Origin of the sequence: Ruminococcus gauvreauii (genome assembly GCF_025151995.1) — a bacterium.
GTDB classification, from domain to species: domain Bacteria; phylum Bacillota; class Clostridia; order Lachnospirales; family Lachnospiraceae; genus Ruminococcus_G; species Ruminococcus_G gauvreauii.
Genome location: NZ_CP102290.1, coordinates 3,978,730 through 4,145,839, shown reverse-complemented (window position 1 = coordinate 4,145,839; position 167,110 = coordinate 3,978,730). Strand labels below are relative to the sequence as shown.

155 protein-coding genes and 2 pseudogenes (1 of these 157 cut by a window edge) are annotated in these 167,110 nt (G+C 47.6%); 85 read left to right on the top strand and 72 right to left on the bottom strand.

What is annotated here, in order from left to right; all coding sequences use genetic code 11:
* Positions 1-15: 15 nt before the first annotated feature.
* From NQ502_RS19360 to tet(W), 7 genes are all read right to left on the bottom strand, one after another.
* Entirely contained in the window at positions 16-381 is a 366-nt protein-coding gene (locus NQ502_RS19360) for a cysteine-rich VLP domain-containing protein (protein ID WP_425386754.1), read from the bottom strand.
* Between the two features lie 10 nt (positions 382-391).
* Complete coding sequence (locus NQ502_RS19355; protein ID WP_002596230.1) at positions 392-2,017, bottom strand: relaxase/mobilization nuclease domain-containing protein; 1,626 nt, start codon at positions 2,015-2,017, stop codon at positions 392-394.
* On the bottom strand, positions 1,989-2,387 hold the full coding sequence (locus NQ502_RS19350) for a plasmid mobilization protein (RefSeq protein ID WP_002596229.1): 399 nt from the start codon (positions 2,385-2,387) through the stop codon (positions 1,989-1,991). The genes NQ502_RS19355 and NQ502_RS19350 overlap by 29 nt, the downstream gene beginning before the upstream one ends.
* 497 nt (positions 2,388-2,884) lie before the next feature.
* A complete protein-coding gene (locus tag NQ502_RS19345; protein WP_002586615.1) occupies positions 2,885-3,097 on the bottom strand; it encodes a helix-turn-helix domain-containing protein in 213 nt (70 codons plus the stop codon).
* Positions 3,090-3,512 (bottom strand): sigma-70 RNA polymerase sigma factor region 4 domain-containing protein, encoded by a 423-nt coding sequence (locus NQ502_RS19340; protein WP_002586616.1) that lies wholly within the window; start codon positions 3,510-3,512, stop codon positions 3,090-3,092. The genes NQ502_RS19345 and NQ502_RS19340 overlap by 8 nt, the downstream gene beginning before the upstream one ends.
* A gap of 171 nt (positions 3,513-3,683) precedes the next feature.
* A complete protein-coding gene (locus NQ502_RS19335) occupies positions 3,684-4,451 on the bottom strand; it encodes a class I SAM-dependent methyltransferase (RefSeq protein WP_002586626.1) in 768 nt (255 codons plus the stop codon).
* 50 nt (positions 4,452-4,501) lie between these two features.
* Entirely contained in the window at positions 4,502-6,421 is a 1,920-nt protein-coding gene (gene tet(W) / locus NQ502_RS19330) for a tetracycline resistance ribosomal protection protein Tet(W) (protein ID WP_002586627.1), read from the bottom strand.
* Between the two features lie 645 nt (positions 6,422-7,066).
* Here tet(W) and NQ502_RS19325 point away from each other — a divergent pair.
* The 12 genes and pseudogenes from NQ502_RS19325 to NQ502_RS19270 all read left to right on the top strand — a co-directional run.
* Positions 7,067-7,759: pseudogene (locus NQ502_RS19325) on the top strand (diaminopimelate dehydrogenase); the annotation flags it as partial.
* A gap of 1 nt (position 7,760) precedes the next feature.
* Positions 7,761-8,180 carry a hypothetical protein gene (locus NQ502_RS19320; protein ID WP_028527920.1) on the top strand — a complete coding sequence of 140 codons (420 nt, stop codon included), beginning with the start codon at positions 7,761-7,763 and terminating at the stop codon, positions 8,178-8,180.
* A gap of 70 nt (positions 8,181-8,250) precedes the next feature.
* A complete protein-coding gene (locus tag NQ502_RS19315) occupies positions 8,251-9,891 on the top strand; it encodes a Na/Pi cotransporter family protein (protein WP_028527921.1) in 1,641 nt (546 codons plus the stop codon).
* A gap of 22 nt (positions 9,892-9,913) precedes the next feature.
* Complete coding sequence (locus NQ502_RS19310; RefSeq protein WP_148511896.1) at positions 9,914-10,789, top strand: AraC family transcriptional regulator; 876 nt, start codon at positions 9,914-9,916, stop codon at positions 10,787-10,789.
* Positions 10,790-10,887: 98 nt separating this feature from the next.
* On the top strand, positions 10,888-11,307 hold the full coding sequence (locus tag NQ502_RS19305) for a pyridoxamine 5'-phosphate oxidase family protein (protein WP_240302254.1): 420 nt from the start codon (positions 10,888-10,890) through the stop codon (positions 11,305-11,307).
* A 153-nt stretch (positions 11,308-11,460) separates the two neighbouring features.
* Entirely contained in the window at positions 11,461-11,841 is a 381-nt protein-coding gene (locus NQ502_RS19300) for a DUF2500 domain-containing protein (RefSeq protein ID WP_044983053.1), read from the top strand.
* Between the two features lie 68 nt (positions 11,842-11,909).
* Complete coding sequence (locus NQ502_RS19295; RefSeq protein ID WP_028527925.1) at positions 11,910-12,371, top strand: zinc ribbon domain-containing protein; 462 nt, start codon at positions 11,910-11,912, stop codon at positions 12,369-12,371.
* 113 nt (positions 12,372-12,484) lie between these two features.
* Positions 12,485-12,907, top strand: coding sequence for a DUF2000 domain-containing protein (locus tag NQ502_RS19290; protein WP_028527926.1), 423 nt, complete (start codon positions 12,485-12,487; stop codon positions 12,905-12,907).
* Positions 12,908-13,086: 179 nt separating this feature from the next.
* The gene (locus tag NQ502_RS19285; RefSeq protein WP_028527927.1) at positions 13,087-13,998 is read left to right on the top strand and encodes a helix-turn-helix domain-containing protein; all 912 of its coding nucleotides are present in this window, start codon (positions 13,087-13,089) and stop codon (positions 13,996-13,998) included.
* Positions 13,999-14,170: 172 nt separating this feature from the next.
* Complete coding sequence (locus NQ502_RS19280; protein ID WP_028527928.1) at positions 14,171-14,554, top strand: VOC family protein; 384 nt, start codon at positions 14,171-14,173, stop codon at positions 14,552-14,554.
* A 97-nt stretch (positions 14,555-14,651) separates the two neighbouring features.
* Positions 14,652-15,671 (top strand): inorganic phosphate transporter, encoded by a 1,020-nt coding sequence (locus tag NQ502_RS19275; RefSeq protein WP_044983054.1) that lies wholly within the window; start codon positions 14,652-14,654, stop codon positions 15,669-15,671.
* A gap of 52 nt (positions 15,672-15,723) precedes the next feature.
* Positions 15,724-16,068: a phenylpyruvate tautomerase MIF-related protein gene (locus NQ502_RS19270; RefSeq protein ID WP_028527929.1), complete on the top strand. Its 345-nt coding sequence runs from the start codon at positions 15,724-15,726 to the stop codon at positions 16,066-16,068.
* Between the two features lie 88 nt (positions 16,069-16,156).
* On the opposite strand, the gene NQ502_RS19265 is transcribed toward NQ502_RS19270, so the two are convergent.
* Positions 16,157-17,008 (bottom strand): helix-turn-helix domain-containing protein, encoded by an 852-nt coding sequence (locus NQ502_RS19265; protein ID WP_028527930.1) that lies wholly within the window; start codon positions 17,006-17,008, stop codon positions 16,157-16,159.
* A 190-nt stretch (positions 17,009-17,198) separates the two neighbouring features.
* Between NQ502_RS19265 and NQ502_RS19260 the strand changes: the two genes are divergently transcribed.
* From NQ502_RS19260 to NQ502_RS19230, 7 genes are all read left to right on the top strand, one after another.
* Entirely contained in the window at positions 17,199-18,482 is a 1,284-nt protein-coding gene (locus tag NQ502_RS19260) for a uroporphyrinogen decarboxylase/cobalamine-independent methonine synthase family protein (RefSeq protein WP_028527931.1), read from the top strand.
* A 27-nt stretch (positions 18,483-18,509) separates the two neighbouring features.
* Complete coding sequence (locus NQ502_RS19255; RefSeq protein WP_260046577.1) at positions 18,510-20,015, top strand: sugar ABC transporter ATP-binding protein; 1,506 nt, start codon at positions 18,510-18,512, stop codon at positions 20,013-20,015.
* Complete coding sequence (locus NQ502_RS19250) at positions 20,012-20,977, top strand: ABC transporter permease (protein WP_260046576.1); 966 nt, start codon at positions 20,012-20,014, stop codon at positions 20,975-20,977. The genes NQ502_RS19255 and NQ502_RS19250 overlap by 4 nt, the downstream gene beginning before the upstream one ends.
* 29 nt (positions 20,978-21,006) lie before the next feature.
* Positions 21,007-22,107 carry a sugar ABC transporter substrate-binding protein gene (locus NQ502_RS19245; protein ID WP_049898371.1) on the top strand — a complete coding sequence of 367 codons (1,101 nt, stop codon included), beginning with the start codon at positions 21,007-21,009 and terminating at the stop codon, positions 22,105-22,107.
* Positions 22,108-22,183: 76 nt separating this feature from the next.
* Positions 22,184-23,092 carry a helix-turn-helix transcriptional regulator gene (locus tag NQ502_RS19240; protein WP_028529728.1) on the top strand — a complete coding sequence of 303 codons (909 nt, stop codon included), beginning with the start codon at positions 22,184-22,186 and terminating at the stop codon, positions 23,090-23,092.
* Between the two features lie 136 nt (positions 23,093-23,228).
* On the top strand, positions 23,229-23,759 hold the full coding sequence (locus tag NQ502_RS19235; protein ID WP_028529729.1) for a DUF6323 family protein: 531 nt from the start codon (positions 23,229-23,231) through the stop codon (positions 23,757-23,759).
* A 12-nt stretch (positions 23,760-23,771) separates the two neighbouring features.
* The gene (locus NQ502_RS19230) at positions 23,772-24,596 is read left to right on the top strand and encodes a DUF6179 domain-containing protein (RefSeq protein WP_044983510.1); all 825 of its coding nucleotides are present in this window, start codon (positions 23,772-23,774) and stop codon (positions 24,594-24,596) included.
* A gap of 60 nt (positions 24,597-24,656) precedes the next feature.
* Here the strand turns inward: NQ502_RS19230 and NQ502_RS19225 are convergent, their stop codons facing one another.
* The gene (locus tag NQ502_RS19225; protein ID WP_028529730.1) at positions 24,657-25,184 is read right to left on the bottom strand and encodes a dihydrofolate reductase family protein; all 528 of its coding nucleotides are present in this window, start codon (positions 25,182-25,184) and stop codon (positions 24,657-24,659) included.
* A 248-nt stretch (positions 25,185-25,432) separates the two neighbouring features.
* Here NQ502_RS19225 and NQ502_RS19220 point away from each other — a divergent pair.
* The 9 genes and pseudogenes from NQ502_RS19220 to NQ502_RS19180 all read left to right on the top strand — a co-directional run.
* Positions 25,433-25,693 (top strand): annotated as a pseudogene (locus NQ502_RS19220) (TfoX/Sxy family protein); the annotation flags it as partial.
* Positions 25,694-25,789: 96 nt separating this feature from the next.
* The gene (locus NQ502_RS19215; protein WP_028529731.1) at positions 25,790-26,446 is read left to right on the top strand and encodes a GyrI-like domain-containing protein; all 657 of its coding nucleotides are present in this window, start codon (positions 25,790-25,792) and stop codon (positions 26,444-26,446) included.
* A gap of 100 nt (positions 26,447-26,546) precedes the next feature.
* Positions 26,547-27,737 carry an iron-containing alcohol dehydrogenase gene (locus NQ502_RS19210; RefSeq protein WP_028529732.1) on the top strand — a complete coding sequence of 397 codons (1,191 nt, stop codon included), beginning with the start codon at positions 26,547-26,549 and terminating at the stop codon, positions 27,735-27,737.
* Between the two features lie 181 nt (positions 27,738-27,918).
* On the top strand, positions 27,919-28,458 hold the full coding sequence (locus NQ502_RS19205) for a DUF2284 domain-containing protein (RefSeq protein ID WP_049898373.1): 540 nt from the start codon (positions 27,919-27,921) through the stop codon (positions 28,456-28,458).
* Positions 28,459-28,510: 52 nt separating this feature from the next.
* Positions 28,511-28,786, top strand: a complete 276-nt coding sequence (locus tag NQ502_RS19200) for a YabP/YqfC family sporulation protein (RefSeq protein WP_028529734.1) — start codon at positions 28,511-28,513, stop codon at positions 28,784-28,786.
* Between the two features lie 39 nt (positions 28,787-28,825).
* Entirely contained in the window at positions 28,826-30,064 is a 1,239-nt protein-coding gene (gene yqfD, locus NQ502_RS19195) for a sporulation protein YqfD (protein ID WP_044983511.1), read from the top strand.
* Positions 30,061-31,059, top strand: a complete 999-nt coding sequence (locus tag NQ502_RS19190) for a PhoH family protein (RefSeq protein ID WP_028529735.1) — start codon at positions 30,061-30,063, stop codon at positions 31,057-31,059. Before yqfD ends, NQ502_RS19190 begins: the two co-directional genes overlap by 4 nt.
* 10 nt (positions 31,060-31,069) lie before the next feature.
* Positions 31,070-31,567 (top strand): rRNA maturation RNase YbeY, encoded by a 498-nt coding sequence (ybeY, locus tag NQ502_RS19185; protein ID WP_028529736.1) that lies wholly within the window; start codon positions 31,070-31,072, stop codon positions 31,565-31,567.
* A gap of 12 nt (positions 31,568-31,579) precedes the next feature.
* Positions 31,580-32,782: a DUF3048 domain-containing protein gene (locus tag NQ502_RS19180; RefSeq protein ID WP_049898375.1), complete on the top strand. Its 1,203-nt coding sequence runs from the start codon at positions 31,580-31,582 to the stop codon at positions 32,780-32,782.
* 60 nt (positions 32,783-32,842) lie between these two features.
* Here NQ502_RS19180 and NQ502_RS19175 read toward each other — a convergent pair whose 3' ends face one another.
* Positions 32,843-33,004, bottom strand: coding sequence for a hypothetical protein (locus tag NQ502_RS19175; protein WP_156887913.1), 162 nt, complete (start codon positions 33,002-33,004; stop codon positions 32,843-32,845).
* Positions 33,005-33,068: 64 nt separating this feature from the next.
* On the opposite strand from NQ502_RS19175, the gene proB reads away from it, so the two are divergent.
* The 21 genes from proB to NQ502_RS19070 all read left to right on the top strand — a co-directional run bounded on the left by proB (position 33,069) and on the right by NQ502_RS19070 (position 57,330).
* Positions 33,069-33,914, top strand: a complete 846-nt coding sequence (gene proB / locus NQ502_RS19170) for a glutamate 5-kinase (RefSeq protein WP_028529737.1) — start codon at positions 33,069-33,071, stop codon at positions 33,912-33,914.
* A gap of 27 nt (positions 33,915-33,941) precedes the next feature.
* Positions 33,942-34,163, top strand: coding sequence for a DUF896 domain-containing protein (locus tag NQ502_RS19165; RefSeq protein WP_028529738.1), 222 nt, complete (start codon positions 33,942-33,944; stop codon positions 34,161-34,163).
* Positions 34,141-34,704: a 5-formyltetrahydrofolate cyclo-ligase gene (locus NQ502_RS19160; RefSeq protein ID WP_028529739.1), complete on the top strand. Its 564-nt coding sequence runs from the start codon at positions 34,141-34,143 to the stop codon at positions 34,702-34,704. Before NQ502_RS19165 ends, NQ502_RS19160 begins: the two co-directional genes overlap by 23 nt.
* Positions 34,701-35,942 (top strand): glutamate-5-semialdehyde dehydrogenase, encoded by a 1,242-nt coding sequence (locus NQ502_RS19155; RefSeq protein ID WP_028529740.1) that lies wholly within the window; start codon positions 34,701-34,703, stop codon positions 35,940-35,942. The genes NQ502_RS19160 and NQ502_RS19155 overlap by 4 nt, the downstream gene beginning before the upstream one ends.
* A 183-nt stretch (positions 35,943-36,125) precedes the next feature.
* Positions 36,126-37,571, top strand: coding sequence for a tRNA (N6-isopentenyl adenosine(37)-C2)-methylthiotransferase MiaB (gene miaB / locus NQ502_RS19150; RefSeq protein ID WP_028529741.1), 1,446 nt, complete (start codon positions 36,126-36,128; stop codon positions 37,569-37,571).
* A gap of 16 nt (positions 37,572-37,587) precedes the next feature.
* Positions 37,588-40,236, top strand: coding sequence for a DNA mismatch repair protein MutS (mutS, locus tag NQ502_RS19145; RefSeq protein ID WP_044983512.1), 2,649 nt, complete (start codon positions 37,588-37,590; stop codon positions 40,234-40,236).
* A 5-nt stretch (positions 40,237-40,241) separates the two neighbouring features.
* Positions 40,242-42,158, top strand: coding sequence for a DNA mismatch repair endonuclease MutL (mutL, locus tag NQ502_RS19140; RefSeq protein WP_028529743.1), 1,917 nt, complete (start codon positions 40,242-40,244; stop codon positions 42,156-42,158).
* An 11-nt stretch (positions 42,159-42,169) separates the two neighbouring features.
* Complete coding sequence (gene miaA, locus NQ502_RS19135; protein ID WP_044983513.1) at positions 42,170-43,120, top strand: tRNA (adenosine(37)-N6)-dimethylallyltransferase MiaA; 951 nt, start codon at positions 42,170-42,172, stop codon at positions 43,118-43,120.
* Between the two features lies 1 nt (position 43,121).
* Entirely contained in the window at positions 43,122-44,405 is a 1,284-nt protein-coding gene (locus NQ502_RS19130; protein ID WP_028529745.1) for a methionine gamma-lyase family protein, read from the top strand.
* A 42-nt stretch (positions 44,406-44,447) separates the two neighbouring features.
* The gene (locus NQ502_RS19125; RefSeq protein ID WP_083963469.1) at positions 44,448-45,632 is read left to right on the top strand and encodes an aminoacetone oxidase family FAD-binding enzyme; all 1,185 of its coding nucleotides are present in this window, start codon (positions 44,448-44,450) and stop codon (positions 45,630-45,632) included.
* A complete protein-coding gene (locus NQ502_RS19120) occupies positions 45,629-47,230 on the top strand; it encodes an NAD(P)/FAD-dependent oxidoreductase (RefSeq protein ID WP_028529747.1) in 1,602 nt (533 codons plus the stop codon). The genes NQ502_RS19125 and NQ502_RS19120 overlap by 4 nt, the downstream gene beginning before the upstream one ends.
* A 275-nt stretch (positions 47,231-47,505) precedes the next feature.
* On the top strand, positions 47,506-48,210 hold the full coding sequence (gene radC / locus NQ502_RS19115) for a RadC family protein (protein WP_028529748.1): 705 nt from the start codon (positions 47,506-47,508) through the stop codon (positions 48,208-48,210).
* 16 nt (positions 48,211-48,226) lie between these two features.
* A complete protein-coding gene (locus NQ502_RS19110; RefSeq protein ID WP_044983514.1) occupies positions 48,227-49,255 on the top strand; it encodes a rod shape-determining protein in 1,029 nt (342 codons plus the stop codon).
* A gap of 14 nt (positions 49,256-49,269) precedes the next feature.
* Positions 49,270-50,124: a rod shape-determining protein MreC gene (gene mreC / locus NQ502_RS19105; RefSeq protein WP_028529749.1), complete on the top strand. Its 855-nt coding sequence runs from the start codon at positions 49,270-49,272 to the stop codon at positions 50,122-50,124.
* Positions 50,124-50,651, top strand: a complete 528-nt coding sequence (gene mreD, locus NQ502_RS19100; RefSeq protein WP_028529750.1) for a rod shape-determining protein MreD — start codon at positions 50,124-50,126, stop codon at positions 50,649-50,651. The genes mreC and mreD overlap by 1 nt, the downstream gene beginning before the upstream one ends.
* Complete coding sequence (locus NQ502_RS19095; RefSeq protein ID WP_028529751.1) at positions 50,636-53,539, top strand: penicillin-binding transpeptidase domain-containing protein; 2,904 nt, start codon at positions 50,636-50,638, stop codon at positions 53,537-53,539. Before mreD ends, NQ502_RS19095 begins: the two co-directional genes overlap by 16 nt.
* 47 nt (positions 53,540-53,586) lie before the next feature.
* Positions 53,587-54,372: a septum site-determining protein MinD gene (gene minD / locus NQ502_RS19090; protein WP_028529752.1), complete on the top strand. Its 786-nt coding sequence runs from the start codon at positions 53,587-53,589 to the stop codon at positions 54,370-54,372.
* Between the two features lie 12 nt (positions 54,373-54,384).
* Positions 54,385-54,639, top strand: coding sequence for a cell division topological specificity factor MinE (gene minE, locus NQ502_RS19085; protein ID WP_240286220.1), 255 nt, complete (start codon positions 54,385-54,387; stop codon positions 54,637-54,639).
* A 15-nt stretch (positions 54,640-54,654) separates the two neighbouring features.
* Positions 54,655-55,788, top strand: coding sequence for an FtsW/RodA/SpoVE family cell cycle protein (locus NQ502_RS19080; RefSeq protein WP_028529754.1), 1,134 nt, complete (start codon positions 54,655-54,657; stop codon positions 55,786-55,788).
* Complete coding sequence (locus tag NQ502_RS19075; RefSeq protein WP_028529755.1) at positions 55,785-56,795, top strand: D-alanyl-D-alanine carboxypeptidase family protein; 1,011 nt, start codon at positions 55,785-55,787, stop codon at positions 56,793-56,795. Before NQ502_RS19080 ends, NQ502_RS19075 begins: the two co-directional genes overlap by 4 nt.
* A 115-nt stretch (positions 56,796-56,910) precedes the next feature.
* Positions 56,911-57,330, top strand: coding sequence for a hypothetical protein (locus tag NQ502_RS19070; protein WP_028529756.1), 420 nt, complete (start codon positions 56,911-56,913; stop codon positions 57,328-57,330).
* A gap of 93 nt (positions 57,331-57,423) precedes the next feature.
* On the opposite strand, the gene NQ502_RS19065 is transcribed toward NQ502_RS19070, so the two are convergent.
* On the bottom strand, positions 57,424-57,639 hold the full coding sequence (locus NQ502_RS19065; RefSeq protein WP_028529757.1) for a DUF378 domain-containing protein: 216 nt from the start codon (positions 57,637-57,639) through the stop codon (positions 57,424-57,426).
* A gap of 163 nt (positions 57,640-57,802) precedes the next feature.
* Between NQ502_RS19065 and NQ502_RS19060 the strand changes: the two genes are divergently transcribed.
* The 8 genes from NQ502_RS19060 to NQ502_RS19025 all read left to right on the top strand — a co-directional run bounded on the left by NQ502_RS19060 (position 57,803) and on the right by NQ502_RS19025 (position 64,712).
* Positions 57,803-59,203, top strand: coding sequence for an HlyD family efflux transporter periplasmic adaptor subunit (locus NQ502_RS19060; protein WP_028529758.1), 1,401 nt, complete (start codon positions 57,803-57,805; stop codon positions 59,201-59,203).
* A 15-nt stretch (positions 59,204-59,218) separates the two neighbouring features.
* The gene (locus NQ502_RS19055) at positions 59,219-59,926 is read left to right on the top strand and encodes a YggS family pyridoxal phosphate-dependent enzyme (protein ID WP_028529759.1); all 708 of its coding nucleotides are present in this window, start codon (positions 59,219-59,221) and stop codon (positions 59,924-59,926) included.
* Between the two features lie 13 nt (positions 59,927-59,939).
* The gene (locus NQ502_RS19050) at positions 59,940-60,536 is read left to right on the top strand and encodes a cell division protein SepF (RefSeq protein WP_028529760.1); all 597 of its coding nucleotides are present in this window, start codon (positions 59,940-59,942) and stop codon (positions 60,534-60,536) included.
* Positions 60,537-60,592: 56 nt separating this feature from the next.
* On the top strand, positions 60,593-61,297 hold the full coding sequence (locus tag NQ502_RS19045; protein ID WP_327240951.1) for a YlmH family RNA-binding protein: 705 nt from the start codon (positions 60,593-60,595) through the stop codon (positions 61,295-61,297).
* 10 nt (positions 61,298-61,307) lie between these two features.
* Positions 61,308-62,399: a 3-dehydroquinate synthase gene (aroB, locus tag NQ502_RS19040; RefSeq protein WP_028529762.1), complete on the top strand. Its 1,092-nt coding sequence runs from the start codon at positions 61,308-61,310 to the stop codon at positions 62,397-62,399.
* 3 nt (positions 62,400-62,402) lie between these two features.
* Positions 62,403-62,927 carry a signal peptidase II gene (lspA, locus tag NQ502_RS19035; protein ID WP_044983515.1) on the top strand — a complete coding sequence of 175 codons (525 nt, stop codon included), beginning with the start codon at positions 62,403-62,405 and terminating at the stop codon, positions 62,925-62,927.
* 3 nt (positions 62,928-62,930) lie between these two features.
* Entirely contained in the window at positions 62,931-63,842 is a 912-nt protein-coding gene (locus tag NQ502_RS19030; RefSeq protein ID WP_028529764.1) for an RluA family pseudouridine synthase, read from the top strand.
* 243 nt (positions 63,843-64,085) lie between these two features.
* Positions 64,086-64,712, top strand: coding sequence for a cytidylate kinase-like family protein (locus tag NQ502_RS19025; protein ID WP_028529765.1), 627 nt, complete (start codon positions 64,086-64,088; stop codon positions 64,710-64,712).
* Positions 64,713-64,717: 5 nt separating this feature from the next.
* On the opposite strand, the gene NQ502_RS19020 is transcribed toward NQ502_RS19025, so the two are convergent.
* Positions 64,718-65,449 (bottom strand): tRNA lysidine(34) synthetase, encoded by a 732-nt coding sequence (locus NQ502_RS19020; RefSeq protein ID WP_028529766.1) that lies wholly within the window; start codon positions 65,447-65,449, stop codon positions 64,718-64,720.
* A 347-nt stretch (positions 65,450-65,796) separates the two neighbouring features.
* Between NQ502_RS19020 and NQ502_RS19015 the strand changes: the two genes are divergently transcribed.
* From NQ502_RS19015 to NQ502_RS18915, 21 genes are all read left to right on the top strand, one after another.
* Complete coding sequence (locus NQ502_RS19015) at positions 65,797-67,149, top strand: AI-2E family transporter (protein ID WP_028528029.1); 1,353 nt, start codon at positions 65,797-65,799, stop codon at positions 67,147-67,149.
* A complete protein-coding gene (gene dtd / locus NQ502_RS19010; protein WP_028528028.1) occupies positions 67,146-67,592 on the top strand; it encodes a D-aminoacyl-tRNA deacylase in 447 nt (148 codons plus the stop codon). Before NQ502_RS19015 ends, dtd begins: the two co-directional genes overlap by 4 nt.
* Before the next feature lie 143 nt (positions 67,593-67,735).
* Positions 67,736-69,646 carry a hypothetical protein gene (locus tag NQ502_RS19005; RefSeq protein ID WP_028528027.1) on the top strand — a complete coding sequence of 637 codons (1,911 nt, stop codon included), beginning with the start codon at positions 67,736-67,738 and terminating at the stop codon, positions 69,644-69,646.
* Positions 69,647-69,670: 24 nt separating this feature from the next.
* On the top strand, positions 69,671-73,183 hold the full coding sequence (locus NQ502_RS19000; protein WP_049898067.1) for a TIR domain-containing protein: 3,513 nt from the start codon (positions 69,671-69,673) through the stop codon (positions 73,181-73,183).
* The gene (locus tag NQ502_RS18995; protein ID WP_028528026.1) at positions 73,180-74,070 is read left to right on the top strand and encodes a M48 family metallopeptidase; all 891 of its coding nucleotides are present in this window, start codon (positions 73,180-73,182) and stop codon (positions 74,068-74,070) included. The genes NQ502_RS19000 and NQ502_RS18995 overlap by 4 nt, the downstream gene beginning before the upstream one ends.
* Positions 74,071-74,103: 33 nt before the next feature.
* On the top strand, positions 74,104-74,355 hold the full coding sequence (locus tag NQ502_RS18990; RefSeq protein ID WP_028528025.1) for a hypothetical protein: 252 nt from the start codon (positions 74,104-74,106) through the stop codon (positions 74,353-74,355).
* Between the two features lie 12 nt (positions 74,356-74,367).
* Positions 74,368-74,886, top strand: a complete 519-nt coding sequence (locus NQ502_RS18985; RefSeq protein WP_028528024.1) for a zinc ribbon domain-containing protein — start codon at positions 74,368-74,370, stop codon at positions 74,884-74,886.
* A 30-nt stretch (positions 74,887-74,916) separates the two neighbouring features.
* Entirely contained in the window at positions 74,917-75,111 is a 195-nt protein-coding gene (locus tag NQ502_RS18980) for a hypothetical protein (RefSeq protein WP_028528023.1), read from the top strand.
* A 90-nt stretch (positions 75,112-75,201) separates the two neighbouring features.
* Entirely contained in the window at positions 75,202-75,522 is a 321-nt protein-coding gene (locus NQ502_RS18975; RefSeq protein ID WP_028528022.1) for a hypothetical protein, read from the top strand.
* A gap of 2 nt (positions 75,523-75,524) precedes the next feature.
* Complete coding sequence (locus NQ502_RS18970) at positions 75,525-77,717, top strand: hypothetical protein (protein WP_028528021.1); 2,193 nt, start codon at positions 75,525-75,527, stop codon at positions 77,715-77,717.
* A 128-nt stretch (positions 77,718-77,845) separates the two neighbouring features.
* Positions 77,846-78,454, top strand: coding sequence for a response regulator (locus NQ502_RS18965; RefSeq protein ID WP_028528020.1), 609 nt, complete (start codon positions 77,846-77,848; stop codon positions 78,452-78,454).
* Positions 78,455-78,477: 23 nt separating this feature from the next.
* The gene (locus NQ502_RS18960; RefSeq protein ID WP_028528019.1) at positions 78,478-79,860 is read left to right on the top strand and encodes an ATP-binding protein; all 1,383 of its coding nucleotides are present in this window, start codon (positions 78,478-78,480) and stop codon (positions 79,858-79,860) included.
* Positions 79,861-79,917: 57 nt separating this feature from the next.
* Complete coding sequence (locus NQ502_RS18955; RefSeq protein ID WP_049898066.1) at positions 79,918-81,063, top strand: DUF6070 family protein; 1,146 nt, start codon at positions 79,918-79,920, stop codon at positions 81,061-81,063.
* Between the two features lie 128 nt (positions 81,064-81,191).
* Positions 81,192-83,909: a sensor domain-containing phosphodiesterase gene (locus NQ502_RS18950; protein ID WP_028528018.1), complete on the top strand. Its 2,718-nt coding sequence runs from the start codon at positions 81,192-81,194 to the stop codon at positions 83,907-83,909.
* A 204-nt stretch (positions 83,910-84,113) separates the two neighbouring features.
* Positions 84,114-85,199: a ribosome small subunit-dependent GTPase A gene (rsgA, locus tag NQ502_RS18945; RefSeq protein WP_028528017.1), complete on the top strand. Its 1,086-nt coding sequence runs from the start codon at positions 84,114-84,116 to the stop codon at positions 85,197-85,199.
* Positions 85,200-85,346: 147 nt separating this feature from the next.
* Positions 85,347-86,681: an FAD-dependent oxidoreductase gene (locus NQ502_RS18940; protein ID WP_028528016.1), complete on the top strand. Its 1,335-nt coding sequence runs from the start codon at positions 85,347-85,349 to the stop codon at positions 86,679-86,681.
* 93 nt (positions 86,682-86,774) lie between these two features.
* Positions 86,775-87,281 (top strand): pentapeptide repeat-containing protein, encoded by a 507-nt coding sequence (locus NQ502_RS18935; protein WP_169579913.1) that lies wholly within the window; start codon positions 86,775-86,777, stop codon positions 87,279-87,281.
* Between the two features lie 19 nt (positions 87,282-87,300).
* Complete coding sequence (locus tag NQ502_RS18930) at positions 87,301-88,134, top strand: helix-turn-helix transcriptional regulator (protein ID WP_028528014.1); 834 nt, start codon at positions 87,301-87,303, stop codon at positions 88,132-88,134.
* 76 nt (positions 88,135-88,210) lie between these two features.
* The gene (locus NQ502_RS18925; RefSeq protein ID WP_028528013.1) at positions 88,211-89,164 is read left to right on the top strand and encodes a hypothetical protein; all 954 of its coding nucleotides are present in this window, start codon (positions 88,211-88,213) and stop codon (positions 89,162-89,164) included.
* Positions 89,165-89,307: 143 nt separating this feature from the next.
* Positions 89,308-90,477 (top strand): dicarboxylate/amino acid:cation symporter, encoded by a 1,170-nt coding sequence (locus NQ502_RS18920; RefSeq protein WP_028528012.1) that lies wholly within the window; start codon positions 89,308-89,310, stop codon positions 90,475-90,477.
* Positions 90,478-90,546: 69 nt separating this feature from the next.
* Positions 90,547-91,173 carry a DUF4317 family protein gene (locus NQ502_RS18915; protein ID WP_028528011.1) on the top strand — a complete coding sequence of 209 codons (627 nt, stop codon included), beginning with the start codon at positions 90,547-90,549 and terminating at the stop codon, positions 91,171-91,173.
* 15 nt (positions 91,174-91,188) lie between these two features.
* Here NQ502_RS18915 and NQ502_RS18910 read toward each other — a convergent pair whose 3' ends face one another.
* The 5 genes from NQ502_RS18910 to NQ502_RS18890 form a co-directional block, all read right to left on the bottom strand.
* On the bottom strand, positions 91,189-91,833 hold the full coding sequence (locus tag NQ502_RS18910; RefSeq protein WP_028528010.1) for an ABC-2 transporter permease: 645 nt from the start codon (positions 91,831-91,833) through the stop codon (positions 91,189-91,191).
* Positions 91,817-92,686 (bottom strand): ABC transporter ATP-binding protein, encoded by an 870-nt coding sequence (locus NQ502_RS18905; protein WP_028528009.1) that lies wholly within the window; start codon positions 92,684-92,686, stop codon positions 91,817-91,819. Before NQ502_RS18905 ends, NQ502_RS18910 begins: the two co-directional genes overlap by 17 nt.
* Before the next feature lie 141 nt (positions 92,687-92,827).
* The gene (locus NQ502_RS18900; protein ID WP_049898065.1) at positions 92,828-94,123 is read right to left on the bottom strand and encodes a sensor histidine kinase; all 1,296 of its coding nucleotides are present in this window, start codon (positions 94,121-94,123) and stop codon (positions 92,828-92,830) included.
* Positions 94,120-94,839 (bottom strand): LytR/AlgR family response regulator transcription factor, encoded by a 720-nt coding sequence (locus NQ502_RS18895; protein WP_028528008.1) that lies wholly within the window; start codon positions 94,837-94,839, stop codon positions 94,120-94,122. Before NQ502_RS18895 ends, NQ502_RS18900 begins: the two co-directional genes overlap by 4 nt.
* A 34-nt stretch (positions 94,840-94,873) precedes the next feature.
* Positions 94,874-97,402, bottom strand: coding sequence for a LuxR C-terminal-related transcriptional regulator (locus NQ502_RS18890; protein ID WP_028528007.1), 2,529 nt, complete (start codon positions 97,400-97,402; stop codon positions 94,874-94,876).
* A gap of 200 nt (positions 97,403-97,602) precedes the next feature.
* On the opposite strand from NQ502_RS18890, the gene NQ502_RS18885 reads away from it, so the two are divergent.
* Complete coding sequence (locus tag NQ502_RS18885; RefSeq protein ID WP_156887902.1) at positions 97,603-97,773, top strand: hypothetical protein; 171 nt, start codon at positions 97,603-97,605, stop codon at positions 97,771-97,773.
* Positions 97,774-97,797: 24 nt separating this feature from the next.
* On the opposite strand, the gene NQ502_RS18880 is transcribed toward NQ502_RS18885, so the two are convergent.
* The 37 genes from NQ502_RS18880 to NQ502_RS18700 form a co-directional block, all read right to left on the bottom strand.
* The gene (locus NQ502_RS18880) at positions 97,798-98,439 is read right to left on the bottom strand and encodes an NAD(P)H-dependent oxidoreductase (protein WP_028528006.1); all 642 of its coding nucleotides are present in this window, start codon (positions 98,437-98,439) and stop codon (positions 97,798-97,800) included.
* Entirely contained in the window at positions 98,436-98,948 is a 513-nt protein-coding gene (locus NQ502_RS18875) for a flavodoxin family protein (protein ID WP_028528005.1), read from the bottom strand. Before NQ502_RS18875 ends, NQ502_RS18880 begins: the two co-directional genes overlap by 4 nt.
* A 3-nt stretch (positions 98,949-98,951) precedes the next feature.
* On the bottom strand, positions 98,952-100,010 hold the full coding sequence (locus NQ502_RS18870; protein WP_028528004.1) for a tyrosine-type recombinase/integrase: 1,059 nt from the start codon (positions 100,008-100,010) through the stop codon (positions 98,952-98,954).
* A 160-nt stretch (positions 100,011-100,170) separates the two neighbouring features.
* The gene (locus tag NQ502_RS18865) at positions 100,171-100,959 is read right to left on the bottom strand and encodes a triose-phosphate isomerase (RefSeq protein ID WP_028528003.1); all 789 of its coding nucleotides are present in this window, start codon (positions 100,957-100,959) and stop codon (positions 100,171-100,173) included.
* Complete coding sequence (gene rpiB / locus NQ502_RS18860; RefSeq protein WP_028528002.1) at positions 100,949-101,428, bottom strand: ribose 5-phosphate isomerase B; 480 nt, start codon at positions 101,426-101,428, stop codon at positions 100,949-100,951. Before rpiB ends, NQ502_RS18865 begins: the two co-directional genes overlap by 11 nt.
* Complete coding sequence (locus NQ502_RS18855; protein ID WP_028528001.1) at positions 101,421-102,221, bottom strand: hydroxypyruvate isomerase family protein; 801 nt, start codon at positions 102,219-102,221, stop codon at positions 101,421-101,423. Before NQ502_RS18855 ends, rpiB begins: the two co-directional genes overlap by 8 nt.
* A 15-nt stretch (positions 102,222-102,236) precedes the next feature.
* Complete coding sequence (locus NQ502_RS18850; protein ID WP_044983080.1) at positions 102,237-103,070, bottom strand: phosphogluconate dehydrogenase C-terminal domain-containing protein; 834 nt, start codon at positions 103,068-103,070, stop codon at positions 102,237-102,239.
* Positions 103,071-103,088: 18 nt separating this feature from the next.
* Complete coding sequence (locus NQ502_RS18845) at positions 103,089-103,982, bottom strand: carbon-nitrogen hydrolase family protein (RefSeq protein WP_028528000.1); 894 nt, start codon at positions 103,980-103,982, stop codon at positions 103,089-103,091.
* Positions 103,975-104,493, bottom strand: coding sequence for a carbon-nitrogen hydrolase family protein (locus NQ502_RS18840; protein ID WP_028527999.1), 519 nt, complete (start codon positions 104,491-104,493; stop codon positions 103,975-103,977). Before NQ502_RS18840 ends, NQ502_RS18845 begins: the two co-directional genes overlap by 8 nt.
* A gap of 1 nt (position 104,494) precedes the next feature.
* On the bottom strand, positions 104,495-105,430 hold the full coding sequence (locus NQ502_RS18835) for a carbon-nitrogen hydrolase family protein (RefSeq protein ID WP_028527998.1): 936 nt from the start codon (positions 105,428-105,430) through the stop codon (positions 104,495-104,497).
* A 16-nt stretch (positions 105,431-105,446) separates the two neighbouring features.
* Entirely contained in the window at positions 105,447-106,322 is an 876-nt protein-coding gene (locus NQ502_RS18830) for a sugar phosphate isomerase/epimerase family protein (protein WP_028527997.1), read from the bottom strand.
* Positions 106,319-107,584: a RuBisCO large subunit C-terminal-like domain-containing protein gene (locus tag NQ502_RS18825; protein WP_028527996.1), complete on the bottom strand. Its 1,266-nt coding sequence runs from the start codon at positions 107,582-107,584 to the stop codon at positions 106,319-106,321. The genes NQ502_RS18830 and NQ502_RS18825 overlap by 4 nt, the downstream gene beginning before the upstream one ends.
* A gap of 428 nt (positions 107,585-108,012) precedes the next feature.
* Positions 108,013-108,549, bottom strand: a complete 537-nt coding sequence (locus tag NQ502_RS18820) for an IS110 family transposase (protein WP_049898064.1) — start codon at positions 108,547-108,549, stop codon at positions 108,013-108,015.
* A complete protein-coding gene (locus tag NQ502_RS18815) occupies positions 108,479-109,168 on the bottom strand; it encodes a class II aldolase/adducin family protein (protein ID WP_083963188.1) in 690 nt (229 codons plus the stop codon). The genes NQ502_RS18820 and NQ502_RS18815 overlap by 71 nt, the downstream gene beginning before the upstream one ends.
* Positions 109,169-109,356: 188 nt before the next feature.
* Complete coding sequence (locus tag NQ502_RS18810) at positions 109,357-109,995, bottom strand: GntR family transcriptional regulator (protein WP_028527995.1); 639 nt, start codon at positions 109,993-109,995, stop codon at positions 109,357-109,359.
* Between the two features lie 111 nt (positions 109,996-110,106).
* Positions 110,107-111,105: a sugar ABC transporter substrate-binding protein gene (locus tag NQ502_RS18805; RefSeq protein WP_028527994.1), complete on the bottom strand. Its 999-nt coding sequence runs from the start codon at positions 111,103-111,105 to the stop codon at positions 110,107-110,109.
* Between the two features lie 75 nt (positions 111,106-111,180).
* The gene (locus tag NQ502_RS18800) at positions 111,181-112,149 is read right to left on the bottom strand and encodes an ABC transporter permease (RefSeq protein ID WP_044983079.1); all 969 of its coding nucleotides are present in this window, start codon (positions 112,147-112,149) and stop codon (positions 111,181-111,183) included.
* 37 nt (positions 112,150-112,186) lie between these two features.
* Positions 112,187-113,707 (bottom strand): sugar ABC transporter ATP-binding protein, encoded by a 1,521-nt coding sequence (locus NQ502_RS18795; protein WP_242830244.1) that lies wholly within the window; start codon positions 113,705-113,707, stop codon positions 112,187-112,189.
* 36 nt (positions 113,708-113,743) lie between these two features.
* Positions 113,744-114,961 (bottom strand): Tm-1-like ATP-binding domain-containing protein, encoded by a 1,218-nt coding sequence (locus NQ502_RS18790; RefSeq protein ID WP_044983077.1) that lies wholly within the window; start codon positions 114,959-114,961, stop codon positions 113,744-113,746.
* Positions 114,961-115,992 (bottom strand): zinc-dependent alcohol dehydrogenase, encoded by a 1,032-nt coding sequence (locus NQ502_RS18785; protein ID WP_049898063.1) that lies wholly within the window; start codon positions 115,990-115,992, stop codon positions 114,961-114,963. The genes NQ502_RS18790 and NQ502_RS18785 overlap by 1 nt, the downstream gene beginning before the upstream one ends.
* A 45-nt stretch (positions 115,993-116,037) precedes the next feature.
* A complete protein-coding gene (locus tag NQ502_RS18780; protein ID WP_049898062.1) occupies positions 116,038-116,811 on the bottom strand; it encodes an N-acyl homoserine lactonase family protein in 774 nt (257 codons plus the stop codon).
* Positions 116,808-117,725: a sugar phosphate isomerase/epimerase family protein gene (locus tag NQ502_RS18775; RefSeq protein WP_028527990.1), complete on the bottom strand. Its 918-nt coding sequence runs from the start codon at positions 117,723-117,725 to the stop codon at positions 116,808-116,810. The genes NQ502_RS18780 and NQ502_RS18775 overlap by 4 nt, the downstream gene beginning before the upstream one ends.
* Positions 117,726-117,750: 25 nt before the next feature.
* The gene (locus tag NQ502_RS18770) at positions 117,751-118,701 is read right to left on the bottom strand and encodes a sugar phosphate isomerase/epimerase family protein (RefSeq protein WP_028527989.1); all 951 of its coding nucleotides are present in this window, start codon (positions 118,699-118,701) and stop codon (positions 117,751-117,753) included.
* A 23-nt stretch (positions 118,702-118,724) separates the two neighbouring features.
* Positions 118,725-119,534 carry a sugar phosphate isomerase/epimerase family protein gene (locus tag NQ502_RS18765; RefSeq protein WP_028527988.1) on the bottom strand — a complete coding sequence of 270 codons (810 nt, stop codon included), beginning with the start codon at positions 119,532-119,534 and terminating at the stop codon, positions 118,725-118,727.
* Positions 119,535-119,778: 244 nt separating this feature from the next.
* Positions 119,779-120,723: an ABC transporter permease gene (locus NQ502_RS18760; protein WP_044983076.1), complete on the bottom strand. Its 945-nt coding sequence runs from the start codon at positions 120,721-120,723 to the stop codon at positions 119,779-119,781.
* Positions 120,716-122,152, bottom strand: coding sequence for an ATP-binding cassette domain-containing protein (locus NQ502_RS18755; protein ID WP_028527987.1), 1,437 nt, complete (start codon positions 122,150-122,152; stop codon positions 120,716-120,718). Before NQ502_RS18755 ends, NQ502_RS18760 begins: the two co-directional genes overlap by 8 nt.
* Before the next feature lie 11 nt (positions 122,153-122,163).
* Positions 122,164-123,204, bottom strand: a complete 1,041-nt coding sequence (locus tag NQ502_RS18750; protein WP_028527986.1) for a sensor histidine kinase — start codon at positions 123,202-123,204, stop codon at positions 122,164-122,166.
* An 11-nt stretch (positions 123,205-123,215) separates the two neighbouring features.
* Positions 123,216-124,835 (bottom strand): response regulator transcription factor, encoded by a 1,620-nt coding sequence (locus NQ502_RS18745; RefSeq protein ID WP_028527985.1) that lies wholly within the window; start codon positions 124,833-124,835, stop codon positions 123,216-123,218.
* 118 nt (positions 124,836-124,953) lie between these two features.
* Entirely contained in the window at positions 124,954-125,961 is a 1,008-nt protein-coding gene (locus NQ502_RS18740; RefSeq protein WP_148511898.1) for an ABC transporter permease, read from the bottom strand.
* Positions 125,958-127,457 carry a sugar ABC transporter ATP-binding protein gene (locus tag NQ502_RS18735; RefSeq protein ID WP_028527984.1) on the bottom strand — a complete coding sequence of 500 codons (1,500 nt, stop codon included), beginning with the start codon at positions 127,455-127,457 and terminating at the stop codon, positions 125,958-125,960. Before NQ502_RS18735 ends, NQ502_RS18740 begins: the two co-directional genes overlap by 4 nt.
* 87 nt (positions 127,458-127,544) lie before the next feature.
* The gene (locus tag NQ502_RS18730) at positions 127,545-128,600 is read right to left on the bottom strand and encodes a sugar ABC transporter substrate-binding protein (RefSeq protein WP_028527983.1); all 1,056 of its coding nucleotides are present in this window, start codon (positions 128,598-128,600) and stop codon (positions 127,545-127,547) included.
* A 211-nt stretch (positions 128,601-128,811) separates the two neighbouring features.
* The gene (locus tag NQ502_RS18725) at positions 128,812-131,580 is read right to left on the bottom strand and encodes an ATP-binding protein (protein WP_049898061.1); all 2,769 of its coding nucleotides are present in this window, start codon (positions 131,578-131,580) and stop codon (positions 128,812-128,814) included.
* Positions 131,581-131,769: 189 nt separating this feature from the next.
* Positions 131,770-133,209 carry a L,D-transpeptidase family protein gene (locus tag NQ502_RS18720; RefSeq protein WP_044983074.1) on the bottom strand — a complete coding sequence of 480 codons (1,440 nt, stop codon included), beginning with the start codon at positions 133,207-133,209 and terminating at the stop codon, positions 131,770-131,772.
* Between the two features lie 123 nt (positions 133,210-133,332).
* Positions 133,333-134,040 (bottom strand): anti-sigma-I factor RsgI family protein, encoded by a 708-nt coding sequence (locus NQ502_RS18715; protein WP_044983073.1) that lies wholly within the window; start codon positions 134,038-134,040, stop codon positions 133,333-133,335.
* Positions 134,030-134,515: an RNA polymerase sigma factor gene (locus NQ502_RS18710; RefSeq protein WP_028527981.1), complete on the bottom strand. Its 486-nt coding sequence runs from the start codon at positions 134,513-134,515 to the stop codon at positions 134,030-134,032. The genes NQ502_RS18715 and NQ502_RS18710 overlap by 11 nt, the downstream gene beginning before the upstream one ends.
* Positions 134,516-134,668: 153 nt before the next feature.
* On the bottom strand, positions 134,669-134,965 hold the full coding sequence (locus NQ502_RS18705; protein WP_028527980.1) for a hypothetical protein: 297 nt from the start codon (positions 134,963-134,965) through the stop codon (positions 134,669-134,671).
* 112 nt (positions 134,966-135,077) lie between these two features.
* On the bottom strand, positions 135,078-135,935 hold the full coding sequence (locus tag NQ502_RS18700) for a C39 family peptidase (RefSeq protein ID WP_049898060.1): 858 nt from the start codon (positions 135,933-135,935) through the stop codon (positions 135,078-135,080).
* 164 nt (positions 135,936-136,099) lie between these two features.
* Between NQ502_RS18700 and NQ502_RS18695 the strand changes: the two genes are divergently transcribed.
* A complete protein-coding gene (locus NQ502_RS18695) occupies positions 136,100-137,065 on the top strand; it encodes a DnaJ C-terminal domain-containing protein (RefSeq protein WP_044983072.1) in 966 nt (321 codons plus the stop codon).
* Here the strand turns inward: NQ502_RS18695 and NQ502_RS18690 are convergent, their stop codons facing one another.
* Positions 137,066-138,343 carry an MFS transporter gene (locus NQ502_RS18690; protein ID WP_028527978.1) on the bottom strand — a complete coding sequence of 426 codons (1,278 nt, stop codon included), beginning with the start codon at positions 138,341-138,343 and terminating at the stop codon, positions 137,066-137,068.
* Between the two features lie 127 nt (positions 138,344-138,470).
* On the opposite strand from NQ502_RS18690, the gene hdhA reads away from it, so the two are divergent.
* Positions 138,471-139,265, top strand: coding sequence for a 7alpha-hydroxysteroid dehydrogenase (hdhA, locus tag NQ502_RS18685; protein WP_028527977.1), 795 nt, complete (start codon positions 138,471-138,473; stop codon positions 139,263-139,265).
* 26 nt (positions 139,266-139,291) lie between these two features.
* Here the strand turns inward: hdhA and NQ502_RS18680 are convergent, their stop codons facing one another.
* The 7 genes from NQ502_RS18680 to NQ502_RS18650 all read right to left on the bottom strand — a co-directional run bounded on the left by NQ502_RS18680 (position 139,292) and on the right by NQ502_RS18650 (position 147,446).
* A complete protein-coding gene (locus tag NQ502_RS18680) occupies positions 139,292-141,415 on the bottom strand; it encodes a coiled-coil domain-containing protein (RefSeq protein ID WP_148511897.1) in 2,124 nt (707 codons plus the stop codon).
* Positions 141,416-141,440: 25 nt separating this feature from the next.
* Positions 141,441-143,759: an ABC transporter permease gene (locus tag NQ502_RS18675; RefSeq protein WP_028527975.1), complete on the bottom strand. Its 2,319-nt coding sequence runs from the start codon at positions 143,757-143,759 to the stop codon at positions 141,441-141,443.
* A gap of 14 nt (positions 143,760-143,773) precedes the next feature.
* Positions 143,774-144,472, bottom strand: a complete 699-nt coding sequence (locus NQ502_RS18670; RefSeq protein ID WP_028527974.1) for an ABC transporter ATP-binding protein — start codon at positions 144,470-144,472, stop codon at positions 143,774-143,776.
* Between the two features lie 108 nt (positions 144,473-144,580).
* Positions 144,581-145,729: a sensor histidine kinase gene (locus NQ502_RS18665; RefSeq protein ID WP_028527973.1), complete on the bottom strand. Its 1,149-nt coding sequence runs from the start codon at positions 145,727-145,729 to the stop codon at positions 144,581-144,583.
* Positions 145,723-146,406, bottom strand: coding sequence for a response regulator transcription factor (locus tag NQ502_RS18660; RefSeq protein ID WP_028527972.1), 684 nt, complete (start codon positions 146,404-146,406; stop codon positions 145,723-145,725). Before NQ502_RS18660 ends, NQ502_RS18665 begins: the two co-directional genes overlap by 7 nt.
* Positions 146,407-146,443: 37 nt before the next feature.
* Positions 146,444-146,755, bottom strand: a complete 312-nt coding sequence (locus NQ502_RS18655) for a hypothetical protein (RefSeq protein ID WP_028527971.1) — start codon at positions 146,753-146,755, stop codon at positions 146,444-146,446.
* A gap of 106 nt (positions 146,756-146,861) precedes the next feature.
* Positions 146,862-147,446, bottom strand: coding sequence for a TetR/AcrR family transcriptional regulator (locus tag NQ502_RS18650; protein WP_049898059.1), 585 nt, complete (start codon positions 147,444-147,446; stop codon positions 146,862-146,864).
* Between the two features lie 210 nt (positions 147,447-147,656).
* Between NQ502_RS18650 and NQ502_RS18645 the strand changes: the two genes are divergently transcribed.
* Genes NQ502_RS18645 through NQ502_RS18635 form a run of 3 tightly spaced genes read left to right on the top strand, consistent with a single transcriptional unit; the run spans position 147,657 to position 149,950 of the window.
* On the top strand, positions 147,657-148,262 hold the full coding sequence (locus tag NQ502_RS18645; RefSeq protein ID WP_028527970.1) for a glycerol-3-phosphate acyltransferase: 606 nt from the start codon (positions 147,657-147,659) through the stop codon (positions 148,260-148,262).
* Positions 148,259-149,377 carry an MGDG synthase family glycosyltransferase gene (locus NQ502_RS18640; protein WP_028527969.1) on the top strand — a complete coding sequence of 373 codons (1,119 nt, stop codon included), beginning with the start codon at positions 148,259-148,261 and terminating at the stop codon, positions 149,375-149,377. Before NQ502_RS18645 ends, NQ502_RS18640 begins: the two co-directional genes overlap by 4 nt.
* A gap of 6 nt (positions 149,378-149,383) precedes the next feature.
* Positions 149,384-149,950 (top strand): CDP-alcohol phosphatidyltransferase family protein, encoded by a 567-nt coding sequence (locus tag NQ502_RS18635; RefSeq protein ID WP_028527968.1) that lies wholly within the window; start codon positions 149,384-149,386, stop codon positions 149,948-149,950.
* Positions 149,951-150,021: 71 nt separating this feature from the next.
* Here NQ502_RS18635 and hydF read toward each other — a convergent pair whose 3' ends face one another.
* The 9 genes from hydF to NQ502_RS18590 form a co-directional block, all read right to left on the bottom strand.
* Positions 150,022-151,209 carry a [FeFe] hydrogenase H-cluster maturation GTPase HydF gene (gene hydF, locus NQ502_RS18630; RefSeq protein WP_028527967.1) on the bottom strand — a complete coding sequence of 396 codons (1,188 nt, stop codon included), beginning with the start codon at positions 151,207-151,209 and terminating at the stop codon, positions 150,022-150,024.
* A 19-nt stretch (positions 151,210-151,228) separates the two neighbouring features.
* Positions 151,229-152,677, bottom strand: coding sequence for a [FeFe] hydrogenase H-cluster radical SAM maturase HydG (hydG, locus tag NQ502_RS18625; protein WP_028527966.1), 1,449 nt, complete (start codon positions 152,675-152,677; stop codon positions 151,229-151,231).
* A gap of 53 nt (positions 152,678-152,730) precedes the next feature.
* A complete protein-coding gene (gene hydE, locus NQ502_RS18620; RefSeq protein WP_044983071.1) occupies positions 152,731-153,762 on the bottom strand; it encodes a [FeFe] hydrogenase H-cluster radical SAM maturase HydE in 1,032 nt (343 codons plus the stop codon).
* 7 nt (positions 153,763-153,769) lie between these two features.
* A complete protein-coding gene (locus NQ502_RS18615) occupies positions 153,770-154,027 on the bottom strand; it encodes a TM1266 family iron-only hydrogenase system putative regulator (RefSeq protein ID WP_028527964.1) in 258 nt (85 codons plus the stop codon).
* A gap of 77 nt (positions 154,028-154,104) precedes the next feature.
* Positions 154,105-156,465 carry a PAS domain-containing hybrid sensor histidine kinase/response regulator gene (locus NQ502_RS18610; protein ID WP_044983070.1) on the bottom strand — a complete coding sequence of 787 codons (2,361 nt, stop codon included), beginning with the start codon at positions 156,463-156,465 and terminating at the stop codon, positions 154,105-154,107.
* Between the two features lie 78 nt (positions 156,466-156,543).
* Entirely contained in the window at positions 156,544-157,773 is a 1,230-nt protein-coding gene (locus tag NQ502_RS18605; RefSeq protein ID WP_028527962.1) for a GGDEF domain-containing protein, read from the bottom strand.
* Between the two features lie 14 nt (positions 157,774-157,787).
* Positions 157,788-158,987, bottom strand: a complete 1,200-nt coding sequence (locus tag NQ502_RS18600) for a GGDEF domain-containing protein (RefSeq protein ID WP_028527961.1) — start codon at positions 158,985-158,987, stop codon at positions 157,788-157,790.
* 14 nt (positions 158,988-159,001) lie between these two features.
* Positions 159,002-160,657, bottom strand: coding sequence for a putative bifunctional diguanylate cyclase/phosphodiesterase (locus tag NQ502_RS18595; protein ID WP_044983069.1), 1,656 nt, complete (start codon positions 160,655-160,657; stop codon positions 159,002-159,004).
* 186 nt (positions 160,658-160,843) lie between these two features.
* Positions 160,844-163,150 (bottom strand): PAS domain-containing hybrid sensor histidine kinase/response regulator, encoded by a 2,307-nt coding sequence (locus tag NQ502_RS18590; RefSeq protein ID WP_049898058.1) that lies wholly within the window; start codon positions 163,148-163,150, stop codon positions 160,844-160,846.
* 359 nt (positions 163,151-163,509) lie between these two features.
* Between NQ502_RS18590 and NQ502_RS18585 the strand changes: the two genes are divergently transcribed.
* Positions 163,510-165,036 (top strand): hypothetical protein, encoded by a 1,527-nt coding sequence (locus tag NQ502_RS18585; protein ID WP_028527960.1) that lies wholly within the window; start codon positions 163,510-163,512, stop codon positions 165,034-165,036.
* Between the two features lie 232 nt (positions 165,037-165,268).
* Here NQ502_RS18585 and NQ502_RS19550 read toward each other — a convergent pair whose 3' ends face one another.
* Positions 165,269-167,110, bottom strand: the 3' end of a protein-coding gene (locus tag NQ502_RS19550; RefSeq protein ID WP_083963182.1) for a response regulator. The gene runs 5,451 nt beyond the window's last position; the window shows 1,842 of its 7,293 coding nt (coding positions 5,452-7,293); the start codon falls outside the window, past its right edge; it ends in the stop codon at positions 165,269-165,271.

Below are 167,110 nucleotides of genomic sequence, written 5' to 3'. Positions count from 1 at the left end.
GAAAAAAGCCTTGATTTATGCGGGTTTGAAAGGCTCTAAAGCGTGACATCTCTGCCTTTGTTTCCGCTTTCTCTCGGCGGCTTTGATTTTCTTCATGCGCCCGGCGCAGTCGGGGCAGTATTTTCCCCGGTTGGATTTGGGGACAAAGGCCGCCCCGCAGACGGCACACCGTTTCCGGCTTCCCCGGCACAAGAGGGCTGCGGCCAGCTCCCCGTCAAGGGGCAGGACAGCCACACGGAACCAGTGGCACATGAGGGAAAAGGAAATGCTCTGGACGCACACGCAAGGCTCCCCGTCGTCCAATAGCAGGCAGTTCCCCTCATCGTAGTTACAGCACTCATGTACCAGCCGCCGCGCCCGCCGGTGCTGGCGGTAGTCCATGTGGGGCAGGTTATCGCTCATGGCTCTGCTCCTTTCTGCGGTGCGGCTCGTCCCGGCGCAAAATCTGGTCGATGTTCCGCTTGACGGTCTGCAACTCCTTGAACCGCTGTTTCTGTTCGTGATAGGTGTTATACAGGCCGTCTTTCTCGGAGATAAGCTGCTCGATCTCGGCCTGCAACGCTTTCCGGGCGGGCAGCTTGGTAATGCCATGCGCCTTGAAATACCGGGCTGCTGCGTCGGCTATGATAAAATCGCTCTCATGGGCCTGCCGGTATGCGGCGCGGGCTTTCTCGGATTTCTGTGCCCGCAGCCCGTCGCGGGCGGCCTTGGTCTGGGCGTAGGCCAACACCTGCCGCTGCAACTTCTTTTTCCCTTGCAGCTTCGTTTCCAGTGCTTTCAGTTCGCCGCTGGTCTGGCGCATTTTCTGATAGGCGGTGTCAACGGCGGCTTCTAACTGCTCCGGGGAAGTAAAGCCGTATTGCTGGTAGACGGACAGCGTTTTGGCGGCCTGCTTCAGATTGTGTATCTTCGCCCAGCGTTCATAGCCCCGGCCTTTGCCCTCGGCCATTTTCTGCTCAATGTCCACAAGCCGCTGCACTCCGTCCTGTTTCGGGGCGGCTATCTCGGCTCTGGCAACCTGCAAGCGGTCTTTTATGGTGCGTGGGGGATCGGGGGATCTGGCTGGCGCTTCGGCTGCTCTGGCGGCGTTTTGCTCTAAAACGGCAAAGACAGCGGCGCGGTCAAAATCGTCGCCCAGCTTCCGGGCGGTAATTGGCTTTGTCCTGTCCGGCGTGAGGTAGGAAAGCCGCCCCCGGCTCTCCTTGACGGTCACACCCTCCTGCAGCAACAGAGAGGAAAACTCGTCAAAGCTGGCGGCGGTGGCAAGGGCTTTCCGTAGGGTCTGCCGCAGCTTCTCCTTGTTCGTTTCAAACTTGGTCTGCCGGGGCGTGATACTATCGGCAATCATGGGGGCGTTCTGCTTGTCCAGCGCGGCCTGTCCCTTTTTCTGCGCCCAATACTCCCGGTCGGTGACGCGGTTCTTGCTGCCGTTCAAGAGGTCGATTTGATAAAGCCCCTCCCGGTGGCACATCTCCATGACTTCGGATTTGAAGTAGCGCAGGGCAGCGTCGGTACATCGGTGCTTGCAGCCGACTTTCGTATCGGCCGGCCTGTCCATGTAGGGCAGGAACGGCACTTCCTCAATCCGCAGGCTGTTTATGACGATATGCACATGAATGTTGCCGCTGTGGTTATGCCCGTCCGGGTGGGTGCAGACAAGGGCCTGGTGGCCGGGAAAATGCTCTTTACAGAATTGTTCCCCCAACGCCTGCGCCCGGTCTACGGTCAGGCCGTTGTCCGGCCCGTCCCGCGGGTCAAAGCTGATGATGTAGTGGTGGCTTTTCACATCTTCCCGCCGCTGGTTTTTCTGATAGCGGAGATTGGCCCGCATACACGCAACGGCAAAATCCTCCCCGTCGCAGTTCAGCGTGGACAGCCGGTAGTCCTCGCGGGGGATAAGCCTGCCGGTTTCATCAAGGACGGGCTTCATGGTAAACTCGTCATGCTCAAAGAGAAGATATTGCTCGGCGGCTCCGTAGTCGGCGTTTTTAGAGTTGATATGCTTGAGTGTTGCCAACCGCGTCACCTACTTTCTTGAGGACTTCATACTTGAGGACGGCAAGGTCGGATATGGCGGCGCGTACCTCGCCGGAAAGGGTGTTGTAGGGTACGCCGTATTCGTTCAGATACCGGGCAATCTGATTGAGGTTGCCGCCGATCCTGCCGTACTCGGCTGTCAGCTTCCCGACAGCGGAAAGCAACTCGTCATTGACCGACGACACATGGACAACCGGGCGTATGGTCGCCCGCCGTATCGCCTGCCGGAGAAATTCGGACTGGCTGATACCATAGGGCGCAAGCCGCGCTGTGAAGTCGGCATACTCATCTTCGGACAGCCGGGTTTTCACAACGCGGCTGCGGTGGGGCGTGTTGTATTTCTTTCGCATGGTGTGACCTCCTTTCTCGCCCGTAAGGGCGCATGAGCAGGGTTTGGGGAAGGCACTCCCCAACAAGTTTCCCGCGAGGGGCAAAACTGCAGAATTGCGGATTTTGGCACCGTGGTAGAAACTTGCTCTCCGTGACTGCAAACTTTCTCTCACTTCCGTCCGCCACTTTTTTGGAAAACTGCAACCACAAAAGTTTGTTTCTCTTTTTCTGCTACTACTAATCCTGTAAAGGGCATTCCTGCCCGCTTTCGCTAAAATGACACCGGACGCAGTGGTTTCTACCCGGTGTTGGAGAAATCCTTTCTCTTTGCCCTCTACTACGGGTAAATGCTCCAAATGCCAAACACCAGGGCAGAAAAATTCCCTCCTCGCTTACTACTACAACCGGCAGGGGGCAAAATGGCCGGGAGCGGAGCCGGACAACAAAAAAAGCAGTAAATCTTTTTCAAGACTTACTGCTTTCGCTGGCCGCGTCGGTGGCGGCTGGTATTCAGTTTTTATGACTTGTCCGGTGGTTCGTCAAGCCGGAACTTGAATTGACAGTCAATTAACCGCTGCTTTACATAGTCCTCCACCTCGGCGTTGACCTGCCCGTTCACTTTTGAGAAATAGCGGATATATCCGGCGTAGTGGAGCAGGACAGCGTTCACGGCTTCTGGGTCGCCCTCACGGGCTTTGAGGATTGTTTCATAGGGGAGAAGTCTACTCATACCGGCTCACCCCCATTTCTTCGCGTAGCCGCTGCAAGGCAAGCTGGATATGCCGCCCCGCTGTGCTGCGTGACCGGCCAATACACGCGCCGATCACGCGCTGCGGCTGGCGCAGAAAGTAATAGCGCAGGATTTCTTCCCGCGTCTGCTCCGGCAAAACAGAGATCGCGTCGGCAAGGGCGGCGTTGCAGAGCAGGACGGTCTGACCGCAGACGGTAAATGGGTATTCCTCGTCCGGCTCCGACGCGGCAAACTGGACAAACTTCTCGTTCATCAGATAGTCAAGGGAAACTTGCCGTTCCCATTGCCGTTTAAGCTTCAAAATCTTGTCCAAGGCGGCACAGCGGATAACAGTCTTGCAAAAGGCGTTGTACCTGCGCTGGATATATTCTTGATAGGCTATCTGGTCGGTCATGGAAATTCCCCTTTCTGAATAATAGTGCGGGGCGGTGGCACTTCTTGCTGTCGCCCCTTGATTGCCTACCAGCAAAGGCGGGCGGGGCTGTCAACGGCTGCGCATATGCGCCGTTCATCTTGACCGTTGACTGGCTCGGCTGGGTTTGCTATTTACCCGACAAACTTGAATTTATTTTAAGCTATCACGTTTTACCTTCTTAAGCCTTACTATCATTACCATAGGAATTTCTTTGTTGGTTTTAAAACATTCTTCATAAAATCCATCAATGACAAATCCAGCTCTAAAACAAAGGTTAAAAATATCTTGTATGGAACGATGATAATAAATCTGCTCTTTCGGTTGCCCTTCAATCGCTATATCATAGTAACTGTGCGGTGTCATATATTTTTCAGTCAACGTGACAAAACAAGGGTGTTGCGTTGCAAAGACAAAAATTCCGCTTTCCTGCAACAGTTCATAAACAGCCATAAGAAGTGGTTCAATATCCGTAATATCCATAATTGCCATATTAGAAACTGCTTTCGTAAAGGCTCGATTTCTTTTTAATTCTAATATACTTTTTCTATCGGTCGCATCCGCCACACAAAATTCAATTTGTTTTGCATATTGTGATTGCCGTCTTTTAGCCAATTCTATCATTTTTTTGCTGTAATCAAAAGCGACAACCGAAGCGCCTCTTTGTGCAAGATACGAAGAATAATTTCCATTGCCACACGCAATATCCAAAATGTAATCCGCAGGATTAGGAGATAGAAGTTCCGTTACTTTGGGACGCACTACCTCTCTGTGAAATTCATTAGATTCGTCACCCATTGCATTATCCCAAAATTGTGCGTTCTCCTCCCAGATTTTTTTACTTTCCTCTGTTCCCATGTTCTCTCCCACTCCCCAAATTTGCTTTTTTGCTTCCATTAAATCTTCCTTACTATATTCCATTGTTACCCTCCATAACTTCTGATTGTTGCCGTCTTGACGATTATGTATCTTTACATTACCTTCTGAAACATATGGCGCACCTTGTCCAGGCGGCTGTTTGGACGGCGGGGCTGGATGACCGGCTGACCGACAGCGGCCTGATATCCTTTCAGCTCTGTAAGGCATACGCTCCGCCCGTTGGTGTAAAAGGCCAGATCAGTACGGTATGCCTGTATACAGCGGGCGGGAATCTCGCCAGTAAAGACAACTTCATCCTTTTTTACCTGGGCCGTTTCGATGGTGGCACAGTATTTCGGTGCATCATGATAAGCCCTGGAAAGGTATTCCTGGGGCGCATAGAGGATGAAGGAGAGATAAGGTTCCAGCAGCTGCGTCCCCGATTCCTTCAATGCCTGTTCCAATACAATCGGGGCCAATGAGCGGAAGTCCGCCGGCGTGCTGACCGGACTGTAATAAAGCCCGTATTCAAAGCAAATCTTACAGTCCGTTACGTTCCAGCCGAACAAGCCCTGCTCCAGCCCGTAACGGATACCATCCCTGACAGCGTTTTGAAAACTCTGGTTCAAGTATCCCAGCGAAACCCGGCTCTCGTATTGTACACCGGAGCCAAGCGAGAGTGGTGTAACAGACAGTCCTATGGATGCCCAAAACGGGTTGGGCGGCACCTCGATATGGATGGTGTGGCTGGCTGCTTTGAGCGGCCGCTCCATATAAATGACGGAGGGTTCCTTTACCACTGTTTCAAGCTTGTATTTTTCCGACAGCAAAGCGGAAACAACCTCCAACTGCACCCGGCCCAAAAAAGAAAGAATGATCTCATGGGTGATGGAATCCACTTCGCAACGCAAAAGCGGGTCAGTATCCGCAAGTTGCGTAAGAGCGTCCAGCAGCCGTTCTCTTTGCGCTGCCGTTTTCGGCGCAATCGTCGTCCGCAGCATGGGGAGGGGGTCCTCGCGCCACCTTTTACGAGGGAGCCGGGTTTGGTCCCCTAATACATCGTTTAACCTCACGCTGTCGCTGGGAAGGATAACAATTTCACCCTGATAAGCGGTGTCTGTCCGAACAATTTCCCCTTTGGATGGAATACGCATCTCTGTGATTTTCAGCTTTTCTCTCCCGGCCAGGGCCACCGTATCCCGCAGGCGCAGCGTTCCGCTGTATAACCGTAGATAGACACGCCGCTGGCCGCAATCGGTGTACTCAACCTTGAAAACGCTGCCGCATAGGGCGGCGCCCCCCTGTTCCCCAATCGGTTGGAACAGCCCTGTCACCGCATCCATCAACGGTTGAATGCCAAGGCCATTTTTGGCGCTGCCATGATAGACTGGGAACAGGGAGGCGTCTTGAACCCGCTGCTGTTCCTCCCGCGCAAGTTTTTCCCGGCTGATTGGTTCTCCTGCGATATACTTTTCCAATAATTCATCGTTATTTTCGATGACCGCATCCCATGCTTCTATGTCGGTATTTTCCTCCAGGACTATTTCCGGGGACAGCGACACCGTCTGCTTGATGATAATATCGGCGGAGAGCTTATCCCGAACAGACTGAACCACGCTCTGCAAATCAACGCCAGCCTGGTCGATCTTGTTGATAAAGATAACGGTGGGAATGTTCATTTTCCGCAGGGCATGGAACAGAATACGGGTCTGGGCCTGCACGCCATCTTTAGCGGAGATCACCAAGATGGCCCCATCTAAAACAGCCAAAGAGCGGTACACCTCCGCCAAAAAATCCATGTGGCCGGGCGTATCCACAATGTTAACTTTACATCTGTGCCACTGGAAGGAAGTGACTGCCGCTTGAATGGTAATCCCACGCTGCCGCTCCAAAAACATGGTGTCCGTCCTCGTTGTCCCTTTTTCGACGCTCCCCGGTTCTGAAATGGCTCCGCTGGCATATAGCAGGCTCTCCGTCAAGGTCGTCTTTCCAGCGTCTACATGGGCAAGAATTCCAATATTGATTATTTTCATGTGATTGTCCTCCCTTTACAGCCCCAAAGGGCATAAAAATCCCCAGCAGTAAAATACTTTTACCACTGGGGATTATAAGTTGCGGACATACACATATACAGCATACACCTGTTTGTGATTGCTGTTTTTGGGGATATGTCAAAATTGATAAGGCAAAAGTATTCTTAAATTGGGTACAAAAAACTAAGCCCCTACAAAAGGAGCTATCATAATCCTTTGTTCCCACTATTTGATTATAGTTTTATTTAAGAATACCTTGCCGCATATTTTTTACTCCTTTTCTGGATTAAATCATTGTATCACATCAGTTTTAGGAAAGCAAGTACCTAAAAGAAATTTTTCTTCCCCTTATATGTAACAATCATACCGGCTTCCTAGCGTTCAGAATGTTTTCTGCTGTCTGCTGTGGTGTTTGGTTGGAATTGTCCAACCAAAAGCCGATCCGTGGTGTTGTCTGCATTTTACTAAATACAAATTCAATGTATACAGAAAGATATAAGGAGTGGGAGGGATTCCGCCGTAGTTGGCATTGTAGGAAAATCCAAAAGTTTAGATTTTCCCACAATGCTTATCTTTTGGTCTTTGGTTCGGAATAGTGTAGTGCTGGCGGTCTATCTCTTGTTTTCGGTTGCTTGCTTCCTTACCGTACATGAGCATTTTGCCAATGTTGATGCAGCAGCAAAAGCAGGCGGCAACGTGGGAATCATCTCCGTTGGATGGGATCCTGGTATGTTCTCACTGAACCGGTTATATGCCAATGCGATCCTCCCGGAGGGAAATGATTATACTTTCTGGGGAAAAGGCGTCAGCCAGGGACACTCCGATGCAATCCGCCGGATACCGGGTGTGAAAGATGCAAGACAGTATACAATCCCTGTCGATGCGGCACTGGCATCTGTCCGCAACGGAGAAAATCCGCAGCTTACGACGCGCCAGAAGCATACGAGAGACTGTTATGTCGTCCTGGAAGAAGGTGCAGATGCATCCGCAGTTGAAGAGACGATCAAGACCATGCCGAACTATTTTTCGGATTATGACACTACCGTACACTTTGTATCGGAAGAAGAATTACAGAAAAGCCACAGCAGACTTCCGCACGGCGGATTTGTACTGCGCAGCGGCTGTACCGGATGGGAACAGGAGAACAATCATCTGATCGAATACAGCCTGAAACTGGATTCAAATCCAGAGTTTACCGCCTGTGTGATTGCCGCATATGCAAGAGCCGCCTACCGGCTTGCAAAGGAAGGACAGGCTGGCTGTAAGACAGTGTTTGACATTGCACCTGCATATCTGAGTGCAAAAGACGGTGCAGCGCTCAGGGCCGAAATGCTTTAATATGATGAATAAGATTACTTATCTGATGATACTTTTTACAACAGTTTTCATTCTGCAGACGGGGACGGGAATCATTTCTCTCCCCGCTGCTTTTGATGATCAGGACATGTACCAGTCCCAGACTGTTGACAGGGAAAACCGTCATATGATTCGGACGGCAGATCATTCTATGGATGAACATGCGCTCCAGAATTCTATGTCGTCATACAGAGTCATCTTTCGGCAGGCATTAAAACAGTACCGCGGAAATCCGTGCCTGCATGACGGAGTCTCTGATCTTAATATGCCTCTGAACGTATACGTAATCTTGTTCGGCGGAGGCATCTTTTTGCTGTTCCTTTTTTTAACCCCGTTACCCCGCCAGTTTTGTATCAAACTGAATATCACCCATAAGTCAGACGGAAAAAAACGTCCGTGGTAAACTGCGCGTATCTATTCGGATATGCATCGGTTACTGATTCGACAAAATGACAATAATGGGAGAATATAATATGGAAATATCTGATATTTTAATACTGCTTGGCGGTCTTGCGCTGTTTTTGTATGGCATGCAGATGATGAGCAACGGTCTCGAAATGGCTGCCGGGAACAAGATGAAACGAATACTTGAAAAGCTGACCGCAAACAGGATCAAGGGCGTTGTGGCCGGAGCAGTGATAACAGCGGTGATTCAGTCATCTTCAGCTACGACTGTCATGGTGGTTGGTTTTGTCAATTCCGGGCTTATGACATTGAACCAGGCGGTGTGGGTGATCATGGGTGCAAACATCGGTACCACGATCACAGGACAGCTGATCGCGCTGGACATCGGTGTGATCGCACCGCTCATCGCGTTTCTGGGTGTTGCCACCATTCTTTTCGTGAAGAATGAAAAGGCAAAGCACATCAGTGAAATTTTTGCGGGCCTGGGTGTGCTCTTTATCGGCATGGATATGATGGGATCGGCGATGGTGCCGCTTCAGAACTCTGAAACTTTTATCCATTTCATGACGACATTCAGCAATCCTCTGATAGGCATTCTCATCGGTGCTGTTTTCACTGCGATCATCCAGTCCTCATCGGCATCGGTCGGTATTCTGCAGGCACTGGCGAGTACCGGTATGATCCCGCTCTCCAGCGCGGTTTACATACTGTTTGGTCAAAATATCGGAACCTGTATCACGGCTGTACTGGCCTCGATCGGCACGAAAGTGAATGCAAAGCGGACAACGGTCATACATCTGATGTTTAACATCATCGGCACGATTATATTTACAGTGATTTGTCTGGTGACACCGTTCACCATGCTGATGGAACACATAACCCCGGACAACCCGGTCGCTCAGATCGCGAATGTCCACACGGTATTTAATATCGTCACCACGCTGCTTCTGCTGCCGTTTGGAACGTATATGGCACGTCTGGCAGAGAAAATTCTTCCGGATAAACAAAGTGAACAGGAAGAGGTACTTCATCTGGAATACATACAGCCGTTTGAGAGTCATTATGCCATGGGGCAGGGAGCCCTGGTACTGACGCAGATTGACCATGAGGTTGAGCGGATGCGGATGATCGTCAGGGAGACAGTCTCCGGAAGCTTTGATGCTGTACTCCACAGCACCTCTCAGGGGAAAGAAGAGCTGGAGCAGAAGGAAGAGTATATCGATTACCTGAATGCAGAAATATCCCGCTATATCGTGTCTGTCATGCATCATGAAATGGCAGTGGAAGATTCCATTAAAATCAGCGGGTATTATAAGATCCTGGGCAATCTGGAACGGATCGGAGACCATGCTATGAACGTCCTGGGTTACGCCGTGAGCATGAAGAAAAAGGAAATTGTTTTTTCTGATCAGGCAAAACAGGAGATCATGACTATGAAAGAGATGAGTCTTCGGATACTGGACGACGTGGCCGGCAGCAATGTTGCAGATCTGAAAACCATGCTTGAGAAGACTTCCCGTGATGAGCAGAAGATAGACGATATTCGAAATGAGTATCTGACACAGCAGATTGAGAGAATCGGCAAAAGTGAATGCATCGCTGATGCAGGCATTTTCTTTTCAGAAATGCTGACAGATTTTGAACGGATCGGTGATCATGCGCTGAATATCGCAGAGCAGTATTATGGAATGTTGACAAGGGTTGTCTGACTTGAAGGAAAGGGATGCATATATGAGGGATTTTTCTATCATAAAAGCGTTGGTGGGAGAAAGTGTAACGGAAAATGAACTGAGATTTGTAGACTGTTACGTACACCCGAAGCTGGGATTATTTATACCAAGTGTGGGGACTTGCCAGTATGCCCAGAGGCAGGGACATACGCATCCCTCCTATATGATCACTATTTTGTTTTCGGTGGAGGAGTCCGGTGTGACACCGAAGATCAGCATTGAGAGAAATCACTATCTCGCATCCGTTATATCACCGGATGTTCCTCACACTGATTTTTCTGATGAATTTATCCACTATTACTGTATTCTGATTGACAGGGACTACTTTGACAGTCAGTATCGGCTTTACACAGCAGAAATGCCATATTTCAACGATCTGCAGTTTGCCCTGTGCAGTGATATTTTAAAAACACTCAACACGTTTGCCTTTGAATACAGCAAGCAGATGCCAAACTCGGACCTCACCCTGGAGGCACAGGTTACGGTCATCACACATTGGATCATCCGGAGCATCCTGGGTGAGAATCTGGATCTGCGCATGATTTCCTCAAATTACGCCGTTGCCCGCGCCCAGCATTATATGGAACAGCATTTTGATAAAAACATCGCGGTCGAGGACCTGGCAGGGTTAAATCACATGTCATCCTCCAGCTTCAACCGGATATTTAAGAATGAACTGGGAGTGACGCCCATCAAATATCTGATCGAAATCCGGATTGAGAAGGCGAAAAAACTGCTGCGCAGAAATGATATTCCCATAATCGAGATCGCATCCAGATGTGGTTTCGGGAGCAGCGCTCATTTTGCTTCGAATTTTAAGCGCCTGGCAGGAGTGACTCCTTCAGAGTATCGAAACACTTACCGGTACGGAGGCTGAAAGCTGCATGTTTTTTGAAAGTTTTTAATTGTAATCTGAAAGATAAATAACTCCATTCGGACTAAAATACAGTTACAGACCAAAAGGAGGATCAGATTATGATGACTAAAAATGAAATATTTCAGCTGATGAATACAAATCCTGTGTTCCATCTGGCAACGATGGACCGGGATCAGCCAAGAGTCCGGGGGATGCTGTTATTCCGGGCAGATGAAAACGGGATTATCTTTCACACTGCATCTACAAAGGATGTGTACGAACAGATTCAGAAAAATCCGAAAGTTGAATTATGTTTTCAGGGCAACGGCAGCCAGATCCGTGTGACAGGGGTACTGGAACACGTCGAAGACGCAGCTTTGCGGGAGGAGATCTTTCAGCATCCTACCAGGGAGTTTTTACGGGCGTGGAAGGACAATGGCATTGATGGGCTGCTTCAGGTCTTCGTTCTGAAAAACGGAACAGCGACAGAATGGACGATGGAGACAAATTTCGAGGACAAGCAGTATGTGGAATTATGATACAAAAGACTGAGACGACGGCACAGCGCACCTGCGGTTATGAAACTGCAGGTGCGTTGTTTATTTAAAGAAAAGTATTGCATGGAATTTGATTATCTCTTATGATGGAAACATCAATTGAAGCCAGAGACCGGCAGGGGAGGAGGCATTTACATGTTTATGGGAGGTTTTGAAATGATGTTCAGCCTGGTTTTCGTGGTGGTGGCAGGTGTCATCATCTTCATAGTGGTTAAGAGTGTCAGCGAGTGGCATCAGAATAACAATTCTCCGCAGCTCACCGTTGAAGCTGTGATCGTGTCCAAACGCACCGATACCACACATCATCAGCAGGCAAATGGGGGGGATAGTTCCGGTGCACATGGATATACGATGATCACTGACACTACGTATTATGTGACATTCCAGGTGGGTGACAGCAGGGACCGTATGGAGTTTCATGTAACCGGACGCGAATACGGCCTGCTTGCAGAAGGTGATCACGGGAAACTGACATTTCAGGGGACACGTTATCTGGGGTTTGAACGAGCGGGTTGACAGCAACAGCCAGTTGCTTGTCCGGCTGCCCGGTCAGATGTTAAACTTTTAAAAAGGAGGTATTTAAAATGGATTTTAAGGATATTATACTGGAACTGCGCAAAAGTCTGAAATTATCACAGGATGAATTTGCAGACATGCTGTTTGTCACAAGACAGGCTGTATCCAGGTGGGAGAACGGAGATACCGTTCCCAGTACAGATACGCTGAAATTGATTGCGGAAACGTTTCATGTGTCGGCGGATTATCTGTTGGGATATCCGGCCGGACTCTGCCAGAGCTGCGGCATGAACCTGGAACACGACGGTGATAAAGGGACAGAGAAGGATGGCAGCAAATCCGAAGAATACTGCGTATTCTGCTATCAGCAGGGTGCGTTTACCCAGAATATCACGATGGAAGAGTTGATTGAACATAACCTGCAGCATCTGGATGAGTGGAACAAATCGGCGGGATTGCAGCTGACAAAACAGGAGGCCAGAATGCAGCTCATGCAGTTTTTGCCAACATTAAAGCGCTGGAGCGCATAATCAGTAAATTTATCTCGAATAGTATCACATCTTTCAAGAAATTCCGGTGATCGACTGTTAAAATGAGGGATAAGCCAAAGACAACTCATGAAAGCAGGTAAGGAGAGAAAAATATGGATGTGAAAGATGACAAATGTGTGATGGTGATTGACGAAAATCTGCCCTCCGGTCTGATTGCGAACACAGCGGCAATTCTGGGAATTACGATGGGAAAGAAAATGCCGGAAGTGGTTGGCAGTGATGTTGCGGATAAGACAGGCAACCTTCATCTGGGAATTATCGAGTTTCCAGTTCCGATACTGAAGGGAAACCCGGTTTCCATTAAAGAAATCAGGAAGAAGCTGTATACAGAAGATTTTTCTGATCTGCTGGCTGTGGACTTTTCAGGGCTGGCACAGGGCTGTAAGACATATGATGAATTTACGAATAAAATGCAGCAGGCTGAAGGGGCTGATCTTCAATATATGGGGGTTGCGATCTGCGGTCCGAAGAAAAAAGTCAATAAACTGACCGGCAGTATGCCGCTGCTGCGCTGAAGGCACAAATAGCTGTAAACAGAAAAAAATTTCTAAGATTTTGTATTAGATAAGCGTCATGGAGCAAGAGTTCCTGATGCTTTTCTTATTTTATGATAACAATACCGCCATATTAACATTGATACAATATGATTTCAGACGTATAATATAATCTAAACGACTAAGTCAGGAGTGATATTATGGGATTACAAAAATGCGGGCTGAATTTGAACCGTGTATCCAGGGAGCTTCAGCCACATGGAACATATGATTTTCCCTGTGCCGGATACGCATCCTTACATACAGATAAGCCGGAAGATGCGATTCCCTGGCATTGGCATAAAGAAATCGAAATAATATACGTGAGAGACGGAACAATCAAACTGCAGATACCCGCCAAATCATTTCTATTAAAAAAGGGCGATTGTATTGCGATCAATTCCAATATCCTTCATTATGCGGCGACGGATGACTGCTGCCAGTTACATTCCTTGGTTTTCAGTCAATCATTAATTACCGGAAGCAACGATTCAGTATTTTCGAAAAAATATATGCATCCGCTGATATCTTGTACTTCGTTCGATATGTGTTTTGTTAATTCAGACGGAAAACAGGATATCAAGGACCAGTTTATGACTGCTTTTGCATCTCTGGCGGAGGACATGCCCGGTTTCGAATTCGTTGTGAGAGAAAAGCTCTCCAGAATATGTTTATTCCTGTATCGTCAATTTGAGCAGGAGATCGCAAACTGTGATATTGCTCTCAATCAGGACAATCAGCGCATTCAAACAATGCTGAATTACATTCATGAACACTTTGCCGAACAGTTAACATTATCTGATATTTCCAGAACAGCTGATATAGGAGAACGAGAGTGTTTACGATGCTTTCGGCGGACAATACAGCTTCCGCCTATGCAGTATTTATTAAAATATAGAATTGTGCAGGGTGCAGCATTACTTATACAACATCCCTCTGCCAGCATTTCGGAAATTGCAGTACACTGCGGGTTTGACAGTCCAAGTAATTTTGCCAAAATGTTTCGGCGCTTTTATAGCTGTTCGCCCAGAGAATATAGAAAAAAACAATCCAATGAGTCGTTTTCATTATAGTATTGGGCGCTTTTCTTAAGGAATCTGATAAAAGCTCAGGATATAATCAACTCATGATTTAAGCCGAAGAGAAAGTGATTACTGGATAGAATACAGCACAGATACAGACCTGCAGATTAAGATTACAGCCTGTCAATGGAAAGCACACAAGTAAAGGAAGAGGAATATCGATATGGTCATTCATCACGCCGCGTTGTATGTAAAAGATCTGGAACGCGCAAAATTATTTTTTGAAACATATTTTCAGGGCGAATCAGGGAGCAGGTATCACAATGCAAAGACAGGATTCACCTCATACTTTTTATCATTTGGAGATGGCGCCAGGCTTGAGATCATGCATAATCCGGAAATTTCAGAACATGATGGCAAGAAACAACAGACCGGGTATGATCACATAGCTTTTAGTGTTGGATCTGAAAAAAATGTTGACCGGTTAACAAAACAGCTGAGGAAGGATGGTTTTACTGTCATCAGCGGACCAAGGACAACAGGAGATGGGTATTACGAGAGCTGTATTTTGGAGGAGGAAGGCACCCGTATTGAAATAACTGTGTAGCAACAGATATCACATGCGGTCACAAAATGTGGTCATCAGGAATCTTCTTTACATTTCACCATATATATAAGGATGGAAATGTAAAGGAGATTTTTGTATGCCAAATCCCATTTTGCTGCTCACGGTTCTGCTGACACTTGGCGTCATCTTCGTCAACGGGTGGACGGATGCCCCTAATGCGATTGCTACGTGTATTACGACAGGGTGTTTGAGCGAACGCACCGCGATCTGGATGAGTGCGGTTTTTAATTTTCTCGGAGTTCTTGTCATGACAAAAATTAACAGCTCTGTCGCGGCTACCATAAGCAACATGGTGGATTTTGGAACCGATACCCGATACGCACTGATCGCCCTGTGTGCGTCGCTGTTCTCCATCGTTGTGTACAGCGCGGCGGCTTCTTCTCTTGGCATTCCAACCAGTGAAAGCCACAGTCTGATCGCAGGACTGTCAGGTGCGGCGATTGCGATACAGCACGGAATCGGCGGCATCAATATGACAGAGTGGATCAAAGTGTTCTATGGCCTGGCACTCAGCCTTGTGTGCGGATTTGCAGCCGGGTGGCTGATCTGCCGGCTGATCATGTTCCTCTGCCGGGATCTGGATTACGATAAAACGAACGCATTTTTCCGAAATGCCCAGATTTTTGGCGCGGCATCTATGAGCTTCATGCACGGTGCCCAGGATGGACAAAAATTTATCGGTGTGCTGTTTCTGGGATTTGCGTTCTACAGTGGACAAAACAGTGTCACTGGTGCGGTAATCCCTGTCTGGATGATGCTGGTGTGCAGCGCGGTCATGGCGCTCGGCACCAGTGTCGGAGGCAAAAAGATCATACAGGCAGTGGGAGCGGATCTCGTAAAGCTGGAACGCTACCAGGGATTTTCTGCGGACCTGGCGGGAGCGTTCTGCCTGCTGTTTTCCACCGTCTCCGGGATCCCGGTTTCCACTACCCATACGAAGACCTGTGCGATCATGGGGGCAGGGGCCGTAAAAAGCATCCGGGATATCAATTTTCATGTGCTTTGCGAAATGATGCTGGCATGGATCTTTACGTTTCCTGGGTGCGGCCTGATCAGTTACGCGATGACAGTGATTTTCCTGCACATTACCCATTGAAATTTACTACACTTAAGGTTAAGATAGAAAGAAAACTCAGGAGGAAAGTCACATGCCATACATAAAAACAAATGTATCCGTTTCCGTAACAGAAGAACAGGAAGAGAGTGTGAAAAACCGGCTCGGACAGATCATCACGCAGATCCCGGGGAAATCCGAAGAATTTCTGATGATTGAACTGGAGGATAACTGCCGTTTATATTTCGGAGGGAATCAGGATGGTCCCACCGCGTATGTGAAAGTGGAAGTCTTCGGCAGCCTGTCTGATGAATACAGCCTTATGCTGACCAAGGATATCTGCGGTATGCTGGAAGAAGAGCTGCAGATTCCCCGGAACAGAGTGTATGTGAATTATGAGAGCTTTATTCAGTGGGGCTGGAATGGGAAGAATTTTTAAAAATGAATAAATTTTAAGAAGAAAGATGCACACGGTAATGAACTATGTGCATCTTTCTTCTTTTGATGGACGTATGGATACGGTCGCTCTATCGCATCAGCTTGCGAAACGTCTTGGGTGAACACCCGATTTTGTCTGTAAAAATATTGGTAAAGCTGGCATTATTGGCGTAGCCCACTTCAAAGGCGATCTCCGTGATGCTTTTATGTGTCTGGACGAGCAGCAGCTTGGCTTTATTCATCCTGGCATTGGTGATGTATTCACGAGGAGAATAACCTGTTTCCTGTTTGAAAATACTGGAAAAATATGCCGGACTCAATCCCACGATCCTGGCGAGCTGCTCCATCGTGATATGCTTGTCAATATTTTCCTGAATATACATCAGGCTCTGGTCGATCGGCTTGTTCCTGACACCCTGATACATTTCTCTGGTCTGAAGCAGAAGCGTCAGAAATTTGTAGACTCTCAGTGAGGCATCGATGATGTTTTCTGTATCATTTTTCTCATAAAAATCTAAAGTATTTTTTAAAAGATTACCAATCAGATGGTTATTTTTTGAACTGATTCTGGGGCCCTTGGTGCTCAGTATGTAGTGGCAGATTTCTCTGGAGTTGGAGCCCTCAAATCCATAGAAATAAAACTCCAGTCCCTCGTAGGCTCTGTAATAATGGGGCTCCCGGCAGTCGATCAAAATGACTTCTCCCGGACCTGCATCGAAAATCTTATCTCTGAATTCCACATGGAACATCCCCTTTACTACATACATCAGCAGAAGAGTGGGATAGGTTTCTCTTCTTATATAGTAATTTTCTGAACAGTAATAATGTCCTGTCCAGGTAGGATAGAACAGCAATTCTTCCGCGAGCTTCGGAGGAAGAAATGCATGTTCTACAGACTTTTTATAGACGCCGGCGGTCAGGTTTTCAAATACTGATTTCACGCATATCCCTTCTTTCTTCAGGTGTTACTGTCATTATAACCCGCTGAGATTTAATCTCAACCAAAATCCTGCCTTATCTAAAACAAGATGAAGTTTAACGAAAACCAGAGTATGGGAATAGGTGAAATAATTTATATAATAGATAGTATGAAACAGTTGATAATTAAGTGAAAGAAAGGATGCAACAATCATGCACAATAGAATATCAAAGGAAGAGGCAGCACATCTGCGCACTCTGGCATTTCAGGTAAAAGAAATTTCCCAGGATCCGAAATGGAAAGAAAAAAAAGAGCTCTGGATAAAGCTCAATAAAATGGAAAAGACAAGACCGCTGGTGATCTTCCCGCCGGAATGCTGGCATGAGCTGGTTCCTGAGGAAACTTTGAGAGTGAAAGACCCTGTATTCAGGACATTAGAAAAAGAGCTGCGGATGAGAATATACCGTGCAGAGCATTTTGACGATGATGTTGTACTGACAGACGTTTTATATATTCCCTATGATACCCATGTGACAGACTGGACGGACGATCGTGTACGTCCGTATGATGACAGACCGGACCATGCAGCCTGTTTTCATCCATGTATCTGTGAGGTCAGTGACATTAAAAAGATGAAGCTTCCCGAACTTACAGTAGATGAAGAAAAGTCACAGGAGAACTTCGCACTCGCCAGGGAAATTTTTGGAGATATCCTGAATGTTGTGGAGGGAGAGCCGTTTACTGCATCCACTCACCAGTCCATCATGGGATGGGGAAACAGTCTGATCGATATCTGGTGTGAACTCAGAGGACTGGAGCAGGTGATGTATGATCTGTATGAAGAGCCGGAACTCACACACGAAGCCATGTCCATTCTGTACGAGGGACGCCTCGGATATCTGAAAAAGGGTATCGAGCTTGGAATCTGGAAGCTGAACAACAATGAATATATGGTAAATGGAACGGCCACAGCCTGCGGCTCCAACGGCCTGGCGTGCACAGACCTGCTCCCGGCAGAAGATTTTGACGGTACCGTCCGTATGAAGGACTTATGGGGATACTGTATGGCACAGGAATTTACCGCTGTTTCACCGGACATGCTGGAGGAATTCGTTCTTCCTTATCAGAACAGGCTTTCTGCACTGTTCGGTATGAATGCATACGGATGCTGTGAAAACATGAACAGGAAATACGATGCAGTGGCAAAATATATACCGAACCTCAGGCAGATCGCAGTCAGCGCATTTTCAGACATTGACATTGCCGCTGAAAAGATCGGAGGGAAATATGTGATGAGCTGGAAACTCAATCCGACGGATGTTTTCCATACCTTTGACGAAAAGCGTATACACGATATGATTGCCCACGGCATGGAAGTATCCAGAGGAAATCCGCTGATCGTGGAACTTCGGGAGGCACAGACATGCTGCGGACATATTGAATACGGAGCTTCCTGGGTTAATATCTGTATGGATCTTGCACGGAACTATGAATGATCATGTAAGTTGTAAAGGAGGAGGGAAATGGAGAGAGAAAAAGGAAAGAACGTGCTGGAATTAAAGAACATCTCCAAATCGTTTCCTGGGGTAAAGGCACTGGATAACGTCAGCTTCGCGGTCGAGGAGGGCACGGTGCATGTGCTCGCGGGCGAGAACGGAGCCGGGAAATCCACACTGATCAAGATCATCAACGGGCTGTACGTGGCAGATAAAGGCGACCTGTTCCTGTACGGAAAAAAGATCACGGCGCATAACCCCAGGTATATGAACAGCATCGGCGTGGCGACCATCCATCAGGAGTTAAGCCCGGTACTGGACCTGACGATCGCAGAGAACATCTTTCTGGGCCGTGCACCGCTGACAAGGATTGGGACAATCCAGTGGAAAAAGATGTATGCCCAGGCGCAGGAGCTGATCGACAACTTCGGGTTCCACTACGATGCCAGGCGGACCATGCGTTCCCTGACGGTATCGGACATGCAGATCATCGAGATCATCAAGGCAATCTCCGTAAATGCGAAGGTCATCATCATGGATGAACCCACTTCCTCGATCACGGAGAGCGAGGTGGAGGTGCTCCATGAGAAGATCCGGATGCTGAAAAAGCAGGGGATCAGCTTCATCTATATCTCCCACAAGCTGGATGAGATCGGGCAGATCGGGGATATGGTGACGATCCTGCGGGACGGGAAGGCGATCTCGACCCATAAGGTCGGGGAGATCACGACGGATGAGATCATCGCGAAGATGGTCGGCCGTGAGATGACGAACGTGTACCCGCCGAAACACCCGAAGATCGGCGATACGATCCTGGAAGTGAAGAACCTGACGCGGGAGGGCGTGTTTGAGAACGTGTCGTTTACCCTGCGTGCGGGGGAGATCCTTGGGATGTCCGGGCTGGTAGGGGCAGGGCGTACGGAAGTGGCGAGGGCGGTCTTCGGGCTGGATAAGCTGCAGTCGGGAGAGATCTGGCTGAAGGGGAAAAAGGTGGAGATCCGCCGTGTGCCGGATGCGATCCGGGCGGGGATCATCTACCTGTCGGAGGACAGGAAGGGCGAAGGCCTGGTGCTGTGCCGCTCGATCGGGGAGAATATCGCGCTGGCGAACCTGAAGCATTTCAGCCGGGGATTTTTGCTGAACCGGAAGCAGGAGGACAGGGAGGCAGCACAGATGTCCGAAAAGCTGACCGTCAAGGCGCCGTCGATCAAGACGAGCGCAGGGTCTTTGAGCGGAGGGAACCAGCAGAAGGTGGTCATCGCGAAATGGCTGCTGCAGAACCCGACGGTGTTCATCATGGACGAGCCGACGAGGGGAATCGACGTCGGTGCGAAGTATGAGATCTATAAGATCATGTGCGACCTGGCCCAGCAGGGGGCAGGGGTGATCATGATCTCGTCTGAGCTCCCGGAGATCATCGGTGTCTGTGACCGGGCACTGGTCATGGCGGAAGGCCGGATCACCGGGGAGGTGCAGGGGGACGACCTGACGCAGGAAAGGATTATGAGTTTTGCAATAGGAGGGCAGGCATGATGGTGAAGAGTAAAAAAGGCAGTTTTTCGGTGGCTGAATTTTACAGTAAATTTGGGATCGTATTGATCTTTGTATTGTTGTTTGTGATAATGTCGGTCGTGAACCGCAACTTTATTTCGGGCGTGAACTTGAGGAACGTTGTCCGCCAGGTCGTGGTCATCACAATCCTGGCATGCGGGGAGCAGCTGATGCTGATCTCGGGAATGGTCGACCTGTCGCCGGGGCGAGTGCTGGCGTTTGCAGGAACGCTGTCGGCGTACTGCATGATGAAGACGGGAAATTTGTTCCTGGCGCTGGTGGTAGGCCTGGCATGCGGACTGCTGTTCGGTGCGATCAACGGCGCGCTGATCACGGCGTTTGACATACCGCCGTTCATCGCAACGCTGGCATCCATGCAGATGGCGGACGGAGCGATCATGGCGTTCACGGGGGGCCAGAACTATTCGAACCTTCCGGCATCCTTTAACTTCCTGGGACAGGGGTACATCGGGTTCATCCCGTTCCCGGTGGTGATCATGATCCTCGTGCTGATCATCACGTACATCATACTGGCATGGACCCCGATGGGGAGGTCGTTATATGCGATTGGAGGAAACCAGGCGGCAGCGCTGGCGTCGGGTATCCGTGTAAAGAGGTCCAAGTTCTTCGCGTGTGCGTTCGGCGGAGTCTGTACGGGGCTTGCAGGAATCCTGCTGATGGCGCGGATGAGTTCGGGGCAGCCGGCAGCCGGTGAAGGGATGGAGATGGATGCGATCACGGCGGTCATCGTCGGCGGAACAAGTATGAGCGGAGGTGTGGGGAATATCCTGAATACCATCGTGGGCTCCCTGATCATCGGTATCATAAAGAACTTCATGAACCTGCAGAACATCAACTCGTCGTTCCAGGACATCGTACTCGGTATCCTGATCTGTGTGGCGGTTATCATCGATGTTCAGGTCCGTAAGGCAAATACAAAGTAAATCATACACAATAAAAAAGGAGAAGAAAGATGAAAAGAAGATTACTGGCAATTGGAATCACGGCAATGATGGCAGTCTCCATGTTTGGGTGCGGGCAGAAAGAGGCGGCAGACACAACAGATGCGCCGGCTCCGGCGGAGACGGAGGAAGCAAAAGAGAATGAAGAGGCGCCGAAGGCCGCAGATGATGCAGAGAAGGACGAAACGCCGGCGGCGGATTTACTTGACTGGGAACAGGAACTTGCCAAAACGTATGCGGTTAACGGGGATGAAACATTCACCTGGGGATATATTACGATGAGCTTTACGGATACCTTCTGTGCCAAAGTCCAGGAAGAGGTAGAAAATTATACAAAAGAAAATTATCCGAATGTGAAACTGAATGTTGCCGATGGAAAGAATGATGTCAATACACAGATGGAGCTTATGGAAAACTTTATCACTCAGGGGGTGGACGCGATTCTGCTGACTCCCGTTGACTCAGACGGCGACGTGGCTGTGTGCGGTCTTGCCCAGGAAGCCGGTATTCCAGTCATCAACATCACAGCTGAGCCGAACTGTACAGAGGAAGATCACTTCTTTATCGGGTCAGACCATTATCTGTCCGGACAGCTGCAGGCAGAGTATCTGATTGAAAATGTAGATGATTCTGAAACATTAAACTTGTGTTATCTGGAAGGAAGCAATGGTTATACCCATACAACGCTCAGAAAAGAAGGGTTCTTTGAAACTCTGGACAAAGCGGGCTACAACTACGAACTGCTTGCAAGTCTGGAGGGGGAATACCTGAGAGATAAGGCTATGGATATCACAGAGGACTGGATGGTTCAGTACGGGGACAAGATTGATGTCATCGTCGCAGCCAATGATGAAATGGCAATGGGAGCACTGCAGGCAGAACAGGCTGCAGGAGTGACAGGGATTATCAACTGTGGCATCGATGCCAATGATGATGCGAAAAGGGCCGTTTCAGAAGGCACATTTGGCTGTACGGTATTCCAGAATGCGGTAAAACAGGGACAGTGGGGAGCAATTGCTGCATATTCCGCTTGTGCTTCCGAGCTGCAGCCGGAGTTCATCGAAATACCGTATGAGCTGGTAACAAAAGATAATCTGGCTGATTATCAGTAACGATAATTTTATTTGCTGAAATCCTCCGCCTGCGTTATACTAACCGTATCATACAATGAATGGTTAAGGAGTTTTTATGAAAATAGAACGACTGATCGGGATTCTGTCCATTCTGCTGCAGCAGGAGAAGGTGACGGCTCCTTATCTTTCAGAAAAATTCGAGGTGTCAAGGCGCACCATCAACCGGGATATTGAGGCTCTGTGCAGGGCAGGCATTCCCATCGTGACGACGCAGGGGACAAACGGGGGGATTTCCATTATGGATGGATACCGCATTGACCGGACGCTTCTGACGGCATCGGATATGCAGGCTATTCTTACGGGACTTCGAAGTCTTGACAGCGTCAGCGGAAACAGAAAAATGAGACAGCTGATGGAAAAATTGTCCGCAGAGAATCCGGACATACTCACTTCCAATGAGCATATTCTGATCGATCTTTCTTCCTGGTATAAATCGCTGCTGGCGCCGAAGATCGAACTGATACAGACTGCGATCGCACAGCGTGAAAAGATTACATTTTCCTACTTCGCCCCGGTCGGAAACAGCATCCGGACGATAGAACCTTATCTGCTGATATTTAAATGGTCTTCCTGGTATATCTGGGGAAGATGCTGTCAGAAACAGGATTTTCGCCTGTTCAAGTTAAACAGGATGCTTGAGGTGGAGAGTCTCGGGGAAGTATACGAACCAGTTCCTTTTTCCGTGCCCGATCTGTCTCCGGAACACGTCACACCACCGCTAATTTCCGTCAGGGCACTTTTTGAACAGGAGATGAAATGGCGGCTGATCGAGGAATATGGACCGAAATGTTTTACGGAACGGGAAGACGGAAAACTGCTGTTTACATTTGGCTTTTCCGATCAGGAAAACCTGTTCAGCTGGATTTTCAGCTTTGGCGATAAGGTAGAACTGCTGGAGCCGGAATGCCTTCGGGAAGAATTTGTGCAGCGCGCAGAAAAGCTGCTTCAGAGATATCATACGTAAATAGAACAGGAAAAGAGAGGGGATGTCCTCTCTTTTTCTGTTTTATATTACCACAAATCAGCAAAAATTTCAAGACTGGTACTGGCTGCGGCGCGGCGTTATAATCATCAGATTAAGATCACAGGGAGGCATTTCAATGAAAGATAAAGATTGGATTTTGCTCATGTCAGATCAGAATCAACTGACAAAGGTGCTGGAGGCTAATCAGTATACGGAAAGATTCGGACTGGTCTTGTCACAGGAAGATGCACAGCTTCTGGTAAGGGAGAGGAGTGAGGTATTAAGAGCCGAAAAGCGTGTGGAGTTTGGCGAAGGAATCCTGCCGCAGCTGATTTTCGTATTCTGCGATTCTCAGTATATCGATCAGAATAATTATGTGGAAACCTTAAAGCGGCTGCAGGAGATTTTTTATTTGTATAAGAATGAGATGCTGGATGAAATCACAGATGCGGAACTTCTGGAATTTATGAAAGAGCAGTTTGAGACGGTTTGCTTCGGAGATCTGGATTACCTGGAAGGTACATGTCTTGACATTTTTTCACAGGCCATTCGGGCAGGGTACAGGGGATACCGGAATACAAACAGCGGAGGTGAGTTCCATAAAATGGACATTGTTAAGCGATGGGATAAGGATGTTTTTCTGCAGGCGCTGGATGAATTGATGTGACGGAGGATTGTGATGGATAATACGATGGAAGAGTTGATTCCTGTAGTGGCAGGACTTGCCGGGAAATTTACCTCGAAAGAGAGTACATCGATCACCTATGAAAGGGCAAATCAGCTGATGGAGGCAGTGATTTACTGCATCAACGAGTGCACGGACGAAAATACACTGACTTCAGATATGAAACTCTCCGCCGGGAAGGCATATCAGCTGGGATATGAAAGGGTCCTTGAAAAGGTAAAGACGGCGCAGGAACAGTACAATGCGATGATTTCAGATTTCTGTGCATATGGAAATGAAAACTATCATGATACCGTTACCAAAGCACTCCCTGGTTTTTTTCTATATTATGATGCCAGATTCGCCCCGCAGGAGACGGTCATTACCATGGACTATCCGACCCTTGGGTCAGGGATAAATGCCACAGGCATTGATGCCATAGAACACTATATCATCGGCATCAGCCTGGAACAGCGTTTTCTGAACAGGCTGCCGGCTGATTACGTGTGGGGCACGTTATCACGTTTCCAGCCGGATTACCAAAGAGAGTTCTATAATATCAGCAGCATCATACTCAGACACCTTCTGGTCTGTATGCTGATCTGCCGAAAACCGGGAACGCCAAAACGCAGACTGGACTATGAAAAGCTGAAGCAACTGGTTGAGCTGTCCGATAAAAAGCAGTTGGAACAGCGTATCTTGCAGTTGCTGGAAACTCTGGTCAGGGACCAATACGGAAGTGACCGGAATTTATATCATTATCTGGAGCAGGACATTACGGATTTTGTGACCTGCCTGAAACTCGGTGCCAAGACCGGAAGCCTCCGGTATCTTTTATAATTTCCCACGTGTCTTTTTTACAGTAAAAAACAAACGATATCAGCCCTGGTGCGTTAACCTTTATCTACGCATATAAATCAAATCAATTATACCGTTATATGTCTGTGTATTATAAAGTTTCAATTTTATTTCGTTTTCCATGTTGCTAAAAAGGCGAATTCCATTACCCAGCAGAGTAGGAATAACGGAAATGTAGTATTTATCAATCACATTTTTACTTACCAACTGCTGAATAAGATTTGCACCGCCACAAATCCATATGTCTTTTCCTGCTTCTTTTTTCAGCCGTTCCGACAATACGACAGGATTTTCACTTGTGAAACGAATTTGTTTAGAAGAATTATACTCTTTATGTGTCAATACATAAGTTGTAAATTCATGATAGACCCATTCTTTTGGAGAAAGCTCGGTAACAATTTGATGATAAGTATTCCACCCCATTAAAACGGTATCTATATCTTTTGTAAATTCTGTATAAGTGTCAATAGTTTCATCATCTCCGTGACCGTTTAACCAAGCTACCCCGCCATTACTGTCCGCAATATATCCGTCAAGGCTCATGGCAATAAATAAAATTATTTTTCTCATGTTTCCTCATTTCTTTGCTTTCTTACTTTATTGTTCAGTTTCAATTTGCCTGTGTGTATATTATATCATTTCCCTTAAACATTGTCATATGACCGTGTGAGCTGATTCAGCAATTTTTTGGGAAACAATGATGTGATATTGGGGTCAAAAGGTTTTTTGACCTTTTGACCCTGGCATCATGACATATAGATGTCATGTTTGCTGTGATATCATGAGGTTATAAAATCTGTAAAGGAGATGAAATAATTATGGCTTCAAATCTTGAATTTGTGCAGTTCGTGACCGATCAGCTTGGGGATGCAGGAAACATTACCAGCAAAAGAATGTTTGGTGAATACGGACTTTACTGTAATGGGAAGTTTTTTGCTGTCATCTGCGACAATCAGTTCTTTATAAAAATCACAGATGCCGGACGGGAAATCTGCGGCGATTTTGACGAGGTGCCTCCTTATGAAGGGGCGAAACCCTATTTCCTGATAGAAAATTTAGACGACCGTGCATTTTTAGCACAGCTCGCGGCTGCCACCTGCAGTCAGCTGCCTGATCCGAAACCGCGGAAGAAGAAAGACACGAAAGAGAGATCCGCAAAAACCGGGGAAACATCATTGAAGACTGGCGGGAAGCTGGATTACAAAAAAGTGTACAGGGATTTATATCTGCCCAAAAGTACACCCGCAGTGATTGACGTACCGGAAATGACGTTTATTATGGTGGATGGAAGAGGAAATCCCAATACATCAAAGAGCTACCAGAATGCTGTGGAAATCCTGTATGGACTGTCATTTACCATTAAAATGAGCAAACTAAGCGGCAATCAGCCGGAAGGATATTTCGAATATGTGGTCCCTCCTCTGGAAGGGCTCTGGAAACTGGACGGTGCAGTTTTTGACGGACGCGGTGCCATTACCGATAAGGACAGGTTCTGCTGGACTGCTATGATCCGACAGCCGGAATTTGTCACGGAAGAGGTATTTGAATGGGCAAAGGAGAGCCTGTTAAAAAAGAAACCTCATCTTGATTTTTCCGCAGTAAGACTGGAAATATTTACAGAGGGCCTGTGCTGCCAGGTCATGCACAGGGGATCGTACGACGAGGAACCAGCGACGATCGAAAAGCTGGAAGCATTCATCTCGGAACACGGGTATCAGTGTGATATTTCGGAAAAGCGTCTGCACCATGAGATCTATCTGGGAGATCCGAGAAAGACGAAACCTGAGAATCTGAAAACCGTGCTCCGCCATCCGGTGAGACCTGTTTATTGAGATTAAATATTAAAATTGAATTTTTTTTGCAAATGTAATGCAATAATTTCCAAAATATAGTATAATATTTGCATAAAAATAAGGAACAGGAGGGCAATTTATGGGACGTTTTACATTACCGAGAGACCTTTATCACGGAAAGGGATCGCTGGAGGAACTGAAAAACCTGAAAGGCTCGAAAGCCGTACTGGTAGTCGGCGGCGGATCCATGAAACGTTTTGGTTTTCTTGACAGGGCCGTTGAGTACCTGAGAGCGGCCGGCATGGAGGTGGAACTCTTTGAAAATGTCGAGCCGGATCCAAGCGTGGACACTGTTATGCGCGGTGCCGCGATGATGCAGGAATTTGGTCCGGACTGGATTGTAGCCATGGGAGGAGGCTCACCGATCGATGCTGCCAAAGCAATGTGGGCATTTTATGAGTATCCGAAAACCTCTTTTGAAGATCTGATCACACCGTTCAGCTTCCCGACATTACGTACGAAAGCCAGATTCTGTGCGATTCCTTCAACATCCGGAACAGCCACGGAAGTAACAGCATTCAGCGTTATCACAGACTACAGCAAAGGTATCAAATATCCACTCGCTGACTTTAATATCACACCGGATGTAGCGATCGTTGATCCGGAACTGGCGGAGAAAATGCCTCCTAAGCTTACGGCTCACACCGGCATGGATGCGATGACGCATGCGATTGAAGCTTATGTATCCACACTCCATTGCGATTATACAGATCCTCTCGCCCTTCATGCGATTAAAATGGTACATAATGACCTGAAAGCTTCCTATGACGGTGATATGGAAGCACGTGACCGCATGCACAACGCTCAGTGCCTGGCAGGAATGGCATTTTCCAATGCACTGCTCGGAATCGTACATTCGATGGCTCACAAGACGGGGGCCGCTTATACAGGCGGACACATTGTGCACGGCTGTGCCAACGCAATGTACCTTCCGAGAGTGATCCAGTACAACGCGAAGGTTCAGGAAGCCGCTGTTCGCTACGCTGAGATCGCAGACTTCATCGGTCTCGGAGGGGACAGCACGGATGAAAAAGTCGCGGCACTGGTAGCTGAGATTAAAAAGATGAATGCTTCCCTGGATATTCCGGATTCCATCAAAGAATACGAAGGCGGCATCATCGATGAGAAAGAATTCATGGAAAAACTTCCGGCTGTCGCAGAACTGGCGATCGGCGACGCCTGCACCGGTTCCAATCCTCGTGTTCCGGTTCAGGAAGAGATGGAAAAACTTCTCAAAGCCTGCTTCTATGGCGAAGATATCGATTTCTAAGTAAATGGATATGATGCCTGACGGCGTCATCATCATAAATGAAAGTCGATTGCTCCGTCTTTCGGGCTCCCGCAATCGCCGCCGGTATTCGCAATCCCCAAAAAGAAAATTTTTGGGGATTGCATTTTTTACGCAAACTGAGGATAATAAGGGTATCGAAAGACGAGGAGAGATGACAATCATGAAATTTGAGATTATCGAGGATTATATCACACAGTTTCCCATTTACCAGTATGCCCTTCTTGACACCCGGGAATTGGAATTCACGGACAAAGTGCGTACGATCTGTAAAAAAGAATGCTCCCGCTATGGAAGCTCCTGGTCCTGTCCGCCTGCAGTTGGATCAATTGAGAAATGCAGGGAAACCTGCCTGAAGTATCCAAAAGTACTGCTGTTTTCTTCCATTGCTGAAGTTGTGGATTATTCCGATATGGAACGTACACTGAAGTCAAAGCAGGAACATGAAAATATCACCAGGAAAATCGAGAAATTTCTCCGGCTGAATGCCGTTTCTTGTTATACACTGTCCACGGACTCCTGTTCTGCCTGTGAAAAATGTTCTTATCCAAAAAAATCATGCGTTCATCCGGAAATTATGCATCCCTGTATTGAAAGTCACGGAATTGTACTGACAAACACCATAGAACAACATCATATGGATTATTTCCTGGGTGAAAACATGGTCATCTGGTTCAGTCTGATCTTCCTTGAGGATGTATAATCTGGAAAGGCATACATATACTATATAATAAACGCCGGGAGTTCTTAGAGACTTGAAAAAAATCCCTTCCCTGCAGCGGGAGCTGGTCAGATCGCTGCAGATACCGAAAGACCTTGCACTACAGGAATCGCTTGTGACCTTGAGCGGAAGCAGTGAGATACTCGTTGAAAACTACCGCAGGATTCTGGAGTATGAAGAAAACATCATCCGAATCCTGCTGAAAAAGGGACGAATGAGGATTGAAGGAGAACATCTGTGCATCGCTTACTACAGCCGGGATGAAATGAAAATTACAGGGTTTATCCAGGCTGTTTTTTTTGACCGGTAGAGAGATACTTTCCGGGGATATAGGATATGAGGTGAGAATTTGATCCAGCAGTGTCTGCGTTACGCCAAAGGGTATGTACATATCAATTTTTACGGCGAGGAAAAAGAGCGGTTTTTAAACCTCTGTTCTGCAAATGATATTATCCTGTGGAAACTGATGCCGCAGGGCGAAGGGCAGATGGCCTGCATGAGCATCTCGGACTTTAAAAAACTTCGTCCGATATCCAGAAAAACGAAAATCAAAATCAGAATTGCAAAAAAACGAGGATTGCCCTTCTTTTTTCAAAAAAGCCGAAAAAGAAAGGCATTTTTTCTTGGAATCCTGTGTTTTTGCGCTCTCATCTATACGCTTTCTCTGCGCATCTGGAATATTCATGTAGACGGCAACATCACGTACAGCACACAGACGGTGTTGAAATATCTGGAACAGGAAAATATTCGGCACGGGATTCTGAAGAAGTCTGTCAACTGCGCCGAGGTGGCTTCCATGCTCCGGCGGGAATTCCCAAACATCACGTGGGTATCCGCCCGGATAGAAGGAACACGGCTTTTTCTTGAAATGAAAGAAAACTATAATCAGGAGCAGGAACAGCAGACGGTAGACCAGGAGAGTACTCCGTTGGATATCGTAGCAAAAAAAAGCGGAACGGTCATGTCGATCGTAACGCGCTCCGGTGTTCCGCTTGTGAAGGTGGGAGATCAGTTTAAAAAAGGCGATATCCTGGTCTCCGGAACACTGGAGATTAAAAATGATGCCCAGGAGACCGTCGGTTATGAGTACACCAGTGCGGATGCTGACCTTTATGCCAGAACCTCTTATTCTTATTACGATGAGTTTCCCATGGAATACGAGGAGCGTATCTATACGGAGGACCAGAAAGACTCCTGGTTTTTTACTGTTATGAATTACCGCGTAGATATCGGACCGTCTCCCCCTGAAGATCAGCGGTACGACCAGGTAGCCACGACACATCCGCTGTACCTTACGGAGAACTTCGTTCTGCCTTTTACCTACGGCACGATACAGACGCTGCCGTATCAGATCGAGGTCAGACAGTATACAAAAGAGGAGGCTGCGACGAAGGCAAATGCCAATCTCTACATGTTTTTGAAGAATTTAACACAAAAAGGGGTAGAAATATACCGTAAAAATGTTAAAATAGACACATCGGAATCAACATGCATCACGAAAGGAAAAATCCAGGTGACAGAAAAAATCACAACCACAGCGCCTGTGAAGATTCAGGAAGTGATACCGGAAAGGACATCTGAAGAATGAACAGTATGATTGAAGCAGTAATGCAGATACCGGCCGAACATGAGACGAACATTTTCGGTCAGTTTGATGAAAACATTAAAAAGATCGAACGGACATTAAACGTGACCATGATTTCGCGGGACGGACAGCTGAAGATGATCGGGCCTTCCACCAATGTAAAAAAGGCCCGGAGTATTCTGGAACAACTGGTTACACTGGCTGAGCGCGGCAATACGATAACCGGCCAGCAGGTGGATTATGCGGTTTCTCTTTCGATGGAAGAGAAGGAGTCTGCAATCGTTGAGATGGATAAAGACTGTATCTGCCATACCATCAACGGCCGTGCCGTGAAACCCAAAACATTGGGGCAGAAACAGTATGTGGACAGCATACGGAAAAATATGATTGTATTTGGAATCGGACCGGCAGGTACGGGAAAGACCTATCTGGCGATGGCTATGGCGATCACGGCGTTCCGCAACGATGAGGTCAATCGGATCATTCTGACACGCCCTGCCATAGAGGCCGGCGAGAAACTGGGTTTTCTTCCCGGAGACCTTCAGAGCAAGGTGGATCCCTATCTGCGGCCTCTCTATGACGCCCTGTATCAGATCATGGGGGCAGAGAGCTTTATGAAGAATATGGAAAAAGGGCTGATTGAAGTTGCTCCGCTTGCCTATATGCGCGGCAGGACTCTGGATAATGCATTTATCATTCTGGACGAAGCGCAGAACACAACGCCGGCTCAGATGAAAATGTTTCTGACACGTATTGGTTTCGGGTCCAAAGTGATCATTACAGGCGATGATACACAGAAAGACCTGCCGAAGGACACCCGCTCAGGACTCGATGTTGCGGTGCAGGTGCTCCGTAAGGTCGATGATATCTCTTTCTGCCAGCTGACAAGCAAGGATGTGGTGCGCCACCCGCTGGTTCAGAAAATTGTACAGGCATACGAAGCGTATGAAAAAAAGGCCAGGCCGGCAAAGAACAGCAAACGGACAGGCCGGCCGTAAAGGGGATAAGATGACAGTTTTTATTGAAAATGAGACCGGATGTGAGTTTCCATTTTCCTGCCAGCAGGTGGCGGAGGATGTGATATGCAAGGTGCTGGAGCAGGAAAACTGCCCGTACGATGCCGAAGTCAATATTGTGCTGACGGGAGAATATGAGATAAGGGAGACCAACCGGAACTTCCGAAACATCGACAGTGTGACGGATGTGCTGTCTTTTCCTGCGATCGATTTTGAAGCTCCCGCGGACTATACGATCATCGGGGAGCGTGCAGATGAATTTATCAACCCCGATACGGATCTACTGATGCTTGGCGACATTATGATCTGTATACCAAGGATGCTGCTGCAGGCAAAAGAGTACGGTCACGGGGTCAGGCGCGAATATGCATTTTTAATCGCACACAGCCTGCTGCATCTTCTGGGATATGACCACATGGAAGCAGAGGACGCGGCGGTAATGGAACAAAAGCAGGAGCAGGTGCTCGAACAGTTAAATATCACACGATAGGAGAATAACAAAATGAAGAAGAATGTAGTAAAAGTATTGATGTTGCTGACCGTATCAGCTCTGATGCTGAGCGGATGCAATAAGAAAGAAGAACCTTCTCCCGAACCGGAACCGACAGAAGAGGCACAGGCTGAAGAACCTGAGGAGGATGAGGGAGATATCATAGCACCGGAGACTCCGGAACCGGATGAGGAGATCATTCCGGAAGGAAAAGTGAAAAGTTATCTGACCGGAGAGTACGTCGATGAGGCGATCGGAAGAAGACGTCCTGTCGCAGTCATGCTGAACAATATCCAGGCCGCCATACCGCAGGCAGGGATTTCTAATGCCGGTGTCATATACGAGGCACCCGTGGAGGGCGGTATCACGCGTCTTATGGCAGTGATGGAGGACTATGACAATCTCGAAAAGATCGGCTCCATGAGAAGCTGCCGGGATTACTATATCTTCTATGCCGCAGGATTTAATGCCATCTATGTTCATTACGGACAGTCGGCATATGCCCTGCCGATCCTGGAACTTCCGGAAGTAAACAACTTAAGCGGTCTCGCCAGCTATACAGATTCGGTGTTTTACAGAACCAGCGACCGCAAGGCGCCGCACAATGCCTATACCAGCTTCGAAGGCATCCAGAAAGGAATCGAGATCTGCGGCTACAGTCAGGAATATGCGGACGGCTATGACGGATCGTATACATTCTGCAAAGTCGGAGATACCGTTGAACTCCCGGGAAACTGGAACGCAGAGATCGTCAAACCGGGTTACCAGTACAATGAACCATGGTTTGAATACAATGCCGAAGACGGATTGTACTACCGGTATCAGTACGGAGGAACTCAGATTGATGAACTCACGGGACAGCAGCTGGCCTGCAAAAACATCCTGCTTCAGTATTCCAGCTGGAGAAACTATGATGAGAACGGTTATCTGAATATCGATGTCGATGAACCGAATGAAGGAATCTACATTACCAATGGGAAGGCAATTCCTGTTTCCTGGAAAAAGCACGATCCGTGGGGTCCGACATATTATTATGACAGCAACGGCAATGAGATCACACTGAACACCGGAAAAACCTGGGTCTGCATCGTTCAGGATACTTACCGGGATCTGGTCTCTGTCACAGACCGTGATGGATTCACCGCTCCGATGGGACAAAGTGCGACTGATAAGGCGGCAAATGATGCAGCCGCAGCAGCAGATACCGAGTATTAGTCATATGGACAAAGCGGACGATCTGTTGTAGAATAGAGTCGATTGCTCCGTCCGGGACTTTCACAGTAAACGTATATGACGCCTGACGGCGTCATCACCATAAATGAAAGTCGATTGCTCCGTCCTTCGGACTCCCGCAATCGCCGCCGGTATTCGCAATCCGCGCTGCTGCGCTGCTCGCTCATACCGGCTTGCCCGCCAAATGGCCATGAATTCGCTCATGCAAGCATGGCTCATTCATGGCCGCCCGGCGGGACTTTCACAGTAAAGAAGCAGGTATGAAATTTTGAATATTCGAGAAAAACTAAAAGATAAAAAACGTATTGTGATCAAGATCGGTTCGTCTTCCCTGACGCATCCTCAGACGGGACGCCTGGATCTGATCAAACTTGAGATACTGGTCCGGGAGATCAGTGATCTCCGCAATCAGGGAAAGGATGTAGTGCTGGTATCATCAGGCGCGATCATGGTCGGCCGTGCTGCACTGGGGTTTAAGGAAAAACCCCGGAAACTGGAAGAAAAGCAGGCATGTGCGGCAGTCGGACAGGCCCGCCTGATGATGATCTATCAGAAACTGTTTTCAGAGTACAATCAGGTGGCCAGCCAGATCCTGATGACAAAAAACACGATGGTAGACAATCTGAACCGTAAAAATGCAAAGAATACCTTTGAGGAACTCTTAAAGCTCGGCGCGATTCCCATTGTCAATGAAAACGATACCATTTCCACCTATGAAATCGAGTTTGGTGATAACGACACATTATCTGCAGTCGTAGCCTCACTGATTGGTGCGGACCTTCTGATCCTGCTCTCAGACATTGACGGGCTGTTCACGGATGATCCGAGGCGGAATAAACAGGCACATTTTATTGACGTTGTAGAGTCCATCGATTCACACCTGATGGAGATGGGAAAAGGAACAACCGGCAGCACTGCGGGCACGGGAGGCATGGCAACAAAACTCACAGCCGCTAATCTCGCCACGAGTGCGGGGGCGGATATGATCATCGCGAATGGTGAAGATTTTCACGTGATTCACCGTATTCTCAGCGGAAAACCGTGCGGAACGCTGTTTCTGGCAAATCCCAAAGAGGAGTTTTATCTGATCGATTATATCGAGAAACTGCTGTAGCATAAACATGAAGGAGATTAGTAAAGAATGAATGAAATGGACATTACACGTATCAATGAACTGGCGCGCAAGGCAAAGTCCGTTGGTTTAACTCCCGAGGAAAAGCTGGAACAGTCAAAACTTCGGAAAGAATACATTGCCAGTATCAGGATGAACCTCCGGTCTCAGCTCGACAATATCGACATACAGGAACCGGATGGGTCTGTCATCAATCTGGGGGAAAAATATGGAGACAAAACAAAGCATTAGAAAACGGGTTTTTGAATACAGAAGACAGGCAGCACCCGCACAGCTGATATCCGACAGCCGCACAATCTGCGAAAAAATATTAAAGATGCCGGAATATCAAAACAGCGGGTGGCTGTATACATATATGGATTTCAATCGTGAAGTCTGTACCAGGGAACTGATCGAAGCCGCATGGGACGACGGAAAGCGGGTAGCAGTACCAAAAGTGGAAGGACGGGATATGACCTTCTATGAGATCACATCGTTTGACCAGCTCAGGCCGGGATATTTTCAGATACCGGAACCGGAAGGCTGCAGCGTATCCCAGGCGGAGGATGCGGTTATGATCGTACCCGGAGTTGCCTTCGATACCATGCGGCACCGCGTCGGATACGGACAGGGATTTTACGACAGGTATTTGAGCACACACCGCCTTCATAAAACGGTCGCTGTGGCTTTTGATTTTCAGGTCATGGAAAAAGTCCCGTGGGAAGATCTGGATGTGCTTCCGCAGATTCTTATCACACAGACCAGGATTTACAGACAGGAGGGTTTTCAATGATAGAGACAATTGGACGGCAGGCAAAAGCTGCAGAGCCGGTCATGCGCAACATGCAGACAGATACAAAAAATGAACTTTTATCAAACGTGGCAAAAGAGCTGGTTGCCCGGTCAGATCAGATTCTGGCCGCAAATGCCATTGATGTGGAGAACGGCAAAAAAGCCGGTATGTCCGTCGGACTTCTGGACCGGCTGGCACTGACGGAAGACAGGATCAGGGGAATGGCAGAAGGCATCTGTCAGCTCATTCAGCTGGATGATCCGATCGGGGAGGTCCTGCAGATGAAAAAGCGTCCCAATGGACTGATGATCGGACAGAAACGTGTGCCGCTCGGGGTTGTCGGTATTATCTACGAAGCGCGCCCGAATGTGACCGCAGACGCCTTTGGCCTTTGTTTTAAGACCGGAAATGTTGTGGTTTTGAAAGGCGGAAGCGACGCGATTCATTCCAACAAGGCCATCGTGGACTGTATCCGTGCCACCTTGAAACAGCACGCTGTTGATGAAAATGTGATTCAGCTCATAGAAGATACATCCCGTGAGACGACGACAGCGTTCATGAAGATGAACCGCTACATTGATGTGCTGATCCCGCGCGGAGGCGCCGGACTGATTCAGGCGGTCGTAAACAACAGCACGATACCGGTTATTGAGACCGGTACCGGAAACTGCCATATTTACGTGGATGAAAGCGCTGACCTTAAAATGGCCGTCGATATCATCCTGAATGCCAAGACCCAGCGGGTCGGCGTATGCAATGCCTGTGAATCTCTTCTGATTCATGAGAGCGTAAAGGACGCCCTGCTTCCGGTGCTTGCACAGCGACTGAAAGAAAATCACGTGGAAATGCGCGGGGATGATGCGGTCTGCGCGATTGTTCCGGATGTAAAAAAAGCGTCGGATGAGGACTGGGGAAAAGAGTATCTGGATTATATCATTTCCATCAAGACGGTGTCGTCCGTGGAAGAGGCGATCGCACACATCAACAGATATAACACCGGACACTCCGAGGCAATCGTAACATCCAGCTACCAGAATGCTCAGAAATTCCTGGATGAGGTAGATGCAGCGGCGGTCTATGTAAACGCATCCACGCGCTATACAGATGGATTTGAATTCGGTTTTGGTGCCGAGATCGGTATCAGCACACAGAAGCTGCATGCCAGGGGACCGATGGGACTTACGGCACTCACAACGACAAAATATATTATCTATGGAAGCGGACAGGTCCGTCCGTGAGGTGATAACATCAGGATGTTGCAGATTTTAACAGGTCTGCAGCATCTTCTTTTGTTGCTCTGGCATAAACATCTGTTATCACACATATATATAACAGTGGAAAAATTCACTTGAAAACATGCGGACAGACTTGTTATAATTGCAGTTGTTACAGAAATCTTGACGATCGATAGAGGATAAAGGATGGAAAACAAAACGACAGAAATGACATACGGCGCAGTTCCGTCCACGGAACCACAGCGTCAGTATTATTATATTGAAAAAGCTAAAGAATATGTGCGGGATCGCGCGCAGGTCTTAAACAGGCCTCTTACTTTCTGCGTCAACACCTTCGGGTGTCAGATGAATGCCAGAGATTCTGAAAAGCTGGAAGGTATTCTTGAGGCGATCGGTTACGAAAAAAGCGATGAGAATCATGCGGATTTTGTCGTGTACAATACCTGCACGGTCAGGGAAAATGCGAACCAGCGTGTCTACGGCCGGTTAGGCTACCTGCACAGTCTGAAGAAGAAAAATCCTCATATGATGATCGGACTCTGCGGCTGTATGATGCAGGAAGCCCAGGTCGTCGAAAAAATCAAAAAGAGTTACCGTTTTGTCGATCTGATTTTCGGGACGCACAACATCTACAAATTCGCCGAGCTTCTGGTAAATCGCTTCGAGTCCGAACGAATGGTGATCGATATCTGGGAAGATACGGACAAGATTGTGGAAGACCTCCCGGCAGACCGGAAATACCCGTTCAAATCGGGGGTCAACATCATGTTTGGATGCAATAATTTCTGCAGTTACTGTATCGTGCCATACGTAAGAGGGAGAGAGCGCAGCCGCAATCCCAAGGACATCATCCGCGAGATTGAACGCCTGGTGTCGGACGGTGTCGTGGAGGTGATGCTTCTCGGACAGAATGTAAACTCCTATGGAAAAAATCTGGAACATCCCATGACGTTTGCTCAGCTTTTGACGGAGATTGAACAGGTGGAAGGTCTGAAACGCATCCGTTTTATGACTTCTCACCCGAAAGACCTGTCGGATGAACTGATCGGGGTCATGGCAGGAAGCAGCAAAATATGCCCTCACCTTCACCTTCCGCTGCAGTCAGGGAGCTCACGGATCCTGAAGGAGATGAATCGTCGTTATACAAAGGAGCAGTACCTGAACCTCGTCGATAAGATCCGCGCCGCAGTGCCGGACATCTCTCTGACCACCGATATCATAGTCGGTTTCCCGGGAGAGACGGAAGAGGATTTCGAGGAGACGCTGGATGTTGTGCGAAGGGTGCGCTATGACAGTGCCTTTACCTTCATATATTCCAAACGGACAGGCACTCCTGCCGCGGTGATGGAGGATCAGGTGCCGGAACATGTCGTAAAAGAACGGTTTGACCGGCTGCTTGGGGAGGTTCAGAGAATCTCCGAAGAAATGACTTCCCGCCATACCGGAAAAGTTCAGACCGTTCTGGCTGAGGAAATGAACAGCCACGATGCCAGTCTCGTGACCGGCAGGCTGGGAAATAATGTTTTGGTTCATTTTCCGGGAACAGCGGAAGATATAGGCAGACTGATCGATGTTTCACTGGATGAATGCCGTGGATTTTATTACATGGGCAGCCGAATAACGAAAGAATAATGGGACGGAAAAAACAATGAATGTGACAAATCTCTCACCAATGATGCAGCAGTATGTGTCGACAAAAGAAGCCTATAAAGACTGTATTCTGTTTTTCAGACTGGGTGACTTTTATGAAATGTTTTTTGAAGACGCGCTGCTGGTCACAAAAGAACTGGAGATCACACTGACCGGGAAAGACTGCGGACTGGAAGAACGCGCCCCGATGTGCGGGGTTCCGTACCACGCTGCAGAGACATATATCAACCGGCTGATAGAAAAGGGCTATAAAGTAGCAATCTGTGAGCAGACGGAAGACCCGAAACAGACAAAAGGCCTGGTAAGGCGTGAAGTGGTCAGGATCGTAACTCCCGGTACAAATCTGAATACCCAAAGCCTCGATGAGACACGCAACAACTATATCATGTCTGTCGTATACCTCGGGGATACATACGGCATCTGTCTTGCAGATGTCACAACCGGCGACTGCTCCTTGACAGAAGTGGATAAGGAGCGCAAGCTTCTCGATGAGATTCACAAATTTGCCCCGGCAGAGATCATCTGTAATCATGCATTTTTTGTCAGCGGGATTGATCTGGAGGATCTGAAAAGCCGACTGGGTATCTGCATCTATTCTCTGGATGCATGGTATTTTGATGACGAATTGTGCAAACGCACGCTGATGGATCATTTTCAGACGATCACACTGTCCGGCCTTGGTCTTGCCGATTATCCAAACGGAATCATTGCCGCAGGCGCCTTGTTTCAGTATCTGTTTGAGACGCAGAAAAATTCGCTCTCACATATGACGGAGATCACCCCGTACCTTGCTGACAGATATATGATGATCGACAGCTCCAGCCGTCGAAATCTGGAACTTGTTGAGACGCTCCGCGAAAAACAGAAACGCGGTTCCCTCCTCTGGGTTCTGGATAAGACAAAAACAGCGATGGGTGCCCGTCTGCTGCGCAGCTATGTCGAACAGCCTCTGATCGATGCGGACGATATCAATGAGCGTCTGGATGCCGTGGAAGAGCTGAATAAAAAGGCGATCATAAGGGATGAGATACGGGAATATCTGAATCCCGTTTACGATATGGAGCGGCTGGTGAGCCGGATCAGTTATCAGTCGGCGAACCCGCGTGATCTTATCGCGTTCAAATCTTCCCTCTCCATGCTGCCGCATATCCGTCAGCTGCTGAAGGAGTTTGAGAGTCCTCTTCTGGTGAAATTATATCAGCAGATGGATGCGCTGGAAGACCTGTTTACCCTGCTGGAAAACTCCATCCAGGAAGAACCTCCGCTGGCGCTGAAAGAGGGGGGGATTATCAAGGATGGTTTCCACGAGGATGTCGATCACTACCGTCAGGGAAAAACGGAGGGAAAGACGTGGCTTGCACAGCTGGAAGCTGAGGAACGTGAAAAAACAGGAATACGCAATCTGAAGATCAAATACAACAAGGTATTCGGTTATTATCTGGAAGTCACGAACTCTTTTAAAGATATGGTTCCCGACTACTATACGAGGAAACAGACCCTGACCAACGCCGAACGGTATATCACACCGCGGCTGAAGGAACTGGAGGATATGATTCTCGGAGCAGAGGATAAGCTGTACGCGCTGGAGTATCAGCTGTTCTGCGAGGTCAGAGATACACTGGCCAAAGAGATGACCCGAATCCGGGAGACTGCCCGCGCGATCGCATGCACCGATGTGTTTGCCTCCATGTCAGTAGTCTCGATGCACAATCATTATGTGAGACCGAGGATCAATACCAAAGGAATCATCGATATCAAAGGCGGGCGTCATCCGGTCGTGGAAAAAATGATCACAAACGACATGTTTATTCCAAATGACACGTATCTGGATAATTCCGCAAGCCGTATCTCTGTGATCACCGGTCCGAATATGGCTGGAAAATCGACGTATATGAGACAGACGGCTCTGATCGTCCTGATGGCGCAGATCGGCTGTTTTGTCCCGGCGGACAAAGCGAAGATCGGAATTGTGGACCGCATCTTTACGAGAGTCGGTGCCTCTGACGATCTTGCGAGCGGACAGAGTACCTTCATGGTTGAAATGACAGAGGTGGCTACGATCCTCCGTAATGCGACGGCAGACAGCCTTCTGATCCTGGATGAGATCGGGCGCGGCACGAGTACTTTTGACGGGTTGAGCATCGCATGGGCGGTCATCGAACACATCAGCAATCCCAAACTGCTCGGCGCCAAAACACTGTTCGCCACGCATTATCACGAACTGACAGAACTGGAAGGCAAGCTGCCGGGGGTCAATAATTACTGCATCGCAGTGAAAGAAAAGGGAGACGATATCGTTTTTCTGAGAAAAATCATCAAGGGCGGTGCAGACAAGAGTTACGGTATTCAGGTGGCAAAACTCGCCGGTGTTCCCGACTCTGTGATCGAACGCGCGAAGGAACTGGTGGAAGAGCTTAGCAACGCAGACATACTGGCCGCCGTCAAGGATCTGACGAAATCCACGAAGACAAAGAAACAGACGGTACATTACGATGAAGTGGATATGGAACAGATTTCTCTGTTTGACACCGTACAGAATGACGATATTATAGAAGAACTGGGCCAGCTGGATATCAGCAACCTGACTCCCATGGATGCACTCAACACCATCTACAGGCTCCAGAACAAGATTAAGAATCGATGGTGAATTTTATGAATAAAATCTCTTTATTGGACCAGAATACAATAGACAAAATTGCGGCAGGTGAAGTTGTCGAAAGACCCTCCTCCATCGTGAAGGAGCTGGTGGAAAATGCCGTGGATGCCAGATCATCAGCGATCACGGTGGAGATCAGGGAGGGCGGCACCTCTTTCATCCGTATCACAGATAACGGAATGGGAATACCGAAAGAGCAGGTACCCCTGGCTTTTCTGCGCCATGCCACCAGTAAGATACAGACGATTGACGACCTGCTTCAGATCGCCTCTCTCGGATTCCGCGGTGAAGCATTATCCAGTATCGCTGCGGTATCACAGGTTGAACTGATCACGAAAACACCGGATGCACTGACCGGGACAAGATATCTGATCGAGGGAGGCATGGAAAAAGGGCTGGAAGAGATCGGCGCTCCTCAGGGAACGACATTTCTGGTGAGGAACCTGTTTTATAATACGCCGGCACGCGCTAAGTTCCTGAAATCTCCCGCGACGGAGGGCTCTTACATTGGAAGTATCATGGAACAGATGGCGCTTTCCCATCCGGAGATTTCTTTTAAATACATGCAGAACGGTCAGACAAAACTACACACTTCAGGAAACGGAAATTTCAAAGAAGTGATTTACCAGATTTACGGACGCGACATCACAAAAGAACTGCTGGAGATCGATACGGCCGGGGATGGAATCCGTATCACCGGATTTATTGGAAAACCTTCCATATCACGCGGAAACCGTACCTTTGAGAACTATTATGTGAATGGCCGGTATGTGAAGAACAAGATGATCACAAAAGCGATCGAGGACGGCTACCGTTCCTTCATGATGCAGCATAAATTTCCCTTCACCTCACTGTTCATCACCGTGAATTCAGAGAATGTCGACGTCAATGTACATCCGTCGAAGATGGAAGTCCGTTTCGAGAAGACAGACCTGGTATATCAGACCTTATACCGCGCGATCTGCGATGCCCTCACTGAAAAGGAACTGATACCGGAGGTTTCCTTCACACCTAAAAAAGACCGTGTAAAAGAATCTTCCAGACCGTCTGTCCCGGAACCATTTGAAATCAGACGCCGTGAAATGCTGCGGGAGACTCCGGCGTACGCGCCTGCTCCAGCAGACATGCCTGTCTCTGAGAATACACCGGTTCCCACGGATACGCCTTCCTCGCCTGCCGTACAGCAGCCCATTGCAAAGGATGCAGAAACTTCCGCTGCTTCGGGAGAATCAGCCGCTCTGAACAGGCCGGTTGTCTCAGAGAGTGTCCAGGTGAAACAGGACGGTCAGCTCTCCATGTTCGAGGACAAAAAACTGCTGTCGGAGAATTCACGGAGCCTGCACAGACTCATTGGTCAGGTGTTTTCCACCTACTGGCTGGTGGAGATGGAGGAGAAACTGTTCATCATCGACCAGCACGCCGCACACGAAAAGGTGCTCTATGAAAAGATGATGGCGGATCTGCGCGGCAAGCAGATTACTTCACAGTATCTTGCTGTCCCGATCATCATCTCCTTAAACCTTCAGCAGCTGGCGCTGATGAGAAAGCACGAGGGGCTCTTCAGAGAGATGGGGTTCGAACTGGAGGCGTTTGGCGGCAAAGAGTATACCGTACGTGCAGTGCCCTATAACCTCTTCGGAATCGCCGACGAGACACTGCTGGTCGAGCTGATCGACAGTATGGAAGAGGAGACGGCCGGTTCCGTGACACTTGAAATCTTCGTGGAAAAACTCGCCGTCATGGCCTGCAAAGCAGCTGTCAAAGGAAACCAGAAACTGTCGTTTCGCGAGGCACAGGTCCTGATTGATCAGCTGCTCACACTGGAAAACCCGTATAACTGCCCGCATGGCAGACCTACGATCATCTCCATGAGCAGGTATGAACTGGAAAAGAAATTTAAAAGAATCGTATAGGACGAATAGTTATGAAACCATTATTGATATTGACCGGCCCGACAGCCGTTGGAAAAACCGAACTTTCCCTCTCACTCGCCAGAGCGGTGAACGGAGAGATCGTATCCGCAGACTCCATGCAGGTATATAAAAAAATGGATATCGGATCAGCCAAGATTCGGCCGGAAGAAATGGGGGGTGTTCCGCATCACCTGATTGACATCCTGGCTCCGACAGAAAGCTTCGATGTTGTTACGTTTCAGAGGCTTGCAAAACAGGCGGTGGAAGAGATCCATCAGCGCGGCAGGATTCCCATCCTCACAGGGGGAACCGGGTTCTATATTCAATCCGTCGTATACGATATCGACTTTACCGATGCTGGTTCCGATGACAGCTTTCGAAGATATCTGGAGGCAACGGCAGCTGAGAAAGGCGGGGAATTTCTTCACCGGATGCTTGAAGAACAGGATCCGAGGGCTGCCGAAGAGATCCATCCCCGGAATGTAAAACGTGTCATCCGGGCGTTGGAATTTTATCAGCAGACAGGCATGCGGATTTCAGAGCATAACGAGGAACAGCGGCATAAGGTTTCGCCCTATCAGTTCCTGTACCTCGTACTGAACGACAGGCGGGAACGGCTCTATCAGCGGATTGATGCGCGTGTCGATCAGATGATTCAGGACGGACTTCTGACGGAAGTGCGGGAACTGCGGAATATGGGATGTACCAGGGATATGACCTCGATGAAGGGACTCGGCTATAAAGAAATCCTGGCTTATCTGGACGGAGAATACACGCTTGAGGAAGCGATCCGGATCCTGAAGCGTGATACCCGGCATTTCGCCAAACGACAGCTGACATGGTTTAAGAGAGAACGTGATGTCAACTGGATTCGCAAGGATGAGTTTGATTACAACAACGACAGGATCCTTTCCTACATTCTGGATCTTGTCAGAGAAAAAAATATGGAAATGAGGAAATAATATGTACTCCAGACAGGAACTCTATCGATCTCTCGGGATTGAACAAACAGTATATGATTTCGGCGAACAGATCCAAAGAGAACTCAAACCGCGCTTTGAGGCGATTGATGACGTGGCAGAATACAACCAGCTGAAAGTGATCCGTGCGATGCAGGAAAACAGGGTAAGTGAAGCATGCTTTGTTTCCAGCAGCGGATACGGATATAATGATCTCGGACGTGACACACTGGAAGATGTGTATGCCTCTGCATTTCACACGGAATCTGCGCTGGTACGGCCTCAGATCGCCTGCGGTACTCATGCGCTTGCAGTTGCACTTGCAGGGAATCTGCGTCCGGGAGATGAACTCCTGTCGCCGGTGGGCAAACCGTACGATACGCTCGAAGAAGTGATAGGTATCCGCCCTTCTAACGGATCGCTCGCAGAATACGGAGTCAGCTACCGCCAGGTGGATTTAAATGCAGACGGCTCTTTTGATTATGAAGGAATAAGGAATGCACTGAATGACAAGACTAGACTCGTCACGATTCAGCGTTCCAAAGGCTATCAGACAAGGCCGACACTGTCAGTGGCGCGCATTGGAGAACTGATCGCATTTATCAGGAGCCTGAGACCGGACGTCATCTGTATGGTGGATAATTGCTACGGAGAATTCGTGGAAACTCTGGAACCGACCGACGTAGGCGCTGATCTGATCGTAGGGTCGCTGATAAAAAATCCGGGAGGCGGGCTGGCGCCGATCGGCGGTTATATCGCGGGCAAAAAAGAATTTGTGGAGAATGCAGCGTACCGTCTGACCTCACCCGGCCTTGGAAAAGAAGTCGGCGCTACACTCGGCGTGAACCAGGCATTCTACCAGGGATTCTTTCTGGCGCCGACCGTTGTGGCCGGAGCGCTGAAAGGAGCCATTTTCGCAGCCAATATCTATGAAAAGCTGGGATTTGCAGTTGTACCGAACAGTACGGAAAGCCGGCATGATATCATTCAGGCGGTCACATTCGGGAAACCGGAAGGGGTCATCGCGTTCTGCAAAGGCATTCAGGCTGCGGCTCCGGTCGACAGCTATGTATCTCCTGAACCCTGGGCGATGCCGGGATATGACAGTGAGGTCATCATGGCTGCCGGTGCATTTGTACAGGGTTCTTCCATCGAGCTGAGTGCCGACGGACCGATCAAGCCTCCATACGCTGTATATTTCCAGGGCGGACTCACCTGGGAACACGCAAAATTCGGCATTCTCATGAGTCTTCAGAAACTGAAAGACGCGCAGATGGTAACATTATAGGAGAAACGATCTTATGGCGCTGTGCGCCTACAGGAGGAAATCATGCAGATTATCGTGATAGGCGGCGGAGCCGCAGGACTCATGGCAGCAGTCACAGCCGCGCGAATCGGGGCCTCAGTGACTGTGCTGGAACAAAATGATACGGTCGGAAAGAAACTTCTGGCGACCGGCAACGGCAAGTGTAATCTGACCAACGTTAAGCAGGAACCCGCGTGTTACCGCGGCTCAGAACCTCTGTTTGCATGGAAGGTGATATCAGCGTTTGGTCTCACCGATACCCTGAAGTTTTTTACCGGACTCGGTGTTTACACGCGAAATAAAAACGGAGGCCTTTATCCATTCAGTGAACAGGCCCAGGCGGTACGGGACATCCTACGCATGGAAGCCGAGTATCTGCATGTGAAGCTGAAAACAAGGGAGCGTGTACAGCGAATCGAAAAAGCGGGACTGTTTCAGGTCACAACACAGAGTTATACATATCAGGCAGATCGTGTGATTCTCGCTGCCGGCGGTGCAGCATCCAATATCGCAGGTTCCGGCATGGACGGATTTCATCTGGCAGAATCACTCGGTCATACGATTATCAAACCTCTGCCCGCTCTCGTTGGCCTTCGCGGGATGGGGAATTATTTTTCAAAGTGGGCCGGCGTGCGTTTTGAGGCGTCGGTATCACTGTATACGAACGACATCTGTATGTTCACTGAGCGCGGTGAGGTACAGTTTACAGATTACGGTATCTCCGGAATTCCGGTTTTTCAGGTGAGCCGTTTCGCGGCGCGTGCACTTGATGAAGGGCAGCGTGTGCTCGCGGTTCTTGATTTCATGCCGGATTTCACGGTGGAAGAGCTTCTTGTCTTTCTGGAAAACAGACAGGAACAATGTCCTTATAAGACGATTTCCGAATCACTGATCGGTCTCTTTCCTCAGAAACTGATTCCGCTGTTCTGTACGGAGATTAAAACTCTGGCTGAACTCGCGGAAAAGTTAAAGAAGTTTCCGGTCATCATAAGAGACGCCCATTCGATGGAGCAGGCGCAGGTCACAAGCGGCGGAGTCTTTACCGGCGAGATTGACCCTGTTACCATGGAATCGAAAAAAATATCCGGTCTGTATTTCGCAGGAGAAGTCGTCGATGTCGACGGGTGCTGCGGCGGATACAATCTTCAGTGGGCGTGGAGCAGCGGGGCGCTGGCAGGAAGAAGCAGCGCAGCGGAGGAACAGCCATGATCAGGATCACTCAGTTAAAGCTGCCGATTCAACATACACAGGATGATTTAAAAAATAAAGCTGCAAGACTGCTGAAGATACCGGCGGACAGGATCCAGGGATATGACATTATCCGTCAGTCACTGGATGCCAGGAAAAAACCTGCGCTGTTTTTTGTTTATACCATTGATGTGAAAACAGAAGCCGAGACGAAAGTTCTTCAAAAAGCGCACGATAAAAATATTACGTCAACCAAGAGCTGTTCTTATCACTTTCCGCAAACCGTCCCCGCAGATAAGTGCCGTCCGGTCATCGCAGGGAGCGGTCCTGCCGGTATGTTCTGTGCCTGGATGCTGGCAAAGCACGGGATTCGTCCGATCGTCATAGAACGGGGCGAACCGGTAGAGCAGCGAATGAAGAGCGTTGCACATTTCTGGCAGACTGGCATGCTGAATGAACAGTCTAACGTCCAGTTCGGAGAGGGCGGTGCCGGGACGTTCTCCGACGGGAAACTGAATACCTCCGTAAAAGACCCGAAAGGGCGTAACCGCGAAGTCCTGAAAATGTTTGTCGAGGCGGGAGCTCCGGCGGAGATCCTGTATCAGCAAAAACCACATCTCGGAACGGATCTTCTGGTGGATATCGTAAAAAACATCCGGATTCAGATCGAATGTCTCGGCGGTGAGTTCCGGTTCGGGACTCAGCTGACGGATCTTGACATCCGCAGCGGACAGCTCCATGCAATTGAACTGAACCATGAAGAATGGATGCCGGCCGGGCACCTCGTCTGTGCGATCGGACACAGTGCACGCGACACGTTCACAATGCTTCACGAAAAAGGAATCCGGATGAGTGCGAAATCTTTTGCCGCCGGCATCCGGATCGAACATCCGCAGGAGATGATCAATATGTCCCAATACGGTCAGCGGGAAGTCCCTCTGCTCGGTGCTGCCGCTTATAAGCTGACGCATCAGCTTTCCGGCGGACGGGGGATCTATACGTTCTGCATGTGCCCCGGAGGTTATGTCGTAAATGCTTCATCTGAACTGAACCGGCTGGCTGTAAACGGGATGAGTTATCATGACAGAGATTCCGGGAATGCCAACAGCGCCGTGATCGTGACTGTGAATCCTGAAGACTTTTGGACCTGTCTTTCTCCTGGGGCGCCCCGGGAGCTGGCGGGACTGGCTTTTCAGCGTCATTTGGAAGAACATGCCTTTCAGATCGCGGGCGGCGCCGTACCCGTTCAGCTGTTTGAGGATTTTGAGGCGATGCGGGAGAGCCGTTCTTACGGTGAAATCCTTCCGAATATCAAAGGAAGACACAGCCTGTGCAATGTCCGTGCATGTCTTCCGGGATTTATGGCAGATGCGCTTGTGGAAGGAATCCATGCCTTCGGGAAAAAAATACCTGGATTTGACCGCGCAGACTGCCTGCTGAGTGCGGTGGAGAGCAGAACTTCGTCACCTGTACGAATCCATCGCGACGACCGGCTGATGAGCAATATTTCCGGTATTTTTCCCTGCGGCGAAGGCGCCGGATATGCCGGAGGAATCACTTCGGCAGCAATCGACGGCCTGAAGACAGCGGAAGCTGTCGCTGCGGCACTGAATCTGTGAAATCTTTAAATAAGGGGAAATAGCGGTATACTTTGTGCCTTATTTGTGCTAAAATATAAAATGAATTTTTGTAACAGTTCAGACGGCGGGAAAATTTGTGCAGAAGCGAGCGCTAAGCATGCTTATAAGATCGTTTCTGCACAAATTTTCACATCGGATGAACATCCGATGCTTCTTGCCCGGCATATGCCGGGCAAGAAGATGCGCCGTCTGAACTGTTACAAATTTTTATGTAAAGTGCCTGCTGACTCTGCCTGAAGAGAGACAGGAGGTCTATGAGAAAACACCAAACGATAAAGAAACTGCCTGTCGAATCACGTCCCTATGAAAAATTCCGGCTGCATGGAGCACAGTCTCTGACAGATGCGGAGCTTCTCGCCATTATCCTGAGAAGCGGGACACACGGCACCTCGTCCATAGAACTTGCGCAGCATCTGCTTACACTGTCTAAAGGGCATGAGGGGCTGCTGGGCCTCCACCATCTGTCAATTGCACAGCTGATGGAGGTGAAGGGGATCGGGGATGTCAAAGCGGTACAGGTTAAATGTATCGGTGAATTGTCGAGACGGATCGCAAAAGGGGCGTCCAGTCCAGTTCTGGATTTTAAGAATCCGGACACGATCGCCGATTATTATATGGAAGATTTAAGACATCAGGAACAGGAAGTCCTGTTATGTATGATGTTGGATACAAAGAATCATTTTCTGGGTGATGTACAGGTTTCCAAAGGCACTGTGAACGCATCGCTGATTTCTCCGCGTGAGATTTTTTTGTCAGCACTGCAGTTTCATGCGGTTCATATTATTCTGGTACACAACCACCCTAGCGGAAATCCACGGCCGAGCAGCGAGGATGTCCTGATCACCAGACGCATCCGGGAAGCCGGGGAACTGCTTGGAATCTATCTGCTGGATCACATTATTATCGGCGACCGGCGGTATATCAGTCTGTGTCAGGAGGGGATGATACAGAGGGCATAAAGGGGTTATAGAGTCTATGGTTTTACAGCATGTATTCGGGGTAGATCTCGGTTCAGATACGATCAAGATCTACTCCCTGAAAAAAGATGAAATTTTAATAGAAAAAAACATGATTGCTATCCGCAATAAAGAAGAAGTGCTCGCAGTGGGAAATGATGCGTATGAGATGTATGAAAAGGCTCCGCATAATATTGAAGTGTCTTCTCCGATGAGCGGCGGCATGATTGCCAACATCGGCCATCTGGAAGTGGTTCTCCACCTGTTGCTGCGCAAGCTGAACAGACACTTCGGGAACAGGCCGATTGTCTATTTCTCTGTGCCAATGAACATGACAGAAATTGAGAAGAGGGCCTATAATACGATCGCCAGCGGCGGTGATCTTCGAAAAAGCCGGATTTTTCTGGTGGAGAGGCCCATTGTAAATGCGCTGTCCCTTGGAATCCCAATTTCCAGAAGCAAAGGCTCCATGATCGTCGATATGGGCGCTGAGTGTACGGAAATCTCTGTCCTTGCCGACAACAGAGTGATCATCAGCAAGCCGTTATCCTTCGGCGGGAACCGGATCGATGAGGCGATTGTCGCCAATGTACGGAAACGATGCGGGCTTCATATCAGCCGCAGAATGGCCTCGCGTCTGAAAACAGCCATGGCCGGCCTTGCCGCCGACACGAAAGAAGCCCGTAAGGTAGTCGGGCTCGATACAATATCCGGTCTGCCGAAAGAAGGCGTGGTCAGCTCCGCGGTGATCAATGAGGTCATCCGCACTCAGCTGCGGCAGGCGGCGGATGAAATCCAGCTGTTTCTGGAACGAACTCCGCCTCAGATACATAACAGCATTACCAGGGAAGGGATCTACCTGACCGGAGGCTGTACCAGGATTCCGTATATCGATGGGTATCTGGCCGGCCAGATCGGATGTGCTGCCCATATTTCCCAATACAGTGACACGTCTGCGGTCTATGGACTGAAAGAGATCATCAATCACAAGTCCCTGCAGCACTGGGCATTCACAGCAAAAAGCAGCAACAAGAAATACAGATTTTAAATTGAGGACAAAGCATGAAAAAAAAGAATCGGTTTTCCATAAAAACAAAACACTGGATCATCATCATGACCATCGTCTGTATCGGTCTGATCGCACTCGCAGCGACCTCCAGGTTTTCCTTTGCCCCGGTTCAGCAGGGTGCAGGCTATGTCATATCTCCTTTTCAAAAGGGGATTAACGTGGCAGGTACGTGGCTGCGGGATCAGACGAGCGGCTTTATGAATGCAAGGAAACTGAAGAATGAGAATGACGCCCTGCAGGAGAAAGTCGATAAACTGACGGAAGAGAACAGTAATCTGCTGCAGGACCAGGATGAGCTGGAGCGTCTGAGACAGATGTATACGCTGGATAAGGATTATTCCGAGTACGAAAAGGTGGCCGCACAGGTCATTTCAAAAGATCCCGGCAACTGGTATAATACATTCGTGATTAACCGCGGCAGTGATGACGGTATCCAGGTGGATATGAACGTTCTCGCCAACGGAGGACTTGCCGGTATCGTAACCGAAGTCGGAAAAGACTGGGCCACTGTCCGTTCCATCATCGATGACTCCAGCAATGTCAGTGCCATGGTCGCAACCACATCGGATGATTGCGTCGTAACAGGCAATCTTCTGCTGATGGATGAGGGAAAGCTTAATTTTATCCAGCTGAAAGACAAGGAAGATAAGGCGCAGGTCGGTGACCGGATCGTGACCTCGAATATCAGTGACAAATTCCTGAAAGGTATTCTGATCGGATACATCGATGAGATCAATAATGATACGAATAATCTGACAAAGAACGGATATCTGATTCCGGTTGTTGATTTTGCCCATATCCACGAAGTTCTGGTGATAAAAGAACTGAAGAATAAAGGAGGAGACTGATGCGCAGAAAACTGATTCTGGCTGTTCTGGTCCTTTTGACTTTTTTGCTGCAGAGTACGGTATTCAAGGCGCTTTCCATCGCATCTATTACTCCGAACCTGCTTCTGATCCTGACGGTATCGTTCGGATTTATGTGCGGAAAGCGTATCGGCATGTTTACCGGATTCTTAAGCGGACTGATGATCGATATGTTTTACGGAAACCTCTTCGGATTCCATGCACTTTTATATATGTGGATCGGATATCTGAATGGATTCTTATACAAAGTCTATTATGACGAGGATATCAAAGTACCGACAATGCTGGTGACGGCCAGTGACGCGGTATACGGAATCGTCATTTACGGACTGCAGTTCATGCTTCGGGGCCGCCTGAATTTTTTGGGATACCTGAAGCAGATCATCATTCCGGAAATCGTTTATACGGTTGTTATGACACTGCTATTCTACCGTCTGTATTTATGGATCAACCGACAGCTGCTTGAACACGAAATGGAAGGACAACGATCACCTTGGTTAAGAAGATAAAAAAGATATTTAAAAAGTTCAGACTGAGCAGGAGCACCGTACTGATCGCGTTGTTTCTCGTCATGGCGTTTATTCTGATACAGCGGATATTTTCTCTGCAGATCATTCATGGCCAGGAATACGCGGACAATTTCTCTCTGCAGACGACCCGTGAGCGGACGTTGAAAAGTACGCGCGGAAATATTCTGGACTGCGACGGCAATGTACTTGCATCGAACGAGCTGTCATACTCCATCACACTGGAGGACAGCGGAACATATGCGAACCGGCGGATCCGGAATCTGTCACTGAACAGTGAGATCTACCGGATCATACAGCTCGTGGAGGCTAACGGGGATTCCATCGACCACAGTTTCCATATTGTTCTGGATGAGAACGGCAATTATGAATTTGACGTTACCGACTTTTCACTCTCGCGGTTCCGCGCCGATGTCTACGGACACAGCCTGATCGATGATCTGAAAGCAGATGAAGTGAACGCTTCACCGGATCAGATCATGAAAGACCTGGCGGGAGACGACCGCTTCGGAATTATCTTATCTGAGAATCCGTACACGGAGGAAGAACTGGCGGAGTATGGGCTGCCGGCAGAATATACAAAGGAAGAACTGCTGAAAATGGTTTCGATCCGCTATCTGCTGTCGACCACAAGCTATCAGAAATACGTGGCAGTGACAATCGCGACGGATGTCAGTGAGGAGACCGTGGCAACCATCATGGAAAATAAAAACAGCCTGGAAGGCGTGGACATCGCCGAGGATTCGGTTCGTGTCTACGAGGACAGTGTTTATTTCTCCTCCCTGATCGGCTATACGGGAAAAATTTCTGCCGAAGAGCTTGATTCGCTGAGAGAAGAAAATCCAAACTATTCCACAACCTCCATTGTCGGCAAAACGGGGATCGAGGAGGTTATGGAGACAACTCTGCAGGGAACGGACGGGAAGGAGACTGTATACGTCGATAATCTCGGAAAAGTACTGGAAATCGATAAGGATTCCAAAACGGATCCCGTCCAGGGAAATGATGTTTACCTGACGATCGACAAGGAACTTCAGATCGCGGCATACAAGATCCTCGAACAGAGAATCGCCGGTGTTCTTGCATTAAATATTCAGCCGATCAAAACGTTTGAGACGGATGAGAATACCGATACTTCCGCGATCCCCATCCCGATCTATGATGTCTACTATGCGCTTGTCAACAACAGCATTCTGGATATCAGCCATTTTTCCGCTGAAGATGCCTCTGATACGGAGCGCAGCGTGCAGTCAAAATTCGAGGCCAAGCAGGCAGAGATCTTTGAGGAGGTCGGCCGTGAACTGACGGGTGATTCTCCGCAGGCTTACAAAGATATGAGGGAGGAGATGCAGGTCTACATCAGTTATATCGTCAATGAAATGCTGATGGATGACACCGGCATCCTGGATAAAAATGCTATTGATAAATCAGATCAGACATATCTGGCCTGGACACAGGATGAGACGATCAGCCTCCAGGAGTTCCTGACATATGCGGCAAGCCAGAACTGGATCGATATTTCCAGATTCACAGAGGAAAACACATATCTGGATTCCAGGGAGGTGTATGCAGCACTGGCGGCGTATATCGCGGATTACCTGAAAACAGATATCGCATTTTCCAAGCTGCTGTACAAATATATGCTGCTGGACGATGTGATCTCGGGCAATGAGTTGTGTACGATTCTGTACGATCAGGGCGTACTGTCGAAAGACGATGACCTGTATGCATCGTTCATGGCTGGGCAGACGAGTTCCTATGATTTAATGATGAGTAAGATCAGGAATCTGGAGATCACCCCCGCACAGCTGGCGCTCGACCCGTGTTCCGGCTCTGTGGTCATCACGGATCCGAATACCGGCGAGATCAAGGCATGCGTCACATATCCGGGGTATGACAATAACCGGCTTGCAAATCAGATGGATACCGGTTATTATAGAAAATTGACGAGTGATCTGTCGGAGCCGTTTTATAATAAGGCGACTCAGCAGCGTACGGCACCAGGTTCGACATTTAAGCTTGTGACAACCGTCGCGGGATTGATGGAAGGCGTCATCGATGATGAATCCACGATCCAGTGTACCGGTATTTTTGACAGGATCGACGGTTCCGAGCTCCGATGCTGGAAGAGGGACGGCCATGGCCTGCTGAATATCCGGGGAGGTATTACAAACTCCTGCAACGTCTTTTTCAGTGAAGTGGCTTACCGGCTGGGACTGGATGAGAACAACGTCTTCTCGGACAACAATGCCACACAGAAGATCACCAACTATGCCGAACTGTTTGACTTTGATCAGAACTCCGGCATCGAAATATCAGAGGCAGACCCTCAGATTTCCGACCAGATGCCGATTCCTTCGGCAATCGGTCAGGGTACGCACAACTATACAACGTCTCAGCTCGCACGCTATGTGTCGACACTTGCCAACGGCGGTACGAGCTATGATATCTCACTGCTGGATAAGGTGACCGATTCTTCCGGCAACCTGATTGAAGATCTGACTCCGCAGGTTCAGAGCCAGCTGGAAGTTCCCCAGTATATCTGGGACGATATCCATGTCGGCATGAGGGGCGTTATCACCGAAACCAACAAAGAGTTATTCCAGGATCTGAATGTTTCGCTTGCCGGCAAGACCGGTACGGCGCAGCAGTCCAGAAACCGCACCAGCCACGGACTTTTCATCGGCTATGCTCCGTATGAAAATCCGGAAATATCGATGGCAGTGCGTATTGCCTACGGGTATTCCTCCACTAACGCGGCGTTAGTGGCTAAGGATATTTTAAATTATTATTTTGAACTGAAAGATGAAACGGAAATCCTGACCGGGACTGCGGCTCAGGAAGGTACTTCCAACGAACAGACCGATTAAATACAAAAGCGGATAATTAAAAAAAGAAATCGTTTGGAGGATGCATCATGAGTGAAGTAATTGTAGTAACATCAGGAAAAGGGGGCGTCGGCAAGACGACGACGACAGCCAATATCGGCTGCGGTCTTGCCGCTCTCGGCAAAAAGACAGTTCTGGTTGACACAGATATCGGACTTCGGAATCTGGATGTCGTCATGGGACTTGAAAACCGGATCGTATATAATCTGGTGGATGTCATCGAGGGCAACTGCCGCATGAAACAGGCACTGATCAAAGACAAGCAGTTTCCGGACAAACTGTTTCTGCTTCCGTCAGCACAGACCAGAGATAAGACGTCCGTGACGCCGGAACAGATGAAAAAGCTGTGTGACGATCTAAGAGAGGAATTTGATTTTATCCTGCTGGACTGTCCGGCCGGTATTGAACAGGGATTTAAAAACGCTGTTGCCGGCGCCACAAGAGCCGTGGTGGTGACGACACCGGAAGTCTCTGCAATCAGGGATGCAGACCGTATCATAGGCCTCCTGGAGGCGGACGATCTACGCAATATTCAGCTTGTCATCAATCGGCTCCGCATGGATATGGTCAAACGCGGAGACATGATGTCTGTGGAAGATGTCGTGGATATCCTGGCAGTTGACCTGATCGGTGCTGTTCCGGATGACGAGAACATTGTAATTGCAACAAATCAGGGGGAGCCGCTGGCAGGCGGACCATCTCTTGCAGGACAGGCATATCTGAACATCTGCCGGAGAATCCTGGGTGAACAGATTCCGCTTCTGGACCTTACTGAGAAAAAAGGACTTTTCAGACGCCTTTTCAAAAACAGGTAGGGGGTGGCAGTGGTGTTTGGATCAAAACGAAAAAATACGGGCAGGATAGCAAAAGACCGGCTGAAACTTCTCGTAAATGCCGAGCGTATCGACTGTTCTCCCGGAATCCTGATTATGCTGAAGAAAGATTTGATGAAAACCGTAAATAAATACATACTGGTAGAAGAGGATGGTGTTGCACTGACATTCACAGCGACACCTCCGAGACTTATGGCTACCATATCGGTTAAAAAAACACCGCACAATGAATTCACGAAAGTGAAATAATAACAAAGGAATCTTATGTTTAAACTATATAAGTTAAAAGACTACAATTTCAGATTGGTTTTATGGCTGCTGCTGATCAGCGGTATGGGTGTCATGCTGGTCGGAAGTGCCATGCAGTCTCTGCAGACAAAGCAGCTGTTCGGGGTCATTCTGGGAGTCGTCGTCATGGCCGTCGTCTCCCTGATCGACTTCAGCTGGATCCTGAATTTTTACTGGATCATGTATATCGCAAATATTCTGATGCTGCTTGCCGTGCGTTTCATGGGTAAGGAAACCTACGGTGCGACCCGCTGGATCGCCATCGGTTCTTTCCAGTTTCAGCCGACGGAGCTGTCAAAGATCATCCTCATCCTGTTCTTTGCGAAGTATCTGATGGATCATGAGGATGACCTGAACACGTTTAAGACACTGGTCAGCTCAGTCATACTGGTAGCTGTCCCGCTGATTCTGATCAAGATACAGCCTGACCTGAAAAACACGATCACCGTAGCGGCACTGTTCTGTGTGCTTTTGTATATTGCAGGACTCAGCTATAAGATTATCGGAACCGTATTAATTATTATGGTTCCGCTCGTCGTCGGTTTTCTGATTCTGGTCACTCAGACGGATCTTGAGATTTTGGAAGGTTATCAGAAGGACCGTATCATGTCCTGGCTGTATCCGGAAGATGCCGCGTACTCGGATGATATCGTACAGCAGCAGAATTCCAAGACAGCCATCGGTTCCGGACAGCTGACCGGAAAGGGCTACAATAATAATAAAGTTTCCTCATCGAATAAAGGCAACTTTGTATCTCAGATACAGACGGATTTTATCTATGCGGTGGCAGGAGAGGAGCTCGGATTTCTGGGCGCTGCCGGCATTATCCTGCTGCTTTTCCTGATCTGTATTGAATGTATTCTGACCGGCAGGAGAGCCAAGGATCTATCCGGCAGGCTGATCTGCTGCGGGGTAGCGACGGTTGTTGCGCTTCAGAGTTTCATCAACATCTGCGTGGCGACCGGACTGATGCCGAACACGGGAACTCCGCTTCCATTTGTCAGCTACGGTCTGAGTTCCATGGTCAGTCTCTTCATCGGAATGGGACTCGTCCTGAATGTCGGACTTCAGAATAGAAATTATCTGCAGGGAGAGGTCAGAAGAGTATGAAAACAAACGCCAGAAAACGAAAACTGCTGATGAACACTATTTTCCTGGTTATGATTCTCCTGATAGCGATACTGCTCGGCATCCTCGGAATCATGCAAATCAGAAAAGATAAAAACCTGGATATGCAGTTTTCTTACCAGGAACGGGAGACAGAGCAGGATGCCGGCACGAAGGTGTTTCAGACTGCAAAGCCGTTTGCCGCAGAGCTCTGTGTCGCTTATGACAATGTCGGTGCGGAAGGCATCAGTATGCCCGGAAATGAAAAAAGCTGTCTGTTGGATGTCGACGACAAAACGGTTATATACGCACAGGATATGCACGAAAAAGCATATCCGGCCAGTATCACAAAGATCATGACCGCCATTCTGGCAGTAAAGTATGGAAATATGGATGATGCCGTCACGGTGAGCCAAAATGCGGTGACGCTGGAGGAAGGGTCTCAGGTCTGCGGATTTCAGGCAGGCGATATTGTCACCATGGACGAACTGTTTCACGGTCTGCTGGTGTATTCCGGGAACGACGCCGCAATGGCAATTGCGGAACACGTCGGCGGATCTGTCGATCATTTTGTTGAGATGATGAATGAGGAGGCGCGGAAGATCGGTGCGACCAACACCAATTTCGTCAATCCATCCGGACTGCACGATGACAATCACTATACAACAGCATACGATGTTTACCTGATGCTGAATGAGGCTCTGAATTATGATTATTTTGTGGATACCATGCAGCTTTCGGTTTATAATCTGAGTTTTACCAGAGGAAGTGAAACCGTCCAGGTTCACCTTGATTCCACGGACCATTATCTGACCGGAGAGACCAGCCCGCCCCCCGGCGTCACCGTACTCGGAGGAAAGACGGGTACGACCAGTCAGGCGGGAGCCTGCCTTGCGATTCTGAGTCAGAATGACTATGGCGCTCCTTATGTTTCTATTGTTTTGAATGCGTCTACAAAAACGAATTTGTACGATGATATGAATCAGCTTTTGTCAAAAATTAATTCTTAAAGAAATTATAAATTTACCATTGTGTTTTTGTCTTAAATACACTATAATTAGAGCTATAAATCAATACTTTTTAGTAAAATTACATATTAAATGATGACTTAAGGAGGAAACTGCTATGGTTCAATTAATTATTGGGGATAAGGGAAAAGGTAAGACTAAGCAGCTTTTGGATAAAGTTAATGCGGCAATCAAATCTGCGAACGGCAATATCGTATTTTTGGATAAGAGTACGAGACATATGTATGAGCTGAACAACAGAATCCGGTTGATTGATGTATCCGGATTTCCGCTTAAAAACAGCGATGAGTTCGTAGGTTTTATCTGTGGGATTATCTCACAGGATCATGATCTGGAAGAGATGTATATTGACAGTTTCATGAGGATCGCAAAACTTGAAGATCAGGATGTTACCGATACCATTCTTCAATTGGAAGCCATTGGCGAATTGTTCAACGTTAATTTCGTCATCAGCGTGTCTGTCAATGACGATACGATCAGCGAATCATTAAAAGATAAAGTGATTCTTTCTCTGTAGAAGAGAAAATATACAGGGGGATGAAGTGATACTTCATCTCCCCCTTTTTTCGTTCCTCAGGAAACCGTGTCCTAAGGACATGTAACTGTCAGATCATCCGTTTTTTGATGAATTTCCGATACGTCCGTACATGCTCAGCAGATAAAGACCGCTGATTCCTACGATCGCATAGATAATGCGTGAAATCCAGGACATATTGCCGCAGATAAATGCGACCAGATCAAATTTGAAAAAACCGATCAGTCCCCAGTTGATAGCACCGATGATTGCGATCGTTAACGCAGTATAATCCAAACCAGATGTATTCATAGTATTTCCTCCTGTCTGCATGTATTTTAAAGACAGTTTGCCCATTTTTGCCAGAAATATTCTGTTATGATGTTAAAATACAGAGAAATTTCATCTTGAGGTCTTACAGTGAAAATGATAAAATAACATGGATGCAGACTTTAAAAAACAAGGAGACAGTATTTTGCCAACTCAGAAAAAAAAATGGAAACGCCCGGACATACACCTTTCAGATTTGAAAAGAGCGGCCACGCTTAATATCGGAACGATACTGTTCGGTGCTTTATTTATTTATATGGTGATCAGCATTATCATGTATCTGACTGCAGCGCATATCACCCCATATCAGGTCACGAGCGGCCCTCTGTCGAAGAACCAGACGTATACCGCACTGATCCTGCGATCGGAACAGCTTGTACAGGCCAATACCGGCGGTTATGCAACTTACTATGTACGTGAGAACTCCAAAGTCAAAAAGTCAGGGGCCGTCTACGGCATCGGAGACGGTCAGACTTCCGGCGGTACAGCTGAACTGACTGAGGAAGACCTGACGCAGATCCGTTCCGCCATGGCAAAGTTTGCCTATAACTTCGACTCGAATAATTTTTATGATACATACAGTTTTAAATATGAGATGGAAGGGAGCCTGCTGCAGTATGCAGGACTCACTGACATAACAGAACAGGATACAGATGCGGAAGACATCGTCGCCCCGACACAGACAATCGGCAATCAGACGGTCAATTTCGCACCCTCAGACGGCATTGTTCAATATACGAAAGACGGGTACGAATCTGTGACTGCGGATACGATTGAACCCGATCATTTTAATCAGAAGTCCTATCAGAAAACGAATTTGAGAAGTTCTGAGCAGCTGTCTGTCGGAGACGATGTGTACAAGCTGATCACCAGTGAAAACTGGTCTCTGATGATTCCTCTCACGGATGCGCAGACAGTGCAGCTTGCCGGAAGAGAAACAATCCGTGTGAAATTTCTGAAAGACGGGGTCACACAGACGGGAAAATTTACGATTGTTACCAAAGACGACCACTTTTACGCCAAAATCGATTTCTCGGCGGGGATGCTCAGATATACATCTGACCGTTTTATCGATATTGAGCTGGTGACCAACATCAAAACAGGATTAAAAATACCAGTTTCTTCCATAGTAAATAAAGATTTCTACGTGATTCCCAAAGGCTATGAGACGACTGGAGGCGAATCGGATGAAATCGGTTTTCTGAAAGAGACAACAAATAAAAGCGGAGAAACTTCGTCTGAATTTGTCAATGCGACGGTTTACGCTCAGCAGGAGGATCTCTACTATGTGGACCAGGAGGACTTTTCTGACGGTGACGTCATCATCAAGCCGGAATCGACAGAACGCTACACCATCGGTGATACGATGCCCCTGGAGGGCGTCTACTGTATCAATAAGGGGTATGCTGTGTTCCGGAAGGTTGTGATCATCGATCAGAATGAAGAATACTGTATCGTTGAATCAGGGACCACGTATGGAATTGCACAGTTTGATAACATTGTCTCAGACAGCAGCACCGTAAAAGAAGAAGAAATATTATATTAGAAGGAGCGCGATATCATGGTACGGGAAAATATGAAAACAGTGGAAGAGAAGATTGCAGCAGCCTGCAGGCGGGCGTCAAGAGATCCGCAGGAAGTTACACTGATTGCAGTGAGCAAAACAAAGCCCGTGGAATTGATACAGGAAGCTATCGAGTACGGTCAGGTGGATTTCGGTGAGAATAAGGTGCAGGAACTTACCGGCAAATATGAAATCCTTCCGAAAAATCTGCGCTGGCATATGATCGGTCATCTTCAGCGCAACAAGGTTAAGTATATCGTAGATAAGGCGGCGCTGATTCATTCCGTGGACTCACTGCGTCTGGCAGAAACCATAAGCATGGAGGCACAGAAAAAAAATGTAACCGTTCCTGTGCTGATCGAAGTGAATGTGGCACAGGAGGAAAGTAAATTTGGAACTGCATGTGAGGAAACACTCGATCTTATCGAAGAAGCTGCAAAACTGCCGAATATTCGAATCGAGGGTCTCATGACAATCGCTCCCTTCGTCGATGATCCGGAGGAAAACCGGCCGGTATTCCGGAAATTAAAACAATTAAGTGTTGACATAATGGAGAAAAACATTAATAATGTTAATGTGAATATTCTGAGCATGGGGATGACAAACGATTATGAAGTAGCGATCGAAGAGGGAGCAACGATGGTACGCGTCGGAACAGGAATCTTCGGAGAGCGGGACTATTCACCGAAAACCATGGATAAGTAGATAGGAGATCATAATGGGAGTATTAGACAAATTTCTGGATGCAATTCGATTAAATGATGATTACGACGATGACGATGAGTTTTTTGATGATGATATAGAAGATATGGAAGAGGAACCAAAACAAAAACGCCGGTTTTTCAAAAAAAATGATGACGATCTGGACGACTACGACGATCTGGACGACCCGTTTGATAAACCGAGGACAACCAAGAAAATGTCGGAGGCTGCCGCTGCAAAACAGCCGAAGACATCAAAGCAGTCTGCAAAACAGTCATCTTCTTCAAAGATTACGCCAATGCGTAAGAAAACAGGAGGTTCTTCAATGGAAGTATGTGTGATCAAACCAAGCTCAATGGAAGATACAAGAGATATTGCCGATACGCTGATTGCACACTGTACCGTTGTCCTGAACCTGGAAGGTATCGATGTGGAAGTCGCGCAGCGTATTATTGACTTTTCTTCCGGTTCCTGTTATTCGATCGGCGGCGGTCTGCAGAAGATTTCCAGCTATATCTTTATCCTGACTCCAGATAACGTGGAAGTGTCCGGGGATATCCAGGAGATTCTAAGCGGTGCATTTGACATTCCGTCCATGCGCACTAATTTTTAATATATGTTATGCAAAAGGAAGAACATTTCAGAAAAAGAATTCAGGATCTTGCGCGAATGGCCTATGAACGGGATATCGTAACGTTCACCGATTTTCTGGATTTGAATGAACAGCATATAGTCAATAGTCTCACCAGGGAACTTGCAGGCGTCACGCATGCAGGCTTTGGGGGCTATGATATGTCAGAGCGTCAGATAACAGCTTTTATTCCTGATGCTCTTTCTTATGAATGGGAGTACCCCATCTGCTGCCTGCACATCCGTCCGAGGGACGGACGGTTTGCCGAAACGCTGACACACCGTGATTATCTCGGCGCACTTCTGAATCTGGGAATTGACAGAAACATGCTGGGTGATCTGCTGATTGATGAGAGTTCAGCTTATCTGTACTGTGTCGATCATATGAGTCAGTTCATTATACAGGAGCTGACACGTGTCCGGAGGACCGCGGTCACTGTGGTTCAAAGTGAGACCATGGAGCCGGCAGTCACCAGAAATTTCCGCGAGATAAAAGGAACCGTGGCTTCTGTACGCCTGGATGCCCTGATCGCTCTTGCGTTTCAAAGTTCCAGGAACAGGATGGTACCGCTTATCGAAGGCGGCAAAGTATTTGTAAACGGAAGAATGGTCACATCAAACGGCTGCGCGCTGAGGGAAGGCGACGTCATATCTGTCCGGGGACATGGAAAATTCCGGTTTGCCGGTGTCATATCGGAGACAAAAAAAGGACGCTGTCTCGTATCGGTCAGCCGTTACAGCTAGGAGGAAACTTATGGAATATCAGATGACTGTAAAACGCGAGGGTGAATTCACCTACGATATCGAATGGCACAATACCTTCGAGGGTCTCGGAAAAGCTGTGGAGAAACTCTCTCTCATGAGCAGAAAAGCCTGTATTGTCACAGACAGTACGGTAGGACCACTCTATTTGAATACAGTGAGCAGACAGCTTTCACCTCTGTTTGATAAGATCACATCTTTTTCCTTCCCATCAGGTGAGGCACAGAAAACACTGGATACGGTAAAAAAACTATATACACACCTGATCGAAGAACACTATGAACGCAAGGATATACTGATCGCCCTCGGCGGCGGGGTCGTGGGAGACCTGACAGGCTATACGGCAGCCACGTATCTGCGCGGCATAGACTTTATTCAGATCCCCACCACACTTCTGTCACAGGTGGACAGCAGCGTAGGAGGGAAAACAGGCGTTGATTTCGACTGCTTTAAGAATATGGTCGGAGCATTTCACCAGCCGCGTCTGGTCTATATGAGTATGGAGACACTGCACACACTTCCAGATGTACAGTTTTCCTGCGGCATGGGGGAGGTCTTAAAGTCCGGACTGATTCGGGATCTTCCATATTACCAGTGGACGCTGGAACACAGCAGGGAACTGCTGGAGAGAAAAGACGAAGTGCTGATCAGAATGATACAGGGCAGCTGTCTGATCAAAAAGACGGTTGTGGAGCATGATCCTACCGAGCAGGGGGAACGCGCCGTCCTGAATCTTGGACATACGATCGGACACGCGGTCGAGAAGCTGAAAAATTTTGAGATGCTTCATGGACAGTGTGTTGCGCTTGGCACTGTTGCGGCGGCATATATTTCCAAAGAGCGCGGTCTGATCGACAGCGAAGCACTGTCCGTGATCGAACGCGGCAACCGGATGTTTGGCCTGCCGTGCCGTTTTGAGGGCCTGGCTTTAGAAGAAGTCTTAAGTGCGACACGGTCTGATAAAAAAATGGAACAGGGAAAAATCAAATTCATACTGCTGAATCCTCTGGGACACGCTGTGGTTGACAAGACGGTGACCGATGATGAGATGATGGCAGCAATCGGTTATATACAGGGAGAGTAGTTAATGACAGAAAAAAAGCACGGGGTAATTTACTGGATCGCCGGTCTGGTATCGGTATGCATTCTCATTGGGCTGGATCAATGGACAAAATACCTGGCAGTTACGCACCTGTCCGGACAGGAAGATATCGTTCTGATTCCGAATATCCTTCAGCTGCACTATCTGGAAAACAGGGGAGCAGCCTTCGGGGTGCTGCAGAACCAGCAATGGATCTTTATTATATTATGCCTGCTGTTCCTGGTTTTTGCCGGTTATGCCTATACCGTGATTCCGAAAACAAGACACTATTTTCCGCTGAATTTCATCACGGTTGTGCTTGTCGCAGGAGCCTTCGGAAACCTGATTGACCGTATCCGGCTGAAATACGTGGTGGACTTTGTCTACATCTCAGCCATAGATTTCCCAGTTTTTAACGTAGCGGATATCTACGTCACGGTTTCGGCCGTATTACTGTTTGTATACCTTATTTTTTTCTACAGGGAAGAAGACTTTACCTTTCTGGCTTTAAAAAAGAAGAAAGGACAGTAGCTTATGGAAATCTTTAACCTGACGACAAGTGAACAGGAAAAAAATCTGAGACTGGATAAATATCTTTCGGAACAGCTGAAGGATATTTCCCGGTCTTATTTGCAAAAACTGATCAAGGACGGGGCAGTATCGGTAAACGACACCAGTCAGAAGGCAAATTACCGGCTTCAGACCGGAGACTGTATCCGTGTGTCAATCCCGGACGATATGCAGCCGGACATCGCGGCGGAGGACATTCCTCTTGATATACTTTACGAAGATGACCAGCTACTCGTTGTGAACAAACCGAAGGGAATGGTCGTGCATCCGTCTGCCGGGCATTACAGCCACACGCTCGTAAACGCACTGCTTTACCATTGCGGGAGTACCTTAAGCGGCATCAACGGAGTGCTTCGTCCCGGCATCGTGCATCGGATCGATATGGACACGACGGGTGCACTTGTCGTATGTAAGACGGATCTTGCTCACCAGTCACTCGCGTTACAGCTGCAGGAACATACGATTACGAGACGATACCGTGCGATCGTGCTCCACAATATCAAAGATGACGCCGGCATCGTCGAGGGACCGATCGGGCGCCACCCAACCGACCGGAAGCGCATGGCGGTCAACCGCAGGAACGGCAAATCTGCAGTCACTCATTACAGCGTACTGGAACGTTTTGGGCAGTATACCTACATCGAATGCCGTCTCGAGACCGGACGCACACACCAGATCCGCGTACACATGGCCAGTATCGGACATCCTCTTCTGGGAGATTCGGTATACGGGCCTGCAAAATGTCCGTTTCATCTTCAGGGTCAATGCCTGCACGCGATGGTTCTCGGCTTTCAGCATCCCATCACGGATGAATACATGGAGTTTACCGCACCTATTCCAGAATATTTTGATGAATTGTTACAAAAATTCAGATAAATCATTGTACTTTTTGTGTGAAATGTAGTATAATATAAAAATAATCGTAACAGTTCAGGACGGCGGGGAAATTGGTGCAGAAAGCTGCGTCAAGCTTGCTTGTAAGTCGCTTTTACGCACCAATTTCCACATGGGATGAACATCCGATGCTTCTTGACCGGCTTTTTCGGTCAAGAAGATACGCCGTCCTGAACAGTTACAAATAATCACTACATGCATTGCAGGGGAAGGATGTGTATCGATATGAAAACAAATACTATTGTTACAATCGGAAGACAGTATGGAAGCGGCGGCAGAGAAATCGGCAAGCGCCTGGCAGAAGACCTCGGAATTCCTTATTATGATAAAGAATTGCTGTCAAGAGCAGCGAAAGACAGCGGAATCTGTGAAGAGCTTTTCGAAAATCATGATGAAAAACCGACGAACAGTTTTCTGTACTCACTGGTCATGGATACCTATTCTTTTGGTTATACCTCGGCAGCTTTTTCCGATATGCCGATTAACCAGAAGGTCTTTCTGGCACAGTTTAACGCGATCAAAGCGATCGCCGATGAAGGTCCGTGTGTACTGGTTGGAAGATGTGCTGACTATGCGCTGGAGGAGCGTGACAACTGTCTGAGTGTCTTTATCCATGCTGATCTCAAAACAAGAATCCGTAAGATCGCCGCGAAGTATGACCTGACGGATTCCAAAGCAAAAGATAAGATTACCAAGATAGATAAAAAACGTGCCAGCTACTATAATTACTACAGCAGCAAGAAATGGGGCGATGCCGGAAGTTATAATATGAGTATTGACAGCGGTCTCTTTGGCATAGAGGGCACGATTGAACTCATTAAGCGAGCGATTGAGGAAAAAGAAAAACGATGATCAGACTATGATTTTTTAATCCGGGGAGGCCAGCCGGGGATGTTGCCGTTCAGTACTGCGGAAAACATTCTCTCTCTGGCCCCCGGATTTTCTGCTGTCAGCTGTTTTACCAGATTTTTGGCATACTCCCGTTTCGTATAACCGTCTGCGGGACACGGACTCTTTTCTACCGGAAGATCGTACAGCTTTTGAAAGCCCCTGATATCCATTTCATCAACGAACATCAGAGGGCGGATGACAGTCAGGTCCATTCTGTCCAGGTAAGTTTTGGGTGAAAATGAGTGGAAACGTCCCTCAAAGATCAGGGAGAGCAGCATGGTTTCTATGATATCGTCTTTGTGATGGGCATAGGCAACTTTATTGCAGCCGGTTCTCTTTATGGCTTCGTTCAGTGCGCCTTTACGCATCTTTGCACAGAGTGAACAGGGGTTGGATTCTTTCCGCTCCTCAAAGATGATCCTCGCAATATCCGTTCGCACAATCGTATAGGGTACTTCGAGCGTCTCACAGAGTTTTTGAATGCGTCCGAGTTCAAAGCCCGGATGACCGAGATCGACGGTGATCGCCTCTATAGTAAAAGATTTCGGATAAAAGCGCTTCAGTCCATGCAGTGCATAAAGCATGGTCAGGCTGTCCTTTCCGCCCGATATGCCGACAGCGATCTTATCGCCCTCATCAATCAGCTGATATTCGTCGACGGCTTTCCGCGTATAACTGAGTAATTGCTGTAATTTCATAAGATCCTCCTCTTTGTAAATTATGTCCATCCGATGTGGAAACCGGTACAAAAAATTATACTATAAAATTTTAATGATATCTATGCCAAAAAGCAGATAAACTATGATATGATAAGAAAAACGTTACTATTCACAGCTGATATGGATATATAGACAGACTCGTCATGCTTGCATGTAAGAGGATGACTGTACATCCATATCAAGCCTGCGAAGCAGGAACTCCACCCACATAAGCAGTCTTAGCTCCGTATGGAGCGAGACTGGAGCCTCAAAGAGGCGACGAATGCGCATGTGGGTGGTGGGCTGTGAATAGTAACAGTAAAACTAACTAAAAGCAGGTACATCATATGAAATTTCGCTGGGACAAAAAATATTTATACTGGGGCGCAACGGCATTTGTGGTTCTCGCCGCCGCCATGCTTTTCTATTTTGGAATTTTTCACGTTGATTCCCTCAAATCGCTGTTCAATAAAATATACAGCATTTTACAGCCGCTGATCTACGGTGCCGCCATCGCCTACATTCTGAATCCGCTTGTACGTTTTCTGGAAGAGCAGGTCTTTTTCCGGTTGATTAAAAAGATAGGACGGAGGATTACGGAACGCCTGAAGAAAGTGGTTCGGATGATCTGTGTGATTTTCGTAATTCTGCTTCTCTTCCTTGTTATCTACGGCCTGATCGCGATGATGGTTCCGGAACTGATCAAAAGTATTACCAACATTGTAGAGAATTTTCCGCGTTATATCAGGACGGCAGAGACATGGGTGACGGATCTTCTGAAGGATAACCCGAATCTGGAAGCCTATTCTCTCAGCCTGTTTACGACGATCTCCGACAAGGCGCAGACATGGCTGAACCAGGATCTGCTCCCGCAGATCAATGAGATCGTCAGGAACTTTTCTACCGGTATCTATGATGTGCTGGTATTTCTGAAGAACTTTTTGATCGGCGCCATGATTTCTATATACATGCTGTATGGAAAAGAAATGTTTATCGCACGAGGGAAGCAGTTTCTGTACGCTCTGCGCAGCACACCAGAGAACGCAAACCGTACGATCCGGGACCTTCAGTATGTAGACCGGACTTTCGGAGGCTTTGTTGTGGGGAAGATCGTTGATTCCATGATCATAGGGCTCCTCTGCTACATCGGTATGAGCATCCTGAAACTGCCGTACACGATGCTGATCAGTGTGATTATCGGAATCACGAATGTGATTCCGTTCTTCGGACCGTATATCGGTGCAGTGCCGTCCGCATTCCTCATCCTGCTGATCAACCCGCTTCAGTGCCTCTACTTTATCATCTTTATCCTGGTTCTGCAGCAGTTTGACGGGAATTTTCTCGGTCCTAAGATTCTCGGTGATACCACCGGTCTGTCGAGCTTCATGGTTATCGTTGCCATACTGGTCGGGGGAGGATTGTTCGGAGTCTTTGGCATGTTCGTGGGTGTCCCCGTCTGTGCGGTCATCTGCACGATCATCGGCGACCGGATCCAGGAGCGGCTGAAAAAGAAAAAGCTGCCGGAAGATGTGACTTCCTACCGTGGCATCGATCATCTGGATCAGGACACACATGAACCCGTGTATCAGAACACGATGGAACCTGATACTTCCAAACCGTTCAGCAAAGCCAGAAGAAAAGATGACGATATGCCGGAAGAGGAAACAAAAGACAGAGATCAGGAGGAAGAAGAGTTATGAGACTTGTCATACAGCGTGTAACTGAGGCGAAGGTAACGGTGGAGAGGGAAGTGATCGGCAGTATTTCGAAGGGACTTCTTGTTCTCATCGGGATTTCCGGCGAGGATACCCGTGAGACGGCGGACCGGTATCTGAAAAAACTGATCTCGCTTCGTATCTTCGAGGATGAGAATGGGAAAACGAATCTGTCACTGGAGGATGTCGGCGGGGAACTCCTGTTGATCTCGCAGTTTACCCTCTATGCCAACTGCAGAAAAGGAAACCGTCCGAGTTTCATCGAGGCCGGAGCTCCTCAGATGGCGGAACCTCTCTATGAATATATGATCCGGAAGGCAAAGGAAAGCGTATCTGTTGTCGAGAGCGGAAGCTTCGGTGCGGATATGAAGGTTTCCCTTGTCAATGACGGACCGTTTACGATTGTCTTGGACGAATCAACTCTTTAAAGGATGCGAAGGCATCCTTTTTTCTTTCCCATATTTCTTGGGAACTTTCATAAAAAAGGATATGGTATACTAATTACAATAGTAAAAGTTGCTTAATAATTTCAATATGGGGGGACTGTCGGACAGCTGACAGATTTAATAATATGAATTCAATTGTTATTGTGTTAATTTCCTGGGCGGTGTGCATTGCCCTGTTTATCCTGGGTGTTTATTTCTTAACGAAACACGCCGTATGGTTTGAACGAAATTCTATCAAATTTTTTTGCATTGCCATCATTCTCGGACTTGGCGTCTACCTGTTCGGATATTACTTTCGTGAAGGGGCAGATTTTTCCGATCAGCATTCTTCGGAGTTCTCAGCAGCAAATCTTCTATCATCGGTGGCACTGTCTTTCGTCAGTACTGGTCGTATGTTTATGATGGAGCTGGATATAGGAGAGCTTGGGGTAATCGGAGATGTTCTGATCTACCGTGTGATCTATGGATTCGTTCTGCTGCTTGCAGTCTTCTCCTTGGCTATCGTGGTACTGTCTGTGATCGGCGGTGGTGTACTCAGTAATATCCGGCTGCAGTTTCTGCGGCTTCTGGGTTCCCGTAAAAAATTTTTTATCATCTGCGGTTACCGCAGGGAAATACTGACACTGATTCAGGATCTTCGAAAGCAGCATCCCAAAAATCCAATCCTGCTTCTTCTGAAACGAGAAGAGCTGGATCAGATGGAACATTCAGAAATTCAGGCCATTATGAACCTTGGATGTATCCGAAGTACCTTCAAAAACAATGGTTCCGGTATTTCAACCATTTCAACTTATTGTTTTCCAAAAAGAAAATGTCCAGAACCCATCTGTCTGATTGCGGCAAGTACCAATACTTCCGAAAATGCCGAGACCGCCAGGATCATTTGCGGTGCGCTGACATCACAGCCGGACTATCCGAATCGGGTACAGCTGCACGTGCTCGTAAGCTATGAAGAATCCGAGGAAATGATGTCTCTTGCGTGTCCGCCGTCCTGTGATCTGCACTGGTCTGACCTGGAAGAGCTGGCCTCCCGGCTACTGCTCACGGAATATCCGCTTTGGTATTTTTTGAAAGACACTGACTTTTCAAAGGGATGCCTTCCGATGGAAATCCGGTTTGCTGTCATGGGATATTCTCCGCTTTCCGTCTGGATATGCCGGAATCTGATCACGGAGATGCAGTTTAAAGGCTGCCGCCTGAAGCTTTTCTGGCTGGACGATGGTATAGAAGATAAAGCGGCGTCTTTTAAATATATGAACCCGAAGATTTCTCAGGTGGCCGACATTGTCTGTATCAATGCCCTTCCTTTCGGAAATAAGTTTTTCACATGGCTACAGGAAAATGCTGCATCCTTTCATGGTGTTTTCTGTGTGTACGGGGATGATTCTGTGAACCGGAGAACAGCGGCAGCGTTTCGAAACCTGTTACCTGCTTTCCAGGTTTTTTACCGAGTTCATACATCGACTGTCTTTGATCAGACAGCACATGGAATCTGCTTTGGAACAGAAGAGCAGCTATACAGTGAAACGATTCTTCTGCAGGAAAGCCTTGACCGGCTTGCTATGGCAATTCATGAGTATTACGGCGTCTTCTATGGCATGTCCAGACGTGAAGCCAGAGAGAGCTGGCAGACTGCCTCTGTCTTTGAAAAGCAGTCCAGCAGAAATCTGGCCCTTCATATGCCGCTGAAGCTCTTCAGCATTGGCTATCGGCTGCTGGACGGCACAGGTGAGAGCGATTTTAAAGAATTTGCAGAAAAGAATCCGGCAACCATACAAAACCTGGCATATGGCGAACATCTCCGTTGGTCAGCGTCATTTTATGTGAGAGGCTGGCAGGTAGGTGACGAGCTGTCACTTCCTTCGGGAAAAACCAAGGATCTGTACAGCAAGCGTCATGCCTGTCTCGTTCCCTGGGAGGAACTGCCTGCTGTCAGCAAACAATACAACATCGACTATCAACGCCTCGATGAGCATTTCATCCGAAATATGGAACGCATTGCAAACATTGCCGGATACTGTCTCACAAAACTCTGATACATTTTGGGAGGAGGAATTTTTATGACGGAGAAGAAGCAGTACAGCTATTATGCATTTATCAGCTATAAGCGGGAAGATGAACACTGGGCAAAATGGCTGCAGAATCAGTTGGAGACATATCATATTCCATCCGTCATCCGCAAAAACAACTTAAATGTGCCGAAAAAAATCTACCCCGTATTCAGAGATAAGACCGATCTCACCGGCGGCAAGGTATTAAACGCCCTGCATAAAGAGCTTGAGGAATCACAGTATCTGATTGTTATCTGTTCACCCAAAAGTGCATCCTCCGAATGGGTCAGCAGAGAAATCCAGCATTTTATAGAGCTGGGGCAGGAAGATAATATCATTCCCTTTATTGTGGAGGGGGAACCGTTTTCAAAAGACATCGACAGGGAATGTTACCCGGAAGCGCTCAAAAAAGAGATGTCCACGGAGCTTCTCGGCATCAGCGTAGATGAGCTTGGAAAACACAAGGCGTTCCTGCGTGTCGTAGCGACACTTCTGAACCTCAAATTCGACCAACTCGTGATGCGTGACCGGAAACGGCGCAAAAGGCGGCGTATTGCAACCGCTGCCGCGGTCTGTGTCGCGGCAGTACTTTCCTTTGCCGGAATCTGGTACTATGTTCCCCACTGCAGCTATTATCAGGATTTTGTCTATCAGAATGAAGTTCCGCAGGGGATCGGGAAACTATCCTACAACCAGCGGAAAAAAAGCTTCGACTGCTACCGCATCGTCACACAGATGGGGCGTGTCACCAGACTTGAGCATGTTAATTCTGCCGGAACTCCGACAATGCTTCAACAAAATGATTTCATGACAGAAAATCCTATGATTGTCTGCTTCTATTATGAAGGCAGGCGTATCTCCAGAGCGGAATACCGGAACCGGCATGAGACGATACTGCTTGTAAAGGACTACACTTCCAATTTAAAGGCCGTTGATTTTCTGCAGGCCGCTGACAGCAGCCAGACGTCAGCGCTCTCCTCAGACCAGACCAGTCTGAAGAACACCCTGTATACAGATCAGGGGAGACTTCCACAGGACAGCAAAAGTGAAATCACGCGGCATATCAATACATACGACGAGCACGGTTATCTGATCCAGGTGCAGTTTATGAGAGATAATCAGAACACCCCTGCCAGTGACAGCAGCGGTATCTGTGGAATGCAGTATGAACGTGATGAAAAAGGGCGGGTTTTAAAAATAATATATCTGGATGAAAACGGCAGTCCCCGAAGCTCCAGACATGGAGTCGCTGCAAGAACATTTACCTATGACAGCACCGGTAATCTGACAGATGTGATTTTTCTGGATTCGGCAGGACAGCCGGTGAGAGGTGAAGATCGCTATGCCCGCTATCACGCGGAGTATGACGCGTACGGTAATTGTATACAGGAGGAATATTTTAACGAAAACGGTGAACCGGATTATAATCATCTCGGTTATGCAAAAGCAAAAGCCCGATATGACGGCCGCGGTTTCCAGACCTTGTATCAGGTCTACTCCCCTAATGGGACGCCGGTTGCTGAAAAAGAACAAGGCGTCCATGCGTCGGAGAAAACCTACGATGAACACGGATATATTACCAGACAGATTTACTATGATGTTTCCATGAACCCGGTAAACGGGAAAGACGGGTATGCTCAGGTTGAGTGTCTCTTTGATGCTGATGGCAATCTCAGAGAAACCTGGTACTATGATGCCGACGGGGAGCTGACGTATGATAATACTGCCATCTGCGGAACAAGAGCCGAGTATAATGAAAGTGGCTGTAACACAGAGATTTCTTTTTATGACACGGGCGGTCAGCCGTCTACGTCCAGTTCCGGTATCGCCTCCATCCGAAGAGAATACGATGAGAATAGCCGCCTGACCAGTGAACGGTACTTCGCTGCCGACGGAAATCCGACTCACGAGAATACCGGCTGCTCTTCCGTCATATGGTCTTATGACCGGAAAGGCAATCTGATCCAGAAAAATGTCTATGATGTGAATCAAAAGGCATGCGTAAACAGTTCCGGATATCATCAGACTGTCTATACTTACGATGAAAAAGGAAATCAAACCTCTATCTCTTACTATGACCAAAGCCTTCAGCCTGCCATCAACAGCAGCGGCTATCATAAGGTCGTGATGCAGTACGACGAAAAAGGGAATTGTATTCAGGAGGAGTATTACGGCGTAGACGAACAGTTGGTGCGGCTTCCTGATAAGAGATATGCCATGGCAAAATATCAATACGATGAATATGGAAATACGATCCTTCGCGCCTACTATAATGAGCTCGAAAAACCTGCAGACTGCAAGGACGGTTATTGTACAGAAGAGCTGCAGTATGATGCCTATGGAAATTGCATCAGCAATACACAGTATTCACTGCAGCATCACACGCCAAATGGATATCGGACAATCCTGTACACATATGATACGCGCGGGAACCTGATTGAAAAAAGCTTTCTGGATGATCAGGGCAATCCCTGCTATAACAACAAAAACATTGCATATTATGTCTACACCTATGATGAGAAAGACCGCAGGACTGACACCCGCCTGTATGATGTAAATCGAAAGCTCACTGATGTGGAAGGCTATGCATCGGAACAGATTGTCTATGATGAAAAAGACCGTTATACCCAGGTTGCATATTTTGATGCATCCGGGCAGCCCTGCAGCCTTGATTATCCTGCAAAAATCATTTTTGCATACGACCAAAGGGGGAATGAAGCTAAAAGGGCTTATCTGGACAAGGAAGGCCGGCTCAGTTCTGATAATGCATACCAATATGCTATTGTTGCGTATCGCTATAATGACCGCGGAAACCGCCTTGAGGAAGCCTATTACGATGAGAACGAGCAGTTATGTATGACTCAGAATAATTATGCAAAGGCCAGTTATGAATATGATATTTTTGGAAATGTGACACGGATTGATTACTATGGTACAGACGGAGCGCCGGTGCTTACCAACGCGGGTTATACAGCAAAAACCACCGAATATGACAGCCGTGGAAACGCGGTCTTTGAATCTTACTTCGGAACAAACGGTCAGCCCCTGCCAGGCTCCAAAGATTGCCCGAGCCGGACGGAGTATCAATATGACTCCGCTGGTTCTAAAATAAAAACCATTTATTATGACAGCAGAGGCAAGGTCATAGAACAGACCAGCTATCTGATCATTATGCAGGAAATTATTGAAGGCTCGCAGGCTGAGCGGCTGGGCATACAAAATGATGATATCCTGATCGAAATCGGCACATGGAATTATTCGGAACATCCGAATCTGACAAGTGAAGTTCTTTCCAGGCTGGAAGCTATCCTGAGTGATGGATACCGCCCGCCTGTCGATCTGACATTCTGCCGAAAATCAGAAGGTGACGTTTATACCTTTTACACGGTCCACTTGCAGGGCGCCGAACAGGCGGTTATTGGCACCAGATTTTTAGATGAACCCTGTTCACAGCGCACACGGGATGCGATCGAAGAGCAATATCTCGTATGGCTTACAAAAACGAAGGAGGAAAACCCATGAAAAGTGCAAATCCAAGAGACTATTATCACCCGCAGGACAAGTCTGCGCTGGATTCTCTGAAACAGGTTCCCGGCTTTTCCATGGCTCTGAAAGCATTCATGAAGGTCTTCAATGAAAATATGATTCATGGCCTTAACATGTCCAACAAAATACGTATCAGTGACGGGCAGCTTCCCGATCTGTACCGGCTGCTTCCGCCGATCTGTCAAAAGCTGGGGATTCGGGAGCCGGAATTCTATCTGGAGATGGATCCGGCGCCGAACGCCTATACGTTTGGAGATACCATAATTTCCATTACCGTCACGTCCGGTCTGGTCGACTTGATGAATGAGGAAGAAATCAGCACCGTTCTGGCACATGAATGCGGCCATATTGCATGTCACCATGTCCTGTACCATACTATGGCACGCATGGTTCTCGGAACCGGGGCAAATCTGCTCGGACTGGATATGCTGACAACAGCGCTGCAGTTTGCACTGTTTCACTGGGAGCGCTGCAGTGAATTTTCCTGCGACCGGGCGGCGGCAATCTATATGGAGGATTCTGCGTCGGTAGCGCGCGTGATGTCCCTGTTAGCTTCAGGAAGCCAGAAAATCTCTTCTCAGATCAATATGGGGCTTTATATGGAACAGGCTGCAGAATACCGGCAGCTCCTGAACCGCTCCACCTGGGATAAGGCGCTGCAGTATCTGGCGCTGATGAATCAAAACCATCCTTTTTTATCTGTGCGCGCAGCCGAAATACAGGACTGGTGCAGTACAAAAAATTTTCATAATATCATGCGTTATATGCACGAGGAAGCTCCTGATGATGGCATCTGTCCGGGATGTGCAGCACCGGTCGAAAAGGAATGGACATTCTGCAGAAACTGCGGAAAAAAACTGTAACTGATATTTTTCAAAAGAAATCGGAGGTCTGACATGTTAAAACTATTTAATGAGGAAACGGGTTATCTGATCATTGACGAGCTTGCAATGGAGCGTGAAAGCTACAAAAAAGTGATCGCAGACAACATCATCACACCAGACGAGCTCAGAGAGCAGGCGGAGCTGGTCGTCTCGTATCTGCAGAGGCTGGATGCGAAACTGGATGAAGAGGAAAAGAAACTGGTAACAGATCTGCTCTGTGAACTGGCGGTTCTCTATGAACTGAGTTCCCTTGCAAAGGAATAGGAGGGTGTTTATATGGGTACGTTTAATTCAACAAAATTTATACCAACCGCATTGACGGATTATGAAGCAGTCATTACAAGGGCAGAAGAGTATTTTCAGAGTATTGGTTATTCTTTCAGCCGGGGCGAATGCGCCATGGGCAATTATTTCAGTCTCAGCAAAGGCGGCGTATTCAAAGCCGTTCTTGGAATGAAGACTGCTTTAAATGTAGAATTAACTCCGATGACGGGAGGTGTTTCCGTGGCAGCAAAGGTCGGTATCTTCGGACAACAGCTGATTCCCTCTGTTATTTCGGCATTCTTTTTATGGCCGGTCCTGCTGACTCAGATCACAGGCATGGTACAGCAGTCACAGCTGGATGAACAGGTCATTCAGTTTGTCGAACAGACGATCCGCCAGATTGAGTATACCGCTCCGCAGGCGAACAGTGCACCAACACAGGCTTCCGGAAGCTTCTGCACCAATTGCGGCGCTTCCATTCCCGAGGGCGCCAGGTTCTGCTGCGGATGCGGCGCCAAGACGGAAGTGTGATTATCAAGGAGTAGTAGAAAGGAGTATCGTATGCATTGGAAAAAAACCGGTTTCAAAAAGTACCCGTTGCTTGGTTTCCTGGTATGTATGATTCTCGTGTCTTTTACTTACGTTAATGCCGATCATAAAGACAAAGAACCAAAAATCAAGAAGACTGCCGAAGAGGAAACAGAAAACACTGTATGGAAAAATGAAAATTTTAAAGAGATCGTCCTCGATCAGTGAGCATTTTATCTGCCGAGCGAGATGGAGATACTGCGCGGGGACGTTGATTCAACCGCTGTAGCATCTGCCGGATTAGGCGATTTGCTCTTTATGTTTATGGAGACCTCTACCGGGGATGGATTTTCTTTAAATGCGGCAGATGACGCAACCAAAAAAGCTTATCAAAAAGCGCTGACAGAAAGCAACGAGATCCCTATCATTTCTTCCGGATATGCCGAACTTGGGCAGGCCGTGTATCTGGCCATGACACATTATAATCCGGACAATGAGTGTCTTCAGTTAACCTTACATACCGTACAAAACGGACATTCCTTCTGCATCACGGTATCGGCAAAAGACAGAGACATTGATGCTGAAGCAACGGAGCTGGCGTGTATGATCGCAGGCACCTTGCATGACAAGGAGGTGTGAGCATGAAAAAATACTGTATGCGCATCTTAGCGTTTGGATTAACATTTGCTATGCTGGTTTCAAATAGTGCGCTCGCCGTAGCTGCCGATTCTGTACCATCGGCTTCAGAATCTGCACCCTTATCCGACCTTTCTGAACAAAACACGCAAAAGGACCAGGAAGCAGAAACAGTGAAAGCGATTGTAAATGAAGCGAAAGATACGGCAGAAAAGCATGAAGCGCCTTCTCCCGATGCGGCTGAGAAAACAACTGCAGAACCCGCCGCAGATAAATCTGTTACTGCGGAATCTGATGTTAAGAACCCCGATGCTGAAAACCCTGATTCCCAAAAAACTGACCCGGATTCAACGAATCATGAACCTTCTGCAGAAACAGCGGGGAACAAGGAAGAGGAGAACAAAGAAAAAGAAGTCACATCTGAGGAGAACAAAACAGAGGAAGCCGGCGCTGATGATCCTCAGACGAAGGAATCCGGCACAGAGGATGCTGCTGCCGAAGATACTGCTGCCGGCATCTCTGCCGAAAAGCCAAAAGATACCCCTGATCCTGCAGCTGAAAAGACCACGCCCAAAGATGTAAGCGAAAATGGTGCGGTCAAACAGCCGAAAGCAATCAGTAAATCAGCTCCTGCTGCTGCAGCGTCCATCACTTTGCCCTTTGCCTATTCAGAGATTCTTAGTATCGACGGGAACTGGATACAAGGCGTTACCGCAAATGGATATCGTTTTGATATAAGAAGAAATGCAGAGCTGGCGCCTCCGGATCCGGAAAAGGATGAATATCATGGCGGTGCAGGATGGAGAATTGATCTCAATGACCCTTTGTACAGTTGGTATTATTTTGGAGGGGAGGGGTCTATTCTCGCAGACAGCTTATTTCTTTATACTCCAGGTGGGTATTTAGACGTTGATGGGTATCGATGTGACTATAGCCCGATATGGATCGCTGAGTGGCTGGACAGTACTACTGGTGAACCGGGTACCTTTAAAGGCTATTATTATGATTTCTGGGGAACCTTTGGATTTATTCCCCCGATGCCTCCGGGATATACGTTTGTACCAGGCAATCCTGTACCGAATCCGCCGGAGCCCGAACCCGAACCGGAGCCCGAGCCGGAGCCCGAACCGGAGCCCGAACCCGAACCGGCGCCTGATCCGGAACCTGAGCCGGAAAAACCAGAGGTGGATAAGGAAAGATTAAAAAATTTGTATGAGAATGCCGACAGCAGTTACAAAAACCAGAGAAAAGGCACCGACAGCGAACCCTTTATGGAAACATCGTGGAAGCGTTTTTTGACAGCCAAGAAGACCGCAAACAGTGTGCTTCGCAATGAGAATGCTACCCAGGAAGAGGTTGACGCCGCTTATGATCTGCTTTTGGAAGCAGAAAATAAGCTGGCAGATCCCACCCAGCTTACCGCATTGATAAAGCTTAGCCGGATCTATCTGGAATATGGCGGATATGATTTAAAATTATACAAACCATATTTTACAACGGCCAGTATGATCAACCTGAAAACTGAGATAGAAAATGCCGAAAAGATCCTGAAAAATAAAGATGCCGATACGCCAATGCTCAATGCGGCATATAAACGCCTGATAGCAGTGTTTTGGCAATTACTTCCAAACGAAGGTGCCGAATATAATTTTCAAAATCTTGACTGGTTGAAAGAGAAATTATATGAGATTGCAGAAGCACAGATGGGAACTTCCACCCCCCTTTCCGCAGTTAACCCTCTCGTGAATTATACGGCTTCAGAAGATACCGGTAATGATCAGACGATTACAAATGATGTTATTCTGAAAAAGGCTATCGAAAAAATGAAAAGCGAGTACGACAAGCTGGATTCTGTCAGAAAGCTGCAGGTGCTGGGATTAAAAAGTGTCCTGGATCTACTGGAGATCGCCGCCAACTATACAGGTGACAGGGATACCATGGGCGTGGATGTGGCATCCTGGGATATCGTAGAGGCGCTTACAAAAAATGCATCCGGAAATATTCCTGCTTACAGTGAATGGATTTCAGATGGATATACGATGATGCTCAGATGGATCACCTTTCAGTCAGGAAAAACACAAAGAGACGCTCTGGCTGAAAAAGCCGGACTTACGTTAATGGAACGAAGCTTATTGGCGGATGAAGAACAGCCGGGTATGCTGTTCAAGAGTTATGATAAATACACAGCGTTAGAATAATCGGAGCAAACTGTGCCCGGACTTAGGAAAAGTAGAATTTTGCAAAAACTGATTGGAAAGCCATTTGACATTCTGTATAATATACTTATACGGAATTGCCGAATGGCTTTTCAGGGGAGGGATTCACAATGATACGAGTTATGATTATCGAGGATGATCAGGATTTTGCCTACCTGATCTGCAAAAAACTGTCCATCGCTGAGGATATGATAATAGCTGGCACATATGGGGAGGTCTCCGACGATATCATAACGGATGCCGCACAGCATGCCGATGTCGTCCTTCTGGATCTCAATCTGTCCGGGAATCTTGAGGAAGATGAATTTGATGGTGTGCGGATCGCAAAAAAAATACGCGGACAGACGGATGCGAAAATCCTGATTCTCACCGCATATGAATCCCCCGGTATCGTTATGAGATCCAGTATGGATGCGTTTGCCTCAGGTTATCTCTACAAGAGCAATCATGTGATGCTGCTGTCTGCGATCCGGGATGTCTTTTATGAGCGGAATCCGGAAGGAATCTATATCTGCGCATCACTTTTAAAAAAATTGACCTTTGCTGAGCGGTACACTTTAATGAATTACCTGGGTTACGACGTGGAGATACATTCTACTGCCAAAACAAAATCCAATCAGATTTCCTCTATCGTCCAGAAGCTGGGGGTCGAGAAGCCGTCTGATTTATTTCATGTGTTTAAAAACTATCCGAATCTGATGAGTCTTAACATCGATTAATCCATTGAGAAGGAGTGGAGATTATGTTTTTTACGATTGTCCTCTGGGGTGTTTCCGCCGCCGTCTTTTTCTCGGGACGAAAGAATAAAGTGAATGTCTGGTGCGCAATGTGTTTTCTGATCACATCGATCGGCACGCTGAAAGAATTTTTCATGGATTCTGTTGTTCCGCATCTTCTAAAACTCCATCCTGCTGTTTCAGAAAGCTTTTATACAGGAATCAACAGCTGTCTGACTGCCGTCCTGTATCTCGGAACTCCTTACTGCTTTATCATGCTTGCCATGTATTTTTCTGAAACAGATAAAACACATCCGAAACTTTTTCATGCAGTCCGGATCATGACAGGGCTGATTGTCGTGATTCTGACCATCCGATATGCACCAGTTCATTACAAATATTATCAGCTTCAACGGCGTGACTTTTGGTATTGTATGTCCGCGTTCAATCTTGGCTATGGCATGTTCGGATCACTGCTCATGATCCGCAGCATCCGCTCCGAGGAAACTGACACCGTCAGGCGGCGGAAAAAACTGCGAATGGAAGTACTAATCCCCCCTTATTACTGGTGGCTGTGCACAATCTTTATCATACATTCCCTTAATTTTACAAAATATATGAAAGTCTGGAAAGCAAACCGATATCTTTCCCTGGCTGTTTTGGTCTATTATCTGCTGATTATCTATCGCGAAGGAATCATGGGGTTCCGCTTCCGCCTGGTTCGGGAACCCTGGAATATGGATGTTGATTCCGTGGACAGGAATACCCATTACATCAATCATATGATTAAAAACCAGGCTTCCAAAATCGAATGGTGTGTTGATATCCTTCAACAGAAAGTGCCTGCCGAAAACCAGAGGGAGCTGGACATCATCCGCGGCGCTTCTCATCAGCTTCTTATGTTTACCAGCAAAACACAAGAATTTTTAAAGACTACGGTAAGAGCTTCCGACAGAATTCGGATGTCTGCGCTTATAGAGAAATCTCTCTCAAGGTGTGAACCGGATCTTAAAAATATTGTCATATCTGTCAGTGTGGACCCCGACGTTATTTTGTGCTGTGATTCGTTTGGCATGGAAGAAACATTCTATAACCTTTTTCTGAATGCATGTGAAGCAATGCCTGAAGGAGGAACGATAACTGTGGCAGGCGGATACAGGCGTCTGCAGTGGTCTTATGCCGTGTCGGTGACCGACACAGGAAAAGGAATTCCCGAAAACAGGATTCCGCAGATCTTTACACCGTTTTACACGACAAAAAAGGAGGGCGTCAATTACGGCCTGGGTCTGTCTTTCTGCAGGAGCATTTTACAGGCACATAACGGAAAAATAACTGTGAGAAGCACGCTGTCTTCCGGAACTACTTTCACACTGTGGTTCCCTCTCAGCCGTATCCGTAAAAACTCCTAGCATGCCTTTTCTGTTTGCTGTATAATCTATACATGCAATACCAGAAAGGACAAGCAGATGAATAAAAAAGTAATTATTTTAGCAATATGCGCTGCTTTTATACTGTTTCTCTTCGGATGCCGTGAATCTGACGCTCCCGAAACAACAGGCGAGTCATCGATGCCTGCGTCGCAGGAAGAAGATAGCACACAGATCAAAGAGATTTCCATGAAACCAGATGTAAAAGAACAGGAAGCGGAAAGCTGTATATCGGCGGCAGAATTGTACGCAGACCTGTATGCAAATGCGGACAAAGGAACAGCTTCAAATGTTGTGCTTGACCTTGATACGATCCACCGGATCGTAAACCGTCTCGGTGAGAACGGTTATCCCGTCGGCTGCAGTTATTTTGACTGCAACATGCTCAATTATCAGAAGCTTGATGAGTGCCTGAGACGGGCGAAGGAGGGAGAAGAAGTCACCGCCGAGTATTACACAGTGCTGTCAGGCGGAGGGCTGTCCCGGTATGCACTTTCTTTTTCAGAGGGTATATTGACCGTCATCAACACCCGGACAGACTGGACGGGTACGAACGAACCACATCTTTATTATCAGCAGTGTTATCAGGCATATCAATGGAACTATACGGAAAAAGGCTGGCTGTTTACGGAGAAGGCAAAGTCCATCAATCAGGAGATGGATATGCACTCTCTGGTCCGCGTGCTCCCATTGTCTGATGAGTGTCGGGAATTTGGAGAAAAGTATATATTACCGGTCGGATATGCCTGCAGCGATCTGCTTTATACTGACTGGAATGCAGATACGGTTACTCGGCTGGAGCTTACCGGTCTGTTTCCGGCATTTTATCAGATGGATACCGGCAGCTGGCCGACAGAAGACGATTTCCCGGACGGCATACCGGAAGCTGTATTTGAAGAAACTTTTCTATCACACCTTCCCATTACCCCGCAGCAGATGAAAACGCTGCCGGATTCCTGTGTATATGTGTGGAATCAGGTGGGATGCGACACGAAGCAGCTTGCGTTCCCTCCGTTTCCGGAAGTTGTAAAAATTGCTGAAAATTCTGACGGCAGTGTGACACTGACTGTTGACGCCGTCTCGAAAGAAAACGGAACGGATTGTTCCTTCTCACATGAGGTAACGCTGAGGATAAAAGAAAATGGTACCGCAGAATATCTGAAAAACAGGATGCTCAAACCATAAAAATACCTCTGTCAGAATTGTGAGTCAATATAAAAACAATTTCATTAATTGTTAGTCTGTGGTATAATAAATCTTATAACATACTGAAGATTTTCAGATTAATATGTCGGAGGCATTTATATTAAATTATGCAGAAGAAACGCATCCCCATCTTATTATCACTGGCATTTATCTGTTCCGGGATTCTGGCAATCACTTCCATTTACCGGCTGCAGGGAAATGCACGCGTGATCAATTATGCAGGTGTTGTCCGGGGAGCAACACAAAGACTGATCAAACAGGAATTGCTACATAAGCCAAACGATGAACTTATCAGACAGCTGGACAGTATCATCACCGAACTGTTGACGGGTGAGGGGGATAATAACCTGATCAGACTGAACAGCAGGGAGTTTCAGGAATGTATGGCGGCCCAGCAGGAGAAGTGGGAAGATATCAAAAGTGAGATATCCGAGGTACGCCAGGGGGAGGACAGAGCACTTCTTTTCGAAAGCAGTGAAGAGTATTTCACGCTTGCAAATGAAACGGTTGCTGCAGCAGAAAAATATTCCGAGCGCGTGGTACGGCAGGCCGCTGCTGGTCTCCTTGTACTTACCGTGCTCTGTGTTGCGGCAGCTCTTATCACGGCATGGTTTACTGCCGCCCAGAACAAACGGCAGCTCGCACTGAAAGAGGCAGAGGATGAAAACAGGAGAAAGAGTGAGTATCTTTCCACCATGTCAAAACAGCTGCAGGCACCCATGAATGATATCTCGGAACTCTTGTACGTGGCAGACATCGAAAATTATGAACTGCTGTTCTTAAATGAGGCAGGGCAGCGCAATTTCGGCGTGGATGAATTTCAGCCGGGTATGAAATGTTATCAGGTCCTGCAGGGAAAGGATGCTCCCTGTCCGTTCTGCACGAATCATCTGTTGAAAGAAGGAGAAATATATACCTGGGAATTCACGAATCCCATTATCGGCAGGCACTATCTGCTGAAGGACAGGCTGATTGAATGGGATGGCAGAAATGCCCGGATGGAAATCGCGTTTGACACCACAGAGTCTGAGAATGAAAAGATTCTGTTGAAATACACGCTGAATGCAGAAAAGATGGTGATGGAATGTGTACGTACCCTGTATCAGGAGCACGACTTTGACGTCGCTGTCGATCAGGTTCTCAGACATCTGGGGAAGTTTCTCTGTGCAGACCGTTCTTATATCTTTAATATCAGGGACCATCTGCTTTACAATGATTACGAATGGTGTGCAGAACATGTCGCTCCGCAGAAGGAATTTCTGCAGGCAGTACCGTTATCCCTGATTGAACGCTGGTACCCCTATTTTGAAACCCAGGGTTGTGTGGAAATCGAAGATATTGAACTGATAAAAGAGAGCTCACCGGATGAATATCACGTCCTGAAAGAACAGGATATTCGAAGCCTTGTGGTCGCTCCTCTGGAACACGGGGGAACGCTGGAAGGCTGTATCGGTGTCGATAATCCTCCGGCGGACAAGATGCAGAACATCGGCCCGCTGCTGCAGACACTGTGTTATTTTCTGCTGCTTGCAAAGCGCCGTTCAGAGAATGAAAAACAGCTGTCGCTGCTGAGCTACCATGATATGCTGACCTCATTCTATAACCGCAACCGTTATATGAAAGATGTGGAAGCACTTACGAAACATACGCATCCGGTCGGCATCATTTATCTGGATGTCAACGGACTGAAAGATATCAATGACCGCCACGGCCATGCTTTCGGCGATAAGATTCTCGCCGAATGTGCAAAGCGGATGAAACAGGTTTTTGAACAGGGACAGTTTTATCGCATCGGAGGGGATGAATTTGTAATCATATGTCAGCATATACCCCGTGAGCAATTCGAATACAATGTGCGCAAACTCAGGCTCACTTTTCAGAGTGATGAGCTGATACATGCGGCGATCGGTGCAAAATGGGCAGAACAGTATCAGGATATCCAGCAGCTGATCTCCGATGCTGATGCCAAAATGTACGAAGATAAAAAAGAATATTACCGTAATCATTCGGCATCCAACCGTTACCGTCATCACAGCGATGAAGTGCTTCGGCTTGCGGATCCTCACGTTTTGCAGCAGGAGCTCCTCAGCGACCATTTCGTTGTGTATCTGCAGCCGAAAGTATCGTCAAGCGATTATACAATGGTAGGCGCCGAAGCATTGATCCGCTACCAGCCGGAGAAGGAATCACTCCTGATGCCGGCAAGCTTTCTTCCGCTGCTTGAAGAAACTCAGCTGATCAGCAAGCTTGATTTTTATGTGTTTGAATTTGTCTGTACGCGTATCAGCAGCTGGGCGGATCAGAGTAAAACCATATTTCCGGTTTCAGTCAACTTTTCCCGCTTTTCGCTGGCACAGCTTTCTTTCGCGGAGCACCTGACAGAGATCTGCCAAAAGTACAACGTATCTCCCAGTCTTCTTGAGATAGAAGTGACAGAGAGTGTCTGCGAGGTCGAGGGAATCAACATCTCTGATCTGATCAGCGAGATTCAGCAGGCAGGTTTTCACGTTGCACTCGATGATTTCGGCACAGAATATGCCAACCTTGAACTGCTGTCTTCCGTGGCGTTTGATGTTCTGAAGCTGGACAGAAGCATGATCGCCAACCTGGATGGAAACCAGAGGGCACAGTCTATTGTAAAATCTATCGTTGAGCTGTGTGCCAAGCTTGGAACGAGAGTTGTCGCAGAGGGCATTGAGAGTGAAGAGCAGCTGGCACTGCTGAAATCCTGCGGAGTCGAAGTCATGCAGGGATTTTATTTCAGCAGGCCGATTCCCACTGATGAATACGAGTCGCAGTATGTGAAGGATACTTCTGATCATTAGTGTTTTTATTTCCAGTTTCCTTTTTGCCATATCTGTGATACTCTATAATGGTAGTTTCACTGTAAATGTTAAGGAGATTATTTATGTTTAAAAACAGAACATCGGAGCTTGTAGTAAACCGGGAGGTTTGCGTACACTAGCTTTTACAAAGACCTTCCGGAAATTACTGTTGCCAGACACCATAATTTTCAGGAGGATTAAAAATTGAATCAAAAAGATATGAAAGAATTAGGCTTCACAGACTACTTTGCAGATCAGGCAGCTTTGTACGGCGACATGTATGCCGGACGCGTCTTTTCTCAGTCCAGGGACCTTTATCACGTCATGTGCACAGGCGGAGAGCTGATGGCCAGGGTATCCGGCAGATTTCGCTACGAGGCATCCCTGCCGGCGGATTTTCCGGCAGTCGGGGACTTCGTGATGCTCGACCGTGAAACAAACAGGGACGGGGATGCCGTCATCCATCACGTACTGCCCAGAAAGAGCGCATTCGTCAGAAAGGCGGCGGGCACTTCGAACGATGAGCAGATTGTCGCAAGCAACATTGATACTGTTTTCATATGTATGGCGCTGAACAATGATTTTAATCTGCGCCGGCTGGAACGTTATCTGGCAATCGGCTGGGACAGCGGCGCCGTCCCCGTCACTGTCCTGACTAAATCAGACTTGTGCGATGACCTGGAGCAAAGACTGTGTGACGTAAATACCGTTGCGCTCGGCAGCGATATCCTCATCACGTCATCGGTAAACAGGGATGGCTATGAGCAGTTGGCGCAGTATATCACCGGCGGACAGACGGTTGCCTTCATCGGCTCTTCAGGTGTCGGGAAATCTACGCTGATCAACGGCCTGATCGGGGAAAAACGTATGGATACAAACGGTCTGAGAAACGATGACAAAGGAAGACATACGACGACGAGACGAGAGCTGATACCGCTGAAAGACGGCGGTATGGTGATTGATACCCCCGGTATGCGGGAACTCGGCCTGGAAAACGCAGACCTGTCGAGAACGTTTACCGATATCGAAGAATACGCAAAAGCCTGCCGTTTCCGTGACTGTACACACAACAGCGAACCAGGCTGTGCAGTACAGCAGGCAATCGCCGACGGGGTGCTGTCCGCAGAAAGGCTGCAAAGTTATAAAAAACTGAAAAAAGAGGCTCGTTATGAAGGTCTCGGTTCACGGCAGATCGAGACGATGAAAATCAACGAAATGTTCCGCGAGGTCGGCGGGATGAAAAATGCCCGCAAATTTGCAAAATCCAAAAATAAGAGAAGAGGGTATTAAACCTTTATACCTCTGAATGAACCACCTGACGTACGGTCATTCGTATCTTCAGGTGGTCTTTTCATCTGTCCTGCCTTGCATGGATAAACTGACCGCGAATCCGGCATCCTATGTACATAATATGACAGCAGGAAGGCAGGAAAGAATATGGAATCCATCTGGAGCAGCACCGTATCAATAGAACACAGAACGCCGCTTGACGGTGATAAACGGACAGAGGCCGTAATTATCGGGGCAGGAATGTCGGGTGTACTGACCGCTTACCGTCTCGCCAAAAAAGGAGTCAGCTGTATCGTACTCGAATCTGACCGGATTGGGAGCGGACAGACACGAAACACGACAGCCAAGATCACGTCACAGCACGGGATGAAATATGACTATCTGATCCGGAATTTCGGTGTGGATATGGCACGGCAGTATGCACACGCAAATGAAACAGCCATTCGTGACTATGCTCATCTGATCAAAGATCTGAAGATTTCCTGTGATTTCAGGAACTGCCCGGCCTATCTGTACTCATGCAGCCGGGATGCTGTGCTTAAGGCAGAGGCTCTGGCAGCACAGCAGGCGGGAATCCCGGCGGAGTTTACCACCGAGACCTCACTGCCGTTCTCTGTTCAGGGTGCGCTGCGCTTTCCCGATCAGGCACAGTTTCATCCGCTCAAATTTCTAAAGGCTGTGAGCTCTGAGCTGGAGATCTATGAGAAAACAAGGGTATTATCTGCCGAGGAAGGGAAGATCCAGACTGATCGCGGCACAGTCACCGCAGATCATGTGATCTTTGCGTGCCATTATCCCTTTCTTAATATTCCGGGGTATTACTTTTCCAGGATGCATCAGGACAGGAGTTACGTGATCTCACTGTCCGGTGCAGAGCAGCTGGACGGTATGTATTACGGCATAGAACCGGGCAGCCTCTCATTCAGAAATTACAAAGATCAGCTTCTCGTGGGAGGCGCCGGACATCGCACGGGGAACAATTACGAGGGCGGAAGATATGAGTCACTGAAGGAGCAGGCACTATACTACTGGAAAGACAGCACCGAGACAGCCCGCTGGTCTGCACAGGACTGCATGACGCTCGATAAGATTCCTTATATCGGACGATTTTCCTGCAAACGTCCCAACTGGTATGTTGCGACCGGATTTGAAAAGTGGGGGATGACCAGTTCCATGGTCAGTGCGCGCCTCCTGACTGATCTGATTACCGGTCAGGAGAACCCTGACAGCGCGGTGTTTTCACCGCAGAGACGGATTACGGGAACTGCTGTGCAGGAATTTATCAAAGACGGACTACACGCGGCTGCCGGGCTGGGAAAGGGGATCCTTCCCACATCCGGGAAGAAAGTATGCACACACATGGGCTGCCGCCTGGAATGGAACCCGGATGAGGAGATGCTGGAATGCCCATGCCATGGCTCACGTTTTACGAAAGACGGCGCGCTTGTGAACGGACCGGCAAAGCGTGATCTGACACTATAAAAGAGAGAGTAGATAATGAACAGCGAAAGATACGAAAATCGGGTCTTTAAAGACCTTAAAATAACAGAAAAAACAGTTGAAGGATGTGAATTCATGGAATGTACATTCGACAGCTGTACGTTTGAAGACTGTAAAATCATCCGAAACAAATTCATCGACTGCCAGTTCAACAGCTGCACGGTGATCAGCCCCCGGTCAAAATATTCAGAGATGAGACATTCAGAGTTTACGAACTGCAATCTGATCGGCATTCACTGGGCTGAGTTTTTCCCCGTGGGACAGATTTTTGAACCGATCCGCAGGATGAATAACTGCTACTTGAAATATAACACGTTTATCCATATGAACTTCAGGAAATTTGATTTTTCTAAAAATCAAATGGAAAACTCCATGTTCGAGGAATGTAATCTGATGGAGTGTAAATTTAAAAACTGTCGTTTGACTGCCACACAGATATTAAAGTGTGATATCCGAAAAGCAGATTTCAGGGATGCGGAAGGTTATCAGATCGACATCACGACTAACCAGCTAAAAGGAGCGAAGTTTTCATTCCCGGAAGTCATCAATTTGTTAAGCCAACTGGAGATCACCATAGACTAAAACAACAAAGGACGATTCCATGCTGAAATTGAATTCCCTCTATCACCCCATAACCTCCAGGCCATTTTTATCGAATCATACCTACAGAGAATATCTGCCCTGTGTATCACTGCGTCCATATATTGCCTGTTACTGGTCGACGTCTGATAAGGACGCGAAAGATACCCGGGACGCAAAAGAAATTTTGGTGATTCCGGATACCTGTATGGACATCATAATCAACGTAAATCATACCACACAGCAGATTACCGGATATCTCTGCGGCATGCAGGACCGCCCGTTTCGTACGGTTCAAAAGACGTCGAAAGATCATGTCACCCGCTTTGCCATCCGCTTTCATTTCTGGTCAGCCCACCTGTTTATGGATCTGGACTTCAGGGAGACCCGGAATCAGCTGATCGGGCTGGATGCCTTAGGTCCCAGTTGGAACGCATTATTTGAACAGTTTTTCTATCTGAAAGACATCAATCAGTATATCGCGTGTGTGGAACTGTTTCTGCTGAACCGTCTGAATGAAATCCATGCTAACCCCAATCTGTTAAACTCCATCCATCGGATACTGACCACATCCGGCAGGACATCGATCGAAGATATCTGTACATACAGCTGTATCAGCCAGCGCCAGATGGAACGTCTGTTTCGGCGCGAGATCGGTCTTCCGATCAAACGGATTGCCAATCTGGTCCGCTACCAAAACGTGTGGAAGGACATGATCTTAACCCGGCATTTTGACGTGCAGGACGCCGTATTTCGCTATGGATATGCTGACCAGTCCCATCTTCTGAATGAATTCAAGCGTTTTCACGGTGTGACTCCAAAAGAAGCGAAAACAATCGCTCTTCAAAGCAGGTGAGCATGTCGTTTTTTTTCAATAACAACGGACTGCTTTCTGATATTATATTGACAAATGACATTGGAGGATAACAGTTATGAAAATGCTTACACAACAAGACTATCAGGAAATCCGCAGCTGGATACACCGAAATGCCCGGCCTCTGGATCTGGCTCTTTGGAAGTATCATTTTGAAGACGGAAGAAGAGAAGAGATCTCAGACGCAATGGCTTATTATCAGAATGAAGACGGAGGTTTCGGACATGGAATCGAACCGGACTGCTGGAACCGGGAATCTTCTCCATACGCGACTATGATAGCAGCGGGGATCCTCAGAAGAACCGGCTTCATGGAGCGGGAGGGGGACAAACACCCGATGGTTCAGGGGATTTTCCGTTATCTGGAAAGCGGCGTACACAGTGACGAAGAGGGCTGGCTTTTTTGTATTCCTTCCAACAGCGAGTGCCCCCGTGCCCCCTGGTGGACATACAGTGAAGAGACCAACAAAATCCAGAGCATGGGAATCACAGCTAGTCTCTGTGCGTTTATTCTGCTCTATGACAGCCGAAAATCAGCATTATATAAAAGAGCCCAATCCTGTACGGAGATCATTCTGAAGAAGGCGGCAAGTACCAGTGAATTTGGTGAAATGGGTGCCGCCGCAGTGTGGATGCTGCTGGGAGACCTCATGCAGTGCGGACTTTATGCCTCTTTTGCGTGTGATGGTCTGATGGAGCGTATTACAGAGGCAGTCAACGGTTCGATCGAGCGTAATCAGGAGAAATGGGAGTTCTATACCCCGAGGCCTTCTGAATTCATCTGGTCACCGGACAGTCCGCTGTACAAGGGGAATGAGGACATCGTAGAAAAAGAATTAGACTATCTGATTGAAACAAGAAACCAGAACGGAGTATGGAATATCACCTGGAGCTGGTACGATCTTATGGAAAAGTATGCAAAAGAATTTACCATCAGTGAAAACTGGTGGATGGCATCTAAAGCAATCGATAACGTTGGTTTTCTGAAAAGTTTCGGGCGAATTGCCGGATAATTAAAAACTGATACGCCACCTGGATATTACGGAAAGTTCCGTGAATTCGGGTGGTTTTTTCATTGATATTACTGAAAAATAAAATATTGGATATGCTAAGACATAAAAGTAAATACCATTTTAAATACAGGGAGAATGATTGTATGAGAAAATTTTTTATGAGTCTGCCAGTACGGCTGGTTATCGGTGTGGCTATCGGTATCGGTTTGGGGGTGGCCGCCAACGAAACCTGGATGAATCTGGTCGTCACCGTCCAATATGTGCTGAATCAGCTGATCGTATTTTGTGTACCACTCATCATTCTGGGATTTATTGCCCCTGCGATCACGCAGCTTGGGCAAAACGCTACCAGGCTGTTCGGACTGGCTGTAACGATTGCCTATCTGTCCTCTGTTGGTGCCGCTTTATTTTCAATGGCGGCAGGCTATGGACTGCTCCCTCATCTGTCTGTCGCGTCGGAGGTGGAAGGTTTAAAAGAGCTGCCTGAGGTTGTATTTCAGCTGGACATTCCGCAGATTATGCCGGTTATGAGTGCACTGGTATTTTCCATGATGCTGGGACTTGCAGCTGCATGGACAAATGCCGCTGCAATTTCAGATATACTCGAAGAATTCCGCCAGATCGTTCTGAAGATTGTCACTAAGATTGTCATACCGATTTTGCCGTTTTACATCGCCCTGACATTCTGTGCACTTTCATACGAGGGTACGATTACCAGACAACTGCCGGTATTTCTTCAGGTGGTTCTGATTGTAATACTGGGACATTATCTGTGGCTGGCGCTTCTGTATGCGATTGGCGGCCTGTATTCAGGTGGAAATCCACTGCAGGTAGTGAAAAACTATGGTCCGGCATATCTCACTGCTGTTGGAACCATGTCGTCTGCCGCAACATTGGGCATTGCCCTGAAGTGCGCAAAAAAATCAGTGCCTCCCCTGCGGAGTGATATGGCAGATTTCGGTATTCCACTGTTTGCGAACATCCATCTCTGCGGATCCGTACTGACTGAAGTCTTTTTTGTAATGACAGTTTCCGTTATCCTTTATGGACATCTGCCTTCAGTTGAAACCATGGTATTGTTTTGCCTTCTTCTGGGAATCTTTGCCGTCGGCGCACCGGGGGTACCGGGCGGAACAGTAATGGCTTCACTTGGACTCATCACCGGAATACTTGGTTTTGATGAGATGGGAACTGCGCTGATGCTGACGATCTTTGCACTCCAGGACAGTTTTGGCACGGCCTGCAACGTGACGGGAGACGGGGCACTGACCATGATACTGACGGGGTATGTGAAGCGCAGGAATATTTCATGACCTTATATTGACAACCTGACGGTATGTAAATATAATGATAAAAGAATCTGGAAAGGCATGAATATAACTATGATAAACAGAGAAGATATGCTGGAACTGACCAGGAGGATGACACTGTCGAGAACTTCTGTAACGAGAATTGCCGGAAGCTATATGGACTCAGACGGCGAAATAGACGGGACTTTTAATACTAATTTCTTAAAACTCTCATCAGCTGAAAAGGGAAAGAAACTTTTAATTGCAAAGGAAATCCCATTTTCACCTACGAACATAAATTTAAAAAGATATAACTTTTCGGATGATTCCATGAAGCCAGGAAGCATGTGGCAGCTTCTTATGGGAATGAAATCATGCGGTCTGAAAAATGATGTTTTAATGGATACATTCTATGAACTGTTAGCCAGGTACTATCACTCTGAACATGACTATGCTGTTCTGGTGTTCCATGATTGCTACGATATCCCGGTAAAAACGACAGATCATGAAAGGTTATGGGATTCGGAAGAGGTATTCGAGTATATCATATGTGCTGTCTGCCCGCTAAAAGGAGACTATGAGCCGGATAAGCCGGAATGTGGGTTTCTGTTCCCTGCTTATTCTGACAGAAGTGAAGAAACGAACTGTGTAGATGTATTTCAGGCAGATCCCAGTCATCCGCATATAGAAATTTTGGATATGCTGGGAATTGCTGCCTGACAGTAAAACAATACCCTATAACCTGTTTTTCTGAATCATCACAGAAACCGAAATGGATACTGTAATGACCAGTACCAGATAAGCAGCGATCAGGCACGGACCAAGCCAGGGGTATCTGGACAGCAGCCGTACAAGAGATGACAGGATATCTGATCTTCCTGCGATGAACATCGTCAGAAGTATGCCTGCGACCGGCACATACATGAAGACTCTCCCTTTGATAGGGCCAAACTTATAGTATCCCGGTATCTGGATACATATATATGTGATAAAGAGGATCATACCTGCCAGTGCAGAGGTTATCATATCCTGCAGGGATACCGGTGTGCCTGATACTTTTAAAATGAGCGGCTGGAGGGAGCAGGAGATAAGCAGCGTTATGACACCCATAAAAAATATATGGAGGTACTTCCCACAGACCAGCTGTGTGTCTGATACAGGAAGAATCCCGTAAAGCCGCTGCATATCGTTTTTTTCAGCCACCGAGAACGTATAGATGGAAGACATGGACATCAAAAACATGGCGAAGGAAACGCCCACCATCAGACTGCGGTACAGGATAACAAATACCAGGGGAATGAAAAGTGTAAAGCAAATTGATTTTAAGTAATATTTTAGAAGTATGAAATCCAGTTTAGCAGCTTTATAGATTTTTTCCATCTTCGTTACCTCCTCTGTTCGTCAATACAATGATATCATCTATGGCAGCAGGCCTGAACACGTAACCGGATAATCGATGTATATGATCACGCAGAATCAGCGCTTCAAAATGATCCGGATATTTTTTGATGCTCTGTGCGGCAGACTGTACATCTGACGTCAATTCCGTGATGCACCCGGAAACCATGAAAAATTTCTCAGTCAATTCCTCTTTTTTTCCGGTAAACAGCATTTTCCCCTTGTTTATAAATGTAATGCTGTCCGCTGCTTTGTCAAGATCAGGTGTAATGTGGGTCGAAAACAGAACACTGTACTTCCCGTTTCCCGTATAATCCAGCAGGATATCCAGCAATTCATCCCTGGATACCGGATCCAGTCCGCTGGTAGGTTCATCCAGAATGAGAAGCTCTGCCCCGTGTGAAAACGCACATGCCAGCATCAGCTTCATCTGCATTCCCTTCGAAAGTTCCTTTACGCGCCTGTTTCTGCTAATCTGGAACTGGCGCAGTTTTTGATCATATGTTTCAGTGTTCCATCTCTTATAAAACATGCTCATGGCATACTCCACATCGGACATGTTCCATTCATCTACAAAGAAATGGGAATCAAAGACCACGCCGATTCTCTCTTTCAATGACTGTTCCTCTTTTATATGATCCAGTCCCAAAACACTGATCGTTCCCTCCTGTTTTTTTAATAAATTTAAAATCAGTCTGATCGTGGTTGTTTTACCGGAGCCATTCGGTCCAATCAAACCCATAATACAGCCCTGGGGAATGGAAAAGCTGATGTTCTGCAGCGCAAAATCCGAAAAAGATTTAGATAAACCTTCAATTCGCAGCATATCTGTCATAATAATTTCTCCTTTCGATTTCCTGAGATCATCTTACTATAAAAAATACATTCATACTAAAATGTCCATAATCTGCACATGAATGTCCGTAAACAGCAAAAAGCCGCAGCCTTGATTCGGCTGCGGTCCGGAAATGAAGCGCTATTTTATTTTAACTCCATCAAAGGAAAGCGTGACGGTTGTCCGAAAGATGTGATCCCGATAGGAGGTCTGGACAATACCATCATATTTGTCTACAGTGGATTCAATATTATTCATGCCCCAGCCATGAAGAGAATGATTTTCTTTGGCAGTCTGTAAACTGCCATCCGGGCTGTAAACAGGCGGAATACTGCTGTTTTCGAGCTTTATGACCAGTATGTTCCGAAGCCGACGGATGGTAAGGTAAATAAAACGTTCTCCTGTAAGCTCCGACCGGGTGGCAGCTTCTATGGCATTGTCCAGCAGGTTCGAAAGAATCGTGCACAAATCATTGGATTGAATATCGGTATTGTATGGATATTCTATATTCATCTCCATATGGATGCCGCATTTCCCCGCTTTTGTTTGTCTGCTGTTGATGATATAGTCCACAATCTTATCTCCGGTCCAGACAGTACATGAGATCTCCTGCAGCGGTCCGCTGATATTGTTAATATAACTGACTATTTCTTCTGACTGGTTGTCATCTGCCATCTGTCTCAGTATTTCCAGGTGCTTATGAAAGTCGTGGAAGAGCCCTGCATTCACCGCGTATGCCTGATTGACAGCGTCATAATTCTTTTCAAGCAGTTCATTTTTGAGGGCAATGACGGCGAGAAGCGCTTTCTCCCGCTGGTATTTGATATGGCTGACGGCCAGAAGCATCCGCAGAAAAAGCGCCGCAGTTATGATCGCCCACACAACAGCGAGCGTGGAGCGGCGATCAGAAACAATGGTAAAATAAGTAAGGAATACAATTCCGGAAAACCCGACGGCCAGAGTCCCGTACACCGTCGGATAATATGAGGACCATGTTTTGATCTTCCCGGTCAGATGCTTAGATGCAAGAACCGCAGGGGAAACAGCAATACGCCACAACAGTAAAATACCAGCGTACAGAATCACAGACAGCCCCAGGTACCTGACAAACACGAGATAGAAGAGTGCATCTGCCAGAAAAACAATACCAAGCCAGGCACAGGCATACGTAAACAGAAGCTTCCAGTGGGGATGCCAGAGGAAACCCGATATAGCACTGACAGCAATCAGCTGAAAAATGGCAGCAAAGACACAAAAAGCAGCTGTCGGACACAGATTCCACAGCAATAGCAACAGCAGGGCAGCAGCTGTGCTCAAAACCGCCTTCGTCCATGCGGCGAACCGTTCACCTGCATCCAGAAAGAAGCGTTCATTCATACATACGCTCAGATACATATTAAAAAACAGGATCATGAATATCAGTACGTTCAGAATCATATATGTTCACCCCAGTAAGAATTGACAGCCAGCTTTACTTCCTGCAGATGAGAGCGGCTGATCGACAGTGTTGTGCCGTTGTTCAGTCGGACGCTGCTGTTCTTGATCTGAGAAATGTGTATCAGGTTTACGATACATCCCCGTTCGATAAACAGGAATTCCTCCGCATTCAGTTCTTCGTAAACTGTCAGGAGGCTTTTCCGGACCAGTATGGTCCCATGGAAGGTGGTGATCACCGCGTTTTTGCCCTCCCTTTGAATGTACAGGATGTCGCGGAAAGATACTTTTTCCATGCGATTTGCTGTCTGCACCGTATAATATTTACTGTCTTCCAGCAGAAGCAGTTTCAGTGCATCCGAGACAGCATAAGGAAGCCGCTTTTCCAGGTCGGCCTTTGGAACGTAGCGGAAGATATTAAGCTCAAAGCTGTCAATGGCATACTGTACATGTGAGGTTATAAAAATAACTCTGACTTCTGACAACTCAGATTTTATCCGCTGTACGATTTCCATACCGCTGATACCGGGCATCTCGATGTCCAGCAGAATCAGGTCAAAATACTGATGATCGTCGAGAATGTCACACGTCAGCATTTCTCCGCTGGCGTAGGTACAGATCTCTGCAACTGCTTTTTCCTGCGCGAGGCATTTTTCCAGAATGTTTTTATTTTTCAGAACATCATCTGCATCATCATCACAGACAGCAATTCGGATCATAGTAACCTCCTCCTGCGGCAAACAATATATTTAATCAGATTATCCCCATCTTCCGGGCTTTCGATACCGCTTCGGCGGCACTGGACACTCCCAGTTTCTCATAGGCGAGAAACAGGTGTGTCTTGACAGTACGCACTGACAGACCGGTGTCCTCAGCGATATCGGCATTTGTGTAACCTTTTGCCAGGTATTCAATCATACGTCTCTGCTGTTTTGACAGTTTTTTTAAAGGCACATCTGACGAGGGCAGCCCTGACTTTCTCCCCGCCTGTTCCTGGGCGGCGATGTAGATTTCATTTATGTAACGCCTGTCAAAACTGTATAGTTCCTGATGACGTTCCAGTTTAGCCAGACATTTCTTCAGGACAGGCACAACGGAAGCACCTAACCCCGAAAATGGCCTGATGAACCTGTACGGATACAGCAGTTCTATGGCGCCCATCATGGTTTGGACGGCTTCCTCCATGCGAAAGCTCCGGTACAGGCAGACAGATAACAGCACATCGGATTCTGCCATATCGATCTCACGGTCAAATTCCCCGGACAGTTTCCTTAATCTCTGACACATCCGTCCTGCCTCCTCCAGGCGGTTCAGCGCAAGGAGTGCCTGAATGGTCGTCAGATACTGATATGTCCGGTACAACATCAGCCGTTCTTCCGGATGAACGAAATATTCCTCCAGCCATTCTTCGGCTGCCTGCCGGTTGCCCTCCCTCAAAGAGGCTTCCGTTCTCAGAGCCTTATAATTCGGCATCAGATAAAGAGCGTCTTTCTCCATCAGCATTTTCTCTATTCTGGCACTCAGCTCCCTGCTTTCGGCGTCTTTGCCCATGGCATTGAGCACAGTCCATCGGTGTGACATCGCCGTAAACAGAAGTTCATCCGACGTGTCTTCCGATATTTCCATATCAGCCTGATCACAATAGAAAAGCGCTTCTTTCCACTGGTTTTTCTCATAAGCAAATCCTGCCTGGATAAGGCGCATGGCTAATTTAAAATTTCTTTTGAGCATCAGTCCAGCGGTAGGTTCCAGCTTTACATCAAATGATTCATACAGCGAGAACTCCGAATAATCACGGAGACAACGGTGGGCAAAAGGCATATTGACAGTGATGGATGCTCCCTGCTGACCGCCATGACGCACCTTAATCGGCGGTAGGCGGTCAAACCGCTGAATCATTTCCATGAATTTTTTTCTTGGATCCAGCGTACAGACCAGGATAGTGAGCTCCAGAAATTCCGGATGCAGCAGAGCAATCCGCTTCACGTTGGAGTAGAGACGGTCCAGCGCTTCAGTCATTTTCACTCTGCTGCCGGTGAGATAGTGGTACCATACAGAGGAAATATTCAGATATGGATACTTTTTATAAGCCTCCATAGAGAGTTTATCAATATAGACGCCAACGCCGCTCACGTATGCACTGATGGAGCGGTTATTGGAGAAGCCTGTATACTGTGATTCTCCGTAGATCTGATAGGAAAGAAATTTTATGTTGTCACCCAGAATTGCATAGTGGCGTGCTGTGTACAGGTCCTCTTTCTCACTGTAATATTGAGCAGCGATCTTATACAGCTTCTTGGAATCCATACGCAATTCTTCCTGACGGCTGCGCAGGAATTCCAGGAAAAGAGCGTGGAATCGGTACAGATCATTACCAATCCTGCTCAGGAACAGATTCTTCAGCAGAAACTGCGAAATCACCTGCTCAGGTTTTTTTTGAGAGGTCAGCCTGCCGAATAGTTCCGCCGAAAAGTCATTGACGAAGCTGACTTTCAGCAGCATAAGTTTATCCTGGGATGACAGTCCGCTCCAGATCTGTTTTTCCATATACCGGTACAGTGCGTCTCCGCTCTCTCTGACAAGTTCCGGCAGGAGATTGCCGGATGCAAGTGTACTGACTGCAATTGCCCATCCCCCGGTCTTTTCCATTACCGTATCGGTTTCAGAAGTCTTCAGTTCATGCCCTGCGAGGCGAAACAGCTCCTGGATTTCCATCTTGGAAAAAACCAGGTCGTTCGCACAGAGGTAATGACAATGTCCATCAAAAACCTCCTGAAGTTTAGCGGGTATGTCTGTACGGCTTATCATAATGAAGCGGTAATCAACGGGAAGACGCCGGATAAAATATGGGAGGGACTGGAGAATATCATCCTGTGTGATGCTGTGAAGATCATCCATTACTATGTAAATCGGTTGTTTCGGAGCGCGGAACCTCGAGGTAAGCAGCATGGCATGTTCGATCGGAGAACTGCAAAACATTCCGGTGCTGTCCATTTCCAACGGGATCTCCGTCTTTTCCTGTGTATATATGACAGCAGAACAGAGCAGCCTGTAAAACAGTTCCGGATTGTTATCATACTCATCCAGTGCGATCCACAGATGACGAACGCCGCTTTTTTTCAGCCAGAGATTGGTTACGACTGTTTTCCCGTACCCTGCAGGGGCCTGTATATAGAGCAGACGTCTATCGCTCTTGCTGTCGAGTTTTACAAGCAACTGATTCCGTGGTGCGCATAATCCCGGAAGTGAGGCGGGGGTGTATTTTTCTCCGTTGAAGTCCATTTTTGTTACCTCCCATAGATTTGCTGAAATATATTACATTATAGCATACAATATGGTTTAAACAGTAATAATTTTTCTAAAAACCTAATACCAGTCCGATTGTTTGATCGGTGTTTATCAATTATAATAAAAACAAAGTTAAAATCAAATGGTTTCAATGGATTTATACTAATCACAGTCAATAAGAAAGGATACGATATATGACACAGAAACAGACGCCCTTGACTTTTGAAGTACGAATCGAGGACTGCCGCAACTTTACCTGGCAGGGAAAACTGACGACAGAAGACAGGCAAATCATAGAATTCAGAAGCGAGTTGGAACTGCTGACAGCCATCGAACATATGTTGTGTGATGACGAAAAAATATAACTCGCTTCTGTAATATGGTATCAATCAGACCTGCCTGTTCCACAGGTCATGCGTTTTGAGACCGTTGTCTTTCACTGCTTTGCGCCAGCCCATCTCGGCAGCCATTTTATATAGAAATCGTGGAAAATTCGGCGAGAAACATAGATTTCCGCCGATTTCACGCCGGGATATTCTGTCTGAGAGTGTACGGAGAGCCTGGGAAAAGTTTTTCTTAGGCCCTTTTCCGGCGGGAACACTGGCCAGCATTGACATCATGCCTCCGCCGCCTACGCCGAGTCCGCCGCCCCAGACAAAGCCGGCCTTCTCACACCAGCATTTCATGATATCCAACGCGAGCACATTCTGGCTGCCTTCGTAAAATCCGCAGTTTACAATTGCATATACTGTACAGTTGTTCGGGACAGCGGTATTTTTCAACTGTTCTTCCACTTGAATCAGATATGATATCAGATGAGAGGGGAGGGCGTCAACATAGAGCGGAAATGCAAAAACGATCACATCGCAGTCCTGCAGTGCGGCATAATCCTCCTGATTAAGCCGGTGTTTTATAGCATGTATGTTCACAATATGATCATTCGGAGAGAGCAGCGCCTGAAGTTCATTCAGTATGATTCCCGAAGCGCTGCGCTTTGCCTTGGGGCTTCCGTTTATCAGAGATATTTTCATATGTTCAGTGCCTCCTTTTCCTGGAAATCATCCGGAAAATCCAGAAAAGTGACAGACTCCACGGTACCGTACAGGTTGACTGCGTTTGCCGTCACCAGTTTTTGAGCAATTTCTTTTTCCTGATCGGTTATCTTATCACCGTAGAATATGACTTTCATGGTCAGGTCCTTCCTGTATCTCTGCTGATGATGCATTTCCCCGTTTTTGATCGCAAAGTAAGGATGAATGTAGGAAATGCTTCTGTCCAGAACATTTTTAACGAACGGACTGTAGCAGCCATAGTTACATTTGCTGATAATGAGCATTTCGCTGCACATGGCAATATTTTTCCCCATCTCCTGATATCCGTCCTTGATAATGCAGGCGCCCGGCGTTTTCAGCCAGCAGCCAAAGCAGCCGATGCACGGACGGATATCGTGATTTTCCGTGATGACAATGTCATCATCCGCGATCCGGGGAACTACTCTGCTCAGGGTAGTTTCGGTTACATCATGTATAATCAATTTCAATTTTTAATCCTCCCTCAGCTTCACAGCGCCTGCAGCCTTTCTGCGTCTGCTGTCATCAATGGCAGCATAATGTTTTTTTGTTGTGTTTACGTCTTTATGTCCCAGAACATCGGCGACAAGATAGATATCACCGGTTTCCTGGTACAGCGCGGTACCATAAGTGCTGCGCAGCTTGTGAGGCGTGATTTTCTTTGTAGTTGTAATTTCGCTGGTGTATTTTTTTACAAGATTTTCGACTGCCTGAATCCCAATGCGTTTGCGCTGGGTAGAATAGAAGAGTGCGTGCTCATGTCCGGTTACCGGTGTGATTCCTTTGCGCACCTCCAGATAGTTTTTTAATGCCTTCTCCACCTCCTGACCAAAATAAACGATCATCTCATTTCCGCCTTTTCTTGTCACCTTGATTCCGTTATTCTTAAAATCAATATCTTCAACGTCCAGACCGACACACTCTGAAACACGAACACCTGTTCCGAGCAGGAGAGTGACGAGCGCAAGATCACGTTCCTTCGTTTTTTCGTAATAAACCTTTTTCTGGCCGGTCAGATGATCGCCGCAGTGTTCGATATGATCCAGCAGCATGGCGACTTCATCTGTATCAAGCCGGATAATGGCTTTTTCATGAATCCTCGGCATATCGACCAATACAGTGGGATTCGTATGGATCATTTCACGTTTGTAATAGTACGCATAAAAACTGCGCAAAGCCGAAATCTTGCGTTTTAAGCCGCGTTCGCCGTTGGTGTTAAGATTTTCACCGACACCTTTGTAAACTTTCAGGTATTCCATATATTCCTCGATATCAAGAGCCTGCATCTGATCCAGCACATCGACCGTAAAAGAATCCATGGAGCGATCTTTATAGACGGGGTTTTCCTCAAGCAGGAACTGGAAGAAAACACGAATATCATATGCATAGGAAATTCGTGTTTTGGTCGTTGTTGTAGCATCAATAGAACGAAAATAATCCCGTGCAAACGGCGGAAGTGTCTTTAAAACCTCGCGCAGTTTCATAATATTCTGTATATCGGTCTGTTCATGATAGGTTGTACGGTTGTTCATGAGTGTTCCCTTTGCCTTTCCTCTTGCATCTATTTGATAAACTCGCGTTTGTCGTATAGATATATTATAAAAGACAATCCTTCTATCGTCAAGTACTTAAAGAAAAACTTCCATTTTCAATCCCGAAAACAGAAGTTTTTCTTTTCCATCCATTTTATTTTTAAGAATGTTTTCTCAGAAATGCTGCCAGAACTTTCCGGATAATTTCCCCAAACTGCGCGGCATCCCATGCACTTCTGCCGATAAATAAACCGTCAATATCAGGCACGGAAATCAGCTTTTCAGCATTTTGCATATTCACGCTTCCACCATATAAGAGAGGTATCGTATATGCCGCATCACCGAAATGCTCAAAAAGGGTATCTCTGATTACCCGATGCCGTTCACACGCATACTCGGCACTGGCAGGCTGCCCGCCTGTGCCGATCGCCCAGACAGGCTCATAGGCGATCCAGATGGATGACGCATCCTCAGGTTTGATACCGTATAATCCTTCTTTTATCTGAATCCGCAGCGTTTCATCCGCGACGCCATGTTCCTTTTGTAATCCGGTCTCGCCCACGCACAGCAGTGCCGTCATGCCATGACGGACTGCCGCATGAACTTTGCGATTTTCCATTTCATCCGATTCTCCTAAAACATGGCGTCGTTCAGAGTGTCCGATCTCCGCGATTGTCGCTCCTGCTTCTTTAAGCATGGCCGGTGATATCTCCCCGGTATACTGCCCCTCATCTTCCCAGGCCATGTTTTGTCCACCAATGCGGATCCCATAATCACACGCCCGCCGGCCCGCACTTTCGAGTGCCGTAAATGATGGTATGACAAAAAGTTCGATTTTCTCCCTGTCAACCGTTTTTATCTGCTTTCCCAACTCTTCCAGGTATTCAGCCGTCTGTGCAATCGTCTTATACATTTTTGTGTTTGTGCCAATATATAATTTATTTTTCATCGATACCTCCGACTAAAAAATTTTCCTGTTCGATTTCAATGATCGCCTTTACTTTCGGAGTGGACGGACCGTCGACAAATTCAAGACCGATCCACTCTTCTGCAATCGTCTTGGCTAATTCTGTACCGACCACACGGGCGCCGATGCAGAGAACATTGCCGTCATTGCTCAGTATGGAACGTCTTGCAGAATAAATATCATGGCAGACGGCTGCGCGGATACCTCGGAATTCATTGGCCGTCATACACATTCCGATTCCAGTACCGCATATCAAAATCCCCCTTTTCTGATAGCCGCTTTTTATCACCGCTTCACATACGCGCTTTGCTATGTACGGATAATAGGTCTCGTCCTGCTCTGCTGCCACCCCCACGTCTGTAACGGATATATTCTTACTGTTCAAATACTCGACGATGATTTTCTTTAACGCAACACCTGCGTTATCACTTCCAATTATAATATCACGCATTTTGTTCCTCCTTTTCGCACGAACGCATAATTGCTTTTACCGCTTCGTCACTTGAACCGGAGGGGATAAGTGCAAAGCCAACCATGCCGCGATAGCCGATATTTTCCATACATGCGGCAAGTGCAGGGAAATAAATTTCTCCGGTCCCCGGCTCATGGCGACCAGGAACATCGGCAAAATGGATATGCCCGATGATGTCCCGATAGCGGGTCAGACTCCTTACCAGCGCTCCGCCGTTCTCCTGCATGTGATAAAGATCACACAATAGCCTGATATGGGGAGATGCGATACTCTCAACAACGGCGGCAGCCATGTCAACATGGTCCATAAACACTCCCGGATGTGCGGTTTTACTAATCGCTTCCACCAGTACGGTCACGTCGTATTCATCCAGCACCGGTATCAGTTTCCGGTAGGTATCCTGCATCGTCAACAATTTTATTTCATCACTCAGATCGGAATAATCGCAGAGGATCTGATCATCCGAACCGATTGCATTTGAATGGGTTACAAGCATTTTGCAGCCCAACTCTGCGGCAATTTCCACAGAACGTGTCAGATGTGTAATATATTTATCCTGCTGCGCGGGATCGATGGGGGAATACGGTTCGTCCCCGGTAAAAGCTGCGATTTTAATGTTTGCTTCATCTGCTGCCTGTTTTATCTGTCCGATATCCTTATCCAGCCAGCCGGCAAATTCAACTGCATCGAATCCGGCGTCTTTTGCCTTTTGAATCCGTTCTGCAAACGGCACCTCCGTAAATAACATTTCGATATTGGCGCTTCGCCTCATCTTTAAACCTCTCTTCTACTCGTGGAAATCAGCGATTTCTCTGGTGAATTTTTTAATAAAATCAACGTTCAGCACTTCCTCTTTCCAACCCGGTTTCATGATCAGAGACATCCCTCTTTTAAGCGCTGCTTTTGCACCGTCAGACATGTTATCGGGATCGGCATCGCCAAATGAAGTATGCAGCTGCGGCCTGAGATGTCCTGTCACAAACGAGTGTGCAGCCTCACGCGGTACGCCCATCTCTATAATCCGCTCCATGGCCTCACGCATCGCTTCAAATAACGGCGCCGTTACCAGTTCCACGACACCCGGTTCAAGCAGACACATCTGCTCGGCTGTCATCCAAAACACCTGATTGACCGGAGTGAACATTTTTTTTGCCAGTATTTCAACTTCCTTTTTATCAGCCTCTTCGCCTTTCACCAAAGTACAGACCATATCCATCGGCGCAACACCGCCCCAGTAGTCCTTTGTCACTTCCGGATCAGAACTGGAGGTGAACACAGAAGGATGGTTGGGGTGAAGAACCACGTATTTCAGATGAGGCAGTTCCTCAATGGCACCTGAATAGGTCGCTGCGGGATCCAGCGTCATCAGTACTGCGCCCTCCTTCATATACTGCGTTACCTCTTTGGAAACAAACTGAATCAAGCGGTCCGGCACTGCAAGCACCACATAATCCGCATCCTCCACAGCATCCTTCATCTCGGAAACTGTGACTCCATACTCTTTCAGCCGTTCACTTTGTTTTTCTACATAGAACATCAGATATTCGGGGTCATCCTTCAGTTTTTGTACTAAGCGCCGGCCTACCTTTCCGCCGGCTCCGATTAATGCTATTTTCGTCATACGATTATTCCTCTCTTTCTATTTTTCTGTATTACTTTTCCGTGCAAGGATCTCTTCTGTCATACGTTTATAAACATCCGGCCGCCAATCCGGTGTTCCGACCTTATAATTATGTTCAAAATACGGATAATGCGGCATCAGTGTATCTGCCGTCAGGTCAATCGCTGCCAGATGCACGCCCGGGATCTGCGCCGCAGGATCGTCGAGTGTGTAACCAGCCGCAATATATGTCTGTTCGATCGGTTCGGCCGGCGACAATATATGGCTTCCGCCCGGCAATGTTCTGGTTTTAACCTTTCCGGTCAGATTAGCCGTGGCAATGTGCAGTGTATTCAATCCGACATGACGCCCCAGTATTTTCTGCCAGGCAGCTCCCATTCCCTTATCTTCCAGTGCGGAGGCACTTATCAGAAGTTTTACGCCTCTCGCTTTTGCATATCGGACGACTTCAGGAAAATAAAGGAGGTCATAGCCGGTTGCCGCCATCACTTTGCCATACGGCGTTTCGATGACCGGAGGCAGTGATTCTCCCTGTGCTGCCCAGCCTGCGTCTCCCGCGGTCAAATGCAGTTTGTCATACACAGCCTCGATTCCGCACGGACCGCAGATGACAAGGCTGTTATAAATAACGTTGTCCCGGCGTACCGGCATTCCAAAAACAACATAAACCCCCAGTTTCCTGGTTAACTCAGCCACCTCACTGACAGATCTTCCCGGCAGTGTTTCAGCCAGCTCTGACTGCAGCCCCCCATCGCTGCTGTAACCGGTCAGCGCCAGTTCCGGAAATATGATCAGCTTCGCGCCCTGGGTCACGGCTGTTTCGGTATATTCAATAATTCTTGAAAGGTTTCGCCGTGAATCACCCGCAATGGATCGAAAATTAACGACTGCCAGTGTCATAATCTTATTCATGCGTACCCTCCTGTTCTGTTTCAGACAGATCAAACGTTTCTATCATCGCAGTGTATCCAAATTGTTTTTCTCCTGACCGGTCGGAATACGAGTGAAAATGATTTATTTTTGTAAAATGTTCTGAGAAGTCATCGTAATCTTGGTCGTTACACGGCACATACGCAAGCCGGACGTCTGCCGGAACTTGTCCTGTGTAGTGCAAAGAATCAACCAATCCGACTGTTCCCCAGACAGTGTCGGCCATCTTCCATCCATCCGCCGCTTCTGTCGTTTCCCCGTCTGCCAGGCATAAAACAGCACTGCCGCCTGCCAAACCAAATACGACCGCGGTCTTATACGTTGCAGCCGCTTCCTGTACATGCTCTGTTTCGATACCATAGAGCGTTGGAAATACTATGAGCTGTGCCCCTCGTCTGGCAAGTGCACGGATGTATCCTTTCACACGCTGCTCTCCCATTTCCGGGCTTAGCGGAACGCAGTTTACCATACCTACTGTAATTATATCTTTCATATCATCGCACCTTCATTCTCCATGCCGCGTCTTCCAGGATTTCCTGATACATTTTCCGGTATATCAAAGGCCGCCATCCGGTTTTTCCCGTTGCCGGATCGATGGTAAATATTTTTTCCTCCCGGTTACACTCCCCCGCGGCAGCTGAAAGATCAATCGTTGCCATAAAAATACCGGGGTTGCACCCGCGCGGATCTCCAAAAGCAAATCCGGCATAATAGACAGCATCTCCCGGCCGGCATCCCGGACCGATCACACTGCTTCCGCCCATAAAGTGTTTGACAAGATCAAGCCCCACCAGATTGGAGGATGCAATGTAAATACTGTTTACCAGTACCATCGATTCCAGATCATCCCGGTTGATATTGGGCAGGATATCTTCAAACGGCAGCGCCGTAACGTTGATAAAAAGCTGTCCGCCCCGGGCCTTTGTGAGCCTTATCATTTCGGGAAACTTGTAACTGTCATAACAGATTCCCAGACCGATAACGCCAAAATTTGTTTCCAGAAAATACGGCTCATTTCCGCGTGTTGCCCAGCTGACCTCACCCGCCGGCATATGCAGTTTCCGGAAAGCATCCACCGTACCATCCGGTTTACAGACTGCAACTGAATTATAGATGATCGTTTCGTCGAGACTGTCTTTTTCCGGCATGCCAAACAGAATATAGGTTCCTGTTTGCTGTGCCAGCTTCGAGACCGCCTGGGAAGACGGCCCTGGAATCGGTTCCGCCAAAAGAGTCTGCATCTTTTGATGGCGTTCTTTATCGGACTCATCGTCATATCCGGTCAAAGCCAGTTCCGGTAGGACGATCATATCTGCTCCCGCACGGGCAGCTTCTTTCGCATAACCGCAGATACGCATGAGATTCATCGGTTTATTGCCCCATGCTGTTTTCAGATTGACGACGGCCAGATTCAGAATGCTCTCTGCCATTTTGTTACCTCCTCTTCTACTTGGTATTACGTATGAATATATTGCGGAAAGCAGGAACACTCAGACGATAACCCTCTTCCTCAGTCCCTCCGGCAGGCATAACCTGATTTTCGAGAATCACACCGCCCTGAAAACGATCCCGGTGCAAAGCTGCCGCCAGATCTTTCAGATATGGCGCCATCATTCCCTGGCCTACCGGACAGTAGGTAATGGATGCCAGTTGTTTACAGATCTTAAGATCCTTAATATGTATTTCCGCAATTTTACCCTGCAGCCGTTCATATCCGTCCGGATAAGGGATCTCCGACGAATACAGGCAGTTTGCCGGGTCCCACAGCGCCATCAGACGGTCACACATGAGTTCATCCAGAGCCTTGCGCATCAGGGCAGCTGTGTGCAGGAAACCGTTTGTTCCCGTTTCAATCATAATTGTAATCTGTTCTTCTTCTGCGATCTGGCAAACCGGTTCCATCAGGCGCAAAAATTTTAGCCAGATCCTGTTTCCGTCTGTAAGATGGTTCTCAGCCCCTCCGTATCCGAAGACAACTTGATGCCTGTCAAAGGAATTGATGCGGGTTTTGCTGCACCCATATGACTTGGCAAGGCGGATGGAATCACGCAAATACTCCAGTTCGTTCTGATAGCGAAGGCTGCCAGGCGACGTGTCATCCAGGGATAACCCGCTGAAGATATTGCGCATAACCGCAGTGCATTTGATATGGTTCTGCTCCAGCAGCCGCCGTACTTCACGCTCCTGCTGGTCAGACCGGCTGCCGTCCTCCGCTCCCCAGGCATACTGTATCTCGACATAGCGAAACCCATCGGCCCGGACAAGCTTTAGCGCACGCTCAAAATCCTGGCTTACCCCTGATGTTAATATCCCCGTTTTCAACTTTTTCTCCCCCAAAGTTCCAGCGCCGCTGCAAGCGGTTTGCACACGCGTGCCGCCTCCTCAAGTGGGATTTGTTCCGCTGCCGCCTTCACGGCCGCCATTGCCGCCTCAGCGCCGGCTGTTGCTCCCAGGGGATGTCCCTGTATGGCCCCTCCGATTCCGATGATGGTATTCTTTCCCAGCTCTTTTTGGTATGCTTCCTGAGAGATCGGGGTAATGCCTCCGCCCACGGCTGTCACAAGCGGTGCAATCTTTCCAAGAGGGAGCCGCTGTGCCTGCACGGTCCGCCGGAAATCATAATGTGAGGCCGGATTGCCGGGCAAAGGCGCCATCGTCATAACTGCATGAGCGCCCGCCAGCCGTGGGAGCAGCCCCAGCATGACTGAATTTGCAATTCCATTATTCCACGCGTTCATGACACCCACTCCGGCATAATGCCCCATAATGAACAGCTTATCGCCATACTGATCCGTAAGATCTTTCAGAGCGTCCAGACCGCTGAAGATGAAATTGACCAGACACGCCTTCGCTCCGGCCTGATAAAGTGCCTCTGCATGTTCCATCATTCGGGAAGGGGTATCAGTGATGTTCGGAAGATAAACCGGACGCCGCCCCGTCTTTTCGTAAACATCGGCCGCTGCTGCCTCATAAGAAAGAAAACGGTCGAGCACGCGGTTATAGCCCGGAGAGCCCAGCAGCTCATCGTCCTTGATCAGATCTACACCTCCCATAGCTGCCTGGGCGAACAGCTTTGCACCTTCTTCAGGTGTAAATCCGGCACAGGGCTTTATCATGTTTAATACCAGGGGACGGCTGCGTATTCCGGTCAGCGCTCTCAGGTCATCGATTCCCTGCCTTGGACCGCGGTATCCCGGCTTGTAACCGCCGGCAAACTCCAGATCGATTAAGCGGGCGTGCAATGCCGTAGATACATCATTTCCTACCAGTGCAGTCATCAGCATCGCCAGGCTGTTACCAAAATTGGCAGCCGGAAATGCAATCCGCAGAACAAACGTGCTGCACTGCCCGTCTGCTCCCTGCCCGGAATCCAAAACGGAAATCACTCTGCCCTGGTAGCTGCGGATCATATTTTCCGATATTCCCGGCACCCTGACCCAGGTTCCGATCGTCTGCCCGATCGCAAACACCGCCGCACGTTCCAGGATCGCCCCGTAATCCGGTCCGCTGACTGCATAACTGGCAACGACCGCAGGTTCCCCTATATCTTCCGGCCTCCCAAACGGCTGTTCATCATATCTCATAAGTTATCACTCCTATCTCAAAATTTGAAATTTGTCAATATATCTCCCGATATATTTTCGTAATTTATATCAAGACCTATATTAGGTATTAATTCATAAATAATAATTGTTAGTTTATCTGCCTTGTTTATCCATACACTTACCCTATCAGTTCTCACTGGATCTATGTCCTTACATTCCTTCATTCTGCTTTATGGATAAAGGTACAGGGTAGACTTTTGCTTAGTTACTGCCTCATTGGGCTGATGGAGTGATCCTCCTTATCCCTGTACCTATATCGGCACTATAAATCTATTAAGCCGCTTGCAGCTGGCTCTTTCTATAACTTCCAAAGACAAGTTCCGGTTCATAATAAGCTTTCTTTTTGGACAGCGTAAATATAAGGGTAAGCACCTTTTTACTCACAACCACCAACGCCTGCATCTTTTTCAGTAGGTTATTAATTCCAATTCTTCCATCAATTGTTGTATTTTAAAGCGTGCCGCATATTCACCATAATCAACGCCTATGCTGTCCTTTGCAGTTTCTACCAACTGTGCAGCCTTTTTTCTGCCAACCGTCTTTTTAACTGCTTTTTTGATCTCTTCCAGTACACCTTCTTCACCCAATTCCAATATAAATTTAGGAATAGGGCACACTTTCAGAAGGTGCATAGACGCTTTCCCTTTGAATGGATGTTTGAACACACTTACAAACTCCGGAAAATATTCATCTAATACAGCTGTAATCGTATTGACAATTGATTTCTTTCTCTTATTCATGCTATGCCTGGTTGTTGTCAGTCCACGCAGCTCTGCATAAACATCATGTGGAAGATATGTTTCAAAATATCGACCGTCTTTCACCAGCCTTGTAATAGTCAGGGCATCTTTTTTATCTGATTTTGTCTGGCTGTTATCGTCCAGTTCCTTTGCTTTTTGGGTATGATACGGATTTATCTGTACAACCGTGATTTTCGCTTGCATAGGAATGCTTTTTGTCCCGCTTCTGATACAGAAGACCTTGCAGCACACAGATCTGTGCCGTCTCCTCGATCATCTCAGCGGTGTGTTCTGCTTCCACCACATTTCTGCCAATCGCGACCAGGCCATGCCCTCGGAGCACCACTGCCGGCAGCCGGGGTTCTTGCCGAAACAGCGCCAGGATACCAGGAAGCTCTTCTTTTGGCACGACTGCTGCCCGTATATCCAGCACCGGAATTTCACATCCCCATTTAAGTTTGCTGTGCCAGGTGACAAGCGGTATCTTATCATTTTTTTCTGACCACGATATGGTCCACGGCGCGTGACAGTGGACGATCCCTCCGGCCTGGGGCAACCCTTTGAGCAGCGCAGCATGCAGCTGCCACTCTCTGGTGGGCACCCCTGTATCAGATACAGTCCCATCAAGATCCATCGTTATCCACCCATCGCCGTCCTCACGGCAGTCTGCCAGAGATCCGCCTGAGCATTTCACTACCATAAGATTCTTGCCTGGTATCCGGGCACTTAAATTCCCGCCGCTTCCGGTTTGAATACCTCTGGCGTAGGCACGCCGTGCCGCCAGAGTTAATGCTTTTAAAACCTCTGTTTTATTCTCAAACACTAGATTTTCACCTCATAAACAACTGTTTTTCAGTAATTTGGGATACAAAAAAACCATCCCTGCTTCTGACCAGAGTTCTTGTCATATGTTATATAGTGATACGAAAGGTTAAAACATGGTAACGGCAGTATCAAATATGACAGGAACCACACAGTACAAAAGCGGAATGGTTATTAAGTTTCTATCGATTAGCTCTTGTTCATAAGAAGCGCTATCTTGGATTTCTGAATATGCTCCTTCAATGAAGTGACAGCGAGAGTAACATCCCGTGCCTCCAGTGCATCCAGTATTTGAAGATGCTCGTTGATGGAGCCTCCGAAATTCCGCTGCTTCAGACTCAGCAGGCGATACCGCGTATTTTCCACATAGATCGTTTCCAGTATCCTGCCAAGCGAGCTGTTTCCCAGAGGCGCGAGGAGAGCCAGATGAAAGTCGCTGTCAGCCTGAAGATAACTCTTCATCTCGAGCTTTTCCGGATGTGCAGACCAATCCTCATAGAGGTCACGGTATTTCTGAAGAACCTCCCCGGGAATATCAAGCGCGATTTCCTGGAGTACCGTAGGTTCGATGATCTCTCTGATCTGAAAATTATCTATGACCTCTTCAAGTGACATCCGCGAAACAAAAATCCCCTTACGCGGAATGATATCGACCAGATTATCTTTCTGCAGCAAAATTAACGCTTCCCTGACCGGTGTGATACTGGAAAATCCAAAGCGGCCGGCCAGCTCCTGCTGATCGATAATTGCTCCAAACTCCACGTCACCGGAGAGTATCCATTCCTTGATATATCTGTATGCTTTTTCTGCTAACGTTTCTTTTCTCATAACAAATCCCCTATCCTTGCATAAATATTTTAGATATATTTAACATATATCTCTCCATATCTTACCATGAAAGGAAGTTGATTCGCAACCTTTTGTTATCACTTCAGCTTTCTAGTTCGAATACTCCGCCACGTTATCTTTGTCCACCAGAACACAAGGCATATCAAGCTGCTCGGAATAAGTCTCGCCGCGCAGGCATTTCAAAGCTTCCTTGACTGTTTCCGTACCAAACATATAGGGCTGCTGAGCGATCGTTGCTGTCAGCGTTCCCTGTTCAATAGCCGTAATTCCCTCATCGGTCGCATCAAATCCGTAAACATCAACATTGGTAACACCGGCATTTTTTAAGGCTTCGATCACACCCATTGCGGCGTCATCATTTGGCGTAAAAACAGCGTTCATATCCTGGAATGCGGTAATGGAGTCTTCTGCCAGTTTTAACACGTCGGCCCGGTCATAATTCATCTTTAAAGTCAGCGTATCGTATGTAATTCCGTTTTCGTCAAAGAAATCGGTGTATCCGTTTTTACGCTCTTCCGTGATGGCAACTCCCGGAGGCGTCGAGATAACGACAGGTTTTAAGTCTTCGCCGTGACGTTCAAAAGCATCTTCTCCAAGCATACGGCCCGCCCCGTAATTATCAGAAATGGTGATACAGTTTACATCCTCTTTCGAACCAATATCCACGATGAAAATCGGGATCCCGGCCTCCTTGAGCATCTGGATCATGGATGCCGCAGATTCATCATCCAGCGGAGAGAGCAGCACTGCATCAACCCCCATACTGATGCAGTCTTCCACCTGAGTCAGCTGGGTTCCGGCATCTGAATTCGAGTCGAAAGTGATAAATTCCACACCTTCTTCCTTACACTGCGCCTCAAAGCCTTTTACCACAAAATCCCAGTACTGGTTCGTCACCGTATGGGTAATGTACGCAAGGCTTAAGCCATCTTGGGCCCCGCCTGTATCTGGTTCTGAGGTTTCAGTAGCAGCCTCTGGCGTATCAGCGGTATCTTTGCCGGCGGTATCGGTATCCGTTTTGCTGTTACCGCAGGCCGTCATCAGCAGGCAAAATGTCAGTGTCGCAGCGATTAATTTCATTCGTTTCATATGGTTCCTCCTTTTTCAATGTAAACTATTTTCCTGATTTCATATCTCATGCCTTGCATGCGTTACCTGTATGCACTATTCTTTTCGATGCAGCCGTACCTGATCCAGGATAACTGCGAATAGAATCACTCCGCCTACCACAATGTCCTGCCAGGCTGCCTGTACCTGCAGCAGATTCAATCCATTGCGGATCACTCCCATGATTGCCGCTCCGATAAAAGTCCCCAGAAGATTTCCTTCTCCACCGGACATCGAGGTACCTCCGACCACGGTAGCAGCGATCGCATCACCTTCATAGTTCAGTCCTCCGTTAGATAGTGCGGAGCCCAGCCTGCCAGTCAGAATCAGGCTGGCGACAGCGGCACATACGCCGGCTACCATGTAAGTGATGATCTGAAATTTGACAACATTGATTCCTGTTACCTTTGCCGCCTGACGATTGGATCCCAATGCGAAAATGTAGCGGCCGCTGCGTGTCTTTGTCAAGACGATATGTCCGATGATAAAGAGCACAATACTGATCACAATCGGTACCGATAAGGGACCGATCTTTCCGATTCCAAACCAGCGAAGCCCATCCGGCAGCCCGGTAATCGGCTGACCGTTGGTGATTGCGGTGATCAGTCCCCGCATGATCATCTGTCCCGCCATCGTCACAATGAACGGCGGCAGCGACAGTCTTGCAACGATACTTCCCTGAATAAAACCGGTGGCTGCTCCCAGCACCAGAATCGCTGTAACTGCCAGAAAAACTGATCCCGTATTCACCGCGACCAGACTGGAGACAACTGCCCACAATCCGACCTGTGATCCCACTGATATATCGATTCCGCCGCCAATGATGACAAACGTCATTCCAATCCCAAGCACCGCATAACAGGTGATCTGTTTGATAACATTCACAAGGTTCAGTGCAGTAAAAAATTTGTCTGACAGAAAACTTACGATAATACACAAAACGATCAAACTCAATATCGGTCCAATGCTGAATAATGAACTTATCTCTTTAAAAGTCCTTTTCTTATTAGACAATCTTTCCTTCATCAGGTCCTCCTCCTATTTCTTATGACTAACAGCATTTTCATGATGATACCACCTCGCGTTCGACCGCCAATTTCATGATTTCAAATTCATTCAGCTCCTCCTTTTTAAGTTCCCCGGTTATGCGTCCTTCACACATGACCTGAACACGGTTACACATGCCTATAATCTCCGGCATTTCACTTGAAATCATGATAATGGATATTCCGCTGTTACAGATATCGCTCATAATATTATATATCTCCGCCTTAGCGCCGACATCAACACCGCGCGTTGGTTCATCCAGGATCAAAATATCCATATCGGTGGATAACCATTTACCGACTGATATTTTCTGTTGATTACCGCCTGACAGATTGACCAGTTTCTGTGTAAATCTTGCGCACCGTATATTCAGCTTCTTAACAATATCCTGAGTGATGTCCAGTTCCTTTTTCCGTGAAAGCAGTCCTCCGGTCAGGCATTTCTTCAGGCTTGCCAGAGTTAAATTCTCCTGAACATTCATGGAAGTAATGATTCCGTTGCGTTTCCTGTCCTCCGGAACGTATCCCATACCCATCGCCATCATCTGGCTGATATTAGGGGTGCCGACACGTTTACCTTTAATTGTAATCTCGCCTGTTTCGAATTTCTGTAATCCGAAAATACACTCCATAAGTTCCGTGCGGCCCGCGCCGACCAGTCCTGCAAACCCCAGAATCTCACCGCGCCGCAGCTGGAAAGATATATCCTTCAGTCTTTTTGACTGACAGTTTAACCCTCTGACCTCAAGCATGACTTCATCGGTGACCGTATTTAATGTATGGGTATACATATTGGACAAATCACGTCCGACCATATGCTGGATCAACGAGTCCTTGGTCAAATCCCTGGTCTGGAATATTCCTACCAGTTCCCCGTCCCTGAGCACCGTGACGCGGTCTGATATGCGGAAGATTTCATCCATCCTGTGTGATATATAGATAATTGCGATTCCCTGTGCTTTCAGCTCCTCAATGAGTGAAAACAGTTTCTCTGTTTCATTCACTGATAATGGCGCAGTCGGTTCATCCATAATGACGACCCGGCTCTGAACAGACAGACATTTGGCAATTTCGACCAGCTGCTGCTGTGCAACCGTCAGATCACGGATCAGGCGGTTAAGCGGAATCGTAAGCCTTACCTGTTCCGCCAGTTTCTGCGCATTTTTCATTAGCTCCTGCTTGTCAACGAAACCACTTTTCATCGGTTCATTGCTCAAATAAATATTGTCCGCCACATTAAATGCAGGGATCAGATTGAATTCCTGATGCATAATAGAAATCTTGTGTGCAATCGCATCCTGTGTACTCTTAAATTCAACCGGTTCTCCATCGATCAGGTATTCACCCGCATCTTTCGTGTAAACACCCGAAATAATTTTTGCCAGTGTAGATTTTCCCGCACCGTTTTCGCCCATCAGAGCATGCACTTCACCTGGCAGAACTTCAAAATCCACGCCGTGTAATACTTCTACATCAGCAAAAGACTTTCGTATGCCGCGCAGCAACAGAATTGGCTGCTGTGTATTACCTGTCAACACAATCGACCTCCTTTTTGGCTGTTCCGTATCCGTGAATCAGCTGACTTCTTCCACCTGCGATTGCCCTGTTATCTCGACAAACACCTGCATGATCTGTTCCGCGAAAAACTCATCATTAATATGTGCATCTACCTCACGCACATCCAGTCCGCCCAGGCGAACCGCATCCGCAAAGCCCCGGTCAGCAGCCGGATCATAGATCGTCTGCCCCTCGCAATTCTTTTGACTGTACCCGCGAAGCGGTATTACCACTACAGCGTGATGCGAATCTGCGAGGCGGTTGGCGACAAAGGTTCCGGCGGCTTTCATCTCATCATAATCGGCACGGACATGAGTGTGAATCTCGTTATGCTTGTAGTAATGCCGGCTCTTCTTCTCTTCCGGTATCCGATTTGTTCCGTTATATAAAGTAAAGTCCATACCGCCGGGTACAAAAATGAGTGGAATATCTGTATCTGCAACCGGCATCAGACGCTCCGGATAATTGGGCATCAGCCCTCCTGTCAAGCCGTCTGTAATATCATGCGGGGAAATATCTATCACCGCCGAAATATCACCCGATGCCACAAGATTTTCCATCACATGTGCGCCGACTCCGTTACAGTGAAAAATCAATGTCTCATACCCCTGCTTTTTTAAAAGTCCGGTCAGATGTGTTACACAGGGAGTCGTGACTCCCGCCATTGTAATCCCGACTGCTTTTTTCGAACATTTGACGTCCGTACGCGACTTTGCCATTCCGCAGATCGCCCCGGCCGCTTCCTGTAGTATTTTACGCAGCACATAATTCAGTCCCCCGATATCAACGACCGAGTGCATGATGGCCATATCGGATACCCCGACGAAGGGTCCGAATGTAGTATTGCCGTTTGCCACTGTGGAAACCATGAATTTGGGTAATCCTACCGGAAGCTTCTGCATTGCCGCTGTTGCGATCACCGTCCCCTGCACGCCGCCTAACGAGATAACGCCGTCAATCTTTTCACTGTTCAGCAGTTTCGCAAGCTTGCTGTTTAGGGCACGCTGCATGATCTGGATCGCCTGTTCCTTATCGAATTGCGTGAAATCATCACAGGCGACTCCGATTCCCGCCAGCAGCTCCTCCACTTGTATATCCGCATTACGTCCGCCGCAGGTACGCAGACTGCAGTCGATCACAGTAGCCGAACAGCCGTTTTCCTCGATCAGCTCTTTCAGATACTGAACCTCTTCCCCCTTCGTATCAAGGGTTGCTGGAATGACAATCTGTTTCATCAGGTCACCTCCTCCGGTTCGGGAACCAAAACCACTTTAATCCCCATCTCTTCACCCTTTTTTATTTTCTCAAATACCGCAACGCCTTCTTCCAGGCTGTACGCCGTAACGATCTTCTCGTATGGAATGATGCCGTCCTTCAGCGCTCTTAAAGCTTCTTCAAAATCGGACATGTAATGACACTGACACCCGTAAGCAGTCAGCTCCCTGCTTACAAGCTGCCGGAAATTAACTTCTGTAATATCATGTCCCATGGCAATAAACAACAGTTCGCCTCCGGGACTGATCAGTCTGAAGCACTGATCGCGCACCATCGATATCCCGGCACAGTCAATGCACAGATCAGCTTTTTTCCCTGCTGTCATCTTCATGACTGCATCTGCTACGTCCTCCTCTTTTGAATTGACCGTCAGTGCTACGCCGATCGCTGAAGCGGTTTCCAGCCGCGAGGGCACTACGTCAATGACAGCAACATGTCTGGCTCTGGTGAGTGCGACAGATGCCGCCAGTAGACCGATTGCCCCCGCGCCAAAGATCACGACATTGTCGTATTCCTGCTGCTTCAGGCGGTTGAAACCATGAATGACGGTTGCCAACGGCTCCGCGACAACTGCCTGCATTGCAGTTACGCCCTGCGGGGCCTTGATCAGGTATCGGTAATCAACCGCTATCTGTTTTGCGAAACCTCCCGGAAGTTCTGCGCCGTACATCATCGCGTTCGGGCAGAGATTATATCGTTTCTTTTTGCACATCTCACAGGTTCCGCAATATGTCATCGGCTCTACCGTGACGATATCACCGACTGCAAAACCGGTTACATCTTCTGCCACAGCGGCAATCGTACCCGCGAATTCATGGCCAAACAATACAGGGAAATGCCATGAGCTTTCAGAGCCGCGGTATACGTGCATATCAGATCCGCAGATCCCGCACCCGGCAATGTCGAGTATCACGTGACCGGGTTTCAATATTGGTTCAGGCTGATCGATGTATGCAATCCTGCGATCAGCATTCATTACGAGTCCCTTCATATATACCTCCAATTCATGAAATAAGTATGGAAACCTCCTCTGGCTTCATCTGCCGGGAGGCAGGATCTCCTTGCCCAGATGAAATGGGTCATGTGTCATTAGTACAAAGTCTGTCTGTTCTGCCCGCTCAACAATTGTCTCTATGCTCTTCCATAAATCCAGCATATTGCAGAAGCGTCCAGGCGGCGTGATCGGCCAGCCTTTTTGCGGCTCCGGATTCATATTATCCCGCAGAAACATCAGATCTCCTACGATGTAATATACACCGGCCTCCGTCTGGACAGAGACAGCCATATGCCCAGGAGAATGTCCTGGCGTCGGAATCATCGAAATCCCTTGAAACACCTCAGTTTCCCCGTCAATCAAATGGAACTTTCTTCCTGCAAAAGGAGGGGTCAGGCCGGTTGCCGGCGGAAACTCGTAGGATGCCCAGTAAAAGGGCAGCGGGTTGACCGCAAATTCATACTCTTTACGGCTGACATACAGTTCGGCATCCGGAAACTTTTCCAGATTAGAGCAGTGATCCCAATGCAGATGTGTAAACAGGATGGCATCGATTTCATCGGTTGAAACCCCGATTTTTTTCAGTTGTTCATGGATTGCACTGCCCTCTTCCTGGAGCCCGTCATGATGGTATTTTACAGATCTCTCGGTATCAGCCATCCCGGTATCAACCAGATATTTCTTTCCATTTCCTTCGATCAAAAAAGCAAACACCGGCATGTCCAAAACGGTCCCGTGACCGCTGCGAAAAGTCGCGTAGTCCCCTTTGTCCAGGTACTGGTGACCGGTGTTCAGCAGACGGATGCGATAGTTCATAGTCCCTCCTCGCAATAAATGCGTTCCAGTTCAGCAACTGCCAGTCTGTGGCTGCGGCATAATTTTTCGTAATCTCCATGCGGATTATATAATCCCCGCGGACTGCGCCCCGCTCCTTCGGCATCTGATAATTCCAGACAAACCGGACCTTCGTAACCAACATCATGAAGCGCACACACGATTGCATTGAAATCATTCTTGCCTTTTCCGGGACGCCAGTGTACGTTGTTGGCGCCGTGATTGTCCGCCATCTGCACATTGTATATGCGGCTGTTCACCCGATATACAAATATCTCTGCCACTTCTCCGATCATTGAAATATTCGCAACATCATAGGTAACCCCTACATCCTCCAATCCCGGCTGTTCAAGCAGCCTCAGCACCGCATCAGTGTTGCGTGCCCAGGCATAGGGCACAGTTTCAATTGCCAGTTTCAGGCCATGTTCCCTGCAGAGACTGGCAAAACTCTTCACCGTATCCAAATACTCTTCATAGTTTTTTACCAGATCAAGCCCATCCGGAATATCCATGTTCCACACCTGCATGCTGGGACGATAATGCTCGTCAACACAAGTCATCTCACCTGGATAGGACGGCCCTAACGTAATTAACTGAGTTCCCAACTGTGTGGCAGCCGTGATCACCGTCTCAAAATCCTTAACTGCCAATGCACGTTCTTCCGCAATCGGGCTTGAAGCGCCCTCCGGTGTAAAATTCAAATTCGTCAGTCTCAGATCCTTGCTGTCCATCAACGCGCGAAGCGATTTGTTTGTTTCATCGTTATAATATTTCAGCTCTTCACGCCCCTGGATCCGTAATTCGACGCCCTGAAAACCAAGTCCGGCAATTGCATTTATCGCGTCCACGCAAGGCGGCTCCCAATCAAATGCCCATGCTGCTGCAGAATAAACCATAATATTTCCTCCTGTTTTCCTCTTCTTATAAAAGTGTAATTCCTTCTTCTTTACAAACCTGCCGTAAATACTCTGCACTGAGATTATATTCACGGGCGATCAAAACCGGGTCGGAATCCGGGTTTTTAGCAAGCGGATCAACCGGTTCAGCCGGACTGGATGGCAGGCCTGCAGCACCAGGTACGTCTTCCAGCTCGATCGTAATATTTTCATCATATCCAACCGCTTTTAATGCCCGGAAAAATGCGTTCCAGTCTATTTTCCCCTTCCCCGGGCGCCAATGTGCGTTTGTTAATCCGTCGTTGTCTGATACATGAACCCCAAAGATGTGACCGCGCATACGGTGTACGACCTGATCCGGCATTTCTCCCATCGGGTAAAGATGGCTGGGATCAATATTCATACCAACCCGATCCGAGCCTACATGCTCTAAGATGCGCAGCATTGAATCGGCATTCTTCATATAGCGATGCGGATGAGGTTCAAATGCAAGGCGGTGATCCATCGTCTCACATACATCGGCGACTTTGCGGATGCTTGCTATAAAGTCCGAATAGTTTTGATTGAAATCCATGCCAGTCGGAACATCCAGTTCGAAAGTTTCCATGTTTGGACGCCCCATTTCTTTGGGAAACTGCATCTCAAATGGTGTGGGTCCGCAGATAATCATCTTGGGTGAACCAAGCCGGTTGCCAATATCAACAGCCTGCTTGAATTGTTCGATAAACAGCTCACGATTTTCCGGCTGTGCGGATGCTGTCCCGCTCATCCCCAGAAAGATTCCTGTGAGCATCATCCCCTTATCAGCAATCCGTTGTTTCAATTCCGTTACCTTACTATCACTGTAATACTGCATGGCTTCATCACTCCATATGGTAAGCTCCACTCCCTTAAAGCCAAGTTCTGATATCTGATCGATAGCGCTTTCATACGGCGGTATCCATCTAAATGCCCATGTGGTTCCTCCTAAAAACATTTTGTTTCCTCCTAAGTTAATGATTATAGTTTTACCATTTCGTCATATCCCGCCTTCGCCCTGGAACAGATGGTTTTGACATCTTCCTCCCAGTAGTCCCGGTTGAATACTTCAACCGACAGATATCCGTCATATCCGATTTCCCGCAGCACATTCATATATGCGCTCAGATCGAGAATACCCTCCGTCGGATATAGACGGTCTGCATCTGTAAGTCCCTCACCTTCTCCCTCTATGCTGTCGTTGATATGGACGATATACAGCTTTTCTAGCGGTATGTTACAGACGGTATCCATATCGACGCCCACGCGGGAATAATGGAAGGTATCAACCAGGGTGCCAAGGTTTTTTGGATTGCCTGCCAGTTCGATCACCCGGAGCGTGTCGAGCGGATTTTGAAAGACCGTATTTCCGCTTACCGGTTCAATGGCAAGGTTCACGCCATATTTCTCAGCCATTTCTGACAATAATTTCAGTTCCTCCGCATATTTGCGGGAAGCCTGTTCTTTGCTAATCTGGATCGGGCGCCCGTAACCGCAGATCGTCAGCATCTTGCATCCGATCTCGGCAGCGATTTCGAGTCCCTGTTGGATCTCCTTCCGGCACTGCTCGGTATCCCGGTACGGCGAGAATGCAAATGGACAGATGCCAATCGCTTTTACCTTATTTTCTTTAAGAAGCTTCGACAAGTCATCTGCGCTGTTTGTTTTCAGGTAATTCACAACCTTATCCCACCAGAGTTCTAAGCCTTCAAATCCCGCCTCCGCTGCAGCTGCAATCTCAAGTTCCAGTGAGTGTTTCATGCTTGTCGCACCATTTAACGCTGGCTTCAATATTGTTCTCCTTTCTCTCTGCTATATCTGTACTATATTTGTAATATATCACAGAAAATATGATTAGGCAATCACAATATCGGTACCATTCGCATTTTTGTAACTATCACCATAATTAATCAGTAAAAATTAGTCAAACTGCTGTTATTTCAATACATTATGCCTGAATAACGATATGCTGACAGCAAAACAGCGGTATGCCCCTTGTTGGGACACACCGCTGTTTTGTTTGCTGCAGCATATGTTATTGCTTCCAGTTTTGTTTCTTGACCGAGTAATCAATGATGATGACCAGCATGATAAAAATTCCCTTAATGATGCTCTGCCAGTTATAATTGATTCCCCACAGATTCAGCATGTTGTTGATCATCCCGACGATCATTGCACCGATGACCGTACCGATCACATTTCCTGTGCCGCCCGTCAGAGAGGTTCCACCCAGCACAACCGCGGTAATTACATCGAATTCACTCGACTCCCCGGAGGCCGGAATACCGGAATTCATGCGCGCCATAAAGACGACAGCTGCGACCGCCGTGAAAACACCATCCAGAATGTAGGTTTTCATGATGACATGTTTGACACGGATACCGGATGCCCTGGATGCTTTCACATTTTCACCCACGGCAACGACCTGTCTTCCGAATCCGGTCTTGTTTACGATTGCCCAGATGATAAAAAATCCCATCACCATGATAAAAACCGGAACCGGGATCTTTCCTACCATCCCCTGCCCTATCACGGTATATTTCCCGAGGTTTGTGATCGGAGCGCTGTTTGTGAAGACCATAGCCGCTCCTCTCGAGATCATGCTGACGATCAGTGTTACAATGAAGGAGGGAATTCCGAATCTGTTGACAATAAAGGCGATAAACATCCCGATCAGAGCTCCCAGAAGCAGAGCCGCAAGGATTGCCAGCACAATATTTCCAGTCACGACCATAACTTCACAGGAGACGCATCCGATCAGAGCCATTTCGGACCCGTAGGCAACATTGATATGACCGAGCATGATGATGACTGTCGCGCCGTATGCCATCAGTGTAATATAGGAGATCTGCCGCAGGATACTCGTCGCATTAAATCCGCTCAGGAAACCGGGACAGAAAATAGCTCCGCATACGATCAGTATGGCCAGAATCCAAAGACTGCTGTAAAAAAAATATTGACTCTCCCTCTTGCTATTCATAACGTTGTATCCTTTCCATTAACACGCCTGCTTTTGTGAGAATCAGATGCCGTCCGTGCAGCTGCGGCATCTTCATTCTGCTCCCGGTAAGGATCAGAACCGAAATCCCGCGGTCGGCGGTCATCTGAATATTCTTCAGAGACTCCTCATTCATATTGATACATCCGCCGATAAACGGGTTGACCAGTACCAGCAGTTTCGGATGAAAGATCATGAAACGGCAAAAAAGTACTTTCTGCAGCTCCATTTCCGTCAGTTCACCTAATCGTTTATCGCAGATATCTTTTCCGAAAACAGAATTTATCGTATTGCGTATGCTGTCCCTGTATCTTCGCTTCCACCAGATTGCCTTGAGATAGTTGCCTTTGACAATACAGACATTTTCCAGTACCGTCATCTGATAAAACAGTGTCTGTGTATAGGAAATATTCTCAATGAACCCAACTCCATGTTCTATTGCATCTTCCAGGCACTTCGGCGCGAAATTTCTGGAACCGATTGTCATCTTCCCATTTCTCACCTGCGTTTCGCCGCTCATGACCTTGTAAAAATGCGATAGTCCCTCTTCCTCATCACAGTGAATGCAGACGATCTCACCGCTGTAAATGTCAAAACTGGCACGAAACAGATAATTCTCGGAGACATGTTCCATTCGAAATGCCAGCTGGCTGCGCTGTGACAGCTGCCCGAAACGAAGTGATTTTTCCGGATTTCCCAGCAGTATTCTGGTGATGGAATTTTCGTCAAATTCAGACTGTCCAAAAATGCGCGCCGTCCTGCCATTCTTTATGATCAGCAGCTGATCCGAAAAGTGAAGTGTCTGTTCGAGGACCGGATTCCATACGATAAATGTGATATTGCGCTCTTTCATTTTGGTGATCAGCTCAAACAGCTCGTCCACTTCTTCCGGCAGCAGACTGTTGCTTCGAATATCAACAAGCACCAGCTTCATCCCCATCGTATAAGCCTTCAGAAGCTCAATCTTAAACTGTTCCATGTGGCTCAACCGCGAGACGGACGTGTGAATATCGATGTTTATGTGAAACATATCGAACAGAATCTCCAGCTTTTTTTCAAGCTTTTCCAGGTCCAGGAACCGTTCTTTATAGTCCCTTGAGATGACAAACAGATTTTCTGCCAGCGACAGGCTGCTGATCAGATGAGAACTGCCGTCGATCACGGTTACATTTTCTCTGAGAACCTCCGGTGCATCCTCCTCGCATACCTTCCGCTCATTGATATAAAAGGTTCCGTAATCCAGTCTTTGTTTCCCCTGCAGAATCTCCCAGAGCAGCTCCAGCTCCTGCTGCTCACCGGACATGATTCCGCAGGTCTTATTTTTAAATACCTGGATCTGAACACCCGCGAGAATGTCATACCCATCTACATTTTTCATACCGTTTTCGATTTTCAGTAATTCTTCCTGCATAAGCTCTCCTGCTATTTTGGTTCATTTACGATAGGGAGTGTCAGCTTGACGTCTGTGCCAACACCCTCATTACTGTAAACATACATTCCGAATTCATGACCGAACAAAAGTTTGATCCTGCTGTTGACGTTGACGAGTGCAATGCCCTTTTTCTTCTGCTCCGCATTTCCCAGACCCGCTTCCGCATGTGTCAGCTTCAGATTCAGCACTTCCACCGCTTTCTGTGACATGCCGACGCCATCGTCGACAATGTCGATGATCAAGGTTTTTCTCGTCATCTGGATACGCAGCTGAATGCTTCCTCGTTTGTTGCGTATCTCCAGTCCGTGGTAGATTGCGTTTTCAACAATGGGCTGCAGTACCATACGCGGAATGTACAAATCCTGGAGCTGTTCCCGGTCTTCCTCATAAATAACGGAAAACTGCAGGGCCTCTCCGAAACGATATTTCTGTACGGTAATATAAGCCTGCACATTGCGCAGTTCTTCCGACAGTGTGGCGAACTGCTCCAAATTGGAGATGGAATAAGCAAAATAGGTTGACAATGCCTCTATCGTATCCGAGATGTTGTGAAGTCCTGCCATCAGAACGTCTCCCCTTATGGCATCCAGCGTATTATAAAGAAAATGCGGGTTGATCTGGTTCTGAAGCGCCAGGTATTTTGACTGCTCAACAGAAAGCTTCAGAGATTCTTTCTTATCAAGCAGCGCCTCAAGCTTGGCAAGGGCGATTTCCAGTTCCGGAGTAAACGGATAAGGAAGCGCAAATACATCCTCAAACACAATGCCTTTGTTGAAATTATCCAGAACTCTCCGGGATTTCAGATAAGGTATCACGAGATAATTATAAGTAAAAATCAGAAACCCCAGGACAAGGAGCAGCAGTATCATCCCCGTCATCCTGCCGCTGTCAAATGCCGCTTTATTGTTTTCTTTTAACTCATTTAAAAGAAACATATTATAAATTGTTATCAGAAGGGCAAGCGCCGCAAGCAGGGCTGCACATATCTTAATCCGCTTTTTCAGGGAAGACCCCGTATCGTTACGATCCATATAAACTCCTGCTACATAATATATAGTTTGCGATAGTCTTTCGGCTTCAGTCCGCTGTATTTCTTAAATGCTCTTGAAAAATATTTGTCATCGGTGTACCCGACTTCTTCCGCGATCTCCGCGATGGATTTATCTGTCTCCGACAACAGCTGCTGTGCTTCCAGCATCCGCAGCTCCGTCAGATATTCCACGAAATTTTTACCGGTTTCCTTTTTAAAGAGTCTCGAAAAGTAAGATGAATTAAACCCGACGATGCAGCTCACCTGTTCCAGATCGATGTCTTCCTTGAAATGTCTGGCAATGTATTCTCTCGCCTCACGGATCGGTTTGCGGCTGATACTCTCCTGCTTTTCTTTCAGCCTGGCAAATACCTGTTCGAGAAACTGCCGCAGGTCATTTGACATCTGCTCCATGCGGCAGCTGTTGTGCAGGCATTCATTTACTTTTGCTTTCCACTCCTCGATCTCATCCTTTGAAAATTTCGCATTCATTCCCGTGAAGACGATGGTGTAGACCTCACGAAAAGTTTCCAGAATTTTATATCCTGTCAGGTCCTCTTCAGCTTTCAGCTTCATCATGACACCCTCAAGCAGGGAGCAGGCTCCGTCGTAATCGGTATTTTCAAGAGCCTGAAACAGGACTTTCTGAAATGTATAGTTGACGAAATGACTTCGGTTTTCATCCGTCAGTTTCTCCGGGCATTCATAGATCCCGCTGTCCGTCTCCTTTAATATCCGTTCCATCAGCGCATAGTAAGCCTGATGCATGGAGACCGGCAGTTCTTTGAGTGTATCCGTCACATTTCCCTTACCGATCGAAATATGACAGAGAGATGTCGGTATTTTGATCATTTCGCGCAGCTCAAAGATCACCGTCCTGAAATGCTCGTTGATTTCTTCTCTCCCGGAATCATCAAAATTGATAACCGCCAGCAGGATATCCTCATACAGCCCAAAGCAGCACACATACTGATCCTCTTTCAGATTATTTTCCAGTGTAACTCCCGCTTTTTTCTGAAAGAAATCCTTTACTTCTTCAAATGAAAAACGTTCCTCGGGAAGATCGGCCTTCATCGCGATACATATAAAATATTTTTTGACAAAATCACGATGCAGTTTTTCACTGCAGTACGTCAAAGTAAGATGTGAAGGATCCGCAGACTGAAAAAGAAGGTGATTCACAAATTCCTCGCGCAGCTTGATAGCGGTTGTCTCCACATACTGTTTCAACCTCGTCTGCTCCTGTACTGTCTGACGTTTCTGATCCTCGGCGTCAATGATACGCAGCAGCGCAGCGGTCAGCTCATCTTTCTTGATCGGCTTCAGAAGATAATCTTCCGCACCATACTTCAGGGCATCCCTGGCATATTCAAATTCCCGGTATCCGCTGATGACAATGAATTTCATATCGGAATTCGTGCTCTTCACTCTTTTAATGATATCGATTCCGTTATATTCCGGCATGCAGACATCTGTGATTACGATGTCGGGCTTGTCCGTCTCGATCACCTTCAGAGCTTCCCATCCGTTGTGTACAATATTCAAAATTTCAAGTCCCAGTGCTTCCCAGTCTACAAGACATTGTATCAGCCGGCAGATTCCAATCTCATCGTCTGCTATTAAAACTTTCATTTTTTCTTCCTTCCCATGAATTTCATGTACTGTTCCAATTATACTATATTTTCATAAAAAACAGAAGGAAAACTGTTTTCGCAGCTTTCCTCCTGTTTTGAAGAGAGTTTAAAGAGTATTAGGAAGCAGCTTCCAGACTTTTTGCAATTGCAAGACGTTTTGCTTTTGCATCCATCTGTCCGCGCAGTACGTCGATAAATACCGCAATGACAATGACAGCGCCGATAACGATCTGCTGTAAATCCGAAGATACACCAATGAGGTCACATCCGTTACGGATAACGGCAATCATCATGGCTCCGACTAATGTACCCCAGACATTACCTTTTCCGCCGAGGAAAGAAGCGCCGCCGATGATACAGGAAGCGATTGCATCCAGGTCACCTTCCAGCGAAGCCAGCGGAACTGCTGAATTCAGTCGTCCCATGTACACAATACCGGCAACTGCACAGAAGAAACCGGAAGTTGCGTAGCAGAAGATCTGGACACGGTCTGTGTTGATTCCTGCAAGTCTTGCCGCCTCGGAATTTCCTCCGAATGAGAAGATCTTACGGCCAAGGCCGGTTCTTGTCAGGAAGATATGCATCACTATGTAAAGAACAATTGTCATAATAAAGGAAAGCGGAATCTTGCCCACATTCGTAACACCTACAAAGGTAACGCCTTTCGGGAAACCTGCGATTGCAGTAGCCCCTGTGATCAGCAGTGCCAGACCACGGCAGACGTTTTTCATGCCGAGCGTTGCGATAAACGGATGCGGCAGATGCAGTTTCGTCAGAAGAACACCGTTGAATGCTCCTGCAAGTGTTCCCACAACGAGACACACAAGGATCAGAATCAGCGGATTCTGAATATTGAATTTCTGCATCACCACACCGGAGCAGCAGATCGAGATTGCGAGCAGTGATCCGGCGGAGAGGTCGATTCCTCCGAGCAGGATAACACACAGCATACCGACTGCCATCAGTGCGATGATCGGTGTCTGACGCAAAATGTTCATGATATTGGCAAAGGCAAGGAACCTTCCCTCAGTTGCGATCGCGAGCCCGATGCATACAACAACAAGTGCCAGCAGCGGTCCTAATTTTCCGATAAATTCTTTTACATTGCTTTTATTTTCTTTCATGATAGATTCCCTCCCCATGCAGCTTTCATAATCGATTCCTGATTGAAATGCTCAGAGTTTCTGTCCAGTTCGCCCATGACTTTTCCCTCCCGCATTACGATCACGCGGTCGCTCATGCCAAGGATTTCCGGAAGTTCTGAAGATATCATGATGACACATTTCCCTTCTCTGCAGAGCTTGTTCATAACATGATATACCTCAATCTTGGCACCGACATCGATACCTCTTGTCGGTTCGTCAAAGATATAAATATCCGCATCCGTATTGACCCACTTGGCAATTACCACCTTCTGCTGGTTACCGCCTGACAGTGTTCCTGCGGGTGTCTCGAGTGTCGGCGTTTTTATCTTATACGTCTCGACATTCTCCTGCCCAATCTTCTGATATTTCTTCTGATCCAGGAATCCGTGCCTTGTATCTTTATCGATCGTTGCAAGAAAAAGATTGTTTTTCACAGATGCATCCAGAATCAGGCCCTCACCTTTTCTGTCTTCCGTCAGAAAGGCGATCTTATGGTGAATCGCATCTTTTGGAGAATGAATACTGGTCTTTTTCCCTTTAATGTAGATATCACCGGTGTCCTTCGGATCTGCGCCGAACAGAGCACGCATGGTCTCTGTTCTTCCCGCGCCTACCAGCCCGGCAAATCCCAGTACCTGTCCGGCGTACGCTTTGAAACTTACGTTTCTCAACACACCGACACTGTTAAAGTTCTCTACCCGTAGAAATTCTTCACCCTGCGGAAAGATTTCTTTTGGAAACAGATCATCCAGGCTTCTGCCGACCATGTCCGCTATCAGACTGTCATTTGTCACCTGCTTCACCGGTTTTGTACTGATGTGCTGTCCATCCCTCATAACGGTGATGCAGTCACAGATCTCAAAGATTTCTTCCAGTTTATGTGATACAAAGACAATCGCGATTCCCTTGTCTCTCAGGATATTGATTGTTTTCATCAGCTGGATTACTTCATTTGCAGACAGTGATGATGTCGGCTCATCCATGATAATAAGACGAGCGTCTGACAGAATCGACTTTCCAATTTCAACCATCTGCTGAACGCCAAGTCCGAGCTTTCCGCAGAGTGTGCGGGGATCGATCTTCTGACCCAGCTGTTCCATGATCTCCGCCGCTTTTTTATGCATATAATTATAGTCCAGAAGGACTCCTTTTTTCTTATAATAATTGATAAACAAATTGTCTGTAATACTTAAATCCGGTACAATATTCAGTTCCTGATAAATACATCCTACCCCGTATTTTTTCGCAATATTGGGATTCGACAGCACTACCTCTTTGCCGTCTATGATAATCTTTCCTTTTTCCGGCTGATTGACACCCGTAAATACTTTGATCAGCGTGGATTTGCCGGCACCGTTTTCACCGATCAAACCATGTACTTCACCGGTTCTGATCTGAAAGGACATATCATTCAATGCAATAACGCCAGGAAAGTATTTGGTAACATTCTGTAATTCCATGATTACTTCGCCCATGCTTATAACCACCCTCCTCTTCTAAGATATTACGTCCAGGGAGCAAAAGCTCGATGGACGTAATACGAAACGACATTCTGCGAACGCTTATTCTGCTGATTTCACCTTTGCTTCCAGATCTGCTTTAAATTCTTCTGCATTCTCTGCAGTGATGATCTTCTGTCCGGAATCGATGACAGCGTCTACTTCTTCGCCGTTCATGATCTTGATTGCAGTTTCAATTCCGAGTACACCCATGTCATATGGAGCCTGTGCGGTAGTTCCCAGCATCTCGCCAGCAGCAACTTTTTCACTGACAGGAATGGTTCCGTCAAATCCATAGACCTTTGTATCTGTTCCAGCAGCAACAACTGCGTTGTATGCGCCGGTCGCCATAGAATCGGCTGTTGTGATGATCAGATCTGCGTCCGGATATTTCTGGAGCAGGTTTTCACTGACACTCATACCTTTTTCTTCTGTTGAATCAGCTGCCTGAGATTCCAGTACTTCTACGCCTGCTTCTTCCAGACCGGCTTTGATTCCGGCTTCTCTGGCATCGTGTGTGGCATCTCCGAGACGTCCTCGCAGGATGATTGCTTTTGCACCTTCGCCAACCTGTTCGCCAGCCCACAATGCGCCTTCTTTCGCTGCACTTTCATTACCTGTTCCGATAAAGGATACTTTATCCGGAAGAGAAGAATCGGTATCTACAGCGATAACCTTGATTCCGGCATCAACTGCATTCTGCAATGCCGGAAGTACCGTCTCATCATTGGAAGGAGCAACACAGAGCACATCCACGCCTGCTGCTACCAGTGTCTCAATGTTCTCCACCTGTTTTGCCACGTCACTCTCTGAGTTCGGAGCGATGAAGGTAAGGTCCACATTATTTTCTTTTGCCGTTGCCTCAGCGCCGGCTTTTACAAGAATCCAGTACTGGTCCGCCAGGGATTTAACGACGAATCCGACTTTGATCTCTTTATCTGACGCGTCACCGGTGTCTTTGTCTGCGGCATCATCTCCAGATGTATCCTCAGAAGCTTTATCAGTCGATGCTGTATCCGTTGATGCAGTTGAAGAAGAATCCTCTTTACCGCCGCATCCTGCCAGCATTGTTGCCGTTAAAGCGAGTGCACATAAAATGCTAATATACTTCTTTTTCATCCTATACCTCCCAAATATTCGATTCGTTTTCATTTTTTTGATTTTCTTTGGTATCGCGATCACCATTTGACATAAAGAATCTTATCATGTGAGGTGAAAATATAACACTCACTTTTTTGATAAAAAGTGGACTTTTTTTACTTCTTCTGCAACATGAAAGCGGCAGAGACATTTGCCCTGCCGCTTGATTTTACTTGCTGTATTTTAAAAATCAGGCATTTGACCGTCCGGTTGCATCTGCCAGAACCTCATAAAGCTGTTCCACCTCGAACGGCTTGGATAAAAATCCGGTCATACCTGCGGCTTTTGCCTTATCCCTGTCTTCCTGGAATGTGTTCGCCGTCATCGCAAGGATGGGGACCGATTCTGCATCAGGCCGGGACATCACACGGATTGCCGATGCGGCATCCAGGCCGTTCATGACCGGCATGTTAATATCCATAAGAATCGCATCGAAACTTCCCGGCAGGCTCCGCTCGAAGATATCTGCGGCTATTTTTCCATTCTGAGCCCTGATAACCTTTACCCCCTGTAATTCCAAAATTTCTTTCGCAATATCTGCATTGATATCATTATCCTCTGCCAGAAGTACTTGAAGTCCTTCGAGTGAATAGCCCGATACACCTTTCTGTTCTTCTTGTTCGGGAATCTGTCCGGCATAAACGGGCATATGCAGCGTGAAGAAAAAGAGGGATCCAACCCCCGGCTGGCTGTCCACCCTGAGTTCACCGCCCATCAGCCGGACCAGGCTGGCGCTGATCGCAAGCCCGAGTCCCGTACCGTTTGCAGTCCTCTGGTTGACCTTCGCCTGTTCAAAAGCATTGAAAATACGTTCTCTGTCCTCCTCACGGATGCCAATTCCTGTATCTCTAACCGAAAAATACAGGACGGCTGATCGGGAATGACTGTCTTCCTGTCTCACGGTCAGCTCGATCGTACCGCCGTCTTCCGTAAACTTGCAGGCGTTAGACAACAGATTGGTAAGTACCTGCTGCAGACGCATCTTATCACCTTCGAACATCGTCTCCTTCAGATCACACGTTATAAAAAACTTCATCTGCCTGCTCTTAACCAGTGCCTGAAACATATGATTCATCTGTGACAACACACTGTTCATATCAAATGGAGCGACCTCCATCTGCATCTTCTGACTGTCAATCTTCGACATATCCAGAACATCATTGAGCAGTGACAACAGGAATTTTGCAGAGGCATCGATCTGCTCCAGATTCTTCCTGATCCCATCCGGCACTTCTCTCTGCATTTTCGTCAGACCGGTCATGCCGATAATCGCATTCATCGGAGTCCGTATCTCATGACTCATCCTGGACAGAAAATCGGATTTGGCCTTACTCGTCTCCTCCGCCTTTTCCAGCTGCATTTTCATGATTTTCACCCGGGAGCGATAGGAAATCACAAGAATAACAATCACAGAAAAAAGCAGGATGATTCCCACACAGATGCCGACCACAAGAACAGGGTTCGTGTACAATAACGTTTTTAAAGTAGCGGTGCTCTTTCGCCTTCCAAGTGTATTCTGGCCGATGATATTTGACTTCTCCTCATCAGATAAATTGTTGATTGCCTTGCTCAGCACCGAATACAGAGGCACATTCACCGGTGTATCATCCATCGCTATGGAGAGCTCCTCATTCATATCCGTGTCTGCAGCCAGAACGATATTCGTATAGTAATCTTCTGCATACATGCCTTCCATAAATGCGGTGGGAATCTTCGTGTAATCGGCTTCCCCTCCATTGACAGCTTCCAGGCACTCCTTATAGGAGGAATAATACCGAATTGTATCCTTCTTTCCCCATGTCTTCAGCGTATGGTCTCTGGGAAGGGCCATCACCTTTCCTTCGTCACGGTCATAACTGTTCTTATTCCTTAAAATCACAGAATTCAGTGACGCATAACTGGCAGTACGAATCACTTCCAGCTCCTGCGCTGAATACTCGCTTTCCATGAATCCATTAAATATATCTGCTCTTCCGTCCTTTACCATCTCAATGGCCTGCTCATAGTTATCTGCGTGGACAAATTCAAAGGTCAGTCCGGTTCTGCCGGCGATCAGCTCCATGGAGGTCAGTGCAGCACCCTTATCTTCCCCGTCCTGTTCATAGCAGATAGGATATCTCCCTTTCACAACCGATACTTTCACAGGTCCGTTCTGTTCAATGAATTTTTTTTCATCTGCGGTGAAAGATATAGAATTAATGTACTCATCCGGATAGTATTTCCTGTACAGCTCTTTTGCAAAATCAGGATTTGCCGCATAGATTGACTCCATCGCTTCGCTCAGTTCCCTGCACAACCCGGTCTCCGTCTTTGACGTAACGATATACGTCGGCTCCGATTCAAATTTTGCCGCCACGTTATAATCGTCCGTCATATAGACATCGCTTCCCAGCATTAGATCAATTTCAGGATTACTGAGGCATCTTTTATATTCCTCCAGATCATCAAAAGTCACGATTTCTGCCTGGATCCCGTTAAAATGCAGGAATTTTTTCAGCCGTTCGATCTTATCATCAGCTTTCGAATAGGCACCGATTTTCTTGCCGTTTAATGTTGTATGGTCGAAGCTCTGAATGCTCTCATCATCTTTGCGGTAAATCAGCAGGGAATAATTGAATCCCGCACTGTATCGGGGATAATTATAGATTTCTGCAAGTGTATCCCTGTAGTACATGCCTCCCATCAGATCCCATTTCTCCACGTCTGTTTCACCCAGCAGGTCTTCCGGCACCTCATCTATGAACTCATACTTCCAGCCTGTATACTTGGCAATCTCCGTCAGCCACTCATACACTACCCCTCCGCGGGTGCCATCCTCATATGTTTCATTAAGTCCAGCGGCCTCCGGAAATGCTACCCGGACAACCTTCCGCTCTTCCTCTGCCCAGACTTGTATCACACTCACGGTAAGCGTTAAAATTACGGTCACGACTGACAGAAATTTTATAAATTTTTTCATGATTGTCTTTTGCAACCTCCCGTTCGCGTTTCACGTTTTAAAGAGCTTTATATTGTTTCATTTTATCATAGCCTGACGGAAGGTGCAAACTATTAGACATTTTCTACAGGGAATTTTATGAATCGAAAAACAGCCGGTTTATCCCCGGCTGTTTCCAACAATTGTTTTTATGAAAAACAAATATGAATTTTAATAGATGATAATCGGATATCCGCCGTCGATAGAATCATAAATGATCTTAGCCTGGTCCGGGGGAAGATTAATGCACCCGTGGCTTCCGTTCGTCTTGTAGCGGTCTCCTCCAAACGCAGACTGCCAGTCCGCATCATGCAGCCCCTGCCCGTATACAAAAGGCATCCAATATGTAACTTTCTGTTCATATCCGTAAATGTCACTGCTCAGTGTGAATGGGCTCGCCTTATAGGCAATCGGCCATGCCCCCCGGTATGTCTCCCTCTCGTCTGTCGGCAGGCCGCTCACGATATCAGTCTCTGTGACGAGAGAACCATTCTTATACAGCCACAGATGCTGATTATCCAGACTGACTTCGATATAGCTGCCCGCCAGATCATCTTTGCCGTTTCTGGTCATTCCCTGTTTGCTGTAGACTGGATCACGCTGGACGGCTGTGCCGCTCTTCAGATCCTCCAGCAGCTGCTGCAGTTCCGCCTCCTGGTCAATCCGAAATCCATACTCATTTCCGCTGATTTTGATCTCATTCCCATAGGAAGTCTGGAAATAACGCGGCAAATAGATGGTATTATAATTTGCCGCCAATTCTGCTACAAAGGCACTCGCCGCTTCCTCGTTGATGCTGATACTGTTGTCATCATTCACAGTCAGCCACGAGGCGATCTGCTCGGAGGTCAGCACTTCCGTTGCCTCTCCGAATGTATAGGTGACAGACGTGCTTCTATACTGCTGCAGCTGTTGATTCAATGCCTCCAGGTTGCTGTTGAGCTCCGGATTTTCAGCAGTCACCCCTTCTTTGTAGACAGGATCACTGACTGTAATCTTGGCAGTACGGTTCAGCAGATGCTGACTGAATGTTGTTTCCAGTTCGCTGTTGACATATTCCAGCAGCTTCGCCTCATCGATCTGATTCCCCAGGACGTCATCTACGATCACAAATTCGCCTTTTTCTTCATCATACGTTATGTAGGCATCCACAGAATCTTTTCGTTCAATTGAATCAAAATGACTGGCGGACAGGGCTTCCGCCTCCTGTTTCTCGTCCCTGCTGATCGTATATTTGATCTCAAAGTCCTTTTTCGGCTTGATCAGAAACCCCTTCTGTTTCGCCCTTTGCTCCTTGACTCCTTTCAGTTCACTCTGCAGGTGTTTCATATCCAGCGAATATCCCAGATCTTTTAACGTCGTCTTGTAAACCTCATTCCCATTCTCCTCAAAGACAACGTTCGTTTTCGCGAATTCGTCTGCTATTTTTTCTGCCGCCTCCTCGAGAGGCAGTTTTGAAATATCCAGTCCATAGACGGATATCCGGTATCCCATAGTATTTTTCTCTATCGTTCTTATATATATGATCAGCGATATACCAAGTAAAACCGCAAGAAAAAGACATATAATCAGAACAATGACCTGCTTTTTTTTCCTGCCTGTCACTTTCATAATTCCTCCCTTATTATCATTTTCCCCTCATTCCCTCTTAGTAACTATTCTGAAGCAGATTCCGGTAAAAGTCAAATTATTCTTTGTTTTTTAAGATACTGTTTATAATTCGGTGCATGCCGATTAGTCATGTTCTTCGTTATGATGACTGCCTCTATGCTTATGTTCACTGATCCGGCGATGAATCTCTGACATGGACATCTCATGGCAGTCCTCCACTGTCACCGAATCATCATACTTCGCCAGCTGCAGGTACGCGGAATATTTGCCGATCGATATCCCATGGCCATGTGCCTCCGAGACAATTTCCATTTCCGTGCCGGCGCTGTGTCCTCCATGTTCCTTACAGCCATGGCAGTTTTCGATACCTGCCCGCAGTTCGCTCTCTTTATCCCGGCTTCCGGCAGCTACTGTGAATACAAGTTCTGCATTATCCGTCAGATAGTCTTTCCTGTCAGCATTTTCCATGATCTGATCAATGGCATCCGTATACTGTTTCCCTTTCACCTGAATCCCCTCCAAAACGGCTTCTCCGTCCCCGTTAAATGCTGTGGCTGATATCACACGGTCGACTCTGTTCAGTGTCAGCTCAACAGATGGATTGACATCAATACTCACATAAGAAACCGGCGTCTGTATATAAGAATAGCCTCCTATGGAAACGGCAAGCATAAGGGCGGCACACACAGCGGCGGCCGTCTTACGGACTGCGGGGCGGACTTTATGTGCAGCGATCTTCTGTCTCTCAGACTGCAGAAAACTGGCTGCGGATTCTTTCAATTCGTCATCTGCTTTTACGGTATCAAATGCTTTACGAATTCTATTCTCCAAATTCGTCACCCCCCAGTTTCTCTTTCAAAATCCCGCGTCCTCTTGACAGCAATGAATAGACCGTATTTTCCTTCTTACCTAAAATCCGACTGATTTCATGCGCAGAATACCCTTCATAATAGTGCAGATAGATCACATTCTTATATTTATCTGCAAGAGACAGTACTGCCTCCAGAACTTCCCTGTGAGATTCTTCGATATACACCGCCTGTCCCTCCAGCGCCTCCAGGGATACGGTCCTTTTCTTAAAGAAACTCTTCAGGTAATCCTTACACGCATTGACTGCGACCCGGATCAGCCACGCTTTCTTATGTTCTTCATCATGAAATACCGTATCACAAAGCATGTATTTTAAAAATACCGTCTGAAAAATATCCTCTGTATCGGTTCGGTTTTTCAGATGGCAGAAGCAGATGCGCCGGATCATATCTGCATATGTTTCCACTGCGTGATTAACATCGTATTCGCTTCGCACACGTGCACCTCCCTCTGACAATTGTTCTGTCTCTTATTATACAGCCTTTCCGCCTTCTGCGAAAGACTCTCTTTAAGCGTGCAGAGGGCAGTGGTTACCGCAACCACTGCCCTCATGAAGCGACTTTCATTTATGGTGATGATGTCTGCCCGTTTAGTTATGATGCCTGCCATGATCATGGCGGGAAGCATGGCGGCCTGCAGCAGAACTGCATGACGAATCCGTCTTTTCGCTGCTGTGGTGGCTGTGTACACTGTCATGTGCTGTGTGATCCTGACAGTTGTCACACACTCCGTCAAGATTTTCATCCGTGACGTGCCTGCAGTAGTATCCATTCGTTTCACAATACGCCGCATCGACTCCCGCTGTATCCGCACCTGCGCCGAAAGCGAACGTCCCCGTTGTAAATATGAGCGCTGCAGCCGCGCCCAAAGCTACCAGTTTTTTCATGATGATTACCTCCTGATCATGTTTATCATTTACTGACTATCTATAACACGATCCGGGTCCGCAAAACCTTGCATGATTTTTCAAATATATAATTTACGGTGTCAGCACTCACCTAATATATAACAACGGCATATTTTCCGACAGCATCATACAGATACTTCATATCTGAAATATCCATAACCTGGGTATCGCGCAGCGGGTCAAACAGGGTAACTGTATTCTGGGTCAGATCGTAACCGCCCAGCACAATACAGTGTTCATTGTTGTACCATTCATAAGTCCTGTCTCCGGCCGCTGAAAAGATACCCGCAAATTTTGGTGCATCGTAATACATCGTTGACCATATCAGTACAGGATACCCGGCAGCAATGTAGGAATACAGTTCTTCAAACTCTGCGCCTGTGAGGTCACAGGCGCTCATCCGGGAATCATGATCTTTCAGGAATCCATCTGCAGTTGCTGTCAGACCCGGAGGGAAAACTCCGGCACCATGGTCCGACCAGGGATCGCCTACATACCCCTCAGCAAAATTTGTCGCGCTTCTGATCAGGTATTGATCTGCGATTGTCGTCTTCTCTAATTCAAATCCCAGGTATTCCAGTGCCATGGTAAGCGCCACGCTTTCACATCCGGTGGGAAGTTCCGGCTCCTGCAGGATCGGCTGTATTTCAAGTGACGCCGCATCGGGCAGCGCATTCCTCAGCCGGGCAATACGCTCTTCTGCAGTCTCCTCCGCCGTACTGTTGCTTTCTTTTTCCTCAGACGCTTCCCACGATTCCGTCTCCGGCTCTTCCAGGCTCCTCCGCTCCTGAATATCCGGCACTGCCTCTGCCGTATCGCCTTTCTGTTTTTCGTATTCCCGGGTCTTTTTTTCCGGCTGCCGATGAGCGGTGATGCCCTGTGAAAATACTATCACAGCTGCACAGGTGCACAGCAGGACTGTCTGCCATAATTTTTTAAACCTGTTCATCATTCATTCTCCTATAAAGTGAATATAGCACCTGCATGTGTCTTCTGCAAATGTTTTCCTGTGAATTTTCCGTGAATGCTTATTATTTTTCAGCCTTTTATTGACCATTCTTTAATTGTGTGTTATATTACATGTATAACAATAAAATGTAGGGTTAGAAGGTGATGACATTGACGCAGAGAGATTATTACGAGATACTTGGAATCAACAGACAGGCAGATGCGGCTGCGATTAAAAAAGCATATCGGCAGCTCGCAAAGAAATACCATCCGGATACGAATGCGAACGATCCCCATGCAGAACAGATGTTCAAGGACGTTACGGAGGCGTATACGATCCTGAGTGATCCGGAAAAGAAAAAATTATACGATCAGTTCGGGCACGCGGCATTTGATGGAAGCTCACCGAATCCTGATGCATCTGGTGATCCGTACGGCAGTTATCAGGAGTATCATTTTACGGGCGGAGATATGGATGATATCTTCAGTGAGCTGTTTGGCAGCAGATTCCGCAGCGGTAATTCCGGAGGCTTTGAATATCGAAACTATCATGGGCACGATTTTGATTTCCGCCAACAGGGAGCCGACCTGCACTCTGAGGTTTTCATCAGTTTTGACGAGGCAGCATTCGGGTGCGATAAAGTGATCAGTCTTCGGGAGGCGGACGGTTCTGTCAGAACATTGAAGGTTCATGTTCCTGCCGGCATCGAGACAGGCAAGAGTATTCGTCTGCGCGGTAAGGGGATGCCCGGTATGAATGGCGGAGAAGACGGGGATTTATTGCTGAAAGTGACAGTCGGTGAAAAAGCCGGCTATGATAGAAAGGGGCTGGATGTCTATACAACGGCAGATATTCCATTCACAACAGCCGTATTCGGCGGGGAAGTCCGGGTACCGACACTCTATGGCGACGTCGTGTGTAAGATCCGGGAAGGCACTCAGTCGGGGACAAAGATCCGTCTTCGCGGGAAAGGCATTGTTTCCATGAAGCGTCCGGATGTCCGCGGGGATCAGTACGTCACTGTCCAGATACAGGTTCCTAAAAACCTGAGCCGGGAAGCAAGACAGAAATTAAAAGAATACGAATCCGCCAGCCAAAGCAACGGACAGAAACAGACAGGAGCCGCCTAGTTAAACCTCAGGCGGCTGTTTTCTGCGCCTCCAGGTCGGACAGCCGTCGATCGTACAACGGTTTTTCCATCCTGCTGCTATACAGCATGCGGAGATCAGAAGTAAGAAAATGATCCAGAACAGAACCGGCCGGTAATCGTTCATGATGTCATAGATAAACCCATAAGCCGGAACCAGCAGTATGGATGCCAGGGGCGCACCCATGGATATTCTGGCATATATCTTTTCGTAGTCCTGCTGCCCGTAAAACGTAAGTGTCAATATGGGTGCCAGAACCATGACGCCTGCACTCACCAGTCCGTGCATAAACGTTGAAATGCCGAAGATCAGAAAATTTTGAGCACTGAACAGAAATCCCACTGCAGCGATCAGCCCGATCACGATCACGCCAAAGCATGTCTTCAGACTTCCGATACGGTCGCTGATCATACCGATCGCAACGGAACCGATGGAACTTCCGATCGAGGCAAACGCCAGCGCCATTCCCGTGACCTGAGTGGAATATCCGAGCATAAGGCCGTACGTGGGGATGTGCTGGACAAAGACGCCGACACCGGTAATTGCGATCATAAACACTAACAGCAGATAGAAGGAAATCGAGTGCAGCGCAGTTTTTTCATCTATTTCCAGCCGTGGTCCCCGGCCTCCTTTTTCATGACTGCGCTTCTCTTCATTTCCGTATGGCTGCATCCCAAGATCCTTAGGTGAATTGCGAAGCAGTATGATGGCCGACAGGATTATGACGGCAAACGTAATACCTCCCACCACGAAATATGCGGTTCTCCATCCGCGGCCAGCGATGATAAAAGATGTGATCGGCTGCCAGATGGCGCCGAACAGGCTGACACATGCCATCTGGATGCCCAGCATCAGCCCTACATTTCTGGAAAACCACCGGTTGATCAGAATAGGTCCCAGAAGGTTTACCACGATTGCCGCCCCCATGGCCTGAGGTACCGCAAGAAGATACCAGCCGTATACATGATTCATCAGTCCGAATGCGGCAAAGGAGAGAGCCTGAAGCGCTGCTCCGGCTAACGCCATCACGCGAATATCATATCGATTGATCAGTTTTCCTGCAAGAGGCAGAGAAACTACCAGTACCACGGATGAGATGCTCAGGTAAAGTGAGAGACTCCCGACGCCGACGCCGATCTCCTGTGATACCGGCAGCAGAAAAAGTCCGGAAGTCATATTGATGCCGCCTCCTGCAAAGCCCCGGATCAATATGATCCCCAGCAACACATACCATGCATAATGTAATCTTTTTTCCGTCATTATTCCACCTCCCGATTTTTATGTACTAGTATCTGCGGTCATGGCAGGTTTATGCAAATTTTAAATGTATAATTTTAGTGCATTCGATCAGACTAAGGATAAATTCATAAATAAAAGGTGGTAGAATATGAAAAGACTTCAGAATAAAGTTGCCCTCGTGACCTCCGCCTCAAAGGGGATCGGCCTCGCCTGTGCGCTCAGACTGGCTGAAGAAGGCGCCAGGGTATGTATGGGAGTCCGCAGAATGGAAGACACCCAGAAAATCTGCGATGAATATAAGGAGCGGGGATTCGATATGATGCCCGTGTTTTTTGAGGCAATGCAGGAAGACAGCTATGCCTCCATGGTGGATGATGTGATTACGAAAACAGGAAGGCTGGATATTCTGGTCAATAACTTTGGTGTGGGCCGGCCCTCCGAGGATCTGGATCTGATCCGCAGCTCGGAAAAAGCTTTCTTTGACCTGCTGCATCTGAATCTGGGAAGTGTATACCGCATCTCAAAGCTTGCAGTCCCGCACATGATCAGGAATCACCAGGGAAGTATCGTCAATATCTCTTCCATCGGCGGTTCTATCCCGGATGTGACAAGAATTGGTTACGGCGTATCCAAAGCTGCTGTCAACAATATCACCCAGCAGATCGCACTTCAGTATGCACGGGAAAATATCCGCTGCAATGCCGTTCTTCCAGGCCTTACAGCCACAGATGCGGCTCTGAATTCCATGCCGGATTCTTTTGTCGAATCCTTTTTATCACATGTCCCGTTAAATCGTATGGGGAAACCGGAAGATATGGCAAATGCCGCGCTCTTTTTTGCCAGTGAAGAATCCTCCTATATCACCGGACACATTCTTGAGGTGGCAGGAGGCTACGGTCTTGGGACGCCTCAGTATGCGGATATGGTGGGAAGATCAAAATAGAGATCCGGTGAACCAAAACCTGGCGGTCAGGTTCCGATCCCTTCCGTCTCAATCATAAATCTCACGCTTCCCGTCTGTCCAGCCATGATTCCGCCGAAGTTATCATACGTGTTGTCTGCCTGTTTTGCTGCTTTCAGCCGTATGGAAAGCTCTTTCAGATCATCCCCGGCGAGTTCCTTTAACTGCGAAATACCCTCATCATCAAGCGTCACCAGGCCTTCTTTCAGGGCCTTCATGCCATCCGCGAGGGCCTCAAACCCGTCATTCAGGACCGCTCCGGAGGATGACAGCAGGCCGGTTCCGCTGCCGAGCTCACCTGCTCCGGCATAGATCTGCCCGATACCTTCATTAAATACTGAAATTCCTTCGGCAAGCTGGGTACTTCCTTCCAGAAGCTGTCGGGTTCCTTCTTTCATAGTATCCACACTGTCGCTCATCCCGGACAGCTTTTCTGCTATTGCCGACAATGACCTCCCATAGGTCCTCAGAACTTCCAGCTGTTTCTGCATATCAAGCACTGGTTCCGTGACCGCACTCGCATCTATGGCAAGATCCGGGATTTCAAATGCCGGAATTTCCGTTAACTTTGCCCGTACAACATCCAGATGTCCCTGTATGCCGGCTGAAATTCCGTTGAGGTTAACCGCATTCTGCACGCGTTCCTTAACATTTTCTCTAATCTGCGTTTTGTCAGTGTCCGGCAGATTCACAGATGCCAAAGCTTCATCCACTGCCTGTGCTGCCGCCTCACCTGCCTGAATTTTTGCTATGTCTGATGCCTGCTTTTCCAGCGTGTTCATATCGGCCAGATTCAATTCATTCACCGCACTGTCCACGGCACCACGAACCGCCTCACGGTACGCCGCAGCCTGTTGTGCGAAGTTCTGCATCTGTACAAATCCCGCCTCCATGGCAGTCAGCGCCTCACTCAGTTCCCCGGCATCTGAAGCCAGAGATGTCAGTGCGCCCTCCATCCCTTTCATATCCAGCCCTGCGTTGTCGGACAGGTTCACCTGCTCAAGGGCTTTGTTCAGACTTTCCAGTCCCTGCTGAATCGCTGAGGCCCCGGAGGCAAGATCACCTTTTTTGTCATCGACCAGTGCAAGACTCTCCTCCAGCATCTTTGTCCCTTCGGTCAGAGCACCGACCCCATCCATGTATTGGTCCAGATAAGACTGATAGGTATTTATTCCCTCTAAGAGTTCTGCGGCTCCATCTACGAGTTTGCCGGATGCCTTACCAAGTTCGTTCATATCCTCCGACACACGCGCCAGGTCGTCCAGATCATCTGACTCTGTCTCCTCAAACAATCCCGTGGATACAATGGACGCTGTAAAATCCAGTTTGAAATCAGTGACATCTGCGGTGATTTCTACGTATTCAGGCAGAGAAATCTCCTCCGTCAGTTCATAATCTGCCAGCTTCAGGCTCCCGGAGAGGCCGGGGCAGGCATAGCCAACCACCATCTTCTGTTCTCCGATGGAGATCACCTTACCGTTAGTCACCTGGACACCAGACGCCACGTCCTCGGGCAGTAGTAACGCGGAGATGACTGTGAACGGCACAGGAATCTTCAGCTCTCTGCCGTTTACTTCGACCGATTGGGACGTTTTGTTTTCGTAGTCAAACCGAATGCGGAGTTTCCCATTCGCACCGGCCAGTTCTTCGGGCTTTATCTTCTCTCCGTCCAGATAATAACTGATCTTTACATTTACCGGCAGCTCTTTGCCGCTCTTTCCCTCATATTGAATATCCTGTCCATGATTATCCCAACAGATCGTACCGTCAGGCTCCCGCGTAAATTCTTCGTCGCCTTCCGTATTCTTGATGTCTGTGAGATTGGAAAAATCTTTGATTGTTTTATTCCCGCCGCTGTTCTTTAACACAGTCTGTACCGTGATCTCCAATGGTGTTCCATCGGCACCTGCTTTCGTATAGACGGTCTCAGACTTATCCTCCTGTCTCTTATCCGGTTGAACACCGGTCACTTCTTTCTGCTGTTTTCCTTCGTCTGCATCCTGCACTTTGATTACTTCTGTATCATTTGCCCGGATCTGTTCATTCGTTCCGCACGATGTCAGACTCAGTACCAGAAATGTTCCCATGCTTACTGCAGATTTAATGATACGTTTCCTCCGACTCTCTTTCACTGCCATCCCTCCTGCTTGTACTGTCCTATTCCACATTCTTCAATGCCTCATCCATGGGTACTCTTCTGACCCGCCGGTATTCCAGCGCGGCAACCACTGCGTAAGTCACGATTCCCATCGCCAGCATCTTGATATAGATCACTGCATCAACATAAAATGGAATCCATCCGCTGATGCTGCTCATCATGATTGCCCGAAACATGAATACCATGATCCAGTATTCGATGGGAAGGCTGATCAGCAGAAATGTGACCACTACCATGGACGTGGATACGATATACAGGCGGCTAATTTCACCGTTTGTGTACCCCAGAATTTTTGCCATGGAGATAGACTGGGCGTTCTTTTCTATGATGATCTTCGACAGCAGATAGATCAGTATCATGAACATGACTACGGCAAACGCATCAACCAGAGTCATCATGCTTCCCATGGATACATCCAGCTGTCTGGATATCTTCGTCAAACTCTCCAGATCGATCACAGAGGCGATATACTTATCATTGATATCCGTGATCTCGGTATCTGAAAAATAACCGCCAAAATATTCTTCCCCCAGTTCAAATGTACGATTCAGAAGTTTCTGATCCATAAATACCGCCAGTCCGCCCTCATAATCATAGATTCCAGAAACATGAAATTCATATACGGTATCCTCGTATGCCTCCTTCAGGCGTATGGCATCTCCCGGCTTCACATCATATTTATCGGAGTATGCGGAAGAAATAAAGACTTCTGAATCTTCAAATTCCAGCGGAATATACCGACTTTCTGGAATCAGTCCATAGAGCAGAATCTCCTCGCTTTTGTACTTTTCTCCCAGGGTATTCAGTGAATAGGCGCTGAACTTCTCCGCATCCTCATTCTCCGTCTCTGTCAGATACTGAAAATACATCAGTGTCATCAGGCTTTCCAGCTTGTGATCATCGTCACCCACATTCAGCGGCACCTGCAGCAGATACTGGTAATTACTGAGCAGATTATCCTCAATCTCCTCCTGGTAATGATCCAGAACAGACGGAAAGACCAGTCCAAACATCAAAAGCAGATTGGCAAACACAATACCGACAAACAGCACCGCATAGTTACTCATGTTCTGTAACACTACTCTCAGGCGGAAGCGTGAGAAGAACGGAATCCTAAAACTCAGGGGAACCGCCCGTTTTTGTTTCTTCCGGCTCAGGTCCCGGCGAAGAAACTTGAGCGGTGACAACGTTAGTTTTCTGCCTAATACGATAACATTTACAACGGTCATCAAAATGAGCGGAACCACGGTCGTCAGCAGGAATGCTTCACCGTTCCATTTCGTCACGTATGTCGGCAGGCTGTAGCTGCCATAATACATGTTCACACAGATTCCCTTAAATACCGTATATCCCAGCAGATTACCGATGACGGCGCCGATCACCGTTACCAGAATGGGCATCGCCATGTAATGGCGGATCAGCTCGCCCCTCGTGTAACCGGAGGCACGGAGTGTGCCGATCACATTCGCCTCCCGGCTGATCGTATTGCTCACGGTTATGCCGAACACAAACGCCATGATCGTAATGACGATATATAGAAGTGCCAGCATCATGGCTCTGTCGCTCCCCATATCATCTCCGGTAAACTGAATCGCCTGATTGAGGTAGCGTGGTACAAAATCTTCCAATCTTGTTTCGCCGCTTACCACTTTCATGAGATCATCTGACATTTCCTTCTCGTGTAGTTCATCTGCCGGCTCATTCAGATATTTCCATGAATAGCTGTAAAAAAGTTCCTCCTTTTTAAATTCGGCAAACCCCTCTTCTGCAACGATGCCAACCCCAAATTTCACAGAGTCAAACATCGTATCGTTATTATTAGAAAACAGGCAGCTGTAATCGGAAAGAGCGACCAGTCCGGTCACCTTCCACGATCGTTTTTGGCTGGTAACGGTATCCCCTGCCTCAATATGATTGTTATCCGCGTACATCCGGTCAATCACAATCTCATCGTCTGCAGCCGGCATTTTTCCTTCCATCAGACATACCCTGTTTACCTGTTCACGATTTTTGAAAATACGGAGGATACTGCCGTTTGTCAACGCTTCCTCCGTGTAAAAGTTATCATACAGGGCAACTTTGAATTCCTGGATCGTCTTTTTCTGTGCACGGTTTGCTTCCTTTTCCAACCGGAAATTCCCGTCCTCGATATTGTATTTTTCAAAGCTCTCCTCGTATGCAATAAGCATACTGCCGTCCGCCACCAGAAAGCCGGACACAAATCCTATGGAGCCCAGCATCAGCAGAAATATGACCAGATATTTTCCGAATTCCCCCTTCAGTTCACGGGCCAGACGTTTCGTCAATGGATTTTTCATCCTGTACAGCCTCCTTACCAATCCAGCTCTTCTGCAGATATCCTGTTTTCGTTGCGGTAATTCCTGCGGATCATGCCGTCTCTCAGCTGTACGACGCGGTCTGCCATATTTTTAATTGCATCATTGTGGGTAACCATGATAACGGTATTGCCGTATCTTTGATTAACCGTCTCGATTAGCCTGAGAATCTCTTTGGAAGTATGGTAATCCAGAGCTCCGGTTGGCTCGTCACACAACAGGATATCAGGATTTTTCACAATCGCCCTGCCGATTGCCGTCCTCTGCTGCTGGCCTCCTGAAAGCTGATTGGGCAGCTTTCTCTGATGTTCATACAATCCCAGCGTATGAAGAAGCTCATCGACATCCAGAGACCGTTCACCGAGATAAGCACCCACTTCAATATTTTCCCGAACTGTCAGATTTGGGATCAGATTGTACATCTGGAAAATATACCCCAGGTGCTTTCTACGATAGAGTGTCAGCTGCTTTTCCTTCATATCTGCCATACGTTCCCCGTCAATGCAGATATCCCCTTCATCGGCACTGTCGATCCCTCCGATAATATTTAAAAGTGTTGATTTGCCTGATCCGGACGGTCCCAGCAGGACACAAAATTCTCCCCGGTCCAGTTCCATGTCAATTCCTTTCAGCACCTCCACACGGCTGTCGCCAATTCCAAATGATTTTTTAATATGGTTAACTGCAAGAAACATATCCCCTCCAGTCCGTTTATGGATACAACATCCTATAAACAAATCATCTTATTTGTTAGTTTTAGCTAACTATAGTATAGCATTTATTTCACGTTAAGTAAATGTGTTTTATTTTTTAAACTGCATGGTAACAGAAGTCCCCTTATCCAGTGTGCTCTCCACCTCAATGCTGCCCCCATGTTTTAAGATAATATCCCTGACCAGGGGAAGTCCCAGACCGGATCCCCCTGTCGCACGGGAACGAGAACGGTCAGCCCGGTAAAACGGTTCAAATATATGTTTCAAATCATCTTCAGCGATACCAATGCCGGTATCAACGATGTGGATCACAATTGTTTCTTCTTCTTTCCATGAGGATATGGAAATCGATCCGCCGACACGGCTGTATTTGACAGCATTTTCAACCAGGTTGAACATGGCGCGGCAGAGCATGGTACTGCTCCCCTTCAGTTTCAGGCCATATGAGATCTTTGAGGTAACCGTCAGGCGCTTGTCTTCGATCATATGCGAAAGTTCTGTTATGATTCCGGCAAAAAGATCATCGATCGGCACCTCCTCATCCAGCTCATAATTTTCGTCGGCTGACAGATGAAATAAGCCTTCTACAAGACAGATCATCCGGCTTGTATTGGACCGGGTCACTGCCAGCACCTTTTCCATCTGAGCCCTGGAAGGCTCCTCCTCCAGGTCAAGGACTTCCAGACCTACCTGGATCGTGGTAAGCGGGGTGCGAAGTTCATGTGCCGCATTGGCGGAAAAACGTCTTTGCCGTTCGAAAGATTCCGTGACCTTATCCATCATTTCATTAAAAGAATGAGCCAGCTGCCCGATCTCGTCCTGTCTGCCATCCGTATTCACCCGCAAAGACAAATCATCACCACGAACTTCTCTGATCGCAGAAGATAACTCCTGCACTGGTTTAAGTGCGCGTCCCGCCATCAGCCAGGCAGCACCGGTTCCTAAAATGATGATAAGAACCAGTCCTAATATTCCCCACGTATTAAACTGATTTCCGGCTCTGGTCAGACTGATCTCGACGCCGTATCCGGCATCTGAGGAACTTTTCTCTTTTACCACGAAGGTCTCTTCTTTATCAAATACCGTCTGCGAAACATCTGTGAGTTCCCGGGGCAGCTGCTGCACAAATATAAGATCTGCACTGACCAGAAACACAACCGTCAGTGCTGCTGCCATCCCGGCTGTTACCAGTGCAGACAGAAGTGTCAGACGTACACGTAGTGATAATCTTTTCAGCATGATATATTCTCCCTGTCTATAATATAGCCGGCCCCCCGGATGCTCCTGATAACCGTGTCATCTGTAAAACCCGACAGTTTACGCCGAATCGTACTGATATAGACTTTGATCTGGTTGGAGAAGGGATCGGCCTCGCTGTCCCACACGTGCTCTATCAGTTCTTCGGCGCTGACCGGTCTGCCCATATTTATCATCAGGTACTCTAAAATAGCAAATTCCCGCATCGACAGTTCCAGTTGTTTTCCTTCAAAACTAACCGTCTTTGCGATGCTGTCCAGACAGAGACCGCCCCTTTTAAGGGCAGCCTCCGTCTGGACGAATGACCGTCGAAGCAGTGCACGAATGCGGGCTTCCAGTTCACCAAAGTGGAATGGCTTTGTGAGATAGTCATTCGCTCCGGAATCCAGTCCGGCAATCTTATCCGTTATATCAGATCTTGCAGACAGGATCAGGACCCGCAATGACTTCTGCATCAAGCGGATGTGCTTCAGGACTTCCATACCGTCAAGTCCGGGAAGATTGAGGTCGAGCACCACCAGGTCATAATCATTAATTTCACACAGTTCCACCGCATCTGCGCCATTTCCTGCAAAGTCCACAGCATAACCGCACTTTCGCAGACCGTAGCACAGAGTCTCGCACATATCTTCCTCGTCCTCAACGATTAAAAGCCTCATCGAATTTCACACCCTTTCTCTTAATATTCCGTGACCGTCATTCTGACGCTTCGGTTGAACTGAAATAGACCTTTTCGCCGCTCTCCATGATCAGATACTGGTCGCCGTTTTCATCTGTTTTAAGTTCATAGTTTTCAGCCGGAACAAACTCGACTTCAGCCCCGTCTTCCGAGCTGAATGTGTGCGTGCTCTCTGTTGTTACAACGTCTTCCTGCTCTGAATCCCGGACAACTGCAGAATCCGGTTTTTCAGCCGATACGGAAGGCTCCGCTGCGAACGCGGTAAATGCGGTAAACGCTGTTATCGATGCCAACGCGATCAGCCCGCCTGCAATTTTGTTTTTCATCATAATGATATTCCTCCTTGAATATTAATTTAAGTCTGGTGTTTATGTGTAACTGTGAGTTCAGTATACAAGAAGGAAGGTTAAAGGAAGGTTAGAAAAAATTGTATTTTCACAACACTTCGGGCAGTTTCCATATATTTTCGAGTATCTGATCGCAAAGACCTGCCATATACCCGACGCTCTCTTTCATTCCTCCGGCAAACCAGTTATAGATCACGGTATCAACCGCACCTTCGTACGCGAGCATCTGATAGTACTGTTCTGTTGACGCCGCCTGATAACCTCTGTGAAACAGAAGGACGATATTTTCAAATCCACTTTGTTTCATATTGGCCTCGAGCAGCAGCCGGATTGTGTCCTCGTTTTCCTTAATCTGAAAAAACAGATCATAATACCACTGATAGGGGTCGCCTGCATATTTACCCTCCTGAATGGATTCTGTGATCGACTGCATGACATTCTGAGACATATCGGCCAGAACCTCTTCTTTTGAATGATAGTTCCTGTAAAAAGACTGCCTCGATACACCGGACCGTTTCACAAGTTCTGTAATCGTAATCTTTTCAAATGATTTCTCACTCATCAGATAAACGAGCGCCGTCTGAAGGCATTCTCTGGTCAGCTTGTTTGCTTCTTCATTTGACAGCTTTCGTATACCTCTGTCTTTTTTCAAAATTTCACATACGTTTTTCATAAGATTGCCATTTACCTCCGTCCGGCTGTTTCCGTATTGACTATTCTCCAAAAGGATGTTACATTTGTAACATGTTTATAGCATAAGAGACATGGCGTGTCAATGACAACTTACCCGGGGGCAATTGCGGAAGTCCGAAGGACGGAGCAGTCGACTTTCATTTATGGTGATGACGCCGTGCAGGCTTTTTATACAGCGGAGGAAGCTAACATGAGAAACGTAATTCCCGGATATATACTTTTTACCGTATTGGGCTATCTCTCCGGAAGCATTCTGTTTGGCAAAGTGTTTTCTGGATTAATGAAAGGAATTGATCTTACGGCAGTCTCCGACGATGGAAATCCCGGCACATTCAATGCTTTCAGATACGGCGGGATCATGTGCGGCATCTTTACCCTGCTTGCCGATCTGCTGAAAGGCTGTCTGCCGGTGACAGCCTGCAGAAGCTATCTGGGAAGCGGATGCCTGTTGTTTGCCTTCGTCATGGCAGCGCCGGTTTTTGGCCACGCTTTTTCTGTTTTTTATCACGGAGAGGGCGGAAAGGCTATCGCCGTGTCATTCGGCGTGCTCCTCGGACTTCTGCCAAACGCATTCCCACTGCTGGCGCTTGCAGGCTTTTACCTCTTTTTTTCACTGGTAATTCGTCTGACACCGCATGCCAAAAGAAGCGTTTGTGCTTTTCTCGGATTGATCTTTTCCTGTATTCTGTTCGAAAAGCGGCGTTCTGTCCTTTTGGGATGTATTATGCTCGCCGGTACGGTCATATATAAACACTGTATTCCGTTAATTTATCATGATACGAGGACTGACGTATGAAAGTATTAATTCTATCCTGCAGCACCGGCGGCGGACATAATTCCGCGGCGTTTGCAGTAGCGGAAGAGATCAGATCCCATGGAGACGAGGCGGTAGTGCTCGATTATCTCAGCCTGGCGGGAAAAAAGGTCTCACATATAGTTGGAAATTCTTATATTCATATTGTTAAAAAAATCCCCCTGTTCTTTGGGATTCTTTATCAGATCGGCATGCTGGTCAGCAGGCTTGTGCCAAAATCACCGGTCTATTATCTGAACGGTAAAATGTCAAAATACCTGAAGACGTACCTGAATGAACATCCTGTAGATGCGATCGTAATGCCGCATCTGTACCCTGCTGAAACGATCACCCATATGAAAAACCATGGGATAAACCTTCCGTTTACGCTTGCACTTATGACAGATTACACATGCATTCCATTCTGGGAGGAGACTTCCTGTGACTATTATGTCATTCCGGATGCCAGTTTGAAACACTCTGTCAGCAGACGCGGAATTCCCCGGGAAAAGCTGCTCCCTTTTGGAATCCCTGTTTCCAGAAAGTTCACCGGCCCCGATTCCAGGCAGAGTGCCCGTCGAAAACTGGCTCTGGAACAGAATGCAACGTATATACTCCTGGAGGGAGGAAGTATGGGCGCCGGTAATCTCTGCAAATTCACGAAGCTGCTGAAATCTCTGTGCAGCGATGAAAAAATTATAGTGGTGACCGGCAGAGACCGGAAGCTTAAGAAAAAAATGGAAGCAGAATTTAATCACAGTCCAGATATCATGATCATTGGCTTCACATCCCAGATGCATCTTCTGACAAAGGCATGTGACCTCGTATTTACAAAGCCAGGCGGACTGACCTCAACAGAAGCTGCAGTCTCCAGAATACCTGTCGTCCACACAAAGCCGATTCCCGGATGTGAGACAGTAAACAGAAATTATTTCGTCACACGCGGTATGAGCATCAGCGCCGCCACCAGAAAGAAGCAGATACTGGCAGGTCTGCAATTATTAAAGCAACCGGACCGGATCTCTCATATGCTGCACTGTCAGTCTGTGCACAGTCATCCGGATGCTGCCCTGGAAATCTATCACTTTTTAAAGCATACCCTGGGTGAGGAGGAATAGTTTACGATGAAAAAGAATGTTACAAAAGAATATTTATCAATTCCCAATCTGCTTGGCTATTTTCGGATCCTGCTCCTTCCCGTTTATCTGTATGTTTACGTCAATGCGTCGAGTGAACGCGATTACCATCTGGCTGTTTTTATCATTTTTCTCTCTTTTCTATCAGATTTTCTGGATGGAAAGATTGCAAGACGTTTTGATATGGTTACAGATTTCGGAAAGATACTGGACCCCATCGCAGACAAGATCACACAGGGGGCGCTGGCACTGAGTTTTACATTCCGCTATCCTGCCGTTGCCGTATTGCTGGCCGTTTTTCTGATCAAGGAGGCTGTCATGGGCGTCCTGGGGCTGTATCTGATCAGACGGGGAGTTCCGACGGAAGGTGCAAAGATGCATGGGAAAATATGCACGGCGCTTCTGGACGCCGCCATGTTGGTTTTGCTCTTGTTCCATGATATTCCGTCTTACTTTGTCAGTCTGCTGATCCTTGCATGCATCCTTGCCATGATCATATCATTCATCCTGTATTTGAGACAGTACCACCGTCAGATAAAAGAGCTACGGAATTAGCCTTTTTTCATGTGTTCCGATACATAAACGGGGGGTGTTGCATCACCCCCCGTTGTTTTGGATTTTCTTTTTTATTCTCTGATGAACGGCGCAATCGCACGCTGCAAAATGCCATGCATCTGCGCGATGGCAATCCCATAATTCGTGATCGGCAAACCAGAGTCAATGCTGCGGTGTACACGGTATCTCATCTCCTTTTCTCCCAGCATACAGCCCCCGCAGTGAATCACCAGCGCATATTCTGACAGTTCCTCCGGGAACTCTCCCCCGGAGGTAAACGCAAAATGAATCTTCTTTCCCGTATAAGCTCTGACCCATTTCGGCATCTTTACGGTTCCGATATCATCACACTGGCGGTGATGTGTACATCCTTCCGAGATAAGCACCGTATCCCCGTCCTGCAGCCTGTCCAGTATGGCCGCTCCGCGCACGGCTTCTTTCAGGTTTCCCTTATAACGCGCAAAGAGTATGGAAAATGAAGTCAGCAGTATCTCGTCAGGCGTCTCTCGCTCTACCTGCACAAACACCTGGGAGTCTGTGATCACAAGCCTTGGGCTCCTTCCAAGAGAAGCGAGTGTCCGCGAAAATTCCTTTTCCCGCGTGATAACAGCCGAAGCACCGGCATCGAGGATCTCGCGTATCGTCTGCTGCTGCGGCAGGATCAGACGTCCTTTTGGCGCCGCAGAATCGATCGGAACGACGAGAACGACCGTATCGCCTTCTGAAAGAAGGTCTGCCACGAGATAACGGGCGTGCTCTTCCTTCACTGCAAAGCGCGCGATCATCTCCTTCAGCTCATGGATATTCTCCCCATTCACAGCGCTCACGTATATTTCATTTTCTCCTGCAGCGGGCAGAGCATCGCAAAGGTCTGATTTGTTATACACGATAAGATACGGAATCTCCTTCGTCTCGAACAGAGAAACCAACTTGCGGTCTGCCTTTTGCATCCCGATTTTGCCGTCAACAACAAGCACTGCAATATCCGTCTGATTCAGCATCTGCAGCGCACGTTTGACTCTCATTTTTCCCAGTTTTCCCTCATCGTCTATCCCCGGTGTGTCAATGATCACAACCGGACCGAGCGGCAGCAGCTCCATCGCCTTTTTCACGGGGTCTGTCGTCGTCCCCTTTATATCTGATACGAGCGCCAGCTTCTGTCCGGTCACCGCATTGACAACGCTCGATTTGCCGGCATTTCTGATTCCGAAAAATCCGATATGAATCCTCTCGGCAGAGACCTGATCCTGCAATCCCATCTGTCAGCACCCCCTACTGTTAAAAGCGGAAATCACGGCGGTTTGATTCCATGATATCTTTTATATGCTGTCTGGCAATTACTCTGGTCTTATCCCTGGGGATCTTCTCCAGTTCACGCTCAATCAGTGCAAATCCCATATCTTTCGTATCTTCCCCTGCATAGTCGATAAGGTATTCCGCAAGCGTCATCAGCGCGTTCGGATGACAGCAATTCTGTATCTGACCGCTCTTGCACAGGCTCATGAAGCGGTCGCCCGTTCTCCCTTCGCGGTAACAGGCGGTGCAGAAGGATGGAATGCATCCGAGCTGCATCAACCACCGCACCACCTCATCGAGCGTACGCTGGTCCGATACGTCAAACTGTTCTGAATCATGCGGGCGTTCTTCCTCGGCGTAGCCGCCGACCGTAGTCCGTGACGCGCCGCTGATCTGCGAGACGCCGAGATGAAGGACTCTCTCCCGCACTTCCCGGCTCTCCCGTGTAGAGATAATCATGCCTGTATACGGCACGGCGATCCGGATGCAGGCGATGATTTTTTCAAACACGTCATCACTTAAGCTGTTGTCAAAGACGTCCGGATCGATATCATCCGCGTGTTTGACTCTCGGCACGCTGATCGTATGCGGACCCACGCCGTGCACCGCCTCCAGGTGCTCCGCATGCATGAGAAGACCGGCAAACTCGTACTTATACTTTTCGAGACCGAACAGCACGCCAAGCCCCACATCGTCGATCCCACCCTCCATCGCACGGTCCATCGCTTCCGTGTGGTAATCGTAATCGTGTTTCGGCCCGGTCGGATGCAGCTCCAGATAGCTCTGCCTGTGGTACGTTTCCTGAAATAAAATATAAGTACCGATTCCGGCGTCTTTCAGTTTCCGGTAATTCTCAACCGTCGTAGCCGCTATATTGACGTTGACGCGGCGGATAGCGCCGTTCTTATGACGAATAGAATAAATCGTTTCAATACATTCCAGAATATATTCGATGGGGTTGTTCACCGGGTCTTCACCCGCCTCAATCGCCAGACGTTTATGTCCCATATCCTGAAGCGCGATGACCTCACGCCGGATGTCGTCCTGTGACAGCTTGATTCTCGGGATATGTCTGTTCCTGAGATGGTAAGGACAGTAAACACATCCGTTGACACAGTAGTTCGAGAGATAGAGCGGCGCAAACATCACAATGCGGTTTCCATAGAACGCCTGCTTGATCTGCTCTGCCAGCCGATACATCTCTTCTACCTTTTCCGGAATGTCACAGGCCAGAAGCACCGACGCTTCCCGGTGTGTCAGACCAGCGCAGTGCACGCCGCCTTCTGTCATCCTGGGACGTGCCTTTTCGAGGATGCTGTCGATCAGTGGAATATTGCGGCTGTTCTCCTCCGCATATCTGATAGTCTCAAGGATTTCACCGTCATTGATAAACTCCTCAGCCTTTCGTGATTCGGGATTATAGTTTTTCATTTGCTCATTTTCCTTTCTTATGGTCAGAATACACTTTCCTTCAGAATACGCTGTCATTTTATAATATCACCTTTCGCAGTGATGATCTGATAACCGATCGACCTCATATGATCTCTCAGTGTGCTGACGCTCTGTGCCGATTCCTCACCGGAACAGATTTTGTTATCGTACAGAGAATACTTTTTCCGTTCGGACAGTGGAGACAGATTCGGCATGATAACATTGGCTCCTGCCAGTATCCCCTGCTCCCTGCCGTTTTCCATGATCGTGCCGAGCGCGGTCGTCGCCGGCAGCAGAATATTCGGTTTTATCAGGCGGATAACAGACAGCAGAAAGACTGTCAGTTCCCCGCTCCCGGCAGGAATATCCCGAAACGGCGTGTCCCCCTGCGGAATAAACGGACCGATCCCGCACATATCCGGCATGAATTTCTCGATGAACTTCAGGTCTTTTGCAAGACTCTCCGCTGTCTGATACGGGGAACCGACCATAAACCCGCATCCGACCTGAAACCCAAGTTCCTTCAGGTCATAAAGGCACCGCATCCTGTTTTCCCAGGACATGACGGCCGGATGCAGCTTCCTGTAGTGTTCCCTGTCCGCCGTCTCGTGACGGAGCAGATATCTGTCCGCCCCGGCATCACGCATGATCTCGTATTCCGCCCGGGTATACTCGCCGAGTGAGAGTGTTACGGCACAATCCGAATATCGTTCCTTGACACTCTTCACGATATCAGCAATCTTTCCCACCGGATACGTGCCCTCTCCGCCCTGCATGACAAAGGTCCGGAAACCGAGCTCATATCCTTCCCGGCAGCAGCCGAGAATCTGCTGTTTTGTCAGCCGGTATCTTTCGCACGCCGTATTCGACCTGCGTATCCCGCAGTAGTAACAGTCATTGCGGCAGATATTGCTGATTTCGATCAGCCCGCGGATATACACATGATTTTTGTATATCTTCTTTCGTATCTGATCCGCGCGCTTAGCAAGATACACGGAAGATTCAGCTGTACGGAATCGGATAAGATGCGCATACTCATCCTCCGTCAAGCGTCTCTGCTCAGCCAGTTGTTTTGCCAGGTCCATTACCACCTTACTCTTCATAGGCAACATTGGAATAAGAGGTCTTTACACTGATCCCGTCAATATTGCCTATTTTCCCCGCAAGCGCTGAAATCGTATTCTGCGGAGCATCAAGACATACTGAAATAATATTGATCCCACGCTTCCTGTAAGGGATCCCCATTCTGCCGATCATATAATCCCCGTATTCGTGAAGCAGTGTATTCAGCTTACCTGCCGACTCTGTTTTCTCAACAATAATCCCCATAACTGCTACCCTGGTTGTCATATATACTCCTCTCCGGATAAACTATCTTTCTATCTGTTTATGATACCTGTATTTTTCCCGAACATCCATCTGTGAAATCAGTCCATCCACTTATGCAAAGTCTCCAGCAGATAGTTTACATCTACAGGTTTTGCAATATGAGCATTCATCCCGGCTTTCTGCGACCGGGCGATATCATCAGCGAATGCATCCGCAGTCAGTGCTATAATGGGGATACTCTGCGCATCACTCCTTTTCAGAGATCTTATCCCGGCAGCTGCACCGTAACCATTTAACACTGGCATCTGAATGTCCATAAGAATCGCATGATAGGTTCCCGGTTCTGAAGTATCAAACATTTCCATGGCCTGTTGTCCGTTTTCCGCTGCATCTACACTGATATCATGCACCCTCAGCAATTCTATAACAATTTCACGATTGACTTCATTGTCCTCCGCCAGCAGTATTCTCTTACCATAAAATTCAGGGTCCTTCTTTTCATCTGCTGCATGCACCGCATCGGACTCCTCTGAAGAAATGAACAGCTGCAGAACCTGCAGCATTTTTGACTTAAAGAGGGGTTTGGTGATAAAAGCATCTGCACCTGCACTTATAAATTCCTCTTCAATATCAGAGTAGTCATATGCTGATATGATGATAATCGGAACATCGTCACCCAGTTTTTCGCGGATGACTCTGACGGTCTCTAAACCATTCATATCCGGCATGACCCAGTCCAGAATAACAGCAAAAAAGTCATCCTTCTGATCATGGGCTGCTGCTATACGGCCGATGGCTTCTCTCCCTGACATTACCCAGTATCCGCGCATTCCCAACTCATTCAGCAGTGCAGCAGCATTCTCACACGTAATCTGATCATCATCAACGACAAGTACCGGCAGTCCCAGCAGTTCATCGCTTAATGATTCCTCCTGTCCGCACCATTCCATTGGTACTGATACCGTAAATTTACTGCCTTTTCCCAGTTCACTCTCCACCTGGATTGTGCCATTCATCATTCGGACAACATTCTCTGTTATCGTCATGCCAAGTCCGGTGCCCTGAAGCTTGCTGATCCGGGGATCTTCCGCCCGTGAGAACGGTTCAAAGATGTGAGAGAGGTATTCCGGTGACATCCCGATCCCGCTGTCGATACAGGTGAACTCATATTGACTTTTTCCGTGAGTCTGGGATGGTTGTTCACTGATCCTAAGGGTGATCGTCCCCTCCTCATGTGTATATTTAATGGCATTTGAAAGGAGATTCATCAGAATCTGCTGCAGCCGGTCACCGTCTGCAATCACTTCTTCATGCTGTACCTGTCCGATACTGATCTGAAACTGCTGACGTTTTTCGTTGATCAGGGGGCCGCACATATCCATTACATCCTGTAATATACCGGGCAGATTTACCTGTCCCAATGCCAGGTCTATTTTCCCGCTCTCTATCTTAGACATATCCAGGACTTCATTGATCAGGCTCAGTAAATGTTTGCCGGATGTGCCTATCTTATTCAGGCAGTCATACACTTTACCGGGGCTGTTCAGATTCGCCCGGGCAATAGCCGCCATTCCCATTATGGCATTCATAGGCGTACGGATATCGTGTGACATGGAAGAAAGAAAATTGGATTTGGCGGCACTTGCAACCTGTGCTGCCTGGCATGCATCTTCCAGCGCTTTTCGCTGTCTTGCCTGCTCCTCACGGTCTTTTGTGATATCAATGCCGACACTGTAGAATGATTCTATACCATCCCAGCTCTCTTCGCTGCTGACATAGCTGAAAGTCATCGTCAGTATTCTGACCTTTTCATCGCGGGTTATGATACGTGTCTCCATGGTCGTATCATGACCGGTGGCTTTTGATTCCTGCATGACGCTGATTGCCCGCTCCAAATCGTCGGGGTGTACATAAGTACACTGGGAATTCAGCTCATTGATAAACTGATCCTCTGTATAGCCGATGAGCCGCAGGAAATCGCCCCCATACCATAGAACAGTCCTCATATCACGGGCATCCAGCCGGGCAAAACCTCCCGGAATCGTCCTCAGGATTGCCGACCGCTCCCGGTTTTTTTTCGCAATCTTATATTCCGTGCTGTCATCATCGTGTGAAAGTTCAAGTCTCGCCCGATGTCCTTCCCAGTCTATCACACGATTTTTGATCATAAACTTATGGTCTAAAACGGGATTGAAGAATTCCCATTCGTAAAATTCATCCTCCGTTATACGGTCATTCGTGCAAAAAGGACATGGCGATGTCCTGCCCTGGATCACTTCATAGCATTTGCGGCCAAGAACTTTTTCTATGGGAACTCCCAGCGTTTCGCAGGCATTTTGATTCAGATATAACAGCTCGTATGTATCCATATCGCAGACATAGACATTTCCCACGTATTCATCCAGCATCCACTTAAAATATCCTGCTTTCTTTTCCAGACGCAACCCCCGGTCATCCATAATTGTTCTCCTGATCACTGTAATTTTTATTTTCCTTGTTCATATTATATCTAACTGGTTATGGAAAAGCAATATTTTTCAGGGGACCAGGCTCTGATCACGTGCCCGCCGTTTTTTGCGTTTCTGTTCGTACATTTTTCGGTCAGCCTCCTGGATCATGGCTGCACCGTCTGAATATGAAGGACTCTCCACCACGCCGCAGCTCAGTGACATAGAATACGGGAAATCCCCATCGCATCCTATTCTGCCCAGATCACGATTGATCGCTTCTGCCTTCTCCTCCGCTTTTTCCGCTAAAAGTCCTTCAAACAGAATCAGAAACTCATCCCCGCCATATCTGCAGAGCAGATCTTTTCCACAGCGGCAGCTGCGCTGGATATGATCCGTAGCCGTCAGAATATAATGGTCGCCTTCCTCGTGACCAAACTGATCGTTGACATATTTGAGTCCGTCCAAATCCAAAAAACAGACGGTAAAAGGGATTTTTTGTTTCAGCATGGATTCGATCTTCTCATCTGCATACTGGCGGTTATAAAGCCCCGTCAGCGGATCTGCAGCTGCCTGCTGCCGCAGCTCTTCCTCTTCCCGTCTTCGCTCCTCCAGCATCCGCTGTATACTCCGGTTTTTCTCCCTGTAATCCTCCATGTCACAGATACGGATGGTGTACCGGACCGCTATATAAAGTCCCACAATGCTGAACATGCAGGATTTGATGCTCCATACCTTCAGGAATACATCGTTGAGCGGCGTTGAATAAAGGAGCAGATTGAGAAACATATAGAAAAACAGCCCCGCCATCATCTCCAGCAAGAATGCCTGATGCCACGGATGCCTCAGTATTCGGCGCATCCTCTCTGTAAAGACCTGCCCGCTCAGGAGCTGCATGATCAGTCCTGTGAGCATAAAGCCCAGAAAGACGGGTATCCCCTTCAGGTTGGCTGTGCTCGAAACATGATTGTCAAAGTGCTGAAGCGGCTTGTCCATCACGATAGCAGCGATGCTGCGGCAAAAGATATTGGATGCGAGTCCGTAGAGAATCCCCAGCAGCGCGGCAAACAGCGCACACCGCTTTTCCCCCTTATTGTACAGAAGCGTCTCAAAAAACAGCAAAAATGCAAACAGGAACCAGTTCACAGTGAGCGGAAATTCCAGTACGCTGCACAGATAGAAGAACGAATAGTTAACGACAAAGCAAAGCGGTACAAACAGCCTGCGGGGAGACTGCATTTCGCAGAATTTTTCTGCCATGCAAAAGTACCTTTGGTTGAAATAAAAATATGCAGCTGCAGTCAGTAAAAGTAAGTGCATTTGTTCCTCCTCCCCTATCCTGATCGGTTCTTTTTATCCCGGTACATCGCCTCGTCCGCCCGGCTGAATAAGTCTTCTGCCGATTCTTCCGAGTTATCAGATGTGCAGGAAACTCCAAAGCTGAAGGAAAATGGGGGACTGTACTGTTCCGTCATCCGGGAACGGATTTCCTCCATCCGTTTCACCGCTGTTTCCATAGGACACTCAGGAAACAGCACCGCGAACTCATCACCGCCCACCCTTGCAAATATATCCGAGCCGCGCAGACATGACTGTAATACTTTTGCAAATTGTATAAGATAATGGTCACCGGCATGATGTCCCTGTCTGTCATTGATCTGCTTGAGGCAGTCAAGATCAATAAACACAAGGGAAAACTGAGTATCTGCCTGAAGAAGTGCAGCTGTATGCTCCATGATATAGCGCCGTGAAAAAATGCCGGTCAGAGAATCCAGCGTACCTATACTGCGCCATTTTTCTGCACTCTGATTCCTCCTTGCCAATTCCCTTATCAGCTGTTCATGCTCCTCTTCCAGATACCGCACCTTCAGAAGACTGTACAGGTGGCCAAGAAAACGGATCAGATAAAACTCCATCAGCAAAGTGCTTCCGATCAAAAACACCGGCAGCCGTTTCCAGTCGATTCTGACAACGCAGAGCACACTGTCCAGCAGCAGATACAGATTGCAGAACCATAAAAAAGTCAGAAAGGGACGCACCTCCTCACTTTCCGACTGTGTAAGCAGCACACCGAGAAGCGTACTCCATCTTGGCAGCAGCCAGGCGAACAGAATATTTACCGCCAGCACCGTACTCATAGTGGCAATTCTCCAGAAAGGGAGCTTCAGAAGATCATTCATCGATATTTTCACGCATATCGAAAAGACGCCGATCAGCACCATGTGCAGCGCCATTGTCATAAGATGTGTCAGATTGATGATAAACTGTTCCTTAAAACGGCTGTCGTTCCTTCGAAGCAGCTGAAACAGCTTGCCCAGGAAGGCAAGGATGTATATAACCGGCAACGGTACATCGACCATTCCCCATAGCGTAAACAGGAGCAGAGACGGAAGTGCAGCTCTGAGCCTCGCCCAGACAGTATTCTTCTGACGATATCCAAGAGCCGCCAAAGCGCGATGTGCTGCAATGCCATACAGCAGTGACAGAATGACCGGCAGCATCAGACCCCACCCGAAATACAATGAAAGCGGCATGATGTTCCTCCTCCCTATCTTTTTATCAGTTTTTCAAACTCTTCGATAGGCATTGGCCTGGCAAAATAGTATCCCTGAACATAGTCACAACCGAGATCTCGCAGCCGCTCCAGCTGTTCGTTCGTCTCAACACCTTCTGCCACGACACGGAGTCCCAGAAATCGGGCAATCTCCATGATATAGCGGAGAATGCTCCTGTTTTTGGGCTTGGCTGTCTCACTTTGTACAAAACGCATGTCAAGTTTCAGAACATTCAGCGGCATTTCATTGAGCATGTTGAGTGACGAATAGCCGCTCCCAAAATCATCCATTTCGATCTCAAATCCCAGTCTTTTTAATGACCGGACAGTTTCAATAATCTGACTGGGATTTTCCGTGTAAGCACTCTCGGTGATCTCCAGCGGTATCCGCGACGCTGTCAGTCCATACTTACGGACGATCCGCAGAAGATCATCAGCGAGATCGATATTGTAGATATCCGCTCTGGAGACATTGACCGAAACAGATATCGGGAGATACCCCATATTGTCCCATTTCTGCAGGACCGCACAGACTTTGTCCCACACGAACTGATCCAGCCTGGTGATAAAGCCATTCCTTTCAAACAGCGGGATGAATGTTGAGGGCGGCTGAAGCCCCCACTTGGGGTGTATCCATCTCACCAGGGCTTCAGCACCGGCCAGACTGCCGTCTGCGATGCGGTACTGAGGCTGAAAATAAACCTCGAACTGTCCCTGCAGCAGGGCGGCTGCCATTTCATCAGTGATGGACTGCTCACGCAGCAGCTTATCGCGGAGTGCATCGTCATAAAAGGCAAAGTATTTCCCGTATTGTCCCTTTATGCTGCGTACGGCCAGCAACGCCCGGTCACACATCTTCTCCACCGGCAGCCCCCGGTCTTCCACGGAGTAAATGCCCCATTTCATAAGGACATTTTTCGCACAGGACCGCGCATTCAGACGTTGTATGAAATGAATGAACATATCATCTGTATATCGGCAGCTGCGTTTTCTCATACAGGCAAACTGGTCTGCACCAATTCGGCCATATATGCCGGCTCCTTTTATGATTTCCCGGTACAGCCCGGAGATTTCCTGAAGCAGGCAGTCCCCGGCTGAAGTGCCGAAGATATCGTTGACCAGTTTGAAATTCTCAATATCAGAGCAGATAATATCGTATTCCTCGCCGGGATTCTGCATAAGTATATCTCTGGCACATTTATAAAAATATTCTTTATTATAGATTCCTGTCAGACGGTCATACTGCAGCTGATTCACCATGGCAGCAGTTTCCCGCAGGTTGATAATATTTGCCGCGCGGTGCAGAATAATCTGCGGCCGGTAAGGTTTTGGGACAAAATCAGCAGCGCCGTGGGACAGGGCGGTCACTTCGTCCTTCTCACTGTTGCTCTGTGTAGTGACGATCACAGGAATCGATGCGAAGGAGGGTTCCTTCTTGACATGCGAAAGAAATGTAAAGCCGTCCATAACCGGCATAACAATATCAAGCAGTATTAAAGAGATTTTATCACTCTGTTTTTCCAGGATAGAGAGTGCCTCCTGCCCGTCTCCGGCTTCCAGTACCTGATATTCCGAAGCCAGGATTTCCCTGAGTATCTCCCGGTTAATCAGATTGTCTTCTACGATTAATACCGTTCTGTGTGCTTCCATTGATTCATCTCCTCCGCATAAACAGAGGGCACCGGACCGTGTAAGCCCAAGTGCCTTTTGTCTGTATCCTGCTCATTATATTATCTGTTTATTGTAGCAGATTACTGCTGAAAATGCAACGACATACGTCCCTGCATGTCATACCACAGAACCGGGTAGGAGAAAATAATTTTAATAACATGAACCTCATGTCTTCATACATTTCTTTAATGTATCATATAAAATTGCCGGCACAATTGGTTTTGTCAGATGGATGTTCATACCTGCTTCTTTTGACTTTTTTCTGTCCTCATCATAAGCATTGGCCGTCATAGCGATGATAGGAATCGTCTTTGCATCTTCACGCGCCATGGAACGAATGGCTTTTGTCGCCGTTAAACCGTCCATGTTGGGCATACAAACATCCATCAAGATTGCTGCATAGGTATCCGGCGGATTAGATGCAAAAATCTTCACCGCTCCTTCCCCGTCGCTGACATGTGTAATCGCAATTCCCTGGTTTTCCAGGAGTTTCGTCGCTATGAGTGCGTTAAGGGGATGATCTTCCGCCAAAAGAATCCTTTTGCCTGCTAGCACGGAGTCGCTGATGTGCTGATCGTTCGAATCCACTGTCTCCTCATCGGCATCAGTGAGCCGGTACTGATATGGAAAGGTAATCGTGAATGCAGATCCTTTTCCTAGTTCGCTGACCACTGTAATGTCCCCACCCATCTGTCTCGCTACGGTTCGGGAGATGGCAAGTCCCAAACCTGTCCCTTGAACAGAAGCTGTCTGTGAAATACGTTCCTGCTCAAATGGCTGGAAAATCCTCTGAAGAAATTCTTTGCTCATCCCACAGCCATCGTCTTCAATAATAATATGGTCCAGCGCCGTGCCATTGGAACGATCGATAGAAATATTGCGAAACGACAACTTGACCTGTCCTCCTTCCGGCGTAAATTTGCAGGCATTATTCAGCAGATTCATCAGCATTTGTTTTGTTTTCTGCGGATCAATCAAGAATTTGATCCTTGACCTCCGGAGTATACGGGGATCGTATGTAAAAGTAATACCTTTCTCCGTCATCCGCGGCGAAATCATATTCAACACGGGGGTCAGAATCTCCCGGGGAGCGATCCACTCTTTATTCAGCGAAACCTTACCGCTGTCGATCCGGCTCATTTCAAGTATATCATTAAGGATACCCAGCAGATAATCACTGGACTCTTTGATCTGTTTGAGGTATTCTGCTACCACATCGTTATCATGAACCATGCCTATCGCCAGCTCAGTCATTCCCAGGATTGCGTTCATTGGCGTACGAATCTCATGGCTCATGTTAGCCAGAAAACCTGATTTTGCTTCTGTGGCTTTCTTTTCCGCTTCCAGAGCAGCCTGTAATTCACGCAGCTTTCTGGCTTCCGTAATGTCATAATATGAAATATATGCCAATACTTTTCCGTCCGGGCTGGCCATACTTCTTGCCTTTGCCGACAGCCAGATATAATTTCCGCTTCTTTTGTTAAGCGTGCGGTATTCATAATCCATCGCACCGCCGGGAACACTCATCTTTCGAATGACGTTCTGAATCAACGGAACATCATCAGGGTGGGTCAAAGATAAAATTTGTTCGTTTTGAATACCTAACGTCTTCTCTCTGTCAATGCCCATCATTTTACAGACAGCCGGATTTGCAATTACCACATGGCAGTCATTTTGATCCAGTTCAAATACAAACATTCCAACAGCCACATTCTGCAGAACGTTAGACAGCGCATCAATCTGCTCATTGCGCATGGTTTCTTCCGTCACATCAGTAACGATACACACCGCATAATGAGGCAGTTCATCGCGCAGGATGATAACACGCGTCTCCATCATTACCATGGGCTCAGCATTTTTCAGCCGATATCGAACACTGAACTCGCTGGCGCCCTTGCTGTCTGCGCTGATAGCATGGAGGATATCGGGCGCCAGATTCTCTCTGACTCTCGCCACATCGTCCGGATGTATTTCATTCTGACACATCAATTCAAATACCCTGGCATAATCCCCAACAGGCGCTGTGTCGAAGCGCTGCACATTTTTCAGCTTGATCCGGCGGTAGCTCATGGCTTCCAGATTAATTTCAGTATACACACTCACAGAACACTGCAAAGCTCTGCTCATACGATTCATGGACTTATCGTATTCTGTCATGTGTGGCAGATCCATCTGTTTCGCAACAGAAATCAGATAGGAAGGACGTCCATTCCAGGTGATTTCCACACTGCGGACAATAAAAACCATGTTCAGATCTCCCCGGCTGACAAAGCTAACATGTTCCTGGGTGCGAATCGGACAGGAACTACACATGGAGGTATTTCCGTGACTGGAATAACAGGGTTTCCCAATTCGCTCTTTTACAGAATATTGCTGAGCAATCGGGTTTTCATAGTAAGTAATCATAGTTTCCCTATCCACAATGTAGATACCGGTATGCTGCAGAGCATCAAAGATTTTTTCTGCTTCCATTTTGGTCCCCCTCTTAATCTTCTTCCAAGTGATTTTTGAACATCTTTGTTATAAGCATCAGCAGTCATCGCAACAATCGGAACGGTCTTTCAAGTCCTCTATTCACAATATTATTGACACTTTGCTCCCGCATGGTCTTTGTGCTGTTTGCAATTTTATTGCCATTTTTGCAACGAAATTGGATTTTATTCACCAAATCAACAGCTTGCAATGATGTTATATTACATTATACAGGCGATTTTTACTTTTTGCAACATTTATACCAATAGTGGCAAGTTGAGTTTTTGTCAATTTTATTGACTTTTCTTGATTGATATTTGCACTTCTTCCTGCTATACTGTATACAGGAGGTATTGTACATGGAATTTTCTGAAAAATTATCGGCGTTGTTATCCCTTACCGCCACAAAAAATGTGATGCTCGCCCGTGCACTGGATATAGATACCGCACAGATCAGCCGCCTGAAAAAGGGAACCCGTAAAATGCCCGCCAGACTCTCTCTGATCCAGGACATTGCCGGTTATTTTGCCGGCCGTTTTGACAGTGAGTATCGTCTCTCGGCACTTTATGAACTCACGGGAGACGCGCGCCTGCACACAAACATAGATGAACTGATGCTTACAACAATCATCTATGAATGGCTGATCGCTCCTAACTCCGCCCCCAAAAGCCAAATAAGCCGTTTTCTTGACCGTTTCGGCACATTTTCCATGGAGGATGTCAAAACAATTTCACCTAAACCCGATGCCAAACAACTTACACTCGAAGAAACCGGTTTTGTTGCATACTACAACAACGAAGGAAAAAGGCAGGCCGTGCGTGAACTTGCCGCTTATCTTCTCTCTCTTGATATGCCCTGCACGATCCGTGTATTTACAGACGAGTGTATGGATTGGATCATCGAAGATAACAGCTTCACGCGTGAATTAGCAGGACTAGTCAGACAGTGCGTGCAAAAAGGCTGTAAATTTCAGCGCATTCAGCCACCCGCACAAAATTCGGAGAGTATTTTCCGCTCTATTGAACGCTGGCTTCCCGCTTACTTCAGCAATGCACTCAAGCTGTTCTACTACCCCTGGTCACGAGATGATCTGCACCGCCGTACTATCTTTGTGGTACCTGGATATGTCGCTCTGCATTCCGACTCGCTCAGCGGCCAGAAGGAAACACCCATGACCGTTCTTACCACAGATCCCATGACAGTGCAGCTTACAGACGAACACTATACCAGAATCTTAGAGAGATGCCGCCCCGCGATGGCGGTCCATACTGCGGACACAGCTATTAAACCCGCTGACCGATACGAACGGATATCTTCCGTAGAAGATAGTGCCATTTGCAAACCCAGCATGCTTTCTATCCTCGCCATTCCCCCGGATTTGCTCACAGGAATCTGCAGGCGCGGGACGGCAACCGTGCAGAGAATGTTTGAAGATTATGCTAAAAATGCCCAGGCACGGGCAAGAGTTTTGGAAACCAGTGTAATCACAGACATTCTTTGTTTGCCTGATCTGAATGATGTATTGCAGAACGCTGTTCCAATTCCGGGTACGAGAATCTCCCCGACCGATTGGCTGTACTATACGCCGGAAGAGTACCGGATGCATTTAGAATATATCCTGTGGTATATGGAAACTTATTCCAACTATCACGTGATACTTTTAGACAAGCCGTTACTTGATAATATGACTGTATATGTAAAAGGAAACTGCTTTGCTTTATTGATTCGTGAAAACGATCCTTTTGCACTGTTCGAGGTTACAGAGCAGGCTTTGATTTCTTCACTGCATGAACATTTATGGCGTCTCATAAAAGAAACCCCTCATACGGACTCCCGCCAGGCAGTAATCAGACGCCTGCGCAATGAATTGCAGAAACTGGTCTGATCATTCTTTTCCTTTCTCCCGGAAGCATTAAACCCGCAAAAGCACATCACTACAGTGCCTTTGCGGGTTTCTTTCTTTCCCTGGAATCATCTATTTGACAATCTCCTGTACCCGCCCAATCATAAACCTGGCCGAAAATAGTACAGTGGATATCATTTAACGTGTCTAAATGGAATTTCTCGTCTAACAATACACAGTATACCGGGGACTGCAAGCGAACTACCCGGCATATTTATTCCTCTTCCCTGTCCATGATAAAGTTGTGCAGGACCTGAAAAAGCCGCTCCGGTTCGATAGGTTTGGTCAGATGTGCATTCATACCGGCCGTCTTACTCTTTTCTATATCGTCGTCAAAGGCGTTGGCAGTCATAGCGATGATGGGGATGGTCTTAGCATCGGTATTACTCATATGCCGGATATTACCAGCCGCCGTCAGCCCATCCATCAAAGGCATCCGGATATCCATGAGGATAGCGTCATAAAAACCCGCCCCGGATTTACTGAACTGCTCAATGGCACGAAGGCCGTTTTCTGCCGTGTCCACGGTAAAGCCCTTGCTCTCAAGCAGAACTGTGGCCACCTCGGTGTTGATGGCGTTGTCCTCTACTAACAAGATTCTGCGCCCGGAAAAGTCAAATAAAACAGGCTTATCCCTTTCATCATGTTCTTCTTTTTCATCCAGTATCTTGGAAAAGGCAGAAATCAGGGAGGATTTGAACATAGGCTTGCTCATCAGTAGATTGACGCCTGCCAGCCTGGCCTCATGCTCAATGGAGGCCCAGTCGTATGCTGTCATAATGATGATGGTGACCTCCGGCCCGACAATCTCCCGGATACGCCGGACAGTCTCGATACCGTCCATTTCCGGCATCTTCCAGTCGATGAGGATCATATCGTAATGCCGTCCGGCCTCCCAGCGGTTCCGGACCCGCTTCAACGCCTTACGTCCGCTGTCCACCCATTCAGCGATAACCCCCATTTCCGTCAGGGTAACTACCGCACTTTCACATACCGCCACGTCGTCATCCACCACCAGGGTTTTCAGGGCGGTGAAATTGTGAACTGCCTTTTTGCTGCGACGGAGTACTTCTTCCTCTGTAACTCCCAGAGGGACATCCACTGTAAATTCCGACCCGATCCCTTTAATAGACCGGATAGTAATCGTTCCGCCCATCATATCCACGATGTTCTTTGATATAGACAGACCCAGACCAGTACCGCCGTACAGGGCTGTGGTTCCAACAGACTCCTGTGCAAAGGGTTCAAATATGCTTTGAAGGAAATCTTCACTGATCCCGATACCTGTATCGTTGATAACAAACCGCAGCATAGCGCCGCTTCTGGTTTTTTTACGCAGCGCGGTAGAAAAGACAACCTTCCCTCCCTCGCCGGTGAACTTAATGGCATTGGACAGGATGTTAAGCAGGACTTGCTGGAGCTTCATGGCATCCCCAAGATAAAAATCGTCCAGCGCGGGATCCACAATGCATTCGTAATCCACGTCCTTTGCCGATGCCTGGCTGTAACAGATGGCATTTAATCCGTTGAGAAAATCCTCTGTCGGTATTTTCTCATTTTTCAGCAGCATTTTTCCGCTTTCAATCCGGCTCATATCCAGGATGTCGTTAATCAGCGAGAGCAGGAACCGGGAGGATATGCCGATTTTTGAAATACAATCAGCCACATGCTCATTGTCTCCTATAGACTGAGCCGCAATAGCACTCATGCCGATGATGGCATTCATAGGGGTGCGGATCTCATGGCTCATGCGGGACAGGAAATCCGTCTTGGCCGCATTGGCCTGCTTTGCGGCGGTAAGGGCGGCAGTTAACGCCTCCCTCTGCTGCTGTTCCTGACGGATGATGTCTGTAACATCGGTACAGGCAATACACACCCGGCTCAGTTCACGGTTGATATAGAAAACCTGATACCGCTTACTATGAAGATCCCCCTGTGCTTCCCTCATCCCTGCGGTAAAACTATAACTGGCCTGATGATCCAGTTCCTGTTCTATGTAGGCAGTATCCAGTTTTGAAATATATTCCTGCCGGGCCTCCCCCTCCATGTAACGCTC

What these genes read in the sequence shown, in the direction of transcription:
- NQ502_RS18695 (WP_044983072.1), top strand. Translation starts at nt 136,100, where the DNA reads ATGACATTGACGCAGAGAGATTATTACGAGATACTTGGAATCAACAGA.
- mreD (WP_028529750.1), top strand. Translation starts at nt 50,124, where the DNA reads ATGCGCAGAAAACTGATTCTGGCTGTTCTGGTCCTTTTGACTTTTTTG.
- NQ502_RS18605 (WP_028527962.1), bottom strand. Translation starts at nt 157,773, where the DNA reads ATGCACTTACTTTTACTGACTGCAGCTGCATATTTTTATTTCAACCAA.
- NQ502_RS18735 (WP_028527984.1), bottom strand. Translation starts at nt 127,457, where the DNA reads ATGGGCGAAGTAATCATGGAATTACAGAATGTTACCAAATACTTTCCT.
- NQ502_RS19285 (WP_028527927.1), top strand. Translation starts at nt 13,087, where the DNA reads ATGGGATTACAAAAATGCGGGCTGAATTTGAACCGTGTATCCAGGGAG.
- NQ502_RS19070 (WP_028529756.1), top strand. Translation starts at nt 56,911, where the DNA reads ATGGTTCAATTAATTATTGGGGATAAGGGAAAAGGTAAGACTAAGCAG.
- NQ502_RS18600 (WP_028527961.1), bottom strand. Translation starts at nt 158,987, where the DNA reads ATGCCGCTTTCATTGTATTTCGGGTGGGGTCTGATGCTGCCGGTCATT.
- NQ502_RS19315 (WP_028527921.1), top strand. Translation starts at nt 8,251, where the DNA reads ATGGAAATATCTGATATTTTAATACTGCTTGGCGGTCTTGCGCTGTTT.
- hydF (WP_028527967.1), bottom strand. Translation starts at nt 151,209, where the DNA reads ATGGGATTGCAGGATCAGGTCTCTGCCGAGAGGATTCATATCGGATTT.
- NQ502_RS18870 (WP_028528004.1), bottom strand. Translation starts at nt 100,010, where the DNA reads ATGAACAACCGTACAACCTATCATGAACAGACCGATATACAGAATATT.
- NQ502_RS19245 (WP_049898371.1), top strand. Translation starts at nt 21,007, where the DNA reads ATGAAAAGAAGATTACTGGCAATTGGAATCACGGCAATGATGGCAGTC.
- NQ502_RS19305 (WP_240302254.1), top strand. Translation starts at nt 10,888, where the DNA reads ATGATGACTAAAAATGAAATATTTCAGCTGATGAATACAAATCCTGTG.
- NQ502_RS18650 (WP_049898059.1), bottom strand. Translation starts at nt 147,446, where the DNA reads ATGAAAAACGTATGTGAAATTTTGAAAAAAGACAGAGGTATACGAAAG.
- NQ502_RS18880 (WP_028528006.1), bottom strand. Translation starts at nt 98,439, where the DNA reads ATGAAAATATCTCTGATAAACGGAAGCCCCAAGGCAAAGCGCAGCGCT.
- ybeY (WP_028529736.1), top strand. Translation starts at nt 31,070, where the DNA reads ATGACAGTTTTTATTGAAAATGAGACCGGATGTGAGTTTCCATTTTCC.
- NQ502_RS19175 (WP_156887913.1), bottom strand. Translation starts at nt 33,004, where the DNA reads ATGAGCGAATTCATGGCCATTTGGCGGGCAAGCCGGTATGAGCGAGCA.
- hydE (WP_044983071.1), bottom strand. Translation starts at nt 153,762, where the DNA reads ATGGACCTGGCAAAACAACTGGCTGAGCAGAGACGCTTGACGGAGGAT.
- NQ502_RS19295 (WP_028527925.1), top strand. Translation starts at nt 11,910, where the DNA reads ATGGATTTTAAGGATATTATACTGGAACTGCGCAAAAGTCTGAAATTA.
- NQ502_RS19340 (WP_002586616.1), bottom strand. Translation starts at nt 3,512, where the DNA reads ATGACCGACCAGATAGCCTATCAAGAATATATCCAGCGCAGGTACAAC.
- NQ502_RS19130 (WP_028529745.1), top strand. Translation starts at nt 43,122, where the DNA reads ATGTACTCCAGACAGGAACTCTATCGATCTCTCGGGATTGAACAAACA.
- NQ502_RS18675 (WP_028527975.1), bottom strand. Translation starts at nt 143,759, where the DNA reads ATGAAAAATCCATTGACGAAACGTCTGGCCCGTGAACTGAAGGGGGAA.
- NQ502_RS18760 (WP_044983076.1), bottom strand. Translation starts at nt 120,723, where the DNA reads ATGAATAGCAAGAGGGAGAGTCAATATTTTTTTTACAGCAGTCTTTGG.
- NQ502_RS19160 (WP_028529739.1), top strand. Translation starts at nt 34,141, where the DNA reads ATGGAGACAAAACAAAGCATTAGAAAACGGGTTTTTGAATACAGAAGA.
- NQ502_RS18930 (WP_028528014.1), top strand. Translation starts at nt 87,301, where the DNA reads ATGCTGAAATTGAATTCCCTCTATCACCCCATAACCTCCAGGCCATTT.
- NQ502_RS19025 (WP_028529765.1), top strand. Translation starts at nt 64,086, where the DNA reads ATGAAAACAAATACTATTGTTACAATCGGAAGACAGTATGGAAGCGGC.
- NQ502_RS18720 (WP_044983074.1), bottom strand. Translation starts at nt 133,209, where the DNA reads ATGAAAGTGACAGGCAGGAAAAAAAAGCAGGTCATTGTTCTGATTATA.
- NQ502_RS18985 (WP_028528024.1), top strand. Translation starts at nt 74,368, where the DNA reads ATGGGTACGTTTAATTCAACAAAATTTATACCAACCGCATTGACGGAT.
- NQ502_RS18615 (WP_028527964.1), bottom strand. Translation starts at nt 154,027, where the DNA reads ATGACAACCAGGGTAGCAGTTATGGGGATTATTGTTGAGAAAACAGAG.
- NQ502_RS19190 (WP_028529735.1), top strand. Translation starts at nt 30,061, where the DNA reads ATGAACAGTATGATTGAAGCAGTAATGCAGATACCGGCCGAACATGAG.
- NQ502_RS18895 (WP_028528008.1), bottom strand. Translation starts at nt 94,839, where the DNA reads ATGATCCGAATTGCTGTCTGTGATGATGATGCAGATGATGTTCTGAAA.
- mreC (WP_028529749.1), top strand. Translation starts at nt 49,270, where the DNA reads ATGAAAAAAAAGAATCGGTTTTCCATAAAAACAAAACACTGGATCATC.
- NQ502_RS19210 (WP_028529732.1), top strand. Translation starts at nt 26,547, where the DNA reads ATGGGACGTTTTACATTACCGAGAGACCTTTATCACGGAAAGGGATCG.
- NQ502_RS18690 (WP_028527978.1), bottom strand. Translation starts at nt 138,343, where the DNA reads ATGACGGAAAAAAGATTACATTATGCATGGTATGTGTTGCTGGGGATC.
- NQ502_RS19165 (WP_028529738.1), top strand. Translation starts at nt 33,942, where the DNA reads ATGAATGAAATGGACATTACACGTATCAATGAACTGGCGCGCAAGGCA.
- NQ502_RS19360 (WP_425386754.1), bottom strand. Translation starts at nt 381, where the DNA reads ATGGACTACCGCCAGCACCGGCGGGCGCGGCGGCTGGTACATGAGTGC.
- NQ502_RS19120 (WP_028529747.1), top strand. Translation starts at nt 45,629, where the DNA reads ATGATCAGGATCACTCAGTTAAAGCTGCCGATTCAACATACACAGGAT.
- NQ502_RS18730 (WP_028527983.1), bottom strand. Translation starts at nt 128,600, where the DNA reads ATGAAAAAGAAGTATATTAGCATTTTATGTGCACTCGCTTTAACGGCA.
- NQ502_RS19225 (WP_028529730.1), bottom strand. Translation starts at nt 25,184, where the DNA reads ATGAGAAAAATAATTTTATTTATTGCCATGAGCCTTGACGGATATATT.
- NQ502_RS18610 (WP_044983070.1), bottom strand. Translation starts at nt 156,465, where the DNA reads ATGGATGACCGGGGGTTGCGTCTGGAAAAGAAAGCAGGATATTTTAAG.
- NQ502_RS18790 (WP_044983077.1), bottom strand. Translation starts at nt 114,961, where the DNA reads ATGAAACAGATTGTCATTCCAGCAACCCTTGATACGAAGGGGGAAGAG.
- hdhA (WP_028527977.1), top strand. Translation starts at nt 138,471, where the DNA reads ATGAAAAGACTTCAGAATAAAGTTGCCCTCGTGACCTCCGCCTCAAAG.
- NQ502_RS19230 (WP_044983510.1), top strand. Translation starts at nt 23,772, where the DNA reads ATGGATAATACGATGGAAGAGTTGATTCCTGTAGTGGCAGGACTTGCC.
- NQ502_RS18920 (WP_028528012.1), top strand. Translation starts at nt 89,308, where the DNA reads ATGAGAAAATTTTTTATGAGTCTGCCAGTACGGCTGGTTATCGGTGTG.
- miaB (WP_028529741.1), top strand. Translation starts at nt 36,126, where the DNA reads ATGGAAAACAAAACGACAGAAATGACATACGGCGCAGTTCCGTCCACG.
- NQ502_RS18840 (WP_028527999.1), bottom strand. Translation starts at nt 104,493, where the DNA reads ATGAAAGATATAATTACAGTAGGTATGGTAAACTGCGTTCCGCTAAGC.
- NQ502_RS19300 (WP_044983053.1), top strand. Translation starts at nt 11,461, where the DNA reads ATGTTTATGGGAGGTTTTGAAATGATGTTCAGCCTGGTTTTCGTGGTG.
- NQ502_RS18825 (WP_028527996.1), bottom strand. Translation starts at nt 107,584, where the DNA reads ATGAGATATGATGAACAGCCGTTTGGGAGGCCGGAAGATATAGGGGAA.
- NQ502_RS18950 (WP_028528018.1), top strand. Translation starts at nt 81,192, where the DNA reads ATGCAGAAGAAACGCATCCCCATCTTATTATCACTGGCATTTATCTGT.
- NQ502_RS18940 (WP_028528016.1), top strand. Translation starts at nt 85,347, where the DNA reads ATGGAATCCATCTGGAGCAGCACCGTATCAATAGAACACAGAACGCCG.
- NQ502_RS18975 (WP_028528022.1), top strand. Translation starts at nt 75,202, where the DNA reads ATGTTTATGGAGACCTCTACCGGGGATGGATTTTCTTTAAATGCGGCA.
- aroB (WP_028529762.1), top strand. Translation starts at nt 61,308, where the DNA reads ATGGAATATCAGATGACTGTAAAACGCGAGGGTGAATTCACCTACGAT.
- NQ502_RS19280 (WP_028527928.1), top strand. Translation starts at nt 14,171, where the DNA reads ATGGTCATTCATCACGCCGCGTTGTATGTAAAAGATCTGGAACGCGCA.
- NQ502_RS18700 (WP_049898060.1), bottom strand. Translation starts at nt 135,935, where the DNA reads ATGAACAGGTTTAAAAAATTATGGCAGACAGTCCTGCTGTGCACCTGT.
- NQ502_RS18740 (WP_148511898.1), bottom strand. Translation starts at nt 125,961, where the DNA reads ATGAAAGAAAATAAAAGCAATGTAAAAGAATTTATCGGAAAATTAGGA.
- NQ502_RS18980 (WP_028528023.1), top strand. Translation starts at nt 74,917, where the DNA reads ATGCATTGGAAAAAAACCGGTTTCAAAAAGTACCCGTTGCTTGGTTTC.
- NQ502_RS18725 (WP_049898061.1), bottom strand. Translation starts at nt 131,580, where the DNA reads ATGAAAAAATTTATAAAATTTCTGTCAGTCGTGACCGTAATTTTAACG.
- minD (WP_028529752.1), top strand. Translation starts at nt 53,587, where the DNA reads ATGAGTGAAGTAATTGTAGTAACATCAGGAAAAGGGGGCGTCGGCAAG.
- NQ502_RS19235 (WP_028529729.1), top strand. Translation starts at nt 23,229, where the DNA reads ATGAAAGATAAAGATTGGATTTTGCTCATGTCAGATCAGAATCAACTG.
- NQ502_RS19000 (WP_049898067.1), top strand. Translation starts at nt 69,671, where the DNA reads ATGACGGAGAAGAAGCAGTACAGCTATTATGCATTTATCAGCTATAAG.
- NQ502_RS18835 (WP_028527998.1), bottom strand. Translation starts at nt 105,430, where the DNA reads ATGGCAGAGAGCATTCTGAATCTGGCCGTCGTCAATCTGAAAACAGCA.
- NQ502_RS18970 (WP_028528021.1), top strand. Translation starts at nt 75,525, where the DNA reads ATGAAAAAATACTGTATGCGCATCTTAGCGTTTGGATTAACATTTGCT.
- NQ502_RS18990 (WP_028528025.1), top strand. Translation starts at nt 74,104, where the DNA reads ATGTTAAAACTATTTAATGAGGAAACGGGTTATCTGATCATTGACGAG.
- NQ502_RS18670 (WP_028527974.1), bottom strand. Translation starts at nt 144,472, where the DNA reads ATGTTTCTTGCAGTTAACCATATTAAAAAATCATTTGGAATTGGCGAC.
- NQ502_RS18780 (WP_049898062.1), bottom strand. Translation starts at nt 116,811, where the DNA reads ATGAACTATCGCATCCGTCTGCTGAACACCGGTCACCAGTACCTGGAC.
- NQ502_RS18665 (WP_028527973.1), bottom strand. Translation starts at nt 145,729, where the DNA reads ATGCTGAAAAGATTATCACTACGTGTACGTCTGACACTTCTGTCTGCA.
- NQ502_RS18935 (WP_169579913.1), top strand. Translation starts at nt 86,775, where the DNA reads ATGGAATGTACATTCGACAGCTGTACGTTTGAAGACTGTAAAATCATC.
- NQ502_RS18925 (WP_028528013.1), top strand. Translation starts at nt 88,211, where the DNA reads ATGAAAATGCTTACACAACAAGACTATCAGGAAATCCGCAGCTGGATA.
- NQ502_RS19260 (WP_028527931.1), top strand. Translation starts at nt 17,199, where the DNA reads ATGCACAATAGAATATCAAAGGAAGAGGCAGCACATCTGCGCACTCTG.
- mutS (WP_044983512.1), top strand. Translation starts at nt 37,588, where the DNA reads ATGAATGTGACAAATCTCTCACCAATGATGCAGCAGTATGTGTCGACA.
- NQ502_RS19080 (WP_028529754.1), top strand. Translation starts at nt 54,655, where the DNA reads ATGTTTAAACTATATAAGTTAAAAGACTACAATTTCAGATTGGTTTTA.
- NQ502_RS19255 (WP_260046577.1), top strand. Translation starts at nt 18,510, where the DNA reads ATGGAGAGAGAAAAAGGAAAGAACGTGCTGGAATTAAAGAACATCTCC.
- NQ502_RS19250 (WP_260046576.1), top strand. Translation starts at nt 20,012, where the DNA reads ATGATGGTGAAGAGTAAAAAAGGCAGTTTTTCGGTGGCTGAATTTTAC.
- NQ502_RS18905 (WP_028528009.1), bottom strand. Translation starts at nt 92,686, where the DNA reads ATGACAGATATGCTGCGAATTGAAGGTTTATCTAAATCTTTTTCGGAT.
- NQ502_RS19005 (WP_028528027.1), top strand. Translation starts at nt 67,736, where the DNA reads ATGAATTCAATTGTTATTGTGTTAATTTCCTGGGCGGTGTGCATTGCC.
- NQ502_RS19055 (WP_028529759.1), top strand. Translation starts at nt 59,219, where the DNA reads ATGGTACGGGAAAATATGAAAACAGTGGAAGAGAAGATTGCAGCAGCC.
- NQ502_RS18640 (WP_028527969.1), top strand. Translation starts at nt 148,259, where the DNA reads ATGAAAGTATTAATTCTATCCTGCAGCACCGGCGGCGGACATAATTCC.
- dtd (WP_028528028.1), top strand. Translation starts at nt 67,146, where the DNA reads ATGAGACTTGTCATACAGCGTGTAACTGAGGCGAAGGTAACGGTGGAG.
- NQ502_RS18910 (WP_028528010.1), bottom strand. Translation starts at nt 91,833, where the DNA reads ATGGAAAAAATCTATAAAGCTGCTAAACTGGATTTCATACTTCTAAAA.
- NQ502_RS18965 (WP_028528020.1), top strand. Translation starts at nt 77,846, where the DNA reads ATGATACGAGTTATGATTATCGAGGATGATCAGGATTTTGCCTACCTG.
- lspA (WP_044983515.1), top strand. Translation starts at nt 62,403, where the DNA reads ATGACAGAAAAAAAGCACGGGGTAATTTACTGGATCGCCGGTCTGGTA.
- NQ502_RS18820 (WP_049898064.1), bottom strand. Translation starts at nt 108,549, where the DNA reads ATGCAAGCGAAAATCACGGTTGTACAGATAAATCCGTATCATACCCAA.
- NQ502_RS19110 (WP_044983514.1), top strand. Translation starts at nt 48,227, where the DNA reads ATGGTTTTACAGCATGTATTCGGGGTAGATCTCGGTTCAGATACGATC.
- NQ502_RS18805 (WP_028527994.1), bottom strand. Translation starts at nt 111,105, where the DNA reads ATGAAACGAATGAAATTAATCGCTGCGACACTGACATTTTGCCTGCTG.
- NQ502_RS18890 (WP_028528007.1), bottom strand. Translation starts at nt 97,402, where the DNA reads ATGGACTTCAACGGAGAAAAATACACCCCCGCCTCACTTCCGGGATTA.
- NQ502_RS18755 (WP_028527987.1), bottom strand. Translation starts at nt 122,152, where the DNA reads ATGCAGGAAGAATTACTGAAAATCGAAAACGGTATGAAAAATGTAGAT.
- NQ502_RS18995 (WP_028528026.1), top strand. Translation starts at nt 73,180, where the DNA reads ATGAAAAGTGCAAATCCAAGAGACTATTATCACCCGCAGGACAAGTCT.
- NQ502_RS19240 (WP_028529728.1), top strand. Translation starts at nt 22,184, where the DNA reads ATGAAAATAGAACGACTGATCGGGATTCTGTCCATTCTGCTGCAGCAG.
- NQ502_RS18865 (WP_028528003.1), bottom strand. Translation starts at nt 100,959, where the DNA reads ATGAAAAATAAATTATATATTGGCACAAACACAAAAATGTATAAGACG.
- NQ502_RS18900 (WP_049898065.1), bottom strand. Translation starts at nt 94,123, where the DNA reads ATGATTCTGAACGTACTGATATTCATGATCCTGTTTTTTAATATGTAT.
- NQ502_RS18785 (WP_049898063.1), bottom strand. Translation starts at nt 115,992, where the DNA reads ATGAAGGGACTCGTAATGAATGCTGATCGCAGGATTGCATACATCGAT.
- NQ502_RS18915 (WP_028528011.1), top strand. Translation starts at nt 90,547, where the DNA reads ATGATAAACAGAGAAGATATGCTGGAACTGACCAGGAGGATGACACTG.
- NQ502_RS18850 (WP_044983080.1), bottom strand. Translation starts at nt 103,070, where the DNA reads ATGACGAAAATAGCATTAATCGGAGCCGGCGGAAAGGTAGGCCGGCGC.
- NQ502_RS19015 (WP_028528029.1), top strand. Translation starts at nt 65,797, where the DNA reads ATGAAATTTCGCTGGGACAAAAAATATTTATACTGGGGCGCAACGGCA.
- NQ502_RS18660 (WP_028527972.1), bottom strand. Translation starts at nt 146,406, where the DNA reads ATGAGGCTTTTAATCGTTGAGGACGAGGAAGATATGTGCGAGACTCTG.
- NQ502_RS18770 (WP_028527989.1), bottom strand. Translation starts at nt 118,701, where the DNA reads ATGTTTTTAGGAGGAACCACATGGGCATTTAGATGGATACCGCCGTAT.
- NQ502_RS19045 (WP_327240951.1), top strand. Translation starts at nt 60,593, where the DNA reads ATGGCCTATGAACGGGATATCGTAACGTTCACCGATTTTCTGGATTTG.
- mutL (WP_028529743.1), top strand. Translation starts at nt 40,242, where the DNA reads ATGAATAAAATCTCTTTATTGGACCAGAATACAATAGACAAAATTGCG.
- NQ502_RS19270 (WP_028527929.1), top strand. Translation starts at nt 15,724, where the DNA reads ATGCCATACATAAAAACAAATGTATCCGTTTCCGTAACAGAAGAACAG.
- NQ502_RS19030 (WP_028529764.1), top strand. Translation starts at nt 62,931, where the DNA reads ATGGAAATCTTTAACCTGACGACAAGTGAACAGGAAAAAAATCTGAGA.
- NQ502_RS18645 (WP_028527970.1), top strand. Translation starts at nt 147,657, where the DNA reads ATGAGAAACGTAATTCCCGGATATATACTTTTTACCGTATTGGGCTAT.
- NQ502_RS18955 (WP_049898066.1), top strand. Translation starts at nt 79,918, where the DNA reads ATGAATAAAAAAGTAATTATTTTAGCAATATGCGCTGCTTTTATACTG.
- radC (WP_028529748.1), top strand. Translation starts at nt 47,506, where the DNA reads ATGAGAAAACACCAAACGATAAAGAAACTGCCTGTCGAATCACGTCCC.
- NQ502_RS18595 (WP_044983069.1), bottom strand. Translation starts at nt 160,657, where the DNA reads ATGGAAGCACACAGAACGGTATTAATCGTAGAAGACAATCTGATTAAC.
- NQ502_RS19075 (WP_028529755.1), top strand. Translation starts at nt 55,785, where the DNA reads ATGAAAACAAACGCCAGAAAACGAAAACTGCTGATGAACACTATTTTC.
- NQ502_RS18750 (WP_028527986.1), bottom strand. Translation starts at nt 123,204, where the DNA reads ATGGATCGTAACGATACGGGGTCTTCCCTGAAAAAGCGGATTAAGATA.
- NQ502_RS18960 (WP_028528019.1), top strand. Translation starts at nt 78,478, where the DNA reads ATGTTTTTTACGATTGTCCTCTGGGGTGTTTCCGCCGCCGTCTTTTTC.
- NQ502_RS19290 (WP_028527926.1), top strand. Translation starts at nt 12,485, where the DNA reads ATGGATGTGAAAGATGACAAATGTGTGATGGTGATTGACGAAAATCTG.
- NQ502_RS19335 (WP_002586626.1), bottom strand. Translation starts at nt 4,451, where the DNA reads ATGGAATATAGTAAGGAAGATTTAATGGAAGCAAAAAAGCAAATTTGG.
- NQ502_RS18705 (WP_028527980.1), bottom strand. Translation starts at nt 134,965, where the DNA reads ATGAAAAAACTGGTAGCTTTGGGCGCGGCTGCAGCGCTCATATTTACA.
- NQ502_RS19155 (WP_028529740.1), top strand. Translation starts at nt 34,701, where the DNA reads ATGATAGAGACAATTGGACGGCAGGCAAAAGCTGCAGAGCCGGTCATG.
- NQ502_RS19020 (WP_028529766.1), bottom strand. Translation starts at nt 65,449, where the DNA reads ATGAAATTACAGCAATTACTCAGTTATACGCGGAAAGCCGTCGACGAA.
- NQ502_RS18585 (WP_028527960.1), top strand. Translation starts at nt 163,510, where the DNA reads ATGGAATTTTCTGAAAAATTATCGGCGTTGTTATCCCTTACCGCCACA.
- NQ502_RS18845 (WP_028528000.1), bottom strand. Translation starts at nt 103,982, where the DNA reads ATGAATAAGATTATGACACTGGCAGTCGTTAATTTTCGATCCATTGCG.
- NQ502_RS18655 (WP_028527971.1), bottom strand. Translation starts at nt 146,755, where the DNA reads ATGATGAAAAACAAAATTGCAGGCGGGCTGATCGCGTTGGCATCGATA.
- miaA (WP_044983513.1), top strand. Translation starts at nt 42,170, where the DNA reads ATGAAACCATTATTGATATTGACCGGCCCGACAGCCGTTGGAAAAACC.
- NQ502_RS18635 (WP_028527968.1), top strand. Translation starts at nt 149,384, where the DNA reads ATGAAAAAGAATGTTACAAAAGAATATTTATCAATTCCCAATCTGCTT.
- NQ502_RS19310 (WP_148511896.1), top strand. Translation starts at nt 9,914, where the DNA reads ATGAGGGATTTTTCTATCATAAAAGCGTTGGTGGGAGAAAGTGTAACG.
- NQ502_RS19350 (WP_002596229.1), bottom strand. Translation starts at nt 2,387, where the DNA reads ATGCGAAAGAAATACAACACGCCCCACCGCAGCCGCGTTGTGAAAACC.
- NQ502_RS19345 (WP_002586615.1), bottom strand. Translation starts at nt 3,097, where the DNA reads ATGAGTAGACTTCTCCCCTATGAAACAATCCTCAAAGCCCGTGAGGGC.
- NQ502_RS19320 (WP_028527920.1), top strand. Translation starts at nt 7,761, where the DNA reads ATGATGAATAAGATTACTTATCTGATGATACTTTTTACAACAGTTTTC.
- NQ502_RS18885 (WP_156887902.1), top strand. Translation starts at nt 97,603, where the DNA reads ATGACACAGAAACAGACGCCCTTGACTTTTGAAGTACGAATCGAGGAC.
- NQ502_RS18775 (WP_028527990.1), bottom strand. Translation starts at nt 117,725, where the DNA reads ATGGTTTATTCTGCAGCAGCATGGGCATTTGATTGGGAGCCGCCTTGC.
- NQ502_RS18800 (WP_044983079.1), bottom strand. Translation starts at nt 112,149, where the DNA reads ATGAAGGAAAGATTGTCTAATAAGAAAAGGACTTTTAAAGAGATAAGT.
- NQ502_RS18810 (WP_028527995.1), bottom strand. Translation starts at nt 109,995, where the DNA reads ATGAGAAAAGAAACGTTAGCAGAAAAAGCATACAGATATATCAAGGAA.
- NQ502_RS19065 (WP_028529757.1), bottom strand. Translation starts at nt 57,639, where the DNA reads ATGAATACATCTGGTTTGGATTATACTGCGTTAACGATCGCAATCATC.
- NQ502_RS18745 (WP_028527985.1), bottom strand. Translation starts at nt 124,835, where the DNA reads ATGAAAGTTTTAATAGCAGACGATGAGATTGGAATCTGCCGGCTGATA.
- hydG (WP_028527966.1), bottom strand. Translation starts at nt 152,677, where the DNA reads ATGAAAAACTATAATCCCGAATCACGAAAGGCTGAGGAGTTTATCAAT.
- NQ502_RS19205 (WP_049898373.1), top strand. Translation starts at nt 27,919, where the DNA reads ATGAAATTTGAGATTATCGAGGATTATATCACACAGTTTCCCATTTAC.
- rpiB (WP_028528002.1), bottom strand. Translation starts at nt 101,428, where the DNA reads ATGCGTGATATTATAATTGGAAGTGATAACGCAGGTGTTGCGTTAAAG.
- NQ502_RS19275 (WP_044983054.1), top strand. Translation starts at nt 14,652, where the DNA reads ATGCCAAATCCCATTTTGCTGCTCACGGTTCTGCTGACACTTGGCGTC.
- NQ502_RS19050 (WP_028529760.1), top strand. Translation starts at nt 59,940, where the DNA reads ATGGGAGTATTAGACAAATTTCTGGATGCAATTCGATTAAATGATGAT.
- NQ502_RS18590 (WP_049898058.1), bottom strand. Translation starts at nt 163,150, where the DNA reads ATGGAAGCAGAAAAAATCTTTGATGCTCTGCAGCATACCGGTATCTAC.
- NQ502_RS19125 (WP_083963469.1), top strand. Translation starts at nt 44,448, where the DNA reads ATGCAGATTATCGTGATAGGCGGCGGAGCCGCAGGACTCATGGCAGCA.
- NQ502_RS18855 (WP_028528001.1), bottom strand. Translation starts at nt 102,221, where the DNA reads ATGAGGCGAAGCGCCAATATCGAAATGTTATTTACGGAGGTGCCGTTT.
- NQ502_RS19180 (WP_049898375.1), top strand. Translation starts at nt 31,580, where the DNA reads ATGAAGAAGAATGTAGTAAAAGTATTGATGTTGCTGACCGTATCAGCT.